The 230686-nt window shown below is 52.2% G+C and carries 165 protein-coding genes, 1 tRNA gene, 3 rRNA genes, 4 pseudogenes and 1 riboswitch (1 of these 174 running past the window's edge); of the genes and pseudogenes, 131 read left to right on the top strand and 42 right to left on the bottom strand.

Features of this window, described 5'->3' with window-relative positions; genetic code table 11:
• Nucleotides 1-182: 182 nt before the first annotated feature.
• The 4 genes from JRC49_08155 to JRC49_08140 all read right to left on the bottom strand — a co-directional run bounded on the left by JRC49_08155 (nt 183) and on the right by JRC49_08140 (nt 5342).
• Nucleotides 183-257, bottom strand: a tRNA-Asn gene (locus tag JRC49_08155).
• Nucleotides 258-264: 7 nt separating this feature from the next.
• Nucleotides 265-381 (bottom strand): 5S ribosomal RNA (gene rrf, locus JRC49_08150).
• A 230-nt stretch (nt 382-611) separates the two neighbouring features.
• A 23S ribosomal RNA gene (locus JRC49_08145) occupies nt 612-3503 on the bottom strand.
• Nucleotides 3504-3797: 294 nt separating this feature from the next.
• Nucleotides 3798-5342 (bottom strand): 16S ribosomal RNA (locus JRC49_08140).
• Together the 16S, 23S and 5S rRNA genes with 1 tRNA gene alongside form the textbook arrangement of a ribosomal RNA operon.
• 330 nt (nt 5343-5672) lie before the next feature.
• Here JRC49_08140 and rlmD point away from each other — a divergent pair.
• From rlmD to JRC49_08070, 14 genes are all read left to right on the top strand, one after another.
• A complete protein-coding gene (rlmD, locus tag JRC49_08135) occupies nt 5673-7013 on the top strand; it encodes a 23S rRNA (uracil(1939)-C(5))-methyltransferase RlmD (GenBank protein QTE72747.1) in 1341 nt (446 codons plus the stop codon).
• 135 nt (nt 7014-7148) lie between these two features.
• On the top strand, nt 7149-8813 hold the full coding sequence (locus JRC49_08130) for a diphosphate--fructose-6-phosphate 1-phosphotransferase (protein ID QTE72746.1): 1665 nt from the start codon (nt 7149-7151) through the stop codon (nt 8811-8813).
• 337 nt (nt 8814-9150) lie between these two features.
• The gene (locus tag JRC49_08125; protein ID QTE72745.1) at nt 9151-9555 is read left to right on the top strand and encodes a hypothetical protein; all 405 of its coding nucleotides are present in this window, start codon (nt 9151-9153) and stop codon (nt 9553-9555) included.
• Between the two features lie 12 nt (nt 9556-9567).
• Nucleotides 9568-10695 carry an alkaline phosphatase family protein gene (locus tag JRC49_08120; protein QTE72744.1) on the top strand — a complete coding sequence of 376 codons (1128 nt, stop codon included), beginning with the start codon at nt 9568-9570 and terminating at the stop codon, nt 10693-10695.
• A gap of 151 nt (nt 10696-10846) precedes the next feature.
• On the top strand, nt 10847-11749 hold the full coding sequence (locus JRC49_08115) for an alpha/beta hydrolase (GenBank protein ID QTE72743.1): 903 nt from the start codon (nt 10847-10849) through the stop codon (nt 11747-11749).
• Nucleotides 11750-11856: 107 nt separating this feature from the next.
• Nucleotides 11857-12648, top strand: a complete 792-nt coding sequence (locus JRC49_08110) for a phosphorylase (GenBank protein QTE72742.1) — start codon at nt 11857-11859, stop codon at nt 12646-12648.
• Between the two features lie 17 nt (nt 12649-12665).
• A complete protein-coding gene (locus JRC49_08105) occupies nt 12666-13547 on the top strand; it encodes a class I SAM-dependent methyltransferase (protein ID QTE72741.1) in 882 nt (293 codons plus the stop codon).
• 127 nt (nt 13548-13674) lie between these two features.
• A complete protein-coding gene (locus JRC49_08100) occupies nt 13675-14754 on the top strand; it encodes a PTS sugar transporter subunit IIC (GenBank protein ID QTE72740.1) in 1080 nt (359 codons plus the stop codon).
• Between the two features lie 28 nt (nt 14755-14782).
• Entirely contained in the window at nt 14783-15328 is a 546-nt protein-coding gene (locus JRC49_08095) for an NUDIX hydrolase (GenBank protein ID QTE72739.1), read from the top strand.
• A gap of 30 nt (nt 15329-15358) precedes the next feature.
• Nucleotides 15359-15898, top strand: coding sequence for a DUF3267 domain-containing protein (locus JRC49_08090; GenBank protein ID QTE72738.1), 540 nt, complete (start codon nt 15359-15361; stop codon nt 15896-15898).
• Nucleotides 15899-15906: 8 nt separating this feature from the next.
• Complete coding sequence (locus JRC49_08085; protein QTE72737.1) at nt 15907-16488, top strand: histidine phosphatase family protein; 582 nt, start codon at nt 15907-15909, stop codon at nt 16486-16488.
• A 29-nt stretch (nt 16489-16517) separates the two neighbouring features.
• A complete protein-coding gene (locus tag JRC49_08080) occupies nt 16518-16748 on the top strand; it encodes a tautomerase family protein (GenBank protein ID QTE72736.1) in 231 nt (76 codons plus the stop codon).
• A gap of 102 nt (nt 16749-16850) precedes the next feature.
• Nucleotides 16851-18731, top strand: coding sequence for a flavocytochrome c (locus JRC49_08075; protein ID QTE72735.1), 1881 nt, complete (start codon nt 16851-16853; stop codon nt 18729-18731).
• Between the two features lie 139 nt (nt 18732-18870).
• Nucleotides 18871-20127: a DUF1015 domain-containing protein gene (locus JRC49_08070; GenBank protein ID QTE72734.1), complete on the top strand. Its 1257-nt coding sequence runs from the start codon at nt 18871-18873 to the stop codon at nt 20125-20127.
• 216 nt (nt 20128-20343) lie between these two features.
• On the opposite strand, the gene JRC49_08065 is transcribed toward JRC49_08070, so the two are convergent.
• The 8 genes from JRC49_08065 to polA all read right to left on the bottom strand — a co-directional run bounded on the left by JRC49_08065 (nt 20344) and on the right by polA (nt 29032).
• Nucleotides 20344-21072 (bottom strand): helix-turn-helix domain-containing protein, encoded by a 729-nt coding sequence (locus JRC49_08065; GenBank protein QTE72733.1) that lies wholly within the window; start codon nt 21070-21072, stop codon nt 20344-20346.
• A gap of 93 nt (nt 21073-21165) precedes the next feature.
• Nucleotides 21166-21882 (bottom strand): ABC transporter ATP-binding protein, encoded by a 717-nt coding sequence (locus JRC49_08060; protein QTE72843.1) that lies wholly within the window; start codon nt 21880-21882, stop codon nt 21166-21168.
• Nucleotides 21883-21884: 2 nt separating this feature from the next.
• Nucleotides 21885-22745 (bottom strand): ABC transporter ATP-binding protein, encoded by an 861-nt coding sequence (locus JRC49_08055; protein QTE72732.1) that lies wholly within the window; start codon nt 22743-22745, stop codon nt 21885-21887.
• 2 nt (nt 22746-22747) lie between these two features.
• Nucleotides 22748-23824: a branched-chain amino acid ABC transporter permease gene (locus tag JRC49_08050; GenBank protein ID QTE72731.1), complete on the bottom strand. Its 1077-nt coding sequence runs from the start codon at nt 23822-23824 to the stop codon at nt 22748-22750.
• Nucleotides 23825-23828: 4 nt separating this feature from the next.
• The gene (locus tag JRC49_08045) at nt 23829-24707 is read right to left on the bottom strand and encodes a branched-chain amino acid ABC transporter permease (GenBank protein ID QTE72730.1); all 879 of its coding nucleotides are present in this window, start codon (nt 24705-24707) and stop codon (nt 23829-23831) included.
• Between the two features lie 79 nt (nt 24708-24786).
• A complete protein-coding gene (locus JRC49_08040; protein QTE72729.1) occupies nt 24787-25950 on the bottom strand; it encodes an ABC transporter substrate-binding protein in 1164 nt (387 codons plus the stop codon).
• A 167-nt stretch (nt 25951-26117) separates the two neighbouring features.
• Nucleotides 26118-26369, bottom strand: a complete 252-nt coding sequence (locus JRC49_08035) for a kinase to dihydroxyacetone kinase (GenBank protein ID QTE72728.1) — start codon at nt 26367-26369, stop codon at nt 26118-26120.
• Between the two features lie 98 nt (nt 26370-26467).
• Nucleotides 26468-29032 carry a DNA polymerase I gene (gene polA, locus JRC49_08030; protein QTE72727.1) on the bottom strand — a complete coding sequence of 855 codons (2565 nt, stop codon included), beginning with the start codon at nt 29030-29032 and terminating at the stop codon, nt 26468-26470.
• Between the two features lie 144 nt (nt 29033-29176).
• Here polA and rimO point away from each other — a divergent pair, with 144 nt between their 5' ends.
• The 5 genes from rimO to JRC49_08005 all read left to right on the top strand — a co-directional run bounded on the left by rimO (nt 29177) and on the right by JRC49_08005 (nt 37424).
• Nucleotides 29177-30493 (top strand): 30S ribosomal protein S12 methylthiotransferase RimO, encoded by a 1317-nt coding sequence (gene rimO, locus JRC49_08025; GenBank protein ID QTE72726.1) that lies wholly within the window; start codon nt 29177-29179, stop codon nt 30491-30493.
• Nucleotides 30490-31023, top strand: a complete 534-nt coding sequence (gene pgsA / locus JRC49_08020; GenBank protein QTE72725.1) for a CDP-diacylglycerol--glycerol-3-phosphate 3-phosphatidyltransferase — start codon at nt 30490-30492, stop codon at nt 31021-31023. The genes rimO and pgsA (JRC49_08020) overlap by 4 nt, the downstream gene beginning before the upstream one ends.
• Nucleotides 31024-31384: 361 nt before the next feature.
• On the top strand, nt 31385-32488 hold the full coding sequence (dnaN, locus tag JRC49_08015; protein ID QTE72724.1) for a DNA polymerase III subunit beta: 1104 nt from the start codon (nt 31385-31387) through the stop codon (nt 32486-32488).
• A gap of 67 nt (nt 32489-32555) precedes the next feature.
• Nucleotides 32556-33695, top strand: coding sequence for a DNA replication/repair protein RecF (gene recF, locus JRC49_08010; protein QTE72723.1), 1140 nt, complete (start codon nt 32556-32558; stop codon nt 33693-33695).
• Between the two features lie 303 nt (nt 33696-33998).
• On the top strand, nt 33999-37424 hold the full coding sequence (locus tag JRC49_08005; GenBank protein ID QTE72722.1) for a UvrD-helicase domain-containing protein: 3426 nt from the start codon (nt 33999-34001) through the stop codon (nt 37422-37424).
• 201 nt (nt 37425-37625) lie between these two features.
• Here the strand turns inward: JRC49_08005 and JRC49_08000 are convergent, their stop codons facing one another.
• The 3 genes from JRC49_08000 to JRC49_07990 all read right to left on the bottom strand — a co-directional run bounded on the left by JRC49_08000 (nt 37626) and on the right by JRC49_07990 (nt 40650).
• Nucleotides 37626-38621: an MBL fold metallo-hydrolase gene (locus JRC49_08000; GenBank protein ID QTE72721.1), complete on the bottom strand. Its 996-nt coding sequence runs from the start codon at nt 38619-38621 to the stop codon at nt 37626-37628.
• A gap of 253 nt (nt 38622-38874) precedes the next feature.
• The gene (locus JRC49_07995; protein QTE72842.1) at nt 38875-40359 is read right to left on the bottom strand and encodes a fucose isomerase; all 1485 of its coding nucleotides are present in this window, start codon (nt 40357-40359) and stop codon (nt 38875-38877) included.
• Between the two features lie 90 nt (nt 40360-40449).
• On the bottom strand, nt 40450-40650 hold the full coding sequence (locus JRC49_07990; GenBank protein QTE72720.1) for a hypothetical protein: 201 nt from the start codon (nt 40648-40650) through the stop codon (nt 40450-40452).
• On the opposite strand from JRC49_07990, the gene gap reads away from it, so the two are divergent.
• The 3 genes from gap to JRC49_07975 all read left to right on the top strand — a co-directional run bounded on the left by gap (nt 40649) and on the right by JRC49_07975 (nt 45562).
• Nucleotides 40649-41680, top strand: coding sequence for a type I glyceraldehyde-3-phosphate dehydrogenase (gene gap / locus JRC49_07985; GenBank protein QTE72719.1), 1032 nt, complete (start codon nt 40649-40651; stop codon nt 41678-41680). The two genes, JRC49_07990 and gap, sit on opposite strands and share 2 nt — an antisense overlap.
• 223 nt (nt 41681-41903) lie before the next feature.
• Nucleotides 41904-43742: an ABC transporter ATP-binding protein gene (locus tag JRC49_07980; GenBank protein QTE72841.1), complete on the top strand. Its 1839-nt coding sequence runs from the start codon at nt 41904-41906 to the stop codon at nt 43740-43742.
• Nucleotides 43739-45562: an ABC transporter ATP-binding protein gene (locus JRC49_07975; GenBank protein QTE72718.1), complete on the top strand. Its 1824-nt coding sequence runs from the start codon at nt 43739-43741 to the stop codon at nt 45560-45562. Before JRC49_07980 ends, JRC49_07975 begins: the two co-directional genes overlap by 4 nt.
• A 192-nt stretch (nt 45563-45754) precedes the next feature.
• Here JRC49_07975 and JRC49_07970 read toward each other — a convergent pair whose 3' ends face one another.
• From JRC49_07970 to JRC49_07950, 5 genes and pseudogenes are all read right to left on the bottom strand, one after another.
• Entirely contained in the window at nt 45755-46834 is a 1080-nt protein-coding gene (locus JRC49_07970; GenBank protein ID QTE72717.1) for a TRAM domain-containing protein, read from the bottom strand.
• A 143-nt stretch (nt 46835-46977) separates the two neighbouring features.
• Complete coding sequence (radA, locus tag JRC49_07965) at nt 46978-48348, bottom strand: DNA repair protein RadA (GenBank protein QTE72716.1); 1371 nt, start codon at nt 48346-48348, stop codon at nt 46978-46980.
• Nucleotides 48349-48468: 120 nt separating this feature from the next.
• The gene (locus JRC49_07960) at nt 48469-51426 is read right to left on the bottom strand and encodes an SH3 domain-containing protein (protein QTE72715.1); all 2958 of its coding nucleotides are present in this window, start codon (nt 51424-51426) and stop codon (nt 48469-48471) included.
• A gap of 337 nt (nt 51427-51763) precedes the next feature.
• Nucleotides 51764-54187, bottom strand: a complete 2424-nt coding sequence (locus JRC49_07955; GenBank protein ID QTE72714.1) for a leucine--tRNA ligase — start codon at nt 54185-54187, stop codon at nt 51764-51766.
• Nucleotides 54188-55111: 924 nt separating this feature from the next.
• A pseudogene (locus tag JRC49_07950) lies at nt 55112-55216 on the bottom strand (peptidase).
• 539 nt (nt 55217-55755) lie between these two features.
• On the opposite strand from JRC49_07950, the gene JRC49_07945 reads away from it, so the two are divergent.
• The 3 genes from JRC49_07945 to JRC49_07935 all read left to right on the top strand — a co-directional run bounded on the left by JRC49_07945 (nt 55756) and on the right by JRC49_07935 (nt 60326).
• Nucleotides 55756-56928, top strand: a complete 1173-nt coding sequence (locus tag JRC49_07945) for a hypothetical protein (GenBank protein QTE72713.1) — start codon at nt 55756-55758, stop codon at nt 56926-56928.
• Between the two features lie 180 nt (nt 56929-57108).
• Nucleotides 57109-59073, top strand: a complete 1965-nt coding sequence (locus tag JRC49_07940) for a hypothetical protein (GenBank protein ID QTE72712.1) — start codon at nt 57109-57111, stop codon at nt 59071-59073.
• Complete coding sequence (locus JRC49_07935; GenBank protein ID QTE72711.1) at nt 59070-60326, top strand: acyltransferase; 1257 nt, start codon at nt 59070-59072, stop codon at nt 60324-60326. The genes JRC49_07940 and JRC49_07935 overlap by 4 nt, the downstream gene beginning before the upstream one ends.
• Nucleotides 60327-60374: 48 nt before the next feature.
• Here JRC49_07935 and JRC49_07930 read toward each other — a convergent pair whose 3' ends face one another.
• Complete coding sequence (locus tag JRC49_07930; protein ID QTE72710.1) at nt 60375-61286, bottom strand: helix-turn-helix transcriptional regulator; 912 nt, start codon at nt 61284-61286, stop codon at nt 60375-60377.
• Between the two features lie 139 nt (nt 61287-61425).
• On the opposite strand from JRC49_07930, the gene JRC49_07925 reads away from it, so the two are divergent.
• Nucleotides 61426-63066 carry a glycosyltransferase gene (locus JRC49_07925; protein QTE72709.1) on the top strand — a complete coding sequence of 547 codons (1641 nt, stop codon included), beginning with the start codon at nt 61426-61428 and terminating at the stop codon, nt 63064-63066.
• Between the two features lie 259 nt (nt 63067-63325).
• Here JRC49_07925 and rny read toward each other — a convergent pair whose 3' ends face one another.
• On the bottom strand, nt 63326-64888 hold the full coding sequence (gene rny, locus JRC49_07920; protein QTE72708.1) for a ribonuclease Y: 1563 nt from the start codon (nt 64886-64888) through the stop codon (nt 63326-63328).
• 762 nt (nt 64889-65650) lie between these two features.
• Nucleotides 65651-67030 carry an asparagine--tRNA ligase gene (gene asnS / locus JRC49_07915; protein ID QTE72707.1) on the bottom strand — a complete coding sequence of 460 codons (1380 nt, stop codon included), beginning with the start codon at nt 67028-67030 and terminating at the stop codon, nt 65651-65653.
• A 187-nt stretch (nt 67031-67217) separates the two neighbouring features.
• Between asnS and JRC49_07910 the strand changes: the two genes are divergently transcribed.
• The 3 genes from JRC49_07910 (at nt 67218) to JRC49_07900 (ending at nt 74114) form a co-directional block, all read left to right on the top strand.
• The gene (locus JRC49_07910) at nt 67218-68033 is read left to right on the top strand and encodes a hypothetical protein (GenBank protein QTE72706.1); all 816 of its coding nucleotides are present in this window, start codon (nt 67218-67220) and stop codon (nt 68031-68033) included.
• Nucleotides 68034-68186: 153 nt separating this feature from the next.
• Entirely contained in the window at nt 68187-70193 is a 2007-nt protein-coding gene (gene aepX, locus JRC49_07905; GenBank protein ID QTE72705.1) for a phosphoenolpyruvate mutase, read from the top strand.
• Nucleotides 70194-70316: 123 nt separating this feature from the next.
• Nucleotides 70317-74114 carry a DUF4214 domain-containing protein gene (locus tag JRC49_07900; protein ID QTE72704.1) on the top strand — a complete coding sequence of 1266 codons (3798 nt, stop codon included), beginning with the start codon at nt 70317-70319 and terminating at the stop codon, nt 74112-74114.
• Nucleotides 74115-74533: 419 nt separating this feature from the next.
• Here the strand turns inward: JRC49_07900 and JRC49_07895 are convergent, their stop codons facing one another.
• On the bottom strand, nt 74534-75898 hold the full coding sequence (locus tag JRC49_07895; protein QTE72703.1) for a DUF4214 domain-containing protein: 1365 nt from the start codon (nt 75896-75898) through the stop codon (nt 74534-74536).
• A 434-nt stretch (nt 75899-76332) separates the two neighbouring features.
• Between JRC49_07895 and JRC49_07890 the strand changes: the two genes are divergently transcribed.
• The 34 genes and pseudogenes from JRC49_07890 to JRC49_07725 all read left to right on the top strand — a co-directional run bounded on the left by JRC49_07890 (nt 76333) and on the right by JRC49_07725 (nt 115477).
• Nucleotides 76333-77739: an O-antigen ligase family protein gene (locus JRC49_07890; protein ID QTE72702.1), complete on the top strand. Its 1407-nt coding sequence runs from the start codon at nt 76333-76335 to the stop codon at nt 77737-77739.
• A gap of 77 nt (nt 77740-77816) precedes the next feature.
• Complete coding sequence (locus tag JRC49_07885; GenBank protein QTE72701.1) at nt 77817-79598, top strand: polysaccharide biosynthesis protein; 1782 nt, start codon at nt 77817-77819, stop codon at nt 79596-79598.
• 15 nt (nt 79599-79613) lie between these two features.
• Nucleotides 79614-80342, top strand: a complete 729-nt coding sequence (locus tag JRC49_07880; GenBank protein QTE72700.1) for a hypothetical protein — start codon at nt 79614-79616, stop codon at nt 80340-80342.
• A 70-nt stretch (nt 80343-80412) separates the two neighbouring features.
• Nucleotides 80413-81852 (top strand): exopolysaccharide biosynthesis polyprenyl glycosylphosphotransferase, encoded by a 1440-nt coding sequence (locus JRC49_07875; GenBank protein ID QTE72699.1) that lies wholly within the window; start codon nt 80413-80415, stop codon nt 81850-81852.
• Between the two features lie 19 nt (nt 81853-81871).
• Nucleotides 81872-82627, top strand: a complete 756-nt coding sequence (locus JRC49_07870) for a DUF4422 domain-containing protein (GenBank protein ID QTE72698.1) — start codon at nt 81872-81874, stop codon at nt 82625-82627.
• A gap of 10 nt (nt 82628-82637) precedes the next feature.
• The gene (locus JRC49_07865) at nt 82638-83528 is read left to right on the top strand and encodes a glycosyltransferase family 2 protein (GenBank protein QTE72697.1); all 891 of its coding nucleotides are present in this window, start codon (nt 82638-82640) and stop codon (nt 83526-83528) included.
• A gap of 259 nt (nt 83529-83787) precedes the next feature.
• The gene (locus JRC49_07860) at nt 83788-84891 is read left to right on the top strand and encodes a glycosyltransferase (GenBank protein ID QTE72696.1); all 1104 of its coding nucleotides are present in this window, start codon (nt 83788-83790) and stop codon (nt 84889-84891) included.
• Nucleotides 84892-84899: 8 nt separating this feature from the next.
• Nucleotides 84900-85904 carry a glycosyltransferase family 2 protein gene (locus JRC49_07855; protein QTE72695.1) on the top strand — a complete coding sequence of 335 codons (1005 nt, stop codon included), beginning with the start codon at nt 84900-84902 and terminating at the stop codon, nt 85902-85904.
• Nucleotides 85905-86077: 173 nt separating this feature from the next.
• Nucleotides 86078-87202: an acyltransferase family protein gene (locus tag JRC49_07850; protein QTE72694.1), complete on the top strand. Its 1125-nt coding sequence runs from the start codon at nt 86078-86080 to the stop codon at nt 87200-87202.
• A gap of 41 nt (nt 87203-87243) precedes the next feature.
• Nucleotides 87244-88416 carry a hypothetical protein gene (locus tag JRC49_07845; protein QTE72693.1) on the top strand — a complete coding sequence of 391 codons (1173 nt, stop codon included), beginning with the start codon at nt 87244-87246 and terminating at the stop codon, nt 88414-88416.
• A 39-nt stretch (nt 88417-88455) separates the two neighbouring features.
• Complete coding sequence (locus JRC49_07840) at nt 88456-89955, top strand: oligosaccharide flippase family protein (GenBank protein ID QTE72692.1); 1500 nt, start codon at nt 88456-88458, stop codon at nt 89953-89955.
• Between the two features lie 57 nt (nt 89956-90012).
• Nucleotides 90013-90939, top strand: coding sequence for a LicD family protein (locus JRC49_07835; GenBank protein QTE72691.1), 927 nt, complete (start codon nt 90013-90015; stop codon nt 90937-90939).
• Between the two features lie 22 nt (nt 90940-90961).
• On the top strand, nt 90962-92254 hold the full coding sequence (gene aepX, locus JRC49_07830; protein QTE72690.1) for a phosphoenolpyruvate mutase: 1293 nt from the start codon (nt 90962-90964) through the stop codon (nt 92252-92254).
• 12 nt (nt 92255-92266) lie between these two features.
• Nucleotides 92267-93127 carry a LicD family protein gene (locus JRC49_07825; protein ID QTE72689.1) on the top strand — a complete coding sequence of 287 codons (861 nt, stop codon included), beginning with the start codon at nt 92267-92269 and terminating at the stop codon, nt 93125-93127.
• Nucleotides 93128-93859: a metallophosphoesterase family protein gene (locus tag JRC49_07820; protein QTE72688.1), complete on the top strand. Its 732-nt coding sequence runs from the start codon at nt 93128-93130 to the stop codon at nt 93857-93859. It abuts the gene before it with no gap.
• An 11-nt stretch (nt 93860-93870) separates the two neighbouring features.
• Nucleotides 93871-94743, top strand: coding sequence for a LicD family protein (locus JRC49_07815; GenBank protein ID QTE72840.1), 873 nt, complete (start codon nt 93871-93873; stop codon nt 94741-94743).
• A 50-nt stretch (nt 94744-94793) separates the two neighbouring features.
• Nucleotides 94794-95795 (top strand): NAD(P)-dependent oxidoreductase, encoded by a 1002-nt coding sequence (locus JRC49_07810; protein QTE72687.1) that lies wholly within the window; start codon nt 94794-94796, stop codon nt 95793-95795.
• Nucleotides 95796-95797: 2 nt separating this feature from the next.
• On the top strand, nt 95798-96559 hold the full coding sequence (locus JRC49_07805; protein ID QTE72686.1) for a hypothetical protein: 762 nt from the start codon (nt 95798-95800) through the stop codon (nt 96557-96559).
• Complete coding sequence (locus tag JRC49_07800) at nt 96559-97740, top strand: saccharopine dehydrogenase NADP-binding domain-containing protein (protein QTE72685.1); 1182 nt, start codon at nt 96559-96561, stop codon at nt 97738-97740. Before JRC49_07805 ends, JRC49_07800 begins: the two co-directional genes overlap by 1 nt.
• A 50-nt stretch (nt 97741-97790) precedes the next feature.
• Complete coding sequence (aepY, locus tag JRC49_07795) at nt 97791-98912, top strand: phosphonopyruvate decarboxylase (GenBank protein QTE72684.1); 1122 nt, start codon at nt 97791-97793, stop codon at nt 98910-98912.
• A gap of 44 nt (nt 98913-98956) precedes the next feature.
• Nucleotides 98957-100066 (top strand): annotated as a pseudogene (locus JRC49_07790) (adenylyltransferase/cytidyltransferase family protein).
• A 99-nt stretch (nt 100067-100165) separates the two neighbouring features.
• Nucleotides 100166-101197, top strand: coding sequence for a phosphonoacetaldehyde reductase (locus JRC49_07785; protein QTE72839.1), 1032 nt, complete (start codon nt 100166-100168; stop codon nt 101195-101197).
• Nucleotides 101198-101254: 57 nt separating this feature from the next.
• A complete protein-coding gene (locus tag JRC49_07780; protein QTE72683.1) occupies nt 101255-102148 on the top strand; it encodes a phosphocholine cytidylyltransferase family protein in 894 nt (297 codons plus the stop codon).
• A 90-nt stretch (nt 102149-102238) separates the two neighbouring features.
• Nucleotides 102239-103273 (top strand): extracellular solute-binding protein, encoded by a 1035-nt coding sequence (locus JRC49_07775; GenBank protein ID QTE72682.1) that lies wholly within the window; start codon nt 102239-102241, stop codon nt 103271-103273.
• An 86-nt stretch (nt 103274-103359) separates the two neighbouring features.
• On the top strand, nt 103360-104154 hold the full coding sequence (locus JRC49_07770) for an ABC transporter ATP-binding protein (protein QTE72681.1): 795 nt from the start codon (nt 103360-103362) through the stop codon (nt 104152-104154).
• Entirely contained in the window at nt 104147-105724 is a 1578-nt protein-coding gene (locus tag JRC49_07765; protein ID QTE72680.1) for an ABC transporter permease subunit, read from the top strand. Before JRC49_07770 ends, JRC49_07765 begins: the two co-directional genes overlap by 8 nt.
• Nucleotides 105725-105764: 40 nt before the next feature.
• Complete coding sequence (gene glf / locus JRC49_07760; protein ID QTE72679.1) at nt 105765-106874, top strand: UDP-galactopyranose mutase; 1110 nt, start codon at nt 105765-105767, stop codon at nt 106872-106874.
• A 32-nt stretch (nt 106875-106906) separates the two neighbouring features.
• Nucleotides 106907-107266 carry a desulfoferrodoxin gene (locus tag JRC49_07755; GenBank protein QTE72678.1) on the top strand — a complete coding sequence of 120 codons (360 nt, stop codon included), beginning with the start codon at nt 106907-106909 and terminating at the stop codon, nt 107264-107266.
• A 258-nt stretch (nt 107267-107524) separates the two neighbouring features.
• Entirely contained in the window at nt 107525-109213 is a 1689-nt protein-coding gene (locus JRC49_07750) for a hypothetical protein (protein ID QTE72677.1), read from the top strand.
• A gap of 17 nt (nt 109214-109230) precedes the next feature.
• Nucleotides 109231-109926, top strand: coding sequence for a glycosyltransferase family 2 protein (locus tag JRC49_07745; protein ID QTE72676.1), 696 nt, complete (start codon nt 109231-109233; stop codon nt 109924-109926).
• 37 nt (nt 109927-109963) lie between these two features.
• Nucleotides 109964-111904, top strand: a complete 1941-nt coding sequence (locus JRC49_07740) for a hypothetical protein (GenBank protein ID QTE72675.1) — start codon at nt 109964-109966, stop codon at nt 111902-111904.
• A 14-nt stretch (nt 111905-111918) separates the two neighbouring features.
• Nucleotides 111919-112347, top strand: coding sequence for a GtrA family protein (locus JRC49_07735; protein ID QTE72674.1), 429 nt, complete (start codon nt 111919-111921; stop codon nt 112345-112347).
• Between the two features lie 152 nt (nt 112348-112499).
• Nucleotides 112500-114071 (top strand): hypothetical protein, encoded by a 1572-nt coding sequence (locus JRC49_07730; GenBank protein ID QTE72673.1) that lies wholly within the window; start codon nt 112500-112502, stop codon nt 114069-114071.
• Nucleotides 114068-115477, top strand: coding sequence for a hypothetical protein (locus tag JRC49_07725; protein QTE72672.1), 1410 nt, complete (start codon nt 114068-114070; stop codon nt 115475-115477). Before JRC49_07730 ends, JRC49_07725 begins: the two co-directional genes overlap by 4 nt.
• A gap of 174 nt (nt 115478-115651) precedes the next feature.
• Here JRC49_07725 and JRC49_07720 read toward each other — a convergent pair whose 3' ends face one another.
• From JRC49_07720 to JRC49_07705, 4 genes are all read right to left on the bottom strand, one after another.
• Complete coding sequence (locus JRC49_07720) at nt 115652-117403, bottom strand: ABC transporter ATP-binding protein (GenBank protein QTE72671.1); 1752 nt, start codon at nt 117401-117403, stop codon at nt 115652-115654.
• A complete protein-coding gene (locus JRC49_07715; protein ID QTE72670.1) occupies nt 117388-119316 on the bottom strand; it encodes a DUF616 domain-containing protein in 1929 nt (642 codons plus the stop codon). The genes JRC49_07720 and JRC49_07715 overlap by 16 nt, the downstream gene beginning before the upstream one ends.
• Nucleotides 119309-120268 carry a glycosyltransferase family 92 protein gene (locus JRC49_07710; protein QTE72669.1) on the bottom strand — a complete coding sequence of 320 codons (960 nt, stop codon included), beginning with the start codon at nt 120266-120268 and terminating at the stop codon, nt 119309-119311. Before JRC49_07710 ends, JRC49_07715 begins: the two co-directional genes overlap by 8 nt.
• 194 nt (nt 120269-120462) lie before the next feature.
• On the bottom strand, nt 120463-122667 hold the full coding sequence (locus tag JRC49_07705; protein QTE72668.1) for a hypothetical protein: 2205 nt from the start codon (nt 122665-122667) through the stop codon (nt 120463-120465).
• A 275-nt stretch (nt 122668-122942) separates the two neighbouring features.
• Here JRC49_07705 and JRC49_07700 point away from each other — a divergent pair, with 275 nt between their 5' ends.
• The 31 genes and pseudogenes from JRC49_07700 (at nt 122943) to JRC49_07550 (ending at nt 157641) form a co-directional block, all read left to right on the top strand.
• Nucleotides 122943-123752, top strand: a complete 810-nt coding sequence (locus JRC49_07700; GenBank protein ID QTE72667.1) for an SGNH/GDSL hydrolase family protein — start codon at nt 122943-122945, stop codon at nt 123750-123752.
• 111 nt (nt 123753-123863) lie between these two features.
• Nucleotides 123864-124970: a mannose-1-phosphate guanylyltransferase gene (locus JRC49_07695; GenBank protein QTE72666.1), complete on the top strand. Its 1107-nt coding sequence runs from the start codon at nt 123864-123866 to the stop codon at nt 124968-124970.
• A gap of 97 nt (nt 124971-125067) precedes the next feature.
• The gene (gene gmd / locus JRC49_07690; GenBank protein QTE72665.1) at nt 125068-126102 is read left to right on the top strand and encodes a GDP-mannose 4,6-dehydratase; all 1035 of its coding nucleotides are present in this window, start codon (nt 125068-125070) and stop codon (nt 126100-126102) included.
• 197 nt (nt 126103-126299) lie between these two features.
• Nucleotides 126300-127217 carry a GDP-mannose 4,6-dehydratase gene (locus tag JRC49_07685; GenBank protein ID QTE72664.1) on the top strand — a complete coding sequence of 306 codons (918 nt, stop codon included), beginning with the start codon at nt 126300-126302 and terminating at the stop codon, nt 127215-127217.
• A gap of 70 nt (nt 127218-127287) precedes the next feature.
• Nucleotides 127288-128067 (top strand): ABC transporter permease, encoded by a 780-nt coding sequence (locus tag JRC49_07680; protein QTE72838.1) that lies wholly within the window; start codon nt 127288-127290, stop codon nt 128065-128067.
• A complete protein-coding gene (locus tag JRC49_07675) occupies nt 128067-129353 on the top strand; it encodes an ABC transporter ATP-binding protein (GenBank protein QTE72663.1) in 1287 nt (428 codons plus the stop codon). The genes JRC49_07680 and JRC49_07675 overlap by 1 nt, the downstream gene beginning before the upstream one ends.
• A gap of 462 nt (nt 129354-129815) precedes the next feature.
• Nucleotides 129816-130850 (top strand): acyltransferase, encoded by a 1035-nt coding sequence (locus JRC49_07670; GenBank protein QTE72837.1) that lies wholly within the window; start codon nt 129816-129818, stop codon nt 130848-130850.
• A complete protein-coding gene (locus JRC49_07665) occupies nt 130847-131929 on the top strand; it encodes a glycosyltransferase (GenBank protein QTE72662.1) in 1083 nt (360 codons plus the stop codon). The genes JRC49_07670 and JRC49_07665 overlap by 4 nt, the downstream gene beginning before the upstream one ends.
• Nucleotides 131926-133104: a glycosyltransferase family 4 protein gene (locus JRC49_07660; GenBank protein ID QTE72661.1), complete on the top strand. Its 1179-nt coding sequence runs from the start codon at nt 131926-131928 to the stop codon at nt 133102-133104. The genes JRC49_07665 and JRC49_07660 overlap by 4 nt, the downstream gene beginning before the upstream one ends.
• A gap of 5 nt (nt 133105-133109) precedes the next feature.
• On the top strand, nt 133110-134285 hold the full coding sequence (locus JRC49_07655) for a glycosyltransferase family 4 protein (GenBank protein ID QTE72660.1): 1176 nt from the start codon (nt 133110-133112) through the stop codon (nt 134283-134285).
• Between the two features lie 246 nt (nt 134286-134531).
• Nucleotides 134532-137294, top strand: coding sequence for a leucine-rich repeat protein (locus tag JRC49_07650; protein QTE72659.1), 2763 nt, complete (start codon nt 134532-134534; stop codon nt 137292-137294).
• 244 nt (nt 137295-137538) lie between these two features.
• Complete coding sequence (rfbA, locus tag JRC49_07645; protein QTE72658.1) at nt 137539-138423, top strand: glucose-1-phosphate thymidylyltransferase RfbA; 885 nt, start codon at nt 137539-137541, stop codon at nt 138421-138423.
• A 73-nt stretch (nt 138424-138496) separates the two neighbouring features.
• Nucleotides 138497-139060: a dTDP-4-dehydrorhamnose 3,5-epimerase gene (gene rfbC, locus JRC49_07640; GenBank protein ID QTE72657.1), complete on the top strand. Its 564-nt coding sequence runs from the start codon at nt 138497-138499 to the stop codon at nt 139058-139060.
• A 4-nt stretch (nt 139061-139064) separates the two neighbouring features.
• Nucleotides 139065-140084 carry a dTDP-glucose 4,6-dehydratase gene (rfbB, locus tag JRC49_07635; GenBank protein QTE72656.1) on the top strand — a complete coding sequence of 340 codons (1020 nt, stop codon included), beginning with the start codon at nt 139065-139067 and terminating at the stop codon, nt 140082-140084.
• A 46-nt stretch (nt 140085-140130) separates the two neighbouring features.
• On the top strand, nt 140131-141399 hold the full coding sequence (locus tag JRC49_07630; protein QTE72655.1) for a glycosyltransferase family 4 protein: 1269 nt from the start codon (nt 140131-140133) through the stop codon (nt 141397-141399).
• Between the two features lie 13 nt (nt 141400-141412).
• The gene (locus JRC49_07625) at nt 141413-141961 is read left to right on the top strand and encodes a hypothetical protein (protein ID QTE72654.1); all 549 of its coding nucleotides are present in this window, start codon (nt 141413-141415) and stop codon (nt 141959-141961) included.
• Nucleotides 141961-142689, top strand: a complete 729-nt coding sequence (locus JRC49_07620; protein ID QTE72653.1) for a TrmH family RNA methyltransferase — start codon at nt 141961-141963, stop codon at nt 142687-142689. The genes JRC49_07625 and JRC49_07620 overlap by 1 nt, the downstream gene beginning before the upstream one ends.
• A 260-nt stretch (nt 142690-142949) precedes the next feature.
• Nucleotides 142950-144044: a GntR family transcriptional regulator gene (locus JRC49_07615; protein QTE72652.1), complete on the top strand. Its 1095-nt coding sequence runs from the start codon at nt 142950-142952 to the stop codon at nt 144042-144044.
• On the top strand, nt 144041-144523 hold the full coding sequence (gene rlmH / locus JRC49_07610) for a 23S rRNA (pseudouridine(1915)-N(3))-methyltransferase RlmH (GenBank protein QTE72651.1): 483 nt from the start codon (nt 144041-144043) through the stop codon (nt 144521-144523). The genes JRC49_07615 and rlmH overlap by 4 nt, the downstream gene beginning before the upstream one ends.
• An 81-nt stretch (nt 144524-144604) precedes the next feature.
• Nucleotides 144605-145075: a ribonuclease gene (locus tag JRC49_07605; GenBank protein QTE72650.1), complete on the top strand. Its 471-nt coding sequence runs from the start codon at nt 144605-144607 to the stop codon at nt 145073-145075.
• 41 nt (nt 145076-145116) lie between these two features.
• Nucleotides 145117-147072, top strand: coding sequence for a peptidoglycan-binding protein (locus tag JRC49_07600; protein ID QTE72649.1), 1956 nt, complete (start codon nt 145117-145119; stop codon nt 147070-147072).
• Between the two features lie 110 nt (nt 147073-147182).
• A complete protein-coding gene (locus JRC49_07595; protein ID QTE72648.1) occupies nt 147183-148394 on the top strand; it encodes a caspase family protein in 1212 nt (403 codons plus the stop codon).
• Nucleotides 148395-148509: 115 nt separating this feature from the next.
• On the top strand, nt 148510-149352 hold the full coding sequence (locus JRC49_07590; protein QTE72647.1) for an Mrp/NBP35 family ATP-binding protein: 843 nt from the start codon (nt 148510-148512) through the stop codon (nt 149350-149352).
• Between the two features lie 148 nt (nt 149353-149500).
• Entirely contained in the window at nt 149501-150694 is a 1194-nt protein-coding gene (locus JRC49_07585) for a hypothetical protein (protein ID QTE72646.1), read from the top strand.
• Between the two features lie 57 nt (nt 150695-150751).
• Nucleotides 150752-151113: pseudogene (locus JRC49_07580) on the top strand (four helix bundle protein).
• A 102-nt stretch (nt 151114-151215) separates the two neighbouring features.
• Nucleotides 151216-152244 carry a phosphate acyltransferase PlsX gene (plsX, locus tag JRC49_07575; protein QTE72645.1) on the top strand — a complete coding sequence of 343 codons (1029 nt, stop codon included), beginning with the start codon at nt 151216-151218 and terminating at the stop codon, nt 152242-152244.
• A gap of 59 nt (nt 152245-152303) precedes the next feature.
• Nucleotides 152304-152534 carry an acyl carrier protein gene (locus JRC49_07570; GenBank protein QTE72644.1) on the top strand — a complete coding sequence of 77 codons (231 nt, stop codon included), beginning with the start codon at nt 152304-152306 and terminating at the stop codon, nt 152532-152534.
• A gap of 13 nt (nt 152535-152547) precedes the next feature.
• Nucleotides 152548-153204: a ribonuclease III gene (gene rnc, locus JRC49_07565; protein QTE72643.1), complete on the top strand. Its 657-nt coding sequence runs from the start codon at nt 152548-152550 to the stop codon at nt 153202-153204.
• Between the two features lie 186 nt (nt 153205-153390).
• Nucleotides 153391-154854, top strand: a complete 1464-nt coding sequence (locus JRC49_07560; protein QTE72642.1) for an alpha-N-arabinofuranosidase — start codon at nt 153391-153393, stop codon at nt 154852-154854.
• A pseudogene (locus JRC49_07555) lies at nt 154851-155060 on the top strand (hypothetical protein). Before JRC49_07560 ends, JRC49_07555 begins: the two are co-directional and overlap by 4 nt.
• A 349-nt stretch (nt 155061-155409) precedes the next feature.
• Entirely contained in the window at nt 155410-157641 is a 2232-nt protein-coding gene (locus JRC49_07550; GenBank protein QTE72641.1) for a peptidoglycan-binding protein, read from the top strand.
• A gap of 106 nt (nt 157642-157747) precedes the next feature.
• Here JRC49_07550 and JRC49_07545 read toward each other — a convergent pair whose 3' ends face one another.
• Together JRC49_07545 and JRC49_07540 are read right to left on the bottom strand one after the other, a co-directional pair.
• Entirely contained in the window at nt 157748-158929 is a 1182-nt protein-coding gene (locus JRC49_07545) for a L,D-transpeptidase (GenBank protein QTE72640.1), read from the bottom strand.
• Between the two features lie 59 nt (nt 158930-158988).
• Entirely contained in the window at nt 158989-159993 is a 1005-nt protein-coding gene (locus JRC49_07540; protein ID QTE72639.1) for an aspartate--ammonia ligase, read from the bottom strand.
• Between the two features lie 235 nt (nt 159994-160228).
• Here JRC49_07540 and JRC49_07535 point away from each other — a divergent pair, with 235 nt between their 5' ends.
• From JRC49_07535 to JRC49_07520, 4 genes are read left to right on the top strand one after another with little or no spacing between them, the layout of a single operon-like run.
• Entirely contained in the window at nt 160229-160804 is a 576-nt protein-coding gene (locus JRC49_07535; GenBank protein ID QTE72638.1) for an aminoacyl-tRNA hydrolase, read from the top strand.
• 56 nt (nt 160805-160860) lie between these two features.
• On the top strand, nt 160861-164514 hold the full coding sequence (gene mfd / locus JRC49_07530) for a transcription-repair coupling factor (GenBank protein QTE72637.1): 3654 nt from the start codon (nt 160861-160863) through the stop codon (nt 164512-164514).
• Nucleotides 164495-164968, top strand: coding sequence for a signal peptidase II (lspA, locus tag JRC49_07525; protein ID QTE72636.1), 474 nt, complete (start codon nt 164495-164497; stop codon nt 164966-164968). The genes mfd and lspA overlap by 20 nt, the downstream gene beginning before the upstream one ends.
• A gap of 21 nt (nt 164969-164989) precedes the next feature.
• The gene (locus JRC49_07520) at nt 164990-165907 is read left to right on the top strand and encodes an RluA family pseudouridine synthase (protein ID QTE72635.1); all 918 of its coding nucleotides are present in this window, start codon (nt 164990-164992) and stop codon (nt 165905-165907) included.
• Between the two features lie 119 nt (nt 165908-166026).
• On the opposite strand, the gene JRC49_07515 is transcribed toward JRC49_07520, so the two are convergent.
• Nucleotides 166027-167256, bottom strand: a complete 1230-nt coding sequence (locus JRC49_07515) for an ATP-binding protein (GenBank protein ID QTE72634.1) — start codon at nt 167254-167256, stop codon at nt 166027-166029.
• A gap of 401 nt (nt 167257-167657) precedes the next feature.
• Here JRC49_07515 and JRC49_07510 point away from each other — a divergent pair, with 401 nt between their 5' ends.
• The gene (locus tag JRC49_07510) at nt 167658-179927 is read left to right on the top strand and encodes an AHH domain-containing protein (GenBank protein QTE72633.1); all 12270 of its coding nucleotides are present in this window, start codon (nt 167658-167660) and stop codon (nt 179925-179927) included.
• Nucleotides 179928-179945: 18 nt separating this feature from the next.
• Nucleotides 179946-180872, top strand: a complete 927-nt coding sequence (locus JRC49_07505; protein ID QTE72632.1) for a hypothetical protein — start codon at nt 179946-179948, stop codon at nt 180870-180872.
• Nucleotides 180873-181000: 128 nt separating this feature from the next.
• Here JRC49_07505 and JRC49_07500 read toward each other — a convergent pair whose 3' ends face one another.
• The 5 genes from JRC49_07500 to JRC49_07480 form a co-directional block, all read right to left on the bottom strand.
• A complete protein-coding gene (locus JRC49_07500) occupies nt 181001-181732 on the bottom strand; it encodes a hypothetical protein (protein ID QTE72631.1) in 732 nt (243 codons plus the stop codon).
• A gap of 147 nt (nt 181733-181879) precedes the next feature.
• Nucleotides 181880-182734 carry a dTDP-4-dehydrorhamnose reductase gene (gene rfbD, locus JRC49_07495; GenBank protein QTE72630.1) on the bottom strand — a complete coding sequence of 285 codons (855 nt, stop codon included), beginning with the start codon at nt 182732-182734 and terminating at the stop codon, nt 181880-181882.
• Between the two features lie 225 nt (nt 182735-182959).
• Entirely contained in the window at nt 182960-184270 is a 1311-nt protein-coding gene (locus tag JRC49_07490; GenBank protein ID QTE72836.1) for an aspartate kinase, read from the bottom strand.
• A 286-nt stretch (nt 184271-184556) separates the two neighbouring features.
• Entirely contained in the window at nt 184557-185261 is a 705-nt protein-coding gene (locus JRC49_07485; protein ID QTE72629.1) for a ComF family protein, read from the bottom strand.
• Nucleotides 185258-187492, bottom strand: a complete 2235-nt coding sequence (locus JRC49_07480; protein QTE72628.1) for an ATP-dependent RecD-like DNA helicase — start codon at nt 187490-187492, stop codon at nt 185258-185260. Before JRC49_07480 ends, JRC49_07485 begins: the two co-directional genes overlap by 4 nt.
• 319 nt (nt 187493-187811) lie before the next feature.
• Here JRC49_07480 and JRC49_07475 point away from each other — a divergent pair, with 319 nt between their 5' ends.
• From JRC49_07475 to JRC49_07440, 8 genes are all read left to right on the top strand, one after another.
• Nucleotides 187812-189056 carry a peptidoglycan-binding protein gene (locus tag JRC49_07475; protein ID QTE72627.1) on the top strand — a complete coding sequence of 415 codons (1245 nt, stop codon included), beginning with the start codon at nt 187812-187814 and terminating at the stop codon, nt 189054-189056.
• A 114-nt stretch (nt 189057-189170) separates the two neighbouring features.
• Nucleotides 189171-189407: an HPr family phosphocarrier protein gene (locus JRC49_07470; GenBank protein ID QTE72626.1), complete on the top strand. Its 237-nt coding sequence runs from the start codon at nt 189171-189173 to the stop codon at nt 189405-189407.
• A gap of 159 nt (nt 189408-189566) precedes the next feature.
• Nucleotides 189567-190382, top strand: coding sequence for a pur operon repressor (purR, locus tag JRC49_07465; GenBank protein ID QTE72625.1), 816 nt, complete (start codon nt 189567-189569; stop codon nt 190380-190382).
• A 71-nt stretch (nt 190383-190453) separates the two neighbouring features.
• Nucleotides 190454-191692 (top strand): hypothetical protein, encoded by a 1239-nt coding sequence (locus JRC49_07460; protein ID QTE72624.1) that lies wholly within the window; start codon nt 190454-190456, stop codon nt 191690-191692.
• Nucleotides 191693-191712: 20 nt separating this feature from the next.
• Nucleotides 191713-192399 carry a YggS family pyridoxal phosphate-dependent enzyme gene (locus JRC49_07455; protein QTE72623.1) on the top strand — a complete coding sequence of 229 codons (687 nt, stop codon included), beginning with the start codon at nt 191713-191715 and terminating at the stop codon, nt 192397-192399.
• 25 nt (nt 192400-192424) lie between these two features.
• A complete protein-coding gene (locus tag JRC49_07450) occupies nt 192425-193408 on the top strand; it encodes a cell division protein SepF (GenBank protein ID QTE72622.1) in 984 nt (327 codons plus the stop codon).
• An 86-nt stretch (nt 193409-193494) separates the two neighbouring features.
• The gene (locus JRC49_07445) at nt 193495-193968 is read left to right on the top strand and encodes a DivIVA domain-containing protein (protein QTE72621.1); all 474 of its coding nucleotides are present in this window, start codon (nt 193495-193497) and stop codon (nt 193966-193968) included.
• 19 nt (nt 193969-193987) lie between these two features.
• Nucleotides 193988-194884: a 2-oxo acid dehydrogenase subunit E2 gene (locus JRC49_07440; GenBank protein QTE72620.1), complete on the top strand. Its 897-nt coding sequence runs from the start codon at nt 193988-193990 to the stop codon at nt 194882-194884.
• Nucleotides 194885-194991: 107 nt separating this feature from the next.
• Here JRC49_07440 and JRC49_07435 read toward each other — a convergent pair whose 3' ends face one another.
• On the bottom strand, nt 194992-195864 hold the full coding sequence (locus JRC49_07435; protein QTE72619.1) for a radical SAM protein: 873 nt from the start codon (nt 195862-195864) through the stop codon (nt 194992-194994).
• Nucleotides 195865-196044: 180 nt separating this feature from the next.
• Between JRC49_07435 and JRC49_07430 the strand changes: the two genes are divergently transcribed.
• The 23 genes from JRC49_07430 (at nt 196045) to hemZ (ending at nt 223581) form a co-directional block, all read left to right on the top strand.
• The gene (locus JRC49_07430; protein QTE72618.1) at nt 196045-199332 is read left to right on the top strand and encodes a PQQ-binding-like beta-propeller repeat protein; all 3288 of its coding nucleotides are present in this window, start codon (nt 196045-196047) and stop codon (nt 199330-199332) included.
• Nucleotides 199307-200797 (top strand): glycerol kinase GlpK, encoded by a 1491-nt coding sequence (gene glpK, locus JRC49_07425; GenBank protein QTE72617.1) that lies wholly within the window; start codon nt 199307-199309, stop codon nt 200795-200797. Before JRC49_07430 ends, glpK begins: the two co-directional genes overlap by 26 nt.
• A gap of 66 nt (nt 200798-200863) precedes the next feature.
• The gene (pgsA, locus tag JRC49_07420; GenBank protein ID QTE72616.1) at nt 200864-201457 is read left to right on the top strand and encodes a CDP-diacylglycerol--glycerol-3-phosphate 3-phosphatidyltransferase; all 594 of its coding nucleotides are present in this window, start codon (nt 200864-200866) and stop codon (nt 201455-201457) included.
• Between the two features lie 3 nt (nt 201458-201460).
• Nucleotides 201461-202783, top strand: coding sequence for a ribonuclease PH (gene rph, locus JRC49_07415; GenBank protein ID QTE72615.1), 1323 nt, complete (start codon nt 201461-201463; stop codon nt 202781-202783).
• Between the two features lie 1785 nt (nt 202784-204568).
• The gene (locus JRC49_07410; protein QTE72614.1) at nt 204569-205750 is read left to right on the top strand and encodes a DUF4214 domain-containing protein; all 1182 of its coding nucleotides are present in this window, start codon (nt 204569-204571) and stop codon (nt 205748-205750) included.
• Nucleotides 205751-207073: 1323 nt separating this feature from the next.
• A complete protein-coding gene (locus tag JRC49_07405) occupies nt 207074-208408 on the top strand; it encodes a DUF4214 domain-containing protein (GenBank protein QTE72613.1) in 1335 nt (444 codons plus the stop codon).
• Between the two features lie 132 nt (nt 208409-208540).
• On the top strand, nt 208541-209323 hold the full coding sequence (locus tag JRC49_07400) for a histidinol-phosphatase HisJ family protein (GenBank protein QTE72612.1): 783 nt from the start codon (nt 208541-208543) through the stop codon (nt 209321-209323).
• Nucleotides 209324-209460: 137 nt separating this feature from the next.
• Nucleotides 209461-210846 carry a DUF853 family protein gene (locus JRC49_07395; protein ID QTE72611.1) on the top strand — a complete coding sequence of 462 codons (1386 nt, stop codon included), beginning with the start codon at nt 209461-209463 and terminating at the stop codon, nt 210844-210846.
• Nucleotides 210847-210931: 85 nt separating this feature from the next.
• Nucleotides 210932-211693 carry a hypothetical protein gene (locus JRC49_07390; protein QTE72610.1) on the top strand — a complete coding sequence of 254 codons (762 nt, stop codon included), beginning with the start codon at nt 210932-210934 and terminating at the stop codon, nt 211691-211693.
• 58 nt (nt 211694-211751) lie between these two features.
• On the top strand, nt 211752-212147 hold the full coding sequence (gene mscL, locus JRC49_07385) for a large conductance mechanosensitive channel protein MscL (GenBank protein ID QTE72609.1): 396 nt from the start codon (nt 211752-211754) through the stop codon (nt 212145-212147).
• Nucleotides 212148-212315: 168 nt separating this feature from the next.
• Nucleotides 212316-212888: a phosphate propanoyltransferase gene (locus tag JRC49_07380; protein ID QTE72608.1), complete on the top strand. Its 573-nt coding sequence runs from the start codon at nt 212316-212318 to the stop codon at nt 212886-212888.
• A gap of 110 nt (nt 212889-212998) precedes the next feature.
• A riboswitch (SAM riboswitch) is annotated at nt 212999-213112 on the top strand.
• Nucleotides 213113-213285: 173 nt separating this feature from the next.
• On the top strand, nt 213286-214458 hold the full coding sequence (locus tag JRC49_07375; protein QTE72607.1) for a methionine adenosyltransferase: 1173 nt from the start codon (nt 213286-213288) through the stop codon (nt 214456-214458).
• A gap of 64 nt (nt 214459-214522) precedes the next feature.
• Complete coding sequence (locus tag JRC49_07370; GenBank protein ID QTE72606.1) at nt 214523-214708, top strand: hypothetical protein; 186 nt, start codon at nt 214523-214525, stop codon at nt 214706-214708.
• A 128-nt stretch (nt 214709-214836) separates the two neighbouring features.
• The gene (gene rpmH, locus JRC49_07365; GenBank protein ID QTE72605.1) at nt 214837-214971 is read left to right on the top strand and encodes a 50S ribosomal protein L34; all 135 of its coding nucleotides are present in this window, start codon (nt 214837-214839) and stop codon (nt 214969-214971) included.
• A 131-nt stretch (nt 214972-215102) separates the two neighbouring features.
• Entirely contained in the window at nt 215103-215465 is a 363-nt protein-coding gene (gene rnpA, locus JRC49_07360) for a ribonuclease P protein component (protein QTE72604.1), read from the top strand.
• The gene (gene yidD, locus JRC49_07355; protein ID QTE72603.1) at nt 215462-215704 is read left to right on the top strand and encodes a membrane protein insertion efficiency factor YidD; all 243 of its coding nucleotides are present in this window, start codon (nt 215462-215464) and stop codon (nt 215702-215704) included. Before rnpA ends, yidD begins: the two co-directional genes overlap by 4 nt.
• 6 nt (nt 215705-215710) lie before the next feature.
• Complete coding sequence (locus JRC49_07350) at nt 215711-216715, top strand: YidC/Oxa1 family membrane protein insertase (GenBank protein ID QTE72602.1); 1005 nt, start codon at nt 215711-215713, stop codon at nt 216713-216715.
• Nucleotides 216712-217620 (top strand): protein jag, encoded by a 909-nt coding sequence (locus JRC49_07345; protein QTE72601.1) that lies wholly within the window; start codon nt 216712-216714, stop codon nt 217618-217620. Before JRC49_07350 ends, JRC49_07345 begins: the two co-directional genes overlap by 4 nt.
• A 21-nt stretch (nt 217621-217641) precedes the next feature.
• Nucleotides 217642-218922, top strand: a complete 1281-nt coding sequence (gene serS, locus JRC49_07340) for a serine--tRNA ligase (GenBank protein ID QTE72600.1) — start codon at nt 217642-217644, stop codon at nt 218920-218922.
• Between the two features lie 80 nt (nt 218923-219002).
• Nucleotides 219003-219917, top strand: coding sequence for a signal recognition particle-docking protein FtsY (gene ftsY / locus JRC49_07335; GenBank protein QTE72599.1), 915 nt, complete (start codon nt 219003-219005; stop codon nt 219915-219917).
• Between the two features lie 88 nt (nt 219918-220005).
• Complete coding sequence (locus JRC49_07330; GenBank protein ID QTE72598.1) at nt 220006-221385, top strand: glycine--tRNA ligase; 1380 nt, start codon at nt 220006-220008, stop codon at nt 221383-221385.
• Nucleotides 221386-221477: 92 nt separating this feature from the next.
• Nucleotides 221478-222113 (top strand): MBL fold metallo-hydrolase, encoded by a 636-nt coding sequence (locus JRC49_07325; protein QTE72597.1) that lies wholly within the window; start codon nt 221478-221480, stop codon nt 222111-222113.
• 28 nt (nt 222114-222141) lie between these two features.
• A complete protein-coding gene (hemZ, locus tag JRC49_07320) occupies nt 222142-223581 on the top strand; it encodes a coproporphyrinogen dehydrogenase HemZ (protein ID QTE72596.1) in 1440 nt (479 codons plus the stop codon).
• 167 nt (nt 223582-223748) lie between these two features.
• Here the strand turns inward: hemZ and JRC49_07315 are convergent, their stop codons facing one another.
• The 5 genes from JRC49_07315 to secD form a co-directional block, all read right to left on the bottom strand.
• Nucleotides 223749-224198 carry a D-tyrosyl-tRNA(Tyr) deacylase gene (locus tag JRC49_07315; protein QTE72595.1) on the bottom strand — a complete coding sequence of 150 codons (450 nt, stop codon included), beginning with the start codon at nt 224196-224198 and terminating at the stop codon, nt 223749-223751.
• A gap of 102 nt (nt 224199-224300) precedes the next feature.
• Nucleotides 224301-226481: a bifunctional (p)ppGpp synthetase/guanosine-3',5'-bis(diphosphate) 3'-pyrophosphohydrolase gene (locus tag JRC49_07310; GenBank protein ID QTE72835.1), complete on the bottom strand. Its 2181-nt coding sequence runs from the start codon at nt 226479-226481 to the stop codon at nt 224301-224303.
• 187 nt (nt 226482-226668) lie between these two features.
• Nucleotides 226669-228324: a single-stranded-DNA-specific exonuclease RecJ gene (gene recJ / locus JRC49_07305; GenBank protein QTE72594.1), complete on the bottom strand. Its 1656-nt coding sequence runs from the start codon at nt 228322-228324 to the stop codon at nt 226669-226671.
• A 159-nt stretch (nt 228325-228483) separates the two neighbouring features.
• Entirely contained in the window at nt 228484-229377 is an 894-nt protein-coding gene (secF, locus tag JRC49_07300; GenBank protein ID QTE72593.1) for a protein translocase subunit SecF, read from the bottom strand.
• On the bottom strand, nt 229377-230686 hold the 3' portion of the coding sequence (secD, locus tag JRC49_07295; GenBank protein ID QTE72592.1) for a protein translocase subunit SecD. 16 nt of this gene lie beyond the right edge of the window; 1310 of the gene's 1326 nt are visible here — the last part of the coding sequence; its start codon lies beyond the right edge, outside the window; its stop codon occupies nt 229377-229379. Before secD ends, secF begins: the two co-directional genes overlap by 1 nt.

The following is a 230686-nucleotide window of genomic DNA, read 5'->3' as shown; positions in this document are numbered from 1 at the left end:
AAGCGCCCTGAGTGAGTCAATCGAAGCAAGCAGCAGGTTGAAGCGACAGCAATGCCTGCTGCGTCGACTGAGATTGCGGATAGGGCGAGAAAGAGCCCTGGCGGACGAAGTACGCCAAATCGTAACTTTTGTTACGATTTCCTGGGGATACAAAAAAACCTGATCAATCGATCAGGTTTCTTTGGCTCCCCAGGTAGGGCTCGAACCTACAACCCTTCGGTTAACAGCCGAATGCTCTGCCATTGAGCTACTGAGGAATATGGAATCCGGCGGCGACCTACTCTCCCGGACCGTTACCAGTCAAGTACCATCGGCACTGAAGAGCTTAACTTCTGTGTTCGGTATGGGAACAGGTGGAACCTCTTCGTCATTGCCACCGGAAATGGTGAGCTATTTAGGAAATCGCTTTTCATTCTGTCCCTTAGGTCTTCCTTACCAGCGATTTCATCGTCCCTTTATCGGAACGGTTTGGCCCCTTCCATCGTCCTTTTCTTCCTCTTCCGGGGCCCACGGACGCTTTACGCATCCTGACAACTGCACAGCTACAATATTCAGGAATTATCTGACCTGTTAGTTTTTCTGTTACCTTAATTGGTCTCTGGACCAATCATGAAATCAAGCCCTCGACCTATTAGTATCATCAAGCTCCATGCGTTACCGCACTTCCACCGATGACCTATCTACCTGGTAGTCCTCCAGGGGTCTTACTTGCTTGCGCAATGGGAGTCTTTATCTTGAGGTGGGCTTCACGCTTAGATGCCTTCAGCGTTTATCCCGTCCGCATTTCGCTTCCCTGCTATGCCGTTGGCACGACAACAGTTGCACCAGTGATGCGTCCATTCCGGTCCTCTCGTACTAGGAACAGCTCCTCTCATGACTCCTACGCCCACGATGGATAGGGACCGAACTGTCTCACGACGTTCTGAACCCAGCTCGCGTGCCGCTTTAATTGGCGAACAGCCAAACCCTTGGGACCTGCTTCAGCCCCAGGATGCGACGAGCCGACATCGAGGTGCCAAACCTCCCCGTCGATGTGGACTCTTGGGGGAGATCAGCCTGTTATCCCCGAGGTAGCTTTTATCCGTTAAGCGACGGCTTTTCCACTCAATACCGCCGGATCACTAAGCCCGACTTTCGTCTCTGCTCGAATTGTCACTCTCGCAGTCAGGCACCCTTCTGCCTTTGCACTCTTCGAATGATTTCCATCCATTCTGAGGGTACCTTTGGGCGCCTCCGTTACTCTTTCGGAGGCGACCGCCCCAGTCAAACTGTCCACCTGACACTGTCCATTACCCGGTTTACGGGTCCATGTTAGAATTCCAGTAACAGAAGAGTGGTATCCCAACAGCGACTCCGCTAAGACCGAAGTCCTAACATCCAAGTCTCCCACCTATCCTGTGCATCCGTTACCGAAATCCAATATCAGGCTACAGTAAAGCTCTACGGGGTCTTTCCGTCCAGTCGCGGGTAATGGGCATCTTCACCCATACTTCAATTTCACCGGGCCCCCTGTTGAGACAGCGCTCAAATCGTTACACCATTCGTGCGGGTCGGAACTTACCCGACAAGGAATTTCGCTACCTTAGGACCGTTATAGTTACGGCCGCCGTTTACTGGGGCTTCGGTTCGATGCTTCGATTGCTCTAACATGTTCCCTTAACCTTCCAGCACCGGGCAGGTGTCAGCACCTATACGTCAGCTCTCGCTTTCGCAGATACCTGTGTTTTTGCTAAACAGTCGCTTGAGCCTATTCTCTGCGGCCTCTCTCGAGGCACCCCTTATCCCGAAGTTACGGGGTCATTTTGCCGAGTTCCTTAACAAGGGTTCTCCCGTTCGTCTCAGGATTCTCTCCTCGCCCACCTGCGTCGGTTTCCGGTACGGGTACCTTCAGATATACTAGCAGCTTTTCTCGCCAGCGTGAACTCATCTGCTTCCCTACTTGATTTCGGTCCACATCACACCTCAGCTTAGAGGAACGCGTACTTCACTACGTTCCAACCTCAGTGCTTGTACGGAGTTGACCATCACCCCGCTCAGACTATCCTTCTGTGTCACTGCTTCATTCTTCGGTAGTGCAGGAATATACACCTGCTGTCCATCGCCTACGACTTCCGTCCTCGGCTTAGGCCCCGACTTACCCTGGGTGGATGAACCTTCCCCAGGAAACCTTGGGCTTTCGACGGCGAAGTTTCTCGCTTCGCTCTCGCTACTCATACCGGCATTCTCTCTTCTGTGCGGTCCACCGTGCCTCTCGATACGGCTTCAGCCCCCACAGAACGCTCCTCTACCACGCGCTTGCGCGCATCCATCGCTTCGGTGTCACGTTTTAGCCCCGGACATTTTCGGCGCACAACCACTCGACCAGTGAGCTATTACGCACTCTTTTTAAATGTGTGGCTGCTTCTGAGCCAACATCCTGGTTGTCTGTGCAATTCCACATCCTTCTCCACTTAACGTGTACTTTGGGACCTTAGCGGTTGATCTGGGGTGTTCCCCTTTGCCCGCGGAACTTATCTCTCGCGGACTGACTCCCATGGTTTGCATTGTATGGTATTCGCAGTTTGATAGAGTTTGGTAGGATTTGAGTCCCCGCGCCCATTCAGTGCTCTACCCCATCAATTATCCATGAGGCTAGCCCTAAAGCTATTTCGAGGAGAACCAGCTATCTCCGGGTTCGATTGGAATTTCTCCCCTATCCACAGCTCATCCCCGCCTTTTTCAACAGACGTCTGGTTCGGTCCTCCATGGGATTTTACTCCCACTTCAACCTGGCCATGGATAGGTCACCCGGTTTCGGGTCTACGTCATGCAACTATCGCCCTATTCAAACTCGCTTTCGCTTCGGCTCCGGACCTTCAGTCCTTAACCTCGCTGCATAACGTAACTCGCCGGTCCGTTCTACAAAAAGTACGAGATCGTACATAGCATGTACTTTCTCTGCTTGTAAACACAGGGTTTCAGGTTCTCTTTCACTCCCCTCCCGGGGTTCTTTTCACCTTTCCCTCACGGTACTATGCGCTATCGGTCACCATATCGTATTTAGGCTTGGATGGTGGTCCACCCTGCTTCCCGCCGGGTTTCACGTGCCCTGCGGTACTCTGGTATCAGTTAGCTGGTTGACTCTTTCGCTTACGGGGCTGTTACCCTCTTTGGCTGAGCTTTCCATCTCTCTTCGGCTAAAGTCTTCCATACACGTTACTGACCCACAACCCCGGGGAGCATGCCCCGGTTTGGCCTCTTTCCCGTTCGCTCGCCGCTACTTAGGAAATCTTTATTTAATTTCTCTTCCTGCGGGTACTTAGATGTTTCAGTTCCCCGCGTGCCCTCCTGTAAGACTATGGATTCATCTTACGGTGACAGGTTCTTCACCTGCCGGGTTTCCCCATTCGGATGTCTACGGATCGGTGCCTGCTTGCGGCTCCCCGTAGCTTATCGCAGCTTGCCACGTCCTTCGTCGGCGTATGGTGCCAGGGCATCCACCCTGTGCTCTTTGTAGCTTGATTTCTCGTCGTTCTTGATCCTGAGACCAATTTAGTAAAATTGTTTACCTTTAACTGGTCTTTCCTGAATCTTGTTTCTTTGCTGTGCAGTTGTCAAGGTGCGCGTGCTCAAGGCGAGCTCTGCGAGCCTTGAAGACGATACAGAGTTTTGCGCGCTGTAAGGAACAGCTCAATTCTTTTTCGAACGTTCGTTGACGTTCCGTTTTGCTTCTTTGAAGCTTTTTATGACGACCGGTTTTATCCGGTCGATCGACCTCGGTTTCGGCGTCCACCTTTCGGCTTCTGCTTTCTCCCTAGAAAGGAGGTGATCCAGCCGCACCTTCCGATACGGCTACCTTGTTACGACTTCACCCCAGTCATTGGTCTTGCCTTAGGCGGCTGGCTCCTTGCGGTTACCTCACCGACTTTGGGCACTCCCAACTCCCATGGTGTGACGGGCGGTGTGTACAAGGCCCGGGAACGTATTCACCGCGGCATGCTGATCCGCGATTACTAGCAACTCCGACTTCATGTGGGCGGGTTGCAGCCCACAATCCGAACTGGGACCACTTTTGTGAGATCCGCTCTCCCTTACGGGTTCGCCCTCTCTGTGGTGGCCATTGTAGCACGTGTGTAGCCCAGGTCATAAGGGGCATGATGATTTGACGTCGTCCCCACCTTCCTCCGAGTTGTCCCCGGCAGTCTCTTCAGAGTCCTCAGCTTTACCTGTTAGTAACTGAAAATAAGGGTTGCGCTCGTTGCGGGACTTAACCCAACATCTCACGACACGAGCTGACGACAACCATGCACCACCTGTCTCAGTATGAGCAAGCTCACGATGTATCTCTACAAGTTTTACTGGATGTCAAGACCTGGTAAGGTTCTTCGCGTTGCGTCGAATTAAACCACATGCTCCGCTGCTTGTGCGGGCCCCCGTCAATTCCTTTGAGTTTCAACCTTGCGGCCGTACTCCCCAGGCGGAATGCTTATTGTGTTAACTGCGGCACAGGAGGGGTCGATACCCCTACACCTAGCATTCATCGTTTACAGTGTGGACTACCAGGGTATCTAATCCTGTTTGCTCCCCACACTTTCGCGCCTCAGCGTCAGTTACAGTCCAGTAAGTCGCCTTCGCCACTGGTGTTCCTCCCAATCTCTACGCATTTCACCGCTACACTGGGAATTCCACTTACCTCTCCTGCACTCAAGCCCGACAGTATCCAAAGCAATTCCCACCTTAAAAGCAGGACTTTCACTCCAGACTTACCGGGCCGCCTACGCGCCCTTTACGCCCAATCATTCCGGACAACGCTCGCCCCCTACGTATTACCGCGGCTGCTGGCACGTAGTTAGCCGGGGCTTCCTCCTTGGCTACCGTCTCTTTCTCTTCACCAAGGACAGAGGTTTACGATCCGAAAACCTTCTTCCCTCACGCGGCGTTGCTGGGTCAGGGTTTCCCCCATTGCCCAATATTCCCCACTGCTGCCTCCCGTAGGAGTTTGGGCCGTGTCTCAGTCCCAATGTGGCCGATCACCCTCTCAGGTCGGCTACCGATCGTCGACTTGGTGGGCCGTTACCTCACCAACTATCTAATCGGACGCGAGCCCACCCCTTACCGGATTGCTCCTTTGACCCCTAAGTGATGTCACTCTGTGGTCTTATGCGGTATTAGTACAACTTTCGCTGTGTTATCCCCCTGTAAGGGACAGGTTGCTCACGCGTTACTCACCCGTCCGCCGCTAGAACATTACATCTTCAAATTCATCCGAAGACTTCATATCTGTCGCAATGTCCCCGCTCGACTTGCATGTGTTAGGCACGCCGCCAGCGTTCGTCCTGAGCCAGGATCAAACTCTTCCGTTTAATCCTTAAACATCTTTCGATGCTAAACTCTTTGGAATCTTCGCTGTCTTTTTCCTTATTGCGCGTTATTATCTCTGTATCGTTTTCAAGGTTCGCTTCGCTTCATTCCCTCGCTTTCGCTCGGGCGAGCTTGACTATCATACCAGAGGGTATACCCTTTGTCAAGCGATTTTCAAAAATTTTTTTAGGCCAAAAATCAAGATATTTCAAGGGGTTTCGGGCATTTCCATATCTTGTGGTGAACGTCCGGCAGCCCCTTCTATATTTGGTGGACAATTCAGGAGTGCCCTGTTAAAATAGGAAGAAACAGGATGAAAGGAACTGAACGGGATGAAAAAGAACGAGTGCTTCCCCATGACCGCAGACCGTCTCGGCGCGGATCTGGAGGGCATCTGTATTCATGAAGGCATGCCTGTATTCGTTCCCGGACTGCTGCCCGGCGAGAGCGCCGATATCAAAATCGTCAAGGCAGAAAAACGCTACGCCTTCGGCCGGATGGAATCCAGGCCGGATCCGGTCTCTCCCGACCGACGGGATCCGGGCTGTGCTTCCTATCCCCGGTGCGGCGGATGCACCGGCCGTCATATGAGTTATGAAGCCACCCTGGCCGCCAAGCGGCAGCAGGTGGAAGACTGTTTCCGGCGCATCGCCGGCATTGAAACAGAAGTCCTGCCGATCCTGGGAATGGATTCTCCCTGCGGCTACCGGAATAAAACCTCCCTGCCCGCCGGCGGAACGGCGGACAACCCTGTCCTCGGCTTTTACGCACCCCGGAGTCACGCAGTGATCCCTGCCGAAACCTGCCCCAACGCCATGCCGCCCGCCAACGAGCTGGCCGCCGCCTTCCTCAGCTGGATGAAAACCTTCCATGTGGAACCCTACCACGAGGAAACCCGGCGGGGACTGATCCGGCATCTGGTGATCCGGGTCAACCGGAAAGGGGAAAGCATGGTGACCGTCGTCGCCAACGGCGGAAGCCTGCCCCATCAGCAGGAACTGATCGACACGCTGGTACCGCTGGGAACCGTCAGCCTCTGGCTGAATGAGAACCGGACTGCCACCAACGTCATTCTGTCCGAGAAGTTTCATCATATATATGGAAGGGAAACCTTCACCGGCCGGCTCTTCGACCTGGAGTTCGAACTGTCCCCGGCTTCCTTCTTCCAGGTCAATCCGGTCCAGACGGAAAAACTGTACCAGACGGCGGTGGACTTTGCGGAACTGAAGCCCACCGACCTGCTTTGCGACGTCTACTGCGGAGCTGGCACCATCACCCTGACCATGGCCCGTCACTGCCGGGAAGCCGTCGGCATTGAAATCGTGGAACCCGCGGTGGAAAACGCGAAGCGGAATGCCGTGCTCAACGGTATCAGCAACGTCTCCTTCCGCGCCGGCAAGGCCGAGGAGCTGCTGCCCCGGATGGTGAACGACGGACTGCGCCCGGACGTCATCTGTGTGGATCCACCCCGCAAAGGCCTGGATCCCGCCGTGATCAGTGCCATGGCCCAGGCGGCACCGGAGCGGATTGTCTACGTATCCTGTAATCCGGCCACCCTCGCCCGTGACGCAGGCCTGCTGCGGGATGAAGGCTACCTGGTCCGCAAGGTCCAGCCTGTGGACATGTTCTGCTGGACTTCCGGCGTGGAGACGGTCTGCAGTTTCACAAAATAAAGCGCACAGAAACCATTCTTTCCACATATAATGAAAAAAAACAAACCCCTCTTGACGAAACGTGTTATAATCCTTTATTGGGAATGCGCCATAAGCATTTCATCCATTTAATATTATTGTTAAAGGAGAAGCAAAATGAATCTTTCACCCCTTCAGAAAGCAAGATATCAGTACAGCCCCAAGCTTCCCGGAATGCTTCGTGGCGGCATCTCTGAGATCAGCGTCAAGGTCGGCGCTCCTACCGAGAGCGTAGCGGACCAGGCCAAGATCAAGGCTCTTTTCCCCAACACCTACGGCAAGGAAGAGATCACCTTCATCAAGGGCAGCAACACCTCCGCGGCCAAGAAGCAGGTTGTGGGTGTGATCCTTTCCGGCGGCCAGGCCCCCGGCGGACACAACGTCATCTGCGGTCTGTATGACGCGATCAAAGCCACCGACAAGAACAACGTGCTCCTCGGCTTCAAGGGCGGTCCTTCCGGCCTGATCGATGACGATTACATCGAGTTCACCGACGAGTACATCAATGCCTACCGCAACACCGGCGGTTTCGACATCATCGGTTCCGGCCGTACCAAGCTGGAAACGGAAGAGCAGTTCAAGGTTGTGACCGAAGTGGCCAAAAAGCACGGCCTGACCGCTATCGTGATCATCGGCGGCGACGACTCCAACACCAACGCTGCTGTGCTGGCTGAGTACATGGCTGCCCACAACACCGGCGTCCAGGTCATCGGCTGCCCCAAGACCATCGACGGCGACCTGAAGAACGAAGATATCGAAGCTTCCTTCGGTTTCGACACCGCTACCAAGACCTATTCTGAGCTGATCGGCAACATCGAAAGAGACGCCAACTCCGCCAAGAAATACTGGCACTTCATCAAGGTCATGGGCCGCTCCGCTTCCCATGTTGCCCTGGAGTGCGCGCTGGAAACCCAGCCCAACATCTGCCTGATCGGTGAAGAAGTCGCCGCGAAGAAGATGTCCCTGGCCGCCATCGCCAACTACATCGCTGATTCCGTCGAAAAGCGCGGCAATAACGGTGAAAACTTCGGCGTGGCCATCATCCCCGAAGGTATCGTGGAATTCGTTCCCGAGTTCTCCAAGCTGATCGCTGAAATCAACGAACTGCTGGCCGGCAGCAAGACCGAAGAGTTCAACGCGCTTCCCGACTGGGACGCCAAGTACGCCTTCATCAAGAAGGGTCTGTCCGCTGAATCCTTCGCCGTGTTCAAAATCCTGCCCCAGTTCGTGCAGCAGCAGCTGTTCCTCGAAAGAGACCCCCACGGCAACGTGCAGGTTTCCCTGATCGAGTCCGAAAAGCTCTTCTCCGAAATGGTGAAGAACGAGCTGGCCAAGAGAAAGGCCGCCGGCACCTACAAGGGCAAGTTCGGCGCGCAGCATCACTTCTTCGGTTACGAAGGAAGATGCGCTTTCCCCTCCAACTTCGACGCAGACTACTGCTACTCCCTGGGCTACAACGCCTTCATGCTGATCCAGTACGGCTACACCGGATACCTGTCCAAGGTTTCCAACATCTCCAAGCCTGCTGAAGAGTGGGTGGCCGGCGGTATGCCCATCACCAAGATGATGAACATGGAGAGAAGAAACGGCGAGGACAAGCCCGTTATCCGCAAGGCCCTGGTTGAGCTGGACGGCGCTCCCTTCAAGTTCTTTGCCGCGCACAGGGATGAGTGGGCTGTGAAAACCTCCTTCACCTATCCCGGCGCGATCCAGTACTTCGGACCCACTGAAGTCTGCGACCTCACCACCAGAACCCTTGCCCTGGAAAAGGGTCAGGCCTGATTGATCTGACAGACACTGCCCGGCGGCTTTTACAGCCTGCCGGGCTTTTTGTATGCTTTTATCTTTAATAATTTAAAGCTTTAGTTGACAGACGTGCTGCGCCGTCATATAATCTCCACAATATCAACCGAAAGGAGCCTGCACATGAGCCGGAATACCGCCGGATATTCTTATACGCTGCATCATACTGATCATGCGGATTATCTGTATGATGATTTTTTCGTATATTCATATCCGGCAGGAAGAGCATAGCAGGCTTCAGGAACATTTCCGTATAAACTGACCGCTTATCTTTGCCGGATAAGCGGTTTTTTATATGATAAGGAGGATGACCGTCATGAGGTATTACCGGGTGCACACTGCGGATCAGGCCTGGCTGACAAAGCAGCCGAGGGGAATTTTCACCACTGTAGGCAAACTGGTGGATGCGGGTGTATTATCAGAAGCAGAAACGGAGGAATACTGGAATAACCGCCGGTATTTTGAGGACGTCCTGCCCGTTCCGCCCTTCTATGATCAGGGCAACCCGGACGGAGCCATCACCTGGTTTAAAGATACGCCGGATGGCAACCGGATCTGGGAAGAAATGACCTTCTACCGGAACATGGCTGTCAAATACGGGGTTCAGCTTTATCTTTCGGAATGCACCGATATTCCGGGAGAAATCATTTATGAGGATACTTTCCAGATCGCGGTCAAAAACCCGCGGAACGACATACCGATACAGACACGAAAGATATAAGGGGATAAAGTTATGAAAAAACTGATCTGGCCAGACTACAAGAACTGTACCGCCAACCTACCCAATTCCATCCTGAAGAAGTTCGGCGCCCCCACCGCGGGGGATACGCTTCCCCTGCTGGACAAATACCTGGACAGGGATTACCGGAACATCGTCGTCCTGCTGCTGGACGGCATGGGAAAACATATCCTGGAACATCACCTGAAAGCAGACGGCCCCTTCAGGTCCCACCTGGCGGGCATCTATCAGTCCGTCTTCCTGTCCACTACGGTTGCGGCCACCACCTCTGTCCAGTCCGGACTGCAGCCCTGTGAGCACTGCTGGCTCGGCTGGGACTGCTACTATCCCCAGATTGACCAGAACGTGACGGTCTTTTTCAGCCTGATTCAGGGAACAGACAAACCGGCGGCTGACTTCAATGTTCCCCTGACCTTCACACCCTATGAGAACGTCCTGGACAAGCTGAACAACGCCGGAACCAAAGCGTACCGGCTGACGCCCTATGACGATCCCGCGCCCGGAAACATTGAGGAGTTCTGCCGCCGGATTAAAGCCCTCTGCGATGAACCGGACCGGAAATACGTCTTTGCCTACTGGGACGAGCCGGACGGACTGCTGCATGACAACGGCTGCAAGTCTGCCCCGGTACATGAAGCCCTGGTCAGCATGGAGAATGCCGTGCAGGAGCTCGCCGGTGAACTGGAGGATACCCTGATCATCGTCACGGCGGATCACGGGCATATTGATACGGATCTGGCCGCCCTGCCGGACTATCCCGAACTGATGGACTGCCTGGTCCGCACCCCCTCCCTGGAGCCCCGGGTGATCAATTTCTTTGTCAAAGAAGAAAAGAAGGCCTTTTTTGAAAAGGAGTTCAACCGGCTGTTCGGGGAAAAGTTCCTGCTGCTGACAAAGGAGGAAGTGATTGAGCGGCAGCTGTTCGGCACCGCGGCACCCCGGGAACTGTTTAAAGACATGCTGGGCAATTATATAGCCATTGCCACGGATACCCTGTCCATCTGCATCAAGGATCAGACCCCGAGACCGAACTGGAAATCCATGCACGGCAGCGTCACGGAAGACGAGGTGCTTGTGCCGCTGATCCTCTTTGACTGTAATGGGAATAAAAGGAATTCTTAATGTGATTTTTCATTAGCCGCAGCTTCCTTTGGAATTGCGTTGGAATCTCATTAAATCCATTGACTCGGCCGGCCGCGGATCACTAGAATGGGGATCCCGGCCGGTCTTTCTGCTCTGTACCGAAACCGGAGAATAACAGGAGTTTCAGCAGATGAAAAGAAGAAAAAAATGGATTGTGATTCTCATCGCAGTGATCGGCCTGATTGATATCCTCGGGCTGAATTACCTGTCGGTGATCAATACAGCGAAAGCACGGTTTGCCGTCTATCAGGAAAAAGCAAAGACCTTTCAGTCCACCCAGGGAAAAATCAGCTATATCGATGAAGGCACCGGCGCGCCGGTCCTGGTCTGCCACGGCATCTGCGGCGGATATGACCAGGGTTTTGACGTGCTGAAGGACAAAACGGATTCCTGCAGGGTCATCGCGCCCTCCCGGTTCGGCTATCCGGGAAGCGATCTCCCGGAAAACGCCTCTGTCGACCTGCAGGTGGAAGCCTATGTGGAGCTGCTGGACGCGCTCGGGATCGAAAAAGCCTACATGCTCGGAACCAGCGCCGGCGGCACCGTCGCCATCCGGATGGCCCTTGCCCATCCTGAGCGGTGCAAAGGTCTGATCCTCTACTGTTCCGGTTATCCCAATGAAGAGGCTTCTGAAAAGAAGTCCGGCATCAGCGGCCCGCCGGCCATCGTATGCAACGATTTCTGCATGTGGCTGTTCAGTCCGCTGTTTGAGCCGCTGATGGGAATGGACGGGGATACCGTCCGGACGATCCTGCCCATCGCAGACCGGAAAGAGGGAATCCTGTTCGATTCCCGTGTTGTCAACGGCGCAAAAGCCGGGCACTTTGAGGATTATAACCTGGAAAAAGCCCGGGTTCCTGTGCTGATCATCCATGCAAAGGATGACAAACTGGCTTCCTTTGAGGCCGCGGAGCAGTGGAGCCGCCGCATTCCGGACTGCACCTTCCTCCCGATTCCTGACGGCGGGCATACCATGCGGGGATATGCCGCGGAAATCAGCAAGGCCCTGGATCAGTTCATCATGGCCGAGTAAACACCCGGCCTTTTGCATAAATCTTCTCCCCGTAATTGACATATCCATGAACAACTTTTATACTTTCTCTCAATATCCACACATCTGAAACAAAGGCGGACACAGTGATGAAAGAGAAAATGACCCGGATCCTGGACCATATGCACCGCTATAACTCCGATCAGATGGCAATGCTTGCCTTTGGCCTGGACAGCAGTGTCGAATATGACGCGCTGGTGGTCGCGCCCAGTTTCACGCCCTGGAAACTGAAGATGGACGAGTACTGCACCGTGACCACCCTGAAGGAAGGTTCCTATATTGCCGGATACCTGGTGGAAAAGGACGGCCTGAAAATCGCCTGGATCAAAATCGCCTCCTCCGATTCCAACCTGATTGACCACATTGCGGTCTGCGCGGAGCTGAAGTTCCGGAAGATGATCTTCATCGGCGCGGTGGGCGCGCTGAAGGCCCACATCGAGGTGGGAGATGTGTGCACGCCCTCCTTCTCGATTGCCGGAGGTAACGCGCACACCTACCTGAAGGAATCCCTCCGGGATTATGTGCCTTTTGAGCGGGTGGAACCGGATATGCAGTTTATTGACCGGGTGATCGAAGAAGGCCGGACGAAGGGATATGAAATCAAAAAGGCCTCCGTATTCTGCACCGCTTCCATCGCGCTGGAATACTATCACCTGGATGAGATCCGCGCCTTTGATACGGACCTGATTGAGATGGAAACCGCCTCCTTCTACCTGATGGCCGACCTGCTGGAGATTGACAGCGTGGCGCTGCTGGTTGTATCCGACAACTCCGCCACCGGCGCCGCCCTGGTAGGCCGCACGGAGGAAGAGCAGCGCAGATATGATATCGGCCGCCTGAAAATCCTGCCGGATATGATCCTGGCAGCAGCAAAAATGTAAGAAAGGAAAAAGTATCGATGTTCAAAGAAATCGTCCCGCTTCTGTCCTGCCCCTGCTGCAAAAAGAATTTCACCTGTTTCCCCTCGGAGATGGAAAATGAGGAGATCACCGAAGGCTGGATTGAATGTGAATCAGGCCACCGGTATCCCATCCACAAGGGCGTCCTCAACATGGGTTCCGCCGAGCAGGAGGACGGCAATACCTGGAGCGACTACTACCAGGAGATGAGCTATGAAGAACTGGACCGGGCGCTGGAGGAAAAGAAAACGGAAAACCAGCGGAACATCCTGCATAAATTCCTGAAAGACACCGCTGCGGAAACAGCAAAGCTGAAGCAGGGTTTCCTTCTGGATATCGCCTCCGGCCGGGGGATGCTGCTTTCAAGGATGATTGAAAACGCCGGCAGCGATGTGCATATCATTTCAGCGGACCTCAGCTTTACAGTACTGATGTATGACCGGCTGAAATTCGCGGAAAAAGCCCGGCACCTGAAGGTCAGCTATATCGCCTGCGACGCCACAAACCTTCCCTTCAAACCGGACAGCCTGGACATGGCATGCTCTTTCAGCGGTTTCCTGAACATGGGTTCCCTGTTTGAATCCGGGATCGCTGAAGCCGCCCGCATCCTGAAAAAAGGTGCGGCCCTGGTTCATGCCACCGCCTATATGAACCCGGAAACCCCTGGTTTCCGGGAAATTGAAAAAATACTGGAAACGATGAATCAAAAAGCCTTCGCCCGGAACCTGGTGCAGGAAGACGTCCTGGCGCTGCATCGCAAGTACTTCTCAACCGCTTCCGACACTTTCAGCTATGAAGGCATCGCGGAAGGCGAGGAAGCGGACCTGATCCCCTATCACGGGGACTGGTTTGCCAATGCCGTCATTACCGCGGTGAAATAAAACACGGCATTTCCTGTGTATTTATAGTAACAACCGGATAAATACTCTGGATATTATGAGGGAAGATCATTATAATCTTCCCTTGTAATATTGTTTACGGCACGCATCGTGCCACGGAGGAAGAAGAATGAAAGCCTTTCTGAAGAGGAAAAACATCGTCATCTCACTGAAGCGCTACGGCATTGACGCCCTGGGCGCCATGGCACAGGGTCTGTTCTGCTCCCTGCTGATCGGTACGATCATTAATACTTTTGCCCAGCAGCTGCATATTGATTTCCTGAATCAGCCTGTAGCGACGATCGGTATAAAAACCTACACGATTGCCAGCCTGCCCCAGGCCATGAGCGGAGCCGCTATGGCCATCGCCATCGGCTACGCGCTGCAGTGCCCTCCGCTGGTGCTTTTCTCCATGACAACCGTCGGTTTTGCAGCTGACACGCTTGGCGGCGCCGGCGGACCGCTGGCTGTCCTCTTTATCGCCATCATCGCCGCTGAATTCGGCAAGGCCGTCTCCAAGGAAACCAAAATCGATATCCTGGTGACTCCCCTTGTGACCATTGCTGTCGGCGTGCTCCTGTCCTGGCTGATTGCGCCTGCCCTCGGTCAAGCTGCCATGTCCATCGGCAACGTTATTAAGTGGGCGACCGAACTGCAGCCCTTCCTGATGGGTATCCTGGTTTCCGTAATCGTGGGCGTCGCCCTGACGCTTCCCATTTCTTCCGCGGCCATCTGCGCGGCGCTGCTGCTGACCGGTCTGGCCGGCGGCGCGGCGGTTGCCGGCTGCTGCGCGCAGATGATCGGCTTCGCGGTCATCTCCTTTAAAGAAAACAAAGTCGGCGGCCTGGTTTCCCAGGGTCTCGGCACCTCCATGCTCCAGATGGGCAACATCGTGAAGAATCCCCGGATCTGGATCGCGCCTACCCTGGCCTCCGCCATCACCGGTCCCATCGCCACCTGCGTCTTCCGGATGGAAATGAACGGCGCTCCCATCTCTTCCGGCATGGGCACCTGCGGCCTGGTGGGTCCCCTGGGCGTCTATACCGGCTGGCTCAATGATATTGCCGCCGGCACAAAGGAAGCCATCACCGGAATGGACTGGCTCGGCCTGGTCCTCATCTGCCTGGTGCTTCCCGCTGTACTCTCCCTGATCATTCACTTCTTTGTCCGGAAAGCCGGCTGGGTCAAGGACGGGGACCTGAAGATCTGATTATCCTGAAACTGAAACGGAGAAACCTATGGATCAGAATACACTCCCGGAACGGCTGGAACGGAATGTCATTTACGAAAGCGACTACGTCTGCCTTTATGCGGATAAGGTGAGGCTGCCCAGCGGGTATATTATCGAAAAATACCACCAGGTCCATTATCCCAAAGAGGCTGTCAGCATCGTGATCTTCAATGAGAAAGATGAGATCCTGATGATCCGGGAAAAAAGATATACTGTCGGCCGGCTGGAATGGGAAATCCCCGCCGGAAAGATCGAAGACGGTGAAAGCAAGGAAGACGCGGCCCGCCGGGAAGCCATGGAAGAAACCGGCTGTACCCTGAAGGACCTGACCTTCCTCTGCTCCCAGAATCCGGCCAACGGCATGTCAGACTGCCTCTGCCATGTGTTTGCCGCCCGGGTGGATACGGAAGGCAGCATCCGGGATACGGATGAGGTCGCCTCAAAGGTCTGGATGCCTGTGGAACAGGTACGGGAAATGCTGCGGAAAAACGAAACCCATTGCGGCGTTTCCATGCTGGCTATCCTGTTCGCTCTCGAGTTTTACCGGAGCTGACTGATTTTCCCTGAAAAGGAGGTTTGCCATATGATATACTGGGTTAAGACTCCGCCCCAGGCTGACATTGATTACAATGAGTACCGGCCTTTCATCCGGAACGACTGGTTCAGGAAACACTATATGTTTTTCGCCTACGGACTGATGGCCCTGCTGACTGTTCTGTTTTTCGTCACCGGCGGAATGAAAGGGGTTCCCTATTTGCTCCGGATTCCGGTTTTTGTGCTGGTTTTCCTGGTGCATGAACTGCTGCACATCCTGGTGATTTACCGGATCGGGGATATTTACCTGAGCCATTCCGGACTCTTCTTCTGGATGAATACCAATGCGAAAATGTCCAAAGGCCGGTTCTGGCTTTATATGACCCTGCCCCTCCTTATGCTGACCGTCGTTCCGGCAGCTCTCCTGCTGCTGAACACAGGAACCTGCCGGCCCTGGCTCCTGTATATTGCCTGGAGCAACGCGATTATCGCGTCCTCCGATATCATCAATTCTCCGCTGATCCTGCTCAAACCGAATGATTCCGTGTTTTGCAGGGGATACTACAAAACCGGTATGAAACGGAGCTGATCCGCATTATGAATTCCGAAACCCGCACCACCGTCATCTTCGTCCGCCATGCCCAATCCGTGTACGGCAGCGACGACCGGAACCGGCCCCTTTCAGACGCGGGTCTGGAAGACCGGAAGATCGTGGCAGAAACCCTCCGCGACCGGAAAATCGACGCCTTCCTGAGCAGTCCCTATAAGCGAAGCATGGATACCATCCGTCCCACGGCGGAACTGCGGCACATGGATATCCGGACGGACGAACGGTTCCGGGAACGGGAATGCGGAGACTTCAGCTCCGACTCCCTGGCCAGACGGTGGGCGGATTTCTCCTGGGCGGAAGCAAACGGCGAGTGTCTCGGTTCCGTACAGGAACGGAATATGGAAGCCCTGCGGGACGTGCTTCGGGAATATGCCGGACAAACTGTCGTCATCGGTACCCACGGAACAGCCCTCAGCACCATCCTGAATTACTATAACCGCAGCTTCGGCCTGCAGGATTTCCTCCGGATTGTCAGCTGGATGCCGTATATCACGGAACTGACTTTCGAAGGGGAAAAACTGCTCGGCATCAAAGAGCTGAACCATGTGGAAAAGACTATCCCGCAATAAAACCATCCATTCAAAGGAGGAAGCTGCCCATGCCCCATGTTGAAATCAACTGCTATCCCGGAAGAACAGAGGAAGTCAAGCAGAAGTGCGCGGAAAAGATCGCGGAAGACGTCGCGGCCGCCCTGGGATGTAACCTTTCCAGCGTTTCCGTAACCATCCGTGAAGTGCCCCAGGAAGACTGGAAAGCCCAGGTCTGGGACCAGAAAATCACGACCGCCGGCCAGGAACTGTATGTGAAGCCGGGCTATACCTGCGACTGACAAATCACCTGTAGTATTCTTGACCCTCAACAGTTAGAGTTGTATAATTCATTTATGGTAGCAACTATATGAGAATTGTCTGAGGACAAGGAGGAAAATTTCATGAAGAAAAGACTGCTGGCCCTGCTGACCGCGCTGGCCATGGTTTTGAGCTGCGCGTCTGTCATGGCTGAAACCACCACCGAAACCACCGGAACCGCTACGGTTCAGGGCTTCGGCGGAGACATCACCGTTACCGTTACCCTGGACGGTGCCGACATTAAGGATGTACAGATCACCGGCGCCGGTGAAACCGAAGGCATCGGTTCCAAAATCATCAACGAATGGCCCCTGGCTTTTGTGGAGTACAACGGCATCGTGGACACCTATACCGGCGCCACCTTCGCCGGAATCACCCGTGAAGCCGTCATTGCCGCCATGCGCGCAGCGCTGGAAAACGCGGGCGTAAACCCCGATGACTATATGCGTGAGATGGCCGGCGAGGAATCCGTTGACGCGACCATCGACACGGACGTCGTGATCATCGGTGCCGGCGGCGCCGGCATGACCGCCGCCCTGACGGTTTCTGACGCCGGAAAGAGCGTGCTCGTGCTGGAAAGCCAGCCCGCTGTGGGCGGCAACTCCGTCAAATCCACCGGCGGTATGAACGCTGCCAAGACCGCCTATCAGGATGTGAACACCTTTGACGAAGCTGCCGGTATCGAGAAGACCCTGAAGTCCGCGGAAGCCTATGCGGACAACGAGGCGATCACCGCCCTGGCCGCCACCGTCAAGGAACAGTGGGAAGCCTGGCAGGCCAATCCCGAAGGCTACTTCGACTCCACCGAGCTCTTTGCCCTCGATACCCTGATCGGCGGCAAGGGCCTGAACGATCCGGAGCTGGTGAACACGCTGGTCAATAACAGCGCTGCCGCCATTGATTATCTGGATTCCATCGGCATCCACCTGAACAACGTGGCTGCCTTCGGCGGCGCTTCCGTCAAGCGCATTCACCGCCCCGTCAATGACGAAGGCAAGGTTGTTTCCGTCGGCGCCTATACCGTGCCGCTGCTGGAGGCTGCCTGCCAGGGCCGCGACAACCTGGCGCTGCTGACTGACGTAACCGCCACCAAGCTGCTGACCAACGAAGCCGGCGCTGTTGTCGGCGTTGAAGCCCAGGGTAAATCCGGAAACAAGGTGACCGTGAACGCGAAGGCCGTTATCCTGGCCACCGGCGGTTTCGGCGCCAACCTGGACATGGTTGTGCAGTACAAGCCTGACCTGGCCGGCTTCATGACCACCAATGCCGCCGGTATTCAGGGCCAGGGCATCCTGATGGCCACTGAAATCGGCGCTGCCACCGTGGATATGGAGCAGATCCAGATTCACCCCACCGTGCAGGCCGATACCGCTTCCCTGATCACTGAAGGCCTGCGGGGCGACGGCGCGATCCTGGTCAATGCCAACGGTGAACGCTTCATCGATGAAGTCGGCACCCGTGACGTGGTGTCCGCCGCTGAAATCGCCCAGCCCGACTCCTTCAGCTGGCTGGTTGTGGACCAGAAGATGGTGGACGCTTCCTCCGTTATCCAGGGCTACATCAACCGCGGCCTGATGCTGCAGGGCGACACCTATGAAGCCCTGGCCGGAGAACTCGGCATTCCCGCCGACGCCTTCGCCGCAACCATGGAAAAGTGGAACGGCTATGTGGCTGAAAAGAACGATCCCGACTTTGGCCGGACCAGTTTCGCCCAGCCCCTGGACACCGCTCCCTTCTATGCGGTTAAGGTGACTGCCGGCATCCATCACACAATGGGCGGTCTGAAGATTGATTCCCAGACCCATGTACTGAACACCGAAGGACAGATCATCCCCGGCCTCTTTGCCGCGGGTGAAGTCACCGGCGGTGTCCACGGCGGAAACCGCCTGGGCGGCAACGCTGTGGCTGACTTCGTGGTCTTCGGCCGTATCGCCGGCCAGGAAGCCGCGGATTCCATCCAGTAATATTCAGAGAAAAAGCCTTGCGGCTGCCAACCGGCAGCCGCATTTTTAATTGAGAACAAAGTAAAAGCATCTGTGATATAATGCGTTACAGTATAATACGGACTGTCTGATAACATTCTGACCTGAAAGGAAGAAGACCATGTCTTTTGAACGAATCGGAATCCGTCCCGCGCAGATCCTTCTCCCGGCCGCCGGCGTAAAGCCGGAAACCTGGGCCTGCATAGCCTGCGACCAGTACACCTCCGAACCGGAATACTGGGAAAAGGCCTTTGCCGTTGCCGGTGACGCGCCTTCCGCCATCCGGCTGATCCTGCCGGAATACAACCTGAAAAACAGCGAGTCCCTGATCCCGCAGATCCACCGTACCATGGCGGACTACCTGGCCCAGGGTCTCCTGACCCCTGCTGTGAACCCCGGCTTTATCCTGTGCGAGCGGACCATTGCCTCCGGCACCCGGCTGGGCCTTGTCTGCGCCGTGGACCTGGAGCAGTATTCCTTTGAAAAGGGTTCCCTGCCGCTGATCCGCCCGACTGAGCAGACCATCACCGACCGTCTGCCTCCGCGGCTGAAGATCCGCCGGGGCGCGCCTGTGGAACTGACCCATATCATGATCCTGATCGACGATCCGGACCGCACGGTGCTGGAGCCCCTGCAGGCAGCCAAGGCCTCCCTGCGGAAAGTTTATGACTTCGACCTGATGATGAACGGCGGCCACCTGGCCGGCTGGGCCGTGGACAGCGCCGAAGCCCTGGCGCAGGTGGATCAGAGCCTGAACGCCCTGATGGACACCAAGGGAGAAAATCCCCTGCTGCTGGCCGTGGGCGACGGCAACCACAGCCTCGCCACCGCCAAGGCCTACTGGAACGAGATCCGGGAAGGCCTGAGCGAAGCGGAACGCGAAAACCATCCTGCCCGGTATGCCCTGTGCGAAATCGTCAACATCCATGATGAAGCGCTCCTCTTTGAGCCCATCTACCGGATCGTCACCGGCACCACCCGGGCCGCCGTCATGGCTGACTGGAAAGCCTATGCCGAAGCAAAGGGCATGAGCCTGGCCGCGGAAGGTTCCGACCACCGGTTCACCGTCGTCTCCGCGGACGGCGAGGAAACCGTCGCGGTGCTGAACCCTGAAGGCGCAATTCCCTGCGAAACCATCCAGAAGTTCCTGGACAGCTTCCTGTCCCGGCACCCGGAAGCGGGGATTGACTTCATCCACGGCGAAGGTTCCCTGCGCGCCCTGGCCGCAAAGCCGGAGACCGTCGGTTTCCTGCTGCCGGATATCGACAAGCACAGCTTCTTCAAAGATGTGGAAAAGCTGGGCGTCCTGCCCCGGAAGACCTTCTCCATGGGCGAAGCGGACGAAAAGCGGTTCTATATGGAAGCGAAGAAAATATAATCCTGAATAGGAATTATATTTTCAATTCATAATTCACAATTCACAATTCATAATTATTATAAAGTGTAAACTACAAAAGGATCTCCCGCTGCAGTGGTTTCTGCCGGGAGATCCTTCACTTCGTTAAGGATAATACAATCTGAACAATCCCTGATATCCGGGTATCATATGTGATCCAGTATATCGTAATTATGAATTATGAATTGTGAATTCATTTTACAACTCAAACGTCACTTTTACACAGCGCGCAATGAACCCAATCTCATTGATCGGCACAGTTTCCGCCTCATACTGCCGGTCATAGGACTGGAGAAGCACGTTCCGGTCGTCCAGGAGCTTGATCTTGCGCAGGTAGCGGTGCTCATTGTAGTTCATCAGCATGATTGCGCCGTCCACCGGACTGTTTGCCGGTACCGTCAGCACAATATCGCCCTTGTGGATCCGGAAGCCGCGCATGCTGTCGTCCGGAGCCAGGTAGAAGAACACCTTATCCGGATTCGCGCCCTCGATCCGGCCGTTTTCCACCGGAACCAGCTGATAGCTGACCGGCTTCATCACCGCGTTCATCACCGGCACCCGCTTGAGCACGCTCTGCAGCGCGTCCAGCCAGACGCTGCCGGCCACGCCTTCATCCTCTGTGGAAGCCGCCAGCTCCGCTTCTTTCTTCACAGGCTTTTTCGCCTGCACCGCCGCGGCCATCCGGGGCTGTACCTGGGCCAGGTCCACGGTGGCGGCAATATCATCCAGCGTAAATTCCGCTTCATTCTGCTGTTTCAGGCCGATGCTCTTCAGGATCCGCCGTGCCTGGTCATCCGCAATGATCCGCGTACCGGCTTCCACGGCCATGAGATAGCTCTCGCTGACACCACACTTTTTCGCCACCTGCTTCGGCGTCAGTTTCTGCCGGATCCGCTCGGTCCGGATCAGGTCTCCCAGTCTGCTCATACCCTCATCTCTCCCGTCAAAAGTCAGTGCTCACAGTATAGCCGCCGGGCAGGCAAAAAGCAAGGGCGGCTCCCATGGGAACCGCCCTGTTTGTCAGCTTTTGCTTGTTTTGCCCAGATAGGCTTCCTGGATCGCCTCGCTGGCCAGCAGCTCCTCGCCGGTGCCGCTGGTGGTGATCCGTCCCGTCTCCATGACGTAAGCATAATCGCAGGCATGGAGGGCGGCATTGGCGTTCTGCTCAATCAGCAGCACCGTCATGCCGGTACCCTTCAGGGTTTCGATAATCTTGAAGATATCCTTGACCACAAGGGGCGCCAGGCCCAGGCTGGGCTCATCCATCATGATCAGCTTCGGCCGGGTCATCACCGCGCGGCCCACAGCCAGCATCTGCTGCTCGCCGCCGGAGAGCGTGCCCGCCAGCTGCCAGGAGCGTTCCTTCAGCCGGGGGAAGAGGTCGTAAACGTAGTTGATGTCCTCTTCGATGGCTTCCTTGTCCTTCCGCAGGTAGGCGCCGATCCGGAGGTTCTCCAGCACCGTCAGGTTGGCGAATACCCGCCGGCCTTCCGGCACCATGGCAATACCGGTTTCCACGATCTTCTGGGTGTTCAGGTCCGTAATATCCCGGCCTTCAAAATAGATCCGGCCGTCCTTGGGCGGTACCAGGCCGGAAATGGTCCGGAGGGTTGTGCTCTTTCCGGCGCCGTTGGCACCGATCAGGGTCACAATCTGTCCCTGTTCCACCTCAAAGGAGATCCCCTTCAGCGCTTCAATACCGCCGTAGGAAACCACCAGGTCTGTCACTTTCAGCAGGCTCATTCTTCATCCACCCCCAGATAGGCCGCAATCACGACCGGGTTTTTCTGGATTTCCTCCGGGGTACCCTCAGCAATCTGCTTGCCGAAGTCCAGCACATAGATCCGGTCAGAAATATCCATGACCAGGTTCATGTGGTGCTCGATCATGAAGACCGTCAGGTTGAACTGGTTCTTGATGTCCACAATGAACTCGCCCAGCTCGTCCGTTTCCTGCGGGTTCATACCGGCCGCCGGTTCATCCAGCAGCAGCAGGGTCGGATCCGTGGCCAGGGCGCGGGCAATCTCCAGCCGGCGCTGCTTGCCGTAAGGCAGGGAGGTGGCCAGTTCGTTTGCCACGTCCGCCAGGCCCACAATCTCCAGCAGGTTCATGGCCTTTTCCCGCATGGCCTTTTCTTCCTTCATATTCAGGCGGAATGTAGCCGTCAGGAAGTTGCTGCTCCGCCGCAAGTGTGTGCCGATCAGCACGTTCTCAAAGGCTGTCTGGCTCTTGAACAGGCGGATATTCTGGAAGGTCCGGGCAATACCCATATGGGTGATCTTGTCCGGTGTATGGACAACGGGCTTCCGGTCCTTGTACAGGTCGCCGTTGATTCCGCCGTACTGCTTGACCATCTTGCCCTGGGGATGGTTCACCACAATGGGCTTCCCGTGGAAGTCCACAATGCCGTTTGTCGGTTCGTACACACCGGTGACACAGTTGAACGCGGTGGTTTTACCCGCGCCGTTCGGGCCGATCAGCGCGACGATTTCGCCCTGGTTGACCTCCAGCGACAGGTTGTTGATGGCAACCACGCCGCCGAACTGCATGGTAATGTTTTCCAGGCGGAGAACAGGCACATTCGTTTTCACTTCACTCATGATTACTTCCTGCCTCCTTTCGCGCCCCGGCGGGAGCCAAGCTCCCAGAGTTCCCGGTCGCCCATGATACCCTTACGGAAGAACAGCACCACAACCATGATGACCACGGAGAATACCACCATCCGGAAACCAGGCGCCAGCAGCGGAACCTTGAAGTTCCCCAGCACGGTCTCCGCGTCCAGGAAGCGGAGCCACCATTCACTGCAGGCAATGAACAGGAAGGAGGCCATAATGCTGCCGGAAACGGAACCCATGCCGCCGATGACAACGATCAGCAGGATTTCATAGGTCATGGAGCTCTTGAAGCTGTTCGCCTGCAGGGAGCCCTGGTACATGGCCAGCAGCGCGCCGCCGATGCCGGCGAAGAAGCTGCTGATGACAAAGGCCATCTGTTTATGGTGGAACAGGTTGATACCCATGGCTTCCGCCGCGACTTCATCATCCCGGATGGCCTTGAAAGCCCGGCCGTAGGTTGAATTGATCAGCAGCAGAATCAGCCCGATACAGACGCCCACCACAATAAAGGTGAACAATACGGTATTTCCCGGCATGATGTTCTTCAGCGTCGGGTAAGTCTTCAGCAGGTTGGAACCGTTGGTCAGCGGTCCGATGGTATCCCACTGGACAATGGCACGGATAATCTCCGCAAATCCCAGGGTTGCGATCGCCAGGTAGTCGCCCTTCAGCCGCAGCACGGGCATACCGATCAGCGCCGCGAACAGCGCGGCCACAATACCGGCTACCAGCAGGGCGGGAATCACACCGATGGTGAACTGCACCCAGCCGCCGTTATAGTACTGATAGACCGCGGCGCGCTTGGCCATGGGGATGGTCAGGATCGCGTAGGAATAAGCACCGACCAGCATGAAGCCGGCCTGGCCCAGGGAAAACAGTCCGGTAAAGCCGTTGAGCAGGTTCATGGAAACCGCGATCAGGGCGTAAACCGCGCCCTTCTGCAGTACTGTGACGACCATGGACTTGGTCCCCGCCGTGTGCTCAATCAGGCAGCCGGCCGCATACAGCAAAGCCACAAAGACCAGGGAAATGATGAGCCTTTTGTTTCCTTTTTTCATGTTCATCACCTCACACCTTGTCTGTGGTTTTTTCGCCAAACAGGCCGGTGGGCCGGAACAGCAGAACCACAATCAGCAGCGCGAACGTGAACGCATCCGAGAATGCCGTCCAGCCGGCTGCCTTGATCAGATTTTCACAGATACCGATAATCAACGCGCCGATCATCGCGCCGGGGATCGATCCGATGCCGCCGAACACCGCCGCCACAAAAGCCTTCAGGCCGGGCATAGCGCCGACCGTGGGCGTAACCGCCGTGTAGTTGGTGAAATACAGCAGGGAACCGATGGCCGCCATGGCGGAACCGATGATAAAGGTCACGGAAATGACGTTGTTGATTTTGATGCCCATCAGCTGGCTGGTTTCAAAGTCCACCGACACCGCCCGCATGGCCATACCGATCTTTGTATGATTGATCAGCATCACCAGCGCGACCACCAGCGCGATGGTCAGGATGGGAGTAACGATGGTCACCAGCTTTGTGGTGGCGGAACCGATCTGGATCGTCTGGGACAGACCCGGAAGCACCGGATACTGTTTTGCCAGGCCGCCTGTGACATACCACATCAGGTTCTGCAGCAGATAGCTGACGCCGATGGCGGAAATCATGATGGACATCCGAGGCGCGGAACGCAGCGGCTTATACGCCACGCGCTCCACCACAAAGCCCAGCACAACCGTCAGGATAATCACCAGCGGAATAGCCAGGGGAAGGGGCACGGAAGCAACCAGGTAAACCATAAAGAACCCGGCCGCTGTGAAAATATCGCCGTGCGCAAAGTTGATCAGGCGCAGGATACCGTAAACCAGCGTATAGCCTACGGCAATCAGCGCGTACTGTCCGCCGACGGACACACCCGCCAGCAGATAAGGAAGCAGCGTGTCAAACATAAGTTCAACCCTTTCGTGAGGGAATTAAACAGAAAGGGAGGCTGCCGCCCGTTGCGGCAGCCTCCTGGATTTCAGAACCTTATTCACCGACCTTCTGGGTCTTGACGAAATCGAAAGCACCGGTTTCGGGATTGGCGAACTTGATGTAAGCCATGTCCTTCTTCGCGTCGCCGACATCGTCGAACGCGATGGCGCCGGTCACGCCTTCATAGGTCACGCCGGGCAGCGCTTCAACGATCGCCGCGGCATCAGCGCTGTCAGCAGCCTTGATGGCGGCCAGCGCAACATTGTAAGCATCGAAGCCCAGGGCGGAAACCGCAGCAACGATATCATTGCCGCCGTTGTTGGTCATCTTGCCGCTGTCGGCATTCAGCCAGGCCTTGAAGCCGGTAACAAACTCAGCAGCCGCAGCCGCGTCGTCGTTCTCATCAAAGAAGGTGGAGCAGTAGACCTTGATGTCCTTGCCCTTGGCAGCGTTCAGGATGGCGCTGTTTTCCCAGGTATCGCCGGCCAGCAGCGGGAAGCTGATGCCCTGGGCCGCAGCCTGGTCGATGATCAGGGCCGCATAAGTGGTCGCGCAGGGAGCGAACACCACGTCGCAGCCGTTGGAAACAGCGTTGTTGATGTAAGCCGCAAAGTCGCTGGTGCCTTCGGTGAAGTTTTCTTCAACCACTTCACCGCCCAGGCCCTTGAAGGCTTCCACAAAGTACTTGCCCAGGCCCACGCCGTAGTCTTCACCCAGCATGGTCAGCACGTACGCCTTGGTGGCGCCCAGTTCCTTGGCGAAGTTCGCCATGACGGTGCCCTGGAAGGGATCCAGGAAGCAGATGCGCCAGTAGTAGTCGCACAGCAGGGTTACGTTGGGGTTGGTGCAGCTGACGCCGATGGCGGGAACGCCCGCTTCAGCGAACACGTCGCCGCCGGCCATGGAGACGCCGGAGCCGTAGGAACCCAGGACCACGGACACATCCTTGCTGACCAGGGACTGGGCAGCGGAGATGGCCTTGTCGGTCAGGGACTGGTTGTCTTCGATCACCAGTTCCACGGTGTACTCTTCACCGCCGATGGTCACAGTGGGCGCCAGGCTGTTGGCATATTCAATACCAAGAATCTCCTGCTTACCGCCGGCACCGTTGTCGCCGGTAGAGGGCTCAAAAACGCCGATGCGGATGACGTTGTCAGCCATCGCAAAAGCGGGAACCAGCAGCATAACTGCCAAAACCAAAGCAATAAGTTTCTTCATGATACTTCCTCCTTGTTATGTGGTTGACACCCTTGTCTTAAGTTATTTCAGTATAACCATCAAAGCGCCAAAAAACAATCAAAGTGCAGAAGAAAGACAATAACTGCATACAAAAACGGCGGAAAATGCTTTTTACATTCTCCGCCGTACTTTATCAATCAAAATGCTCAGCCCTTCAGGCCCTGCTCCTGCCGTTCCATGTTCTCCACAACGATGTCGTAGATTTCACCGAGGCTGGCACAGTATTCCAGCACCTGCCAGGGCTCATTGGTATGGTAGTGAATCTTGATCAGTTCATCATCGCCCACAGCCAGCAGGCAGTCACCCTTGAAATGGGTGGTGAAGTAATCGTTAATTGCGTCCTCATCCAGGTCTTTTCCCTCGATCAGAAGCTGGGTATCGAATTTAAACTCAAGCATTTTCCTGCGTCTCCTTCCTCACTCTCCGGTCTCTCACGGGAACGGAACACAATGTATCATCTTTATCCGAATATGTCAATTACTTCAACGGTTTCAGCTTATTTTGCGCAAGCCCAGTTCTCGCCTTCGTGCACCTCCGCCACCAGCGGAACCTGCAGTTCAATGGCGTCCTCCATGGCTTCCCGCAGCAGTGCCGCCGCCTGTTTCGCCTCCTCCGGCGGGCACTCCAGCAGCAGTTCGTCGTGTACCTGGAGGATCAGCCGGCTTTTCAGCCCCGCTTCCCGCAGCGCCCGGTCAATCCGGACCATGGCCAGCTTGATGATATCCGCAGCCGTTCCCTGGACCGGCGTATTCATGGCCGCCCGCTTTCCGAACTCCCGGATCGGCGCCTTGGGAGAACGCAGTTCCGGCAGATAACGGCGCCGGCCCATCAGCGTCTCCGCATAGCCCCGGTCGGCTCCTTCCGACGCCGTACGATCCATGAAGCGCTTCACACCCGGATAAGTCTGGAAGTATTTTTCAATAAATGCCGCGGCCTCTTTGCGGCTGACACCGGTATTCCGGCTCAGGCCGAAACCGCTGATGCCGTAGATCAGGCCGAAGTTCACCGCTTTTGCCCGGCTGCGCAGCTCCGGCGTCACCCATTCCGGCGGAACGTCAAAGATTTCGCTGGCTGTCCGCGCGTGAATATCCTCTCCCTTGCGGAAGGCGTCAATCAGCGCCGGATCCCCGGAGAAATGGGCCATCAGCCGCAGTTCGATCTGGCTGTAGTCCGCGTCCAGCAGCACCCAGCCTTCCCGGGGCAGGAACGCTTCCCGGATTTCCTTTCCTTCCTCCGTCCGGACGGGAATATTCTGGAGGTTCGGTTCCGAAGAGGAAATCCTTCCCGTGGCGGTGGCTGTCTGGTCAAAGGTGGAATGCACCCGGCCCTTTCCGTCCACCAGCCGCAGGAGTCCTTCCACATAGGTACTGTTCAGCTTGGTCAGCTGGCGGTAGCGCAGCAGCGGCTCAATAATCTCCGGCGCGTCAAAGCGCAGGCCTTCCAGCACCTCCACCGAGGTGGAATATCCCTTGGAAGTTTTCTTTCCATGGGGGAGATTCATCTCCTCAAACAGCACCTCGCCAAGCTGCTGGGTGCTGTTCAGGTTAAAGGGATGACCCGCGGCCGCGATCACCTGCTCCCGCTTTTCGTCAATCTCCGCCGTATACTTGTTTCCCAGATCCCGCAGGAATTCCGTGTTGACGGTAAATCCTGCCTGTTCCATCCGGAACAGCACGAAGCTCAGCGGCTGCTCGATTTCCTTCATCAGCCGTGTCATGCCGTCTTCTTCCACCCGGTTTTTCTGCCATACCGCCAGGGAACAAAGCGTACCCGCGTCCTCCGGCAGATCGGGACACAGGGCGCCCAGCCGGTAGCTTTTTTCCTGCGGATTCAGCAGGTAAGCCGCCAGCATCGTATCCCAACCGAAGCTTTCCGGCCCTTCCAGGCCGCAGCGGTCCAGCAGGTGCAGCAGCGTCTTGCCGTCATGAACGATTGCTTCTCCCTTTTTCAGCTCCCCTGCCAGCACGCCCAGCACTTCCGCCGGATCCATCCCGGGATTCAGCAGGTCGCCGCCGAGGCTGATTTCCGCGCGTTTACCGCCCTCCCGGGCCAGAGAAACCGCCATTTCCGATACATATACGCACAGCGGTCCCGCTGCCTTTGTCTCATCCAGCCAGGCGGCAATACCGGATACGGACTCAAGGGAGACCGCCGGTTCAAAAGCCAATGCTTCCGGACCTTTCTTCTCTTCGGTTTCCCCGCCTTTTCCCTCACTGTCCAGCCGTTTGATGATGCTGTTCAGCTTCAGCTTCGCCAATGCCGGAATGCCTTTTCTCAGATCCGGCAGGACACAGGAGCTGAGGGTGAATTCCACCGGCGCGTCCCGGCGGATTGTTGCCAGCTCCTTGCTGAAGCGGGCCTGGTCCGCATAAGCCGCCAGCTTTTCACCCAGCTTGCCCTTCACCTTATCCGCGTTTTCCAGCACCTTTTCCAGGGTGCCGTATTCCTGCAGCAGTTTTACCGCGGTCTTGTCGCCGACGCCCGGCACACCGGGAATATTGTCGCTGGAGTCCCCCGCCAGGCCTTTCCAGTCCGTCACCTGTTCCGGGGTAAAACCGTATTCTTCATATACTTTTGAGGGAGTAAAACGGATGGTTTCTGAAATGCCCTTGCGGGTGAACATCAGCTCCGTTCCGCCGCCCACCAGCTGCAGGGCGTCCCGGTCACCGGTCAGCAGCAGGGGCGTCGCGCCGGCCGCAGCACCTTTCAGGCTCAGCGTTCCCAGCAAGTCATCCGCCTCCCAGCCCTGCAGGGAGAAACGGCGGATTCCCATATCATCCAGCAGGGACAGGATGGTGCCGAACTGCTGCCGCAGTTCCGGAGGCGTCTCCTTCCGTCCGGCTTTGTAATCCGCATACACTGTATGACGGAAGGTCGGGCCGTGTTCATCAAAGCAAACCGCCAGGTACTGCACGTTTTCCTCTTTGATCACCTTGAGCAGCATGCTTAAAAAGCCGTACACCGCATTGGTATAAATCCCGTCCGCGTCCATGACCGGAAGAGCATGGAAAGCACGGTGCATCAGGCTGTTTCCGTCCACCAGCAGAAAGATATCCTTCAAGAAGGTTCCTCCCTTCATATCCTCATTCAGTTTCTTCATTATAGTTGATCCCGCGCTTTCCTGTCCATTCCTTTTCAAACCGCCTGAAACATGGTATACTTTCATCTGTATACATCCATGTTTATGAGAGAGGAAGGGCGTTTCATGGCCTATTCTGTCGGAGCGATTTCCCTCGGCTGCAACAAGAACCGGGTTGACACGGAAACAGCGCTCGGTTTGCTGAAGGATAAGGGCTTTGTGATCACAAGTGATCCGGCGGAAGCGGATATCCTGCTGGTGAACACCTGCGGGTTCATTGACCCTGCCAAGGAAGAATCCGTCAATACCATCCTGGATATGGCGGAATATAAAACAACCGGCCGCTGCAAGGTCCTGGTTGTAACCGGCTGTCTCAGCCAGCGTTATTCCGGGGACCTGCTGAAGGACATTCCGGAAATTGACGTACTGCTGGGTGTCAATCAGTACGCGGAGCTTCCGGCTGCCATTGAAAAGGCGCTTGGTGCTGAACGTCCCTGCCTTTGCAATGACGACTTCAGTTATTATGAGCATGACCGGGTCCTGACCACACCGGGATATTCCGCTTACATCCGGATCGGTGAAGGCTGCTCCAACCGCTGCACCTTCTGCGCCATTCCGATGATCCGCGGACCTTACCGCAGCCGGGATGAAAAGGCGATTCTCCGGGAAATCACCTCCCTGGCAGATTCCGGCGTCCGGGAGCACATCCTGGTGGCCCAGGATACCACCCGTTACGGAACGGAAAACCATCCCCATACCACTCTTCCCGACCTGATGCGAAAAGCTGCCGCCATTGACGGGGTGGACTGGCTCCGGGTGCTTTACTGCTATCCGGATGAAACAAACGACGCCCTGCTGGACGTTCTGGCGGAAACAGACAACGTCTGTCCCTACCTGGATATTCCGGTGCAGCATATCAATGCTGACCTGCTTCACCGCATGCACCGCCGGGGAACACGGGAGGATATCCTCCGCTGCGTCCGCGGCGCCCGGGAAAGAAACCTGACGCTGAGAACTTCCCTGATTGTCGGATTCCCCGGTGAAACGGAAGACCAGTTCCGTGAACTGCTGGACTTTGTGGAAGAAACTGAATTTGACCGGCTGGGCGCTTTCGCTTATTCACCGGAAGAAGGAACCCCCGCCGCGAAAATGCCTGACCAGATTCCTGAAGAAATCAAGCAGGAGCGGCTGGACCGCCTGATGACCCTGCAACAGAAGATATCCCTGAAGCGCAACCTGGCCAGGGTCGGTTCTGTGGAACAGGTGCTGGTGACCGATACGGACGGCCGGGGCAATGTCCTGGGCCGCAGCTGCCGTGAAGCTCCCGAAACAGACGGAGAAATTTATGTTTCCTGCGGAGAAGCCCGTCCCCAGCCCGGACAGTTCATTCCCGTCAGGATCCTCTCCGCTGAAGAATATGACTTGAGAGGTAAAATGCTTTGAACCTTCCGAATAAACTGAGCGTTGCCCGGGTACTCTGTATTCCCGCCATTGTAACGCTGCTTCATTTTCCGTCTGATACCTGCCGGATCATTGCAGCGGTGCTGTTCATTATCGGCTGCCTGACAGATTTCCTGGATGGAAAAATTGCCCGGAAACGGAACCTTGTGACGGATTTCGGTAAATTCATTGATCCCGTGGCAGATAAACTTCTTGTCCTGACCACCCTGATTATGCTGGTTTACCTGAAGATGATGCCTGCCTGGATCGTGATCATCATTCTCTGCCGGGAACTGGCAGTGGACGGACTGCGGATGGTTGCCGTCACCAAAGGAAACGTGATCGCCGCCGGACCGCTTGGCAAGTGGAAAACCGCCTGCCAGATGATCCTGATCAGCGCCATGCTGATCCTGAATCTTTCCGTTTATGAATGCTGGCCGCTGGCGGTTTTAGCCGGCATTGTCGTGCTGCTTACCCTGGGTTCCGCTGTGGATTATTTTGTGAGGAACGCCTCTGTTTTGTCTGAAAAATAAAGGCTTCCCGGTTTCCACATCCGCTTTTCCCCAACCCGGTGAATTCACTGAAAACTGTGGATTACTGAACCGGTTTCCACTCCGTTTTCATTCACCGGATCCGGTTATCCCTTTCCGCTCTTTCCTGATCCTTCCCAAAAAGAAGGATTTGCATGAGCTGATATGGAAATATAACAGGAATCCTGTTGATAACCGGTATGCATATTCACATTTTTTCCACCGCAGCAAATGAATTATTTCATTCTTTTGCCGTGTTCTCCACAGTTTTCACATGTTCTATTACTACAACGACTTGTTCTTATATAATTAAGAGCATTCCGCGTTTTCAGACGAAAGAGGTTGAACCGAAATGATCCTATCCATGAACTCTCAGGACCTGCTTGAAGGACTCAACATTGTCACCAGAGCACTGTCCCCCCGTCCGGCAAAACAAATCCTGGAAGGTGTGCTGATCTCAGCTGAAGAGAACCGTGTTATGATGACCTGTTCCGACGGGTCGCTGACCATTGAATACACCAATGCCGCTTCCGTGCAGGAAGAAGGCCAGACGGTGCTGCCCGGCAGGATTTTTACGGAAATGATCCGTAAGATGCCTTCCGGTACCGTGACAATCACGGAGCAGGATCATCGTTCAGCTACCATTCGCTGCATGAAGAACCGCAGCTCCCTGGCTGTGATGAATCCGGCTGAATATCCGGAAATTAATCCGATGAAAACCGGTTCTGCCGTAAAAATCCAGCAGAACAAGTTTAAGGATATGATTTCCCATGTGGTTTTCGCTATTGCCACAGATGAAAGCCGACAGATCCTGACCGGCAGCCTGCTGGAAGTGAACCGCAGTGAAGCCCGGCTGGTTGCGCTGGATGGATTCCGGCTGGCAATGTATAAGCTGTTCCAGCCCTTTGAACTGCCGGCAGGCGTTGACGTGGTCAGCGCCGTCATTCCCGGTAAGGTACTGAATGAACTGACCAAGATTCTTCCGGATGATGATGCGTTCTGCACGCTGCTGGTGGATAAGGGAAGAATGCAGTGCACCTTTGGCAATATCCGCCTGTCCAGTGTTCTGCTGGCCGGTGAATATATTGATTACCGCCGCATTCTGCCTTCTGATTTCAAGACGGAAGCGCTGGCAAACAAGAGCAACGTCCAGGACGCTATTGAACGCGCAAGCCTGATGGCCCGTGAAGGAAAAAATAACCTGATCAAGATGAGCTTCCGTGATGACGTCCTGAAAATTTCTTCCAATGCTGAACTGGGTGATGTGGAAGAAGAAATGGAAGCTTCCCTGAACGGTGAACCCATTGATATTGCTTTCAATGCAAGATACATTACGGATGTGATCAGGAATGTTCCGGATGAGGAGCTGTGCATGAAATTCAATTCCAGCGTCAGCCCCTGTGTGGTTGTTCCTCAGAAGGGCAATGACTATCTCTACCTGATTCTGCCGGTACGTGTTTTCCAGTAAGATAAAGGATATCATCTGAAAACGGCTGTCCGGATTCCGGATCATGCCGTTTTCTGTTTTAAAAAAGATGCTGATAGAAGAACTGAAACTGAAAAACTTCAGAAATTACAGCGAGCTGACACTTCACCCCCATCCCGGCGTCAATCTGTATTTCGGAAGGAACGGATCCGGCAAGACGAATCTGCTGGAAGCGATTCACTATTGCTCACTGGGCCGTTCTCACCGGATTTCAAATGATGCCAACGCGGTCAAAAACGGTGAAGCGTTTGCTCTTTCTTCTGTCTCCATCCGCAATTCATTAGGCCAGCGTGAAATCGCCGTACGCTTTCATCCTGATGAAACACAGAAAAAGTCCATCCTGCTGGACGGAAAAAAGATTGCGAAGTTTTCCGATATGATGGGCTGCCTGCGCTGCGTCATCTTTTCACCTGAAGATCTCGGATTGATCAAGGAAGGACCGTCCCTGCGGAGACGGTACCTGGATATGATGATCAGCCAGATCAACAGGGGATATTTCATTGCCCTCCAGCAATACCGGACCTGCATGGATCAGCGGAATGCCCTGATCCGGAACCTGCGGGCAAACTCCTATGCTGATACTTCCATGCTTTCAGCTTTTGAGGAAACAATGGCTGCTCCTGCAGCGGTGATTATCCGTGAAAGGAGGAGAATCGTTTCGCTCTTATCTGAATGCGCACGGGAAACATATCAGCGGGTTTCGGATACAGATGAGATTTTCCGTCTGGCATATCATTCCTCTGTAAAGGAAGAAACAGAAATAGAGGAAGTCCTCTGCCGCCTCTTCAGGGAAAACAGGGAGGACGATATCCGGATGGGATTTACTTCTGTCGGTCCACACAGGGATGACCTGATCCTGACGCTGAATAAGAACCAGATGAAACAGTTTGCCAGCCAGGGACAGATCCGGACAGCCGCTCTAAGCATGAAATTATCCCAGATGCAGATCCTGAGGGATCAGAGCGGCGAAGAGCCGGTACTCCTCCTGGATGACGTGATGAGCGAACTGGACCGGAAACGCCGGGCCTGCCTGATCGGTGAAATCAGCTCCTTCCAGACTTTTATCACCTGTGCTGACCGGGATGACGTGGACTGTGAAAAAGTGGATAAGATGTGGATGGTTTCAGCTGACGCAGGCGAGGCAAAGGTAGAAGAAATTCAGAATTCAGAATTCAGAATTCAGAATTAAATGTTTACGATACTTATATATTATGGTTTGTATATATACAGCTGAATGTTTCACGTGAAACATTCAGCATGAATCATTGATCTATAAGGATATAACCAGGATGTTATAAAACTCGACAATTGGCTACACAACAGATTTAGGTAAAAGTAGGTTATAGATGATATTGTTTCACGTGAAACAATAAGGTAAACTGGTTTAATAATAAAGGTTGCAGGGAACAGATGAAACCAATGTCATGAGGACACAGTATATATAATTCTGAATTCTTAATTCTGAATTCTGAATTATAAAATCGGAGATTTTATGATGTGGACAGAAGACCAGCAAAGGGTGATCAGTTCCTCTTCGCAGAAGCTGATCTGTTCCGCTGCGGCCGGCAGCGGTAAAACTGCTGTCATGATTGAAAGAATTGTGAGGCTGATCCGGGAAGGAGCAGACCCTTTTTCTTTTCTGGTGATTACCTTTACCAACGCTGCTGCCGCGGAAATGAAGGAAAAGATCCGGAAACGGCTGCTGGCGGAAAGAAAGGATCCGATCATAGCTTCAGCTGCGGAAAAAGCGTCTGCCATGGAAATCTGCACGATCCATGCCTTCTGCCAGCATCTGATCCGGCAGGAGTTCCAGATTGTCGGAGTGGATCCTTTCTTCCAGATCAGTACCGGCGCCCAGCGGGAACAGTTGTTCGCGGATGCTTTCCGCCAGGCATGCAACAAACTGAGGGATGAAGAAGATGCAGATTACCTGTCCTTCATCCGGCAGTATGAACCGGGAGAAGCCAGGACAATTGTCACAACGGTCTGGGGCTTTATTATGAGTCTTCCTGATCCCTTCGGCTGGCTGAAAACGAAGGCTGAGGACGTTCCGCTGTATGTGGACCGGGATCATCCCTGGTTCCGGACGGTATCCCGGATGGTCAATGAAAAAATCCTGCGGCTTCAGATTATCCTGAGGCAGCAGGCGGATATGTTTGATGAATATGAAAAACAGGAAGCTTACCGTCCTGTCTTTATTGAGGATCAGAAACGGGTGGAGACGCTTTGCCGCTGGAGAGACGGAGAAGATATCAGCCGTGACGAACTGGAAAAAGGTTTCTGCAAAGCTCCGGTTCTGAGAAACCTGAATGACCGGGAGATTGACTGGAAAGAACGGTACCAGAATTACCGGAAACAGCTGAAGGATATCTGCAGCGAACTGCAAACCTGGATTCTGCCGGATCATGAGAAAATCACAAGGGAGTTTACGGAAATCCGAAATTCCCTGCGAGGCCTTGCGAGAATTACGGAAGAAACCCATCTGGCCTATGAAAAGAATAAAGCCCGAGCCTGTGTGCTGGATTTTACCGATCTGGAACATAAAGCCCTGGCAATTCTTCAGGACGAAACAGTCAGGGAATCGGTCCGGAGCCGTTATCAGCGGATATTTGTGGATGAATGCCAGGACGTTTCCTCTGTCCAGGATGCTTTGATCCAGGCGCTGGCCGGAGAAAAAAATACCCTGTTTATGGTCGGGGATGTAAAGCAGAGCATCTATCGATTCCGCCAGGCCAATCCGAAGCTGTTTCTTTCCCGGATTACGGATCAGGGACCGGACGCGGGAGAGTGTATTTTCCTGCAGGAAAACTTCCGTTCCCGTCCGGAAGTCCTGGAAACAGCCAATATCATTTTCCGGGACGTCATGCGGAAAGAGGCTGCGGACCTTGAATATGCGCCGTCGGATGAGCTGCGGGCCGGCCGCACTGACTGTGAAGGTCATGTACCCGTGATGGTGGATCTGCTGAATGTGGGCGAGGAGCAGACACGACTGGAAGCTGTCGCGAATCATACGGCGGAACAGATCCGGCAAATGACTGAGGAAAAGAAGTACAGATATAAGGATATGATGATCCTGATGCCGGAGGTCAGCACCGACGGACCGAAACTGACGGATCTGCTGAAGGAACGGGGCATTCCTGTCTTCTTTGATGGAAAAGGCGGCTTCTTTGAACAGCAGGAAGTAATCGTTTTCCGCAACCTGCTGATGTTGGTGGATAATCCCCATCTGGATCTTCCCCTGCTGACCGCTCTGGTGAATCCGCCCTTTGACTTTACGGAAGAAGAACTGAGTCATATCCGCCTGAAGTATACCGGCAAAAAGAAGCCGTTCTGGCAGGCCTTTGAGATGATGTCGGAAGAAAAGAGCCCGCTGGGAATGAAATGCCGGGAGGTAAAGGAAAAGCTGGAGGGCTGGCGTTTCCTGGCACCGCGGACACAGCTTTCAGATTTTCTCTGGTATCTGCTGGAGGATACGCTCCTGTGCGCAATTTACGGAGCGTCGGATCACGGAAATGCTGCCAAAAAGAACCTCAGAAGCCTCTGTCTTCAGGCGGAGCAGGCAGCGGATCATGGCATATACAGCTTGAGGGATTTCCTGAACTTCCTGTCTGAGCAGGCGTCCGGCGGTGAAATGCAGGCCGCTTCGGCTTTGGGGAATGACGATGACCTGGTCCGGATTATGACTATGCATAAATCAAAAGGCCTGCAGTTTCCGGTTGTGTTCTGCCTGGGGCTGGATAAGGGCCTGAAGGGCAGAGCCGGAGAACGCGTCCAGCTGGACGAGGAGCTGGGCCTGTGCCTGCGCTACAAGGTTCCGGAGTGGCGCCTGTGCCGGAAAACGGCTGCCGATGAAATCTTCACATGGAAAAAAGACCATGACGTGAAAGCGGAAAAAATTTGTCTTCTCTATGTGGCAATCACCCGGGCACAGGAAAAATTGTTCCTGGTCGGAACGGATACTGACCGGCCGATCTGGTACATGCTTCCCGGGGACCACAGAACGCTGGCTGCCTCAGATTACCTGGATCTGATTATGCCTGCACTGATGGATGACGACAAGAAATCCACAAGCTTTGCACAGGCTTCAAAGCCTTATAAAATAAGGATTTTTGATAGTATTCAACAGAAAACTGTGGAAAGACCTGAAGTTATCCACAACCTGAAATCATGGGTTGAAACCTTACTTTCTGCACCGCCTGTGGATGAACTGTGGAAGAATGATTCTGATCAAAATTTGCTTCCGGAAGACGAAAACCGGTTGAAAAAATACTCCGTCACAGCATTGCTCCGGAATGCACGTAACCGTATCTTCCTGGAGGATGAGGAACAGACGCCGGAAGAGAAGCGGACGCCGGATTATGTGGAGCGGATGCTCCGGAAGTATGAGACGGGCAGCAGGCCATCGTTTATGGATCCTGTAAAGGAAGCGGGAGGCGCGGCCAGGGGTACGGTAATCCACCGTTTCCTGTCCCTTGTGAACCTGGATGCCATGAGGCAGGAGGGCGGAACGGATGCTGAACAGCTGATCGCTGTAAGGGACAGGCTGGTCAGTGAACAGGTATTTACACCGGAAGAAGCGGCGTGGATCCGTCCGGAAATTATCAGCAGGTTTTTTGCTTCCGAAATCGGGAAACGGATGCTGGCCAGTCCGGAAGTCCACAGGGAATGGGATTTCAACCTGTATGTGCAGGAACGAGGTATGATTGTGCAGGGAATGATCGACTGTGCCTTCCGGGAAGGCGACGGATGGATCCTGCTGGACTACAAAACGGACCATATCGAAAATGAAGAAGAGTTTATGGAGGAGTATCGTCCCCAGCTTGAGTGGTATGCTGTCGCACTGCGGGAACTGACCGGTAAACCGGTCCGGGAGAGCTGGCTTTATGCCCTGTCTGTGGATAAAGCTTACAGGCTGTAAAGATCTGGAAACGACTCCCGGATCCTTATACACAATTTACACAGGTTATCCACAACCTGCAAAGCCTTATATCATTGGACATCAAAAAACACCGATCCGGAAAAGTGAGGAAAATCAACACTTTCATGGATCGGTGTTATTAATGAACAGGCTTGGGAAAACTGTGGATAACTTGTGGAAAACAAGCTCAAAGCTGTAAAATCATTCGGCTTCAGGGTCCTGATCATCCTCTTCCGCAAGGGATGCAAGGGGAAGATCGCTCTCCAGGAAAGGATCGTCTTCCGACAGCATGGTATCTCCTTCATCAAGGGGCAGTTCCGAGCCGTCTGCCGGGGCGTTCTCATCCGTTTCTCCGGCGTTTTCATCCGAGGGGAAGGAGACGTTCAGGTAATGATCTTCATCCGCCTGGATCCGGAGCCTGTCTCCGTATCCGGGAAGGGCGATGACTTCTGTTGTCCTGCAGCTGGCTGTACGGGCATAATCCAGGGCGGTGTCCGCGCGACGGAAATAATGCATCGGGATCAGGATCCGGGGCTTGGCGCTGAGGATGAAATAGTTTGCACCGGCCTCAAACATGGCACCCTGCCGGGGATCAACCGGGAAGAAGGCCACGTCGATCTTCTGCTGTTCAAGCGGTTTGACGGCCTTGCGGAACTCAGCGTCCGCTTCTTCGATCTCCTGCATGGTGGATTCTTCCCGCCAGTGCCAGAAATTCAGGTCCCCCGCGTGGAAGATCCGGATACCGCAGAACTCCGTCAGAAAACTGACGCCAAGGTCTGTGGAATCAAAAGCGGTTACAGTAAGCTCCTCAGACAGCTTCAGGGTGTCCCCCGGTGCCATCCGCTTGCCGCGGGTGCCCACGGGCATATCTGAGGAGACAATATAGGTCACGTTTCCGGCTTCACTCCAGGTGAAAACGATCGGATCCAGGTGATCAACATGCTCATGGCTGATGAATACAAATACGTTCTCATACTGCCTGAGCTGTTCGGTGGTGATCTGCCTGTCTGGCTTCAGTTCACCGTTCTCTCCGCGCCAATAGTCAAAGACCACAAGCGTCCGTTCACTCGCGACGGAAAAACCGCTGTGGTAATAATGGGTAATTAACAGATTGTGCTCCACGCAGACGCGCACCTCCACGGCATTGCAAATAGCATCCTTCGTCTTTCCGGCTAAAGGGTGTGTAAGACAAATCATCTATCTAAAAGCCGCCTGAGGACAATAGGCAGCGAACCTAGCTGAGCATGAGTTTAACACCGTTTCCCACTATTGTCAAATTCTGCCCCTGTTATCTCCACGAAGAGACATAATTTTGTCTCCAAATTAGCTAAAATTGATACTCAATCCCCACTGGAATGGAAAATCCGGGAAGATCTGATACAGAAATAGGGATCATATGCAAAAAAGAAGAGGACCGCCTGACGGCGGCCCTCAGAAAGGCTTTTGAGAATTATGCCCAGGGATTCTCGGTGGGATAGGGCAGATTCTTGGGCTGGTTCCAGGCGATGTCCTTCACGCCCAGGTACTTGAACACTTCGAACAGGAGCTTTCCGCAGTGAGCGAACGCAACAGCGCCGTGATGCGGATAGCGCTTCTGCACCAGCACGTGGCGGTAGAAGCGGCCCATTTCCTTGATGGCAAAGATACCGATGCCGCCGAAGGACTGGGTAGCTACGGGCAGCACTTCGCCTTCAGCTAGGTAGGCACGAACTTCGCCTTCGCTGTCGCACTGCAGGCGATAGAAGGTGATGGGGCCGGCGGCGATGTCGCCTTCCAGCGTGCCGCGGGTGAAGTCCGGTTCGCTTCCTTCGGGCTCCAGCAGACGATGCTGGATCAGCTGATACTTGATAGCGCGGCTGTCGCACATCTTGCAGCTGGGGGTGTTGCCGCAGTGGAAGCCCATGAAGGTGTCATGCAGTTCGTAGTCGAACTTGCCCTTGATGTCTTTGTCGTAGATGTATTCCGGAACGCTGTTGTTGATGTCCAGCAGGGTCACGGCGTCGCCGGTCAGGCAGGCACCGATGTACTCGCTCAGGCAGCCGTAGATGTCCACTTCGCAGGAGACCGGGATGCCGCGGGAAGCCAGACGGCTGTTGACGTAGCAGGGCTCGAAGCCGAACTGGGACGGGAAGGCGGGCCAGCACTTGTCAGCAAAGGCCACATACTTCCGGGCGCCCTTGTGGGCTTCCGCCCAGTCGAGCAGGGTCAGTTCAAACTGAGCCATGCGCTCGAGCATATCGCTATAGTATTTGCCTTCGCCCATTTCCTTGGCCATGTCTTCGCAGACGGCGGGAATGCGCTTGTCACCGGCGTGCTCTTTGTAGCTGACCAGCAGGTCCAGTTCGCTGTTCTCTTCGATTTCGATGCCCAGCTCATACAGTCCCTTGATGGGAGCGTTGCAGGCGAAGAAGTCCTGGGGACGGGGTCCGAAGGTGATGATCTTCAGATTCTTCAGTCCGACGATCACGCGGGCGATCGGGATGAACTCGGCGATCTTGTCGGCCAGTTCTCCGGCGGTGCCCACGGGGTATTCCGGGATATAGCCCTTCAGGTGGCGCATACCCAGGTTGTAGGAGCAGTTCAGCATACCGCAGTATGCGTCGCCGCGGCCATTGATCATGTCTCCGTCGCCTTCAGCAGCAGCCACGAACATCACGGGACCGTCGAAGTAACGGGCGATCAGGGTTTCAGGGGTTTCAGGGCCGAAGTTGCCCAGGAACACGCAGGCAGCGTTGCAGCCGGCGGCGTTGAGTTCTTCCACAGCCTTGAGCATGTCTTTTTCATTCTCAACGGTGGTTTTGATTTCAACGAAATCCAGTTTCTTCTGGCCGCACTTTTCAGCGATGGCGGCACGGCGCTTTTCGCTCAGCGCGATGGGGAAACAGTCGCGGCTGACGGCGACGAGTCCCAGCTTGATGACGGGGATGTTTTCCATCATGGGTACAGACCTCCTCCATAAACTATCCATAAATAAATATGTACGGACTTACCGTAGCTTAAAGGATATCATTCCAGGGGCTGTAAGTCAAGAAATTTGAGGTTTTTTCAACGTTTCCCGCCCATTTTTCACAAATGCCCGAAACGATTGTAAAATCTGTGCTGAAAGCGCTGCCAAAACAAACAGAAAACGAAAAAACATGTTGCAAAACAAGGGAAAAACAGGTACAATACCATGCGGACCTAATATATTGCATAAAGCGACTAACTTAGAGGAGGGTTTTTCCATGGCAGTTAAAGTTGCGATTAATGGCTTCGGTCGTATCGGCCGTCTTGCGTTCCGTCAGATGTTCGGCGCTCCTGGTTATGATGTCGTTGCGATCAACGACCTGACCAGCCCCGCAATGCTGGCTCACCTGCTGAAGTACGATACCGCTCAGGGCAGCTACTGCGGCCGCATCGGTGAGAACAAGCACACCGTCGAAGCGACTGAAAATTCTATCATCGTTGATGGCAAAGAGATCATCATCTACGCTATCAAGGATGCCAAAGAGTGCCCCTGGGGCGAGCTGGGCGTAGACGTCGTGCTGGAGTGCACCGGCTTCTACACCTCCAAGGAAAAGGCTTCCGCTCATATCGAAGCCGGCGCCAAGAAGGTTGTTATCTCCGCTCCCGCTGGTAACGACCTGCCCACCATCGTTTACAACGTTAACCACAAGACCCTGAAGCCCGAAGACACGGTCATCTCCGCTGCCAGCTGCACCACCAACTGCCTGGCTCCCATGACCAAGGCTCTGAATGATGCTTTCCCGATCCAGGCTGGTATCATGACCACCGTTCACGCCTACACCGGCGACCAGATGATCCTGGACGGTCCGCAGCGCAAGGGTGACGTGCAGCGTGCCCGTGCCGGCGCCGCCAACATCGTTCCCAACAGCACCGGTGCTGCCAAGGCCATCGGCCTGGTTATCCCCGAGCTGAACGGCAAGCTGATCGGCTCTGCCCAGCGCGTGCCCGTCCCCACCGGCTCCACCACGATCCTCGTGGCCGTCGTGAAGGGCAAGGACGTGACCAAGGAAGCTATCAACGCAGCCATGAAGGCTCAGAGCTCCGAATCCTTCGGCTACACCACCGAGAAACTCGTTTCCTCCGATATCATCGGCATGACCTATGGCTCCCTGTTCGATGCCAACCAGACCATGGTTAACCAGATCGACGAAGACACCTATCAGGTGCAGGTCGTTTCCTGGTACGACAATGAGAACAGCTACACCAGCCAGATGGTCCGCACCATCAAGTACTTCGCTGAACTGAAATAATTCATTCAGTTCAAGGATCCTGCCTATCATTCAGGATGACATCAGGTTATCCGGTATGAATGAAGGGATCTGCGAGATACAGTAGTTGCGAAAATCATGCCCGCTGTCGGAGAACCGACAGCGGGCAGTTTTTTTGCCTTCTTCGGGTCAGAGAAACGGATACCACGATTACTGACTGTAAGGAGACATTTTTTATATGGATAAGATACAGACGCAGGATCATATTCAGCCCCGGAAGGGCCGGGGTAAACTGATCTGGCGGTTTTTAAAGGGAAGCAAGGCATTATTCATCCTGTGTATGATCTGTGCGGCGGTTTCCGCGTTTACGGAAATGATCATCCCGCAGATCATCAAGATTACCATTGATAACGTCATCGGCGGCAAAGGGACGGAAGACCTGGCGCAGCCGGTGCAGAGCCTGCTGGCATCCCTGGGCGGTACGGAAGCGCTCCGCCAGCGGATGTGGATCATGGCGATGGCGGTGCTGGCCGTGGCCGCGGTCTGCGCGGCGGCACGGTATGAATTCCGTGTATCCAACGCCAAGGCCAGCGAGCGGCTGGTCAAAACCATGCGGGATACGCTTTTCAGCCATATTGAGCGGCTCCCCTTCCAGTGGCATATGAGCAATCACACCGGGGATGTGATCCAGCGGTGTACCAGCGACATTGAAACCACCCGGAACTTTATCTCGGAGCAGATGACGAACCTGATCCGGATCGGCATCCTGCTGGTGCTGAGTCTGAGCTTCATGTTCTCCATGAACGGAAAGATGGCGCTCATCGCCATGATTCCCCTGCCGGTGGTAATCGGATATTCCCTCTTTTTCCACAGGAAGTTCCGTAAGGGATTTGAAGACTGTGACGAGAATGAGGGCAAGCTTTCCGCCATGGCGCAGGAAAATCTGACCGGCGTCCGGGTGGTTCGTGCCTTCGGCCGGGAACGGTATGAACGGGACCGGTTTGAAAAGCATAATGAATACTACACCTCCCTGTGGGTGCACCTGGGCCGGCTGATGAGCTTCTTCTGGTCCTCATCGGACGTCCTCTCCGGCCTCCAGATTATGCTGGTGGTTGTCTTCGGTGTGCTCTTCTGCCTGAAGGGAAATATCACCAGCGGCGAATATATTGCCTTTATCAGCTACAACGGAATGCTGGTCTGGCCTGTGCGCCAGCTGGGCCGGATGATCAGCGAAATGTCCAAGGCCGGCGTGGGGATCGACCGTATCGGCTATATCATGGATGCGGAAGAAGAGAAGGATCCGGAAGGCGCGCTGAAGCCGCCCATGGACGGAGACATCTGCTTCGATCATGTGACCTTCGCCTATGAGGGAAGCAAGGAAATGCTCCATGACGTGAGCCTGACCATTCCCTCCGGTACCACGCTGGGTATTCTCGGCGGCACCGGTTCAGGCAAGAGCACCCTGATGTACCTGCTGGACCGGCTGTATCCCCTGCCCGGGGACTGCGGCAGAATCACCATCGGCGGCACGGATATCTCGAAGATCGCGCTGGAACACCTGCGCGGCAACATCGGCATCGTGCTGCAGGAGCCCTATCTGTTTTCCCGTACCCTGCGGGATAACCTGGGTATTGCCGTCCGGGATCTCGGGGACGAGGAGCTGGCCGCCGCGGTGCGGGCAGCCTGCCTGGAGGAAACGGTCCAGGCCTTTACCAAGGGCTATGACACCTTTGTGGGTGAGCGGGGCGTGACCCTGTCCGGCGGTCAGAAGCAGCGGGCGGCGATTGCCCGGATGCTGACCCGGCCTACCCCTATCATGATTTTTGACGACTCCCTGTCCGCGGTGGACACGGAAACCGACGCGAAGATCCGCAGCGCGCTGGAGAAGCGCTTCGGCTCGGCGACCATTATCCTGATCTCCCACCGGATCACAACCCTTTCCAAGGCGGATCAGGTGCTGGTGCTGGATCACGGCAGGGTCAGCCAGCTGGGAACGCCTGCGGAGCTGAGCAAACAGGACGGCCTGTACCGCCGGATCATGGAGATTCAGGGACTGTCGTCCGATACGGAAACAACTGAAAAGAAGGAGGTGAATGCGGTATGACGCAAGCCACCGAAAGCATCAGGAAGGATGCGGTGTCCCTGCCCTTTTTCGGCGTTCCGCGGATCCTTCCCTATGTGAAAAAGTATAAGAAAACGCTGCTGGCAATGCTGATCTGCGGCCTGATCGGAACCGGTATGGATATTGCCGTGCCCCTGTTCCAGCGTTACGCCCTGGACCATTTCATTGCCAAGGGGACGCTGGATACCCTTCCACTGTTCATTGCGATCTACATATTCTGCATTGTTTTTGCATCCAGCGCGACCTTTATTGCCTGTAAGGGCGCCATGACGACTGAGGTTTCCGTCAACCGGGACCTGCGGGCAGCCGCGTTCAACCATCTTCAGACGCTGTCCTTCTCCTATTTCAACCAGAACAGCGTCGGCTGGATCCATTCCCGCGTGATGTCGGATACTTCCCGCATCGGCGGCCTGGTCTCCTGGACCTTTATGGATTGTGTCTGGCATACGAGCTACCTGATCGGCGCGGTGGCGGTCATGCTTGCGGTGAATACCCGGCTGGCCCTGATGGTCATTACCATCCTGCCCCTGATCGTGATTCTCTACTCCCTGTTCCAGAAGAAGCTGATCCATGCCAACCGGCATATCCGGGAACTGAACTCCCGGATCACCGGAGACTTCAACGAGGCAATCACCGGCGCGAAGACCATCAAAACCCTGACGATTGAGGAACGGATGGAGAAGGATTTCGTGGCTGACACGGAGGAATACCGCAGCACCTCGGTCCGGGCGGCCCGCCTGCGCGGCGCCTTTGCCGTGACCATGCACCTCGCCTCCTCGATGGCGCTGTCCATCGTGCTGTGGCAGGGCGGCTTCATTGCTGCTTCCGAGGTCGGTACCTTCTCCATGTTCATGACCTATGCCCAGGGCATGATGGAACCTGTCCGCTGGATCGTGGACGCGATCTCGGACGTGATCACCACCCAGGTGAACATTGAGCGGCTGACAAGGCTGCTGGGTACGAAGTCCGACGTGACTGATACACCGGAAGTCATTGAAAAGTATGGCGATTCCTTCAATCCGAAGAAGGAAAACTGGGAACCCATCCGCGGGGATATCGAGTTTGAAGACGTGACCTTCCGTTATCCGGACGGAGACGAGAATGTCCTGGAACACTTCAGCCTGAAGATCCCCTTCGGCAGCAATATCGCCATTGTGGGCGAAACCGGCGCGGGCAAGAGCACCCTGGTGAACCTGGTCTGCCGCTTCTTTGAGCCCACAGAGGGCCGGGTGCTGATTGACGGAAAGGACGCCCGGGACCGGAGCCAGCTCTGGCTTCACAGCGCCATCGGCTATGTGCTGCAGACGCCGCACCTGTTCTCCGGAACAATCCGGGAAAACCTGCTGTATGGCAATCCCAATGCCACAGAGGAAGAGATTGACCGGGCCCTGAAGCTGGTCTCCGCCGATCAGGTGGTTGCCAAGATGGACAAGGGCATCGATACAGACGTGGGTGAGGGCGGCGATCTGCTCTCCACCGGTGAGAAACAGCTGATCTCCTTTGCCCGTGCGATCCTGGCCGATCCCCGGATCCTGGTGCTGGATGAAGCCACGGCTTCCGTGGATACCCTGACCGAGCAGAAGATCCAGTCCGCAATCGACGAAGTGATCAAGGGCCGGACCTCCCTGGTAATTGCCCACCGGCTGTCCACTGTCAAGAACGCCGATCTGATCCTGGTGGTGAAGGACGGCAAGATTGTGGAGCAGGGAAACCATAAGGAACTGATGGCGGCAAAGGGACCGTACTACCGGCTGTATACAAGACAGTACGAAGACGAAGTGACCAGCGACATCCTGAAGTAAAAGGCAGGCTGATTGCGGTTAGCAGGTAAATGAAATGTTTGCCTTCGGCAAACATGAAATAAATCAGCTTCGCTGATTTGTGAAGTATTGAGCCGCCAGCGGCTCAATGTGAAATATCCGCCTTACGGCGAATATGAAAAGTACTATAAAAGGGAGTGTGCTGATGCACACTCCCTGAGTTTTTACAGAAGATTATTTCAGACGGGCGAAGATCATACGGCCGGCGGAGGTCTGGAGGACGCTGGTAACGACGATGTCTGCGTCTTCCCCGATGAGGGCTTTGCCGTTTTCAATGACAATCATGGTGCCGTCTTCCAGATAGGCAACGCCCTGGCCGGCTTCCTTGCCTTCCCGGGAAATGTGAACCCGGAGCTCCATTCCCTGGACAACCGCGGGACGAAGGGCATCCGCCAGCTCATTCACGTTCAGGCTCTTTACGCCGCTGACTGCGGCGGCCTTCTGCAGGTTATAGTCTACGGTGATGACCGTTCCGCCGCAGTCCCGGGCCTGCCGGAGCAGCTTCACGTCCACATCCTGCAGTTCCTCAATATCCGCCGGATCGATCACAAGCTGTTTCAGGCTGTCCCGCATCTCCCGCAGGATTTCCAGTCCCCGCTTGCCCCGTTCCCGACGGGTATCATCCGAGGAATCGGCTACGTGCTGAATCTCATCCACCACAAACTGGGGAATGATAAACTCCCCTTCTATAAAACCGGTTTTTGCAATTTCCAGGATCCGGCCGTCAATGATTGCGCTGGTATCCACGTACTTCCGGGAAGCATAGCCGTGCTTCCGGATTTTGCTCTTTTCCCGGGCGCCGGACAGGCGGGTGATCATGGTGATGAATTCCCGGCTGCGCCGTTTCCCCATGTTGTAGCCCAGGGCGCCGAGGGTCAGGTACAGGATGGCGGTCAGGGCCGCGCCGGCCACGCCGTTTCCGAAGAAGGACAGCATCTGCCGCAGGAGCGCTGCCACAATCAGGCCGAGGATCAGGCCGATAATGGCGCTCAGCAGCTGGTTGGCGGGCATCTTGTCAAATTCCTTCTGCATCTCCATGGAAAGGGTGCTCACCCGGCGGATAATCCGGGGACACAGCAGCAGGAGAATCAGGCCGCCCAGCACGCCCATGCCCGTATAGGAGGCCACGGGAACCCAGGCGGGGATATCCGCATTCTGATGGCTCAGCCGGAAGAGGGCCAGGCCGAGCTGTGCCGCGGCAAGTCCCACGCCGATGCCCAGCAGCACCAGCAGTACCCGCAGTAGTTTTTCCATACCTTTAGATCGCATAGATTACCTCACAGTGTATGTATTAATTCATAATTCAGAATGATATATACGATAGCGGAAGATCGGGTGAATAATACCTCCTACTTCCTACCTCCTACCTCATACTTCCTTCTGATGTCTTTCAGACATCAGAAGATTACGCTCATCGCCTGGGCGACGGTATCCACTCCCACGACCTTGACGTTTTCAGGAAGATTGATCCGGCGGGCGTTGGACCGCGGAACAACGATGGTGGTGAAGCCCAGGCGGGCACACTCGGCAATCCGGCGGTCACACTGGGGAATGGTGCGAACCTCCCCGGCCAGGCCAACCTCGCCCATCACGGCGATTTCAGGGCCGACCGGCTTATCCTTCAGGCTGGAGGCAACGGCCACGCACAGGGCCAGGTCTGCTGCCGGTTCGCTCAGTTCCAGGCCGCCGGCCACATTGATATATACATCCTGATTATAGGTCCGCTGGTTGGCGCGCTTTTCCAGCACAGCCAGGAGCATCGCGACACGGCCGCTGTCCGCGCCGTTTACCGCGCGGCGGGGCGTACCGTAGAAGGTGGGACTGGTCAGGGCCTGGACGTCGCACAGCAGCGGACGGCTGCCTTCCATGCCACAGAAGACGGTGCTTCCGCTGGCGCCCTTGGCCCGAAGGCTCAGCAGCTCCTCGCTGGGGTTTTCCACAACCTGCATTCCCTGGCCGGTCATCCGGAACACGCCCAGCTCATTCACGGAGCCGAAGCGGTTCTTGACCGCCCGGAGCAGCCGGTAATCCTGCTGCCGGTCGCCTTCAAAGTATAATACCACATCCACCATGTGTTCCAGCATCCGGGGTCCGGCGATGGCGCCGTCCTTGGTCACGTGGCCGACCAGGAACACGCTGGTTCCGGTTTCCTTGCACAGGCGCATGATCAGGCTGGTGCATTCCCGGATCTGGCTGACGCTGCCGGGGGCACTGGCCATTTCCGGCCGGTACATGGTCTGGATACTGTCGATGACCGCCGTGTCAGGCTGCAGCTCCCGGATCTTTTCCTCGATGGCGTCCAGGGCGTTTTCTGCCAGCACATACAGATCGCTTTCGATCCCCAGCCGGGCAGCGCGCAGTTTGATCTGCCGGGCGGATTCCTCGCCGCTGACATACAGCGTACGCTTCCCGCTTTTTGCCAGATGGTCGCAAACCTGCAGGAGCAGGGTGCTTTTGCCGATGCCGGGATCACCGCCGATGAGGATCAGGCCGCCCTCAACGATTCCGCCGCCCAGAACCCTGTCCAGCTCACTGATGCCGGTTCCCGTCCGGACGGAAGTATCCTCCGGAATGTCCTTCAGAGACATGGGCTTTGCGCCGGTGCCGGGCCGCTGGTTTGCGGCGATTTTTCCGGCAGCCTTTTCCGGAACGGCCTGAAGGCTTTCCTCCAGGGTGTTCCAGGCGCCGCAGCCGGGGCAGCGTCCGACCCAGCGGGGGCTTTCATAGCCGCACGCGGTACACGCATATGTGCTCTTGACCTTAGCCACGATCTCACCTCACTTAACAATACCAGCATTATATCACAAAAGGACAGGCCATATAAGGCCTGTCCTTTTGTATAAAGCTAACCATTAATTCTGAATTCTGAATTCATAATTCTGAATTAATTACTTGTGTCCGTTCGGAGCATGCTCCCAGGCATACTGGATGGCCTGCTCGTGACCGCTGTCCACCTTTTTACTGCTGTGGGTCTTACTGTTGGTAAAGTGGATACACAGCTGGCCCTTGAAGTCGTTGTCGCTGATGGTGTCGCCTTCCGGATAGTTATGCGGTACGCCATACAGCGAGCAGGCGAAGGTTCTGGAGCCGATGGTGACCAGCAGCGGGCGGCGCTGATACAGGTTCTTGTCCGCGATCTGCTGGCTGTTGGATACGCCGTAGCACCTGCACAGCCGTGCGGTATCGGCGGCGGTCAGCGGTTCCGCGTCAACGTGGGATCCGCCGGACCAGCGGTGCGCCCACCAGACGATACCGGTCTTCACGTCATAAACCTTGTAGTTGCTGCCTGTGGCCCACAGCTCATTGATGCCGCCGGTGTACCAGTCGATCTTTTCAGCCGGGTACAGGGTCATGGTCAGGTTTTCGAGGTTTGCGTAGCCTACCGGCACGGTGTTGAAGAGCTTGTGCTGGGTGGCAGCGCCGGCAATACCGTCCACGGTCAGGCCCTTGGCCTTCTGGAAGGCCTTGACGGCGTCTGCAACCGCGGTGGTGTACTTGCTGGTGACAGAGCCGGTGTAATATCCCTGGTTCTTCAGTTCGGTTACCAGGTTCTTCACGGCGTCGCCGGTGGAACCGGTCTTCAGGGTGTTATAGCTGGCTTCGGTCTGGTTGTTATTGGCGGGCGCGGCGGTTGTGCCGGGCGCCGGGGTGTTGGTGGGGGCGGGAGTCGGCGTCGCGAGAGCGGAACCGTCCGCATTGCACAGGTTGATATAGGTTCCGTGCAGGTATCCGTAGCCCAGGGTCGGGTGCTTGACATAGTACCAGTTGACGCCCTTCACCTTGGTCGGTTCTCCGTAGTAAGGCAGGACAACGTTCTTGTCCACCCGGCCGATGGTGTCGGTATAACCGGCCTTCTTCCGCAGGTTCACGCCGCCGGAATTGGTCTTCAGGTAGCCGGTAGCAGGCGTTTCAGTCGGCGTCACGGCTGTGGGACCGGGAGTTGAACCGTCCGCGGCGGGAGTCGGCGTAGGCGTGGTTGCAGGGGCATTGACAACGGTGACAACGTCGCTGCGGAGATAGCCCCGGTTATTGCCGTCCTGGACGAAGTACCAGGTGTAGCCGTTTTTCTGGACCGGCTCCAGCAGGTAAGGCAGGGTAACGCCTTTCTTCAGCTGCTTGATGGTGGTGCCGCCGATGGTGGCCCGGAGGTTTACGCCGCCCTTTGTGGTTTTCACCCAGCCGATCCCGTTGGGATTAATGGTGGCGGTGGGTTCCGGAACCGCGGTGGGGGTGCTGGCATTGCCGTCAACATAAGGCTGTACGCAGTCCTCACGGACGTAGTACTTCTTTCCGCCCTTGGTGACCGGGTACCAGTTATAGCCGCCCTGTTTTACGGCGCTTCCGGCCAGGGGCAGGGTGCTGCCCAGACCGACCCAGTCGTTATCTGAATCATAGGATCCGTCCGGGGCGCTCCGCAGGTGGGCGCTGGTCAGGATCAGACGGACGTGGGTATAGGTCACATTGGCGGGCACCGGTGTGGCGGTCGCGGCGTTGGGTGCCGGCGTGGCCGTTACGGCATCCGGTGCGGGGGTGGCAGTCACAGCCGCGGGCGTCGCGGTGATGCTGGCAAGGGGCTGGACGCAGTCACTCCGTACGTAATAGGTTTTGCCATCCTTGCGGACGGGATACCAGCTGTATTTTCCCTTGGTTACGGGATCGCCGGTCAGCATCAGTACGCTGCCACGGCCTTCCCAGTCGTTTGCCGCGTCATAGGAGCCGTCGGGGCTGGTGCGCAGGTGGCAGCTGGTCAGAATCAGCTGCACCATACCGTACTGGGTGTCATTGGGGATGGGAGTCGCGGTCACGGTGGCAGGAACCGGCGTGGCGGTGGCAGGCGCGGGAGTGGGCGTCACCGCGGTGCCGTCCTTGTCGGTATAAGGCTGCACACAGTCATTCCGGACGTAGTAGGTTTTGCCGTCCTTGGAGACCGGATACCAGGTGTAGCTTCCCTTCTTAACGGGATTGCCGGCCAGCAGCAGGACGGTTCCCTTTCCCGTCCAGTCATTATTCGGATCATAGTCGCCGTCCGGGCTGACGCGCAGGTGGCAGCTGGACAGGGTGAGTTTCACATGGGTATAGGCGGTGGTGTTGGGAGCCGGGGTCGCGGCGGAAACGGCGGAAGCCGGAACCGGGGTGACCACAACAGAAGTCCCGTTCTGTGGGCCGCCGCTGAGAATGGAAATGAAGTCGCTCATGATATAGCCGACATCATTGCCGTATTTGACTTTATAGAACGTATTGGCGCCGCCTCCGCGGATGGAGGGGATGGTCAGCAGTTCCACCTGGGTGTTGCGGTCCAGGCGGGTGATGCTGTGATAGCCGGTGCCGGGGCCTTCACGCAGGTTGGTGCCGCCTGCGGTAACGGAACCGATGGATCCGGCAATGGCAGGCAGGTCAACGTTTCCGGCGGCGGGAACGGGCGTCGGCGTAGGGGTAGGAGTATCTCCGTTGGCAACGGGGACAGGCGTGGGGGTGGCGGAATTGCCGGTGGTGTTGTATTGTGCAACCTCTTCGGCAGTCAGCTCACGGAAAAAGTCCCCGTGGATATAGCCCGTGTATTTATTGCTGTTCTTCCGGGCAGGATCGATGGTTTCCACCTTGTACCAAAGTACATTCTGGACCGTTTTGGTATCCAGAATGGTACAGACATGGTTGGCCGGCAGAGTAAAGGCAATCTTCTGGTCGGAACCTGCGCCATAGCGCATGTTGACCTTATCCAGCGTGATTCCCTTGCGATCCGCTTCCGCATAGGCAGAGTTCCGGCTTCCTGTTGCGGCAGGGATCAGCGTGAGCAGCATACTCAGCACCAGCGCAAGGCACAGGAGACGGCGGCGATACACGGTCATGAATGGTTCACCTCAACGTTCTTCTTCATTGGTCTTAAACAGACACAGAGGTATCTAATGATACAGAATCATTCTATTACGAATATGTTACGATGTCAATTGAAAAATTCATAATTCATAATTCATAATTCACAATTTTTTGTGATAGCTCAAAAGCAATCCGTAAGGCATACACAGGGCAGTCTTCAAATACTTTCGGATCAGGCGGCAGAAAAACAATGATATTCAAGGCTTCTGATGATAACCGGCATATCTGCCAATGTAAATATAATTATGAATTATGAATTGTGAATTATGAATTACAAAAAAATGGCGGAAGCATCGCTTCCGCACATTTTTATTTCACTACGATGTTGACAATTCTGCCCTTCACGTAGATTTCCTTGACGATGGTCTTGCCTTCGATGAAGGACTGAACGTTCTTCATGGCATGTGCCTTCTCCAGCACGCTGTCCTGTCCCTCATCCACGCCGATTTCCACGGTGGCCCGGACCTTGCCGTTAACCTGGACAGGGATCTGGATCGTGTCTTCCTTGATCTTCTCCTCGTCCCAGACGGGCCAGGGTTCATAGGCGATGGTATTTTCGTGGCCCAGCAGGTTCCACATTTCCTCGCCGATGTGGGGGCAGATGCAGCTGAGCATCTTCACAAAGGCTTCGGCATAGGCTTTCGGGCAGGTGCCGTTCTTGTAGCAGGCATTCACGAAGATCATCATCTGGCTGATGGCGGTGTTGAAGCCCAGGGATTCAAAGTCTCCGCTGACCTTCTTCACGGTCTGGTGGAAGACCCGGTCCAGGGCGCCGTCGTTTTCCACGGTGATGTTCTCTTCATTCATGAAGAAGGTCCAGACCCGGTTCAGGAACTTCCGGGCGCCTTCCACACCCTGGGGACTCCAGGGCTTGGAAACTTCCAGCGGTCCCATGAACATCTCGTACAGCCTCAGGGTGTCCGCGCCGTACTTATCCACGATGTCGCTGGGGTTGACCACGTACTTGGGGAAGCGCTTGCCCATCTTGATGCCGTTCTCACCGAGGATCATGCCCTGGTGAACCAGCTTTTTGAAGGGCTCTTTCACGGGGCTCAGGCCCTTGTCGTACAGGTAGCGGTTCCAGATCCGGCTGTACATCAGGTGGCCGACCGCGTGTTCCGGTCCGCCGATGTACAGGTCAACCGGCAGCCAGTGCTCCAGCAGTTTGTAATCCGCGAACTCCTTGTCGTTGTGCGGATCGATATAGCGCATATAGTACCAGCTGCTGCCGGCGGAACCCGGCATGGTGCTGGTTTCCCGGAGACCCTTTACGCCGTTTTTGTCATAGTGTTTCCACTCTTCGGCGTTTTCAAGCGGGGCCTTGCCGTTCTTGCCCTTATAGTCTTCCAGCTCCGGCAGGATGAGCGGCAGCTCATCATCCGGCAGGGGGTAAATCTTTCCGTCTTCGGTATGCACCACCGGCACGGGTTCGCCCCAGTAACGCTGGCGGGCAAAGATCCACTCCCGGAAGTGATAGTTGACCGTGCGCTTGGCCACGCCCATCTTCTCCAGCTTGGCGGTGATGGCTTCCTTGGCTTCCTCCACGGTCAGGCCGGTGAACTCCTCACTGTTGATCAGCTTGCAGCCCTTGCCGAGGTAATCCTGCTTTTCAAAGGCATGCTCGCTGACGTCCGCACCGTCGATGACCTGGATCATCGGGATGTTGTGGGCCACGGCGTACTCAAAGTCACGCTGGTCGTGGCTGGGAACGGCCATAACCGCGCCGGTGCCGTAGCTGGCCAGCACAAAGTCGCCGATGAACAGCTCTGCTTCCTTGCCGTTGGCGGGGTTGATGCACTTGACGCCTTCGAGGCGGCAGCCGGTCTTGCCCTTGTTGAGCTCGGTCCGGTCCATGTCGTTCTTCTTGCGGGTTTCTTCAATATAGGCTTTGACTTCTTCCTGGTTCTTGATCCGGGGCATCAGATCCTGTACCAGCTGGCCGTCGGGTGCAAGCACCATGAAGGTGATGCCGTAAATGGTCTCGATACAGGTGGTGAAGATGCTGAATTCGCCGCCGCCGACGATCTGGAATTTCACCTCAACGCCGGTGCTCTTTCCGATCCAGTGGCGCTGCATATCCTTGGTGCTTTCCGGCCAGTCGATCTCTTCCAGGCCCTCCAGCAGCTTTTCAGCGAAGGCGGGCTGGTCGATGACCCACTGCTTCATGTTCTTGCGGACCACGGGATAACCGCCGCGTTCGCTCTTGCCGTCGATGACTTCGTCATTGGACAGCACGGTGCCCAGCTCTTCGCACCAGTTCACAGGCATATCGATGTACTGGGCGTAGCCGTCCAGATACAGCTGTTTGAAGATCCACTGGGTCCACTTATAGAAATCCGGATCGCTGGTGGCGATCATCTTGTCCCAGTCATAGTCAAAACCAAGCTCCTTCAGCTGATGGCTGAAGGTCTTGATGTTTTCCTTTGTAAAGCCTTCCGGATGATGTCCGGTGGTAACGGCATACTGTTCCGCCGGCAGTCCGAAGCTGTCGTATCCCATGGGATGGAGGACGTTATAGCCCTGCATCCGCTTCATGCGGCTGACGATATCCGTGGCGGTATAGCCTTCCGGATGACCGGCATGCAGGCCGACGCCGCTGGGATAAGGGAACATATCCAGCGCGTAGAACTTGGGCTTGGAAAAGTCCCACACGTCCGTACGGAAGGTCTGGTGATCCTCCCAGAACTTCTGCCATTTGGGTTCGATGACTTTCGGGTCATAAATGCGGTCCATGATCTTTCACCTGATCCTGTAAAATAATGAAAGAAGTATAGCACAAACCATGCTCCGGGGCAAGTAAAACAAAGGATTCAGCAGGATAAACACAACAATCATGAATTATAGGACTAAATCGGGATTAAGAAATAATTCTGAATTCTGAATTCATAATTCTGAATTAAACACAAAGCGCAGCGCATGAAGCGCGGCGCTTTGTGTAAATCATTGAAGCATCTGCTGAAACGGCGTCTGTACGGTGGGCCAGATGAGGATTCCGGCGGCCTTGGCCCGGATGTTCTTCTGCGGCGTCATTTTGACCTTCCGGTAAGGATACTGTGTGGAGAAAGGCTCATCTGTCTTTTTGCCGCGGCTGCGCCTGGACTGCTGTCCGCCGGGAACAGCGGTGACGGAGGGTTCCGCAGCGTCGTTCTCACCCGGCACAGGCGGCGGGGTAACGACGGCTTCCGCCGGGGTTTCCGGATCCGCGGGAGTATCCTGCTGCGGCGGGATGACAGGCTGCTCCGGTATGACAGGCTTGGCGGGCTCATCCTGACGGCTGGAATCCGCTGGCTGGACAGGAGTTTCGGGCTGGGCCGGTTCGTTTTCCGGCTCCTGCTGCGCCGGCTGGGCGGGAGTGGAAGGCTGCACCGGTTCTTCCGGTACGGTCTGCTGCTCTTTCGTATCCTGCTGCGCGGGAATGACCGGCTGCTCCGGAGTTTCCGGTTTGGATTCCTGCTTCTCCGGATTGGTCTGCTCCGGCGTGACCGGCTGCTCCGGGGTCTCCGGGTTGTCCTGCTGGGCCGGCGGATCTGTCTGCGCAGGGGTTTCCGGATCAGCCGGATTATCGGGATTTTCCGGATTGCCTGGATTCTCCGGATTGGCGGGTGTGTCCGCGTTTGCCGGCGGATCCTGCGGGTTGTTCTGCCCGGGGGTTACAGGGTTGTCGGGATTTTCCGGAGTGCCTGGATTTTCCGGATTGGCGGGGTTGTCCGGATTGTCCGGGTTATCGGGATTTGCCGGGTTATCCGGATCATCGGGATTGTTATCAGGATCGGTATCAGGCGGATTGTTATCCCCGTATTGAGCCGGCGGGTTATTGATCCGTGGGTCCGGCTTATCTGTGGGCGGATCCATGCAGTCATAAAATTCCTCGACATAGATGACCCCGCCCGGTTGAATGATGGCATGGCAGTGGGAGCAGCGGATATCGCCGGAGTATCCGGGAACTCCGGGCTGCGGCGCCACATAACCGTCCTGGTACTCCGGATAAGGATCGCCGGTGTCGGGATCATAATGATCACAGGCGGAAGAAGGAGAAGCGACGGATGGCAGCAACAGCAAAAGGGCTGCCAGGAGACAGAAAATACGCCTATTCATTTTGATACTCTCCAAAGGAAGGTCGGTCGGGTTTACAGAGTTGTATATGCATATTTTACTATTGAAAACGGTTTTCTGACAAGGCCCCAACATCTTGTGGCAAAGGGGACTGAGTTGTCATGATGATGGGGCTGTGCTATAATCTTCAGTGTATACGCATTTTTGAGCGGAAAGAAAAAGACCCTTCAGGGAGGAGTGAACCCGTCATGATGAAAAGGATCCTGTGTCTTCTTACTGCGGTGATGCTGTGCTTAATCCTGCCGGCCGCGGCGGAGGAGAACGCGAAGGTGGTCACAGCCGCGGAACTGGATGAGCTGCTTGAACGTGTCAGGGCGCAGGCGCTTACCGAGGAGCTGCTGAATGATCCGGCCGGAGAGGATGCCGAAAGCGAGGATGGAACCTTCTTCCTGTATGAAGCTGCCGGGTTCTATGCGGAAGGCACGGAAATGACAGCGGATACGCCGGTCAACACGCTGGTTTTTGACTGCGATGAGGAAAATGTGCTCCGTGGTACCGGCATGAACAGCAGGGTGGAAGATGTTCTGGCCGCGTTTCCCCAGGATAACGCGGACCTGGCCGGTACCCGGGAGGAAGCGATTCTCTATCTCAGGGAGACAGAGGCCGGCTTTGCCTACGGCCGGATCCTGCGGGACGGACAGTGGATCAATACGGTGGAATACGGTGAGGTAGTAACGGACGGGGAAATGTCCTGCCGGACGGCCGTCACCTATTCCCTTGAAAACGGTATGGTTACCGCGATCCGGGTCAGCGGACTGAATCCAGCAGGCGGGGAGCTGATGGACGCCTCCCAGGCGGAGGAGTTTTATAATGAACTGATTCAGCTGGCGGGCTGCGAGGATTACCGGGCGGTAAAAACCAGCCGGAACGGACTGGAGCTGACAGCCCTGGACGCGGAAGAGCTGGTCGTGGGCGGCGTGCCCTATGTGACCATGAAGCCGGGAGACCTGCCCGGCACACCGGAAACAGAAATTATTGACAATGAGGACGGCACCTGGCTGCTGCGCTGCGACGGAGACGGATATGAGGCGGTTTTCCGCTGTGGTGAGCATGGGGAAAACGCTGAAATCCTGAGCTTCACGATCCTGGATGACGGCATCGAAGGACCGCGGAGCGTTCGGATCGGAGACATCTTCAGTGATGACTTCAACCGTTTCCGCAACGGCGAAAATGATATGGGCGAAGATATGACGGAGCTGCTGTACGGCACGGAAGGAACCGCCCCCTATGGCGTTGCCTTCTATGATTTCTCCGCCATGACCCTGCGTTATGTGACGGATACTCCCGAAGGCCCGCAGGTTGAACTGCTGCTGAAGTATGATAATTATTTCCTGACGGAAATCATACTTCATACCAATTAAGAATTAAGAATTCAGAATTCAGAATTTATGGTTAACCGAACTGCAACAATATGATGGAAAACCCGTATCGAAGCTTAAATGATGATCATAAAGGAATTGGCGGAAAAGTAATAATTCTGAATTCTTAATTCTGAATTCTGAATTAAACGAATACCAACGCGAAAGACATTTAAGAGAATTATGAATTACATCGATTTAAGTTGTCCTGCTGAGCTTTTCCGGACGGCGATGCCGACGGAAGAGATCCCCGCGGCCACCCTGACCCTGTTCAACCTCAGCGACCGGGTAATTGTCTCGGTCGAGGTTTTGCTGCGCCTGCTGGATGAGGACGGCGGTGAAACGGAACGCCTTGCCTACCGCGGGCGGGCGCTGAACGGGCGGCCCCATTCCACCTTCCTGCTGACAGCCCCGTGTGCGCCGTCGGAGGAACTGCACTCCATCGATGTGGTCATCGAAAAAGTCTGGTTTGCGGATAACGAGGTGTGGCGGCGGGAACCCGGAAAGTCGATTGCGTACATATCGAATGCCCTGCCGGTCAGCCCGGCGCTGACGAAGCTGAAGTATGCCGCGGGGGAAACCGCCGTCGGCTATCCGGTGGAACAGGAAGGGCTGTGGCTCTGCGTATGCGGCCGGCCGAATCCGGAAGACGCGGAATTCTGTGCCCGCTGCAGCCGCCAGAAGGAAATGATCTTCTCCCGCTTCAGCCCGGAGGCGGTGGAAGCGCAGGTCAATATGAGGGAACGGCAGCTGGACCTGAACAGCCGGAGCATGCGGGAGGATACAATCCGCCTGCAGCGGATCCGTGAAGAGGAATACCAGCAGAAGAAATCCCGCCGGGGAACCCGGATCCGGATCCTGATCGCGATGGCCGCTTCGGTGGCGTTGTGCGCTGGCGCGTTCTTCGGTCTCTCCCCGTGGCTGCGGCTGCTGTCCGGACGGGAAGCGCTGGCGACGGGCAACCCGGCAAGCGCGAAGGAAACATTCCTGCTGCTGGGTGATTACGGAAACGCGAAGGAAATGATCACCGAGTGCGACTGGCAGATTGCCCTGGAGACCGCGGACAGCGGCAATGACGCGGAAACGCTGGCGAAGGCGTCCGCGCTCCTGCGGGCGATTCCGGGAAAGCCGGAAGCCATCGATAAAGCAAACGAAACCGATCTGCTCCGGGCGAGGATGCTGCTGGAGCAGGGGGACTGGCAGGGAGCGCAGGAAGCGCTGCTGCTGCTCCCGGAGGACTACGAAGGCAAGAGCGAACTGGAGCAGAAGGCCGGCATGGCCCAGGCTACCGCGCTGAAGGCTGAGGAAAAGTATGAGGAAGCCCGGACGATCTTTCTGTCCCTGGGTGATTATCCCGGAGCCCGGGAGCAGGCTTCCGACTGCCTGTACGAACCTGCGCAGAAAAAGATGGAACAGGCTGACTGGGACGGTGCGATTGATATGCTCAGCGGCATCCCGGACTATCTCAACAGCCGGGAGATGACCCTCGAATGCCATTATCACAAGGCGGAGGATCTGCTGGCAGCCGGGGACAGGGACGGCGCAAGCCGGGAGTTCCTGCTGGCGGGAGACTGGTCTGACGCCAAGGAACGGTGCAAAGCCCTGACCTATGAGCAGGCGGATGAATACTATGCCGCCGGGGATATCAAGACAGCCCAGAGCCTGTTTGCTTCCATTCCCGATTATATGGACAGCAACGACAGGGACCGGGACTGCCGGTATACCCTGGCCTCTGCTGCGGCGGAGAGCCGGGAGTTCACCCTGGCACTGGAACTGCTTCAGAATATTCCGGATGATTACAAAAAGACCGGATCCATCCGGGCACAGGCGACCTATGAAAAGGCCAAGGCCGCCACGCGCCGGGAGGAATGGACGGAAGCTGCTGAACTGCTGGCCAGCCTTGACCGGCAGGCCTTGAGAAGGCAGTACCGGGATATTGAAAACCTGTATCTGCAGGCCTGTGAAAAAGCCGGGATCAATCCCTATCCCGAGACGCCGGCCCCGCCGGAGACGGACGGCGCGGCAGAGACTCCTGAAGCCGCTCCCGAAACCACTCCCGCTCCTGCTGAACCTGAGCAGCCGGCGGCAGAACCGACGGATACCCCTGCTCCTGACCCCTTCCTTGTGACTGAGGATGAGCAGCAATGAGTGAAAGAAGACAGCGGATTCCTGAACTGGACGGACTGCGGGTGCTGATGATTTTCATTGTCAGCTGGTACCACATCTGGCAGCAGAGTTGGCTTTCCCCGGCCATCGGCTCCTGGAGCCTGGATTACCTGGTGCGTTCCGGTTATATCTGGGTGGACGGCACAGTCCTGCTCAGTTCTTTCCTGCTGTTTCTGCCCTACGCGAAGGCAATGCGCGAAAAGGGCCCCGCTCCGGATACCCGGGACTTTTATTACCGCCGGGCAAGACGGATCCTGCCGGGATATTATTTCATCATTCTCGCGGTGCTGTTCGGCATCGCGATTCCCTGGAAGCTGTATACCACTCCCCAGTTTATGGTGAAGGACGTGGCGACCCACCTGACGTTCACGTTCACCTTCTTCTGGGACACCTACATTGCGACGCCCCTCGGCGCGGCCAGCTGGACGCTGGCCATTGAAACGCAGGCTTACCTCCTGTTCCCGCTGATTGCCCGCGGGGTGATGAAAAAACCGGTGGCAACCCTTTGTATCCTGTGCGCGGTATGCTTCGGTTTCCGGGCCTGGTGCCTGTGGGCGCTGGTGGATTACAGCATGGTGGTCAACCAGCTGATCAATTTCCTGGACGTGTACGTGATCGGGATCCTGGCAGCCATGGCGTATGTGCGGCTGGAGGCGAAACGGACTTTGCCGGCTGTGGCAGCGAAACCAGATGAATCCGTGACGGAAGAGGCCAAACAGCCGGTGGCTGCAGCCGGAAAAACGCCGATTGCCTGGCAGATTCCGGCGACCCTCATTTTTGCCGCGGCATTTTTCGGCCTGCTGCAGATGCTGCGTTTCCAGGCCCGTTCCGGAAATACTCCGACGATTCAGATGAATCAGATGATCTACCGGCCGGTCTATGCGATCCTCTTTACCTTACTGATCCTTTCCGCCCCGTTCGCCCTCTTCCCCCTGCGGAAGCTCCTGGGCAACCGGGTGACCTGGTTCCTGGGCGGGATCAGCATGAACTATTACCTGATCCACCAGACCGTGATTGTCCACCTGAAACGGCTTCGCTTCCCGCCCTCGGTCAGCGATACGCCGAACATGGCCGCGGAACAGCCCTGGCAGAACCAGTATACGCTGGTCTCCTTCCTGCTTTCGCTGCTGCTGGCGATCCTGGTCACCTATGCCATAGAAAAACCCGCAGGGCGTTTACTGGACGCACTGCGGGCTAAACGAAAGGCACGGGTTGAACAGGGAAGTGTGGGATAAAACTCCTATCTCCTACCTCCTACCTCATCCCTCCTACCTCGAAGAAGGTTACTTCTTTTTGACCTTCGGGGTGACGCCGCGGATGGTGGCGCTGGGCACAGAGGCCTGCTTCATGAAAGCGCTGGGGCTGATGCCCACAATGTGCTTGAACTGCTTGGAAAAGTGGTAAGGATCCTGCATGCCGACTTCCACACCGGCCTGGCGGACGGAGCAGTTCTGGTCCCGCAGGAGTTCCTTGGCGCGCTCCATCTTGCAGTGGAGCACATAGCTGAGCGGAGGCATACCGACTTCTGCCACGAAGCGTTTGCGGAAGGTCTCCATAGGCATACGGGAGATGGCAGCCATATCAGCCAGGGAGAAGTTATCCTTGTACTGGTTGGCGCGGAGCATGTCCACCACCTTGGCGATTTCGTGTGAGAGCATGGCGTCCATGGCCACGGGCTGTCCCCAGTGGGACGCGATCATGCCGTAGAGCAGGTGCTGCAGCTGGTAGGTCGCATCGGCTGTACCGCTGTGGCGGACAATCACCTGTACGATCTGCTCCGCCAGGTAAATCTGGCTGGGCAGGGCACCCTGACGAAGCGGCATGTGGAGCAGAGCTCCCATCTTGCGGACGACCATGGGACTCAGCGGCCCCTCCAGTGCAATCCACAGGCAGCGGGTATCTTCCTCCGTGGTGATTTCACAGCGCTTGTCGCCGCCGGGCAGGAAACAGGTGGAACCGGCGGACAGAGCCAGCTCATGGTTATCCCAGAAGAGGACGATATTTCCTTTTTCAACTGCCAGCCAGACCCACTGGTCATGGGCATTGAGCGGCCAGGTCCCCTTTTCCAGTACGAAAGATCCGGCAGAGTGGATCCACGCACCGCTGGCCTGGGTCAGGCTTCCGGGCTTGTGATAGCCTTCCACCGCAAGGGCGGCAAGGTGATCCGGGATCTCCTTCAGTAAATAGGAACGCATGGCATTTCCTCCTGAGAACTTTACCAAATATGACAAATTACGGAACAAGTATACAGCCGGCCGGGGGGTTTGTCAATGCGCAGGAGTTTGAATTTCAAGACAATTTTGGCATATACTGCAGAAAAACTGAGGAATGAGCATGAGCATGATTGACAGGATCCGGGAATATCAGCAGAGCCACGGGACCACATATACCCTGAAACGGCTGGGCCAGAAAGCGGCCCAGCAGCTGCTGGGAACCTATGACCGGCGGTGGCTGCGGGAACGGGCTTCAGAGGAGGAACTGAAGGCGCAGCGGGAGAACCAGCCCGCGGCCGGACTTATCAGCGTGGTGATCCCGGTTTATAACACGGATCCGAAAATGCTGGGCGACCTGCTGGACAGCCTGGAAAGCCAGAGCTACCTGAACTTTGAAGCTGTGCTGTATGACGGAGCGAGCACCCGGGCGGAAACCGCCGCGGTACTGAAGACAAGGGGTGAAAAGGAACCCCGTTTCCGGATTGTCCACGGAGAAGAGAACCGGGGCATCAGCGGCAACACCAATGAGGCACTGAAACTGGCCCGGGGAGAATATATTGTCCTGTGCGACCATGACGATCTGCTGGCGCCGGACGCCCTGTGGCGGACGGCGGAATGCATTGTGGAAAAGCATCCGGATATGATCTATTCCGATGAGGACCGGATTACGCAGAACGGCAAACGGCACATGGATCCGCACTATAAGCCGGATTACTGCCCGGACAACCTGGTGAGCGACAATTATATCTGCCATATGACCGTGATCCGCAAAGCGGTGCTGGAGGATATCGGAGGCCTGCGGAGCGGTTTTGACGGCAGCCAGGATCATGACCTGTTCCTGCGGGTGGCGGAAAAAACAGATAAGATTGAGCACCTTCCCTATGTTCTGTACAGCTGGCGGGAGGTTTTCAGCAGCGCGAGCCACCGGAACCTGCAAATCTGCCTGGAAAACGGATGCCGTGCGGCTGTGGAGCATGAGGCGGCCCTCGGCCGGAAGGTGGACGCCGTCCCGGTAAACAAGGAAATCCGCCTGTGGTATCAGATTCCGGAAGATGTTTCCGTGGAAGCAATCGTGCACGGGGACAGCGAGGAAGAATGCCAGGAATGCCTCGGGGAGCTTCAGTTCCGGACCGACTGGCCGAAGCTGACCGGCAGCATCATTGTCGCGGGAGAAACGGAGCGGATTGCACTCATCAATGAGGCTGCGCGAACCAGTACTGCCGATTACCTGCTGATCCTGGACGCGGGCGTCACAGAAATGAACCGGTATTTTATCCGGGAAATGTTGATGTATGCCCAGCGGGAGGACGTGGCCGGCGTGACAGGCGTGCTGACGGACCGGAAAAAGCATATTACCCACGGCGGCTTCGCCCTGGGCATGGAGCATACGGTCCAGTGCGTCAACGAAGACCTGTTTGTGACAGCCGGCGGCTGGCACGACATGATGAACAAGGTGCACAACATCAGCGCGGTGAGTCTCTGCTGCCTGATGGTGAAGCGGGAGAACTGGCTGGACCTGGATGAAGGATACCGGGGCGGCCTGGCCGCGGCGGATCTGGGCTTGCGGCAGAAACAGGGCGGAAAATGGTTTGTCTTTACGCCCCACGCGCAGGCGGTGAAGGAACCCTGCTCCCTCCTTTTGTCCGGTGAGGAAAGGGATCCGGAAGACATTGCCCGGTATGAGGAGCGCTGGGGAAAAGACGTGTATGATCCCTGCTACAGCCAGCGGTTCGGAAAGAAAAAAGCGAACTACCTATTTTAATTCATAATTCACAATTCATAATTCATAATTATCTTTTCTGCTGCAGAATGACGGGTGTTCCAAATCACTTGAAGGTTCAGGTCTCCGGAGGAGATTTCTCCACTTCCTTCGGTCGGTCGAAATGACACATTAAGCGATTGGGTCTACTCGATAAGCCTGGGATAAGTGAAAAGTATAATCATTATGAATTATGAATTGTGAATTATGAATTGAAAAAGCCCGTAAGAGCGTTGCTCTTACGGGCTTTTGTTCTTGTTTCTTACTTCGCGAACTCTGTGCTTCTGGTTTCGCGGATGACGTTGACCCGGATCTGACCCGGATATTCCATCTGCTCTTCAATGCGCTTGGCGATTTCCTTGGCCAGCACCTTGATGCCGTCGTCATTCACATCTTCCGGCTTCACCATGATACGGACTTCACGGCCGCTCTGGATGGCGTAGCACTTATCCACACCGCTGAAGCTGTTGGCGATTTCCTCCAGCTTCTCCAGACGCTTGATATAGTTCTCCAGGCTCTCGCGGCGGGCACCGGGACGGGCGGCGGAAATCGCGTCCGCAGCCTGTACCAGCACGGCTTCCACGGTCTGGGGTTCCACGTCGTTGTGGTGGGCCATGATGCAGTGCACCACGTCCGCGTTTTCGTGATACTTCCGGGCGAGTTCAGCGCCCAGGGTCACGTGGGTGCCTTCGCTCTCGTGGTCGACAGCCTTACCGATGTCATGCAGCAGGCCTGCACGCTTGGCAAGCTGGACGTCCGCGCCGAGCTCGGCGGCCATCAGGCCGGCCAGATGGCTGACCTCGATGGAGTGCTTCAGGACGTTCTGGCCATAGCTGGTGCGGTACCGCAGACGGCCCAGCAGCTTGACCAGTTCGTGATGGATACCATGCTGGTTGGTCTCGAACACGGCGTTCTCGCCGGCTTCCCGGATCTGGTTGTCCACTTCCTTCCGGGCTTTCTCGACCATTTCCTCGATACGCGCCGGATGAATCCGGCCGTCCATGATCAGTTTTTCCACCGCGATGCGGGCCACTTCCCGGCGTACCGGATCGAAAGCGGAAACAATCACGGCTTCGGGGGTATCGTCAATGATCAGATCCACACCCGTCGCGGTTTCCAGCGCGCGGATGTTGCGGCCTTCACGGCCGATGATCCGGCCCTTCATATCATCATTGGGCAGGTTGATGACGCTGACTGTGGTTTCAGCCACGTGGTCGGCGGCACACTTCTGGATAGCCATGGCGATAATGTTGCGGGCTTTCTTTTCGCCCTCTTCCTTCGCCTGGGTTTCAATTTCACGCACCTGGGCGGCGGCATCATGGAAGGCTTCCTTCTGGACCCGGTCGATCACCAGCTGCTTGGCCGCTTCACGGTCCAAGCCGGCAATGCGCTCCAGCTCGGTCAGCTGCTTGGCTTTCAGCTCTTCCAGTTCGGTCTCTTTCTTCGTCAGGTCAGCCAGTTTGTTGTTCAGGGTTTCTTCACGGGTTTCCAGGTTGCTGGCCTTCTTGTCCAGGGTTTCCTCACGCTGGATCAGGCGGCGTTCATTCTTCTGGATTTCGTTGCGGCGTTCCCGGATTTCCCGTTCATTTTCCGCACGTTCCCGGTCGTTTTCTGCCTTTGCCTTCAGGATTTCTTCCTTGGCTTCCAGCACTTTTTCCTTCTTGTAGTCTTCTGCCTTGCGGACGGCGTCATCATACAGACGCTTCGCGTAGTCTTCCGTCCGTTCGATTTTCTTTTCGGTGAAGTTCTTCCGGTAGGTATATCCCAGCAGACCGCAGATCACGCCCACAACCACGGCTATGACCGCGGCAATTACAGGACTCATAAATTCCCTCCCCTTCTTTCAGAATCTTATTATCATATTCAGATGCGCCGGAAAGCCCTTTCCATGCGCGTTTCGGCAAACAAAAAACCGTACGAAAACAAACGCTTCGCACGGCTGTATACTGCCTCGACCGAGGGATTTCCCGGTTCGTAACATATCTGTTCCGTAAATAGCGGCACGGGCTGTAAAGCCTGCCGCGGTACGGAAGACTATGGGCGGATGCAACCGTAAAGGTCATGGCAATCCTGGGGAAGGCCCAAACCTTTCCGATTGGCATGGCCTCTGACAGACACCGTCACTGACGGAATGAAGGCCCGCCCGAAAGAAAACAGATCGTGAGGGGTACTCACGGTGATACATTTGGGGGATGCTCTATCGATAACAGCAGCGGATCAAAAATCCGCACAGCCGAACATAATAATATTACAGGCTGTTCTGACAATTGTCAAGATTTTGAAAAATATGTGAAGGATGAGTGAAACGGGAGCTCTTCACCAATTCATAATTCACAATTCATAGTTATTCCTGCTGCAACGGGATGACACCACGTTGTTGAAGTTGTGGAAAGCAGGAATGTGACAGAAGGGACAGGCCCAATGTCACACTTCGCGTTACATTTGGTGCTGTCCCGCAGTCACATTCTCGCTGTGCAGGTCGGATGCTTTTGCTTTTATCATTTAGCAGATCAATCAGAAAAACGGAGTGTGCGGCAATCGCACACTCCGTTAAGTAACAATTCTGAATTCTGAATTTGAACTGCGATTAGAAATCGCAGTTCATGGGCGTCCGGAAGTAGGGGATCACGTCGCGGATGTTATCCACGCCGGTGAGGTAGATCAGCAGGCGCTCGAAGCCCATGCCGAAACCGGAGTGGGTGCAGCCGCCGTACCGGCGCAGGTTGACGTACCAGTACATCTCTTCCTTGCTGATGCCCAGCTCATCCATGCGCCTGGTCAGCAGGTCGTACCGGGTTTCTCTCTGGCTGCCGCCCATGAGCTCGCCTGCGCCGGGGACCAGCAGGTCCACGGCCGCGACGGTCTTCTGGTCGTCGTTCTGGTACATATAGAAGGCTTTGATGTCCTTCGGCCAGTCATAGACGAAGACCGGGCTGTGGAAATACTCTTCGGTCAGGTACTTCTCATGTTCTTTGGCGGTATCTTCGCCGTACTTCGGCTCGAACTTGAACTCGGTGCCGTTTTCCATGGCCTTGCGCAGGATGGTGATGGCCTCCTCGTGGGTGACCCGGGCGCAGGTGCTGGTCAGCAGGGCGTTCAGCTTGTCCAGCAGTCCGCCGCCGGTGAACTGGTCCAGGAATTTCAGTTCGTCCGGGCACTTCTCCAGCACGGTCTTGACGATGGCCTTCAGGAAGTCTTCTTCCAGGTCCATCAGCTGGCCGAGATCGCAGAAGGCGATTTCCGGCTCGATCATCCAGAATTCCGCGGCGTGGGTCTTGGTGTTGCTGTTCTCGGCGCGGAAGGTGGGTCCGAAGGTGTAGATCTTGGAGAATGCCATGGCGAAGGTCTCGCCTTCCAGCTGGCCGGTAACGGCCAGGCTGGTGGGCTTACCGAAGAAGTCTTCGGAAGCGTCCGCCGTGGAACCCTTGGGCAGGGTGGTCACGGTAAAGGTGTTGCCGGCGCCTTCGGCGTCATTGCCGGTGATCAGGGGTGTATGGACGTAAACGTAGCCTCTGTCCTGGAAGTAACTGTGGATGGCCATGGAGGCAACGCTCCGCACACGGAACACGGCCTGGAACAGGCGGGTCCGCGGACGCAGGTAAGCAATCTCCCGCAGGTATTCCACGGTGTGGCGCTTGGGCTGCAGCGGATAGTCCTCCGGGCAGTCGCCCTCAAGCGTGATGGCGCTGGCCTGGATTTCCGGGGTTTCCGGATCCTTGTAGCTGGGGACGACTTTGCCGGTCACCTTCACAGCGCTGCCGACCCGCAGGGCCTGCACCGCTTCGAAGTCCGGCAGGGTATTATCGTACACCACCTGAGGATTCTTAAAGCAGGTTCCGTCAAAGAAGTCCACGAAGCCCATGTTCTTCTGCTTGCGATGGTTGCGGATCCAGCCCAGCAGGGTCACTTCCTGACCCTGCAGCTCCTGAAGGCGTTCCTTCAGCTCCCGGGTGGTGATGGTAGTCATGTTGAGTCCCTCCAATTTAGTTTATTATTCCGGCAGTTCGGAACGTCCGGAATAATGCCGCAATTCTATCACAAAACCCGTTGAAATACAACAATACTTGACGATAAGATATCATCAGAAGTAAAATATACAGACCATGGAGGTTTATACCCTTCATGAGAAACAGGAGGATTCCGGAATCAGAAGGATGAAGAAAACACTCGCTTTTGCGTTACTTATGCTGATGCTTTCCGCGTTCTGTTATGCCGCGGAAGCTGAAACGATGTCTATAGCGACGCCGACGGATCTGGCATGCACTCATGAGAATACCAAAGAAGTTGTCTTCTTCTTTGACAGCCCTGCCTACACCTCGGTAAGCTCTACCACGCACAAAGTATATGGACCGGCTACTGTCCAGGTGGTCTGCCTGGACTGTGGGGAAGTGCTTTCCACTGAAACCGTGGATTATAAGGAAGAACTCCGTCCCCACAGCATGAAGCGGGGTCAGTGTGCCCTGTGCGGATACAGTGACAAGACCTGGACCAAGCAGGATAAGCCGAAGGATGCGGCCGGTGAGCGCACCCTCTATGCACAGGAAGATAAAAACACCAAAGGCCTGATGTCCCTGACGCTGTCCAGGGAGGATCTTATTGCGCTGAATAATTCCAATGTTTCTATTGCCCTGGTCCGGGGCAACAGCGGCAGTGTTGCCATCGCGCTGGATGTGAAAAATGTGCTTACCCAGAGCCGGGAAGCAGAAGCGGATCTGTACCTGGAGTTGGCGGAACGGGATGACGGCAGCTTCTTTGCCGGGGTGATCCTGGTTTCCGGATCCGGGGAGGAAATCGATCCCAACAATGAGGGGATCAATCTGCGCTTCTACCGGGAGGCATACTCAGACCTTCAGGTTTCCCTGGCACCTGTTTCGAACGGATCAATTGTGGAAACAAAAGGCGTTTGGGACGAGCACGGCTACTGGACCGTGCAGTATCAGGAAGAAGGAACATACTTTATCCTGCAGTGAGCAGGATAGAGTTCAATGCATAATGCACTTTATAAATTCAGAATTCAGAATTCAGAATTCAGAATTGTTTGTTCAGACAAAAGCTGTTTCTATACAGACCGGGAAATTGCATTAAGGCATTTTCTCGGGAAGGAAGAAACAAGGGGTGACAGAATGAAAGCATTAATCCTGAATTCCGGGCTCGGAAGCCGTATGGGTGCCCTGACTTCCGAGCATCCGAAGTGTATGACGGAGATTTCCTCCCGGGAAACCATTCTTTCCCGCCAGCTGACGCAGATTGCGGACGCCGGGATTGCGGAAGTTGTCATCACCACCGGGTATTATGACGGGGTGCTGGTGGATTACTGTAAATCCCTGGATCTCCCGCTGGACTTCACGTTTGTAAAGAACCCGATTTACGACAAAACCAATTATATCTATTCGATTTACTGTGCAAGAGAGTATCTGCAGGATGACATTATTCTCATGCACGGTGATCTTGTTTTTGAGAACGAAGTTTTTGATAAAGTGCTGGCTTCAGGGCCTTCCTGCATGACCGTTTCCTCTACCCTGCCCCTGCCGGAAAAGGACTTCAAGGCCCAGATCCGGGACGGTAAGGTGATGAAGGTGGGCGTGGATCTCTTTGAAAACGCCATGGAGGCCCAGGCCTTGTATAAACTGAACCGGGAAGACTGGAAGGTCTGGCTGGATGAGATCGTCGCGTTCTGCGAGACGGGCAATACCAAAGTCTATGCCGAAAACGCCCTGAACGCCCTGAACGGCGCCGCGAACATTACGGCCCTGGACGTCGGGGATCTGCTGTGCGCCGAGATTGACAATCCGGAGGATCTGGCTGTCGTCTCCGCGAAGCTGAAGGAAATTGAAAACCGCACGGTTTATATGTGTTTTGCTACGGATATTATCCACGGCGGGCATATCGCGATTATCCGGAAGGCCCGCAGGCTGGGCAAGCTGATCATTGGCGTGCTGTCAGATGAGGCTGTGGCTTCCTACAAGCGGTTCCCGCTGCTGCCCGCGGTGGAACGGATGCGCCTGTTTGAGAACATCGCTGGGGTATCCCGGGTCGTGGAGCAGCGGACGCTCAGCTATAAGGAAAACCTGGAGAAATACCGCCCTGACATCGTGGTGCACGGGGATGACTGGTGCACGGGATTCCAGAAACCCATCCGGGACGAGGTGGTTTCCATCCTGGAAACCTACGGCGGAAAGCTGGCGGAGTTCCCTTACAGCCGGGACGAGAAGTATAAAGAGCTTCAGCGCCGGGAGCGGGCGGAGCTGGCCATGCCGGATATCCGCCGGGGCAGGCTGAGGAAGGTGCTGGACGCCAAGGGCCTGGTGACGGTCATGGAAGCCCATGACGGCCTGACCGGCCTGATTGTGGAGAATACCGTGGTGTATGAAAACGGCGGTGCCCGCCAGTTTGACGCCATGTGGCTGTCCTCCCTGTGCGATTCCACTGCCAAGGGCAAGCCGGATATTGAGCTGGTGGATATGACCAGCCGCTTCCGGACCATAGACGATATCATGGAAGTGACCACCAAACCCATCATCTTCGACGGGGATACCGGCGGATTGACGGAGCACTTTGTCTATACCGTCCGTTCCCTGGAACGCATGGGTGTTTCCATGGTGATTATTGAGGACAAGACCGGCCTGAAGAAGAATTCCCTCTTCGGTACGGAGGTTGTCCAGACCCAGGACAGCATTGAAAACTTCTGCGAGAAGATCCGCGCCGGCAAGAAAGCCCAGCGGACAAAGGAATTCATGATCTGTGCCCGGATTGAGAGCCTGATCCTGGAACAGGGCATGGAAGACGCCCTGACCCGGGCCTTTGCTTTCGCGGAGGCGGGCGCGGACGCCATCATGATCCACAGCCGGAAGAAGGATCCCTCTGAAATCCAGGAATTCATTGAAAAGTTCCGGGCCAAGGACAGCACGACGCCCATCGTGCTGGTTCCCACTTCCTTCAACTCCGTGACGGAGGAAGAATGGAAGGAAAGAGGCGCCAATATCGTTATTTACGCGAACCAGCTGATGCGGGCGGAGGTTCCCGCGATGCAGAAAGCTGCGGAGATCATCCTGAAAAACCACAGGGCGGAGGAATGCGATGCCATGCTGATGCCCTTCAAGGACATTATCCGGCTGATTCCCGAAGAATAACGGAAGACCGCCGGAGCAGCAATTCTGCATGAGCTGGTGGGAAATGTCCCCCGCCGCTGTACAAGCCGGGGATTTCCCCGGCCTGATCCTTTTATTAATGAAGACCCCGAAGGAGGAAACCCTATGAACAAACACACCGACATTCGTCAGAAGGCTTTGGCCTTGCTGCTGGCGCTGTGTTTGCTGATGCCCGGCCTTGCCGCGGCGGCTCAGCCCTGGCAGGAACAGGAATTACCCTACGGTGCGAAGCTGCGGGCCGGTACGATTTTTTATACAGATGCTGAACTGACGGAGGAACAGGGTACCCTGCTGATGGACGCCCCGGTGCTGGTGAATGAAGTCCGCGGAAAAGCGGCTGCCATCAGCTATACCGCCAAAAAAGAAACGAAAACCGCATGGGTTGAGGGCAAAAGCCTGATCCTGCTGAATATCGCGACTCCCACGGATCTGCCCGGCCTGATCGAAAATGAGGACGTTGTCCTCATGCCGCCGGCTGCGCTGGAATTCCCGGAGGAGCCGGAAGAGCAGCCCACGGAAGAACCGACGGAAGAGCTTGTCGAACCCACGGAAGAACCCAATGATGAACCTGTAGAAGAGCCCGCGAAGGAACCCGCAGAAGAGCTTGCGGACAATCCCGGGGAAGAACCGGCTGAAAATCCGGATAAGGAACCGACAGAGGAACCTTCAGAAGAAAAGCCTTCAGAAGAACTTGCCAAGGAACCTTCAGAAGAACCTGCTGAGGGTCTTGCTGAAGAGCCTTCCGAAGAGTCTGACGAAGAGGAAACGGAAGAACTGACGGAAGAGACGGCGGAGGAACCCGCTGAGGAGTCTTCTGAAGAAGAAACAGAAGAAGTTGCTGAAGAACCGGTTCCTGAAGAAACAGAGGAACCGGAAGAATATGCTTTCGGCAGCCTGGAAGATGTAGAACAGGAAGAAGAGTTCATTACTGAAGAAGAACTGCACGAACTGTCTGTGGAAGGTGTAAATCCGGAGACTTCGTCCATATACGTTATGGAAGAAGACCAGCTGGTTGCCGCGGTTTATCAGCCTGAATCGGGGATTACTCTGCCGGAAGTGCGGAATCAGAATCCTTTCGGAACCTGCTGGGCTTTTGCCGCGGTCGGCGCCATGGAAATCGACCTGATCAAAGCTAATCAGACGGAGAACTCTTCCATAGACCTTTCCGAGTTTTTCCTGGCGTATTTTGCCGCTCATAACTATCCTTATCCCAAGGAAGGTGGGGAAGGTGACAGCGTATCTGTGACGATTAATGATAATGACAAGGGTTACAACTATCTGGATTTGGGCGGCCTGAGCGCAATGGCTTATCATATCCTGGCCAGCCTGATCGGTACCACCACCGAGGAGGCCAACCCCTATCCTGTGGGCAGGAGTGAGGCGGAGAAGCTGCCGTCGGACTATACGAATATTGCTGCCCAGATTGTGGGAGCTTACAACTTGAAGGCGTCTGATACTGATGCGCTGAAGAAGCAGATCCAGGAGCATGGATCGGTCAAGGTCAGCATTTGCATGCCAAACAATTCTAAAGATATGCCATACAATACGGCAATTTCTCTGAATGGTGGCAAGGTGGCTTATAATGAATCAACAGCATCTCTTTACGGGACATATAAGACTACCAATCATGATGTGCTCCTGGTCGGCTGGAATGACAATTATTCAAGGAACAACTTCCTGTCTGAACTGCGGCCTGAGAGCAATGGCGCCTGGAAAGCCCGCAATAGCTGGGGAACAGGTTTCGGCCAGAACGGTTATTTCTGGATTTCCTATGAAGATGCATCGTTGCTCTCCAGCAGGGCAACTTCCTATGATGCGGAAAACAAAGACGTTGCGGATTATTGTTACAGCTATGACAAAACGTACAGTACGATAACAGGTAAAAAGACTGTGAGCGATCAAGCTGTGATTAAACAATCATTCATGGTAGCCGCAAAAGAAAAGCTTCAGTCTGTTGGTATTGAAGTCAGCGATGATAACATAACTATGGAACTGAACGCAATTGTTCGGGTGAATGGCAAGGAGGTTTCCAGAAGCGATACCCGGAAAGCGGATTACAGCGGCTTCTATAACCTGAAACTGAAAACGCCTTATGTGACGCAGCAGGAAACGGTCGTAGAGGTGGAAGTGATATGTACTTCTTCCGGTAACGATATCCAAGTTCCTTACCAGGCTAATGGTGAACGAACACTAGGCAATGCGATAGGACAATATAAATATAAATATGACTATGGCACCAGCGGTGGTTTTACAGTCAACGGTGACTATGTAAAAGGTGATTCCACCATCAAGCTGTATACAAAAAAGAATTATTCCAACAGCTCTAATAACTTGGTAAGCAAGATTATCCTGGATAAAACGGAAATAGTCTATATCAATTCGGGAGACTCTTTTGACCTGAAGGTTGATAAGATTGAGCCGGCAAATGCGACCAACAAGACGCTCCAGTGGTACACTTCAGATGAATATGTGGCCCGTCTGGTGGAGGATAAGGACGGGATCAAGGTGGTCGGCGCCGGAAAGGGCGGTACCGCTGTGATCACGGCTATGAGCACCAACGGCGTTTACGCCAGCTGTACCGTGGAGGTTACTCCTAAAAGTGTTCCTGTGACCGCTATCAGGATTAAGAACTATAACAATGACGCGCATACCTTCACCATCAATGAATCCACCGGCGGCGGGTTCAAAATCGGAGACAGGCTGATTCTGGAGGCGGAACTGACGCCCTGGAATACGACCCAGACGGACGTGACGTGGACAACGACCAACTCTTCCGTGATGTCCATTACCCGTGTGACAGGCAATACCTGTGAGGTGCTTGTAAGGAAGAATGGTGAAGCTCAGATTAAGGTCGTCAGTGATGATAATGATACGGTTTCAGACTATATCGCGTTCACAGTCAATCTTCCGGTACATGTCAGCAGCGTCTATCTGAATTATGTCAGCTACGGCCTCTGGGAAGGCGAAAGCGTTCAGCTGAAAGCAACGGTCCTTCCCACGGACGCAGATGACCAGCACCTGACCTGGACTTCCAGTAATCCGGAGGTGGCTACGGTTACCGGAACAGGTTTGGTGACTGCCAAAAAGGACGGCAAGACCGTGATCACGGTAACCACCCGCGACGGCGGATTGACCTTCTCCTGTGACGTAACGGTGGCGACCAGGGATCCTGTTGCGGCCTTCGTATACCGGATGTACAGGGTCTGCCTGCTTCGTGAACCGGACGCGGGCGGCCTGCAGACCTGGGTGAACGAGCTGAAGAGAGGCGCCCGGACAGGAGCCGAGGTGGCATACGGGTTCTTTGACAGCGCCGAAATGCGGAACCGCAACCTTTCCAACGCGGACTTTGTGGAACGCTGCTATGAAGGCATCATGGGCCGTGCTTCCGACGCGGCTGGCAAGAGCACCTGGGTGCAGAAGCTTGAGGGCGGCATGTCCAGGAAGGCTGTAATCAGCGGCTTCACCGGATCCCAGGAATTCGCCCAGCTTTGCGCATATTACGGCATTTACCGGGGCAGCTATCAGTCGGATGAACCCCGGGACAAAAACGACGGTGTCACCGCTTTTGTCTGCCGCCTGTATACGAAGATGCTCGGCAGAACCTACGACCCGGACGGCCTGAATACCTGGTGCGGCAAGATCTTGTCCAATCCGACCAAAGCAAACGTGCTGACCGTGGCGCTGGACGGATTTATGCACTCTCAGGAATTCCTGAACAAGAACCTGAACGACATGGAATTTGTCAAGGTGCTTTACCGGACCTTCCTGGGCCGTGAGTATGACGCACCCGGTCTGGCGGACTGGGTTAGCAGGCTGAATTCGGGAATGACACGCGACCAGGTTGCCAGCGGATTTGCTTATTCCCAGGAATTTGCTCAGATCATGGCCTCTTACGGTCTGTAAGCCTAAACCCATAACTGATATGAAACCAGGGGTGCCGGATAATCAGCTTATCCGGCGCCCCTTTTACAATGGAACGGAAATACTGGTAATGCCCTGGATAGCAATTGAAGCAAATTTACGGGTAGATGCTATTGTGTATCTGATTATCAAAGATGTCCCCGGGAATTCGCAGTGCCCAGGCTGATGGGGGTTCGTGGGGTGCACAATTCTGGAGGACGTTCAGTATCATGTCCTCGGGGTGGATTACCGGACGAGGGAAAGGAAAACAAAGAAGCAAGGCAAAACAAGATATAAAACAAAACCCCTGTACGGATGTGTACAGGAAGCTGCTAGTCCGGAATAAACGAAGGGGCTGTCTGTGAAGACAGCCCCCGTTTTTTGAGGATTTGATCCTGTTGCGATTGTCTGTTGAGTCCTGATTATTCAGCGTAGAAGCTCTGGCACCAGTTGGTCTTCTTGTAAAGACCGGTGGCCAGGGTGGTCAGCTGGGTGTTCAGGATGTTGGCCTTATGGCCGGCGGAATTCATCCAGGCTTTCATAACTTCCTTTTCGGACTTGAAGCCGAAGGCGATGTTTTCCGCTTCGCGGGAATCCGCAAAACCGGCGTCGGTATAAGCAGACCAGCAATCTTTGCCGTTGGGACGGGTATGGCTGAAGGACTTGGTGATTTCTTCCGCACGTACTTCAGCAACGCGTTCCCACAGGTCTTCACGGGTGGTCAGGGCAGCGGCGCCGACCTTGGCGCGCTCCGCATTCACCAGAGACAGGACCAGGATGTTGGCTTTCCACTCACGGGTGGAGTCGGGCTCTTTGATCTTGTTGCCGACCTTGATACCAGCGGTGGCGCACTTTTCAGAGAATTCCTTACTGAGCATGAAGCCGTTCAGCGCCTTCTCACGGGTGATGGTGTAGTTCAGCTGCTTAATCCAGTCGGCCTTGCCGGCGGCATCAGCTTCACGGCCCATGATGGTGCGATACAGCATATCGACATACTCTTCGTTGCTGGGCAGCGTGTTCTTGTACTCGGGGCTGAACACGAATCCGCTGGCAACAGCGGTTCCGGCATAACCCTGGGTAAGCTGCTTGCACCAGTTCTCCAGGCCGGCGATGTCAGGCTGCCGCTTCAGGCAGTCCTGATAGAGGCGGTACACGAAGGCGGTGCGCTCAGCATTCAGGTCGCGGGCATTCTTCAGGGTGATGGTGCCGGGCTGGATGCCGTAGCTCTTGGCCAGGTCAGTGAATTCCTGACTGCCCAGGAAGCCGGAGCAGACTCTGTCGGAAGACATACCGATGTCCAGGATCGCCTTCCAGTAGGTAGCGCCGCCCTGATCGGGATCACGGCCCAGCATGGCATTGTAGCAGTCCTTAACGACTTCTTCACTCTTCTTGTTCTTTCCCGTATATTCGGGAGAGTTGAAGAATCCGGTTACGATATCCGCAGCCTTCATTTTGCCGCTGTCCAGTTCATTGACCCAGGTAGCCAGACCGTTTGCGTCGGGTTCACGGCCCAGAACAACCTGATACATCCGGGTCACAAAACCCTTAGTACCGGATTCGGTAGTGACCGTAGGGGTCGTACCGGTGTTTGCCGCCACGTCAACGGTGGTGGCGGGAGTGGGATCGATGCTTTTGCTGGCGGGCAGCACAGCGGATTCCTGGCTGAGGACCGGTGCTTCATGAACCGCAGCTTCACCAATACCAAAAGTTTCTTCTGCCAGGGCAATGCCCCCCAGCATCAGACAAAACGCAACTAAACAGGCAATCGTACGAGTGATTTTACTCATACATCTATCATCTCCTTCCGGAAAACTAAACGGAGCATCCTGCCCGTTTCTTCCCGCTATTTTAACAAACATATAAAAAAGCGTCAAACTAACCGCTGAAAATGTTGATAAATAAGGCTTTCCGGTAATTTACCCCGGAACCCGTATTTCCGCCCCTTTCGTTGACACATAATAGGAAGAAATGTATAATTTATTCTGTATAACCATGTTGATTTTGCTTGATTTTGTGGTTATATTTCCCCCCAAAATAATTCGGGGGAACACAGGCAGGCGTGGAAGTACTCGCAGTGGCTTGCTGGAGCATGGAAACGCCGAAAAAACGGATCTCTTCAGCGATGCGCGTCAGCGGACCGTATGGCGGAGCTATCTGTTTTTGCCTATGATATAAAACACAGCAGAATGCTACCAGCCCATTAAACAAAAGGAGAATTGGTTTGGACAGACAGCAGTCATGGACCATCGGACGGATTATTTATACGTTTTTGATGGCTCTTCTACTTCTTGGTTATCTGGCGGTGATTGCCACATATTGCGACCAGACAGCAACCGGAAAAGCATTCAACTTTCCGGGTTTTGTATGGGTGCTTCGGGTAATCACGGGCATTATGGCTATCTACCTTGGAAAACTGTGGAAGGATAAAGGGTTCCTGCTGCTGGCGGTTTATTTACTGATGAAACTGGTCCGGGTTGTTGCTGAAGGTCCTGACAATGTTTTTCAGGATTCGGTCAGCGACGCGCTTCTGACTGGCTTCTGGGCCTTTTCTGCCTGCTATGGAATGGCCCGGATCCTCAGCAAAAAGCAGCTGAAAAGTTTTCTGAACATCTGCATAACCATCTGGACAATTGGAATGGTAGTATCCAGCTGCCTGGGAATACATGCGGCATGGACAGGGAACAACATCTACACAATCGGTGAAGGTGCTATATGGGGAATAACACAGGACAACAGATTATTTCTGGTTTTCTTCCCTACTGTATCCGGATCTGTTGTGAGTTTATCCATTATATTGGCTCTGTGTGGCGCAGTTGTTGGAAATAGCAGAAAGACCAAAGTGTTTTTCCTGCTTTCCATCATTCCGATGTATATTGCGCTTTGCCTGACGGATTCCCGCTGCGCCCAGGTAACGGTTTCGGCTGGAATTGCGTCAATGCTTGGCATCTTCATTATTCGCAAACTGCGGGATCAGGCTCAGCAAAAGAAGAAGCATAGCTGGTATGCCTGGGTAGCAGGGCTAGCGATAGCCGGCATGATCTTTGTTGCTTCTGTAGTGTTGTGTATGAAGACCATTTCCGTGTTTAATCAGGTACGGGCCAACGGCTTGTTGATTCCACGTGCATTGGCGGAAGAAGTGCAGACAAAGGCCTTCGTGTCAAATCGTGGTTATGGCGGAAATAATCTCCTGACCGATCGTCCCATGATTTGGAACGCTGCGATAGATACTCTTAAAAACAATCCTTTGTATCTGATATGGGGAGCTTCAATTTATAACCCCATGACGCTCGTGAACGCATCTCCAAATATGACATTTTACGCTAACCATTGTCATTGTATGCCACTGATGATTCTGCTGGAAAACGGCATTCCGGGACTTCTGCTGATGGGCGCATTTCTGGGCAAGATTGTCAGCTCTTCTTTCCGGCTTGTTTTGACTTCAAAGGAAAAACGGGAAGTGGTTGTTGTTCCGTTCATTCTTTCGATTTTACTTGGTGAAATCATAGAATGCTTCCTCTGGCTAAGAACCGGAACGTGTCCGACTATGCCGTTTTTCTTTGTGGCCGTGGGCATCCTTCTGACCACCGGACAGAAGCAGAAATCAGTAAGTGAAATAACAACAGACTGATTTCAGGAATCCGTTTTCCAGAAATCGTAAAGAGGTGACCATTTATCAGACGACTGAAGAAATACCTGTGGCCGGTGATGGACGCGCTGTTCGTGTTCATCGGCTTGCTGATATCGGTAGAGTTCTATTTTTCCCTCAGCGTTCCTGAAAACCATGTGGTTCATCTCTGGAGGACCCTCCCGATCCTGCTTGTCACTACGCTGCTTGCCTTATGGCTCAGTGGTGTCTACCGCCAGATCCTGGCCTATGCCGGACAGGACGTCCTGATTCAGTGCGGCATCAGTACCCTGGCGGGAACCGGCATCACATACCTGGTTTCCCTGATCTTCTATCTCTTCCGGGACAGGATCGGCGTGAACATCTTCCTGATGCCCCGGCCGGTTTATTTCATCCAGTGGGTTATTACCCTCTTCCTGGTTGCGGCCTCCCGTTACCTGATCCGGTACAAAACCGCGGGCAGCCGCAGGAAGGAAGATAAGGAAACCAAACGGATTCTGATCATCGGTGCCGGCTATGCCGGGGCCACCGTGATCCGGGATATCCAAAACGGACGTTACGGAAACGCGACAGCCGTGGCAATCCTGGATGACGATCCGTCCAGGCAGCATTCCTCCATTTCAAGGGTTCCGGTTGTCGGCGGCACGGATGCCGTGGCGGAGACGGCTGATCAATACAACATCAACGAAATTATCATTGCCATTGCAACACCCAAGGGAGAGATTACCGCTCTCCTGAACAACTGCATTGAAACCGGTGCTCATGTGATGATCTACTCCGGCGTGCGGGAAGGCGCGGAGGCCCGGGAAGTCAATATTGCGGACTTGCTGGGACGGGCGGAACAGCATCTGGACATGACAGAAGTGCACGCCTTCCTGACCGGAAAGACAGTTCTGATTACCGGCGGCGGCGGAAGCATCGGCTCTGAGCTGTGCCGCCAGATCATGGCTTTCACTCCGAAAAAACTGGTTCTTTACGATATTTCCGAAAACTATATGTATGACCTCTTCTTCGAACTGAAGGAAAAATATGGAGAACTGGTGGCCAACACCCTTGTGCTGGAAGTTGGCAGTGTCCGGGATGAAGAATCCCTCTGGCGGGTGATGGGCAAGTATAAGCCGGATATTGTGATTCATGCGGCAGCGCACAAGCATGTTCCGCTGATGGAAACCAGCAGCGAGCAGGCAATTCTCAACAACGTTTTTGGCACCTATAAAACAGCAAAGGTTGCTGTGGAATGCAATGTGCAGCGTTTCGTTCTGATTTCCACAGACAAGGCGGTGAACCCCACCAATGTGATGGGCGCCTCCAAGCGGCTGGCGGAGATTGTGATCTCTTCCATTCCGAGGAAGAACACCGAGTTTATGGCTGTGCGCTTCGGCAACGTCCTGGGCTCCCACGGTTCCGTTGTCCCGATCTTTGAGCGCCAGATCCGGGCTGGCGGCCCTGTGACGCTGACAGATCCGAACATCATCCGCTATTTCATGACGATTCCCGAGGCAGCCTCCCTGGTGCTTCAGGCTGTCGGTATGGCCAAGGGCGGAGAACTCTTCATCCTGGATATGGGCGAACCGGTCCGGATCCGGGATCTGGCTGAGAAGATGATCCATCTTTACGGCACCGGCCGGGAACAGATTGTCTGCACCGGCCTGCGGCCAGGCGAGAAGCTCTATGAGGAGCTCCTGCTGGACAAAGAAAACGATCAGGCAACAGAACGCGACCGGATCTATGTGGCCAGGCAGGATCACTATGAATGGGAAACTGTCTTGGGCTGGCTTGAAGAACTTGAGAAGTGCATTGAAGGACATCAGGATGTGAAAAAAGCATTGCATGAAATCCTGCCTGCCTACCACATTTCCTGAGGAAGGGGGAATTCAATGAAAAGGCTTATTGCCCTGATCCTGGCTCTGATATTGTATATATCCTTGATTCCTGCCGGAGTGGCGGAACAGACGGAGGCGGATGAAACCATGTCCGGAAAACCTGATTTCTCCTGCTTTACGGATCATCCGGAATACTTCCGGAAGGATGTTTCTGAGGATGGGGACACCGCCTTTATCCAGACACAGGTTCCGGCGGAATACCGGTCATTTTCCACGCCATATGAAAACGACCTTTACTACAGCACCATTTTCCCGGAAATAATGATCCGGGGCTGGTCAGACGAAAAGACGCAGATTCCCTTCTTCCGGATCTGGATCCGCTACCGCGGCACAAAGCACCTGAACATCAGCACGGTTTCCGTAATCATTGAGGGAACAGATTACCGCTTTGAGAATGTATCCTCCCCCGACTGGATTGCTACAAAAGAGGATGGTACCGCTGCCCAGGACGTGATGCTGGTGCTCGGTTCCAACCAGGTCAATGCCACCTGTTTTGCTTCCCTTTTTTCCAAGGCTATTGAGTATACGCAGGAACGGCTGAAAAAACAGGAGATATCCCAGCCGGATGTGTCCATCATCCTTCACGGTGACGAAGACATCGATATTACTCTCCCCGCAGACTTATGGGCTGAACTGGCGATGTTCGCCTATAACCTGGATGCCATTAATGGATTCTCCAGCTTGACATCAACAGCCGGAACACTCTGTATGATTCAAAAGTAAGGAATCGTTTTCTCTGTTTTGTAAATGCTTGGGAACTGATCGAATGAATATTATTATGAGGTGACCGCAAATGCAGATTAAAAGCAAGTACTCCTGGGCCAAGCATATGGACTTTATGATTGTAGACCTGGTTGCCTTGTTTATTTCATTCCTGATTTCCTATTTCCTGAAATTCCATGAGTGGGATTTCTATACAAATGATGAATGGACCCGGTATCTGTTCATTGTCCTGATCCTCAGCATTGTGATCAACTTCTTTGTGAATCCGTACAGCGGCATCATGCGCCGCTCGTACTACATGGAGCTGATCCGGGCATTTCAGCTGACGATCTATAACCTCCTGATTGCCAGCCTGATCTTCTATGCCTTTAAGATCGGTGCATCCTATTCCCGCGAGATGTCCTTTGTGATGTATGGCATCTATTTTGTTTCATCTGTACTTCTGAAATTCCTGTGGAAGAAACTGCTTTTGTCCGGCAAAGTTGTTGTGAAAACAACAAAGCAAATTCCTCTGTTTGTAATCTGTAAAACAGAGAATATCGAAAAGACGATCCGCAATGTTACAGCTGGGGATTTTAAACTCTACGATATTATTGGCATTCATCTGATTGACAGTGAACAGGACAGCGTGGAAGTAGAAGAAATCGGAAGTATTCCGGTATACGGCCGGGATGTATATGAGAAACATATCTTGGATCAGAACATTGATGAGGTGTTGATTGCGGTACGACCGGGAGAAGTGGAACCGGGAGTCATGGAACGGCTGAATGCCAACGCTGTCGGGCTCAATATGGTCGTGGAATCCGCAATCGGCTTCCAACCGGAAGACCAGTACATTCAGAATTTTGGCGTATACAAAGCCTTGAGTATCGGTGCATTCTCCTTCCGGCCGGGGCAGCTGCTGTATCTGGGAATCAAACGGTTTATCGATTTTCTGTGTGGTCTGGTCGGAACGATTCTGCTGATCCCGATTACGATCATTGTGAAACTGGTATATTTGCTGACCGGAGATAAGGCGAAAATCTTTTACCGTCAGAAGCGCATCGGCCAAAACGGTAAAGAAATAAAAATCTGGAAGTTCAGATCCATGGTTCCCAACGCGGATGATATCCTCCAGGAAATGCTTAAGGAAGAAAAATGGCGGAAGCAGTGGGAAGAAAACCAAAAGTTTGAAAACGACCCGAGAATAACCAAAGCCGGAAAGATTCTGCGGAAAACCAGTATCGACGAACTGCCACAGCTGTTGAATGTTCTCAAAGGCGATATGAGCCTGGTTGGACCGCGGCCTCTGGTTGAGGGAGAACTGGAAGAGCATGGCGGACTGAAGCTTTACCAGAAGGTGAAGCCCGGTATTACTGGCTGGTGGGGATGCAATGGCAGAAGCAACATTGATTACAGGGAGCGCCTGGAACTGGAATACTACTATGTGAAGAACTGCAGCCTGTATCTGGATGCTTTGTGCATTCTCAGGACAGCCATGGCGGTCATAAAGAAAGATGGCGCACAGTAAAGGGGAGAAGGACGAAGCAATGAGTATCAGGATTATTATTGCCACACATAAGCAGTATTGGATGCCGGATGATCCCATGTATCTTCCCGTTCATGTGGGTGCCGCCGGAAAAGAGAGCATAGGTTACCAGCGGGATGATGAGGGAGAGAATATCAGCGCAAAGAATCCTAATTACTGTGAGTTGACAGGCTTGTACTGGGCATGGAAAAACCTAAATGCGGATTATGTCGGACTTGCCCATTACCGCAGGCATTTTTCAAACGGGAAATGGTTCGGGGACAAGAAAGACAAAGTCATCAATGGTGCGGAAATGGAAAAGAAACTGCAGGAAACGGATATTCTGCTGCCTACTCCCCGCAACTACTGGATTGAGACAAACTACAGCCAGTATGCTCACGCACATCATGCCATCGACCTTGACATAACCCGGGAGATTCTGCAGGAGAAATATCCGCAGCATATCGCGGCTTGGGATTCCAGCATGAAAAAAACTACCGGACACCGCTTTAACATGTTCGTGATGAAGAAAGAGCTCTTTGATCAATATTGCAAATGGCTCTTTGATGTGCTCTTTGAACTGGAAAACAGGCTGGACATCAGCTCCTACAACAAGAATGACAGCCGTGTATTCGGATTTGTCAGCGAACGGCTTCTGGATGTATGGCTTGAAACAAACCACCTCCCATACAAAGACACAGGATATGTATTCATGGAAAACCAGAACTGGCTTGTTAAAGGCGGAAACTTTATCAAGAGAAAACTTGGAAGGAAATGAGGTGTTTTCTATGGAAAAATCATATGCTGTAATTGTGGTAACCTATAATAGAAAAGAGCTTCTTAAAGAAAACATTGAGTGTTTGTTGTCTCAGAGACCAGTGATACCACATATTATTATCATTGATAATCACAGCACTGACGGTACAAAAGAGTATATAGCTGATTATATTTCCGAGGAGAAAATAGAATATTGTGATACCGGCTCAAATCTTGGGGGAGCTGGAGGCTTTTCTTTCGGCATAAAGTATGCTGCTGAAAAGGACTATGATTATATATGGGTGATGGATGATGATTGCATGCCCACAGAAAACGCTCTGGAAGAATTTATAAAAGCAGATAAAGAATTGAATGGCCAATATGGTTTTTTGTCAAGCAAAGTTCTATGGAAAGATGGAAGCATCTGCACTATGAATTTGCAAAGAAAAACACTAACTAAAACTCTTGAATGCTTTGATAATAATATAAATCAAGTTGTAATGGCTTCATTTGTTTCCCTGTTTCTTAAACGTGAAATAGTAGTGGAAATGGGACTTCCGATAAAAGAGTTTTTCATTTGGACGGATGACTGGGAATATACCAGAAGAATATCATTAAAGTATCCCTGTTATGCAGTCAGAGACAGTGTTGTTATTCACAAATCAAAAAGCAATATAGGTGCAAACATAGCTTCTGAGAGCGCGGACCGTTTGGACCGTTTTAATTATCTCTACAGGAATGATGTATATCTTTATAGGCGTGAGGGAATAAAGGGATTCTGTTATGAAGCGGCTCGCCTGACAGGCCATTGCATAAGAGTGCTGACAAAGAGTAAGGATAACAAGGGGAAACGTTTAGCGAAGATATACAAGGGAACAATCTCTGGGCTTAAGTTTAAACCTGAGATTGAATACATAACGTGACCTAATTAATTATGTAGTTTAATAAAATGATAAACTAGCAAGCTGATATGTACAAGGCTAGCAGATATATCTTGTATAGTATGTTGCCGAATCAATATTCTTTTATTATTCGGTCTACATTTATAAATGCTAAGAGATTGTTGCCTTAAGAGGTATAAGTTTGCGTAAAGCAGATGATTTTAAGAGCATTTAGAAAATGTAAAATAATAGAGGTGCAAGTTATACTAAGTGATATTATTATACAGAAAAGGGTATGCGAATGAATGTAATAGAAATCACAGGAGAGCCTATTTTACATGGAGGCCAGGAAAAATTTATATTGAATGTAATTGAAAACATAGATTACTCTGGTTTATCAATAGATGTATTAACTCCCTATATTTGTGATAATGAAGGCTTTCGAAAACTGCTCATATCCAAGGGAGGAAATGTATACGAGTTAGGCTTGGAGTTTAAACCTGGAGAGAGTAGAAAGCTACTCTTAAATCCAATTACGCAGTTTCTTAAGGAACACCATTATGATGTTGTTCATATACATTCAGGATCAATATCTGTTCTTGCATATACAGCTCTTGCAGCTAAGCATGCGAGTGCCAGGAAAATAATAGTTCATTCACATAGTACAGGGATTTCATCAATAAAGCATAAAGTGATCCGTTTTATCTTTGGCTTTTTACTGAAGAAGTGTGCCACAGACTTCCTTGCTTGCTCAAAGCAGGCGGGGGAAATGAAGTATCCAAAATCGATAGTTAAGAACGATTTGAAAATTATCGAAAATGGTATTTCCATTGATGAATATAAAAGGAATGATGAAATACGCAAAAGCAAAAGAAATGAGTTAAATATAGCGGATGACAGCTTTGTAATAGGTCATGTTGGAAGATTTTCACAAGAAAAAAACCATTCATTTATAGTAAGTCTATTTGGTGAGATTCATGAAAGAATTCCCATAAGCAAATTATTGTTAGTGGGAGATGGAGAACTGCTTACTGATGTAAAAGAAGAAGTTAAAAGAAAACATTTAGAGGATTCTGTGATATTCACTGGGAATGTTGATAATGTACCGGATTATTATCAAGTAATGGACATATTTGTTCTTCCTTCTCTTTATGAAGGGTTTTCTTTTGTAACACTAGAGGCACAGGCTGCAGGACTGCCTTGTATAATATCTACAGGTGTTCCCCAAACTGTAGTACTCGGGCAGAATGTTGATCAAATAAGTCTGGAAGACATAAATGGATGGATTGAAAGAGCTATATATTACAAAGATATCGAACCTGTAGATAATTCCACAGTCATCAGAGAAAAAGGCTATGACATTAAACAAACAGCAGCAAAAATCAAAAATCTATATGAAGGGTAAATTCAGATATGAATAATAAACTATTAACAATTTCAATAGCTTCTTACAATATTGAGAGATTTATACGCGATACTGTAGGGTCACTTATTGTAAACAATGATGATTTAAAAAAAATGGAAATCATCATTGTGGATGATGGTTCGAAAGACAATACGAATAAAATAGCGCATGAACTGAGCAGTCGGTTTCCAGAATCCATCATTGTTATTGATAAAGAGAACGGTGGTTATGGATCTACTATCAACGCGTCTCTTTCCATAGCAAAAGGGAAGTATTATAAACTGCTGGACGGAGATGATTGGTTCAAAACAGACGAATTACCGTCTTTTCTTAAGTTTTTAGACAAGACAGAGGCCGATTTAGTTGTTACGCCATATATAGAAATAAGAGATAAGGAAGAGAAGCTAATTGATAATCATCCTGAAATATCGTCGGATGATAACGCTATAATTGACCTTCATATAGATAAAAAGCCTTTTTTGATGCATGAGATAGCAATCAAAACAGAAACACTCAGAAATTTGAATAAGCCAATAGCTGAACATTGTTTTTATACTGATTCTGAATATGTGTTTTATTGTATAATTGCAGCAAAGAGCATATCGCGTTATGAAAGCCCCATATATCGTTACAGGTTAGGAGTTGAAGGTCAAAGCGTTAGTCTTGAAGGAATACGTAAGCATCAAAAAGATTTGCCGATTGTAGCCAGAAGAATTATGTCAGCATATGTGGGAGCAGATCCGGAAAATTCTGGAGCGAAAAAAGACATTCTTAATTTGTGCATAACCAATATAACATATCATACATATCGATCTTTTCTTCTGATACAAGATCCTGAGGATTACCGAAACGATCTTATAAAGCTCGATAAAGACATATATGAAAAATATCCTATAGTTTATCAAATTGGAAGTAAGAGCAAACTTGTTAGATTGGTAAGAAAACTTCATTTCAGACCGTATAGAATATTATGCAGTATAGCATTAAACATGTTTAAAAAAGAAAACTTATAAACGCAAAGGGCATAACACTTAAGTAAAAGGATATATTTACTATTACAGGGACTATATACAGAAATAATGTAGTATATAAGCTATGTGTAAAAAGACATTTGGGTATATATTATTTTTGTATTATTGTAAAGCAGATATATAAATTCAATGAATAATAAAAGGATGGCATAATAATGCATTTGGCGAGTAAAAATACAGGTCGACTTGATTATATTGATATGGCTCGTGGATTAGGTATGCTTTCTATTATTATTGGTCATATGGGAAGTTCAGTAGTTTCTGATATTGTATTTACCTATCATGTGCCATTGTTCTTTTTGATAAGTGGTTTTTTCTATAAAGATAAAATAGAAACAGTAAAAAAATATGCCTGTAGACTTTTGAAACCTTATTTTATTACCTGGATTTTACTTATTGTATTATGCACAATAAAAGCTGGAGTAAAAGCCATAGCGAACTCGGAAGAAGTAGGGGGTGTAATTACCTATAGCATAAAGTATTGGCTAGTCGCAGGACTTTATGGCGGAGGAAGTACATACGCTAACAGTTTTTGGGGATATAACGATATTCCTATTATAGGTGCAACTTGGTTTTTTATCGCATTATTATGGGCGATAATCCTACTGTTTTTAATAGAGAAACTAGATATAAAAACATGGAGTAAAACGCTGTTAAGAGTAATTAAAACATGTATAGTTGGTATTATTTTTTTTGTTGGCTGGTTTTCTGCAAAGTACTCGTGGTGGCCGTTATCAATTCAAGCAGGTTGTACAGGACTTGGCTTTCTTTACATTGGATACATGTATCGTTTGTGGAAATTAGATCATAAGAGAGAAGAGGAATATAATAAGTCCAAGTGGTCACAATGGACAATTGCTATAATAGCTATATTATTGTGGTTGCAATCTATTGTTAGAGCAGTAAATGTTGAAGATGACACTTCAATGTCACTTGTGCGGAACTGGTTTTCGAATCCTATATTGGACATTGTCGGTGCAGTTTCTGTATCATGGCTAATTATGCAGGGAATGACAACAATAGACGAAAATTGCAAAAAAAGCGCCGCGCTACGTTTGATAAAGCGCACGCTGGTGTTTTTTGGTGTTTATAGTGATATTATTCTTTGCATACATCTAATTGATATGAATATTTTGCCTTGGGATAAGATTTATAGTTATGTTCCATATTATACTATTGCATTTATATTGATATTCATTTTCAAACTAAGTCTCTATTATGGAGTAACAAAAATCATAAAAAGAAGGAAATGTATTTTTCATAAATTCTATTTAGGGTAAAAGGATGTAATTGCATAATCGTATATATTCATATATAGCTTATGGAGAAACTAGCAATGAGGATAAAGATGCGAACAAGTGAAACAATATATATAGGTTGCTATATATTATTTATAGCGACTTGTTATATTTTTCAGGAGATTTTCTACAAACCCCGTGCTATATGGCTGTTTTGTCCGATTATAGCAATTGGTGTGATTTTATCCATAGTTTTAAACAACCAATGTACAAAAAAAGAAATGATATTGCGTATTTCAATTATTTTGATATTCGGAATAGCTGCAATAGTAGATTCAAATGCAAAGATGTTAGTATATGCAGCGCTTTTGTGCGGAGCAGATATGACTTCATTTCGCAGAATTATTAAATGCAGTTATTGGACTAGTTTAATAATTGTTGTGTGTACGATGTTGCTAAGTTTTGTCGGTGTACTTCCTAATATCGGCGGGAGGGAGCGAAATGGTGTAGTCATTTGGACCTTTGGATTTGGTTACTATTCGGGTTTGCCGTATGCCTTTTTTTATCTGGTACTGGAGCATCTTTATCTTAAGAAAAAGAAAGCGGTATGGCCTGAGTTGATTGTAATATTGGGCTTAAATTATATAATCTATAAATTAAGCACATTGAGACTTACATATTATCTAATATATCTTGTAATTGCTTTGTATATTGTATTAATAAAATTCAATTGGTTCAATTTAAAGAAAAAGTTTTTGCATTATTTGACCATCCTTGTGTACCCTATCACATTTATAGTATCAATATGGGTTAATCATGCATTTACTTTCGATAATCCCAAATTGGCGGCGATCAATAAGATGCTTTCGGATCGCTTGAATTTAGGCCATCAAGCGATGACGTTGTACAAAATAAAACTATTTGGTAATAAAATCGAAACGTACAATAATGGTCCATCAGAATATTTTTACGTTGATTGTGGATTCTTGTATTCTCTTTTGGGGTATGGCCTTATTTTTACAGGATTGGTATTGGTCTTTTATGTTTTCCTGCATAATTATTCTGCCCGTACCAATAATAAAATACTATTTATTTGGCTGACGGCAGTAGCAGCGTTCAGCTTTAGTAATAACACATGGATCAGCATACAATACAATCCGATTCTTCTTTTATTCCCAATTGTGTTGAAAGAATACAGAAGGAAAAAAGCATTATTCGGAAATGCAAAAAGCGAATTTGACATCGCTTTATGTTAGGCTATAGATAGAACAGAATAATATAACGGTTAAATAATTGTGAATAAAACGAACAGAATGTACTATGAAAAAACGGAAAGAAGAACAGAAATGCCACAGAAATCTGGACTAAAGAAAAATTTGTTTTTAAGCACATTTTATCAAGTGCTAAAGATGGTTCTGCCATTGATAACAGCTCCTTATGCGGCTCGTGTTCTTGGAGTGGATGGAACCGGAATATATAGTTATACACACGCTTATGTAACGTACTTTATGCTGTTTGGAGCATTGGGCATGGTGTCATATGGCGGAAGAGAAATTGCCAGGCATCGAAATAATAAAGATGAGCGGAGTCAGATATTCTGGGAAATTGCCATATTGACATTTATCACAACGACAATTTCTCTTTTGGCGTGGGGAATATGGATTCTGTTTAACAGAGAATACAGGATATACTACATTATTCTTACATTTTATCTTGTGGGGACCATGTTTGATATTTCATGGCTCTATGGTGGAATGGAAGAGTTTAAGTATACGGTCACGCAGAATAGTCTTTTCAAAATTCTCGGTACAATATCAATCTTTGTTTTTGTTAAAAAAGCGGAAGATCTCTGGATCTATATACTGATCATGTCTTTAACCGCATGTCTGGCAAATATATCAATGTGGATATATTTGCCAAAGTTTGTGAATAAGGTGCCTCTAAAGGGAATACGGCTGAAAAAGCATCTAAAGGAAACTTTTATATATTTCATACCTACAATTGCCATATCGGTTTACACCATTCTCGATAAAACACTCATAGGATTGATTACACAAGACACAAGCGAAAACGGAAACTATGAGCAAGCGACAAAGATTGTTAATATGGCTAAATCGGTATGCTTTGCAGGTGTAAACGCAGTATTGCATTCCAGAATCTCTTATCTTTTTACAGAGAAAAAATATGAAGAGATTAAACAAAGAATAGCTGCGTCCATGGATTATATTCTTTTTATTGGAATAGGCATTTGTTTTGGAATTATCGGTGTAGCTCAGAGATTTGTACCGCTCTACTTTGGTCCTGGCTATGAAGCAACCATACTATTGCTCCAATTAATGTCCCCATTAATCATAATCGTTGGGATTAGCAATTGCTTGGGAGATCAATACTATAATCCGGCGGGATTAAGGGCGCAAAGTGCAAAATATATTATTACCGGGTCTGTTATAAACTTAATACTAAATCTTATTTTTATACCAAGATTAAAAAGTACAGGAGCCGTAATAGCAACACTTATAGCTGAAACGGTTATCTCTGTTTTATATTTTAGCAATTGCAGTGGATATTATCGTCTAAATGTATTTATAAGACAGATATCACGAAAACTGTTTGCTGGTATAGTAATGATGATTGTAGTATTATTATTGGGAAGTGCGATTGATAATGCTTTTGTATCTGTAATAGTTCAAATACTTACAGGAGGTATTGTTTACTGCGTAAGTCTTCTTTTAATGAAAGATTCGTTCATGACTGATGTAGTTATATTGAATCTGAAAAAACTGATCAAAAAGTAACAGTGTTATTCGCACTTGAATTATAGATGCTAAAGGCAGGAGGAACAGGAGTAGAATATGAGCCAATTACCAATAAAAATACACCTTCCGGACGGTTTCCTTGACGAAGAAATAAGAAATGGATACACAATCAGTCATGAAATGAAAGAAATATGGGCTGTTGAATTGGATTTGCTGGTGGAATTTGATAGAGTCTGTAAAGAAAACGGATTAAAATACTTTGCCAGTTGCGGAACAAAACTGGGAGCGGTAAGACATCATGGCTTTATACCGTGGGATGATGATGTCGACGTAATGATGCTGCGTGATGAATACGATAAACTATGTAAGATTGCGCCACAGTTATTTGCCTATCCTTATTTTTTCCAGACGGAAGAGACGGACAAAGGCAGTGCGCGGGGACACGCACAGCTTCGCAACAGTAAAACTACAGCCATATTAAAAAGTGAAGCCAGCATGGGCTTTAAATATAATCAAGGAATATTCCTGGATATTTTCCCGCTGGACAATATTCCTGACGACAAAAAACTGTTCGAGGAACAAAGAGAAAAAGGCAATAAAATACATCGAAAACTACTCATGCATTTAAATAAATATCATCCGGAAAATCCTACGTTACGGGACAGGCTGATAGTTTTACGGAATCAAGCTCTGTATTATATTAATAGAAATGGATACCAGAAATACTATTATGAGTTTGAAAACATATGTAAGCAATATAATGACTCAGAAACAGAATATGTAGCGATGTTAACTTTGGGTTTTAATGACCGCGCATACAGGTTAAGAAAGGATTTTGAGGAATCCATTGATATGGATTTTGAGTTCATAAAAATACCGGTACCTAAAAACTATGAAGATGCTTTAACCAGGGTTTATGGTGATTGGAGAAAGATTGTTGTTGGTGAAAATGACCACGGTGAAGTTATTTTTTCTGCAACTGAACCATATACAGAGTATTTTAAGGGAAAGCATTCCCGATAAAGATAATCAGGAGGTATAAGAAATGGTTTACACATGTTTCTGCACAGACATTATTCACGAAGGACACCTGAACATCATAAACGAATGCAAAAAACTTGGGGGAAAGCTTGTAGTCGGAGTCTTATGCGATTCAGAAATGGTGCGATACAACAGATTTCCAACAATATCTCAGCAAGAGAGAGTTGAACTTGTAAAATCGATTGCCGGTGTTGACGAAGTTGTTGTGCAAAACCATATTTTTTACGATGAAATCTTCGAAAACTTACATCCTGATTATATTGTTCATGGCAATAACTGGTCATCTGATTCTATGCAGACAATCAAAAAGAATATAGAAAGTCTCATAGAGAAGCACGGTGGTAAACTTGTTGAGGTTCCTTATACAAGAAATCCTGACATCCAGAAGATTGACAGACAAATGCATGAGAAACTCTCTATGCCTGAATTCCGGAGGGGAAGGCTCAAGAAGCTTATTAATATAGTCCCTATTGTGAAAACTTGTGAGGTTCATAGCGGGCTGACTGGTCTGCTGGTTGAGAAAACAGTGGTCAGTAATGGGGAAGCAATAGATCAGTTTGATGCTATGTGGGTCAGCTCTCTTTGTGACAGCACAGAAAAAGGAAAGCCCGACATAGAACTCGTTGATATGACCAGCCGTTTTCGTACAATTGAAGATGTAATGGAAGTAACAACAAAGCCGATCATTTTCGATGGTGATACTGGGGGCCTGACGGAGCATTTTGTTTATACTGTTCGCAGTCTGGAGCGGATGGGCGTCAGCGCTGTAATTATCGAAGATAAAACAGGATTGAAAAAGAACAGCCTGTTTGGAACAGAGGTTGAACAAACTCAAGCCAGTATTGAAGAATTCAGTGCTAAAATTGCGGCCGGGAAAAATGCACAGTTATCTGATGACTTTATGATTATTGCGAGGATCGAGAGCCTGATTCTCGAAAAGGGTATGGAAGATGCATTGGCGAGAGCCAGGGCATTTGTTAAAGCCGGAGCAGATGGTATTATGATTCACAGCCGCCGTAAAGAACCCGATGAGATTCTGGAATTCTGCGACAGGTTCCGCGCAGAAAATAAGAAAACACCCATTGTAGTAGTTCCAAGTTCATTTAATGTAATTACAGAAGAAGAATTGGCAAAGCATGGAGTGAATATTTGTATTTATGCCAATCAACTTCTCAGGGCTGCCTTCCCGGCTATGGAGAATGCGGCCAGAAGTATCCTTACTCATCATAGGGCTAAAGAAATCGACAGTGAATTAATGCCGATCAAGCAGATTATTACATTAATCGATGAACTGTAATGAGGAATTGCTATGAAAAAAGGCACAGGGGTTATAACCGGTGAAGATTTCCGCAGAATGCAGCTGCTGGAATTGGATATGTTGGTTGAGATGGACAGAATCTGTCGGAAACATAATATCCGATATACTATAACAAGCGGAACACTTCTGGGTGCTGTCAGACATAAGGGATATATACCCTGGGATGACGATGCAGATGTAGCAATGCTACGAGAAGAGTATGAAAAGTTCAGGAGAGTATCCCATGAATTGAACCCTGAAATATGTTTTTTTCAGGATCATGATACTGAAAAAGAATACATATGGGGATACGGAAAACTTCGAAGGACAGGAACGACATATATCCGGCCCGGCCAGGAAAAACAGAAGTTCAGAACTGGGGTTTATGTGGATATTATGCCCTGTGATGATATCCCCAAGTCGGTTCCCGGTCAGATGATTATGGATTTTTATTGCTTTTGTCTCAGAAAGATTCTCTGGTCCAACATCGGGAAAGATGATACGAAAAATCCAATCCTTGAGAGGATAATGTATAAAATGCTGTCAAGGATTAATCCGGAATTCGTGTTTAAACGTATTGGTAAAATGGCTGCGAGAAGTTCAAATAAAAGTCCAAATCTTGTTCGGGTACTGATGTTGCCATCAGGTGGAAAAGAACGGAAGTTATATTCCGGGAAAAATAGTGTGTCTACCCGATATGGCAGTCCCAAAGAATGGTACCTGGATGTGATAGAAATGGACTTTGAAGGGCATAAACTGTATGGAACGAAAGACTATGATCAATACCTGATATCACGTTATGGAGATTACATGGCTCTTCCTCCGGAGGAGAAACGGATTGGAAAAGCCCCTGCATCAATCTGGGAGTTTTAAATGAGCAGAATAGCAATCCTGTCAGATATACACGGCAATCTTTTCGCACTGGAGAGGGTCGTACAAGATATGGACTCACGCTGTGTTGATCAGGTGATTCTTTTGGGGGATCTGATTGACTATGGCATGCAGTCAAATGAAGTGGTTGCCTATATTTTGAACCATTTTCACTATCCTCTTATATGCAACATCTGGGGAAATCATGAAAAAGCCATTTTGACTTCAGATTTCAATGGTTTTTCCAGCCAACGCGGGGTGGACTGTGCTAAACATACTGCCTCTTTGCTTACCCCGGAAACGACTGATTATTTGAACCGGGAACTGATTCATGATGGTTTCTGTGAATTCATTCTGGACAATAAAAAAGCTCTGGCGATTCATGGATCGCTTGATAATCCCTACTGGAAAGCGATTATGCCCGGTAATCTGCGCGGGGATTACAGGGCATATGACATTGTGCTGTCCGGCCATTCTCATTATCCCCATGTATTAACAGAGTTCTATGACAACGAGGACCCGGTACACAGGAACAAGCATGCGGTTATATTTATCAATCCGGGGTCGGTAGGACAGCCGAGAAATCACAATCCCGCTGCACAATATGCCATTCTGGATACCGATACTTTTTCTGTCAGTCTTATAGCAGTAAAATATGATGTTGTATCAGCAATGGCACTGTATGATGATAGTGTTGATTCGTTTTACAGGACAAGACTTGAAACTGGAGTATAAGTATGGAAGGCATGTTGACTGATTTTAGCAGAATCTATGTGGATAAGGAAAATGATGCGCCTTTATCCCAGGAGGAATTTAGAAGGCTGCAGCTGGTTGAATTATGTATCCTGAAAGAATTTGATCGGGTATGCCGGGAAAACAAAATAAATTATACCATCAGTTGCGGCACACTTCTGGGAGCTGTCAGACATAAGGGTTTCATTCCGTGGGATGATGATGCAGATATTTCAATGCTGCGGGAAGACTATGAGAAGTTCCGTAAAGTAGCGAATCAAATGGATCCGGATATTTGTTTTTTTCAGGATCATGATACGGATCCGGGATATCTTTGGGGTTATGGGAAAATCCGTAAAACAGGGACATGTCATATCCGTTCAGGGCAGGAACATATTAATTGCAAAAACGGAGTATATATTGATATATTTCCGCTGGATGGAATTCCGCGAAGCACGGTTGGACAGATTATGCAGGATATCCATTGTTTTTTTGTTCGTAAAATGCTGTGGGCCCGGGTCGGCAGGGAAACTGCTAAAGGATTGCTGAAAATATGGTATAAATGTGTTTCTCATATTCCCGTAGAAAAAATCTATCAGCATTTAAACAAAATGATCAAAAAGTATAACGAGAAAAACCCGGAAAGGGTAAGACTGCTTATGTATCCGTCATTTGGAAAGCTTTATGTAAAAAACACACTGAAAACCCGTTTTGGAATGCCAAGAAAATGGTATACAGATCTCATTGATTATCCTTTTGAAGATACTGTGCTTCGAGGAATGAGAGATTATGATGCTGCCATGAAATACATGTATGATGACTATATGACACCACCGCCGGAGGAAAAACGTATTCCCAAAGTATCATTTTCAAAAATCCGTTTTTAATATGTTAAATAAATAAGCGCCTGAAAGGGCATCGGAAGGAGAACAGAAAAATGAAACTGTATGTAATTAGTGGTGTAACAGGGATGACAGGTAATGAACTTGTGCGTCAGATTCTGGTGGATGGATCCAAGGATAAGGTGATCGGTTTTGATAATTTCTATGCATCCTCAATTGAGACGGTCAGTGACCATATTGATGACGAGCGGTTTATATTTTTTGAATATGATCTGAACAATAAACAGCAGATGGCGGAGATTGAAAAGATTGTAAAAGCACAGAAGAGCCAATATGATGAAGTAATTTATATCAATTGTGCTGCTGTTGTTCATACTGAACATTTCTATCATGTTTATGAAACCTTTGAGACCAACGTTGAAGGAATGAACGCATTTCTTCAGCAGGCCATCCGAGTCGGAGCACATAAATTTATCAACTGTTCGACTTCGGAGGTTTATTCCATGAATTCCTGGAATGAAGACGGCGGTGTGAAAGAAAACGATTATCTTACCATGGCAGTTGCAGAACATAGCCAGAGGACCAGTTATGCTACAGGTAAACTGTTGACAGAGTTTTTCATCAAAGATGCGGTGGATACCGGAAAGATTCTGGGCTGCTCTATCCGCTTTGCAAATGTTTATAGCCGGAATGAAAGATTTCCCAAACATATTATTCCTTTCATTATTAACAGCTTTAAAAATGAAGGGAAAGTAGTTCTGCTTGAAAACAGCAGAAAGAACCGCAGGACTTTTCTAAATAATTATGATAGCTGTAGTGCCGTCCTTGCTCTGGCAGGAACGAACAGTGCATTGGACGGGACAGTTTATAATGTGGCTACGGATGAGGAGATTTCCATTATTGATCTGGCACGGCTGTGTGCAAAGAAGATGGGAATAGAAAATCCGAAGATTGAATTCAGCGGTTATCGGGAATCTGATCCGGAAAGAAGGTTGCTGTCTACCAGGAAGATTCGTGAGAGAACGGGCTGGAAACCTCAGGTTGATCTGGAGAAGGGTCTGAATGAATGCATTGAAAACTATCTGGCGGAGAACTGATTATGAGAGCAGCAATTATTACTGTGGCCGGAATATCCAGCAGATTCAATGAAGGAATTCCCGAAGAGCAGAAAATACTTAAGGCAATCTATAATGAACATAATCCACAAGACACACTTCTGGTTCACTTGATTGAAAAATGTGCTTTTGCTGATCGGATCATTATTGTTGGAGGATACATGTTTGATCAGCTGCAAAGCTTTGTATCTGTGAATCTGCAGAAAAGCTTTCCGCAGCTTGTTCTCGTCCGGAATGATCACTATGCGGATCTTGCTTCCGGTTATAGCCTTTATCTTGGAATTAACAAAGCGTTGGATCTTGGTGCAGATGAGCTGCTTTTTGTAGAAGGTGATCTGGATATCGATGACGAGTCCTTTAAAAAGATTGTGGATGCAGAACATACAGTATTAACGTACACAACTGAACCGATTTATGCTAACAAGGCAGTTGTTTTGTATAAAAATGAGGAGGATCGTTTTCAGTATGCATTCAACAGTGTCCATGGGTTGCTGCGTATTGATAATGCCTTTTCCTGTATTTTAAACTCTGGCCAAGCCTGGAAATTTGATAATATGGAAGCGCTTAAAAAAGCCAATGAATTGTTTTTCCATTTAAAAAAAGATGGCACCAATCTATGGATTATTCAGCAATACATAGACAGCGTGCCTTCGGATACTATCAGCTTGGTTAAGCTGGAAAGATGGACTAACTGTAATACCAGAGAAGATTACAATAAAATCTTGGAAGGCTGGAGGGTAAAATAATGAAGGCATTGCAGACAAGACTGGCAATGGTTGAGAGAAACATCAAAAACCAGGCTATAACCGTGATGATTATTGGACTGGGAAGCGTTGGTACATATTTGCTGGATTATCTTGTGGGAAGCAATGATGAAGCTATCAGAGTAGTTGTTGTTGGACGGAACCGTGACAAAATGGAGCAGAACGTGAATATAGTTCGGGTTGCTGCTCTGATTCGTGGTCGGAACAAAACAAGAGTTGATATTCAGGATGGTGTGGATCTTGAGGATATTGCTTCTATTCAGGCAGCCATAGAAAAGCAAAAGCCGGATTTTATTGTGAATTCAAGCCGAGCTTATCCGGGATTGAAATACGGAAGTATCAGCTGGACCAATGTACGTGCTTACGGAATCTGGACGCCTCTTTCTATCCGCTTTACGAAAAATGTTATGGAAGCCTGCAATAAAGCAGACTCTGATGCTGTTGTAATCAATACATCATATTCTGATGCTGTTATTCCATGGTTGAAAAGCGCGGGTAAAGCATATCCGGACTTTGGTTCCGGGAATCTGAATCATCTGATCCCTCGTATTAAATTTGCCGCAGCCCAAATGCTTGATGTGAAGGACTTCTGGAATATAGATGTTGCTTTTGCTGCAGGTCATTTCCATGATGTATGTATCAGCAAAGAAGGACAGACGGAGGGAGTGGAGCTGCCGCTGAAGATTTATTATCACGGAGAAGAAAAGACATTGGATCAGCAGCAGATCTACAGCCGCTGTAAAATTCCGATGCCTGTAGATGCACAGCGGAACATGATGAACGCCTCGAGTAATTACCGGATTATTGATGCAATCATATCAGCCATCCGTACCGGAAAAGAAGAGAGAATTTTTTCTCCTGGTGTCTTTGGTGAAATCGGTGGTTATCCTGTATTGATTGGTTGCCGGGATGGAAAGACAGATGCCTGGATAGATGAATCTGTCTTCACATTTGAGGAAATGAACAGAGCAAACAGAGCATCCATGTTTTTGGATGGCGTGGAAGATGTCAGGGATGGAACACTTTTTTACACAGACCAATTGATTGCTAAAGCCAACAAGGCTTTCGGAGTGGAACTTCCCAAAAAAGTTGCGTTTGAGGAAATTGAGGATGTTGCCAGCTTTATTATTGATAGGATTATAAAACCACAGCTGGGGAAATAATATCTGAATGAATTCAAAACAATAGAAAGTCTGGGAGTTGGAAGAATAATATGAACGTTGAGAAATTGGTAAAAATTATTGGCTCTGATTTCTATACCGGTGTTCCGGACAGTCAGCTCAAAGCACTGTGCAATTATCTGATGGCAGCCTATGGTATAGATCCGAAGCATCATATCATTGCCGCAAATGAGGGCAACTGTACTGCTCTGGCGGCCGGATATCATCTGGCGACCGGAAAAGTTCCGGTTGTCTATATGCAGAATTCCGGTGAGGGTAATATCATCAATCCGGTGGCTAGTTTGCTGAATGACAAGGTATACGCCATTCCGGTGGTTTTCATTGTGGGATGGCGCGGCGAACCGGGAATTCATGATGAACCGCAGCATATTTATCAGGGCGAAGTAACGATCAAGCTCCTGGAGGATATGGATATTGCTACCTTCATCATTGGGAAGGATACCACGGATGAAGAAGTGGAGGAGGCAATGGAAAGCTTCAGGGCCGTTCTGGCAACCGGCAAGGATGTTGCTTTTGTAATTCGGAAGGGTGCTCTGACGAATGCACCTAAAGTGGAATACAAAAACAACAATACCATGGTGCGAGAGAAGATTATCCAGCATATTGTTAAGGCGAGCGGAGAAGATCCGATTGTCAGCACTACGGGCAAAGCCAGCCGGGAATTGTTTGAAACGAGAGTAGCGAACGGACAGAGCCATAAATATGATTTCCTGACGGTTGGTTCCATGGGCCATAGTTCCTCTATTGCATTGGGAGTAGCTATCAACAAGCCGGAACAAAAGATCTGGTGTGTGGACGGTGACGGCGCTGTACTGATGCATATGGGTGCTATGGCAGTCATGGGGGTAAACAAACCGAAGAATCTTGTGCATGTGGTCATCAATAATGGTGCCCATGAAACTGTCGGAGGAATGCCCACAGTGGCAGGCAGTGTTGACCTGGTGGGTATTGCGAAGGCTTGCGGTTATCCGTATGCTGTAAGGGTGGATAGTTTTGAAAAGCTTGATAAAGAACTGCAAGCAGCAAAAGAACGCAATGAACTAAGCATGATTGAAGTAGCCTGCTCTATCGGGGCAAGAGAGGATCTGGGAAGGCCGACAACAACAGCACGGGAAAATAAGCAGAACTTTATGACTTATTTATCCACTTTGTAAATCATAATAAGTAGAGTAAAAGAAAATATAAGCGAGGTTTGGCAATGAAAGCGTTGATTCTGAATTCAGGCATGGGAACACGAATGGGTGTTCTTGCTTCAGAACATCCGAAATGTATGACCGAAATCTCTCCTCAGGAAACTTTACTCAGCAGACAGCTCAATCAATTATATGAGGCGGGAATACGTGAAGTAGTTATGACAACCGGCCGGTTTGAGCAGGTTCTGGTAAACTATTGTGAGTCTTTGGATTTGCCGATTAATATTATCTATTGCAATAATCCCCGTTTCGCAGATACCAATTATATCTATTCGATCTATCTGGCAAGGGAATATCTGGATGATGATATTCTGCTTATGCATGGAGATCTGGTAGTTGACAGCGAGATTCTGGAAAATATTCTGGCCAATAAAGGAAGCTGTATGGCCGTTAGTTCAACAGTTGCGCTTCCGGAAAAGGATTTCAAGGCTGTTATAAAAAACGGTAAAATAACGAAAGTTGGTATTGAGTTTTATAATGACGCTGAGGCTGCTCAGCCTTTATACAAACTGGACAGAAAGGATTGGCAGATTTGGCTGGATAAGATAATTGAATACTGTGAATCAGGAAATACATCCTGTTATGCTGAAAATGCCTTCAATGAGGTGTCTGAGAACTGCTGCATTTATCCTTATGATTGCAAGGACATGCTCTGCGGTGAGGTGGATACAGCGGAAGATCTGGCAGTGATGAAAAATCGTCTGCAGGAAATTAAAAACCGCAGCGTATATATGTGTTTCGCCACCGATATTATTCATGCGGGTCATATGCGCCTGATCAAAAAGGCTCGTAAATTGGGAAAGCTAACGGTAGGTATTCTTTCAGATGAGGCTATATCCCAATACAGGCGGGCTTCTGTTCTTTCAGCAGAGGATCGTAAAGAAATGATGAGCAATATTGTCGGTGTCAGTCGGGTTGTGGATCAGGACACACTTTCATATAAGAAGAATCTTCTTAAGCTAAAACCAGACATTGTTGTGCACGGGGACGACTGGAAAACGGGATATCAGAAAGAAATCCGTGAGGAAGTAATTGCCATTCTGTCTACCTATGGCGGAAAACTTGTTGAGTATCCTTATACACATGATGAAAAATATGAGTTCATCGATCGTAAAATTGAAAATAGTCTTTATGCAAACCATCGTGTTTTGGAAGCATCGCCGAATTATGCAGAACTGGACGGATATATCCGCGGTAAAGAATTACATAAAATTATGCTGGTTCATGGTGCTTCTCTGAATCGTTTTCCTCTGAAAGAATACTTTTATCAACTACCTCACAGGCTTAACACACAAATCGTCTACTTCAGCGATTTCAAACCCAATCCCGCTTACGAATCTGTGGTTAACGGTGTTCGGCTTTTTAAGGAATCCGGCTGTGACGGCATTATTGCTATTGGCGGCGGAAGCGCAATGGATGTTGCCAAATGCATTAAACTGTTTGCTAACATGAAGGATGACGAGGATTTTCTGGACCAGAAAATTGTGCCCAATGAGATTCCGCTGATTGCCATTCCTACAACAGCTGGAACGGGTTCAGAGGCGACGAGATTTGCGGTTGTTTACCGGAAAGGAGAAAAGCTTTCCATTACGGATTCAAGTTGTATTCCTGCTTTGACTTTATTTGATGTATCTTTGCTTGATTCCCTGCCATTGTATCAGAGAAAGGCTACCATGATGGATGCTCTCTGTCATGCGATTGAAAGCAGCTGGTCTATAAACAGTACAGAAGAAAGCAGTAAATATGCTCACTCCGCGATTGAACTTGTGATTAAGTATAAAGATGCTTATCTAAACAATGAAAAGCAAGGCAATCGCGGGATGATGGAGGCAGCTTATCTGGCGGGTAAAGCCATCAATATTTCCCAAACTACCAGTGCTCATGCCATGAGTTATAAACTTACCAGTCTTTTCGGATTAGCGCACGGACATGCTGTGGCTATTTGCCTTAGGAAGATTTTCCCTTATATGCTGAAGCATCTGGATAAAACAGTTGATCCACGAGGAAAAGGTTATCTCAGGGATGTTTTTCAGCAGATATCGGAATGCCTTGGATGTCGGAATCCCGAAGAAGGCGCTTTGTATTTGGAAAACATGATAAACGCGTTGGAGTTTGATATTCCAGAGCCTACTGAGGAACAGTACCGGATTCTGGCACATTCGGTAAATGTAATCAGACTGAAAAACAATCCTGTGGAGTTGTCTGTTGAAGATATTGATGAACTATATCATCAGATTCTTCGTTGACATAGCAAGTATAAACCAGAAAAAAAGAAGATAGATTAATGGGAAGCAGGAGATAAGATGGCTTTATCCAGAATACAGTTTGATATATTAGAAACCATGGCGAGAGAACGTAAACCATTCTCGTCTGCAGAGATGATAAGCACATCACATTCAGAAAAAGAGATTGCAGACGCTTTACGGGAATTAGATGAAAAAGGTTACGTGAGCAATGGCGCTATCACAAACAGTGGTATTTCAGCTTTGGAACCGTACAAGGTAAAGCGGGCAATTTTTCTGGCAGCTGGCTTTGGCACCAGAATGATTCCCATAACTTTTAATACACCGAAACCGTTGGTCAGAGTTCACGGAATTCGTATCATAGATCGTCTGATTGATGCTTGTCTTGCTGCGGATATTCAGGATATATATATTGTCAGAGGTTATCTTGGAGAGACTTTTGATCAGCTGCTTTATAAGTATCCTATGATTAAGTTTATTGAGAATCCTATGTATAATGAGGCAAACAACATCAGTTCCGCTCTTGTAGCCAGATATCTCATTCCCAATGCTTATGTGTTGGAGGCGGATATGTTACTTTCGAATCCGGCGGTCATTAAAAAGTATCATTACACCTCTAATTATCTTGGGATCAAAAAGCCTTTTTCAGACGATTGGGTTGTTCGTGCAAAGAATGGTATTATTTACGAAGAAACTGTAAGCGCTGAAGGCGATGATGTTTATCAGATGGTGGGTTTTTCTTATTGGGATGAGAAAGACGGATACAGGCTGATACAGGATATTCAGGATGTTTTTCAATCTCCCGGAGGCAAGGATCGATATTGGGAACAGGTGCCATTAGTATTCAGAAAGGATCATTATCAGGTCGAAGTTCGAGAATGTAAAGAGGAAGATATTGTTGAGATTGATACCTTTAATGAACTGAAAACAATCGACAAGACATATGATGTATGATTTCCGGTATTGTCAGAAAGAATTGAATATGTTTTCTGTGCGGTAAGGATGGAAAGCATATGCAATATAAAACATTCGGAGGGAAAAACTATGAAAAAAGTTGTCACTATCTTGCTTGCACTTCTGACAGCACTCCTATTGATGTCCTGTTCTATGGCTGAAACAGCGGTTTCCGGTATAAAGTTTGAGCCCCCTGTCCAAGCAGACAATCTGGACACAAGCAGCAACAAAGTCGTCATTTATTCCGGCGCGGAGGAATACCGGAATGAATATTTCATGAAACGACTTACTGAAACATTTCCTGATTATGAAATCGTAATTGAGTATATGCCCACCGGCAACCTGGCAGCAAAGTTGGCTGCGGAAGGCACCGATACGGATATGGATATTTTCTACGATCTGGATTTCAGCTATGCCGGATTGGTTAAACAGTATCTTGCAGATGTTTCTGCCTATGATCAGTCCGTCTATGTGGACGATTGTAAAGTTGAGGATGCTCACTATCTGGCAGCAACCCGCAACGGAGGTGCTGTAATTGTCAATCCGAATGTGTTGGCAGAAAAGGGAATTGAAGAACCGACTTCATATGAGGATCTTCTGAAACCGGAGTTTAAAGGTCTTATTTCCATGCCTAGTCCCAAATCTTCCGGAACCGGATACATGTTTGTTAAAAACCTTGTCAATGCCTGGGGTGAAGAAAAAGCCTTTGAATATTTCGACAATCTCAATGAGAATATTCTTCAGTATACCTCTTCTGGTTCCGGCCCGGTGAATGCCCTTGTCCAGGGAGAAGCAGCCGTAGGACTCGGAATGACAGCTCAGGCTGTAACCGCCATTAATGACGGGGCTAATTTGAAGATACTGTTCTTCGAAGAAGGTTCACCTTATTCCTTATATGGATATGCCATTCCTGAAGGAAAACAGAACCGGAAAGCAGTTGTGGATGTGTTTGATTTCTTCTATTCCACGTTGGTGCTTGAAGATAAGGAGCTGTATTATCCTGAACAAGTCTTTGTAAATCAAGTGAATAATATAGCGAATTATCCGAAAAATATACCTTATGGTGATATGAATAACAATACCACGGAAGAAAAGAGCCGCTTGCTGGACAATTGGGAATACTAATCAGAAAATCAATAGACTAACAGGGAGGAAGGAGTATTCCTTCCTCCCTGAAAGCTTTAGAAAATCAAACAGATGGGAGCAGGAATATGGATAAACTTGAAATCAGGAATCTGTCAAAGACTTTTGATGGAACTGGTGTCCTGCATAATGTCAGCTTTACTGTGAAAGATGGAGAGTTTTTGTCTATTCTTGGTCCATCTGGCTGTGGCAAGACCACAATTCTGAGAATACTTATTGGATTGGAATCAGCAGATCAGGGCATTATCCTGAAAGATGGTATCGATATAACCAATACTCCCTCAGCTTACCGAAAAATGGGCATCGTGTTTCAGAATTATGCATTATTCGAAAACATGACTGTGCTGGGAAATGTAGAATATGCCCTCCGAAAAAGTCCGTCAACAAAAGCTGAATATAACAATAAAGAGAAAGCAACTGCAAAAGCAAAAGAAATGCTTGAACTTGTAGGTTTAGCAGAACATCTTGAAAAGAAACCAAGACAGCTTTCGGGCGGGCAACAGCAAAGAGTGGCTATTGCACGGACACTCGCTTTAAACCCGGATGTAATTCTTTTTGATGAACCGATGTCTGCACTGGATGTAGATACCAGATTAGCCCTTCGCGGAGAGCTGAAAGATCTGCAGAAGAAATTTGGCAACACAATGATTTATATTACCCATGACCAGGAAGAGGCGTTTGCAATGTCTGACCGCATTATGGTCATGGATGCCGGTTATATTCATCAATTGGATACACCTCATAACATTATTGATTATCCGGCAGATGAATATGTCAAAAAGTTTGTAATTAAGAATATAAATACCAAGATTGATTCTTTGATTCAGTTTGCACGGAAAGATGGAGGAGGACAAAATGCATAAAAAATGGACTCCTTCTACAGCTTTAAAAATACTTCTTTGTATTTTTTGGCTTTTTGCTATTATATTGCCATTGATCAGGATGCTTTCCAATATGGTATCTGTTGATGTATGGGCTGTAATGACAACACGCAAGTTCGCTAAAGCATTGCGACAGTCTTTGATCGCATCCTCAATATCAACACTGATTTCTATTACACTTGCCGGACTGCTGGCATTCTGTGTTGCAAGGACTAATGTTCGACATAAAACATTTCTTAATACATTAATAACTGTACCAATGCTTATCCCATCTATTTCTCATGGTATGGGATTAATTATCATTCTGGGGGCAAATGGGTGGCTTTCCAGATTATTAGGGATACAGGGCGGTATTTACGGATTTTGGGGTATAGTATTAGGATCGGTGATGTATTCATTTCCTGTTGCATACCTTATGCTGTATGATATTTTGCGATATGAAGATGGTACACCATATGAGGCGGCAATTGTTATGGGCCTTTCTCAGGTTGATAAATTCAAGGCCATCACATGGCCTTATTTAAGGAAACCGCTCATTTCTGTTGTTTTTGCAACATTTACGATGATCATAACCGACTATGGCGTACCGCTGATGGTTGGTGGTAAATATATGACACTTCCTGTAATGATGTATCAGGATGTAATTGGCATGCTGGATTTCGGCAAGGGAAGTGTGATTGGCATGATCCTCCTCATACCGGCTTTGATTGCTTGCATCCTTGATATGATGAACAGAGATAAAGGAAACAGCTCATATGTCGGGAAACCGTATGGAATCAAATTAAGTCAGATCAGGGATAATATTGCACGGGCAATTTGTTCTGTGGTTATTGTTCTTATGTTCCTTCCGATTGGTTCTTTTATTGTGTTGAGTTTTGTTGAAAAGTATCCTATCAGTATGGTTTTTTCGATGGACAATGTGTGCCAGGCCATTCATATGGGCGCTTTGAGTTACCTGAGAAATTCATTGATCATTGCTTTGGTTGTTTCTGTTCTGGGAACAGTGCTGGCTGTTTTCAATGCATATATGACAGCAAGAAAGAAGACACGCCTTTCCTATATCTTACATCTGATATCTATAACATCTCTTGCCATTCCAGGTATCGTTCTTGGCCTTTCCTATGTAATGTTTTTTAAAGGAAGCTTTATATATGGTACTATGGCTATGCTTTTCCTTGTTAATTCCATGCACTTTTTTTCATCCCCTTATCTGATGGCTTATAATACTTTTGGAAAGATTAATGAGAATCTAGAGGATATTGGTTCTACTTTAGGAATCAGCACATGGAGTATTATAAAGGATGTATTATTACCGCAGGCGCGAGGTACCATTCTGGAAATGATGAGTTATTTCTTTGTAAACTGTATGATGACCATATCGGCGGTTTCTTTTCTGTCTACTGTTGCCAATAAACCGCTTGCGTTGATGATTACACAGTTTGAGGGCCAAATGCAGCTGGAATGTGCGGCATTTGTCTCATTGGTTATTCTTGCAGTAAATGTGATCATGAAATATGTTGTGTACAGAGTGAAAAAGGTTGTTGTGGATTAAACAATACGTGATATTTCAGGCTTATGAATGGAGGCTTTTTATGTTCGATTTTCTGATTGTCGGTGCTGGCCTTTATGGAGCTACAGTTGCCCGTGAATTAACTGATGCGGGGAATTCCGTCCTGGTGATTGATAAACGCCCGCAGATTGCCGGGAATGTTTATACCGAGAAAATCGAAGGGATCAACGTGCATGTTTACGGTGCACATATCTTCCATACAAATAATAAAACTGTATGGGATTATGTGAACCGGTTTGCTGTGTTCAACCGCTTTACCAACAGCCCGGTGGCCAACTATAAAGGAGAACTGTTTTCCCTGCCCTTTAACATGTACACCTTCAATAAAATGTGGGGTGTGGTGACACCGGAAGAAGCAGAGGCCAAGATCGCGGAACAGCGGAAAGAAATTACTGGTGAACCGAAGAATCTGGAGGAGCAGGCAATCTCTCTGGTAGGCAGGGATATTTATGAGAAGTTGATCAAGGGATATACTGAAAAGCAGTGGGGTCGTGACTGCAAGGATCTTCCCGCTTTTATCATTAAGCGGCTGCCGGTCCGGCTGACCTTCGACAACAATTACTTCAATGCGCTTTATCAGGGTATTCCAGTCGGCGGATATACGAAGATGGTTGAACATATGCTGGAGGGTATTGAAGTCCGGCTGGGTGTGGACTATCTGGAACAGAAGGAAGAACTGGACAAACTGGCAGAGAAGGTAATCTATACCGGCCCGATTGATGCGTATTTTGACTATAAACTCGGGCCGCTGGAGTACCGTTCTGTCCGCTTCGAGACTGAAGTTCTGGACAAACCGAATTTCCAGGGTAATGTGGCAATAAACTATACAGACCGGGAGACACCCTGGACGCGGATTATTGAGCATAAGTGGTTTGAGTTTGGAAAAGACGAGAATGGAAACGATCTGCCGAAGACGGTTATCAGCAGAGAATACAGTTCCGAGTGGAAGCTGGGAGATGAACCCTACTATCCGGTAAATGACGAGAAGAACGGCAATCTGTACCAGGAATACAAGAAGCTGGCAGGACAGGAAAAGAACGTAGTTTTCGGCGGACGTCTCGGTGAATACAAGTATTATGATATGGATCAGGTGATTGCGGCTGCGCTGGAAAAAGTTAAGGCGCTGCTGTGAAAACAGAACCATAAGCAACCTATAAGACATAAATGAATCGAAGGAGGCGGGAAACCATGAAGTTTTACAAACTTGACGATCAGATCGTGATCAGTGACAAAGCGTTGTCTGTCGGAACAGAATTGACAGCCAATACAACCGACGGAGCGCATGAGAAACATGTTCCGGTGATTGAGCAGGACGGAGATACTGTGACGGTTAAGGTTGGGTCTGTGGAGCATCCGTCCCTGCCTGCTCATTATATTGAATGGATCCTTCTGGAAACGGAGCAGGGATTCCAGATCCATTACCTGAAACCGGGGATGAAACCGGAAGCGGTGTTCAAAGTTAATGAAGCGGTTGTGGCAGCCTATGAATACTGCAATCTGCATGGACTGTGGATGGCAAAGTAATCAGCATTTTACGGCGGATTATTCATGATTCAGAATTGGCTTGCACGATGATGGACAGGTTTACATTGTTTACTTGCATGCCTGCATTTCATGTGAGATAATCAAATAATGGAAGAATAGAACGGGGTTTCCCGTTCTTTTTACGGAGCAGCCCGAACTGCAGTGAAACAGCATGGGCGCGGGATGAAGTCTGAGGCGGATAAGGATAATCCCGGTCGGAATGACGAAGGGATCCCGGCCTGGCGAGAGAGGAACGGTATGAAGAAGAAAAACGGCGTTTTATACGCGGTGTCAGCGATTGTTTTGCTGTGCGTATGCGAGTGGTTCTTTTTCCGGAAGATGTACGGCAGCGTCCTGCTCTTCGGGGATACAGGCGACGGCCGGCTGACGATGCTGATCACGGAGCACTGGTATCATGTTTTCCAGGGACGGGCTTCCGTGACGGATCTGGGGATTTTTTATCCTGCGCCCAATACGCTGGGATATTCTGACCTCCTGCTTGGCTTTGGACTGATTCATTCTGTTTTCCGGCTGTTCGGCCTGGACATGTATCTGGCATATAAGTACACAATCCTGTTTGTCCATGCGGTGGGAACCTTCAGCTGCTGGTACCTGCTGAAGCGCGTCCTGGGTGTGAAACCCGTATGGGCTTTCTTTGGGACGCTGGCATTCTCTTTTTCAGACAGCTATATTACGAGCCTTAACCATGCACAGCTGGCGGCCATCAGCCTGATACCGCTTTTTGCGATATTTGTGATTCGGTTCTTCCAGTTCCTGCCGGAGAGGAAAAAGCGGAATCTGTACGCCATAGCGGCAATCGTTGTGATTGAACTGGTGCTGTACACGGCCTGGTATATTGCGTTCTTCTCCGCACTGTTTGCGGGAATCTGCCTGGTGGTCTGGCTGCTGCTGGGGATGGGCAGGAAAGGATACCTGAAACAGCAGCTTGCGCTTTTCTTCCGGACGGTACGGTATGATCTGCTGATCTATGCCGCGATCGGGATTGCGCTGGTCATTCCTTTTATTCTGCTGGAACTGCCGATCAGCAGGATGTCGGGCGGACGGGATTACTATGAATTCGCCAATGATATGATCGCCACCCTGCCGGGGATTATCCATGTGTCTGCGGATAACTGGCTGCTGGGGCAGTGGCTTCAGTCCTTTGACAGCCTGAAGGGTGCCAATCACGAGATTATCCGGGGATTCTCCGTTGTGCTGCTGGGACTGTTTGCGGCCGGACTTGTCCGGACCGTGATCCGGATGCGCAGGAAAGAGGAACTGGAATCCGATGGCGGCCGGAAGAACAAGACTGTATGGTTTTTATACGGCGTGGTTGCCGTGTCAGTGCTGATCAATGTGCTGCTCTCCATCCGGTGGAACGACCAGGGACTGTCCGGATGGTACCTGGTTTACAAACTGATACCCGGCGGAAAGTCAATCCGGGCGGTCGGACGGATTTTCCTGTTCCTGAATCTGCCGATGGCGGTGATCACGGCCTGCATCTGGAGCAGGGAAACGGGGAAAGAGACAAAGAACCTGTGGCTGAGGAACGGATGTGCGGTCCTGGCGGTTGTGCTGCTGTTTGTGACCAACCTGAATACGACGGGCGTTTATGCCTGGTGGGACAGAGATAGTGCTATGGAACGGGTGGCGAAAATCTCCCCTCCGCCGAAGGACTGTGAAACATTCTATCTCATCAATACCAATACGGAGCCGGCGTTTTTGCCCTTTGCGCATACGGACGCCTACGAGCTTGCGGATGCGTATCAGATTAATACCATCAACGGATACTCAGGGCTTACGCCTCCGGGCTGGGACGAAATCTGGCCGATTGACTGGGAAGGCTATTTCTTCGCGGTGGACGGCTGGATTATTGGGAACGGTCTTGAGCATGTATATGCTTATGATGTGGGAGAAGACACGTGGATTCAGCACGTGACAGAATAAATGGAAGAGGTGGAACCATGGATAAGGAAAACTTTGTGCTTTCGGTTGTGATTCCCTGTTACAATGAAAAAAACAGTATACATACGATTGTGGAGAAAGTGCTGGCTGCGCCGATCAAAAACAAGGAAATCATCGTTGTGGATGACAAGAGCACGGACGGAACCAGCGCGATCCTGGACAGCGAGATTGCTCCGCTCGTCAGCAAGGTGATTCATCATGAAGTGAACCAGGGCAAAGGCGGCGCGCTTCGGACCGGTTTTAAACATGCTACCGGTGATGTGGTCATCATCCAGGATGCTGACCTGGAATATGATCCCAATGAATACCCGCTGACCGTGATGCCGATCGTGAATGATGAATGCGACGTATGCTACGGCTCCCGTTTCCTGCGCCAGGCGGCCAAGGGATACAAGGCAAATCAGATTGCCAACAAATTCCTGACCGGCCTGTCCAACATCTTCACGCATCTTCATCTGACGGACATGGAAACCTGCTACAAAACGTTCCGGCGGGAGATTATCCAGGCTGTGGATATCAAGGAAAACCGGTTTGGTTTTGAACCGGAGATTACGGCCAAAGTGGCCAAAATGAAGGTACGGGTTAAGGAAGTACCCATTTCCTATTATCCCAGGACCAATGAGGAAGGCAAAAAGATCGGTTTCAAGGACGGCCTTCGCGCGATTTACTGTATCTGGAAATACCGGAAAGGGTAATGCCGTCGTTAGTATATAAATCTGGAGGAAGCACACAATGGCCGAAGAAAAACGGATAATCCATCTTTTTGTTCCCGGACGCCTGTGCCTTTTCGGTGAACATTCGGACTGGGCCGGTATGTACCGTACGGTGAATGCGGATATCGAAAAAGGTGCGGCAATTGTTTCCGGTACGGAACAGGGGATTTACGCTACGGCTGAAAAAGCGGATAAATTTATTATGTGCGCCTCTTCGGATCTGCCGGGAGAAGAACACTGGGAATGTGAAATGGACACCGAGAAACTGCTTGCGGTGGCGCAGCAGGGCGGCTTTTTCTCCTATGTGGCAGGTGTGGCTTCCTTTATCAACGACAACTATACTGTGAGCGGCGTAAAGATCACCATCCTGAAGCGGGATCTGCTGATCAAGAGCGGCTTATCCTCATCTGCGGCGATTTGTGTGCTGGTTGCCCGGGCGTTTAACCAGCTGTATCGGTTGAAGATGAATATCAAAGGTGAGATGCAGGCGGCCTTCCGGGGCGAACAGCGGACGCCTTCCCGCTGCGGCCGCCTGGACCAGGCGTGTGCCTACGGCGTCAAACCTGTACTGATGAGCTTTGACGGCTTTGAGGCGGATTCCCGGGAGCTTCGGGTGGGTACCACTTTTTATTGGGTAATTGCTAACCTTATGGCTTCAAAAGATACAATCCGTATTCTGGCGGATCTGAATAAAGCGTATCCTTTCGCCGGAAATGAAGCGGACAGGCGTGTCCAGGAAGCCTTGGGTGAGGATAACCGGAAGATTGTTTCCAAAGCGGTTAAACTTCTGGAAGCGGGATTGCCGGTTGAGCTGGGGCAGTTAATGAATAAATCCCAGGAAGTATTTGACGAAAAAGTGGCACCTGCCAGCGCGGAACTTACGGCGCCGGTACTGCATTCTGTGCTGAATGATCCGGAGATCCAGCCGTTTATTTACGGGGGAAAGGGCGTCGGATCACAGGGCGACGGTACGGTCCAGTTCCTTGCAAAGGGCGAGGCAGAAGCGAAAGCGCTGCAGCAATACCTGCTTGAAAAGCGCGGAATGCCGTCCTTTACCCTGACGCTGAAACCGGGCCAGACGATCCGCAAGGCAGTGATCCCGCTGGCGGGATTCGGCACACGGGTATTCCCCGCAACCAAAGCTGTCCGCAAGTGTTTTATGCCGCTGCTGGATACGGACGGAATCCTGAAGCCCGCGCTGATGATTATGATCGACCGGCTGCTGGAAGCAGGCATTGAGGATATCTGCCTGATCATTGGCGAGGATGAGCAGGAAGAGTTTGACCGTTTCTTTGCCCCGCTGCCGGAGGAATACCGGGAGAAACTGCCGAAGGACAAGGCGAAGTGTGAAGAGCGGATCAGCCTGATGCGGCAGCATATCACCTATATCCATCAGAAGGAGAGACTGGGCTTCGGCCATGCGGTATGGCTGACCAGGCAGTTTACGGAGAATGAACCGGTGCTGCTTCTGCTCGGGGATTTTGTGTACCGTTCCAATACGGAAGTAAATTGCAGCAAACAGATTATGGACGCATATAAAGAATGCGGACGGACGCTGGTGGCTGTAACGGAAGTTCCCCTGAACCGGGTGGTTCATTACGGAATCATCCATGGCCTTTGGGATGATGATACGGAGACCATGATGAAAGTGGACAGCATGGTTGAAAAGCCGACGGACGATTATGCCAGGGAATATCTTGGTGTCCGCGGAAAACAGGGGAAGGATAAGTATTACGCCACATTCGGGCAGTATGTCCTGACTCCTGAGGTTTATGCCGAGCTGGACAGGCAGATCCGCCAGGAAGGGAAACCTTCGGAAGGAAAAGAATTCGGCCTGACCGCGGCACTGGACGCTGTTCGTGAGAAATACGGGATGTATGCTTTCCGGCCGGATGGGAAGTCATATGATATCGGACTTCCAGACGCCTACCGGGAAACCATGTGGGCATATTGTCAGTAAGCGGAGGAGAAAAGATGGACAAAATGCTTACATCCAGGGGAATCAAACAGTTCCTTTCCTACTTTGGCGTGGGCGGTGTTTCCGCCCTGGTGGAATGGGCGGTTTTCTCACTGTTGGAATACCTGCTGAACATGCCCTACTTGCTGGCAACGATTCTGGCATTCGTTTTTTCCACCACGACGAACTGGTTTCTGGGCAGGACGTTTACGTTCAAGGAGTCTGCTTATAAGGAGCAGAAAGGGAAAGAGATTTTTCTGGTGTTCCTGGTCAGCGCGATCGGCCTGGGGTTCAACCTGCTGCTGATGTATCTGTTTGTGGATGTCTTTGGAATGAATACGAACCTGCTGAAGACGATCGCAAAGATCCTCTCCACAGGGATTGTCTTCATCTGGAATTTCCTGTCCAGAAAGCTGTGGATTTACAGGGAAAACGGCACACACTAAAACACTGCACACTCAAACAATCGACGTAGAAAATTCGGGAACTCGGGAACTCGAAGGAATTCGGCAACTCGATTGGAAAGATAAAATGATTGAAGATTCCGGGGAAATAGTTTACAGTTTATAGTTGATCACAGATCGGGAGGGAATGAAGGTTGGAAAACAATGAGAACATGCTGCCGGTGGAAAAGGAGCGACAGATTCAGCTGGTGGTGAACAGTAACCAGGAAGATGGAACCATTGACCTGGGGAATGTTTTCCGCAACATGAAACTGAAGAAGCGTATCTTTGCCTGGGTGCTGGTACTGTGCCTGGTGGTTGGCGTATGTGCGCCGCTGCTTCTGTATCAGTTCACGAAGGCGCCTCTGACGGTTTCTTCCGTGGTAACGCTGCGGTATGAGGCGCCGGTTGCAAAGGACGCCAGGGCGATCCGGGAAGGAAAGAAAACGCTGAAGGAAGCGGAGTTTGAACCGGTCACAGACCTGACGGCGCCGGATGGGACGGAATTGAACCTGAATCAGATTACCTCCTCCTATGTGCTGCAGACGGCCCTGGACAGCATGACGCTGTCCAGACCGATCACGGCGGATGTATTGCGGAACAATATTGGAATCCGGACAGTGCTGACAGAGGAAAGCCAGCGGGTCAGGGAAGCTCTGGCGGGCCTGGCGGACGCGAAAAACGCGGATGCATACAGGCAGCTGCAGACAGCCGAGATGAAATATGAAAACCGGTTTATTGTCACGCTGACCAACGGATTCGGGGATGAAGACAGCCGGGCAAAGATTGAGCTGAAAGACGGAGAGCTCAAACTGCTGCTGGATCGCATCCTGACAGTTTACAATGAATACCTGGTGCGAACCTATGCGGATGTGAAGCTGCCAGATGATGCGTTCTCCGTGATTGATACCCTGGATCTGGACGTGCTGGACAGTCTGGACCAGCTGCGGGCAGGCCTGGACGACCTATACGATTACTGCAATGCGAAGACAGACACAGTAAAGAATTACCGGAGCTGGAAGACCGGGCGCAGCCTGAATGACTGGATGGAAACGCTGCAAACCTTCAAGAGCATCAATGTGGACTATCTGTACGCCATGGTGAGCGAGAACGCGATCACCAGGGACAAGACAGCGCTGCTGACCGGCTGGAAATACATGATGCGGATGGCGCAGAATGACCTGGACCGGACGAATGATAATATCGCGGAGACAGAGAAGCTGCTGAAGAACTATAAAAACGATGAAGTGTTCATCTCCATGCAGGAAAGCGATGCTGCCAAGTCCACCAAGACAGCGACGGAATACTACAATAACCTGATCCTGCAGCAGACAGAATACTATGATAAGGCGGCGGAGCTGAAGGCTTCCATTGCCGATTATGAAGACCGGATCAAGCGGCTGGACGCGAAAACGCGGACGGATGTGACCGCGTCCGTGGAGGAAGAACTGGCCCGGTCCATGGCTTCCGCGCAGAGCATGTATGCCAATATTCGTGCACATATGGAAGAACTGATCGAAAGTCAGATGTACACGACGTTTGAGGATCACAGCGCGCCGCAGGGAAAGGAACAGAGCTTCATTACGGCTAACCTCAAAAAGATTATTATCTTCGTGGTGCTATTTGCGGCACTGGGATGCGGACTGTGGTTCCTGGCGGCGCTTGCGCCTGAGTTTTCCAAAGACAGAAATGTGACGGAAAGCGGAAAGGAGGCGGCTGCGAAATGACTACTGTAAAGAAAACCCATTGGTTCCGGAACACCCTGATTGTGCTGATTATCTGCGGCTTGATTGGAACCGTTCTGGCAGCTGTGCAGTTTTTCGGTGAAAGCAACCAGACTTATGCGACAGCAGCCATCCAGTTTTCCTTTGACGGAGCGGCGGAGGGAAAAGCCCCGAACGGATATCCCTTTGACGTGAGCGGGATTACTTCGGATGAGGTATTGGAGATCGCGCTGAAGGCAACCGGGCTGGATGAATCCTACACGGCGGAACAGCTGCGTACGAGCATGAATGTGACGGGTGTCTACCCGGAAAAAATCGCGGAGCAGATGACGAAGTATGTATCCCTGCTGGATACAAACGCGGATATGCAGGCTGCCCTTTCGGACTATCACGCGACCAGGTATTCTGTAACGCTGTATAACAATTTTGATCCTGATATCGGATCCGGAAAGCTGACAGAACTGCTGCAGAATATCCTGACGGTATACCGGAGCTATTTTACGAAAACCTACTCCGCCAGCCTTGACAAAACAGATCCGATCACCGACCTGAAGGAATATGATTTTGCCCAGCAGCTGGAAGCGATCCGGACCGGCGTTGACCAGGATAACCGTTATGCGCTGGAAATACAGGAACTCGCCCCGGATTTCCTGCTGAACGGAAAAAGTTTCGGCGATATTGCGGTACGGTATCAGAATCTGGGGAAGGATATTGACCGGCTGGAAGCGACCATTACGCTGAATGCGGTTTCCAAGGATCGGACCCGGCTGCAGAAGCGGTATGAAATGGAGATCCGTACACAGGGATTCCGGCTGGAAAGCCTGACGGAAGAACTGAAGCGGATTGAAGAACAGGTAAACGCTTTTGAGAAAGACGGTATCATTTACGTCAGTGCCAATGGAGCGCTGAGCCGGGTGGGCAGTACTTCCTCGGATACCTATGATACGCTGGTGGAAAAGCGTAAGAGCGTTTCAGACCAGATTGCGGAGATCAACGCAACAATTGCCCTGTATCAGGCACGGCTGGACGATATGACGGGCGTGGCTGCGAAGGCTGCAGAAGCTGCGGGAGAAACGGAAGACGTGACAGCCGTGGAGGAACTGACTGCTGCTGAAAAGGCAGCCCTGCGGGCGGATGTTGAGAAGAAGATTGAAACCCTGCGAGTGAAGCGGGATGTTGTCAGGGCGGACTTCGCCACGATGCTGGACGCTTACGCGGCACAGGAAATCAACGAAAAGACGGTTTCTGTGAGCGGGCTGAAGTATAAGATGCCGAGTCTCCTTTCCGGTGCGTTTATCGTCAGAGTGATTAAAACAGCCGGACCGTTCTGTGCGGTGGGATTCATGGTATGTATGGTGCTGCTGATCATCAGCAGGAGAAAAGAAGAAAAAGCCCGGAAAGCAGCATAAGGCTTCCGGGATCAGAATGAAGAAGGGCTTTGCCGTACATTGCGGCAAAGCCCTTCTTTTTTACTTTCCGCTCGGCAGGTGATTTTGACTGAAATAACAGAAGAACTCAGGGCTTGGCTGTATTGCCGGACGGGAGCCGTTTCAAACAAATGCAAACACGCATATTAACCTTTGTTATTCCTGCCGGGCAGTATGCAGTACAAGCTTTCCGTCTTCCATGTGGTATATTTCATCACACTGGCTGACGGTGTTCAGCCGGTGAGTAATCATGATCAGTGTTTTCTTCTTTTTCAGCTGATGGATAGCAGCCATCAGTTCTGCTTCTGTTTCCTGATCAAGGGATGAGGTGGCTTCATCCAGGATCAGGATCTGGGGATCACGGTACAGTGCCCGGGCGATTCCGAGACGCTGGCGTTGACCGCCGGAAAAACGGACGCCGGCTTCCCCGATATTTGTATTCAGGCCATCCGGAAGGCTGTGTACATGATCAGCCAGTTGTGCGTCTTCCAGTGCTTCCCAGATTTTCTTTTCATCCTGCTGATCAGGATCCTGGCCTAGGGCAACATTATCACGGATGGTTCCGTTCAGGATAAAGACTTCCTGAGGGATATAAGCGATGAGAGAAAGCCATGCTTTCGGGTTTTCTGATATATCCCAATCGTCAATCAGGACACGGCCGCTGAGGGGCTTCAGGAGCCCCAGAAGAATATCCACGGAGGTTGTTTTTCCGGCACCGGAGGTGCCGATGATTCCGACAGACTGGCCTTTGCAAACGCGGAAATCAGCATGATCCAGTATTGGCTTTTTCCCATCCTCATAGGCAAAGCAGATATCCTCCATCCGGATTTCCCGCTGAAAACCGGGGTAGCTGGCTTGCAACGATGGGTCTGTTTCGGAAAGCATTTCCGCCGGGAGTTTTCCGGTTTTCTCACAGATTTCCGATACGGTTTTCAGGGCGCTTTTTCTGTAAGCGGCAGAGGTCGCGGCAGAGGAAAACCTGTTTACGGAAGGCAGCAGCCGGACCGTTGCCAGGGCCATGGCGGAAAGCAGGGGAACCAGTTCGGCTAGATCATTTCCGCCCAGGTAATAAATGAGCAGGTAGATCAGCATGGCCGAAACGGTGGTGGATTCTATCAGGGCACGGGGAACATCCCTTAATGAATGCTCCTTTCTTTCCACCTGCAGCATCCGGTCAACATGTTCGGCGTTTTTCTTTTCGAAAAACGGTTCTGTATCCATGACCCGAATGCTCTTGATTCCGCGGATCATCTGGAGGATCCAATGGTTGGCCATCGCGCTTTCTTTTCGATAGGATTCACCCATCCGCCGCAGATAAGGGCGGAGCAGTTTCATGATTACCGCGTACTCCAGCAGAAGAACTGCGCCGACAAACAGGGTCATTCCAGGGCTGATGATGAGCATGAAGAGGGTCATGATGACAAAAACAACCCCTTCTGTACAGAAGGTCAGCACATCATTCATTAGGTTATAGGCCTGATTGGTATCATTGTTGATTGTCCGGATAATTTTACCGCTGTCAGACTGAAGGAAAAAGGAATAGGGACGAGTCATATAATAGTGGACGACATCCTTATGTATACGGCGGTAAACACGGGTTGTGAAATAAAACTGCCGGCACTTTTCCCAGACCATGAAAAGGTTCTTTCCGATAAACAGGAGAATCAACCCGATAAGGAGCATCGGCACAAGGTTGGCAGATCCGTCCAGGCCGATTCCCTTCAGGATGATGCCGATGATGCCGCCCTTTTCCTTGGTGCTGACAATGGACATAGCCAGAGGGATAATCAGGGAAACGCTCAGGCTTTCCAGCAAGGCGCTGATGATCATCAGGATAATAATGCGGATTACTCCGTGTTTCTCCTCTTTACGCAGGAGCTTCAGGAGGATTTTTATGATTTCTGGCATTGAAGGGCCATCTCCATTTCTTTCAGAAAAACTGAAGGTGAAAGCGCCTGCTGCTGTTCTTCCGTGTAAGGAAGCGCAGCGCTGAACAGAAATTCGTCGCTGATATCCTCCGGCTTTTCAAATACCATCATATTCCGGCTGTCATACGCCGGATTGGAGAGCAGAGCGGGGTTGTCAGACAGCAGCTTCCGCCCCATCATGATTGCTTCATTGACGCGCAGGGTGTTTCCGGAACTTCTATCCTGAACGATTTCCAGAATGATTCTGGAAGAAGCTTCTTTCTTGAGATAATCCTCATAGGACATCCAGCCACAATAATGGATTGACGGATCCTTTACCTGCTCCTCTTCAGGCACATCGGTCAGCCAGACTGCGCATTTAAGGCCTCTTGCAGTGAGATAGTGGCAAAGCTCAAGCATCTTTTGCTGACGGTTTTTTCCTTTCCCGACAAAGCAGATATCTACTGTCGGGGTGATATCTTCTGACAGAACTGTCAGATTCGACATAGGAACATTATGGAAAAAAAGGTTATAACGGGAAGCATCATTCTGATCAAAAGAACAGATCAGATCGGCAAACTTTCCCGAATGGGGGATTTCTTCTCGGTCATCTTCAAGGCACAACAGATCAGTAAGGTAAAGAATCACAGAAGAGTCTGGGAAACACCGCCTGATTTTCTGATACAGATTGTACCGTAGGGGTGCTATATACCGCCGTGACAACATGAAACATAACGGAAGCTCCGGATGGTCCATTTTCCGAACCTCATTTTCCAGCTTCTTCATTGTTATACAGGAGAAAGCAGACAGGAAAAGTTTTCTGATGATGGGTGGCAGCTTTTGATGTGTACCGATACGCAGAAGCAGCATGATAAAGCTTCTGCGCTGAAGAGGCATATATTGGATACTTCCGTCCCTCAGGCAATCTGAAAACATAGTATGATAATACGGTTCCCGGAAGGAAATAACCCAGTTGACAGGCCCCCGATTGACATGCTCAATCTTTCTGATACCTGATGCATCCCATACATTGTTTCCCAGCAATCCAAGTTCTTCTGTACGGATCCCGTTTTTATAAAGCACATAGGGAAGCAGAACCTGATCACGATAGGGAAAACGCCGGAACAGTTCCCACCATTCCGCCATCAGTTTTTTGCACTCGGGCTGGTGGTGCCGCCTGGCGATCACAGGGCATTCAAGCAGGCCGTATTTTGCCGGCATGCCGACATCCAGCAGAAAACGTTTTACTTCCTGTACCTGCTTCTCCGTCATTCTGTGCTTGGCGGACACAGCCCGGAATTCTTCGTAAACGCAGCACCTCCTGTAATGTGTATAAAAGGAAATGCCATATTTTGACAGCCGGTTGATATATTCCGTCGGATCCGTATAGAGCATTAGGTTTCCGTCCACATAAACGGAGTAATCGTATTCGGGAAAGAGCAAATCCGGATGCATTTTCAGATAACGGTTTTTTTCCACTGGGGAGAAAAAACGCATTTCATTCTGAACTGAATCGGGAAGTTCTTTTGTTTTCCAGGCACTGCTTTCCGGGATGGTTACGCTGTCGCTGAAGACATAAAAATCGCAGTTGTCCGGCAGGAATTTCGGCTCCTGTAATTCATCATAGGAGCTGAAGACAGCAGTATATACGGCGATCCGTTCAGGGAAAAAGTAATTACAAGTATCGGTTTCAAGGTTTTTCTCACTCTGGAACGAATCGACTGCGGAAAAAATCTTCCTGAATTTCCATTTCAGATATCCCAGACTGTGATTAGCAGCACGGATGAATTCTCCGTGAAGAAGCAGCTTCCCCAGTTTTTTCAGACCGGACTGTTTTTCCCGGGTGCTGATGTTTTCCTTTTTCAGGTTTTCGATCTGCTTTATGATTTCATCCGGTTGGGTCGTGCTATACATCGCCGTCTATCCTTTTCTTCAGCAAGGTAAGGTATTTATATACCCGGTAATCCGCTACGGAGCATCTTTGATCCCGCATGTAAAAGACATCGTCTCCGTGGGTTGGTTTTTCATAGAAGATATCGCCCTTTTTATTCTTTTCCAGATGCTCTGTGTAAGACTTGATCGCATAATGATTCAACTGCAATGGAATTTCCTTATGAAAAGGGGGAAACCAGCTGCCGACCGTAAAGCGGTCAAACATGTCAACGGCAGGAATCAGGCAGTGACCGACCCGGCACCATAGCATATGGAACATGGTTTTGTTTTTTTCGTAGTTCCACGCGTATTCGTAATTGGAATTATAGAAGCACTTTCCTTTGTTATACAGTTTTTCCGAAGCGACGGTGAAATCCTCGCAGACCAGCCTGGACGTATCCCTCCGGAGCATTCCCATGGAACCGAAAAACCGCCAATAGATTAAAACAGCAGGACGGTGAGAAAACCGATCCAAAAAAGCTGGGAAGGAATCCTCTGCCACAGGGACGATAAATTCATCCACATCGATAAAGCCGATCCAGTCCGATTCTTCACGAAAACGGCGTATACAGTCTTCGTAAGCGGCGGTCTGGGCATGGTCAGGCGTCCAGAGCAGGAGGGTGACAGTTCCGGCAGCGATATATGGTTCAAGAATATCCCTGTAATTGTCCGAAGAATTGTTATCATACAGATAAAAATGGTCTACGCCGATCAACAGATGATACTCTAGCCATTCCTTCAGGTAGGGAGCTTCATCCTTGAACATCTGGCAGACAGAAATATGATATTTTCTCTTTGCATTATATTCCGGCGGAACGAGACGTACATAAAGCTTCAGAAAACCGTTATACAGGATGCGCGCCGCTTTTTGGAAAGCATTCAGACGCTGCTGGGGACGCAGATAGGCAAACGATGAATTTCCCTTTTCTTCCATGGCTTAAACTTTCCTTCCGGACATACTGATCTATACCTGACAAATCCTCATAAGCATACACTATAAAAGGTTTGGAAGCCATAGCTTTAGCAAAAGAAATGACATAAAATCAATGAAAAAGATAAAGAGAAAGGAGTCGAGAAGTCGGCCCCTTTCTCTTTATGAAGATATTGATATGACAGGGTTCTTTTCTATTATTCTTCCGCTTCCAGGGTCAGGGTTTCGAAGGCGAAAGCCATTTGCCGGGAATCGGTTTCTGTACTGCTGGCGGTCGGGAAAAGGAAACGAAGATTCAGGATTCCGGTGTCCTCGTAAGCATAGTCAGGGATATAAAAGTACAATTCGGTTTCACCCTCATAAATTTCAACATCGCCCAAAAGGACATCATTGGCAAAAAGCTGGCAGATCTGTGGCCCCATGGACCAGCGCCACGTCCAGCGAGCGGAGAGATTGCAGGGCTTTTCGGTATTGGGTACAAGGGTCAGGGAAGCTTCTGTTCCGTCTGTCCATGTATAATCGTCTTCTGTTACGGAGAAACCGGTTGGCTGGTACTTCCTGAAAGAAGGTTTGGTGCCGTAGAACAGGATGGGATCACCCAGCGTGTAGGTAATGGGACCGAACAAGGCGAGTCGGGAGGGATCCTGTGCCCGGTAAACATGGAAGGCGGTTAGACCGTCCGGAGTGATTTCCTCATTCCGGGAAGGATCCAGGACATCCTGATCCCCCAGGCTCACAATCCAGCTTACATTGGAAAGGCTGTCATAGGTCGGGCCGGGCGCATACTCAACGTAAGGATGGGGAAGCGGATCGGCTGACAGATCCGCCTGGACCAGGGCGGCATTTTCTGCTTTCGCGGCAAGGTCCTTTACAGAGGAAATGGTGGCGAAGGAATAATCATCATCCGAGATGGTGTTTGTGAGCTTCAGCTGCGGATCACCGGCGGAATCCGCCAGCATGAGGATGGGGCCTTCCGCGGAATCAAGGAAGGTATCCAGCTGCTTGACTTCTGCCAGGAAATCCGTATCCTGAATGGCTTCTTCCCGGGTCAGCGTCTGGGTAAAAAGGATACCGGAGAAAAGTTCAAGAGCCAGCGTCACAGGCAGCAGCAGACAGACAAAAGCCAGTTTTCTTTTTTTGCTCCAAAGGATCAGCGAAACGAGGACCAGCAAAACAAGAATTCCCTTGGAAAGCCAGGCCCAAAGGACGGAGTTCTGAATCAACCGGGTAAAGAAGAGAACAGGATGGTCCACAACGCTGCCCGACTTTGGCGGGAAGGCGAGCGTCAGCAAAAAGATGATGGCAAATCCTGCAACTGCCTTAACCAGCGGACCTTTCCAGGAAAAGCTTTCTTCCTTGTCCACAAGGGAGAGGGAAAGCAGCAGGAAAGGAAACGCGGCGCCGATAAAATAGCGAAGGTGAACATTCGGATCGGCAAGCGGATAATCATTGGAAAGGGAAACGCCAAAGGCGATGCCGACTGAAATAACGACTGCATAAACGGCTGAAATCGTCAGAAGAAAACGCTCCGCCGGAGAAAGCTGTTTGCGGTATATGACCGGCGCTGCTGCGGGGATGAAGAGAAGGGAAACGACAAAATACAAAAGCATAAGCAGCGTGGCATAAAGGAAGTAAAGAATCTGCGAGGGAGAGGAAAGATTGGCGAAGGAAGCCTGATTGGCATAGGAATAACTTAAGTCACGCAGGATGACAAAGCGCAGGAACAGGAAGGGAACCAGCAGGCCCAGCAGAAAGCAGCCAAAGGCGCGCAGGGCGTTTTTACGGGAAGCTTTTTCCGCGCAGTCCAGCAGCAGGGCAATCCCGGCGGCAATGATCCAGGCGCCGCCGACCTCCTTGGTGAAATAGAGCAGGAAAGCCAGGATACCGAGAACAAGCGCCCCCAATGGCTTCCGTTCGCCGGAGGCAAAGTACCGGTATGCGGCATAAAAAGCCCAGAACAGCAGGGGGTAATACAGGTTTTCCGACATGAAGGTGATGGAGAAAAGCAGATTGGGCGAAAGCGCAAGGAAGAGCATCGCCAGGATAATCTGCCAGTTTTTCTTCAAAATACGGCGGGCCAGCAGAAAGCCGGGGATCAAAGCGGAAGAGATCAGGAGCGCGTTGAAACCGGAGATCAGCTGGGTCCGGAGAACTCCGTCAGAAACGGCGTAAAAAGGCGCCAGGATAACGGAATAAAGAAGCTTGGTAAAGTGAATGGGGGAACCGTAAACGGTTAAGGAACCGCGAAGGAAGAGATTCTGTGAAAGCTCCAGGTAGAACAGTTCATCGTTATAGGTGTATGCGGATTTGGGAAAGATGGAAAGAACAATGCGGATAACAGCAGAAGAAATCAGGATAAGCAGGAAAGCCAGGGTAAGCGTCCTGTTTTCTTTCTTGAGCATGAAAATATCTCCCTCCGTCAGCGGATGATCAAAGCGGTCATTACTCATATTTTAAACCATGGAATAATATATCATGAAAGCCTGTAAAAGTACACTTTCCTTGTCGGGCGGACAGGCTCAGGGGGATAATGAAAGGCACAGACAACAGCCGGGATGGTCTCTGTTTTTGACCGGAGAGGCGGTTCAGGAGCGTAAATCTTGTATCAGAACGGTTTTTTATGGTAAACTTACTCTGTATGCGAATGCACCTATGACGACGGAAGGAAGGATACCGGTTGAACCATAAACAGAGAAGGCTCCTGAAAGCGGTCGCTGCATGGGCAGTGCTGCTGGGGCTGATGGTTTGTTGTGCTTTTCCCGGTGTGGCGGAAACGGCTTCTTCCCTGAACGGAAAACGGATTTTCCTGGCGGGGGACAGCCGGAGTTCCACCGATTATACATTCTATAAAGAGATCCTGGAGCAGAAAACCGGAAGCGTCGTCCTGGTGGAAGGCGCCAGCGGCTGTACGGTGTCTTATAATGCTTCAGACGCATATTTTGCCCGCGTTGCGGAACAGGAACATGACTTTTCCATCTGGCTGGTAGGCGGAAATGATCCCGGGGAAGCCGGGACAATCGGAACCTTTGACGCGGTGTCTACCCTGGCGGCTCAGGGGGAACCGGTGGTGCCCGAAACGGATCTGTCGCAGGATTACAGTGGGACAATGTTCATCCAGGCCGTGGATCATATGATGAGGAAATACCGGAGCCTGTTTGCCGGGGAAGAAACGGCGCCGGTGATGATCTTCTGCACGGACCTGCCGCAGCAGCGGGATGATGAAAACAGCCCCTGGAGCCAGCAGGCCAACTGGGAGCGGAAACGTCTGGCCATCCTGGAATGCTGCGCAAAGAACGGGGTGGAATGCCTGGACCTGTATACCCTGTGCGGTTTTGATATGAGCCGGGAACCGATGTTCCATGCGCCGACGGATACAATCCATGACAACGGCGTTTATTATATGGACGGACTTCATCCGAACCCGAAGGGGATCGACAGGATCACTGATTTTGAGATTGAAATGATGGAAAACCTGATAACTAATTAAGAATTCATAATTCAGAATTCAGAATTAATGGCCTATACGGAAACTGACAGGTTGAGGCAGGGATGTTCCGTATATCTAAGGGATAAAAGAGCAGAAAGAGGAGTAAACGGGATGAGTGATGAGTTGAGAGTTGATCAAAACCGTAAGACTACGGCTTTGATCATGGCGGGAGGCCGCGGGGAGCGGTTCTGGCCCATGAGCCGGAAAAGCATGCCCAAGCAGTTCCTGCCGCTGACAGGAACGGAAAAGACCATGATCCAGAGCACAGTGGAGCGTATCCTGCCGCTGGTGAATATGGAAGATATCTATATCGCCACGAACCGGGAATATCTTCCGCTGGTGCGGGAGCAGCTGCCGGAGCTGCCGGAGGAAAACATCCTGTGTGAGCCGGCGGCGAAGAACACCGCCCCGTGTATCGGCTGGGGTGCGGTAACAATGCGGAAAAAGTACGGGGACGCGATGATGATCGTGCTGCCGTCGGACCATGTGGTTCGCCAGCCCGCGTTGTTCCGGGGCGTGCTGAAAAGCGCCATGCGGACGGCAGAAGAGACGGGCGGCCTGGTGACGCTGGGCATTTCCCCCAAGACGCCGGATACCGGATATGGCTATATCCAGTACGACACGGAAGAGGGAACCGGTTTTGAGAGCGCCTTCAAAGTAAAGCGCTTTGTGGAGAAGCCGAACCTGGAAACCGCGAAGCAGTACCTGGCCAGCGGCGAATATCTCTGGAACAGCGGCATGTTTGTGTGGAAGGCTTCCACGATCCTGGAAGAGATGAAAGAGAAGCTGCCGGGGAACTACGAGCTGCTGGAGAAGATTGAGCAATCCATCGGGACAGAGAATGAAGAAGAAACGGTGGAAGGATGCTTCGCCCTGATGCAGTCCATTTCCATTGACTACGGCATCATGGAGAAGGCGGAAAACGTATATGTGCTGCCGTCCAGCTTTGGCTGGGATGACGTGGGAAGCTGGCTGGCGGTGGAACGCCTGAACCCCGGAAACGATATGGGGAACGTGATTAAGGGCGACATCGTCTCGGTAGGCACTTCCAGGTGCATTGTGCAGGGCGGAAAGAAAATGATCGCGATGGTCGGTATGGAAGACACGATTGTCGTGGATACGAATGACGCACTGCTCATCTGCGCGAAGGACAGCGCCGGGGAGATCAAGAAGGTGCTGGAAGTGCTCAGGGCAGTGAACAGGACAGAATTGCTTTGATAATTCAGAATTCAGAATTAAGAATTAAGAATTATTGGTTTTTCACTACTTGACAAAGAAAACATTAACAAAACTGAAGCAAAGGAGCATATGAATAATGAAAAAGGCATTGATTACTGGTATCACGGGACAGGACGGAAGCTATCTGGCGGAGCTGCTGCTGGAAAAAGGATATGAAGTGCACGGCATTATCCGGAGAAGTTCCGTGCCGACGACTTCCCGGATTGATCATATCCTGGACAAGCTGGTGATCCATGAGGGCGACCTGTCCGACTCTTCCAGCATCAGCCGGATCGTCGGAAGCGTGAAGCCGGACGAAATCTACAACCTGGCGGCACAGAGCCATGTACAGGTTTCCTTTGAGGCAGCTGAATACACCGGAGACGTGGACGCTCTGGGTGTGCTGCGGATCCTGGAAGCGGTGCACAACTCCGGACTGGACAAAACCTGCCGGGTGTACCAGGCCTCCACTTCCGAACTGTACGGCAAGGTGGAAGAGGTGCCCCAGAACGAGAATACGCCCTTCCATCCTTATTCTCCCTACGCTGTGGCAAAGCAGTACGGTTTCTGGATGATCCGGCAGTACCGGGACGCTTACGGCATCTTCGCCTGCAACGGTATCCTGTTCAACCATGAGAGTGAGCGCCGCGGCGAGACTTTCGTGACCCGGAAGATTACCCGGGCGGCCGGCCGGATTGCCTGCGGCCTGCAGGACCATCTGGAACTGGGCAACCTGGACAGCCTGCGTGACTGGGGTTATGCGAAGGACTATGTGGAGTGCATGTGGCTGATCCTGCAGCAGGACGAGCCGGATGACTACGTCATCGCGACCGGCGTACAGCACACTGTGCGTGAGTTTACTACCCTGGCTTTTGCCCACGACGGTATTGAAATTGAGTGGAAGGGCGAAGGCATCAACGAAAAGGGCTATGACAAGAAGACCGGCAAGATGGTCGTGTGCGTGAATGAAAAGTGGTACCGGCCGACGGACGTGGTCAACCTGTGGGGCGATCCCACCAAGGCCCGGACGAAGCTGGGCTGGAATCCGCAGAAGACGAGCTATGAAGAGCTGTGCGCGATTATGGCGGAACATGATCTCAAGCTGGCCAAACAGGAAGCAGGGATAAATTAAATTCAGAATTCAGAATTAAGAATTCAGAATTATCATGTCTCTGAACGACAGGGGCATAATAATTATTTATGGTAAATGATTCCGAAGGAGATTTCTCTGCTCCCTGCGGTCGGTCGAAATGACAAGGGGAGCGTGCGGGACTGCTCCTTACTGTGCGGATAAGAACGGTGAAGAATGAAAAATCGAGTGGTTCGCGTATGATGAAGAAAGCGTTGATTACCGGCAGTGAAGGGTTTGTCGGGAAATACCTGCGGGCGGAACTGACTGCCAACGGGTATGACGTGACAGGTCTGGACCTGGTACCCGGGGAAAAGACTGTGGCAGTGAACCTGCTGGAGCCGGAAGCGGTGGAGACGCTGCTGAAGGAACAGCAGCCGGAAGTGATTTTCCATCTGGCTGGCCAGGCCAACGTGGGCCTGAGCTGGAAGATTCCGGCGAAGACCATGGAGATCAACATCATTGCGGCAGTAAACCTGATGGAAGCAGCGCGGAAGTACTGCCCGGACTGCGCCATGGTGCTGGTGGGTTCCAGTGATGAATACGGGAACCTGCGGGAGAAGGGAAGCTCTGTGTCCGAGGATACAGAGATGCAGCCCGGAACGCCGTATGCAATCTCCAAAATCGCCCAGGAACAGATGGGTAAGGCCTACGCAAAGGCTTACGGTATGCGGATCTGCATGACGCGGAGCTTCAACCACGGCGGTGCCGGCCAGAAGCCCGGATTTATGATCCCGGATTTTGCTTCCGGAATTGTGAAGGTGGAACGCGGGGAAGCGGACGCGGTCAGCGTCGGTAACCTGACTTCCAAACGGGATTTCACCCATGTGATGGATGTGGTGCGGGCTTACCGGCTGATTGCTGAAAAAGGAAAACCCGGCGAGATTTATAACGTGGGTTCCGGGAAAACCTACAGCGCGCAGGAAGTGCTGGATATGCTGATCGGTATGGCGAAATGCCCGGTGCCGGTAAAACAGGATCCGGCGAGGATGCGGCCCAGCGATACGCCGGTGATCTGCTGTGATCATTCCAGGCTGACGCGGGACACCGGGTGGGAGCCGGAACACACGATAGAAGAGATCGTGAAAGAGACAATTGAGTATTATCGGACGTTGTGACATCCGATAATACTCGAAATGCATAATGAAACGGTGGAAGGTACCGGAAGCTGAAAGGACCATACGAATGATAGAAACACTGAAGGAGATCTGGGCTTACCGGAGCATGATCCAGTCGCTGGTGCACAAGGACCTGCGGGGACGGTATCAGGCAAGCGTGCTGGGATTTCTGTGGACGTTTATTGTGCCGCTGTGCCAGCTGGCAGTCTATTCGCTGATGTTCAAAATCATTATGCGAGGAGACATGGATAAATTCTATCTGTATGTGTTTGTGGCCCTGATTCCGTGGAACTTCTTTTCCGCCTGCCTGACAGGAGGCGCCAGCAGCGTGGTGGCGCAGCAGAGCCTGGTAAACAAGATCTATTTCCCACGGGAAGTGGTGCCGGTTGCTTATGTGACCAGCTCCTTTGTGAATATGCTTTTGTGCGAGATCATCGTTATTGCAGTGAGCATTATTTCCGGCGTGCCGTTCAATATTCTGGCATGGTTGTGCCTGCCGCTGGTTATGCTGGTGGAATATATCTTTGCGCTGGGGGTTACGATGATCATCAGCGCGGTTGACGTATACTTCCGGGACATGGAGCATATCCTGGGGGTTGTGGCGATGGCGTGGATGTTCATGACGCCGATTATGTATGACGCAAGCATCGTTGCAAAAAGCAGGTGGTATTCGCTTTATCAGCTGAATCCGATGAATATCATTGTGACGGCATACAGGGATATCCTTTATGCCGGGAAAGTGCCTGAATTGACAAAGCTTGCGATTATGCTGGGGATCAGCATTGTGCTGCTCTGGATCGGTTTCCTGGTATTCGGCAGACTGAAGCGGCGGTTCTCGGAGGTGATGTGATGAGTAATTCAGCATTAAAAGCCACCGGAGCAGAGACTGCTTTGCAGGAAAATACCGATGAGGTTGTCATCAGCGTCAGAAACGTGAAAAAGATGTTCCGGGTGTACCGGGACCGGGGAAACACGCTGAAGGACCGGATCCTGTTTGCCGGACGGCGGAAGTACGAAGAGCACTGGGTGCTGAACGGGGTTTCGTTTGAAGTGAAGCGCGGCGAAGCCATCGGCCTGATCGGCCAGAACGGCTGCGGCAAGAGCACCACGCTGAAGATGCTGACGAAGATCCTGTATCCGGATGAAGGAACCATTGAAATGAAGGGCCGGGTTTCCAGCCTGATTGAGCTGGGTGCCGGTTTTCACCCGGACCTGAGCGGACGGGAAAATATCTATACCAACGCGTCGATTTTCGGCCTGAGCCGGAAGGAAATTGACGAGCGGCTGGAGGACATCATCGCCTTCAGCGAACTGGAAGCGTTTATCGACGATCCGGTGAGGACCTATTCCAGCGGTATGTATATGCGGCTGGCTTTTGCCGTGGCTATCAACGTGGACGCGGATATCCTGCTGATTGACGAAATCCTGGCGGTGGGCGACGCGGCCTTCCAGGCCAAGTGCTTCCGGAAGCTGCAGGAGATCAAGGGCCGGGGAACCACCATCGTGATCGTGAGCCACGCCATGTCCCAGCTGGAGCTGATCTGTGACCGGAGCATCTGGGTTGCGGACGGGCTGGTGAAAATGGAAGGGAAACCCCGGGACGTCCATCCCCGCTACATGGAGTGGATGAGCCGGAAGACCCAGCAGGAAGAGAAAAAGGAAGACGAACGGGAAAACAAGGAAGACACGGAAACGGACAACGAAGGCAACCTGAAACGCTGGGGCAGCGGGGAAGCCCGGATGACCGGCGTGAAGGTACTTGGTGCGGACGGAACGGAGAAGACGGACTTCTCTCCCTGGGATCCCTTTACCATTCATATTGACTATACGGCGAAAAAGCCGCTGGGGGACGCGGTCATCGGCCTGGCTGTCTACCGGAGCGATGGAATGCTGGTTTACGGCACCAACACGCTGATTGATACCTCTTCGCCCGTGACGCTGAAGACATCGGGAACGATCGACCTGCGGATTGACGGGCTGCCGGCCTCAAACGGAAGCTATTCCATCGACCTGGCCATCCATCGGCCGGATGGATTCAACTATGACTTCTGGCGGGACATCTGCACAATCCGGATTGCGGACAAAGTGCAGACGCCGGGAGAGATCGCCCTTTCTCACCAGTGGGACATTCATTAACGACAGGGAGAGATGACAATGGGAAAGATCAAAAAAATCATCGGGGCTTTTGTTCACGCGCCGGATCGCTTTGACGCACTGGCGGAGCGGATTGCGGAAGTGTCACAGCTTGCGGATGAGCGTTTCGATCACGCGGATGAACGGCTGGACAGCCTCCAGGATCAGACGGATGATATCAGGCTGCGTGTGGATGACGCGGAAAAACGGATCAATGAATCCGAACCGCATTTTTTTGACCGGCTGTGCGAGGACCGGGAGCTGCTTTCCCGGCTGAACCGGGGACTGAGCATTTCTCCTACAGTATGGGGTGATCCGGAGCGGTTGGAAATCGACGAGACTGCGGCGGTTTTCACCTGCTTTTTTAATACCAACTCCGGACGGATCAAAATCGGCGAATCCACTTTTGCCGGATCCGGCGTGAGCCTGCTGGCGGGAAGCCATGACCCGCAGCTGACAGGGTTTATGCGGCGGGATACCGAGACAACCGAGGGCTGCGATATCGTGATCGGCAAAGGCGTGTGGCTGGCCAGCGGATGTACCGTGCTGGGCCCATGCACCATCGGCGATAACGCGGTGATTGCGGCAGGCGCTGTGGTGACGCCGGGAACCAGTGTGCCGGCAAACACGATCTGGGGTGGAGTGCCCGCCCGGCAGATCAGCCAGCTGGAAGACAAACCGATGTCGGCTGATAATCCGGCGGTGCAGCGCGCTTATGAGCACAGCGGCGGAATGCTGTTCGCAGACGGATGGGGAGAGAGGATTCCCGGGATCTGTGAAAAACCCGGACACTGGATGCACAAGGATTCAGCCTGCCTGATAACCGATCAGGCGGAATGGAATCTGGAGTACCGGAAAGAAAAATACGGAGAGAATAAGATCCGCGTGACCGGCCCTGCAGGGGAAACAGAGATTGTTTTCACCGCTTCGGAAGGAAAAATGAAGATTCTTTTGCCCGTGCGGGAAGGCGAGCTGGGTGAGGTTCGTTTGATGAACGGAACAGGCGAAAAAGTGTTTATGGCCTGGTCCCGGCCCGGGGAGGCTGAGGAAACCGCGGAGCAGGCGGAGGAAGAGGGAAACGTCATGACGGATACCGTGGCAAAGGAAGAAGCGGCGGTAAGGACAGAGGGCAAACTGGATATTGAAAAGATCATGGAAGAAATCCGGGCGGAGGCGCTGAAACGGGCGCCTGCGGCGGATCTGCCGGAGTTTGCGAAGATTTCCAAGGAAAACGGCCGGGCCGGCGATCAGCTGAAGGAGCAGGTCAAGCTCCTGACGGATGACTATGTGATCCCGGTAAGCTATCAGGATCCGAGCCGGAATCCCCTGAAGCGTCTGTATAAAAAGATTATGGTAAAAGCTGTGAACTGTGCCACCGCACCCATGTCTGTGCGAATGACAGAAACGAACCTCGCGATGAAGACCGCCCTGGAAAAAGCGGTTGAAGTGATTGAGGCGCAGGAAAAACGGATTGCGGAACTGGAGAAGAAAGCGGAATGAAGATCGTTCAGCTGCTCCCGACGATGGCGTTCGGGGACGCGGTAAGCAATGACGCCGCGGCGATCGACCGGATGCTTTCGGGTATGGGATACAAGACAGCACTATATGCCTCCAACGTGGATCCGCGCCTGCCGGAAGGCGTCGCGGCCCACTGGAAGAAAATGAAGGATCTTCACGATGATGATCTGCTGATTTTTCATGCCTCCACGGGGGATCCGCTGAACCGGATGGTTCCCACCTTCGGCGGCAGGAAGATGATGATTTACCACAATATCACGCCATCCACCTTTTTCCGGGGATACTCCCGGGCGGCGGAGGAACTGACGGAAACGGGCCGCCGGCAGATCCGGCGTCTGGCGGATCAGTTCAGCTACTGTGTGGCGGATTCGGATTATAACCGGTTTGAACTGCGGCAGATGGGCTATCAATGCCCGATCGACGTATGCCCGATCATGATCCCGTTTGAGGATTATGATAAGGAACCGGACGGAAAAGTGCTGAGTAAATACCGGGGAGACGGATGGACGAACCTGCTGTTTGTGGGGCGGATTGCGCCGAACAAGAAGCAGGAGGACGTAATCCGCGCTTTCTATTATTATCACAGGGACTATAACCCGAAAAGCCGTCTGTTCCTGGTCGGAAATGACACGGGAATGGAAAACTACCGGTACCAGCTGGAGAACTATATCCGGGCGCTGGGCCTGGCAGGCCGGGTGATTTTTCCCGGACACATCAGCTTTGCAGCGATCCTGGCCTATTATCACCTGGCGGACGCGTTTGTGTGCATGAGCGAGCACGAAGGTTTCTGTGTGCCGCTGGTGGAAGCCATGTATTTTGACCTGCCGATCGTAGCCTACTCCTCATCCGCCATCCCGGAAACCCTGGGGAAGGGCGGGCTGCTGCTGGACAGCAAGGACCCGCAGGTGGCTGCCGCGGCGATTGACCGGATGATCCGGGACAAGGATCTGCGGGGGACCATCGCGGCGGAACGGAAGGCCCGGCTGGCACAATTCCGCTATGAGCAGGTCAGCGCGAAAATGAAGGAATGCATCCTGAAACTGGCCGGAGGGGAACAATGAAGAAGATCGGATTTGTGATACCCTGGTACGGTGAAACCATTGGCGGAGGTGCCGAAGCGGAGCTGCGGGGGGTGGTCCACCACCTGCAGGACGCGGGTGTGGAACTGGAAGTGCTGACCACCTGCGTGGAAAAGTTCGCCAGCGACTGGAGCGTCAATTTTCATAAACCCGGCCTGACGGAAGAGGCCGGCATTCCGGTGCGGCGCTTCCCGGTACGCAGGCGGGATGAAGCAGCCTTCGGCTTTATCAACAATAAACTGATGACAGGACAGGCTGTGACCCCGGGAGAAGAGGAAATTTTCTGCCGGGAGATGATCAACAGCCCGGAACTGTACGATTATATGCTGGAGCATGAGGCGGAATACGGCCTGTATGTGTTTATCCCCTACATGTTCGGCACCACATTCTACGGATGCCAGGTCCGGCCCGGAAAGAGCGTACTGATCCCCTGCCTTCATGATGAGAGCTACGCGAAGATGCGCATTTTCCAGGATCCGTTTTCCCAGGTGGCGGGCATGGTTTTCAACGCGGAACCGGAGCGCCTGCTGGCGGAGAAACTGTTCGGGGTCAGGGGAGAAACCTTTACGACCTTCGGAATCGGAATGAATACCGACCAGACGGGCGACGGGGAGCGCTTCCGGCAGAAATTCGGCATCGCGGATCCTTTTATCCTGTATGCCGGGCGGAAGGAAGCCGGAAAGCGGGTGGATATGCTGGTCCGGTACTTCGCGGAGTATAAAAGAAGAAACCAGGACAAGCTGAAGCTGGTACTGATCGGCGGGGGACAGATTGATATCCCCGATAAAAAGAACATCATTGACCTGGGCTTTGTGGATATTCAGGACAAGTATGACGCGTACAGCGCGGCGGAACTGTTCTGCAACCCGAGCGAGATGGAGAGCTTTTCCCTGGTGCTGATGGAAAGCTGGCTGGCGGAGAAACCGGCGCTGGTGAACGGCAGGTGCGCGGTGACAAAGGACTTTGTACAGCGCGCCGGAGCGGGACTGTACTTTGACAACTACGCAGAGTTTGAAGGAACGATACTGTATCTGACGCAGCATCCTGAAACGGCTGCGGAAATGGGCCGGAACGGACGGCAGTTTGTGCTGGAGAATTTCCGGTGGGACGTGATTGTGAAAAAGTACCTGGAACTGTTTGAAAGATTGGGAGCGTAATGGATATGGTAAAAGTCGCATTCGTCTGTCAGCGGTACGGGCTTGAGGTGAATGGCGGATCGGAGCTGTACTGTATGCAGACAGCGGAACTGCTGGCAAAGTACTATGACGTGACGGTATACACCACGTGCGCGCTGGATTACACCACCTGGAAGAACCATTATCCGGCCGGTGAAGAAATGATCCACGGCGTACGGGTGAAGCGCTACCCGGTTGACCGGGAACGGTCCCAGGCCAGCTTTGACAGGATCTGCGCGAAGGTTCTGTCCGGTCCGAACCATACGGACCGGGAGGAGATCCAGTGGATTGAGGAGCAGGGGCCTGTGAGCACGGAAGTGCTGCGGGCACTGAAGGAAGAGCATAAGCAATACCGCGTCGTGTTCTTTATGACCTACCTGTACTACCTCAGCGCGACAGGACTTCCCCTGGGCTTTGATAACGCCGTGCTGATCCCCACCCTGCATGATGAACCGCCGGTTTATCTGCGGGCGTATGACAAGGTGTTTGAAGCGGCAAAGGCATTGCTTTGGCTGACGCCGGAAGAGCAGGCTTTCGCCTTCAAAAGATTCCCCTTTGTAAAGGACAAACCGCAGGTGCTGATCGGCGCCGGAATTGACAAGCCGGCGGAGGCCCTTCCGGAAATTCCGGAGGAAATCCGCGGAAAACGGTATCTGGTCTATGCCGGACGGATTGACGAGAGCAAGGGCTGCGGTGAAATGTTTGACTATTTCCTGCGACTGAAAAAGGAGCAGGGAAGCGACCTGAAGCTTGTGCTGATGGGCAAGCCGGTGATGAAGATTCCCGAGGATCCGGACATCATTCCCCTGGGCTTTGTGAGCGAGGAAATGAAGTTCGCGGTGATGAAGGAAGCATTCGCGCTGCTGCTGTTCAGTCACTTTGAGAGCCTGAGCATGGTGGTGCTGGAAAGCATGCTGATGGGCAGGCCGGTGCTGGTGTCCGGAAAGTGCGAGGTTCTGAAGGGTCATTGTATCCGGAGCGGCGCGGGACTGTATTTTGACTTCTACCAGGAGTTCGCCGGGTGCGTCCGCTGGATGGAAGAGCATCCGGAGGCATACCGGACCATGCGGGAAAGCGGAATACGGTATGTGAAGGAAAACTACAGCTGGGACGTCATTACGGAGAAGTATCACGCGCTGATCGGCGGTTTCGGGAAGGAGTGACGGTTGTAAACATTTTTTTACATCACTAGATGTAGTATGGAATACATCAAATGACGGAAATCAGACACAATTAGTCGAAAATGCGTCAAACCTATGAAGAAACAATGAAAAATCACTCTTGAAAACGTAATTTTTTAAAGGTATAATAACTATAATTCCGACCCGATGGGCTTTTGTGAGAGAAACACAATGGCAATCCGGAGTCCATCCGAGAATTAACATGGATTAGGGAAAGGAAAGAATGACATGAAGAAACTGGCTTTGTTCCTGGCGCTGTGCCTGCTGGTGAGCAGCATCGTGCCTGCCGTTGCCGAGGAAGCCGAAGTGGTTCCCGCGGCTGAAGAAGTCGTTACAGAAGCCGCTCCTGTGGAAGAAGCTGCTCCTGCTGAGGAAGCTGCCCCTGCCGAGGAAGCTGCCCCTGCTGAAGAGGCCGCTCCCGCTGAGGAAGCCGCTCCTGCCGAAGAGGCCGCTCCCGCTGAAGAAGCTGCCCCTGCCGAAGAAGCTGCTCCCGCTGAGGAAGCCGCTCCTGCTGAAGAAGCCGCTCCCGCTGAGGAAGCTGCTCCTGTTGAAGAAGCCAAGAAAGAGTCCATGACGAGGAAGCTCGCCAATGGTACCGTGCTGTATGCGGACAAGGAACTGACCAACGAGATCGGCGTCCTGGACGGCGATGCGCTGGTAATCCTGACCGCTGTGGAAGAAAAGGCCGCCAGCATCCGTTATGCCGTGAAGGAAAACGGAGCCAAGACGGTTAAGACTGCCTGGGTGAAGGCTGAAGCCCTGAAGGACGCCGGCGACGCCGATCTGCAGGAAACCGAGCTGAAGGCCGTTGCCTTTGTGGAAACCGCTCCCGCTGAGGAAGCCGCTCCGGCTGAAGAAGCTGCTCCCGCTGAGGAAGAAGCTGCTCCTGCTGAAGAAGAAGCTGCTCCCGCTGAGGAAGAAGCTGCTCCCGCTGAGGAAGAAGCCGCTCCTGCTGAAGAAGAAGCCGCTCCCGCTGAGGAAGAAGCCGCTCCCGCTGAAGAAGAAGCCGCTCCTGCCGAGGAAGAAGCTGCTCCCGCTGAGGAAGCCGCTCCTGCTGAAGAAGAAGCTGCTCCCGCTGAAGAAGAAGCTGCTCCTGCTGAGAAAGAGGCCGCTCCCGCTGAAGAAGAAGCCGCTCCCGCCGAAGAAGTAGCTGCTCCCGCTGAGGAAGCCGCTCCTGTTGAGGAAGCTGCTCCTGCCGCTGAGGAAGCTGCCCCTGCCGAGGAGGCTGCTCCCGCTGAGGAAGCCGCTCCTGCTGAAGAAGCCGCTCCCGTTGAAGAAGTTCCCGCTGAAGAAGAACTGAGCACCGCTGCTGTGTCTGACTACGTGATCCGTGCCGATGGTACGATCATCCAGTACAACGGCACCTCCACCGCTATCACCCTGCCGCTGCAGGACAAGGACGGCAATCCCGTGAAGCGGCTGAGCGAAGCTGTGTTCGCCAACAATACAACCATCCTGAGCGTTACCCTGCCGAACAACATCGCGCTGGATGACGGTGCATTCCGTAACTGCACCAGCCTGCTGAGCGTCAGTATGCACAACAGCATTACTGAGATTTCCGCCGAGTGCTTCGAAGGCTGCACCAGCCTGCAGAGCGTTTCCTGGCCGGAAAACCTGGAGACCATCGGTCATGACGCTTTCAGCGGCTGTACCGCTCTGACCGGTGTACCTACCGGTACCAAACTGAAGACCCTGGGCGACAACGCCTTCAAGGGCTGCACCAAGCTGACCTATGCTGACCTGCCCACCACGCTGGAGACCATCGGCCAGGGCGCCTTTGCCGGCTGCACCGCGCTGAAGGAGATCATCATCCCCAGCTCCGTGAAGACCATGGGCAACCGGGCGTTTGAAGGCTGCTCCGGCGCCACCAAGCTGGAACTGCCCACCACCCTGACTGAAATCAACAACTACTGCTTCAGCGGCTGCAGCGGCCTGACGGAGATCAAGATCCCCGAAGGTGTTGTGGAAATCGGCCGTGAGGCTTTCAATGGCTGCGCTTCCGCCAAGATGATCCGTCTGCCCCAGAGCCTGGTCCAGATTGGTAACAACGCATTCTCCGGACGTCCCGCTTCCGGCTGGATCCTCTGGGAGAAATGCCAGGGCAAGGATAAGGTGTATCTCGGAACGGATGCGCTGGGCACCTCCGGTTACCTGATGGCGCCGATTGGTTCCGCGGCTGAAGAATACGCCAAGACCCACAAGAACATTGTTTTCTGCAATACCAAGATCAAGGATTTCGTGACCCGCTGCTATGACAAGATCCTGGGCCGTGCTCCCGATGAAGCCGGTATGCTCGACTGGTGCAGCCAGATTGCTTCCGGCAAGAAGGGCGGCAGCGCAATCGTTCAGGCCTTCATCGGCAGTCAGGAATTCATCAATAAGAAGTATAGTGATGAACAGGTTGTTAAGATCCTGTACCAGGCTATGCTGGGCCGCGAAGCGGATACCAACGGCTTCAATGACTGGATGAAGATGCTGAAGACCGGCGTGACATATGATTCTATTATCTATGGTTTCACTGGTTCTCAGGAATTCATCAAGCTGTGCAGCGACTACAGCATGACTCCCGGAACCATCACCCTGAGCAAGGCTCGGGATAAGAACTGGGGCCTGACTGCTTATGTAAGCCGTATGTACACCGAATGCCTCGGCCGTGCATATGACGTGAACGGCCTGGAGAACTGGTGCCAGCAGGTGCTGACCAACCGGATCAACGTTGTGGATGTTGCGAGAGGCTTCTTCTTCTCCAAGGAATTTGTGGACAAGAAGCTGAGCGATACCGAATATGTGCATCGCCTGTATCGGACCATGTTCGGCCGTGACGAGGATGCCGCCGGTATGCTGAACTGGATGAGCGCTCTGAACCAGAAGAAGACCCGTGAATTTGTCTTCGAAGGCTTCACCGGTTCCGCTGAGTTCAAGGCCCTGGTTGAATCCTATGGCCTGAAGCTTCCGGATCCCAAGGCTACTACCAAGAAAAAGAAAAAGTAATTGATTCCTGAAACGGAATACGAGGCCGGCAGCCAACAGGCTGTCGGCCTTTTATCGTTGAAAAAGAAGGCGGAAAGCGGTAAAATTATATATAATTCAGAATTCATAATTCAGAATTCAGAATTTAGGTAGATATCAATACGGCTGGAATAAAGATATGATTATAGGTATCTATAGCAGAAAGATACCTATGGGCAAAATTGCCTACAGCCTATAATACCGAAAGCAAAAGGAGGGAAAAGGCATGAAGGGAATTATCCTGGCGGGCGGAGCGGGAACAAGACTGTATCCGCTGACGATGGTCACATCCAAACAGCTGCTTCCGGTGTATGACAAGCCGATGATCTATTATCCGTTGAGCACGCTGATGCTGGCGGGGATCCGGGATATCCTGATCATCTCCACCCCGGAGGATACGCCGCGCTTTGAACACCTGCTGGGAGACGGCAATCCTTTCGGTATCCGGCTGCAGTATACGGTGCAGCCCTCTCCGGACGGCCTGGCCCAGGCGTTCCTGCTGGGTGAGGAATTTATTGGCGACGATGCCTGCGCGATGGTGTTGGGAGACAACATTTTCTACGGCAACGGATTCAGGAAGGTACTGAAGGCAGCCGTTGAGGATGCGGAGGCCGGACGGGCGACTATTTTCGGTTATTATGTTCACGATCCGGAACGGTTCGGCATTGTGGAGTTTGATGAAAACGGCAAGGTGCTTTCTGTGGAGGAAAAGCCGAAGAATCCGAAGAGCAACTACAGCATCACAGGCTTGTATTTCTATCCCAAGGGAGTCTCCGCCAAGGCGCATGAGGTGAAACCCAGCGCCCGGGGCGAGCTGGAAATCACCACGCTGAATGATATGTACCTGCAGGAAGGCAGGCTGGATGCCCAGCGGCTGGGCCGGGGCTTCGCCTGGCTGGATACCGGAACCATGGACAGCCTGCTGGAAGCGGCGGACTTTGTGCAGATGATCCAGAAGCGGCAGAGCATTGTGATTTCCGCACCGGAAGAGATTGCGTATATCAACGGATGGATTGATAAGGCAAAGATGCTGGAGAGTGCGGAAAAGTACGGAAAGAGTCCTTACGGCGCACACCTGCGGGCGGTGGCTGAAGGGAAAGTTATGTACTGACGTACAATGAAGAATGAAAATGAAGAATTAAGAATTATATATTCTGAAATCTGACAGTAATTGGAGCTTATTGATGAAAAAGATTGAAACAGAACTGCCGGGAGTATACATCATTGAGCCGGAGGTGCGTGGAGACGCACGGGGATACTTTATGGAGGTGTGGAGCACCCGGAACTTTGAGGAGCTGGGACTGCACTACGACTTTGTGCAGGACAACCAGAGCTTTTCCTCCCAGAAAGGAATCCTGCGGGGCCTTCACTTCCAGAACGCCCCGATGGCACAGGCCAAGCTGGTACGGGTGAACCGTGGCGCGGTGATGGATGTGGCGGTGGATCTCCGGAAAGGAAGCCCGACCTACAAGCAGTGGATCGCGGTGGAGCTGAGTGAGGAAAACCGCCGGATGCTGATGATTCCCCGGGGCTTTGGCCACGGCTTCAAGGCGCTGACGGACAATGTGGAGTTCTGCTACAAGGTAGACAATCTGTACAGTGCGGAATGCGACCGGGGCATCCGGTATAATGACCCGACTATCGGGGTGGACTGGGGCAAAGTGAGAACAGACCTGCTGAGCCGGAAGGACACGACATCTCCGCTGCTGGATGACAGTGACTGCAATTTTGTGTACGGGGAGGTTTGAACCCATGACGATTATCGTAACCGGCGGCGCCGGATTCATCGGAAGCAATTTCGTTTTTCACATGCTGAACAAGTATCCGGATTACCGGATTATCTGCCTGGACAAGCTGACCTACGCGGGCAACCTGTCCACGCTGAAAGGCGTGATGGACAATCCGCAGTTCCGGTTTGTGAAGGCGGACATCTGTGACCGGGAAGCAGTGCAGCAGCTGTTTGAGGAAGAACATCCGGACATCGTGGTGAACTTCGCGGCGGAAAGCCATGTGGACCGCAGCATTGAAGATCCGGACGTCTTCCTGCGGACGAATATCATGGGTACGGCAACGCTGATGAATGCCTGCCGGAAATACGGCATTACCCGGTACCATCAGGTGAGCACGGACGAAGTCTACGGCGACCTGCCGCTGGACCGGCCGGACCTGCTGTTCACAGAAGAGACGCCGATCCATACCAGCAGCCCCTATTCCAGCTCCAAGGCCGGTGCTGACCTGCTGGTGATGGCCTACTACCGGACATACGGGCTGCCCTGCACGATCAGCCGGTGCAGCAATAACTACGGTCCCTATCACTTCCCGGAGAAACTGATTCCCCTGATGATCGCTAACGCGCTGAATGATAAGTCCCTGCCGGTATACGGCGAGGGAAAGAATGTACGCGACTGGCTGTATGTGGAGGATCACTGCAAGGCCATCGACCTGATTATCCATAAAGGCCGGGTGGGCGAAGTGTACAACATCGGCGGACACAACGAGATGGCGAACATCGATATTGTGAAGCTGATCTGCAAGGAACTGGGCAAGCCGGAAAGCCTGATCACCTACGTGAAGGACCGGAAGGGCCACGATATGCGCTATGCCATCGATCCCACGAAGATCCATAACGAGCTGGGCTGGCTGCCGGAGACGAAGTTTGCCGACGGTATCAAGAAGACAATCAAGTGGTATCTGGACAACCGTGAATGGTGGGAAGAGATCGTGAACGGGGAATACCAGAACTACTATGAGAAAATGTACGGCAACCGGTAAGAGCCAATGAACAATTAATCATTCATTGTGAATTGAGGACTGTTGAATGGATATTAAGACGCTGATGAACCGGGCGAAAACACGGATCCGGTACTGGCTGATTTCGGATCTGTGGATCAAGAAGCTGGTTCCGGCCAGGATCCGTCATCTGTTTTCCAATAAAGTGATTGACGCGCTGGAGACGCATACGGACGTTCCGATGCCGTATATTGCAGGAAAGTATCCGAAGGGAATCAACCTGTATGGATTCTTCAAAGCGGAAAACGGACTGGCGCAGGGTGTGAAGATGTATGCCCGGGCGCTGGAGGAAAGCAATGTTCCGCATACCTTGCTGAACACTGATTTCCTGGACTGGCTGCCGCAGAACGATACGACGTTTGATGACAGGCTGACAACAGAAAACAAATACGCGGTGAACGTGATCCATATCAATCCGGATCAGTGGCAGGAAGCCTGCGGCATGTTCCCGCGGGATCATTTCAACGGACACTATAATATTGGCGTATGGCTGTGGGAACTGGAGCAGATTCCGGACCGGTGGATTCCGATGATTGACTATGTGGATGAAGTCTGGACTCCGTCGGAATTCATTGCGGGAGCGATGCGGAAAGCAACGGATAAGCCGGTAACCGTCATTCCCTACGGCATGGAAACGCCCTATGACGAAACATTGACGAGGGCGGATTTCGGCCTGAGTGAAGAGGATTTCCTGGTGCTGACGATGTATGACAGTAACAGCTATGCCAGCCGGAAGAATCCGGGAGCTGCGATCGATGCCTTCCGGGAAGCTTACGGAGACAATCCGGGGAACGTGAAGCTGGTGATCAAGATCAGCAATCCGAAACCGGAAGATATTGATTTTGTTGAGAAGAAGCTGGTGCCGGGAAGCTACATCCTGATGACGGAACGGCTGGAAAGAAAACAGCTGAACAGCCTGATCCGCCTGTGTGACGTGTTCCTCAGCCTGCATCGGAGTGAGGGCTTCGGGCTGGTAATGGCGGAAGCCATGAACCTGGGTACAGCTGCGGTGGCGACGGGTTGGTCCGCAAACGCGGAGTTTATGCCGGACGGCGCAGCCTGTAACGTCAGCTGCCGACAGATTCCCGTGGGAGATGCTTACCAGGATGCGCCGGAAGGATTGACCTGGGCGGACGCGGATGTGCACGAAGCGGCAGATTACCTGCGGCGATTGAAGGATGAACCGGCATACCGGGAGGAGATCACCCGGGTCGGACAGGCCTACATCCGGGAAGCGCTGAGCACGAAGAAGTGCGCGGAGAGAATCGAAAAGCGGCTGGATGAAATCATAAACTAATACATCATTCTGAATGAATACGACGAGGGGAGCGGGTCTGTTGTTTGCGTACTGTCTGTTCTGCGTGACGCAGCGATGCAAGGTGATTGCGCAGCTGATGGAAGTACAGGGAGCAAGCCGGGCATTCTCTCCCCAGATTATCCGGAAACAGCGGAAGCAGGGTGAAAACATTGAACGCTGTTTTGACCTGCTGCCGGGATATGTGTTTATCTACAGCGAGGAGCGTCTGACAGACTATAAGAAATTTTCCGGGATCAACGGTATCGTGCGCCGGGTCGGCAAACAGGATGACGGATACGAGCTGCAAGGCCCGGACCTTGACTTTGCGATGCGGCTGCTGGAAAAAGACGGGGTGGTCAGCTCGATGAAAATTTGCCGCCTCGGGGATGAGGTGACCCTGGAAGACCCGCTGTTCAGCGGCTGCCAGGGTCAGGTGACCGAGATTGATTACCGGAAAGAGCGGGCAAAGGTGGAGTTTATGTTTGATCAGAACAGCTGCAGCACCTGGATCTCGGTGGAAGACGTAAAACATCTGCATAAGACCGGAGAGGAGCAGACATAATGCCATCATTATCTGCGTATAAGAGCGCACTGGATTACAGCTACGCACCGGGAATCTTTCCCAGCATGGAATGCCTGATGCACCGGCCGGAGAAAACACGGCGGGTACTGATCCATTCTTCCGCCGCGGGACGGGAAGGAACGGACAGGCTGCGTGCACTGGCGGATAAAGCCGGAGTACGGGTGGAGGAAGCCGACCGCGTACTGGCCCGGATCAGCGGGAAGGAAAACTGCTACGCGGCAGCCGTGTTTGAAAAGTTTGAGGACGCACCGGATCCGGAAAAGCCCCATGTGGTGCTGCATAACCCGGGAGACAGCGGAAACGTGGGGACGATCCTGCGGACGGCACTGGGACTTGGGATTGAAGACGTGGCGCTGATCCGCCCCTGTGTGGATCTGTTTGATCCGAAAACAGTCCGGGCGAGCATGGGCAGTCTGTTCCAGCTCCGGGTGAAGGTGTACGACCGGTTTGAGGAGTACCGGGAAGCATTCCCGGACAGGGCACTGTTCCCATTTATGCTGGACGCGTCTGTGCCGCTGCAGGAAGCGGTGAAAACCCGGCCGGAGAAATGGACCCTGATCTTCGGAAACGAAGGAAAAGGCCTGCCGAAAGAATTTGCGGCGTATGGCCAGGCGGTACGGATTGAAAGCAACGAGAAAGTGGACTCGCTGAACCTGGGAATTGCGGCGGGGATTGGGATTTATGAATTCATTATGCATGATGCATAATGAATTCATAAATTAGTGAATACTTAAAACTTAAAACTTAAGACTTAAAACTTAAGACTTAAAAATGTCACCCGCAAGCGGGTGAAAGGACCCGTTCCGGAGTGATCCGGAACGGGTTTTTTGTGTTTGTGTGGGAGATAGTTACATGCTTTCAGGGGATGAGTCCAAAAATGTCCGTACCTTTTTACGAAGATGTATTGAATTTTACAGATTTGTCTGGTATTATAGGAACAACATAATGGGGAAAGGATGTGTTCATAGTGGCGGATCAGCCCAAATATCTGCAGGTTGCGGACGTTCTGCGCAGAGAGATCGCGGAAGGCGTTTTTCGTGACGGACAGACTCTGATGACAGAGGAGGAGCTGCGTTTCCGTTTTAATGTGTCTCGCCAGACCATTCGTCAGGCAATTGCACTGCTGGAGGAGGACGGTCTGGTGGACCGGCGCCGTGGCAGCGGTACTTACGTGCGCCACGGACCCCGCAGGAGGATGCAGGGTACTGTTCATGTAGGCGTAATCACGTCCTATATTACTGACTATATTTTCCCGTCCATCGTGTCGGGTATTGAATCCGTGCTGAGCGAGAACGGCGTGGTGATGAACCTGAGCGCCACCTACAACGACAGCAAGACGGAACGGAGCATCCTGGAGCGCATGCTGGACGGCCAGGTGGACGGCCTGATCGTGGAAGGCGTGCAGACTGCCCGGGAGACGGAGAACGAGGATCTGTACCGCCGCCTGGCGGAACGGAACATCCCGGTTCTGTTCATGAACGCTTATTATCCCGGCATGACGAATGTGCCCCACGTGGTGATGGACGACTACGGCGGAGGACGTACCGCGGCGCGTGAAGTGCTGAGCCGCGGATACCGGAAGCCGGGCGGAATGTTCAAGGTGGACGATATCCAGGGCAAGGAACGGCTGAGAGGCTTCCTGGATGAAATGCAGAGCGAAGGCGTCATCATTCCCGATGAGCACCTGCTGCTGTTCGGCACCAACGAACGCATGTCCTGGCAGATCAATCCGGAAGGCACCAGGTTCATTGAGCGGCTGAAGAACCACGAAATGGACTGCATGACCTGCTACAACGACGTGTTTGCCGTCAGCCTGATGAACCGCCTGACCCAGGAAGGCATGAAGCTGCCGGATGAGATGGGCTTCATCGGATTTGACAACACGGCCTATGCTGAAATGGCCACACCGAAGCTGACCACGCTCGGCCATCCGAAGGAAGCCTTCGGTTCCCTGGCGGCGGAAAAGCTGCTGCGGATGATCGACGGTGAGCGGGAACGCAGTGTGAACATGGCCTGGACCCTGGTTGAACGAGACAGCCTGCCCCGGGTGGAGCGGCTGTGAGCACGCAGATTCTCTGCGTCGGGAAGATGAAGGACAAGCCGTACCGGCTGATGGCGGATGAATACCTGAAGCGTCTGAGCCGGTACGGGAAGTACGAGGAATGCGAGGTTCCGGATCTGCCGGAACCCGCCTCCGGTTCTTCCGCGGCGCTGGAGGAGCAGCTGAAGACAAAGGAAGGGGAAGCCCTTCTGGCAAAAATCCGGCCGGGAGACCGGGTGATTGCGCTGACAATCGGGGGAAAACTGCGTTCATCTGAGGAACTGGCGAAACACCTGGCGGAACTGAAAACCGGCGGTGTGAGCAGCCTGGTGTTTGTGATCGGCGGCAGCCTGGGACTGGGCAAAAATGTGCTGGCCCGGGCAGACGAGGAAATGTCCATGAGTCCGATGACTTTTCCGCACCGGCTCGCCAGAGTCATGCTTCTGGAGCAACTCTATCGTGCGGAGAAGATCAACGCAAACGAACGCTATCATAAATAAATTTATGAAGCGGATCGGAGAGGTTCAGTTATGAGCAGACGAAACAGAATTGTCCGGCTATTCGTTCTGTTATTAACAGCAATGCTGCTGCTGAGCAGCTGCACGGCGAATGCGCTGGAAACGGCGAAGAAGAAAAAGAATACTGCGGCGCCGCAGGTGACGGCTGCCGTGGAAACACCCACGGCCGTGCCGGAACCCACCGCGACTCCCGGCCCGATGGATGAGGCACAACGGATTGCGGACTACATCTTTGAGCACGGAGAGCTGCCGGACAACTTTATCACGAAAAAACAGGCCCAGGCTCTCGGCTGGGACAGCATGTATAACTATGTAAGCGACATAGCGCCGGGTAAGAGCATCGGCGGAGACTATTTCGGAAACTATGAACAGAAACTGCCGGTTGTGAAAGGCCGGAAGTATTATGAAGCGGACTGCTTTTACAAGGGCGGAAAGCGAAACGCGTACCGGATCATCTATTCGACAGACGGACACGTATGGTACACGGAAGACCACTATAACACTTTTATTGAATTATTTCCCACAAAGGAATGATATACCGAATCCCTATCAGCTATAAGGAGGCGAGAGGGAAGATGAAAAGAAATCTGAAGATTATCGGACTGGCGGCTGTGCTGGCGCTATGCCTGCTGCTGACGGGCTGCTATCAGCCGCCGGACGAAGTAAATAACGGCGGACAGTCGGGGACGACTTCCACACCTTTTTTCAAGACAATCGAACCGTCGCCGACGATCCAGGTGACGCCGGATACGATCCCCGTGGACGTGCAGAATACCATTGGAATCAATAACGGGCAGGGAACTGCCCAGCCGACGCAGACACCTGGTACTGATAACGGATGGGGCAACTGGGGAGTGGAACCGACAGCAAGCGTAACGCCGATTCCTGACGTGGTTGTGCTGAATCCTTCCACAACGCAGGGAAGCATCCTCACGACGGACGGAACATTCACCGCTATCCCGGTTACGCCGACACCCACGCCGGCGCCGGTGACCCCTACGCCTACACCGAAGAGCCTGCAGCGCGGCTTTACCGGCAGCGACGCGGTGCGCGCGGTGCAGAAACGGCTGAAGGAACTGGGCTATTATAAGGGATCTGCAGACGGCGATTTCGGTCCGGCAACAGAAGAGGCCGTGAAGGCGTTCCAGAAGGCAAACGGCCTGACCGCGGACGGCAAGGTCGGCGAGAAGACCCTGGCCAAGATGAACGGAACAAGCGCGGTAAGCGCGAAGGAAGCCAGTTCCGGCACCGGTACCGGGAAGACAACGGCCAAGCCCACAACCAAAGTGACCAATACGCCCAAACCTACGGCAACCCCGGATCTGACGAAGGATATCTACCTGGAGCGGGGATCCAAGGGCAAAAAGGTGGAGACGATGCAGCGCCGGCTGATCGAGCTGGGCTGGCTGAGCGGCTCCGTGACGGGTAATTATGACGAAACGACAGAAGCAGCAGTAAGTGCCTTCCAGAAGAAGGCCAAGCTGTGGGTGGACGGCAAAGCTGGTCCGGATACGCTGAAAAAACTGTATTCTTCCGACGCTCCGCGAACTTCAACGCCGATTTCCAGCAAACGGGAAACGCTGGAGATGGGTAGTGAGGGCAGCGAAGTGAAACAGCTGCAGCAGAAGCTGAAAGATCTGAATTATCTCAGCGGCAGCGCGGACGGTAAATTTGGCGTGGCGACAGAAGCTGCCGTAAAGGCATTCCAGAAAAACAACAACCTGACCGCGGACGGTAAGGCCGGTACCGCAACGCTGAACAAACTGTACAGTGGTACGGCAAAAGCCTCTTCCGGAACCCAGATCAACCTGGACAGCGTGGGCAGCAATACTTCCGGACGGGACACTTCCGGTATTTCTTCCACGGGCTATATCACGCTGGAGGACGGCAGCTCCGGAGATCAGGTTAAAACGCTCCAGAAGCGACTGAAGGACCTGGGATATTATGATGGCAGTGTGGACGGCAATTACGGCGACGGTACCAAGTCGGCTGTGATCGCCTTCCAGCAGCGGAACAACCTGAAAGCGGACGGCAAGGCCGGTCCCGCCACGCAGCGAGTGCTGTACGGGAGCAAGTCCAATATTACCTACGGCTCCATGCGGCAGGGTGAAGAAAGTTCCGCGGTGAAGAACCTGCAGTATACGCTGTATGAGCTGGACTATTATGACGGAGCGATCGACGGCAAATACGGCCAGACGACCGCGGACGCGGTGCGGGCGTTCCAGATCCAGAACAATATCACGCCGGTGGACGGCGTGGCAGGCAGCAAGACCCTGAGCGTGCTGTATTCTTCTGACGCACTCCCCGCGACGGCTGCAAATCCGAATTACGGAACAGTGCAGTACGGAGACACGGGACTGCTGGTGCAGGAAGTGCAGGGCTGCCTGATTGATCTTGGCTACCTGAACGAAATGACAGGCGTGTATGATGACGCGACGGTTGCCGCAGTGAAGGCGTTCCAGGGCGCGAACGGGCTGACACAGGACGGCAAGTGCGGGAAAAACACGCTGCAGGTTCTGTTCGGATACTGAGAAGCTGAACAGGGATCTGAACCAATCATTAATCATGAATGATTTAATCTCAGAATACTGTTGACGTACCGGATTGTCCAGGCGGGCAATCCGGTACATGAGTGGAAGGAATGAAGAAGAAATTACTCTGCTTTTTCCTCTGCGTGCTTCTGCTTCCGCTGGGAGTGATGAAGAGCGCGGGAGGAGACGGCGTGACCAGATGCCTGCTGATCGGGTGCGACCGGTTTGTATCAATGCCGGATACGGAGCCTGCCAGTGCCAACAACGTGGAAACGATGGGGGCGCTGCTGAAGGATTTCCTTCCGGGAGAAGTCAGGATACAACGGTATGTAAACGGACCGGGGACTGTCGAGGGTTTTGAACGGCTGGTGGCGGACACCTTTCGGGACGCGAACGACGCGGACACGGCTCTGGTTTACCTGAGCACCCACGGTTTGCTGAAGGAGGAGTCGGGCGAGGAACGGGTGGAATTCCTGCTTTCGGACGGTGAGAGCGAGGAATTCCTTGAACCGGAAAAGCTGAAGCAGGTTCTGGATAAGATACCTGGAGATAAGACGCTGATCCTGGACACCTGCCATTCCGGCGCGGTGATCGGCTGCGGCGGAAACAGCGTGAATTGGTTTGATGACGGATCATGCCGGGTGCTGACTTCCAGCGGCGCACTGGAGGACAGCTGGTTCTGGAGTACAACAGAGGATATATACAGGGGAACGGGATACTTTACTTCAGCCATGGACTGTGCACTGCGGTCCAGTGATTTTGATCAGATTGACCCGGATGGCGACGGAAAGGTCAGCCTCGGGGAACTGACTTTGCGGCTGCGGGCGATTCACGGAGCCAGTACGGTTTACTGCTGGCCGGAGAACAGCGATGCCCCCCTGTTCCGTATGATAGATGACCGGAAACCGACAAACCGCTTCAGGGCCGTTTGTTTTGATCCGCTTGAACCGCAGGATCAAAAAGTTGTGCAAACAATGCATTTCCGGATAGAGGAAAATATGCGGCTGGAGTACCATGCAATCCCCAGCTATAACGGGGCATGGGATTTTGAACATACTGTGAGCAGAAAAGATACTGAAAAAGACGGATTGATCCGTATGATGAAGGTGGGCGAAAAACAGAAAACGATCCGTAATCCCCGAACGCACTTTGGTAAGGACGGCCGGATCCTGCTGCAGTTGATTTCCACGAAAGTGGACGGATCGGCTCCCATCGTGGAAGCAGGGAAAGTGATGAGCCTGGAAGAACTGGACAGCCTCTATCAGGACGGCGAACTGATCCAGGAAGAAACAGGCGGACAGACGGAAGAGGAAGAATCATAAGCCGGATGGTTCTGATCTGTTTTTTACCGGATGGGTCATGGACAATTGATGGTTTATCATGCATAATATATCGGTTGAATCCCTTTATGAAGAACGAAGACTGAGGTGAAATGTCATGTCTGAATGCACGCACGACTGTTCCAGCTGCGGGGCGGATTGCGCATCCCGCAATAAGCCGGAAAGCCTGCTGGAAGCACAGAACGCGTTCAGCAATGTAAAAAAGGTGATTGCCGTGGTAAGCGGCAAGGGCGGCGTGGGCAAGAGCCTGGTTACCAGCCTGCTGGCTGTGCTGACAAAGCGCAACGGCCACAGCACCGCGGTGCTGGATGCTGATATCACGGGCCCGTCCATCCCGAAGATTTTCGGTATCCGCGAAAAGGCGATGGGTACGGAAGACGGGATCCTGCCGGTGGAAAGCCGCACGGGCGTAAAGCTGATGAGCGTGAACCTGCTGCTGGAAAACGATACGGATCCGGTGATCTGGCGCGGCGCGCTGATCGCGGGAACGGTAAAACAGTTCTGGACCGACGTCCTCTGGGGCGATGTGGACTACATGTTTGTGGATATGCCTCCGGGAACCGGTGACGTGCCGCTGACCGTGTTCCAGAGCCTGCCGGTGGACGGTATCATTATCGTGACCAGCCCCCAGGAACTGGTTGGCATGATCGTGGAAAAGGCCGCCAAGATGGCGAAGATGATGAACATTCCGGTGTTGGGCCTGGTGGAAAACATGAGCTGGATCGGCTGCCCGGACTGCGGAAAGAAGATCTTCCCCTTCGGCGAAAGCCAGACCGCGAAGGTGGCGCTGGAAGAAGGTATCCCGCTGCTGGCTCAGCTGCCCATTGATCCGGCGGTGGCCAAGGAATGCGATACCGGCGTGATCGAGCTGTTCAATGAAGACTGGATGGATCCGGTCATCAGCGCAGTTGAGAACTGCCCAAAACGAATTCAGAATTAAGAATTCAGAATTCAGAATTATTTCCGGTGATTATAAAGCCTGATTAATGTCAGGTTGACGGTGTTCTGACAGATTTGCAGAGCGGAGTCAGTATCCGGAATTATGAATTATGAATTGTGAATTATGAATTTAACGAGGAACGAGGATAATGGCAAGAGGGAACCAGAACATTAACGACCAGCTGTTCCGGACACGCGGCAGAAACGCCGCGGAAAGCCGGGAAAGCCAGGAAGAGATCCGGCGGCGGCAGATTCGCAGCTGGATTATCCTGGTGAGCGTTGCGCTGGCTGTGGTGCTGGGAATTCATTTTCTGGGCCGGTACGGTAAGGGCAAAGAGATCAGTATGGCCAAACTGCCCTGCTATGCAAACCAGAACGTGACGCCCTTCCGGGACGGACTCGTCTACTATGACGGCGTGTCCATCCATCACCTGTCTTCCTCCGGAACGATCCGCTGGAGTTTTCCGGCGGGAAGCGACGTGAAGTTTACCGTCGGACCGACGCATATGGCGATCTGGTCCGGTACGCAGCTGTTCCTGGTGGATAAAAACGGAAACGCGACCTATAACGAGAGCATGGAAGCCAAGGTTCAGCTCGCCCGTGTGGGCGAACGGTTTGCCGCGGTGGTTATAGGCGAGGAAGATACAGAACCGAAACTGATCGTGAAGGATCTGAAGGGCGCCCAGGTGGACCAGGAACAGGAAGCCTACAGCGGCCTGATGATCCTGGATGCCGGATTCTACGGAGAACAGGGTGAATACCTGTGGACGCTGGCGCTGGACGTTTTCGGTACCGCACCGAATACGGTGATGAACACCTTCCAGGTCGGTAAGATGAATTACCGGGAGGTTTCCCTGGGTGAATCCCTGACCTATAAGGTGATTTATGAGAATGCCCGGCTGCGGGTGTTTACCACCCAGCAGGTGTACACTTACGACTACAAGGGCACGCAGGACACAAACAGCACGATGCTGGTATACGGATGGAAGCTGATTGACGCGGACATTCCGGATCGCGGACGTGCCAAGCTGCTGCTGGCCCCGACCAGCCAGACCTCCAGCGCACAGCTGATTTCTGAACTGCGGGTACTGGAAGGCATGAACGACAAGCGGTACACGCTGCCGACCACCTGCGTGGGCGCAAGCATCCACAAGGGCAACATCTACGCGATCTCCGAAGATTATATCTACCGGGCGGACATGTCCAGCCAGCGGTTCTTCGGATATCAGATTCCCGCGCCGGAAGGGGTTAAAATCACCGCTTTCTACGGAATCACGGATGACGGCCGGATGCTGCTTGCTTCGGGTGAAACCATGTACTCACTGACCTTACCTGAAAGGTAAAAAGCAAATTCAGAATTCAGAATTAAGAATTCAGAATTAAAGGTTATGGAGGCGACGATGAAAGATAGCAATCCGGTTGTTCAGAAGAGCAAGGCTTTTGCTATCAGAATTATTCGTCTCTACCAGCACCTGACAGTAGAAAGAAAGAGTTTATCCTTTCAAAGCAGGTGATCAGAAGTGGTACAAGCATTGGCGCTAACAACAGAGAAAGTGTAAGAGCCCAGAGTACAGCTGACTTCCTGGCCAAGATGCAGATTTCACTTAAGGAAGCGGATGAAACACAGTATTGGTTGGAGTTGCTGAAGGAAACGGATTATATTTCCGGTAAGGCAGCAGATAGTCTGATTGCTGATTGTGAAGAGATCATTCGATTGGTTGCAGCGATCGTAAAAACCTCGAAGGAGAATCAGCAGCAGTAATAATTCTGAATTCTGAATTCTTAATTCTGAATTATTACGAATACCGGGTTAGGAATAGCAGTATAATACAGTTGGAAATTCAACATTCGGAGGCGTTCAATCATGACGATCTATGTTGACGCGATGGGCGGAGACCTGGCACCGGAAGCACCGGTAAAAGGCGCACTGAGAGCACTGCGGCAGTATCCACATCTGACCATCATCCTGGCAGGCAAGCTGGATGAAGTCAAGCCTTTCCTGGGCGACTATGAAGACGTGAAGGACCGGCTGATCCTGGAGGAAGAGCCGGAAGTGATTACGAACCACGAGAGCCCGGTGATGGGTGTGCGCAAGAAGGTCAACAGCGCCACCGTGCAGGGGATGCTGAAGGTGCGCAGCGGCGAAGCGGACGGCTTTGTATCCGCCGGCTCCACCGGAGCGACGCTGGCCGGCGGTATGTTCCGCCTGGGCCGGATTCCCGGCATTGAACGGCCTGCCCTGGCACCGCTGATGCCCAACGGACGGGGTCATTTCCTGCTGATTGACTGCGGCGCCAATGTGGACTGCAAACCGGAGTACCTGGTGCAGTTCGGTATCATGGGCGACGCCTATATGCGGGGCGTGATGGGAATGAAGAATCCCCGGATCGGCCTGGTGAATATCGGCGCGGAAGCTGAAAAAGGCAACAAGCTGGTGAAGGAAACCTATCCGCTGATGGAGAAGGCTCCCTACAACTTCATCGGCAACGTGGAAGCCCGGGACGTTCCGCTGGATCAGGCGGACGTGTGCGTAACGGACGGCTTCGGCGGCAACCTGATCCTGAAGTATACCGAAGGCCTGGCCAGCGCGCTGCTGGGTACGATCAAACATGAACTGATGGCGGATACCCGCGGCAAGATTGCCGGACTGATCGCAAAGCCTGCCTTTAAGCGGGTGAAGAAAACCATGAGCTCTGACGAAATCGGCGGCGCACCGCTGCTGGGCGTACAGGGCGCGGTGATCAAGGCGCACGGATCCAGCAATGACTACGCGTTCTGCAGTGCAATCAGCCAGTGCGTGAAGATGATTGACGGCAACGTTGTGAAGATCATCGAAGAGGGCGTTAAGAAGATGCTCGCTGAAAACAGCGAGGTATCTTCCAATGAAGAATGAGTATGTTCATCCGGGAAAACCGGTGTACATAAGGAGAAGAATTGAAGGAGGATCTGACAATGGATTTTGAAACCGTAAGAGACATGATCGCTGAACAGCTGAAGGTGGATGCCGCGGAGATCAAGCCCGAAAGCCGGCTGATGGAAGATCTGAAGGCCGACAGCGCAAACATCATGGTTATGATCATGGACATGGAAGACCGGTTTGGCATCACGGTGGAAGACGATCAGATCATGAAGCTGAAGACCGTCGGTGACGTGGCCGAATATATCGCCAAGGTGAAGGGCTGAGAACAGCAAGATCATGCTTGATCAGGTAATGAAAGCCCTGGGGTACACATTCCGCGACGAAGCATTGCTTCGCCGCGCTTTGACGCACCCGTCCATGGGGAAAAATGACAACCAGCGGCTTGAATTTCTGGGAGACGCGGTGCTCCAGTACCTGATGAGCGACGCGCTGTATCAGGCTCATCCGGATGAGCGGGAAGGCGCGCTGACCCACCGGCGGGCGCTGCTGGTCTGTGAAGCCGCATTGAGCCCCATTGCGAAAAAACTGGGGCTGGGTGAGGCACTGATCATGGATCGGGGCGAAGAACTGACCGGCGGCAGGGAAAAACCGAGCGTACTGTGCGACACCATGGAGGCGGTACTGGCCGCAGTCTATCTGGACGGCGGCATGGAAGCTGCCCGCGGTGTTGTGGAACGCTGCTGGCCGGAAGAGGGCGAGGTTTCCCGTCCGCTGCAGGATGCCAAGGGCGCCCTGCAGGAAGTGCTTCAGAAAGACGGGGGAGACGCTCCCACCTACGAGATTACCGGACAGAGCGGCCCGCCCCATGCACCGGTGTTCCGTGCTACGGTATACCGGTATGGGAAAGCCCTGGCTGAAGGTGAGGGTAAAACCAAAAAGCAGGCGGAACAGGCCGCGGCGCTTGCAGCGCTACAACAAATTCAGAATTCATAATTCAGAATTCAGAATTAACGGTTTCACGGTGTAAAGGATAAACCACTTCGCGATGAGTGTCATCCTGACCAAGGCCGGAGGCCGCGTGGAAGGATCTCCTCCGGGGGCCTAAACCTTCACCTGATTGGAACACCCTCAGCAAGGAAATCAAACCAATTTATATTTCTGAATTAATATGGAGGGACCATGGCTAAGATCAGTCTGGACCGGAACCGGTCCAAGGGAACCATATCCAGGTATATCTACGGTTCTTTTGCCGAGCATCTGGGCCGCTGTATTTACGGCGGCATTTATGTGGGCAAAGACAGCCCTATCCCGAATGTGAACGGCATGCGTAAAGATGTGGTCGAGGCCATGAAGAACCTGAGAATGCCGGTACTGCGCTGGCCGGGCGGCTGCTTTGCCGATGAATATCACTGGCGCGACGGTATCGGTGAACAGCAGGACCGGAAACGCATGGTGAATACTCACTGGGGCGGCGTGGTGGAAGATAACAGCTTCGGCACGCACGAGTTCATGGAGCTTTGCCGTCAGGTTGGCTGCGAACCGTATATCACGGGAAATGTGGGCAGCGGCACGGTGAAGGAAATGAGCGAGTGGGTGGAATACCTGAACTCCGACGGTGACAGCACCGTGGTGCAGGAACGGTGGAAGAACGGACAGAAGGAAGCCTGGGGTGTGCGCTACTGGGGCGTCGGCAATGAAAGCTGGGGCTGCGGCGGCAACATGCGGGCGGAATACTACACCGATGAATACCGCCGATTCCAGACCTACTGCAGGCAGTACGGCGACAACAAGCTGTATAAAATCGCCTGTGGTCCTTCAGACGCGGACGTGAGTTGGACCGAAGTGCTGATGAAGAACGCGGCCAATATGATGGACGGTCTGAGCATGCACAGCTACACGATCCCCGGCGGATGGAACACCAAGAACCGGGCGACCGTGTTTTCCCAGGACGATTACTGGGAAACCCTGTTCTGCGCGGCGGATATTGACCGGAAGATTGGCCTGCACGCGGCAATCATGGATCGGTATGATCCGGAGAAACGGGTCGGCCTGATCGTTGACGAGTGGGGAACCTGGTTCCAGGTGGAACCGGATACGAACCCGGGCTTCCTGTATCAGCAGAATACGATGCGGGATGCGATGGTGGCGGCGGTGTCGCTGGACATCTTCAACAAGCGCTGTGACCGGGTACATATGGCCAATATCGCCCAGACGGTAAACGTGCTGCAGGCGATCATCCTGACCGAAGGCGACCAGATGGTGCTGACGCCCACGTATCATGTGTTTGACCTGTACAAAGAGCACATGGACGCCAAGGAACTGGACTGCTATGTGGAAGCGGAGCAGACCGGTACTGAGAAGTATCCGATGCCTTCTGTGACGGCTTCCGCCTCCGAAAAGGATGGCCGGATTACGCTGACCGTGTCCAACCTGGAGCCGGAAAAGGCACAGGAGATTATTGTGAGCCTGAATGGGGAAGCCATCCGCGGCGCGGAGGGACGGATCCTGACCGGCAAGATGGACGAATATAACGACTTCGGCAAAAATACGCTGGCGGTGAAAGCGTTCTCCGACTTCGAAGTGAAGGACGGAGCACTGGTGATCCGGATGCCGGCGTGCGCCGTGGCAGAGATCAGACTGTGATAAGACCCTGCAGATGCCTGATCGGTGAAATGCCCGATGAGGCCGAACTGGCTGAGATTATCCGGGAGCGGATTGAGACGATCCCGGAGGAAGAGCGTACCCCTGAAAAGGAGTACGCTTTTCGTCTTTCCCGGTGCAGGGAGTGTGAGAGCCTGCAGCGGGGCACCTGCGGAAAGTGCGGCTGTTATGTGGAGATCCGGGCAGCGAGGAAATGGCAGGGGTGTCCTGATGTGCCTGCACAGTGGCAGGAATATCAGGACATAATGAATAATTAAAACTTAAAACTGAAAACTTAAAAATGAGGCGGCAGGAGTGTGACTGCGGGGACTGACAGTCTGTCACTGTTCTTGAAAAGAATGTGACTGAGTGTCTGTCCCCCTGTAATGCTCTTGCCGCTTCTAACGAGAAACATTTTTTTACCGCTTCAATTGTGAAGAAATATTACAGAAAAATGAATAACTCGTTGACATTATGTAACGTGTGAGATAGAATTATGATGTATACGAATGTGGGCGGGAGGATTATGCCCTTTTCCCGCCTGTGGGAGGTTATCGTATGTCTCAGCTGAGGATCCGCCTTCGTACGCTGATGGCGATTGTTGCTGCGCTGACGCTGCTTGTCTGCGCTGTTCCCGTGAGCGGTTTTACCGCGTCCGGATCAGAACAGACAACGGAAGAAGCACTGGAAACCGTCAGCAGCTATCCTTATACCACGAAGACGAAGGTGAAGGTGAATCTGCGGGCCAGCCGCTCTACCCGGAGCACGCTGCTGAAGAAGATTCCCGCGGACGCGGAGATCACGGTAAACGCTGTGAAAGGCTCCTGGGCCCAGGTGGAGTACAAGAAGTATTCCGGCTATGTGAAGACGGATTACATTGTGCTGAAGGAAGTCAAAAAGGTTAAGCCTACACCTACCCCCACACCGGTTGTGACACTGAGCCCGGCAGAAGACGCCGGCGGATATACCATCCTGCAGAAGGGTGCGGAAGGTGCGGAAGTAAGATCCCTGCAGGAAGCACTGATTGAGCTGGGCTTCCTGACCGGCAGCGCGGACGGAAAATTCGGAGCGAGCACGGAAAAAGCCGTTATTGCTTTCCAACAAAAGAATGACTATCCTGCCACAGGCATTATGGACGCGAATATCCAGGCCTTCCTGTATTCCGGCCAGCCGAAGAATGCATCCGGCACAAAGACCAGCATCAGAACCCTGAGCCCCGTGAAGGAAGTATCCATGAAGAAGGGCAACAAGGGCGCTGCTGTTACCGAACTGCAGCAGAAGCTGATTGAACTGGGCTACCTGAAGGGGACTCCTTCCGGAACCTATGATACTGATACCATCGGAGCAGTACGCTCCTTCCAGAAAAAGAACGGCCTGACCTCCAACGGAACAGCCGATGCCACTACCCGGGAACTGATCATGTCCGGTACCGCCTTGGGCGCGAAGGACACCGCGACCCCGACCGTGGCAATTACCCCCAGCCCTACGCCTACCATGGCGGTTCCCTCTGTATCCCTGAAGAACGGAGACAAGGGTGACGACGTGAAGCTGCTGCAGACGCGGCTGAAGGATCTGGGCTATTACAAGAGCAAAGTAGACGGCAAGATGGGCAAGGGAACCGTGAATGCCCTGAAGGAATTCCAGAAGGCCCACGGCCTGAAGGATGACGGCGTGGCCGGCCAGGCAACCTATGCGGTCCTGTTCACCGACAACGCGCTGAAGAAGGGCACAACACCGACTCCGATGCCTACTACCATTCCGACGCCCGCGCCGGAAGTGACCGCGACAGCCGATACTTCCGCCAGCTGGCCGACTCTGCGCAAGAATGATTCCGGAACCAACGTGGCTCAGCTTCAGGAAGCCCTGATCCAGCTGGGATACCTGTCCGGAAAAGCGGACGGCAACTACGGCGACAAGACTGTGAGCGCCGTGAAAGCCTTCCAGAAGGCAAATGGCCTGACCGCTGACGGTACTGCCGGCGAACAGACGCAGCGTGCCCTGTACGGCGGCAACGCGAAGGCGGCCAATGTGAGGACCACCGCTACCCCGAAGCCGGGAACCACAGCGGCGCCTGCAACAGACACCAGCGGAACGCTGAAGATCGGTTCCACCGGATCGGACGTTAAGACCCTGCAGCAGAAGCTGATTGAACTGGGCTACCTGAAGGGAACCGCGGACGGCGTGTTCGGAAAGCAGACTGCCTCCGCAGTCAAGGCTTACCAGAAGGCCAGCAACCTGACCGCGGACGGCGTCGCGGGCTCCCAGACCCTGAGCAGCCTGAGCAGCGTAGCCGCTGCCAACAACGCAGCCGCAAGCAACAAGACGACAACAACTACGAACCAGAAGACCACCGTAACGCCCAGCGCGGCCAAGGTGCAGTACGCAAACTGGTACGACAAGGTGAAGTCTGTGGCGCGGAATTATCCGTACGCGACGGTGTATGATTTTGCCACGGGCATCAGCTGGCAGGTTCATATCTTCTCCCTGGGCGCGCACGCGGACTATGAGCCCGTAACGGCGAACGACACCGCACGCATGGAAAAGGTATTCGGCGGAAACACCTGGAATCCGCGGGCTGTATGGGTAATCTTCTCCGACGGCAGCATCTACATCGGATCCACCCATTCCATGCCGCATGAAGTGCAGCACGTAAGGGACAACAACTTCGCCGGTCATTCCTGCCTGCACTTCCCGAGAACGCAGGAGCAGGTGAACTCCATCGGACCGTATGCCACAAAGCATCAGGAAACCATCGATGCAGGATGGGCAGCGACACAAAAGATGAAGTAATTCATCTTTTGTAATGAATAATGAAAACTTAAAACTTAAGAATACTATATAGTTAAGAGCCGCAAGCTTATGCTTGCGGCTCTGCTCTATCTTATGTTTTTTGAGATTATTGGCTCTTGCGGCTCTTGGAATTGAGCTCGTCGATCTTTTCCTTCCGGGGCATGGGAGCACAGGCGGGACAGGCGGTCAGTTTGTTATACGGTTTCTTGTCCAGTTCACCGTAGGTAAAGGCGGTCATGGGTTCGTATTTATCCTTGACCATCGTGCAGGTGGCCTGGGAATGATAGTTTGTTCCGCCGTTGGGATTATAGTACAGGATCAGGTCATCAGACGGATAACAGAGCTCCCGGTCCAGGTCATCCCAGATAATCACCTTGGTATAGGGCTTGCGGGAAAGATGATCCCAAAGCCATTTGGCGTTGACGCCTTCGGGCGTCAGCTGGCGCTGGACCCGGATGCAGCCGTGGCTGGCCTTCTCCCCGAGATAGCGTTCACACCGGGCATAGGACGTATAGGTTTCACCGGCTTTGTTGGTTTCCTGCCGGCTGGGCACTTCGTGGATCAGGATACCGCTGTTGATGCGTATGCCATAGGCACACCAGAGGGTTTCCGCCTGGAAACCGCCGACCCAGCTGACCATGAGGAATTCCCCGGCGGGAGTCTCGTGGAAGAGGTTGGCTTTGTTCTTCGCGAAACCGGTGGAGCACAGCAGGGTGCTGAAGAGCTTTCCTTCTTTAAAGACATAGAGCCGCTGCTGAAGCTTATCAACGACCAGGCCGTAGGTCTGGTCCACTTCTTCTGTTTTGAGACGGCTGGTTTTGACCCAGCCCTGGAAGTGCTCAGCAAAGACCTTGACGGCGGAGCCTTCCTCGGAAGAGGAATAGGCTTCAATCAGGGACCAGTCTCCTTCCTGTTGCAGGACGTGAACACCCTGGCTGGTGCAGGTGACCACACCCACATAGTCAGTGCATTTCTCATCCGGCTCGGCGAGGATACGTACCTGTTCCCGCTGCTTGCCGGTAAGCACTGTCACCGGCTGGGTGAGTACCTTCCAGATGGCTTCCTCATTCATACGGCCCATTTCCAGATTCCAGAAACACAGTTCATGGTCACATTTGACAGCACTGAGCTCATTGGGCGTATGGTAGAAGACATCCGTGGCGAGAAGGGTATCCTTCACGTCTGCGAGCTCTTCCCATTCCTCTTCCACATCTTCTGTCTCTTCGGCGAAGGACAGGCAGGGAAGAAGGAACAGGAAAACCAGGAGCAGGGACAGGAGTTTTTTCAATTTATCATTCATAATTCACCAGGGATTCCAGTCTAGGGCTGCCATAATACCTTTCAGCATTAAAGCAGCGGAATATTACCGTTGCGGCAGGCCTTGACGACTTCTTCCGGCCACATGCTGGCCTGAACCTCGCCGACGTGGGCCTTCCGGAGGAAGTAGACGCACATGCGGCTCTGTCCGATACCGCCGCCGATGGTCTGGGGCAGTTCACCAGCCAGCAGGGCCTTCTGGAAGGGCAGTTCCGCCCGTTCTTCACAGCCGCGGATCTTCAGCTGCTTGCGCAGGGTGTCCGGATCCACGCGGATACCCATGGAGGAAACCTCCAGGGAGATGTCCAGCAGGGGATCATAGAGCAGGATGTCGCCGTTCAGGTTCCAGTCGTCATAGTCCGGGGCACGGCCGTCATGGGGCTGGCCGCTGCGCAGGGCGCCGCCGACCTGCATAAGGAACACCGCACCGTATTTCTTTGCCGCGATATACTCGCGTTCCTTGGGCGTCTTGTCCGGATATTCATCTTCCAGCTGCTGGGTGGTGACGAAGGTGATGGCGTCCGGCAGTTCCGGCTTGATGTGGGGATAGTGGGCGCAGACAAAGCCCTCGGTCTTGCGGAGGGTCAGGTAGATGCGGTTGACAATGTCCCGCAGGAACTGCTCGTTCCGCTCGGAAGGGGCCATGATGCGCTCCCAGTCCCACTGGTCTACAAATATAGAATGAATATTATCGGTAATTTCATCCCGGCGGATAGCATTCATATCCGTATAAAGGCCTTCACCCACGGAAAAACCGTAGGTTTTAAGGGCCTGGCGCTTCCATTTGGCCAGGGAGTGAACAATTTCCACGGTGGCGCCGGTTTCCAGCACGTCGAAGGAAACGGGGCGTTCCACACCGTTCAGGTTATCATTCAGACCGCTTTCCGGCGTGACCATGATGGGCGCGGAAACGCGGGTGAGGTTCAGGGCTTTGGCCAGTTCCTGCTCGAAGAAGTCCTTAACGAGCTTGATGGCAATCTCTGTGTCGCGCAGATCCAGGACAGGGTTATAGTCCTTGGGGATAATGAGGTTCATGGAGAACCCCTCCTTCCGAAACATCTGTAAGATAATACAAAAGGATAACACCAAAAGCGTTAAAAAGAAAGTTTTCGGTATGTACTAATGGCTGGAAGCCCTATGCTGTTCTTGACATAAGCCCCTAAAAATGCAATGATATGAAACAGCGAAGGGGAGGGAATCTCTCACTTCGCCAATACCTTTTGCAGAAAACGCGATTCAGTATGAATGAAACAGTTTGGAGAAGACCAATATGGTAAAGACGTTACTCATTGTCGGCCTGGGAAATCCGGGGGAGAAGTATGCCCACACCCGCCATAACGCGGGCTATGAGGTGATGAGCCGGCTGGAAGAATATTACGGCGTGAAACTGCGCAAAAAGCTGTTTGTGCAGGACATGATCGCGGAAGTGACAGACGGGGAAACCAAGATTGTGCTGTGCGAGCCGTTGACCTTCATGAACCGGAGCGGCGAGTGCGTGAAACGCTTGCTGAACCGTTTCAAGGTGCCGCAGGAGAATTTGCTGGTGATCTATGACGATATCGACCTGCCTCCGGGAAAGGTACGGGTACGCAAGAACGGCGGCCCCGGAACGCATAACGGAATGCGGAGTATCGCATCCTGCCTTGGAAAGACGGATTTCCCGCGGATCCGGGTAGGAACGGGTGACCGGCCGGCGGGTCAGGATCTGGCAGCCTGGGTGCTTGGACACTGGAGCGCAGAAGACAAAGAAAAGATGGAAGCGGCCTTTGATAAGGCGGCGGAATGCGCGCGCCTATGGGTAAAGGAAGGCATTGATAAAGCGATGCAAAAAGGCAACAGTAATTAATTCAGAATTCAGAATTCAGAATTATTGGATGGACGTAAAACGTTAAGGGAAAGTATATGGCATCGAGTTTTGTTTCTTCGATTGCGATACCTGGTTTAGAGGCATTGCTGGAGACGGCGCAGGGAAAGACAACGGCGGTTGCCGGCGTTAACCAGACGCTGGCAGCGGTGATCGCTTGTATCGCGGCAGAAAAAGGGAAAAAGACGCTGCTGGTGGCGGACAACGACCTGAAGGCAGCCCGGGCAGCGGATGACGTGCGTCAGCTGACGGGCGAAGGCTGCTGCCTGCCCGGCGGTGAGATTGACCTGACCCGGGCAGCCGGAAGCCTGGAGAGCAACTGGCGGAGGCTGGAAGCACTGGCAGCTGTGACGGAGGGCAAAGTACGGATCCTGTGCGCCGGAGCGGAAGCGATGGCGCAGCGGATGGGCCGGCCGGAACCTTTCCGGGCACTGAGCCTGACCCTGAAGCCGGGAGACGTGTTTCCACCGGCAGATCTTGCCCGTCGGCTGAGCCGGATGGGCTATGACCGCGTGGGCATGGTGGAAGGCAAAGGACAGTTTGCACAGCGCGGATCCATCCTGGACGTGTATCCTCCGGCGCTGGCCCAGGGACTTCGGATTGAATTCTTTGATGATGAGATTGACGGGATCCGGGAGTTTGACTGTATCAGCCAGCGGAGCCTGGGAGACGTTCCGGAAGCCGTACTGACGCCCGCGTGCGAAGTGCTGCTTGAGGAAGACGAATATCCGGAAGCTGCCCGCCGGATGCGGGAAGCTATTGATGATCAGCCGGATACGGACATCGGGAAAGACCTGCTGTTTGATGACCTGCCGCCCCTGCCGGACGATGAGGATGACGCGGAGCTCTTTGACAAGAAGATTGCTCCGAAGATCCGGGAAAAACAGTATCAGGATCAGAAGGAGCTGGAAGCTGACCGGCGGATGGAACGGCTTCGCCAGGACGCGGAAACGCTGGAGCAGGGACTGCCCTTCCGGCGGATGCGTGCCTGGCTGCCGGTGCTGACGGACAAGACAGCGTCGGTATGCGACTGGTTTGAGCCGGACCTGGTATTGCTGTGTGAACCAGACCGCCTGCGGAACAGGATTGAGGAGCGGCTGCAGGGTTTCGCGGAAGACCTGCAGAGCGCCATTACCCGCCGGGAAGCAGTGACTGATCAGGAAAGTCTGCTGAAGGACTGGGATACGGTGCTGAAAGAACTGAAACCGTATCCTAAGGGACTGCTGACAGAGATCCTGCTCGGACTGGGTGGCATCAAGCCGGACAATACGGTGACGGTGGAAGCAACCGGCATCCAGGGCTATGGCGGGCAGATGCGCGCACTGAAGAACGATATTGCCCTGTGGCGGGAGCACGGATACAGGATTTATCTGCTCTCAGGCGGAAGCAGCCGCGGAAAGCGGCTGGAGGAAAGCCTGAAAGAGCTGGATGAAAAAACAGAATTCCGGGAGGAACTCAGCGCGGCAAAGCCTGCGGAAGCTGTGATCCTGCCGATCACGCTCAGCGGCGGCTTCATTATCCGCGGCGGGGAAGGCTGCCCCGGAACGGCGGTGGTTTCCGACGCTGACATCTGGGGCGAGGGATATCGGCGGAGCAAGAGCCGGAAACGCTCCGGGGAACGGATTTCCACCTTCACGGACCTGAAGGTGGGCGACTATGTGGTGCATGAAGACCACGGCGTTGGTATCTACCAGGGCATCACCCGGATTCAGAGCGAGGGAAGCTGGCACGACTACCTGCTGATCCACTACGGCGGAAACGACAAGCTGTATGTGCCGGTGGAGCAGCTGGAGCGGGTACAGCGCTATATCGGCAATCCGAACCAGGCACCGAAGCTGAACCGCCTGGGCGGCGGAGAATGGGCCCGGCAGAAGGGCAAGGTCAAGGAAGGACTGAAAGCGCTGGCCTTTGACCTGAAGGCGCTGTATGCGGAACGTTCCCAGAACACAGGCCATGCCTTCGGACCGGATACGGCCTGGCAGAGGGAGTTTGAAGATGAATTCCCGTGGGAGCTGACGCCGGACCAGGCACAGAGCGTGCAGGAAATCCGGGAAGACATGGAGAGCGACCGGAACATGGACCGGCTGCTGTGCGGCGACGTGGGCTACGGAAAAACAGAGGTGAGCCTGCGGGCCGCTTTCAAGGCGATCGCGGATAACAAACAGGTGGCCCTGCTGGCACCCACCACGATTCTGGTGCAGCAGCACTACAACACCATCGTGAAGCGATTCCGGCATACCGGTGCCCGGGTGGACTTCCTGAGCCGGTTCCGGACTCCGGCAGAGCAGAAGGACGTGCTGGCCAAGCTGGCCGCGGGCGACATTGACCTGATCGTCGGTACCCACAAGCTGCTGGGCAAGGATGTGAAGTTCAAGGACCTGGGCCTGCTCATCGTGGACGAGGAGCAGCGCTTCGGCGTGGCCCATAAGGAAGTTATCAAGAATATGAAGCGGCAGGTGGACGTGCTCACCCTGAGTGCGACACCGATTCCGCGAACCCTGCATATGTCCATGACGGGCATCCGGGACATGAGCGTGCTGGAAACCCCGCCGGAAGAGCGGATCCCGGTACAGACCGTGGTCACGGAGTATTCTGACGCCCTGATCCGTGACGCCATCCTGCGCGAACTTGGCCGGGGCGGACAAGTGTACTTCCTGTACAACCGGGTGCGGAGCATCGGCAGCTTCTATGAGCGGCTGCGGGCACTGGTACCGGAAGCCCGGGTGGGCGTGGCCCATGGGCAGATGAAGGAGCACCAGCTGGAAGACGTGATGCTGGACTTCTACAACGGCAATTATGACGTGCTGCTGTGTACCACCATTATTGAAAACGGCCTGGACGTGCCGAACGCGAATACCCTGATTGTGTATGACGCGGAACGGTTTGGCCTCAGCCAGCTCTATCAGCTGCGGGGCCGGGTGGGCCGGAGCAACCGGCAGGCCTATGCCTACTTCACCGTGCGGGCGGATCATATGCTGACGGAAACAGCCCAGCAGCGGCTGACAGCTATCCGGGAGTTTACGGAGTTTGGCGCCGGTTTCCGTATCGCGATGCGGGACCTGGAAATCCGCGGCGCGGGCAATATCCTGGGACCGGAACAGCACGGCCATCTGGCTACGGTCGGTTACGACATGTACTGCAAGCTGATGGAAGAAACCCTGAACGAGGTACAGGGCCGGCAGACCGCACGGGAACTGGAAACCAGGGTGGATCTGCGGGTGGACGCTTTCCTGCCTTCCGACTATGTGGCGGAAGAAAAGCAGCGGATGGAAATGTACAAGCGGATTGCTTCCGTGGTAACGGACGAAGACCGGGCGGACGTAACGGACGAGTTGATCGACCGCTATGGCGACCTGCCGCCGGCTGCCGAGACGCTGCTTGACGTGAGCCAGCTGCGGGCATTGTGCAACCGGCTGGGCGTCAGCCAGGTGACCCGCGGCAAGGAAGGCCTGATCATGAAGGTGGACGAGCGGTATGTGCCGGATCCGGCCTGTCTGCTGCAGGCTATCTCTGAGACGGATGGGCGGCTGATCCTGTCCGCCAGGGCACCGGCCAGGATGATCCTGAAGGTGCAGAACCTGCAGGAGCAGGAGATGCTGCAGGAAGCGTTGAAGGTGACGAGGAAACTGGTGGCGCGGATCAAAGAACTGGAAGAAGAAAAGAGCGAAAAAAGTGAAGAAAGCGGTAATTAAGAAAAGCCTGGGATTCTGGCTGATTGCGGCTGCGGTACTGATCCTGGACCGGATCACGAAGGAACTGGCACCCGGCCTTCCGGCGGATGGGTTTACCCTGATTCCCGGAGTGATCGGTCTGCGGTACGCGGAAAATACCGGCATCGCGTTCTCGCTGCTGAGCGGGCTGCCGAGGCTGACAGGCATCCTTGGACTGGCAATTGTTATCGGTGGCTATGTGTGGCTGCGGAACAAGGAATTCGCGGTGCTTCCGCTGACGGGCCTTGCCCTGATGGCCGGCGGCGCAACAGGCAATATGCTGGACCGGCTGATCCGGGGTTTTGTGCCGGATATGATTGAGACGCTGTTTGTGAATTTTCCTGTGTTCAATGTTGCGGACAGCTGCCTGACAGTGGGCTGTGTGTTGGTGATGATCAGCCTGCTGTGCAGGCCGCAGGACTGGGCGAAACTCTGACAACTGCCAGGGGGAAGAAATATGACTGAAGGAATGGAGTACCGGGTTGCATCCGATGGACGCCGGCTGGACGTATTGCTGAGTGAAGCAACAGGACTCAGCAGGAGCCGGGTGGCTTCGCTGATGGAAGACGGCCTGTGCGTTTCCGGCGGAAAGGCCTGCACAAAGGCCGGCACTAAGCTGCCTGCGGGCCAGGAGATTGTCCTGACAGTACCCGCACCGAAGGAAGCTGTTCCGAAGGCGGAGGATATTCCGCTGGAAATCCTGTATGAGGATGAGGACCTGGCCGTGGTGATCAAGCCGCGGGGCATGGTAGTGCATCCGGCGGCAGGACATCCGGACGGAACGCTGGTGAACGCATTGCTGGCCCGTCTGGATTCACTGGGCGGTATCGGCGGGGAGCTGCGTCCCGGGATTGTTCATCGGCTGGATAAGGAAACCAGCGGCCTGATGCTGGTGGCGAAGAATGATGAAACCCAGGAAGAACTGAGCCGGATGCTGAAAGACCGGGAGATTGAGAAACATTACCGGGCACTGGTAGAGGGCCGGTTCAAGGAACCGGAAGGCGAAATAAACGCGGCTATCGACCGGAGCAAGAAAGACCGGAAGAAGATGGCCATTGATCCGGAAGGCCGCCCGGCACTGACCCGCTGGAAAGTACTGGCGGAAGGCCAGGCCTGCACTTTGCTGGACGTTCATATCCTGACCGGACGGACCCATCAGATCCGCGTCCACATGCGGAGTATCCAGCACCCGGTCTGCGGGGACGAGCTGTATGGTTTTGAAAAGGGCGTGAAGGTACCTTGCCTCATGCTCCATGCCTACAGCCTGAGGTTTAAACATCCCCGGACAAAAGAAGAAATGGCCTTCCAGGCTCCTCTGCCGGAGGACTTCCTGAAAGGCCTCAAGAGCAACGGAATTGATAAAACAAATTCCTGATGACACAAAAAGTACGATGAAAACGGGAGTTGATTCCCTTTTTCATCGCACTTTTTGCTTACTTTGATTTTTGGAGGGAACTTATTGGGTCAAAACATGTCACATATTCCCCTATAGCCTTACATTCCGAGAATGCTGACAGGGTAATACCAAGCATTTTCGTTGATGGGGCGTATTTTATCACATGTATCGATTACGAGACCAGCTCCAGTCTCCATGTTATATTTCGTCAATGCAATGAAATTCCGGGTAGGATTTCTGGGAGAAATACTTTTTTTGATCTCAATGGGATACAATTTGTTTTCTTTGACATAGAGCAAGTCTATTTCTTTTTGATCAATATCCCGGTAATAGAATAAAAACTCTTTCGGATCTTGATTATGAACATAGGCGTTTTTGACTATCTCACTGACAACATAATTCTCAAAGAAAGCGCCGCTCATTGCGCATGACTCCAACATTTCTGCAGTTGGCCATTTACACAGATAAGCACAAAGGCCTGTATCCATAAAATAGAGCTTTGGAGCTTTGATGATTCGATTGGAAATATTGGCCATATAGGGTTGAAGGAGATAAACAAGCCCGGAGGTTTCCAGAATAGAAATCCATCTGCGACATGTTTTTACATCAATACCAACATTGGAAGCAATTTGATCATAATGAAGTTCCTGCGATGTCCTGAGTGCAAGGATAGATAGAAAATTCCTGAATTGCAGTTCACTGGAGGCAGCAATTAATTTTCGGACATCTTTCTCCATATAGGTGTTGATATAGGATTTGAAATATGCTTCACGTGCAGAAACACCTGTGACGATATCCGGCATGCCGCCCTGAAAAATATCCTCAAACACCTGACTTCTGCTCCTGTAGGTATCCGGCAGTTCTTTTTCACGGGCACGCAATGTATTAATATTCGGATCAAAGAGACGACCCTCTTTACTATATTTTTCGGATTGTGATAGAGAAGCCATCTCAATGATTCCACATCTTCCGGCAAGAGATTCGGAAATGCCTTCCTGAAGTTCAAAACGGTTGGAACCCGTCAGAATATACATCAGGGTACGAGGTTTATTTTTCTTTAACCAGATTAGGCGCTGCTCATCAATAATTTTTTTGATTTCATCCAGCAATAATGGGGCCTTCTGAATCTCATCGATAATAACAGGCCACCCGTATGTTTCCAGAAACAGTTTTGGGTTTTGAAGAGCCAGGTTTCGGTCATCCAGATCATCCAGAGTAACTTTTCGATATTGATCTCCAAAGAGATGATCAATAGTTGTGGATTTTCCTACTTGTCTTGGACCGTATATGACTATACAAGGGAATGAGTTTGATACTTCTCTGATCATGTTTTCTGAGTTACGGTTGATATACATTCAAACTCCTCCTTTTCAGAATCACGATGAAAACGGGAGTCGACTCCCTTTTTCATCGTGATTTTACAATGAGAAAGACGATACGTCAAGTGTTTAAAAAAGATGCAGAATGTGTATTAGGCAGGTTGAATATAGAAAGGATTATATATGTGGCAAATTATCTGTACTTCTCTAAATACGAAATATAAAAGAAAAAAAACAAATGTATGGAATAAAAAGACTTGCAATTCGTTATAATGAGTAGGTACAATTTTACATATTGAGAATGACGATTGTACACGCAAGAAATGCAAATCGTTTCTCGAGAAAAACGTGAAATCCCGGCTTTCAAATTTATGCCGGCGAATAAGCTGGTAAATCAAGGAGTGTACTGTATGCGTCTTAAGCGGATCGTTGCGTTGGTTCTTTCTTTTCTGATTGTCTTCAATGTGCAGGCACCGATGTTTGCAGAGACAGAGGTAAACGAAGACGGTCCGCAGCTTCACACAGTTTCCTGGACAATGGATCCTGAATATAGTCTTGAGGAGCTGACCCCGGAAAAAACCACGATGACGGATGAGGGGCAGATCTTTACCAATACCGAAGGTCCAGCACGCACGGAGATACAAGCTGTGTATCATGTGGATCAGACGTTGGTTTCTGTTAGTTTGGCAGGGACTTCTTTCTCGTTTGCACCGATAATGAATGATAACTACTTCCTTGAATCCGGGATAGGAGATGCTGATTCAAGTGGAGTCAAGGATCCGGAGAAGGAGAAGGAACCGGAAGCAGAAGAAGAAAAAGAACCGGAAGAAACAGTCAATCCCGATCAACCTGAGACCACAAAGCCTACCGAGACAACTGTTCCGCAGATAACACCCGATCCGGATGAGAGACCTGAAGAAAAATCCACAGAAGTACCGGCTGAGGATCCAACAGAAGAGCCGGCGGAGGAACAAACAATTCCTCAGGATAAAGATGATCCTGACAATACACCTATACCGGCCGAAGAACCGGATGAGGAGAAAACGCTATATACAGGCTATGGAAAAACAATCACGCATACAAATCTGTATGATCGTGTGAATGGTGTGGAAGCAACCGGAAAGCTCCCGATTAATGTGATTGTTTATATATCCTCTTTGCCGTCACAACAGTGGGCACAGATTGTCTTTGATACTCCGGATGGAATCGTGGAGGGTTACGTCCGGACGAAAAACATAGTTAATTTGGAATTTGAAGAAGAGCAACGTGTGGTTTCTGAAGTGAAGACCACAACAGATTACAGGGAATGGAAGGAGCATCCTCTTCCGAGAACAAATAACTATATTCTGAATGTCTGGGAAACAGAACAACCCAAGGAAACAGAAGCACTGGAAACGAATGAAGCTGAAAAACCGGAAACAACTATCACCCCCGAAGAGGAAGAGAAAGCAGATCCGACAGATACCCCTGTCCCGGAACCGACAGATACACCCGTTCCAGAACCAACCGATACGCCAATTCCAGACCTAACAGATTCTCCTGTGCCTGATTCGACGGATACTCCGGTTCCGGAAACGACGGATACCCCAGTCCCGGATCCAACAGACACGCCTGTTCCTGAAACAACAGATACCTCCGTTCAGGATTCAACAGATACACCTATTCAGGATCCGACGGACACCCCTGTTTCGGATCTGGTAGACGTTTCTGCCCAGGATTTGATGGATACGCCCAATCCAGATCCGGTAGAAACGCCACAAGATCAGGGCGAGTCTGCAGAAACAAATGAAGAAACGAGCAATTCTATTGGAAACAGTTTGTTAAGATGGCTTTTCTCTTCGGCTTTGGCAGAGGATGAATTGCCTGAAGAGAACAGAACCCGTCCGTCTGTCATAACCGGACAGAAGGTCGGAGGTACCGGAGGGTCCAGCAACAGAGCATCCAAAATGAGGATGCTTCGGAGTGCGGCACCGGTTTCGACTGGTTTCGATGCGGTTGTTTATTCTGGCTTATTTGATATAGCTACAGATGTCCGTCTGTCTGTGTCAACCACCGGTGTGAAAGAGGATATTCTTGTATCCCAGTATACCGGAAATCATATCTATTCTTACAAACTGAACACAGAAGGATTAACCGTAACATTAGCCGGAAAAGAAGTCAATTTATGTGATGAAGACGGAAACTGTCTTGCCCGTATTGAAGCACCGAACATGACGGACGCATCGGGAAACTACAGTACAGATATTGAAGTTGCGCTTGAAGTAAATGGTGACAGCTATATCCTGACATATGAACCCAACGATGAATGGATGCAGTCCGCGGTGTATCCGGTAAAAATTGATCCGACGGGTCAATACTTTAATTATGTAAAAAAAGGTATTGCGGATGCATATGTAAGTAAAAAATATCCTGACACCCATTATTCAGCGGGATCGAGTGATGAAAATAATCTTGATGAAGAAGGAAACAATATATATGCGGGTACAAGAGGAGATGAGGAATTTATAGCCTATATCCGTCCTTCAATGAGAGGGTTTACGGATCCTGATGAACCGAGGACAGCAGGCTTTCCGGATAATTTTATACTCGATAAAGTCTACTGGCACTTTGGTGTCTATGATATGGGCGGGGATGGAAAATTCAGGATTCATTTGATTACAAGCGATTGGAATCAAAATAATCTTACTTATAACAATCGCCCCTCTCTTTCAACTGAAATCTATAAGGATGTTATCTTAACCAGAGAAGCCAATCATATTGACATAACGGAGATTTTTGCTCAATGGCTCACTTCATATGGTGAGAAAAAGAACTATGGCTTTGCCATTACATCATCCTCTTCCTGGGTACGCATTTTCTCATCCAATATTATGTTCAAACATCGCCTGGGTTTTACCGCAACATATTACACTAATGTCACGCCTAACCTGACTGTTAACAAAATAGGCGGGGAGGCTAATAGCGGAAAAGGATGGGTGGAACTCAAATGGAATGCAGTCGAAGGAGCGAACAACTATTTATTAGGGATTTGGACTGGGGAAGGCAAACCAGAGGACAAGGAGAATTATTCATATCACTTTATTGGCAACACAACCAGCTATTCGACTCAAGGGAAAAAACTCTGGATAACAGAATCAGAAAACAACAATAATCAATATGCTATTCACTGGGACGGAAGTGGACAGGAACTGACTACATACCCCAGAAAAAATAATACAAATGCGAATTATTACTTTAATTTGCGGCCTGTAAGTAAATGCGGGCAGGTATCTTCAGCCTCCAAAACGGTGGCGGTTGTGCTTGATAAATTGCCTCCGAAGAAACCTTCCGAAGTAAAAGTTGTTCCGAACAAATATACAAATGCTGCCAAAGTGACAGTAAGTTGGAAGGATATAAAAGATAAACCAATAGAATCGGATTCCATTAGTGGTGGGAAGATTCAATATGCGCTGGATCCGGATACCAATAAGGCAGTTACTTCCTGGGCCTGGAAAGATACCGGTTCAAATAAAGCAGATGGATCATTCAGCCTTGATGTCAGCGGATTGAAGGATGGGACGCATACTGTATATATACGAGGCGTAGACAAAGAAGGAAACTATGGAGCGGCAAACTCTGCCCCCATATATATCGACAGAAGCGGACCATCCGCACCGACGAAAGTCTCGGTTGTTCCCGATAATTGGACTGACCAGAGATCAGGGACGGTTTCCTGGGAGGGAATAACGGATAAGGTTGGCTTTAAAGTACAGTATTGTATTGATGAAGGTAGTTATATATATGCTAAATCCGCTGATGGAGATTATATTAGAAGCGGAAATGCAACAGGTGTAAACATACCGGAATTTAAAAACCTTTCAGATAAAATACATACTATCAGTATTCGAGGCGTGGACGATCTGGGGAATATAGGTAAGGAAACAGCAACAGAAATCAAAATTGACAGGTTGGCGCCTACATTATCCTCTTTTTCAGTAGTTCCCGAAAACTGGACGAACAAAAATATAGTGACGCTTGCATGGGGAGGCGCAAAAGCTGGAAAAAGTGGTATAAGTAACATTGCATGGTCAGTAGATAATAAAAATAATAATTATCAGAATCTCCCTGTTAAAGAGACTGGAACAAAAGAGATAACTATTACCTCATTGACTGAAGGGATACATGATGCATATCTGAAAGTGACAAATGGGGCAGGAACAGCAATAATACGGTCCGCTGAAATCAAAATTGACCGTTCGGCTCCAAATATCGGTATAGTAAGCGCTTTTCCGGATTCATGGACGGCACAGAATGAATTGCTGCTTAAATGGGGCGAGGTTATCGATGCATATAGTGGGTTGCAAGAAATACTGTACGCACTGGATGATAATGACCCCATATCAGCTTTTAAGCCGGCACCTGTAGAAGGTGGAAAATATGTGGATGTTTCTGCATTGGGAGATGGGGAGCATTCTTTGACATTGTTTGCGTTAGATGAATTGGGGTATCAGTCACAGAAATCAATCAAAATCCGTATTGACCGAACACCGCCTGAAATCAATGAATGGCAAGTTACCCCGAGCAACTGGAGCAACGAAAAAGAAGGCATGCTGACGTGGTCAGGGGTGTCAGATGAAACCAGTGGCTTGGCTACCATGTCTTATCAAATAGATAATATGGACTTGGTTCCTCTTGACTTTGAGAAGGATGAAACGAAACTGGATTTGTCTACACTGTCGGATGGAACACACACCATTACGTTCTGTGTGGCAGATCAAGCTGGTGTAAAGGCGAAAGATACGGAAACACTGTATATTGACCGTACACCTCCTGTCGTTGAAGAAGTGAAAATTGCCCCAGATTCCTGGGCAGACACAGATATATTGAATATTTCGTGGACAGGCGCGATGGATGCCTGCAGTAATCTGGTGTCCATAGGGTATAGTCTGGATGAAGGCCTTTCTTATACAGATCTTGAAACAAAAGAAATTGGTGAAGGTGAAATTTCCGTATCCGAAATACCGGACGGAGAGCATGAATTACTTCTGCGGTTAACAGATGAAGCACAGAATGAGACAATCATTCCGTTGACTTATCAGATTGACCGGACACTACCTGAAGTGGAGATTCTGTCTCCCGCAGAGGATGATATTGTTTCTGGCGTTCTGGATATTCTGGGCAGTGTGTCAGATATTTCACTGACAGATTGGGTATTCAAAGCCTGGGATGATGCGGGAGAAATGGTTGAACTGCAGGGTGATGAGGAAAAACAAGCTGAGCAATTAGGCTTGCTGGATACAAGTGTTTTCCCTGACGGCGATGAGATCTTCATGACGTTGACAGCTCATGATGCTGCCGGTCACGAAACGGTTTCACAGGGTATTTGTGTTAAAGCAAACCATCAGGCACAAACAGTTTCTGCAGATGTTGGAATCATTGCGCCGGAAAACAATGAAATACTGTCAGCTATACAAACTTCCGGACAGTATGAACTGAAGTATACCGAAGAAGAAGCTGAGGGCATTGTTATTCTGGACAGGAATATGATCCGGAATACGGAAGAACTGCGTTTCCCGTTGTATCCTATTATCTATCCGGAGAACACCTTGCATACGCTGTCTGTTATTTCAACAGATAAAGACGGACAGGTGCATTATTCCCAGGGCTATCAGAGTACTCTGGCTTTCAGTGATCTGCTTCAAAACGATGAAAATATAGTTGATGGAAATGATATCCAGTTTGATGAAACCGGTGCCGTGGCTCTTTCAGATGATGCTTTTTTCACTTTGAAGACAATCTCTTTCCAGCGCGATGCAATGGCTGTGAAGATTCATTGCTTGTCGAATAATGCTTCTGCTGTCACCTGCGAGTATAGTATTGATCAGGGAGAGAACTGGCTGCCGTTGGCTCAGAACAGGGACACTGTGTTTCCTGTGCCGCAGAAAGCAATAGATATTCGCTGCTCTATTTGCAGTACGGGTACTGTTCTGCAGGGGCTGGATCTGACAGAGATCCATGAGAGCAATCCGGTACGATTCAAGAGCACTCTGTTGCGAGCTGTTTCACAGCTTTCCCTTATTATTCCGGCAACCTATAATAAAGCCTTACTATCATTGAGACAGGAAACCAACGAAACTCCAGCCATTTCGGCTGTGTATACAGATGGTATCCTGCAGAAAGACGGCCATACAGTCAGTTTGCTCCCTTATGAAGACAATACAAAACACACGATTGCTCAGGTCGGAATCAATGGAAACGGCGTTCTGTATGGCAGCGGTGCCCATGCAGCCATCATTTTACGGAGCAGACCTGACGCGACCCATGAATTCGAATCAGGACAAATCGATTTGTCGGAGGATACCTATATCCTGCGGGCAGAAGCGTTGTTCATGGACGGGGATGGAAATCCGACTCAGTACGAGGATGATTTTACCTATTCTGTGAACGGAACAGACTGGATTGCTATGCCTCTTTCAGAATACTGTTTCCTGCCGAGCATGACGCGGACGCTCTGGCTGCGGGCAACACTTCCGGAAGGCATTGTCCTGAAGGGACTGCATGTGGAAGGGGTCAGCCTGAGGAATACGTCTGTGATACCGACACTGGTGAAACCGGTCAATAATGTGGTGGCCAAAGATTACGGCCAATTCTCCGGAGATCAGAAACGATATGTTCTGACCTGGACAGATCCAAATGAACAGGACGAGACTCTGAAAAACTCAATCTTCTATGATATTTACCGGAACGGTGAGCAGATTGCTTCTGTTCTTCGCACTACTTTTACAGATACAGAATATATTAAAAATGCCGCATACGAGGTTATAGCGCGGAGAGTCTATGAGGATCCCCAGGACGGAAACAAGAATATTCTGACTCGATATGCCAAAGCAGTACGGGCCACTGTTAAAACTATGCAGGCACCGGTTGTTGTCACACCGACTCCGATGCCGCTTTTGCCTGATTCGACTACACCACCAGCTACGCCCAGACCGACACCCCGGCCGACATCTGCGCCTGTAATAGTAACTGCAGCCCCGGTGGCATTACCGACATATTATGCTGAAAAAACAACACCAATACCACCTGAAAAGATCCGGGTAATCGATTTCGAAGATCCAACCAGCATATATGCGAATATGACATATGTATCTCCATCTGAGATACCGGAGTTGGATTTCTCTTTGGATCAGGACTTGCTTGGTCCTTGCAGCTTCTGTGCTCGTGGCTTTGAACCAATAAATTTTAATACCGGCAATTTCTACGTAGAAGCACGAGATTTTGCAGTTCCGGATATTGGTGGAAATGGGATTGACTTGATCCGTACCTATAACAACCAATCCCAGACCAAGGGTATGCTTTTCGGTGACAAGTGGTCCTGCGAGGCAGAACAGACTTTGACAATGAATGATAACGGGGTTCTCTGCTGGAAACGCAGTGACGGCAGTGTTGTTCGCTTCATGAAGAAGGAAGACGGCCATTTTATTACAGATACAACAGAATTCGAAGCGATTGCTGAAACAGAAGACGGATACCTGATTTTGTTAACAGACGGAACAGGATATGGTTTCGATAAAAAAGGCAATCTGAACCAGATTCACAAGAACAATGGCCAGCAGAAAATCCTGCTTGTCAGAAATGTGGAAGGATACCTGGAGAAAATCATTCTGCCTTCCGGCAAAGAACTGCGTGTTGAAACGAACAAACAGAAACAAATCACGAAAATCTGGTTGACAGATACCTCATGTGTTCGCTATGCCTACAGCGGTAATATGCTGACAGAAGTAACGGACGCAGAAGGAAATAGAACCCGCTATGAATATGATCCGGAAGGACAAATGACAGCCTGGTACGACGGAAATGGAATATGTCAGGCCAGAAACACGTATGATAATCAGAACAGAGTTGTTGCCCAGATAGATGCGAATGGCGGAGAATACCGGCTGGAATACGGTGAGAACTATACAATTGCCACAGATGCAGAAGGGAACTCTGTAACCTACATCTATGATGAACAGAAACGCACAAGCAAGATAATAGATGCTCAAGGCGGAGAAACGCTATACATTTATGGCGCACAGAGTGAGATCATATCCGAGATTGATCCTCTGGGTAATGTGACCACGTACAACTACAACAATCTGGGAGATAAGATTAGCTCGACAGATGCCCGGGGGAATTCTGTGTTCTTTGACTGGGACGGCGCACATCACCTGCTCAGCAGAACGGACCAGAACGGAAATACAACGAGATACACATATGACAAAAAGGGCAATCTGAGCATTGAGACAGCTCCGGATGGAGGCGTTACCAGTTATACATATGACAGTAATGGTAATATTTTGTCCATTACAGATGCGCTTGGGAATATAACAAGCTATACATATAACAACAGAGGCTTGCTCGAAACCGCAACTGATCCCCTTGGATATAAAACTACTTATACTTATGACAAAAACGGTTATCCTGCATCAGAGACGAATGCTTTGGGCGAAACAACTCTGACGCGGTATGATACCAAAGGAAATCTTTTGAAGGTTACCTATGCTGATCATACCTCTGTTTCGTATACCTATGATGCACTGGGCCGTAAGACTGCTATGACGGACCCGAAGGGTAATACCACAAGATATGAGTATGATGGCTTGGGTCATATCATCCGGACAATACTTCCGGATGGAAGTCAACAGCAGGCAACCTATACAAAGAACGGTCAAGTTGCGTCTGTCAGTGATGCACTAGGTAATACTATACTCTATACCTATGATGCCAATGGGGACCGTCTGGAAACAACGGATGCGGATGGCTATACAGCTACAAATACCTATGATGAAGCAGGACATTTGCTGACTGAAACGAATGCGCTCGGTGGAAAGACTGTTTATACGTTCGATGCGATTGGCTTGCCGCTGACAGTAACAGATCCTGTAGGTGGTGTAAAAACCTTCGAATACGATGGTTGCGGGAATATCCTTACCAGTACATTTGCTGATGGCTCAATAACCAAAGCAGAATATGACAATATGAATCGTATAATCCGCCAGGTAAACGCGATGGGCGGTGAAACTCGGATCTCTTATGATTTGCTGGGAAGGATTACAGAAGTAGCCGATCCGATGGGTGCAAGGACAACGTATACCTATGATGCTAACGGCAATCTACTGACAGCTACAGATGCGCTGGGTAATACCATAACGTATACTTATGACGCGCTGAACCGTTTCACAGAAGAAAAAGCTCCTAATGGTGCTGTTACGCGGTATGAATATGATGTGACAGGGAATCTGATTGCAACGATAGATGCCATGGGCAATAAGACCACCTATGAATACGATGGCAACAGTAACCTGACAGCTGTTATAGACGCAATGGGACAAAAGGCAACGATACAGTATGATAAGAATGGACAGGCAGTGTCCGCAAAGCAGAAAAACGGTGGCAAACTGTCCACACTGTACGATAAAGCGGGTCGTATCGTGGAGGAAACAGACGCAAATGGAAACAAAACCCGGTATGCGTATAACGGACGCGGACTGACAACCGAAATCACAGATGCGATTAATCAGAAAGCTGAATGTGAGTATGACGCGCTGGGAAATCTTGTCCGCATTAGCGCACCAGGTGGACAGGTAACCCTATATGAGTATGATACGGCTGGTCGGCTTACGAAGACGACAGATGCGCTCGGCTGTGAAACTGAATACCAGTATGATGCCGCGGGACAAATCACCCAGACGATTATAAACGGTAATGCCAGCACCTATGAGTATGATACAGCCGGTAATATATCTGCTGTTTCGGATGCAGAAGGCAGAAGCGTACAGTTTGAATATGACGTGGCGGGAAACAACACAGCGGTTATTTATCCGGATGGCAGCAAGGACACTATAGAATATGACCTGCTGGGAAGGGTAATCCGCCAGATCCCCCGTACAGGTTTTGCAACAGAATATGCCTATGATGAACTTGGAAATGTCACGTCTGTTAAACAGGGGAACCAGGTTACGAAATATGAATATGACCTGCTTGGCAGATTAACCAAAACAATAGCTGCAGATGGCTCTGAAAGTATCTGTGAATATGATACTCTGGGCAATCTGATTACAACGACAGATGCGTTAGGAAACAGTACGCGCTTTGAATACACGCCAGAATCATTGCTGGCTAAGGTGACTTATGCCAATGGGGCGAAACAGTCACTGACATATGACCTGGCAGGGAATGTGCTGACCGAGACAGACGCTGAAGGATATTCAAAGAAATACGGATACGATAAGGTAAACCGTTTGATCAGTGTGACAGACGAACTGGGCCATAAGACAGCTTATACCTATGACGCAAATGATCAGATTGCACAGGTAAAGGATGCATTGGGACATATTACCGGATATACTTATGATGCCCTTGGCAACCTGACGGTTGAAACGGATGCATTGGGTAATACCGTGAATTATCAGTACTCGCCTGAAGGCTGGCTGGAAAAAGCCATCAAGGCGGATGGAACAGAAATCAGCTTTGAATATGACAAGACAGGGAATCTGTTGAAGCAGCAGATTGGGGAAGCCTATACCATCACAACCGGGTATAATGAACTGGGCCAGGTGACAACCCTCAGCAGTGAAGCAGGAGATATTCTGTATCAGTATAATGACAATGGATATCTGATTGCGGTAACGAATGTAAATAGCGAAAGCATTACCTATGACTATGATGAGTATGGCAACAAAACAAAGATGATCTATCCCGATGGACGGGAAGTAGATTATACTTATGATGCACTGAATCGTCTGACAAGCGTAAAGGATACGGACGGTGAAGAAACCTGCTACGAATATGACGCGGCGGGAAGAAGAATCCGGACGACTACGGGTACCTTGACAACGGCATATGACTATGATGAGGTTGGCAACCTTATCAGACAGAGCACAGAAGGTGACAGTTCTCTTTCATTCAGCTACAGTCATAACAAGAACGGCTACATCACTGGGGAAAGTCGGACAGAGAATGGAGAAACAACCGAAAATACCTATCAGTATGATGCTGCCGGACAGCTGACATCTTTCCGGAAGAGTACTGGCTATGCAGAGCAATATGTATATGATGCCGCAGGCAATATGACAAAGAAGGTTATCTCTCCTGAAAAGATTATTGCCGGAAAAAAACAGCCGGTAACAATCGGCATGAAGTATAACAAGGGCAATCAGCTGACAGAGATGACTGTGGGAAAGGATAAACTTACCTACAGCTATGATCCGAACGGCAGCATGATTCAAAAGGTTCTGAATAGCCAGAAGTATGGTACCTTGACAGATATCTATACATATAATGCTTTGGATCAGTTGACAGGCTATACGGGTTACGATGGATATGAGCAGGTCTTTACCTATGACGCGGCAGGCATGCGGTTGAGCAAGAAGGAAAAAGGTAACACAAACAGATCCATGCTGGAGGAGTTACTACGTGGAAGTATTGCCGGACTGCCGGAAGTTTATGAACCGTCAGAAATCCAGGAAGGTTATGAGTGGGCAACTACGGAATACTTGTATGATATTACACAGGACTATTATCAGGTAATCCAGGAGAAGAAGACTAAACAGAACAGTACTGATGTGACGGAATACGTTTACGGACTGGAACGTATAGCAGGTTATTCTAACAATAGCAAAACGAACTATGTCTATGATGGCAGAGGATCTGTTGCACAGACGATTAATGCGCCTGTTTTGGGTGAGAATGCCATAGGTACATTGCAGGAAGTACAGTCTACAGTAACTATACAATCATATGTTTACACCCCCTTTGGTGAACAGTTGAAGACGAAGACGAGCGGGTTCACATATAATGCGGAAACATATGATGCAGTCACAGGAATGATTAACCTGCGTGCAAGGCAGTATGAGCCAGCAATGAACCGGTTTAATCAGAAGGATATTCTGAAAGGACAGGTAACAACTCCGCTGTCTTTGAATAGATATGGGTATTGTTGGAATAGTCCGATGATGTTTGTAGATCCTAGTGGAGAAGTATTAGATGATGCAATTCGTACTGGTATCGAATGGTCGATGGCGGATGGCCCCTTGCCATTTGGAGAGGTAGCAGCAATTGTACTTATAGGTGGAGCGGCAATCTATGAGGTGGGAAAAGCTATCTTTGGAGGTTCACCAAAGCCGGAATCTGTTACACGAGAGCAGGCCCCCACAATAACGACAACGATTGTTGTTGAAAAGCCTGTTGTTCAAGATCATGTTGTAACAGATATTGCTAAGCCAGTTGCTCAGAGTACAACAATAACAGATACTGCTAAACCAGCTGTACAGGATGCTAGTATTGCACAAGTGCAGGTAAGGGAAGCGGAATTTGTTAGCGCATGTGAAGAAGCTTTGGCTAAAGCTCAAAATCCAGCGAATAAGTATACGCCCGGAAACCATGTCCATCATATAGTTCCAAAAACAGATAAAAGGGCGGAAAAAGCTAGAGAAATATTGAAGAATAATGATATTAATCCGGTGCACGATCCCAGAAATCTAGTGCAGGTTAAGGCACAATTACACAAATACTTAAACACAAAGGCATATAATTATGCAGTAAGCAGTTGGATTGAGGCAGTAGATAATCTGCCAAAGCCGTTAGTGAAACCAACATTAAACCTTACACTTGCTACTGCAAAAACAATAATAAAAGCAATGAATCATCTGATACCATAAAAGAAAGGATGACGATAAGTGGATAAAATAAAAAATGCATATCATATGGCGTTGTCTAATAATGATACGCTTTTGTGCTACAGTAAAAGCAATAAGTTTTTTCTGTGGGATGTTGAAAGCAAATCTATACTATCAAGTGCTAATAAATCGGTAGTGGATTTGCATTTTTCAGAAGATTCTTCGGAAATAACCGCAGTAATTGAATATCCCAGTTCAGTGCTTGTCTATAAAACTGATCAACTGAATAAGCCTTTTTTTCGATACAAGTTTTCGAGTTGGTTTACTCCTAAAGCGGTATATATATCAAATACAAACACTTTGTTAGTTGGATGTCATGATACAATATATTACATTGATCCTGATAGAAACATAGTAAAAAGTATATATAAGACAAGTGATGGAAACTGTTCGTACATTACATATTTCAATTCAAAGCTATTTGTTGTATTTAGTCGTATTACATCTAATAAATATAAAACGACGTGTGTAGAATTACAATTGTTGTTTAATACAGAAAACAAAGGAAACGTTGATAAGACAGGCTTGGATTTTCCTAATGCTATTGAAATAGAAGCATATGATTTCACAGAAAAAGCAGAATGGTTTGTAGAAACTCCAAAGGGAGATAAATTTGTAGCGTTATCTGGATGGAAAAGCTATAAAATCTATTATGTGAACGACTTTAATACAATGAAAAAAGTATATGAAAATGAATCAATGATTGAAAGGACGTTTGTATCAGGTGACAATAGTATTGCAGGAATAATGTTGCGTACAGGTGAAGAGACAAAAATAGAGTTGTTATCTTTATACCAAGATATCAAGCAGATATATGAGTATAAAGAATCAAATTATATCTACTATGTAAAAATAAGTGGTTCGGGGAACTATTTATTAGTACCACACTCAAAAGAATCAAAGATGATACCCATCAAGGACTTATAGTAGGAGACTGAGGAACTCAACTAGGAATTGTCCAGGTAGAGAAACCTATTCTTTGCCCACTTTTTCCATATATACAGATAGATGTAACAGATACGAAAAGTGTTCCCAGAGCCTGTCCTCTATTATTCTTACCATTCAGTATGAAGGACCCTATATTCAGTGCTATTAATTGTGATTGTCTCCATTTGATCCTTTGGTATGAGTTGATCATAAATACTTGCTAAATTAACCATCATTTCACTTATGGGCGGATCGCTTTCGGGAAAGGAGTTTTCTACAGGACAGATATTATATTCATCGCTTGAAAGGACGGTATTGTCAGCACCAATATGATCTGCATGCAGTTCATATTGATCATTGAGCTGATCGTATATTAATGACAGTGTGGGGATGTCATTAATATAATGAGAATATGCATATATATAGTCTGGATTTCGTTTGGTATCATCAGAAGAACTATAGTAACAATAAAAGTCTGTTGATGCTATTCTGCCATAATAGTATACCTCGTAATAGTATAGCCCCCCATTAGGTATATGTTCATCCTGGTTATGTAATAGTGCCGCTATACATTTTCCATCTGCATTAAGATGATACTCATATACAGTTTTTGTCTGTTTCGGGAGGGACATACAGATTTTTGCACGACGATAGTTTGATACTAATGAATCAGAATAGCGAGCAGGCTCATAGCTTCCCAGGGGCGTCATGTTTAATCCGCCACTCGACCACTTAACTGTTGTTGTATTGTTATCTGTTGGTTGTTTGATGTGATTATATGAAAGATTTGTCGATCTGATAAAACTGAAAACTTCGACAATAAATTGCTGATACAGGTTTATGCTTCCTGCTTCTTTCATCGTTGCATGCCTCCGTCAGTGATTTGATAAGTGGATATTCTCTTTATATGCGATTGAAATGATCATACTAAGGTGGATGCTTCCTGTCAAACCAAAGCAGCACTTTGGAACTGCCCAAAGTGCTGTATATATTTCATTGCCTGTTTTTTACCAGTTCTCGTCTTTGATCTCATCCAGGTAACGATCCAGGGCGTTTTCAACGGAGGGCATGGGCGCGAAGCCTGCCTCGGTGAGTTTGGAACCGTCCAGACGGGAGTTGAGGGGCCGCTTCGCGGGAGTGGGATACTCGGAAGAAGGAACCGGGATCACCTTGCAGGGGAGACCGGCCTTTTCCATAATCATCTTCGCGAAATCGTACCAGGAGAGGAAACCCTCGTTGCGGACGTGGTAGATGCCGTACTTTTCTGTCGACAGCACGTCGCAGATGACGCGGGCCAGATCCCGGGAATAGGTGGGAGAACCGATCTGGTCATTGACCACGCGGATCTCTTTCTTTTCCTTGCCCAGGTGCAGCATGGTGCGGACAAAGTTGCGGCCGTTCTTGCCGTAAACCCAGCTGGTACGAAGAATGAAGTAGCGGGTCATCAGGGAACGGACGGCATCCTCTCCCTGAACCTTGCTCATGCCGTAGACGTTCAGGGGTCCATAGGGATCGTCAATTTTGAAGGGCTGATCCCCGGTGCCGGGGAAGACATAGTCCGTAGAGATGAAGACCAGCTTTGCGCCGACACTCAGCGCGGCACGGACGATGTTGACGGTGCCCATGCCGTTGACAGCAGCACAGATTTCCGGCTGTGATTCCGCTTTGTCCACACCGGTATAGGCGGCGCAGTGGACAATGGCGGTGGGACGGTAGCTTTGGACATAGTCTTTGACGGCCTGACCATCTGTCAGGTCAAAATCCTGCATGTCGACACCGCGGCATTCAATGCCCCGGGCTTCCAGCTGGCGTACGGTATCCCAGCCCAGCTGACCAGCGTATCCGGTTACAAGAACCTTCATTCCAGGCACCCCCATATTCAATTCAGAATTCATAATTCAGAATTCAGAATTAAAGGATTGATTTACTTTATTGTATTGAGTTTACCACATAGTCACTCAGGATGACAAATCAGCGGTAACGGGATGTTGTAATTATATAACATTACAGGTTTTTTCGGCAAGAAGTCATGAAAAAGAAAAAGCCTGCGGGAAGCAGAATGCTTCCGCAGGCTTGCTGTAACATCGTTATCCCACGAACTCGTGGTAGATGGCGTGGATGGTGGCTTCAAAGTCGTTGTCGTTGACGCCGACGATGATGCTCAGCTCGCTGGAGCCCTGGTCGATCATCCGCACGTTGATGCGGGCACGGCTCATGGCGGAGAAGAGACGGGCGGCGGTACCGCAGTTATGCACCATGCCGCGGCCGACGGTGGCGATGATGGACATGTTGTCGCTGACAGAGACGCTGCCGCTGCCGTCCACCAGGTTCTCGATCTCCTTAAGGATATCGGCCCGATGAGGCTCCAGGGTGGCGCTGTTCACCACAACGCACATGCTGTCGATACCGGTGGGCATATGTTCAAAGGACACGCCGTAGTTTTCAAGCACCTGCAGCACCTTGCGGCCGAAACCGACTTCGCTGTTCATCATGCTCTTTTCAATGGAGATAACGCTGTATCCCTTGTGACCGGCGATACCGGTGATGGTGGGAACGGAAATCTCATTGGGAGCGTTCTTGCTGATCATGGTGCCGGGATGATACGGCTTGTTGGTGTTACGGATATTGGTGGGGATGCCGGCCTTGTGTACCGGGAACATCGCGTCCTCATGAAGGACGGAAGCACCCATGTGGCTCAGCTCCCGCAGCTCCTTGTAGGTGATGGAGGAAATTTCCGCCGGGTTTTCGATGATCCGGGGATCCGCCATCAGGAAACCGGAAACGTCGGTCCAGTTTTCATACACATCGGCATTCACCGCACGGGCCACCAGAGCACCGGTGATATCGCTGCCGCTGCGGGAGAAGGTGCAGACTTCACCGTTTGCCTTGGAACCGTAGAAACCGGGCACAACAGCAGGCTCGCCGTCCGCAAGGAGGGCAGAGAGCTTTTCCTGGGTCTTCTCATCATCCAGGGTGCCGTTATCGTTGAAGAAAATCCCGTCAATGGGATCCACGAAACGCCATCCCAGGTAGTCAGCCATCAGGATACCGCAGAGGTATTCACCGCGGCTGGCGCACCAGTCCTTGCCCTTGCCGGAGGAGATACCCTGCTCCACTTCGTCCAGTTTGGAGTTGATATCCACTTTCAGGTGCAGAGCGCGGGCGATGGACAGATAGCGATCCCGGATACGGGAAAAAGGCTCCGCGATGGATTTGCCTTCGCAGGCAAGGTCATAGCACTGATACAGCAGGTCAGTGACTTTATCGTCTTCCTTGAAGCGTTTGCCGGGAGCGCTGGGGACCAGGTAGCGACGGGTGGGTTCCAGCTCCAGAATGCTGCGAACCTTACGGAACTGTTCATCATTGGCCAGCGAGCTGCCGCCGAATTTTGTCACGATACATTCAAGCACAGGGCAAACCTCCAAATACTAATTCAGAATTCAGAATTCAGAATTCAGAATGATCCGCTGCGGCGGAAAGTTTCCTGACACATACGCTCAGGATGACGAATACTTCCCAGGGATCATAGTGAATACCGACACGGATTTAAACAAAATCCTTTTAAACGTGGAATTCGGAATTCAATACTATTGGCTGTTATGAAGAGAGCTGAACGTCAAAAAACGTTCGCCTGATCGCAACAGACCAACGTATATAATACTGCCGAAAGGGCTTATATGTCAATTATTTTCGGGCGGTGACGGTCAGACCGAAAATCTTTTCCGCGCCGCCGGATCGCAGGGCTTCCGCACAGCGGCAGAGAGTGGTGCCTGTGGTGCGCACATCGTCCACGATGAGTACCGGAAAAGTGATCTTTTCTTTGGGTGTGAAAGCGCCTGCCAGATTGGCGGCGCGCTCTTTTTCATTCAGTCCTACCTGGCGCTTTTCCCGGCGGTCACGCCGAAGCAGCAGCTGCCTGCAGGGCAGGGACAGCTTTTCCGCGAAGGCTTCCGCCAGCAGGCGGCCGTGATCGACGGCTCGCTCCCGGCGGCGGGATTCCGGCATGGTGACCCAGGTGACAACCGTGTCCGGCGGGAAAACCACGTCATCCGGCAGGGGAAGGAGCAGGCTTGCAAGGATGCGGGCGGCACGTGCTTCCGCACCGTATTTGAGTCGGATCACCAGTTCCCGGGGAATGCCTTCATGCGGACGGAGGGACCAGACAGGTAGATCAGGATCCGGATCGGAACGTTCCCAGGCGAAAAAGAAGCCGTCATGCTCCAGGGATTCCCGGCAGTAGGCACAGAGACCGTCCTTATCTGTTACCCTGCCGCAGACACAGCAGAGGGCATCCTCGGGCCAGATGACGTCTTTTCCCCAGCGGGCAAGGGCTTTTTCAAGCGGCCCCCACTTGCCGAACAGCCAGGTTTCGAAAGGGCGGGGGCTCATTGTACAAGCTCCCGGGTTTCGATCAGCCGGCGGGCCAGGGTGGTGTAGCGGCAGATCACATGATCGTTTTCCACCATGCGGCGGATCACGGCCTCGGTGCCGACCAGCACCACGAGGCTGCGGGCCCTGGTCAGGGCAGTATAAAGCAGGTTGCGGGTGAGCAGCATAGGCGGTCCGGGGGTCACGGGCATGACGACCACCGGGAACTCACTGCCCTGGGATTTATGCACGCTGAGGCAGTAGGCGGGCTCCAGGTCTTCCAGGTCTCCGGATTCATAGGTGGCTTCCCGCTCCTCATCAAAGCGGACGGTAAGCATATGGTTTTCCGGATCCACGTCGATGATGAAGCCGATATCGCCGTTGAACACACCGGCACCGTCCTCAATGCCGGCGGAGGTTTCCCGGCGCCAGGGAAGACGGTAATCATTCCGGGTCTGGATGACCTTGTCTCCCAGACGGAATATGGTTTCTCCCCATTGCAGCTGCGGCTTGTCCGAGGCGGGCGGGTTGAGCATTTCCTGCAGGCGGAGGTTGAGGCTGTTGACGCCGCATTCTCCTTTGCGGGAGGGAGCAAGAACCTGGATGTTCCGGACGGAAAGGGAGAGACGCTCCTCTTCCGGATAATGCAGATAACCGGGCAGCCGGGAAGTGACCAGGGCCGTGATGCTCTGGGCTGCGTCGGCCAGGGCGGTTTTACGCTCAAAGAAGAAATCCGTGCCTTTGCCGTTAAGTACCGGCATTTGTCCGTTATTGATCAGGTGGGCGTTCACGACGATCTGGCTTTCCCCGCTCTGGCGGTAGATTTCCGTAAGGCGGACACAAGGCACTTCACCGCTGTCGAGAATATCGCCGAGCACGTTGCCCGCGCCGACGCTGGGCAGCTGATCCGCGTCGCCGACGAGGATCAGGCGGGTGCCGGGGCGGATGGCCTTCAGCAGGGCGCGCATCAGGACCAGGTCGATCATGGAGGTTTCATCCGCGATGACGCAGTCCGCTTCCAGCGGGTTGTCATCCGTGCGGGTGAAGGCGCCCTGCTCACCGCTGTATTCCAGCAGGCGGTGAATGGTTCGCGCTTCTGCGCCGGTGGCCTCGCTCATCCGTTTGGCGGCGCGGCCGGTAGGGGCGCAAAGAACCGTCTCGTTATCCTTCGAGAGCAGCTCCAGAATGCAGTTGATGATCGTGGTTTTGCCTGTGCCGGGGCCGCCGGTAATTACAAAGACACCGTTTTCCAGCGCACCGGCAATGGCCTGGCGCTGGGTGGGGGAGAAGGTGATGTTCCGGCGTTTTTCAAAGGACGAAATCGCCCGGGAAACACCGGCGTATTTGTCGGGTGTAATGGCAACCATCAGGCGGCGGATCATGAGGGCGACCTCCTGCTCCGCGTAACGGTAATAAGGCAGGTAAACCCGGCGGTTTTCTGCCGCTTCATCCGTTTCGGAATGAAGCGCGCCGGAAACAAGCATGCTGCGCAGTGCCTGCTGACAAAGGGTGAGCGGCACGTTGAGCAGCGAGGCGGAGGCGGAACAGAGCTCCGTTTCCGGCAGGTAAACATGACCTGAAGCAGCGGCAGCATCCCGCAGGATATAGGTCATGGCGGATTTGACGCGGTTTTCACTGTCGGGCGGAATGCCCAGGGACAGACCGATGCGGTCCGCGGTTTTGAACCCCACGCCTTCCAGGTCATCGCACAGGCGGTAAGGATTCTCCCGGACGATTTCCGGGGTGCGGTCGCCGTAATGCCGGCTGATCCGGATGGCCAGGGCAGGGGAAATACCGTAGGACTGAAGGAAGACCATGGCGCGCCGGGTGCTCTGCTGCTCCCGGAAGCTTTCGGCAATCATGATGGCTCGCTTTTTGCCGATGCCGCGAACCTCGCTCAGGCGCTCCGGATGCTCGGAGAGAACCACAAGGGTTTCTTCCCCGAAGGCTTCAACAATCAGCTGGGCAGTGGACGGACCCACACCGTGGATCAGGCCGCTGCCGAGGAATCGCTCAATCCCCAGGAGGGTTGTGGGCGTTTTCAGTTCGCAGGAGACACAGTGAAACTGGCGGCCGTAGGTACGATGTTCTATCCAGTCGCCTGAAAAAACAGCCTGTTCACCGGGACTCAGCTCCGGCAGGGAGCCGACCACGGTAATCTCTGACCGGCCGGAACGGACGGTCAGGACGGACCAGCCGTTTTCCTCATTCCGGAAAACGGTACCCTGGATGGTCGCCTCAAGCTGTTCCATAAATACGCTCCATTACCAATGCAAAATGCATGATGCATAATGCATAATTATATGTCCGGCTCAAATGATTTCGGGATATTCGGGAATATAAAACGGGTATGTGCCGTTGTTTCAAGGAGGGCTGTTTTTCGAAACATCCGGCCTCTGTTCAGGGAGTCCCTGAAGGATATGAAACAGATAATTCTGAATTCTGATTTCTGAATCCTGAATTGTCGTATCGCCTGATTCTACCATACAAAACTTCTATTGTCATCAGAGTCGGGGTTTGATATAATGATTCGAAAGATGGTTCAATTCTAAGGAACGAGGAGTGGCGTATATGGATCTGATGAAAACCCTGCTGATCTACATGTCGGCGACAATGGCGCTGGCTGTGAATAGTACGGCTGCTCCGAAGGAAACGCCCGTTCCCACTCCTGCTGCAACCGCAATTGTGGAAACCGTGGACAACACGCAGGTCCAGAATCCTGAAAAGATTCCCGCAGCGGCAGTGACGAACGCTGCAAAACCTACGGCGCAGATTACTCCGGCACCGGTCCCCACCATCACGCCGAACGTGAAGGCTTATCATAACCTGACAATGGGAACCAAGGGCAAGGAAGTAAAGAAACTGCAGGAAAAGCTGATTGAAAAAGGATATCTGCCGGAGGGAAGCGCTGACGGCGCCTACGGACGGCAAACCTATAACGCAGTCAAGAAATTCCAGTACTACAACGGCCTGAAGGCGGACGGTATCGCCGGCAGAGCCACGCAGACCAACCTGTATGAAAACTCGGAAATGATTGACAACCCGGAAAAGGCGGAAGCAAGTGAAACACCGGCTCCGGAGGCAAACTCTGTAGTCGTGCTTGCGACCCCGGCGCCGGAAGAAACCGCAGCACCGGAAGCAACAGACGCTCCGGAACCGGAAGCCACAGCTGACGAAACGCCTGCCACAGACGTGCCTGCTACGGACGCACCCGCGACTGACGCGCCTGTAACAGAAACCCCTGCGGCGGAAGCAGAGGCCACGGCGGAACCGGAACCGACTACCGCACCGGAGAAAACGGAAGAACCGAAAGAAGAAACAAAGCAGACCGCGGAAGATGTTCCGGAAGACGTTGAGGACATCGACCTGGACGCGGAAGATTATGAAATCATCAACGCACTGGTTGCGCTGAACGAGGCGGACGGCCCGCTGGAATTCATCGCGACGGAAGACGGCGTGCCGGTAACGGCGAAGCCGAGGGTGAGCCAGTGCAAGGATAAGATCCGGATCAGCCTGGATGACCTGTGCAAGTGCGTGGAAGGCTGGAAGCTGACGGACGACGGTGTGGGTACCGTTGTATTGGAGGCGGCCGGATACACCCTGGCCCTGTATGATGAAAACCAGGGTTGCACCGCGACCGTGAACGGAACGCAGATCAGCATCGCAGAAGATGATTATGACTTCATTTCTGAAGGTCATTTCATCAATGCCCAGTTCCTGGCCACAGCCCTGAAGGGCGAGGCGGCCTGGGACCAGGAAGAAAACACCCTGATGCTGCGGATTCGGGACAAGGACGCGGTTCAGTACGCGGATTGATGGATAATCCGGTTCGGAAACAGCCGGACAGGAAATTGAAACCGGTACCGAAATGCTGTATGATAGGAACCCGCGCCGGAACCCCGGCGACGAATATGAAGGAGGTGCTTTGCCGTGAAGTCCGCTATGATCAGACTGAGCCTGGTTGAGAATGTAAACAATTTCGTCAACATCGTTGCGCGCTACCCCTATGAGATGGATCTGCGTGCAGGGCGCCATGTGGTGGACGCCAAGTCAATCCTGGGCATTTTCTCCCTGGATCTGTCAAAGCCGATCACCCTGGAGATCTACAGTGATGACTGCAGCGACCTGCTGGAAGAGATCAGCCCTTTCCTGATGAAGGAAGAGTAAAACAGGCAAAGAATAGAGACCGGTCAAATGACCGGTCTTTTCTTTTTTTTCCGAACAATACGGATAAAAATCTTTGAATCATTCGGATATTGTGCTATAATTACCTGTTGTGAAATGATTTACCAGAGGATGCTTCGGAAGCAGAATTGGAGAAGAAAGATGGACAGAATCCGCCGTAATGAGCGCATGACCGCAATGATCAAACTGCTGTCAGGAACCCCCAACAGGATCTTTACGCTGAACAGCTTCTGCGAACTGTTCGGATCCGCGAAATCCACGATGAGCGAGGATGTTGACCTGCTGCAGCAGGTGACGAAGGCCTTTGACCTGGGAGAAATCGATACGGTGACCGGCGCTGCCGGCGGCGTAAGGTACCGCCCGAAGGTCAGCCGGGAAAAGGCGCGGGCCACCATTGAAAAGCTGTGCGCGGATCTCAGCGGCACGGAACGGGTGCTTCCCGGCGGATTCCTGTATTACAGCGATATCCTTTCCATGCCGGAAATTGTGAACCGGATGGGCGAGATTATCGCGACTGAGTACTATGACACAGAGCCGGATTTTGTGCTGACGATGGAAACAAAGGGGATTCCGGTGGCTTTTGCGACGGCCAACGCGCTGGGCGTGCCGCTGGTGATTGCCCGGCACTCCTCCCGGGTGTATGAGGGCTCCGCGGTGAACATCAACTACGTTTCCGGCAGCGGAAGCATTGAGACGATGAGCCTGAGCCGCCGGGCGGTGAAGGAAAACCAGCAGGCGCTGATTGTGGACGACTTCCTCAAGGGAGGCGGCACAGCCGGCGGTATGGTGGAACTGATGCGGGAATTCAATGTAAAAGTGGTCGGCATGGCGTTCGTCATGGCAACCGCTTCCCCGGAAAAGAAGCGGATTACCGGCGAAAAGTCCCTGATGACGCTGGAAGTCACAGACGGGGATCCGGCGGTTGCCGTTGTCAGGCCGGCGGAGTGGCTGAAATAAGCCGCAGATTTGCCAAAGAATAAAAACGCATGATATAATAACAGAATGTCAGAAAGGGGGGTGAACCGCAGGTGTACGATATGCAGCCTCCGCAGCCGGTACAGATGCCGACACTGCAGGAGAAAAAACGCATGAGCGTGCCGCAGATCATGCTGATCGTGCTGGCGCTTGCTTTTGCTGCCTGGTATCTGATCACCTCGCTGGCTCCCGAAGCCGCCCCCTATGCCCAGATTACCGCAGGTGTAATCGGTACCCGTTATACCGGAGACTGTCTGATCGTGCGGGATGAGACGCCCTTTGACCAGGAAGCCGTATCCAGTGTTGAGTACCTGGCGGAAGAGGGAAGCTATGTTTCCCCGGGCACAGATATCTGCAACGTCTATTCCTCCGGCTTCAGCACCCGGGAACTGGAAACCCTGCAGGATTACCGGAACCAGATCAAGGAATACCAGGTCAAGCTGCTGAACCAGGAAATCAATACGGATCCGCAGATGGAAAAGCTGGAAGCGGAAGTGCTGACGCGGGCTCGCGAAGTCCGGGAGCTGATTGGCGGCGCCCGGGGCAACATGAACAACCAGGAAGCGCTGCTTGCGGCTGCAATCCGTGCGCGCCAGAGCCGGCTGAAGGAAAAGTACAGCGGAGACCAGCGGATGACCCGCCTGTATGATGACGAGCAGAGCCAGCTGCAGCGAATCGCCAGCTGGACCAAGAAGTCTGTTGCGCTGAAAGAGGGCCTGGTCAGCTTCTATTCCGACGGATACGAGTATGACCTGACGATTACCAACTATGACAAGTTCAGCCCGGCCCAGGTCCGTGCGATGATCAACGGACAGAAGCCGGCTTCCTCCAATGATATCAGTTCAAAGGGAAAAACCACGATCTACCGTGTGGTGCGCGACGGGCACTGGGTTGTGCTGATGCTGATCAAGGACAGCAACTGGAACCCGGTGGAAGGCGCGGTATACGAACTGAAGCTGGAAAACTTCAAGGATACCATGGTTCAGGCGCAGGTGCTGAGTTTCACCCGGACCGGCGGTGAACTGGAGGTCCGGCTGGACGTACAGTCCAAGGTGCAGCCGGTACTGTATATCCGGACATGTTCCGGCGTGCTGGGCGATAACGTGACCAGCCTGACGGTGCCGACAAGGGCCATTTACACGCAGGACAACATGCCTGGCGTTGTGGTCGTGGATGGAGAATATCCCTTCTTCATTCCCGTCAATGTGATGGACGAAAAGGACGGGATGGTTTACATCTCTCCGATACAGCAGGGTACGCTCTATGAAGGGCAGACTGTAAAGCTGTTCTGATCAGGGAGGAGACAGACGCCATGACCCGGGAGGAACTGGAAAGCAGAGTGGAACGAGTCCGGCGGGAGCTGGAAGAAGCTTCGGCAGGACGTTATCCCATACCGAAACTGATTGCCGTGACGAAAACCCACAGCGCGGAGGAAATCCTGCCGCTGGCTGAAATGGGGATTACGGACATCGGCGAGAACAGGGTGCAGGAGCTCCTGACCAAGCTGCCGGAGCTTCGGGACCGGTTTCAGATTCACCTGATCGGCCGCCTGCAGCGGAACAAGGTGAAGCAGATTGTCGGGGACGTGTGCATGATTCAATCCGTGGACAGCGAACCGCTGGCCAGGGAGATTCATAACCGGGCACTGGCTGCCGGAAGGCGGATGCCGGTGCTGGTGGAAATCAGCCCCGCGGGAGAAGAACAGAAGGGCGGCGTACTGTTTGAGGAGACGGAAGCGTTTCTGAAACAGATTGCGCCCCTGGAAGGGATTGAGATCCGGGGACTGATGGCGGTAATGCCGCTGACAGAGGACCAGGATTATCTGGACGGATTATTTGCACGGACGCGCGGACTGTTTGACCGGATCAGGGATAAAAACCTGAGCGGGATCGCGATGGAAGAGCTAAGCATGGGCATGTCCGGTGATTACCGGCTGGCCGCGGCTCACGGAGCGACGATGGTCCGGGTGGGAAGCGCAATTTTCGGACCCCGCGGATGACGGGAAAGAGGAGAGGAAAACACGTATGGCATTTAAGGATCTGATGAAGAGCATTGAAGGGGTTTTTTCCCGCGTGTCGGCGGATATCACGCGCCGGCCGGACGGAGGCACCAGCCATTACCGTCCGCTGCGGAAGAAGACCGCGGAAGCCCAGCCCGGTGATATGACACAGATGCAGGGACAGGATCCCCGTTTTGTGCATACCGGTTTCACAGGCATGAATCCGCCGGTGAATTTCGGAGGATATGAGCAGGGCACCTTCGGCCAGACTGCGTATGGCCAGACTGCTTTTGATCAGACCGCATACGGCCAGACCGCGTACAACCAGACGGCCTATAACCAGACGGCCTTCGGCCAGACGGCTTATGGCCAGCCGCAGGGCACCAGCTATTTTCCGCAGCAGGACCAGAGCGCCCAGCAGGATTATGTGGGCAAGGGAAGCTTCAGCGGACAGACCGGTTTTACCCAGGCCCAGAGGAACAATATTTCCTATATGCCGGGTGTTGAGCCGCGGATGGAACGCGGACAGGTGCACGTGGAGCACATCATCACACTGACCGGCCTGAAGAGCTGCTACGAAGCGATTGAGTGCATGAAGGACGGGGAAACCCTGATCGTGATGCTGGACGCGATTGCCAACGACAGCGAAAGCATGCGGTGCCAGGATATGCTGGCCGGTGCTGCCTTTACCCTGGGATGCTCAGTCCGGCTGCTGCAGGGCGCACAGATTGTCATCATTGCGCCGGAAGGCGTCAAGATCCTGCCCGAGCAGAACAATGCCCGTGTGATGATGCCCGGCGGAATGATGCAGCCGCCGGAAATGGCGGCACCCCCAATGACCGAGCCTGCGGAAGTTCCCTTCCAGGGCCGGCGGGAACACAGAACCAGCGCGAACGCGGCCGACTGGAACGCGGCGCGGAACGGCGAACTGCAGGGTTATAATCCTTACACCGGAACTATGCCGGTGGCAGCCGGAGCCTATGGCAGCTTCGGAGGATATGGCTATTGATCTGGCGGAACCAAATCAATAGCAATGAACAATGAACAATTAACAATTAACAATTCAGATTGACAGTACCGGAAGGAGGGACGGACATGGAAAGAATCACTTCAGAAGTTATTGCGGAGAAAGAGTTTACTATCGCGTCAAGAGGGTATAATCAGGAAGAGGTGGATACCTTCCTGGACCTGATCTGTGAGGAAATGGACCGGCTGAACAACGAAATCCAGGATCTGCGCCAGAAGACAACAATGGTGCGTCCGTCCGCACCGGCGGCTGAATCCTCCAGCGTGAGCAAAGAGGATGAGAACAAGTTCCGGGAGATCCTGGAGATGGCTGCAACCGTGAAGGAAGAAACCATCCGCAAGGCCCGGGAAGATGCTGAGGCGATCCGCCTGAAGGCAGAGACAGAGGCGAATGAGCGCCTGAACGGGCTGGCCGAAGAACGGGAAGGCCTGGAAAAAGAGGTTACCGCGCTGAAGGAAACTGCTGTGGAATACCGGCGCCAGTTTGAAGAGCTCCTGCATGCACAGCAGGAAGCCCTGGAAAAGGCTACGGGTCTGTTTTAACTGAAAGGGAGGCCTGAACATGTTTGGACGCAGACCGGATGGCAGACGACTCAATGACGTGGACCCGATCGTGCAGATTACCCCTTACCTGATGCCCATGCGCTGTGACGCGCAGGTTTTCCTGGAACACAAGATGGACTATGAGAAAGCTGCGCGCTATATCGCGGAAAAGAATCGGCAGGGGGAAAGAATTACCTTCATGCAGATCATTGCCGCGGCGTATGTGCGGTCTGTCAGCCAGCTGCCTGAACTGAACAGGTTCATTTTCAACAAGCAGTATTATGCCCGGAACAACTGCTCCCTTTCCTACGTGGTCCTCAAGGATCCGCAGAACAATGAGAGCAACGAAGTCACAGCCAGGATCGAGTTCGACCTGACAGATACGATCTTCGACGTCCGGGACCGGATGGTTGCCGCACAGGAAAAAATCCGGGATGAAGAGGAGGACGCGTTCCTGACCAAGCTGGCAGGAGCATTGCTGAAGATTCCGGGACTGGCCACCGGCATTGTGGGCCTGTACCGGCTGCTGGACCGCTACGGCCTTGCACCCGGATTCCTGATCCGGGAGTTGCCTTTCTACAGCGGCCTGTTTATCACCAACAACGCGTCCATCGGCCTGAACCATGTATGGCATCACATCTATAACTTCGGCAATGTGAGCATGTTCATCGGCATGGGCACAATCATGAAGGAAGCCACTGTGGACAGTGAAGGCAAGAGCCGCATGAAGCGGTGGCTGCCGCTGGGCATGACCGCGGATGAGCGGATGTGCTCCGGCGCCCATTACTCCGCCTTCTTTGCTTCCATGGTCAAGTATATGGATAATCCGTCCCTGCTGGAAGTTCCGCCGGAATCTGTCCGGTTTGACATGGGCGGGAAGTATGAATACCACGTACCCAAAGTTAAAAAATCCTGACAATAAAAAGCCTGACAATGTCAGGCTTTTTTACTTTGGTAATGAAAAATGAAGAATTGTAAAATAACGGAGTGTGCGTTCGCACACTCCGTTATTTTCATATGGGTTTAAACAAAGCTCTCATCCTGATTGAATAACGGTATAAAGTCCCGGTCGGCGGAATCCGGTTCCTGCAGGAAGCCGGGAAGATCCAGGGCGATCATATGATCGCGGACACGGCTGTACTCCTTTTCCGTGATGCGCCGGTCCAGCCCGGGAACGGATACGCCGTTGCAGGGGATATACTGGCGCATGAGACTGACAGGAATGCCGGCAGGAAGTTCATCCCGAACCCAGGTGAGCAGGCGCAGGCTTTCCGAAGTGAAACCCGGCAGGATCAGATGACGGATCAGGGTACCCTTGAGCATGATGCCGTTTTCATTGTAAACGGGAGTACCGGTCTGACGGCACATCTCCTTAATCGCGGCGGAGGTGACGGTAAAATAGTCCGGTGCCGCGGCGCACAACTGTCCGGCACGGGTGGAGAAATGCTTCAGGTCCGGAAGGTATACGTCAATGACGCCTTCGAGACGGCGGAGGGTATCCACGGTTTCATAGCCGGAGGTATTCCATACCAGGGGCAGGGGCGGGCGCCAGAGTTCCAGCGCCTCCAGGATCCGGGGAACAAAAGGGGTGCCTGTGATAAAAGACAGGGTGTGGACACCTAGGTCTGTCAGGCGCTTGAGCGCGTCTGACAACTCCCGCGGGGTGAAAGGGCGGCCCTCATTCCGGTGGGAGATATCTCCGTTCTGGCAGTAGACGCAGCGGAGCGTACAGCCGGAAAAGAAGACGGCTCCGGTTCCGCGGCTGCCGGATATGGGCGGCTCTTCCCACAGATGCGGGGCAATACGGGCAATGAGCATCTCCTCGCCGAGGCCGCAGAAGCCCGGCTGAACAGAACGGTCAGCACCGCATTGACGAGGACAAAGTGTACATTTCATAATATAAAACAATAACCATCTTTCAGAATAAAACAGGACGAACTGCAATGGAAAAACGTCCGCATCCGTATTATATAAGGGCGCAGGGGAAAAGGCAACGGCCGCGGGACTTGTGAACAAAAACGCTTTCAGATATAATATACACTGTCGGAAACTTTGCAGAAAAGGAGAAGACGAAGATTGGACAGATGGAATCGGAAAGATCAGAATACATATACCGGGATGAATGCCCAGCGCAGAAACCGGCGGAAACCGGAAACGGGCATTCCCGTCAGAGCGGAAGAATCGTCTGAATCCTCCGAAGTGCTGGCCAGCCTTGAACGCTGGCTTATTGATGATGAGCCCGAAAAGGAAACACAGGAGAAAGCGCCTGTAACAGAAGCGACGGAGCAGACCGAAGAAGCGGATTTCCCTGAAGTGCCCGATATGCCGGCGGAGGAAGAACCGGCCGAGGTACAGGAAACAGCAATCCCGGAGCCTGAAAAGAAAGAAGAAAATGATGCTCCCGCGGCACCTGAGCTGCCGGAAGAATCTGAACCTGTCGAAAAAACAGAAGCATCTGAAGAAACACCTGCCGCGGTGCAGGGCGCGGACAGCCGGGTGCCCGCGGAAGCGCGGCGCATGAGCGCAGCTCCTTACGGCACCGTCAAGCCGGAAGCCAGACGTCCGGGTACCCGTCCGCAGAACGCGTACCGCAGGCCGCCTATGCCTGAACAGAAGCAGGCGCCGGTCCGTCCCAGACGGGACGTGCGGGAGGAGCCGCTCCGGTCCGGCAGCAACAGAACCCAGGATAAAACATCCAGGGTACGGGTTGGCTATGCCCCTGGGCGCATGAGCGACGGTATGACGCAGCAGGTTCCGATCCGGGAAACTGCCCGGGACGCTGCCTGGGAACGGGAACAGTCGATGTATTCCCGTGACGCGAAAGCATATCTTGAAAAACGGAGTCAGCCTTTCCGGACGGAGAACGCCAAGGAAAAGGTGCAGGATCGTCCGGAGCATAAACTGCTGAGGATCATTGTGGCGCTGCTGGTGGTGATCGGCATCATCATTACAGGTGTGCTGATCTTCAGGGACAGGGCGAATCAGAAGAATAACGCTGTGCGGGAAGCTCCGCGTGTTATCAACTTTATCCCGGTGGATGAAACGGTAGGACGTACCGCACCGGTGGACATGGCTTTCACCGTGCTTACGGAGCGGGACGTATCCGGAATCCGCCTGCGGGGAGAAAACGACGAGGATCTGGATACCGAGGCCGCGTCGACAGACAACACGGATGGTTCCAAATTATGGACCATGAAGATGCACGTGGAAACCGGACGGAAAGGTACCGCGATTCTCCAGGTGCGCCGGGCTGATGAAGACAAGTGGTATGATACGAATTCCACGGTGGAAATAGAGATCCAAGGGCCGCTGGATATGCTGACCCCGAAGCCGGAGGAAATCACGGAACCGGATCCGGCCGAATATGACGACGACGATTATTACGACGTGGACGCGGAAAAAGCGAAGGAAGAAGGCGCTGAAGGGGAACCGGATCCTGAAGCAGAATCGGATGAGAATCCGAATATAGAAGCAGAAGGCGTTACCGGGGATCTCTGGGGAGAAAACGGAGAGGAAGATCCGGATAACGAAGCAGAGGGCGAGGGAGCCTTCGAGGGAGATCGATATGACGATCTGCCGACCGGGGAACTGCGTACGCCCGAACCGACTCCTACCGTTGCACCGCCAACCCCTGCACCGACTGAAACCCCGCCGCTGACGGCGCTGGCAGCGCCGGAAGCTGATCCGTCACTGATTTCCAGTACGACGGTTTATACCAGCGTTACCAAGAAGGTGAAAAACTACAGCCGGCCGGCGAAGGAACTGATCCATATGCCGGCGGCGGATGAATATACCACAAAGCAGCTGGGTGTGATGACTTTCCGCGGCGACAACTTCCGCCGGAACGCAGCCGTAGGTACGCTGAGCGCGGCACCGACAGGCCTGAAGGAAAAGTGGCATGCGGACAGCGGAAGCGCACGGGGAACAAACCAGACCTATTACGGCTACGGATGGACCGGCCAGCCGGTGATTGCCCGCTGGAGCACGCAGGTGCGCGAGGGAAGCAACCTGTTTGAAAAGAAAATCAATACAAAGGCCCTGAAGGAAGTCATCATTGCGGGCATGGACGGCAATATCCGCTTCCTGGATCTGGCTGACGGAGAATTAACCCGCAACAGTATCAAGCTGGGCTATCCCATGCGCGGTACGCCGACGCTGCATACCGGCGGTTATCCCTTCATGAGCGTGGGTCAGTTTGCCCGGAAGATGAAGGTGAAGACCGGCAAGATCGGCCTGAGGCAGTACAACCTGTATTCCCAGAAGGAGCAGAAACTGCTGGACGGCCTGGACGGAAAATACCATCGGCCGCTGAATGATGTCGGCAGCTTTGAAACCTCAGCGCTGATCGACAGAACCAGCGATACGCTGATTGCTGCCGGATCGAACGGCATGCTGTATCTGGAATCGCTGAACTCAAGCTTCGACTACAACGCGAAGGTGCTGACCATTGATCCTTCCATCACCGTTATGAACTATAAGGTGAAGGGACAGAAGAGCACAGCCCTGCTGGCAATCGAATCCTCTCCCGCCGCGTATGACAAGTACGTCTACATGGCAAACATGGGAGGCGTTCTCATGTGCATTGATACGGATACCCTGAAGCCCGTGTGGGCAGTGAATACCGGGGACTCCGTCATGGCGGCGGTTGCCATGGATATGCAGATCAGGGAGAATGTCCAGGAAACGCCGGTGCCTGCAGAAACAGGAGACGAAGACGATCCCAAGGACAAGGCTCCGGCGGATAACCGGGAGCTGAGTCTGTACACGGCGAATATGCTGAACAACCGGAAAAAGGGCGACAGCGATATCCAGATCCGCCGGTATGACGCACTGAGCGGAAAGGAAATCTGGAAGACTTCCGTCGGCGTAACCAAGGGTAAGAAGGATAAGGATGACGTCGGTGCCAAGGCTTCTCCGGTGATCGGACAACATGGGCTGAATGACCTGGTCTACTTCACGGTGACCGGTCTTTCAGACGAAGGCAGGCAGCAGCTTGGCCTTTCCGGTGAGACGCCTGCTGTCCTGATTGCGCTGGAAAAAGCAAGCGGAAAGATTGTCTGGTCCTACGGCCTTTCCAGCCGCAGCGAATCTTCACCCATTGCGGTGTATAACGAAGCAGGAAACGGCTGGATCATCCAGTGTGAACAGAACGGCACCATCCACCTGCTGGAGGGACTCACAGGAAGCGTTGTGGATACAATGCAGCTGAATGCTGAGATTGAAGCTTCCCCCGCCGCCTATGGCAGCACGGTGGTTATCGGTACTACAGGTAAAAACACGTCCTTTGTTTACGGCATTGAACTCGAGCTTGCGCAGGTGCATGATGAGGAGGGCGGCTATGAAGAAGATTCTGGCGGCGCTTGATCAGGGAACTACCAGCTCCCGGGCAGTGATCTTTACCGAAGACGGAGAGATTATTGCGGCCTTTAACAAGGAATTCCCCCAGCATTACCCGAAACCCGGCTGGGTGGAACATGACCCCAAAGATATCCTGAACAGTCAGATCACGGCCCTGAGGGAAGCTGTACGCCTGAGCGGTGTGAACGCGGCGGATATCGCCGCGATCGGCATCACCAACCAGCGGGAAACCACTTTCCTCTGGGACCGGAACACAGGCGAATGCGTTGGCAACGCCATTGTGTGGCAGTGCCGGCGGACCAGCCAGATTGTGGATCGGCTTGTGGCGGACGGCTGCGGCGACATGATCCGCGAAAAGACGGGCCTGGTGCCGGATGCCTATTTCTCCGGCACAAAGCTGAAGTGGCTGCTGGATTATTACAACCTGCGGGATCGGGCGGAAAAAGGAGAGCTGTGCTTCGGCACGGTGGACAGTTTCCTGTGCTGGAACCTGCTGGAGGGCAGGCCGCATGTGACGGACGCGACCAACGCCGGCCGCACAATGCTGTTTAACCTGCATACCCAGGACTGGGACGACGATCTCCTGAAGCTGCTGGATATTCCCAAAGCGTGCCTGCCCCGGGTGGTGGACACGGCGGGAATGATCGGCATGCTGGATCCGGCGATCCTGGGCCGGGCTATTCCGGTGACCGCCATGGCGGGTGACCAGCACGCGAGCCTGTTCGGCCAGGCATGCCTGAAGACCGGAGATATCAAGAACACCTACGGCACGGGCTGCTTCATGCTGATGAACACCGGGGACAAACCGGTGATGAGCGAGCACGGACTGCTGACCACGATGGCCTGGCGTATTGGCGGGAAACCGACATATGCGCTGGAAGGCAGCGTGTTTATGGGCGGAGCCACCGTCCAGTGGCTGCGGGATGAACTGAAGATTATTGAAAACGCCGCAGAAACAGAAGGGATTGCACAGTCAATCCAGAGTACCGGCGGCGTATACCTGGTGCCGGCATTTACCGGACTGGGCGCACCCTGGTGGGATATGTACAGCCGGGGAACGCTGATCGGCATGACCCGGGGAACCGGCCGGGCACATATTGTCCGGGCGGCGCTGGAGGCAATCGCCTACCAGAGCGCGGATCTGATGGATGCGATGATCGCGGACTGCGGCAGCCGGCCGGAAAGCCTGCAGGTAGACGGCGGCGCCAGCGCGAACAGCTTCCTGATGCAGTTCCAGGCGGATATTACAGGCATTCCGGTCATCCGGCCGAGAGTGCTGGAAACCACCGCCCTGGGCGCGGCCCTGCTGGCCGGACTCGGCGCGGGGATCTACAGCAGTCTGGAGGAAACCACAAAGGTCTGGCAGAAGGATCTGGAGTTTACGCCCCGGATGGATGACGCTACAAGGCTGCTGAACCTCAAGGGTTGGCACGAGGCCGTAAAGAGGTCATTACTTTGGGCGAAGGACTGACGACCAAATAATGACAATGAAAAATGAATAATGAATCATAAAGTGATTTGAAGGAAGGTCCTCTTTTTGAAAGAGAAGATTCGTAAGCTGTTTTCCAACGTCTGGACGATTCCGAACGTCCTGACCATCATCCGGATGCTGCTGATTCCGGTATTTGTGGTGCTGTTTTTCCACGAGGAAGAGATTAAGGTCGCCTCACTGTGCGTGTTCTGCGCGGCAAGCCTGACGGATATGCTGGACGGATATCTGGCGCGGAAACTGAACCAGATTACCGACTTCGGCAAGCTGTTTGATCCGCTGGCTGATAAGCTGATGGTGCTGACGGCGATGGTATGCCAGACGTTCTGGGGCCCGCTGCCGCTGATCGCGGTGATCATTGTGGCGGCCAAGGAGCTGCTGATGGTCCTGGGCGGCGTGTTCATGCTGAGCAAGGACGTGGTGGTATACAGCAATTACTTCGGCAAGTCAGCGCAGGTGGGTTTTATCGCCTCCCTGGTGCTGTCGTTCTTCCATAAGGCGTTTGTGGAAGGAAATATCATGCTGTGGGGCATGACGCCGGACATCCTCCTGCTGTGGATTACGGTGGCGCTGGCGATTGTCGCCATGGTGGTTTACGCAGCAGAGGCAATGAAAACAATCAGGAATAACGGGAAGGAATAAACAATGAGAGCAGACGGAAGAAAACCGGACGAGAAGCGCCCGATCAGCATTGAAACAGACTTTGTACGCACGGCCTACGGCAGCTGCCTGATTGCCACGGGGAACACCCGGGTGATTTGTACTGCCAGCGTGGAAGAAGCGGTTCCGCCCTTCCTGAAGGGTAAGGGCCAGGGCTGGGTGACAGCGGAATACGCGATGCTGCCGGCATCCACCACTGAACGGAAAAAGCGGGATGGCATCAAAAAGGATGGCCGGAGCGTGGAAATCCAGCGGCTGATCGGCCGGGCACTGCGCCAGGCAGTGGACCTGAAGGCGCTGGGCGAGCGGACGATTACGCTGGACTGCGACGTGCTGGAAGCGGACGGCGGTACCCGTACAGCTTCCATTACCGGCGCTATGATGGCGCTGACCTGTGCGGCGGAGCGTCTGGTGCGGGAAAAGAAGCTGCCTATCAGCCCCATCATCCATCAGGTGGCCGCTATCAGCGCAGGTGTGATTGACGACGAACCGTGCCTGGATCTGTGCTATCAGGAAGACAGCCATGCCCAGGTGGATATGAACTTTGTCATGAACGAAAAGGGCGAGTTCATTGAACTGCAGGGAACCGGAGAAGGCCGCGCTTTCACCAAGAAAGAACTGGATACCATCATGGAATACGGCGAAAAGGGAATCCGTGAACTGATGGACGCCCAGCGGGAAGCGCTCGGAGACCGGGCCCGATACATTGCGCCTAAGCCGCTGCTGCTGGTGGCCACGGGCAACGAACATAAGCTGCGTGAACTGCAGGAGATGTTCAAGGATTTCTATACGCTGGCTCCGATGACATCTGTCGGGTTCTTCGGCCCGATCGATGAGAACGCCAATACCTTCGCCGGCAACGCCGCCATCAAAGCGGAAGCTGTGTGCGAGGCAACCGGCCTGCCCGCCATCGGTGATGACAGCGGCCTGGAAGTGGATGCGCTGGATGGCGAACCGGGTGTCTATTCGGCACGTTATGCCGGAGAACATGGAGACGATGAGGCGAACAACGACCTGCTCCTGAGCCGGATGGAAGGGAAAGAAGACCGTTCCGCAGCCTTCAAGTGCGCGCTGGCACTGAAGATTCCCGGCAAGGAAACCATCATTGCCGAGGGCAGCTGTCCCGGAACCATCCTGACAGAGCGCAGGGGCACCGGCGGCTTCGGTTATGATCCGCTGTTCCTCTACGAGCCCATGAACAAGACCTATGCGGAAATGAACGCGGAGGAAAAGAACCAGATCAGCCACCGCTCCCGTGCTGCAGAGATGATGCGCAGCATCATGTCCCAGCTGCTGACCAAAGAATAACAACAAATACAACCGATAAAGGGATGGCTTCCGGAAACGGAAAGTCATCCTTTTTTACTTTTTGGAAACAACTGGAAGAAAAATGAAAAAAGTGAGCAGAAAATGTGCAAAACGGATTGAAATGTACGATCAAAAATGAGATAATAAATCCACATTTGCAGCCATGGGTACAGAATAAGATATTATGCAATTGTGAATCCAGATCCATTCTGAGTCAAAATAATATCTTGCACATTTCTACGTTGGAGGAACAAGTTCATGAAAAAGTACTGTTTGTTTATCGCTGTGATTATTGCGACGCTATGCTTTGCATTTGCCACGCATGCGGAAAGTGAGGAACTGGATGTTACAACAGTATTTGACAAAGAAGGATATGATATAGGGACAGAAGTGACAGCGACCTATAAAATAAGTGGCGGTAGCGGGATATATACGAGAGGGGAATATATTTGCTATATCATAGATAATGCTAAACGTAAGAATGTGTTGGTTGGTGAACTTAATACTGAAACGAAAACCGGGACAATAAAATTTACACCTGAATCCGGAGATTACATATACATTCTTTATACAGTGTTTGACAGTAATGGTAGTTCTACAACAATTGGGAGCAAGTCAATCAAGCTGAATGGGACACCATCTTTTGATCCAATATGGGTAGATTCAGACTTCAGCAATAATCGATATCTGGACGATGAGTTGACTGTGACTTATCAGATCAAAGGAGGCAGTGGAACATATACAAAAGGAACATATATTTGTTACAGCCTGGATCGGAATGAGGTTCGTAAGAAAGTTGCATCCGGCAATCTGGATATAATCAATAAAAACGGCAAAATTTATTTTACAGTTCCTTCAGGGAATGATGTAAATGGAGCATATCTTGAGTTCTTTATTACAGATTCAGAAGGACGTTCTGAATCCATTGACAGCTATAGAGTTGCTCTGGAAAATGTACCTGTTATAATCCATACAACATTTGATAAATACACCTATGCTGTGGGTAATGAAATAACAGCGACTTGGAATATTACCAAAACAAGTGCAACATGCACAAGAATAGATTACATCTGTTATACAAACGATGATGAAACATATTCCAGTAATTTAGTACAGTGCGGGAAGCTGGATTTAACAAAGACAAAAGGAACTATCAAATTTACGCCTGAAACAGGAAGCCAGGCTTATGTTTTATATATGATTTATGATACAAGCCATACTACGGATTATCAAAACAGCGATATGGTAGAACTGACCGGGGGAATACAAGCAGGTGAGGGACCTTTTTCGGTCGGTATAACATTTAACTGTGATGAATACAATCTGGGTTCAGAAATGTCAATTTTTTATGAAATATACGGGACGGAAGGATTGTACACAAGTTGTGAATATGAATGGTATGTCATTGACCAGAATTATTCATATATAAAAGCATCTTCCGGCACTCTGGATTTTTCACAAAAGAAAGGGTATCTGAAGTTTACACCAAGGACAGGAATCAAAGCGTTTGTTCGATGCGTTTTGCATGGGCGTGATGGTCGAACGACGATAAAAGACAGTGCCGTAATCGATTTAATTGGAACTCCTGAACCGACTGAATCTGTCAATCCGACCAGTTCAGTTCATCCGACTATCTCGCCTACTCCTGCACCTATCAATGATCCTACCCCAACACCCAAACCCAATATCAAACCAACACCAGAACCTGAACCGGCAGACAAGGTTGAGGCTTTTGTGGCGCGCTGCTACAGCATTATCTTGGGCCGGCATCCTGACGCAGGCGGAATGAAAACCTGGTACAACGAACTGGTATCCGGCCGGAGGGCGGCATCTGAAATCATCGATTGTTTTGTCAGGAGCCAGGAATTCCTGGGCAAGAACTACAGTAATGCTGACGCGGTAGAGATCCTGTATAAGGCTATGCTGGGCCGTGGCTCTGATCCGGCAGGTAAGGCTGACTGGGTTGGTAAGCTGGAAGCAGGCCATCCTTTTGCGGTGGTTATCAATGGTTTCTGCGGGTCAAAGGAATTCAAGGAAATCTGTGATGCCTACGGGATTACGCCAGGCTCAGTGAGCACGGAGCAGGGCAGCGAATCAGATCAGCAGATCCGTGCATTTGTGACCCGGTGCTATAAGATCATCCTGGGTCGTGACGCGGACGAAGGTGGTATGAACACCTGGTTCAATGAACTGAAGTCCCACCGCAAGACGGCTGCGGAGATCATTGAGCAGTTTGTGTACAGTCAGGAGTTCCAGAACAAGAAATACAGCAATGCTGACGCGGTAGAGATTCTGTACAAGGCGATGCTGGGCCGCGGTTCTGATCCGGCAGGTAAGGCTGACTGGGTCGCCAAGCTGAATAACGGCCAGCCGCTGACAGCAATCATTAACGGCTTCTGCGGATCCATGGAATTTGGTGCGATTTGCGATGCTTATGGTATAACGCCCGGATCCGTACAGGTACAGCAGCTGAGCAGCCAGCCTGTCATTGAAGTAGAGCCGGTGGCAAAGCAGACTGTGACGAAGACGGAAAACAACGTCACCAAGGTGGAAATCGTCAATCCTTCCGATACGGAAAACGCACAGCTGGGAACGGCTGTACAGGCGATCTACATCAACGAAGAGAAAGCCAAGGAATTCATTGGCCGGTGCTACCGGTGCATCCTGGGCAGGGAAGCCAGCCAGTCCGAACTGGACAGTTGGATCGGCCAGATGCTGAACGGCACAAAGACGGCAGACCAGATTGCCCGCGGGTTCCTGTTCTCCGGTGAATTCAAGGGTAAGAATGTCAGCAATGATGAACTGGTGAAGATCCTGTACAGGGTATATATGAACCGGGAAGCTGACGTGGAAGGGCTTGCAACCTGGACGCAGAAGCTGGATGAGGGAACATCGCTGCAGGCAGTGTTGGATACATTCGCAAAGACGAATGAGTTCAGAAGCGTTGTGGCAGAGATGAGCAAGTAAGAGAATCAAAACCGGACAAAGTAAGAGATTATGCAATTGTGAATCAGATTTATTCTGAGTCAAAATATACCTTTCACATTTCTAAATGGGAGGAACAAGTTCATGAAAAAGTGCTGTTTGTTTATCGTTGTGGTTATTGCAATGCTATGCTTTGCTTTTTCCGCTTGCGCGAAGACTGAGATAGATATCAATGAAGAATTTCCGGATTCTGCTTTTCGAACATATGTCAAAAAATTCGATACGGATGGAAATGAAAAGTTTAGTGTAGATGAGCTTGCTGAAATTATAGAAATCTATGCAAGTAATCTTGGAATCAAAACGCTGAAAGGTGTTGAACATTTTTCTAAGCTGAAAAAGCTAGTTTGTGATTACAATGAGCTGACATCACTGGACGTAAGTCATAATACCGCTTTAGCAATACTTTGCTGTGACTGGAATAATATTGCCGAACTGAAAGTGAATGATAATCCTGAACTGGAAAGCATAAGCTGTGATAACAACCAGATAACATCATTGGATTTAAGGGAAAACGCAAAATTGGAATCCATAACTTGTAGAAATAACAAATTGAAAGCGCTTAATGTCGATAACAATAGCCTAATGCGTTGGATTGTGTGTAGTGGAAATGAAATCTCCTCACTGAATGTGAGCAATAATCCTGAATTATATGTGTTTTTGTGCAATGACAACCAGCTTACATCGTTGGATGTTAGCAACAATCCAAAGTTATATGAATTAACATGTTCAGGTAATAAATTGAACATTCTGAAACTATGCGATAATGGTGTGCTGGAGTCGCTTGTGTGCTCTTCGAATCAGTTGACAACACTAGATGTTAGTAGACAAGCATTATTGAGGCACTTTGAATGTAGTGATAACAAATTAACAAGGCTTGACGTAACCCAAATTACGAAATTAGAAAATTTTGATTGCACCCACAACAAAATCAAAACGATCAATCTCGGCAAAAATGGTAATTTATTTAGCCTGAAATGTTCCTTCAATGAAATAGCTACACTTGATGTAAGTTATACTCTCAAGTTGGGAGAACTTATGTGTACAAATAATCAGCTAAGTTCTCTTGATGTAAGTAATAATATTGAACTATTTGATCTCAGATGCGAAAAGAATCAACTTACTTCGCTGGATGTCAGTAAGAATACAGAACTAAAAATTTTATGTTGCGAAGATAATAAGCTGAAGACTTTGGATATTTCAAAATGCCCATATTTGGTAAAGCTTGTCACAGAAAACAAAACGACTGGTAGTTCGCCATCCTGGGTTCTAATGAATGAGAATGGTCTCCAGACATTGATGGCAGATATGTCTGTAAGAATTGTTCCGGGATGGGAGCCGGTTCTGGAACCCGGATCTGACCCCGAACCAGAACCCAAGCCTGAACCGGCAGACAAGGTAGAGGCCTATGTTTCCAGATGCTACCAGATCATCCTGGGCCGTGAGCCTGACGCAGGCGGAATGAAGACCTGGTATAATGAAATGGTTTCCGGCAGGAAGGCGGCTTCAGAAATCATCGATAATTTTGTCAGGAGCCAGGAATTCATAGGTAAGAACTACAGCAATGCAGATGCGGTTGAGATCCTGTACAAGGCAATGCTTGGCCGCGGATCTGATCCGGCAGGCAAGGCTGACTGGGTCGGAAAACTGGATGCAGGCCATCCTTTTGCGGTGGTGATCAATGGTTTCTGCGGATCAAAGGAATTCAAGGAAATCTGCGACAGCTACGGGATTACACCGGGATCTGTGAGTATGGAGCAGGGCAGTGCGTCAGATCAGCAAATTCGTGCGTTTGTAACCCGGTGCTACAATATCATCCTGGGCCGTGGCGCGGACGAAGTCGGTATGAACACCTGGTTCAATGAATTGAAGTCCCGCCGGAGGACAGCTGCGGAAATCATTGAGCAGTTTGTGTACAGCCAGGAGTTCCAGAACAAGAAATACAGCAATCCGGATGCAGTCGAGATCCTGTATAAGGCAATGCTTGGCCGCGGATCTGATCCGGCAGGCAAGGCTGACTGGGTCGGAAGGCTGGCGGGCGGCCAGCCGCTGACAGCGATCATCAACGGCTTCTGCGGATCCAAGGAGTTTACCGCGATTTGTGATGCCTACGGTATAACGCCTGGTTCTGTACAGGTGCAAAGCCTGAGCCACCAGACGGAAATCCAGGAAGAGCCTGTTGTGAAACAGACTGTGACAAAGACTGAAAACAACGTTACCAAGGTGGAAATCGTCAATCCCTCCGATACAGTGAATGAGCAGCTGGGTACCGCTGTGCAGGCCATTTATGTAAACGAGGAGAAAGCGAAAGAGTTCATCGGCCGGTGCTATCGGTGCATCCTGGGCAGGGAAGCAAGCCAGACAGAACTGGACGGCTGGATCGGCCAGATGCTGAACGGGACGAAGACGGCAGACCAGATTGCCAGAGGTTTCCTGTTCTCCGGTGAGTTTAAGGACAAGAACGTCAGCAATGAGGAACTGGTGAAGATCCTGTACAGGGTGTATCTGAACCGGGAAGCTGATGCGGAAGGGCTGACGACCTGGACGGAGAAGCTGGATGAAGGGACATCGCTGCAGGCACTACTGGACGCGTTTGCAAAGACGAATGAGTTCAGAAGTGTTGTGGCGGAAATGAGCAAATAAAAGAATCAAACTGAACATAGACAAAGCAAAAGATCCGGCAGGCAGACCTGATAGGCTGCCTGCCGGATTTATGTTATTATGTGACAGTAATTCAAAAAAGGAGTATTAGCCAACTTGGCTTGAACAGAACATATGATTGACGGTCATATTCATATTGAACGGGGACCCTATACGCTGGAATGGATCAGGAAGTTTGTGGACCGGGCGGTGGAAACGGGGCTGGATGAGATCCGGCTGCTGGAACACAATTTCCGGTTTGAAGAGTATGTACCCATGTATGATTCCGTATGCGCGCACAGCGATTTTGTGAATGAGTGGTTTCACCGGGTTGGCGGTGTGAAGAAGCTGGATGAATACCTGGAATTAATTGAGAAAGTCAGGAAGGAGCAGTTCCCGGTAAAGATCAAGTTCGGACTGGAAGTATGCTACTTCCCGGAATTTGAAGAACTGACCGCGAAACTGACAAAGGATAAGGGCTTTGATTTCCTGCTGGGCAGCATGCACTTTGTGGACGATTTTGCTTTTGACCACAAGCCGGAACACTGGGCGGGCGTGGATGTAGACAGGGTCTACAAGAGATACTTTGAAGATTCCATCCGCCTGGCAAAGAGCAGGATCTTTGACGGAATAGGGCATCCGGACACCATTAAGCTGTTTGGTTATAAGCCGTCCTATTCACTGACAGAATACTATGAAAACCTGGCATCGGCGCTGGCGGAAAGCGGAATGTACGCGGACCAGAACAGCGGCGCGGCCAGAAGATGCCCGGATACGGCGCCCCTGGGAATGGACGGGGAGCTGATCAGGATCCTGAAGAAGCATCACGTGGAGATTATCACTTCCTCGGACGCACATTGTCCGGAAGATGTGGGGGATAAAATCCGGGAATTGAACGATTGTATACAGAACTGCTGAAGGCCTTGAGAGAAAGGGGAAAAAAGGACTGAAGAACCGCGTAAAACCATGCATGAAATACAATCGAAAACCCTTGAAAACCTTGACGGTACAAGGGAAACTGTGTAAAATATAGCAAAAGAAATCAATAACAGGATATGGGAGGGATACAGGTGCTTTACGATGGCAAGATCTGGATCGGGTCCTGTGATAAAGGCCCTGTGTTTCTGTTGCCTTCCATGGCCAACCGCCACGGCCTGATCGCCGGCGCAACCGGTACCGGTAAAACCGTATCCCTGAAGGTGCTGGCAGAAGGCTTTTCCGACATGGGTGTTCCGGTGTTCCTGAGTGATATCAAGAGCGACCTGAGCGGCATGGTGATGGACGGCGCTGAGTCAGAAGCGATTGATAAGCGGCTGGCAAAATGCGGCGTACCGAGGGAAGTGTTCAAATATACCTCCTATCCGACAGAATACTGGGACGTATACGGGGAACAGGGCATTCCGATCCGGGCAACAGTGCAGGACATGGGTCCGCTGCTGATGAGCCGGATGCTGAACCTGAATGAGACCCAGAGCGGCGTAATGAATATCGCCTTCCGGGTGGCCGGGCGGGAAAACATCCCGCTGGAGCACCTGCAGGATCTGAAAAACCTGCTGATCCATGTGGGCGAGAACGCGAAGGAATATACCCTGGAGTACGGCAATGTTTCCGCGGCCAGTGTGGGTGCCATCCAGCGGGCCGTGGGTGTGCTGGAAGACCAGGGCGGCAACGTATTCTTCCGGGAGCCGGCCATTGACATCAACGACTGGATCCAGGTTGATCCGGCCAGCGGCAGGGGTAAGATCAACATCCTGTGTGCGGACCGGCTGTTTAATAATCCCACGATGTATTCCACCTTCCTGCTGTGGATGCTGACGAAGCTGTATGATTTGCTTCCGGAGCGGGGAGACGCCGATAAGCCGATTGTGGTGTTCTTCTTTGATGAAGCACACCTGCTGTTCAACAACTGCAGCCGGTCCCTGATGGAAAAGATTGAACAGGTGGTCCGGCTGGTCCGCTCCAAGGGCGTGGGCGTGTACTTTATCACCCAGAGCCCGGCGGACATTCCCATGACGATCCTCGGCCAGCTGGGCAACCGGATCCAGCACGCGCTGAGGGCTTACACACCGCTTGACCAGAAGGCGGTCAAGGTGGCTGCACAGACGTTCCGGACGAATCCGTCCTTTGATACAGAAGAAGCCATTACCACCCTGAAGACAGGCGAGGCACTGGTTTCCTTCCTGGATGAGCACGGAGCTCCGAGCGTGGTGGAGCGGGCCACCATACTTCCCCCGCAAAGCTATATGGGTGCGATCAGCCAGGAAATCCGCAGGATGGTCATCGACGCCAGCCCCATGAAGGGCAAATATGCCGATGAAACGCCTGCTGATGATCCCGGAACTCAGGAACAGCCGACACCGCCTGCACCGCCGGTACCACAGGTACAGGAAATGGATCCACAGCGGTTTAAGCTGATAAACGGCCAGTGGTACTATTTCTGAGGTGCGGCAGGAAGCTGATCTACAATGTCACTGTTTACTCAACGACCCCGGAACGGCGCAGGGAGGAGAGCGCCGCAGAGAGAAGATGGCAACATTCAAAGTATTCGATCCTACCACCGGTCAGTATGTTGAAAAAGAAGTCGAAGGCATGGCTCCTGTGGCTGAAGCTGTGAAGGAAGCTGCCGCTCCCGTAGTGGAAGCTGTTCAGGAAGCAGCTGCTCCCGTGGTTGAGGCGGTTCAGCAGGCTGCGGCTCCCGTTGTGGAAGCCGTGCAGCAGGCCGCTGCCCCTGTGGTTGAAGCTGTTCAGCAGGGCAATGTGGCTGAAGCAGTCCAGCAGGCTGCCGCTCCCGTTGTGAACGCCGTTCAGCAGGCCGCGGCTCCCGTGGTTCAGGCTGTCCAGCAGGCGGCCCAGCCCGTGGTGCAGGCCGTGCAGCAGGCTGTTCCCACCATCCAGGTGCAGCCCCAGGCCCAGAAGATGCCCGTGATGGTGCTCGACCAGACGACCGGTCAGTATGTGCAGCAGATGGTGGACATGGTGCTGGATCCCGCGACTGGGAACTATGTGCCCGCTCCCGTTGCTGTGGACCCCAAAGCTCTGGAAGCCCAGCAGAAGGCTGCCGCCGCTGCCGCGAAGGAAGCGGAGCGCAAGGCCCGTGAGCAGGAAGCGGCCGAACGCCGTGCCCGCAACGACCAGCTGCGTGAAGAAGCGGCCGAGCGTGCCCGCCGGAATGACTCTGTTGCCGGCCGTGTGAAGAACACCGCGATCAGCTCCGCGACCCGTACGATCGTGAACGGCCTGATCAAGAACCTGGGCAAGGCCATCGGCGGCATTTTCGGCAAGAAATAATGCCGGCGTGTCCAAGCCAACAAATAACGGAATAAAATAATTTGGGAGGTTTGTATATATGAAAAAGCTTCTGAAAGAGTTCAAAGACTTCGCAATGAAGGGTAATGTCCTGGATCTGGCGGTTGCCGTCGTTCTGGGCGCTGCATTCAACAAGGTTGTTACCGCTGTTGTTGAAATTTTCCTGAACCCCATTATCGAGAGCCTGCCCAAGATTGAAGACGGCGGATCTGCCTGGACAGCTCCCCTGATTTCCTTTGCGGCCGTGGTTGTTGAATTCCTTCTGACCGCGCTGGTGCTCTTCATCATCGTGAAGGCTGCCAACAAGGCCAAGAACCTGAAGAAGAAGGAAGAAGCTCCCGCCGAGCCCACCACCAAGGTTTGCCCCTTCTGCCAGAGCGAGATCAGCATCAAGGCTACCCGCTGCCCGCACTGCACCAGCGAACTGAAAGACTAATCAAACACTTTATAATTCATAATGCATGATGCATAATGAATGAATACGGAGGCACATATGCACTGGCGCATATCGTGCCTCCGTGCTATACTTTGTGTTCGGATGATCTGCCTGAAGCAGAAGCAAAGGCCGGTATCCATGACAACTACAGAAAGAGGGACATATTCCATGAAACAGATTCTGGTTGAAACTTCTGCCCGTCACGTGCATGTTACCAAGGAAGATCTCGAGACCCTGTTCGGTGCAGGCCATGAGCTGACCGTCAAGAGCTGGCTGAGCCAGCCCGGACAGTTCGCCAGCGAAGAGCAGGTGGATATTGTCGGACCCAAGAACACCCTGAAGCGCGTTCGTATCCTTGGGCCCGTCCGCCCCGCCACCCAGGTGGAGCTTTCCCTGACCGACGCCCGTTCCATCGGCGTGACCGCTCCCGTGCGTGAGTCCGGTGACATTGCCGGTTCCGGCGCCTGCAAGCTGGTTGGCCCCGCGGGTGAAGTGGAAGTGACCGAAGGCGTTATCGCCGCCAAGCGTCATATCCATATGACTCCTGCCGACGCTGAAGAGTTCGGCGTGAAGGACAAGGACGTTGTTTCCGTGAAGGTTGACACCAACGGCCGCGCCCTGGTCTTCGGTGACGTTGTGGTCCGCGTGAGCGAGAAGTTCTCCCTGGCGATGCATATCGACACGGACGAGAGCAACGCTGCCTGCGCTGTGAACGGCACCATGGGAGACATGATCAAATAATTAACAATTAACAATTAATAATTCACAATTAATTGGTTGTTATTCATCAATATACGATAAGCTGTTGACAGGAGACGCTAAATCGTATATGATACGTTCCGCAACTGAATACCTTATCACGAGTGACTGAAGGACGGGCCTGATGATGTCACGGCAACCGGCGAAAGCAAGGTGCCAAATCCCGCAGCGTGCACACCCCACAGGGAGGCGCTGACAGATAAGGACGGTCAACAAGATCGAATCCCGCCTGGTTTGTGTGCAAGCCAGGCGGTTTTTTTCCGGCTGGACCGTCGCAAGAACAGAAGAAGCTCTGATGACTGCTGTCAGGGCAAGGTTGCGGAATACGGCCATAATGAAAGCCCCCGCACCGGACGACAAAAAGAAAAGGAGAAGAAAGATGCGCAGACTGTTTACTTCTGAATCTGTTACTGAGGGACATCCCGACAAACTGTGCGACCAGGTTTCCGACGCGGTGCTGGACGCCATCCTGGAAAACGACCCCAAAGCCCGCGTGGCCTGCGAAACCTTCGCGACTACGGGCATCATCACCGTGATGGGTGAGATAACCACCACTTCCTATGTGGATATCAACGCCATTGTCCGGAAGGTTGTGACCGAGATCGGTTATGATTCTCCCGAAAAATCCTTTAACGGCAATACTTGCGCCGTGATGACCGCCATTCATGAGCAGAGCCCGGATATCGCCATGGGCGTGAACGACGCCCTGGAAACCCGGGACAGCAGCAAGGAAGCGGATATCGGCGCCGGCGACCAGGGTATGATGTTCGGTTATGCCTGCACCGAGACACCCGAAAGGATGCCCCTGGCTATTGCCCTGAGCCACCGGATGGCGCTCCGCCTGACGCAGGTGCGTAAGGACGGCACGCTGCCTTTCCTCTATCCGGACGGAAAGACCCAGGTGACTGTGGAATACGAAAACGACAAGCCCGTCGCGGTGGACACCGTGGTGGTTTCCGCCCAGCATTCCGCTGACGTGGATATGGATGAGCTGAGAAAGGGTATCAAGGAGCAGGTGATTCTGCCCATTATTCCCAAGGAGCTGCTGACGGACAAGACCCGGATCCTGATCAATCCCACCGGCCGTTTCGTGATCGGCGGACCGACCGGAGATACCGGCCTGACCGGACGGAAAATCATCGTGGATACCTACGGCGGATCCGCACCCCACGGCGGCGGATGCTTCTCCGGTAAGGACCCGACCAAGGTGGACCGGAGCGCTGCCTATGCTGCCCGTCATGCCGCGAAGAACGTGGTGGCTGCCGGCTTGGCTGAGCGCTGCCAGATCCAGCTGGCCTATGCTATCGGCGTGGCGGAACCCGTCAGCGTGCTGGTGGATACTTTCGGCACCGGTGTGCTGCCGGATGACAAGCTGGCGGAGATCGTGACCAAGGTGTTCGACTTCCGGCCTTCCGCCATCATTGAGCGACTGAACCTGCGCCGGCCCATCTATCGTCAGACCGCGGCCTACGGCCACTTCGGACGGACAGACGTGGACCTGCCCTGGGAGAAGGAAGACTATGTCGAAAAGCTGAAGGCTTTTCTGAAATGAAGAATGAAGAATTGTTGTGTCTGCAAGCAGACACTAATGAAAACTGAAAACTTAAGACTTAAAAATGAATAATGGTGGAGAAGAAAGCTTCCGGAAGGAAGCTTTCTTTTTGATTAAAAAGAGGGACAGGAGACTGGTTGAATTTATCCGTAGTATGCAGGTTTTTGCTGAGCTACAGGATATTGTGTGCGGGGTGCAGACGGTGAAAAATAAAGGCTGGATGCCTGTCGGTATTCCAAAAAAGTCTTGACAAGCCTTTGCACATTCTGATATATTTATTAGGCTGTCCGCACTGTGGACATGCATTGTAAGATGTTCTCGGACCGGGTCATCTCCCGGGATCCGCAAACGAGTTTGAATCTGTGAGGAGTGTTGACCATGTTCCGTACTTATCAGCCCAAGAAGCGCCAGCGCAGCAAGGTGCATGGCTTCCGTGCCCGGATGGCGACCAAGAACGGCCGTCGTGTTCTGGCTGCCCGCCGTCGCCGCGGCCGCAAGGAGCTGACGGTGTAATTACCGTCGTAAAGCCTGCTTCAGTATGACTGTGGATGAGGCCCGCCCGTTAAAGATGGGCGGGCTTTTCCTCATAAAAGACGCTGTTTAACAGCGCAATGGGATTTTCCGCGCAGAGCGGAAGGAAGAGAATGGAAAGACGTTATCGGCTGAAGAAAAATAAGGCGTTCCAGTATGTCTATCACAGGGGACATTCTGTAGGATGCCGCAATCTGGTCATGCTTCTTGCCCCGGGCAGGGAGCTGAAGATCGGTTTTTCCGTCAGCAAGAAAACAGGCAATGCCGTGACCCGTAACAAGATCAAACGGCGCCTGCGGGAATGCTTCCGGCCCTATTTGGGGGACGTAAAAACCGGTCTGTACGTTGTTGTCGCCAGACCTTCAGCTGCAGAGGCCGCCTTCGGGGATCTGAAGAAGGATGTACACTATCTGCTGAAAAAGCAGAATGCGCTGATCAAGCGCTCTTCAGAAGATGAAGGGAACCGCGCCGAATGAAACGCTTTCTACTGTTCCTGATTCGTTTCTATAGACGGGAACTGAGCCATCGCAAGCGGAAACCAAGCTGCCGCTATATTCCCACCTGCTCCGAATATGCCGTGACAGCCATTGAACGTTACGGCGCCTGGAAGGGCGGACGAATGGCGGTGTGGCGTTTGCTGCGATGCAACCCCTTCAGCAAGGGTGGTTATGATCCCGTACCGGAGGATCCCTGCATAACATTAAGGAGGGAATAACCCGGAATGAATGATTTTGTTTACAGTATTCTGGCCTGGATCCAAAGCTGGGTCGGAAGCTGGGGTTGGTCGATCGTGGTATTCGCGGTCCTGATCCGGCTGGTTCTGACCCCACTTGATTTCAAGAGCCGCGTCAGCATGCGCAAGACCCAGAAGCTGCAGCCCCAGCTGCAGGCGCTGCAGAAAAAGTACGCCAATGACAAGGAAAAGCTGAACGCCAAGACGGCTGAACTCTACAAAAAAGAGCATATCAATCCCCTGTCCAGCTGCCTGCCGCTGCTGCTGTCCTGGCCTGTCCTCATTGCTGTGTGGGGCGCCATGCGTATGGTGGCCAACAAGGAGCTGCTGATTCAGCTGACCCAGATTCTGAACAACGAAATGCCCGCGCTGGAACCCTGGCTGTGGGTTAAGAACCTGTGGATGCCCGATAACCTGTTTTCCGCCTGCCTGCCGGACCTGAACACACTGCGCGTGATTCCTGCCGACCAGTGGCAGGCCTGGTTCAGCAGCCTGGACCAGAGCAACCTGCCTATCCTGATCAAAGACCTGGGCCTGACTGCCGCAAGCTTTGACGGGAACGCCCTGCAGGGAACCCTGCAGCAGATCCTGGAAGCTGTGCAGCAGAATGCGGCTTATGTGGAAGCGGTTGCGGTCAGACCCGGCTGGACCTTTAACCTGCTGATTACCCAGGTTTCACTGATTAACCAGTACAACGGCTGGCTGCTTCTGCCGATCCTGTCTGCAGTGAGCCAGTTTGCAATGTCCAAGGCGATGGGCACTGCCCAGCAGCAGCCTGCAGCCCAGGGATCCGCTGCGGGAAGCGGAAAGTTTATGCAGTATTTCTTCCCGCTTTTCTCCCTGGTGATCTGTCTTGGTTATTCCGCCGCATTCTCCCTGTACTGGGTGTTCAGCGGTGTGGCCAGCATGGCGCAGACCATTATCATCAACAAGTGGCTTGACAATAAGGAACAAGCGGCCAAAGCAGTGGCCGGGGAAGGATCTGTGAAATGAAGCAGTATGAATTTTCCGCCAGAACCCAGGATGAAGCCGTAGAAATGGGCCTTCAGGAACTGGGTGTTTCCATTGCAGACGTAGATATCCAGGTTGTTGAAGAAGGCAGCAAGGGCCTGTTCGGCCTGTTCGGTTCCCGTCCGGTGAAGGTTCGCCTGACGCTGAAGGACGCTGAAGAAGATCCGCTGGCTGACCTGCTGGAAGACAAGAAGCCGGCCAAGCCGCAGATCGAGCCCGAAAAGAAACAGGAAAAGAAGCCTGAGAAGAAAGCCGAAAAGAAGCCTGTTGAGAAGAAGGCTGAAGAGAAGAAGCTCGCTCCCGAAAAGAAGAAGGCTGAGAAAAAGGCTGAACCCGCTGAGAAGAAGGAACAGGAAAAGCCTGCTGTGAAGGCTGAAATCCGTCCGATGGAAAAGCCCGAAGTGACGATGATCGCCGCTGAAGAGCTGACTGATGATTCTCCTGCCGGTACCGCCCATGCTTTCCTGGCTGAGCTGACCAAGCTGATGGGCGTGGACGTGACCATCGATATGGGCACGGACGCCGAGGGCAATGTTTACGGCTATATCAACGGTGATACGCTGGGCATCCTGATCGGCCGCCGGGGCGAAACCCTGGATGCCGTGCAGTACCTGACCAGCCTGAAGGTGAACCGGGGCCGTGAAGGCTATACCCGTGTGACCCTGGACACCGAAAACTACCGCGCGAAGCGGGAAGATACCCTGATCCGCCTGGCCAACCGGATGGCGAACCGTGCGCTGCGCACGGGCCGGAAGGTGAGCCTGGAGCCCATGAATCCCTATGAGCGCCGGATCATCCACTATGCGCTGCAGCAGACTGAAGGCGTTACCACCCACTCAGAGGGTGAAGAACCGAATCGTCACGTGGTCATTACCAACAAGAAGTAATAAGCTGCGGAGGAGACAGATATGTTAGACATTAATCTGCTCAGAAATGATCCCGAGAAGGTACGGGAGAACATCCGGAAAAAGTTCCAGGATGAAAAGCTGCCCATGGTGGACGAAGTGATCAGCATGGACAAGGAATACCGCGAAGCGATCCAGCAGGGCGACAACCTGCGCAACAAGCGCAAGGTGCTGTCCAAGGAGATCGGCGGACTGCTGGGCAAAGGCCAGAAGGAAGAAGCCGAGAAGGTCAAGGCCCAGGTGGCCGAGATGGCCGAAGAGCTGGCTGCGCTGGAAGTGAAGGAAGAAGAGCTGAAGGCGGAGATCCGCAAGCGCATGCTGGTGATCCCCAACATCATCGATGACAGCGTGCCGATCGGCAAGGACGACAGTGAAAACGTGGAAATCCAGCGCTACGGCGAGCCCGTTGTGCCGGAATGGGAGGTTCCTTACCACGTGGATATCATGGAACGGCTGTCCGGTATCGATCTGGATGCCGCACGCAAGACCAGCGGCAACGGATTCTATTACCTGATGGGCGACATCGCCCGCCTGCACAGCGCGATCCTGAGCTACGCCCGTGACTTCATGATTGACCGGGGCTTCACCTATGTTGTGCCGCCCTTCATGATCCATGGCAACGTGGTGACCGGCGTGATGAGCTTCGCCGAAATGGAAAACATGATGTACAAGATCGAAGGCGAGGACCTGTACCTGATCGGTACTTCCGAGCATTCGATGATCGGTAAGTTCATTGATACCATCCTGGATGAAAGCCAGCTGCCCCAGACCCTGACCAGCTACAGCCCCTGCTTCCGTAAGGAAGTGGGTGCCCACGGCATCGAGGAGCGGGGGGTGTACCGCATTCACCAGTTCGAGAAGCAGGAAATGATCGTTATCTGCAAGCCCGAAGAAAGCCCTATGTGGTTTGACCGGCTGTGGCAGAACACGGTGGACTTCTTCCGCACGCTGGATATTCCGGTGCGTACACTGGAATGCTGCAGCGGCGACCTGGCTGACCTGAAGGTGAAGAGCCTCGACGTGGAAGCCTGGTCTCCCCGCCAGAAGAAGTACTTTGAAGTGGGTTCCTGCTCCAACCTGGGCGACGCCCAGGCCCGCCGCCTGCAGATCCGCGTGAAGGGCGCTGACGGCAGCAAGTACCTGGCCCATACCCTGAACAACACCTGCGTGGCTCCGCCCCGTATGCTGATTGCCTTCCTGGAAAACAACCTGCGGGCAGACGGCACCGTAGCGATTCCGGAAGCCCTGCGGATGTACATGGGCGGTAAAGATCATATCGGATAAAAAGGTAGGAAGTAGGAGGTAGGAAGTAGGAGGTTTATATTCTCCACTTCCTGCTCTCCGTTCCTCTGAGGAGATAAAAAATGTCCGAAGAGAAGAAAAAGGGCCTTTTCGCGAGACTGCGGGAAGGACTGAGCAAAACCCGGGGAAACATGACCGAAAAAGTCGACGACATGGTCAGGGAGAACCGGAAGATCGACGATGACTTCTATGAAGAGCTGGAAGATATCCTGCTCATGGCCGACTGCGGCCTGAAAGCCACCGAGACGATCGTGGATGAGCTGAAGGACCGGGTGAAGGCAGGCAAGGTCAAGGACGCCGCTGAAGCCCGTGAGATGCTCAAGCAGATCATGGTGGAGCAGATGGATATCCCGCGGCCTCCGCTGAAGTGGCCCATGGTGATGCTGCTGGTGGGTGTGAACGGCGTGGGTAAGACCACGACGATCGGCAAGCTGGCACTGCGTTTCCAGGCCATCGGCCGGAAGGTCATGCTGTGCGCCGGAGATACTTTCCGCGCCGCGGCAGCGGAGCAGCTGAGCGTATGGGCGGAACGGGCAAGAGTTCCGATCGTCAAGCATGCGGAAGGCGCGGATCCGGCTGCTGTGGTGTTTGACGCCATCCAGTCGGCCAAGGCCCAGGGTGTGGATTTGCTGATTGTGGATACCGCCGGACGGCTGCATAACAAGAAGAACCTGATGGATGAGCTGAACAAGATGCGCCGGGTTATTGACCGGGAGTATCCGGAAGCGGATACCCGCTGCATCCTGGTTCTGGACGCCACCACGGGTCAGAACGGCCTGATGCAGGCACGTGCCTTCAAGGAAGTCGCTGAGATCGGCGGCATTATCCTGTCGAAGCTGGACGGTACCGCCAAGGGCGGCATCGCGCTGGCGATCCGGCAGGAACTGGAAGTGCCGGTATGGTACATTGGCGTGGGCGAGGGGATTGACGACCTGCAGCCCTTCAACGCCAAGGAATTTGTGGAAGCTTTATTCTAAGGTATGAAGTAGGAGGTAGGAGGTAGGAGGTAAATAAACCTTCACCTTTTACCTGTTTTCAAAATGACAATTACCGGAGGGAAAGACAATGGCTGAACTGACAATGGACAAGCTGGTAGCACTGTGTAAGAACCGCGGATTTATCTTCGCCGGTTCCGAAATCTACGGCGGTCTCGCAAACACCTGGGACTACGGCCCTCTGGGTGTGGAATTCAAGAATAATGTGAAAAAGGCCTGGTGGCAGAAGTTCGTGCAGGAAAGCAAGTACAACACCGGCCTGGACTGCGCGATCCTGATGAACCGTGAAGTCTGGGTGGCCAGCGGCCATGTGGGCGGATTCAACGATCCCCTGATGGACTGCAAAGCCTGTAAGGCCCGCTTCCGTGCCGACAAGCTGATCGAGGACTTCACCAAGGGTGAAGAAACCGGCGACGGCTGGACCAACGCTGAATTGGAGCAGTTCATCGCTGATCACGATATCGTGTGCCCGGTGTGCGGCAAAAAGGACTTCACCGGCATCCGTCAGTTCAACCTGATGTTCAAGACCTTCGCGGGCGTGAACGAAGACAGCGCGAACGAAATCTACCTGCGTCCGGAAACGGCCCAGGGTATTTTCGTCAACTTCCAGAACGCCATGCGTACCACCCGGAAAAAGCTGCCGGCCGGTATCGCCCAGATCGGTAAATCTTTCCGGAATGAAATTACCCCCGGTAACTTCATCTTCCGCGTACGTGAATTTGAGCAGATGGAACTGGAGTTCTTCTGCAAGCCCGGTGAGGACCTGGAGTGGTTCAACTACTGGCGCGGTTTCTGCCGTGACTGGCTGCTGAGCCTGGGGATCAAGGAAGAAAGCCTGCGGCTGCGAGATCATGAGCCCGAGAAGCTGGCCTTCTACTCCAAGGCTACCACGGACTTTGAGTTCCTGTTCCCCTTCGGCTGGGGCGAACTGTGGGGCGTAGCGGACCGTACTGACTACGACCTGACCCGGCATCAGGAACACTCCGGCAAGAGCATGGAGTACCTGGATCCGGTAACCAATGAAAAGTACGTTCCGTACTGCATCGAGCCCTCCCTGGGTGTGGATCGTATGGTTCTGGCCTTCCTGTGCAATGCTTATGAAGAGCAGGAACTGGAGGGCGGAGACGTACGTACAGTGCTGCATCTGCATCCGGCGCTGGCACCTTACAAGGCTGCCGTGCTGCCCCTGCAGAAGAACAAGCTGGGCGGACTGGCCAGCGAGATTCATGCTGAACTGTGCAAGTACTTCCCGGTGGAATACGATGAAACCGGCTCCATCGGCAAGCGCTATCGCCGTCAGGATGAAATCGGCACGCCCTTCAGCATCTGCGTGGACTTCGAGACGGAAGAGACCCAGACGGTCACCATCCGCGATCGTGACACCATGCAGCAGGAGCGCGTTCCGATCAGCGAGATCCGCAAGTACATCGAAGACAGAATGAGATTCTGAGTTAAAAGGCGTTCCTTGGGAACGCCTTTTTTCAATGAATCATGTATAATGAATTGTGCAGAGAATCACATGCTGTAAATGGAGGGATATGTATGCGGATTGATGAGCTTACCGTGGGACCGGTGCAGACCCGCTGTTATGTCCTGAGCAAAGAGGATGGACAGGAATGCATCGTGATTGATCCCGGAGACGAAGCAAAACGGATCCGGAAGGCTGCAGGAGACCGGAAAATCGCGGCGATTCTGCTGACACACGGGCATTTTGACCACATAGGAGCAGTTCGGGAACTGCTCAATTCAGAATTCAGAATTCAGAATTCAGAATTATCCGCTGAGGCGGGAAAAGATGACCTGTCAACAACAGGTTTTTCCCAAAGTACTAGAATTGTTATACACGAATTAGATGCACCGATGCTGGGAAATCCGGAGTTGAATGCCAGTATTGGGCTCATGGGACAACAGATTACAGCGCCTGAAGCGACAGATCTGGTGAGGGAAGGCGATGAGCTGGATCTGGCCGGACTGAAGGTAAAGGTGCTGCATACGCCGGGCCATACGCCGGGCAGTGTCTGCTATGAAATTGAAGGAGAGCTCTTTACCGGCGATACCATCTTTGAATACGGTTGGGGCAGGACAGATCTGCCGGGCGGGAACGAGAGTGACATGGTAGCGTCGCTGCGCCGCCTGTCATCTTTAGTGCGGACGATGCCAATGCATGCAGGACATTAATCAATTAACAATTAATGGTTGGTAGGATATGACGGAAATAGAGAGCTATCTGGAGACGATTGAACCGGAGCTGAGGGTGTTAACCCGGATCTTCGGGTTTCCGGAAAGTGTATGGGATGAACCCCGGAAGTTTGTACCCCTTTCTGAAGAAAAGGAAGGGCGGTTTTATATTGCCTTCGCGGCAGACGGACATCGCGTGGAACGGAGTACTCCGGCGCCGGAGGATGCGGATGAGCGGATCCGTACCCTGCATCGCAGACGCGCGGCCAGGCGTCTTTGCAAGCAGACCTTGTATGATCTGCTGAAGGAAATAACCGGTATTCAGCCGCCCTGGGGCAGCCTGACCGGCGTACGGCCGACGCATCTGATGCTGGAAGCCCTTGAGGAAGGCCTGACGCCGGAAGCGGCGATTGAACGGCTGGCTGCGGATTTTGACGTGGCGCCTGACCGGGCTGCACTGCTGGCGGAGATTGCGGCGGAACAGCGGAAGCTTCCGAAACCCGGGGACGAATGGATGGACGTCTATATCGGTATTCCCTTCTGTACGACCCGTTGTGCCTACTGTTCCTTCTCCTCCGGAGAAATAGGCGACGGAAGCCTGATCGAGCCTTATATGGCCTCCCTGACGCGGGAAATGAGAGCCTGTGCGGAGATCCTGAAGAACAGCGGACGGAAGCTGCGTGCTTTGTATGTGGGCGGAGGTACTCCCACAGCGCTGCCGCAGGGAGCCTTTGAGCAGCTGATGGAAGAAACCGTGCGCTGCTTTCCGGGTGCAATGGAGTATACCGTGGAAGCGGGACGGCCGGATACCCTGACCCGGGAAAAGCTCCGGGCAATCCGGAACGCCGGTATCGGCCGGATTTCCATCAATCCCCAGACTATGAATGACCGGACGCTGGAGATTATCGGCCGGGCCCATACGGCGCAGCAGGTACGGGAAGCCTATGCCCTGGCCCGGGAAGAAGCAATTCCCCATATCAATATGGACGTGATTGCCGGACTGCCGGGGGAAAATGAAGCGGATTTCGCCCACACCATGGAAGAAGCCCGGAAACTGCGGCCGGAAAGCCTGACTGTGCATACCCTGGCAATCAAGCGCTCCTCACGGATGAGCCTGGAAAACCATCCGCTTCCGGATGGAAATATGACAGCCCGCATGGTGGAAGCCGGACGGGAAACAGCAAGGGCCATGGGCATGGCGCCGTATTACCTGTATAAGCAGAAATATATGGCAGGGAACCTGGAGAATACCGGATATGCCCTGCCGGGCCATGCGTGCCTCTATAATGTGGACATCATGGAAGAAACGAGTCATATTCTGGCCATGGGTGCCGGCGGAATCTCAAAGCGGATTTTCCCTGAAGAAGGACACATTGAGCGGGCTCCGAATGTGAGCAATATACTGGAATACCTGAAGAGAACGGAAGAGATGATAAAGAGAAAAAGCGAGCTTTTTCTCAATGAATAATGAATACTGAACAATTAAGTATTGGCGGCGGAAGCGTGACAGAAGGGACAGGCCCTCGGTCACATTTTCTTCGAAAACAGTGACAGATGGCCAGTCCCGCAGTCCCGCTTTCACCGCTTGTTCCATTGATTGCAGCCAATGGAACGAAAAAAGCGTTCTGATTGATATCAGAACGCTTTTTCACTGTCCAGCAGGATGGTTACCGGGCCGTCATTGACGAGGGAAACTTTCATCTCTGTACGGAAGCGGCCGGTTTCCACGTGGATTCCCTGAGCCCGCCAGGCAGCTACCGCCTGTTCATAAAACTCATTGGCCATTTCCGGACCGGCAGCCTGGAAATAGGAAGGCCTGCGGCCGCCCCGGGCGTCACCGTAAAGGGTGAACTGGGAAACGGCCAGGATGCTGCCGCCCACATCCAGGATGGAGCGGTTCATGACGCCGTTCTCATCGTCATAAATGCGGAGGTTCTGGACTTTCTCCACGATGTATTTCAGGTCCTTATCGGTGTCTTCCTTGGATACGCCGATCAGGACCATCATGCCTGCGTCGATGGCGCCGACGGTTTCGTTTTCGACGGTCACGGAAGCGCTGGTAACGCGCTGGACAACTGCTCGCATAGTAGAATCCTTTCGGGAAAGGTAGGAGTTAGGAGGTAAAAGTGATGAGTGATCAGTGAAGAGTGAAGAGTGTAGAGTGTAGAGTTGTTTACAGAGCAACGATTATTTCGTTGCTCTGTAAACATCAAGAATATCAGACTTGTTGCGGAGGGCCTGGATGACCTTGTTCATTTCTTCACGGGAATGAACATCCAGGGTCAGATGAAGTGTGGAAATCTTGGTCTTTTCATCGCTCTGGATAGAGGCCGCGCGGATGGAAACGCCGTTCTCACCGATGATGGTGGCGATTTCACTGAGCATGTTCAGCCGGTCATAGGCAATGATGGTAATGGTGGCGTAGAAGGTATTCTGGCCGTCGCTGGCCCATTCCACGGGAATGCGGCGCTCTTCTTCACCGGTGGCGACGTTGACGCATTCCGCTTTATGGATGGTCACGCCGCGGCCGCGGGTGATATAGCCCACAATCTCGTCTCCGGGAACAGGGCTGCAGCACTTGGCAAAGCGGACGGGGATATCCAGGTCCTCACTGCCGGTGAGCACGATGCCGTGATGGGCGCGGTGCTGGCTGAGGCGCTTTTCCTCAGAAACCATGTCGTCCACGGTCTGGACGGTCTGAACCGGCTGTTCCTTCGCCTTCTGCTCTTCGATCAGGCGGGTGACAACATAGACGACAGCCATGCCGCCGTAGCCGACAGCACTGCAGATGTCATCGAAGTCCGTGAAACCGGTGCGCTTTAGGATGGGCTCATAATACTCAGGCTTGACGATATCGGACATGCGGACGCCGCGGCGGACGCATTCCTTTTCAATCATGGCACGGCCGATTTCAACGTTTTCTTCCTTCAGGGATTTCTTCAGGAACTGGCGGATCTTGGCTTTGGCCTGGGGCGTTTTGCAGATCCGGAGCCAGTCGGTTCCCGGTCCCTTGGAGGAAGCGGAGGTCAGGATTTCCACTCGATCGCCGGTACCCAGGGGCGTGTCCAGCGGAACGATTTTACCGTTGATTTTCGCACCGACGCACTGGTTGCCGATGGCGGAGTGAATCCGGTAGGCAAAGTCCAGGGGCGTGGCACCCTTGGGCATGGAAATAACGTCACCCTTGGGCGTAAAGAGGAATACTTCCTCAGAGAAAAGGTCTGTTTTCAGCGTGTCCAGGAATTCGCGGGAATCCCGGGTTTCCGTCTGCCAGTCCAGCATCTGGCGGACCCAGAACAGCTTGTGGTCCAGGTTGTCTTCCCGGTTGGCGCCTTCCTTGTACCGCCAGTGGGCAGCAATGCCGAATTCCGCCACGCGGTGCATGTCCCAGGTACGGATCTGCACCTCGAAGGGGAAGGGAATCTTCCGGCCACCCACAACGGTGGTGTGAAGGGACTGGTACATGTTGGCCTTGGGAACAGAGATATAATCCTTGAACCGGCCGGGGACCTGATTCCACAGGGTATGGACAATACCCAGGACTGTATAGCAGTCCGGAATGGTATCCACGATGACGCGGATGGCGATCAGGTCATAGATCTGGTCAAAGGCCTTCTGCTGAAGCACCATCTTGCGATAGATGGAATAGAAGTGCTTGCTGCGGCCGTCGATGTTGTAGCGGATATGCTGCTGGTCCAGCCGCTCTGAAAGCTCATTGATGACCAGCTTGATGCTCTCCTCCCGCTCCTGGCGCTTCATGCCGACGAGATGGACAATGCGGTTGTAGCCTTCCGGATCAATGTACTTAAGGGACAGGTCTTCCAGCTCCTGCTTGATGGCATAAACACCGAGGCGGTGCGCCAGGGGCGCATAGATATCCAGCGTTTCCCGGGCAATGGCCTGACGGCGTGCTTCCGGCTGGAAACGCAGGGTGCGCATGTTATGCAGACGGTCCGCCAGCTTGATCAGAACGACACGGATATCCCGGGACATCGCCAGGATCATCTTACGGAGGGATTCAGCCTGGGCTTCCTCACGATCCGCAAAATCCAGCTTGTTCAATTTGGTGACGCCGTCTACAAGATCCGCCACTTCATTGCCGAACTCCTCGCGGATGGTATCAAGGGTGATACCTTCGCAGTCCTCGACAGTATCATGCAGGAGACCCGCGGCGATGGTGGGGGGATCAATCATCAGATCCGTAAGGATCGAAGCGACAAGGGAAGGATGGGTGAAATAAGGCTCACCGGATTTGCGGAACTGGCCTTCATGGGCCTTTTCGGCAAACTTCCAGGCTTTTTCCACCAGCTTGTAGCCGTCACCGGGATGGTATTTCTGTATCCGGTTAAGCATCTGATCCAGAGGCATTGCTTCATAAGATGTGAAAGCCATGGGTGATCCTCCTTTCAGTCGGATTTAATTCACAATTCATAATTCATAATTCATAATGCTTTTCTGTTGCTCCCGATGAAAATACGGCTTCGGGAACAATATATTATTATACCATGTTTTTGGAATTATGTTTACTCCGGGGTTTCCGGGGGTGTAAGGGCGGTCATTCTGCATTAATACATGCCACCTGGGCTTCAATGCTGACGCGGCCGCGGAAGTCGTTCCGGATGGGACGATAGAGCAGGTCCAGGACGGCAGGGCTTTCGTCAGCGACGTCGCCCTTTGAGAAGGCAATGCCGTCCACAACGGACAGGTCCTCATCCAGGACAGTCAGCTTCAGATGGGAGTCGTCTTTGCCTACCCGGCGGAGGGACTGAACTTCAGCACCCTGCAGCAGGAAGAGCGGTGCGGGGTTGCCGCAGCCGAAAGGCTCCATGCGATCCAGCATTGCAAGGGTTTCGGGAGTCCAGGTACGGAATGGGACAATCATGTCATATTCCATGGCGGGCAGGAAGCATTCCTCCGGTGCGGCGGAAGAGATTTCTTCTTCCAGCCGTTTCTGAAGCAGGGGAATATTCTCTGTCTTTACGGTCAGGCCGGCCGCCTGTTCATGTCCGCCGAAGCGCTCCAGCAGGTCGGCGCAGGCGGAGAGCATACGATAAATATTGACACCGGGAATGGAACGACAGGAACCGACGGCAGTGCCCTCATGAATGCTGAGAGCGATGGCAGGCAGGTGAAAGCGTTCACACAGCCGCCCGGCGGTGAGGCCGATCAGGCCGGGATTCCAGTCCTCTCCGGAAACAATGACCACATGGGATTTTGCCAGCTCAGCCGCATCCAGCTGGGTCAGGGCGGAGGCTGTCATCTCCCGCTCCAGGTTCTGCCGGGTGCGGTTGGCTTCCTCCAGCAGACCTGCGATATGGGAGGCTTTAGCGGGATCCGGGGTCAGGAGCAGATGGACGCCGAGTTTTGCGTCTCCCAGGCGGCCGGCAGCGTTAAGCCGGGGACCGAGGCGGAACGCAAGATCATCGGCGGTAACCGCAGCCTGTAGTCCGGCTTTTTCCAGCAGCGCTTTCAGGCCGGGCCGGGAGGTATTCATGATACGATGAAGTCCTTCCCGGACGATGACCCGGTTTTCTTCCTGCAGGGGGACGATATCCGCAACGGTGGCGAGGGCAGCAAGATCCAGCCGCTTTTCCACACCCGGCATCCCCTGAAGGGCCTGGCAGATTTTGAGCGCCACGCCCGCACCGCACAGATAGGGGCAGGGGTATTCTCCCAGAAGCGGATCCATCACCACGTCAGCCTGGGGGAGAATTTCCGGAGGCTGGTGATGGTCTGTCACGATGACGGTCAGACCAAGGGACTTCGCCAGGGCAACTTCTTCCACATTGGAGACACCGCAGTCCACTGTAATCAGAACCTGAGCTTTTTCCGCTATTTCACGGACAGCATCGGCATTCAAGCCGTAGCCTTCGGTGTGACGGGAAGGAATGCGGTATGCCAGGGACGCGCCTTCCTCGTGCAGGGTTTCCATCAGGATGGAGGCAGCGCAGACGCCGTCTGCGTCATAGTCGCCGTAAACGAGGATGGTTTTTCCTTCATCAATGGCCTTCCTGAGCAGGGCAACGGTTTCCGTCATGCCAGGGAGCAGGAAAGGGTCATGGAGATCATCCAATGAGGGATTCAGGTAACGGCGGGATTCTTCTTCTGTATGGATGCCGCGGGCAAAGAGAAGCCTGGACATCCAGTCCGGAAGACCATTGAAAGGAGGGCAATCCGAAACACATCGCTGAATGAAACGTGTATGGGTCATGGGATCGCCTCCTTTCTGCTAATTCAGAATTATGAATTCAGAATTCTGAATTAACGGTATGATGAGAATTCGGGACTAGTCAATACAGATGCGGTATACAGATCCATAAAAAGAAGAAGAAAGGACTGCGTCCCCGCAGTCCTTTCCGTTTGTTTTTAATCAGGCTTTGGCCTTGCGGCTGCGGCGTTTTTCTTCCAGGAAAGCCCAGACATAACCGTTGATCATGTTGGCGCTGTAGACACCGGAGAGGATACCGACGATGATCGGCAGAGCGAACTCACGGATGGAAGCAACACCCAGGATGCACAGAGCCACGATGGTGATCAGGGTGGTTACTGTGGTGCAGATGGTGCGGCCCAGGCTCTCACGAATGGAGATGTTGGTAACTTCTTCACGGGGAGCGGTGGGCATCTTCTTGGCATTCTCACGAATACGGTCGAAGATAACAATGGTGTTGTTGATGGAGTAACCAACAATGGTCAGCGCCGCGGCGATGAACGAAGAGTTCATCTGGATCACGGAGCGGAAGATCACCATGAAGGAGAGCATGATCAGCACGTCATGCAGCAGACCGAACACAGCAGCGAGGCCGGAGTTCAGGTCGAACCGGATGGCGATGTAGACCAGCATCAGGCCGGCGGCGAGAAGCACGGAGATGATCGCGTTCCGGACCAGGGTGTCACCGGCTACGGGACCAACGTAGTTCACATCACCGATGGAAACGGCTTCCGGATAGGTTTCCTTGATGCCGGCTTCGAAATCAGCCTGGACCTTCTGGATGTCGTCCTTGGTAATGTCCTTGATGCGGATGTTCACTTCATTGTTGTCGCGGCCCTGAACGGTGACGGTGCTGTTTGTAACACCCATGTTTTCCAGGACGTTGGTCACGTCAGCGGAAGTGACGGCGGTCTTCATATCATACTGCATGGAGAGGCCGCCTGCGAAATCGATACCCAGGTTAATTCCATTACCGGAGAGGTGCAGGCCCAGGGCGACGAGGATGATCACGGCGGAGATGATAAGGCAGATCTTGGAACGATTCTTGATAGTCATTACGCCTCAACCTCCTTTTCATCAACAACGTTTACTTTGGTATAGAGGGAGGTGTTGGTAGCACCAGCGTTCACGAAGCGGTTCATGAGGAAGCGGGTAACAATGATCGCAGTGAACATGGAAACAACCACGCCCAGCAGCAGGGTCTTGGCGAAGCCCTGGATGGAACCGGTGCCGTAGAACAGCAGCACGATGGCGGCGATCAGGGTGGTGACGTTGGCGTCCAGGATAGCGGACATAGCGTTTTTGAAACCGGCGCGGACGGCAGCCTTCACGCTGCGGCCCTTGCGGACTTCTTCGTTGAAGCGTTCGAAGATGATGACGTTCGCGTCAACTGCCATACCGATGCCCAGAACCACACCGGCCAGACCGGGCAGGGTCAGCTGGATATGGAAGAGAGCGATGAGCAGGAACAGCAGGATCGTGTAAATGGTCAGGGCCCAGGAGGCGATGAGACCATTCAGACGATAACGGAGGATCATCAGGAGCATGATCAGCAGGATGCCGATCAGAGCGGCACGCACGGAGGAAGACACAGCGTCCTGACCGAGGGTGGCGGACACTTTATCAACCTTCTGCTGGGTCAGTTCCAGCGGCAGAGCACCGGACTGGATCTTGGCGGCAACGCTGGTCGCCTGTTCCTGGGTGTAGTTGCCGGAGATGACGCCGTGGCCGTCCAGGATTGCGGTCTGGACAGTGGCGTTAACCAGCTGTTCACCGTCCAGCTCAATGATCAGGTTCTTACCGACATTGGCGGCGGTGACTTCACCGAAGATCTTGGCGCCTTCTTCATTCAGTTCAAAGGCGATCTCATGACCTTTTTCGCCGTAGCTGTAAACGGCCTTCTTGACCATGTCGCCGGTCATGAAGACTTCGCCGTCGGGAGTTTTGAACTCCATCTTAGCGGCAGCGCCGATCAGGTCCAGTACGGTATCGTCCTGAACATCCGGGATTTCAACACGGATGCCGTCAGCGCCCAGCTGCTGGACATTGGCTTCATTGTAGCCCTTGTCAGACAGACGGGAGCGGATAATGGACATGGTACCTTCGCGCAGGCTGTCGAAGTCCGCGGTGGAACCTTCCGGAGCTTTGCCGGAATATTCAACATACATACCGCCCCGCAGATCAAGACCCAGAGGCAGGGATTCAGGCCAGTTCTCGGAATTGGTGGTGGGCAGCCAGGACAGAACCTTGTACAGTCCACGGGGAGGCAGGCTTACTCCGGTGACACCGATCACGCCAAGTGCGATGGTGACGACGAGCAGCACGCACAGCGCGATGATGGCTCCGGTTTTGCCGCCAACGCGCT

This window comes from Clostridiales bacterium FE2011 (genome assembly GCA_017569305.1).
Classification (GTDB): domain Bacteria; phylum Bacillota; class Clostridia; order Christensenellales; family Aristaeellaceae; genus Aristaeella.
The sequence above is the reverse complement of the archived record's forward strand: the minus strand, read 5'-3'. Positions and strand labels throughout refer to the sequence as shown.

What these genes read in the sequence shown, in the direction of transcription:
- JRC49_07990 (QTE72720.1), bottom strand. Translation starts at nt 40,650, where the DNA reads ATGGAAAAACCCTCCTCTAAGTTAGTCGCTTTATGCAATATATTAGGT.
- JRC49_07605 (QTE72650.1), top strand. Translation starts at nt 144,605, where the DNA reads ATGCTGCTGCTGAGCAGCTGCACGGCGAATGCGCTGGAAACGGCGAAG.
- JRC49_07475 (QTE72627.1), top strand. Translation starts at nt 187,812, where the DNA reads ATGGATCTGATGAAAACCCTGCTGATCTACATGTCGGCGACAATGGCG.
- JRC49_07735 (QTE72674.1), top strand. Translation starts at nt 111,919, where the DNA reads ATGGACAAAATGCTTACATCCAGGGGAATCAAACAGTTCCTTTCCTAC.
- JRC49_08110 (QTE72742.1), top strand. Translation starts at nt 11,857, where the DNA reads ATGAAAGAGAAAATGACCCGGATCCTGGACCATATGCACCGCTATAAC.
- JRC49_07400 (QTE72612.1), top strand. Translation starts at nt 208,541, where the DNA reads ATGATTGACGGTCATATTCATATTGAACGGGGACCCTATACGCTGGAA.
- JRC49_08075 (QTE72735.1), top strand. Translation starts at nt 16,851, where the DNA reads ATGAAGAAAAGACTGCTGGCCCTGCTGACCGCGCTGGCCATGGTTTTG.
- JRC49_07805 (QTE72686.1), top strand. Translation starts at nt 95,798, where the DNA reads ATGAGAGCAGCAATTATTACTGTGGCCGGAATATCCAGCAGATTCAAT.
- JRC49_07350 (QTE72602.1), top strand. Translation starts at nt 215,711, where the DNA reads ATGAATGATTTTGTTTACAGTATTCTGGCCTGGATCCAAAGCTGGGTC.
- JRC49_08040 (QTE72729.1), bottom strand. Translation starts at nt 25,950, where the DNA reads ATGAAGAAACTTATTGCTTTGGTTTTGGCAGTTATGCTGCTGGTTCCC.
- JRC49_07910 (QTE72706.1), top strand. Translation starts at nt 67,218, where the DNA reads ATGAAGAAAACACTCGCTTTTGCGTTACTTATGCTGATGCTTTCCGCG.
- JRC49_08085 (QTE72737.1), top strand. Translation starts at nt 15,907, where the DNA reads ATGAATTCCGAAACCCGCACCACCGTCATCTTCGTCCGCCATGCCCAA.
- JRC49_08100 (QTE72740.1), top strand. Translation starts at nt 13,675, where the DNA reads ATGAAAGCCTTTCTGAAGAGGAAAAACATCGTCATCTCACTGAAGCGC.
- JRC49_07375 (QTE72607.1), top strand. Translation starts at nt 213,286, where the DNA reads ATGCGCAGACTGTTTACTTCTGAATCTGTTACTGAGGGACATCCCGAC.
- JRC49_07515 (QTE72634.1), bottom strand. Translation starts at nt 167,256, where the DNA reads ATGATCAGAGAAGTATCAAACTCATTCCCTTGTATAGTCATATACGGT.
- JRC49_07450 (QTE72622.1), top strand. Translation starts at nt 192,425, where the DNA reads ATGGCATTTAAGGATCTGATGAAGAGCATTGAAGGGGTTTTTTCCCGC.
- JRC49_07955 (QTE72714.1), bottom strand. Translation starts at nt 54,187, where the DNA reads ATGGACCGCATTTATGACCCGAAAGTCATCGAACCCAAATGGCAGAAG.
- serS (QTE72600.1), top strand. Translation starts at nt 217,642, where the DNA reads ATGTTAGACATTAATCTGCTCAGAAATGATCCCGAGAAGGTACGGGAG.
- JRC49_07775 (QTE72682.1), top strand. Translation starts at nt 102,239, where the DNA reads ATGAAAAAAGTTGTCACTATCTTGCTTGCACTTCTGACAGCACTCCTA.
- JRC49_07860 (QTE72696.1), top strand. Translation starts at nt 83,788, where the DNA reads ATGAATGTAATAGAAATCACAGGAGAGCCTATTTTACATGGAGGCCAG.
- aepX (QTE72705.1), top strand. Translation starts at nt 68,187, where the DNA reads ATGAAAGCATTAATCCTGAATTCCGGGCTCGGAAGCCGTATGGGTGCC.
- asnS (QTE72707.1), bottom strand. Translation starts at nt 67,030, where the DNA reads ATGACTACCATCACCACCCGGGAGCTGAAGGAACGCCTTCAGGAGCTG.
- JRC49_07540 (QTE72639.1), bottom strand. Translation starts at nt 159,993, where the DNA reads ATGAACCTCATTATCCCCAAGGACTATAACCCTGTCCTGGATCTGCGC.
- JRC49_07395 (QTE72611.1), top strand. Translation starts at nt 209,461, where the DNA reads ATGGGAGGGATACAGGTGCTTTACGATGGCAAGATCTGGATCGGGTCC.
- JRC49_07710 (QTE72669.1), bottom strand. Translation starts at nt 120,268, where the DNA reads ATGGAAGAAAAGGGAAATTCATCGTTTGCCTATCTGCGTCCCCAGCAG.
- gap (QTE72719.1), top strand. Translation starts at nt 40,649, where the DNA reads ATGGCAGTTAAAGTTGCGATTAATGGCTTCGGTCGTATCGGCCGTCTT.
- JRC49_07725 (QTE72672.1), top strand. Translation starts at nt 114,068, where the DNA reads ATGACTACTGTAAAGAAAACCCATTGGTTCCGGAACACCCTGATTGTG.
- JRC49_07800 (QTE72685.1), top strand. Translation starts at nt 96,559, where the DNA reads ATGAAGGCATTGCAGACAAGACTGGCAATGGTTGAGAGAAACATCAAA.
- rfbD (QTE72630.1), bottom strand. Translation starts at nt 182,734, where the DNA reads ATGAAGGTTCTTGTAACCGGATACGCTGGTCAGCTGGGCTGGGATACC.
- JRC49_07785 (QTE72839.1), top strand. Translation starts at nt 100,166, where the DNA reads ATGCTGGTTCATGGTGCTTCTCTGAATCGTTTTCCTCTGAAAGAATAC.
- JRC49_08105 (QTE72741.1), top strand. Translation starts at nt 12,666, where the DNA reads ATGTTCAAAGAAATCGTCCCGCTTCTGTCCTGCCCCTGCTGCAAAAAG.
- JRC49_07315 (QTE72595.1), bottom strand. Translation starts at nt 224,198, where the DNA reads ATGCGAGCAGTTGTCCAGCGCGTTACCAGCGCTTCCGTGACCGTCGAA.
- JRC49_07455 (QTE72623.1), top strand. Translation starts at nt 191,713, where the DNA reads ATGACCCGGGAGGAACTGGAAAGCAGAGTGGAACGAGTCCGGCGGGAG.
- rfbB (QTE72656.1), top strand. Translation starts at nt 139,065, where the DNA reads ATGACGATTATCGTAACCGGCGGCGCCGGATTCATCGGAAGCAATTTC.
- recJ (QTE72594.1), bottom strand. Translation starts at nt 228,324, where the DNA reads ATGACCCATACACGTTTCATTCAGCGATGTGTTTCGGATTGCCCTCCT.
- JRC49_07880 (QTE72700.1), top strand. Translation starts at nt 79,614, where the DNA reads ATGAAAAGGCTTATTGCCCTGATCCTGGCTCTGATATTGTATATATCC.
- JRC49_07440 (QTE72620.1), top strand. Translation starts at nt 193,988, where the DNA reads ATGTTTGGACGCAGACCGGATGGCAGACGACTCAATGACGTGGACCCG.
- mscL (QTE72609.1), top strand. Translation starts at nt 211,752, where the DNA reads ATGAAAAAGCTTCTGAAAGAGTTCAAAGACTTCGCAATGAAGGGTAAT.
- JRC49_07550 (QTE72641.1), top strand. Translation starts at nt 155,410, where the DNA reads ATGTCTCAGCTGAGGATCCGCCTTCGTACGCTGATGGCGATTGTTGCT.
- JRC49_07815 (QTE72840.1), top strand. Translation starts at nt 93,871, where the DNA reads ATGTTGACTGATTTTAGCAGAATCTATGTGGATAAGGAAAATGATGCG.
- JRC49_07325 (QTE72597.1), top strand. Translation starts at nt 221,478, where the DNA reads ATGCGGATTGATGAGCTTACCGTGGGACCGGTGCAGACCCGCTGTTAT.
- JRC49_07345 (QTE72601.1), top strand. Translation starts at nt 216,712, where the DNA reads ATGAAGCAGTATGAATTTTCCGCCAGAACCCAGGATGAAGCCGTAGAA.
- JRC49_07770 (QTE72681.1), top strand. Translation starts at nt 103,360, where the DNA reads ATGGATAAACTTGAAATCAGGAATCTGTCAAAGACTTTTGATGGAACT.
- JRC49_07630 (QTE72655.1), top strand. Translation starts at nt 140,131, where the DNA reads ATGGATATTAAGACGCTGATGAACCGGGCGAAAACACGGATCCGGTAC.
- JRC49_07845 (QTE72693.1), top strand. Translation starts at nt 87,244, where the DNA reads ATGGAGAAACTAGCAATGAGGATAAAGATGCGAACAAGTGAAACAATA.
- JRC49_08120 (QTE72744.1), top strand. Translation starts at nt 9,568, where the DNA reads ATGAAAAAACTGATCTGGCCAGACTACAAGAACTGTACCGCCAACCTA.
- JRC49_07940 (QTE72712.1), top strand. Translation starts at nt 57,109, where the DNA reads ATGAATTACATCGATTTAAGTTGTCCTGCTGAGCTTTTCCGGACGGCG.
- JRC49_07310 (QTE72835.1), bottom strand. Translation starts at nt 226,481, where the DNA reads ATGCCTCTGGATCAGATGCTTAACCGGATACAGAAATACCATCCCGGT.
- JRC49_07600 (QTE72649.1), top strand. Translation starts at nt 145,117, where the DNA reads ATGAAAAGAAATCTGAAGATTATCGGACTGGCGGCTGTGCTGGCGCTA.
- JRC49_07720 (QTE72671.1), bottom strand. Translation starts at nt 117,403, where the DNA reads ATGCCAGAAATCATAAAAATCCTCCTGAAGCTCCTGCGTAAAGAGGAG.
- JRC49_07975 (QTE72718.1), top strand. Translation starts at nt 43,739, where the DNA reads ATGACGCAAGCCACCGAAAGCATCAGGAAGGATGCGGTGTCCCTGCCC.
- JRC49_07765 (QTE72680.1), top strand. Translation starts at nt 104,147, where the DNA reads ATGCATAAAAAATGGACTCCTTCTACAGCTTTAAAAATACTTCTTTGT.
- JRC49_07660 (QTE72661.1), top strand. Translation starts at nt 131,926, where the DNA reads ATGAAGAAGATCGGATTTGTGATACCCTGGTACGGTGAAACCATTGGC.
- JRC49_08130 (QTE72746.1), top strand. Translation starts at nt 7,149, where the DNA reads ATGAATCTTTCACCCCTTCAGAAAGCAAGATATCAGTACAGCCCCAAG.
- JRC49_07500 (QTE72631.1), bottom strand. Translation starts at nt 181,732, where the DNA reads ATGAAAGAAGCAGGAAGCATAAACCTGTATCAGCAATTTATTGTCGAA.
- JRC49_07435 (QTE72619.1), bottom strand. Translation starts at nt 195,864, where the DNA reads ATGAAATGTACACTTTGTCCTCGTCAATGCGGTGCTGACCGTTCTGTT.
- JRC49_07650 (QTE72659.1), top strand. Translation starts at nt 134,532, where the DNA reads ATGAAGAAACTGGCTTTGTTCCTGGCGCTGTGCCTGCTGGTGAGCAGC.
- JRC49_07685 (QTE72664.1), top strand. Translation starts at nt 126,300, where the DNA reads ATGATGAAGAAAGCGTTGATTACCGGCAGTGAAGGGTTTGTCGGGAAA.
- JRC49_07695 (QTE72666.1), top strand. Translation starts at nt 123,864, where the DNA reads ATGAGTGATGAGTTGAGAGTTGATCAAAACCGTAAGACTACGGCTTTG.
- aepX (QTE72690.1), top strand. Translation starts at nt 90,962, where the DNA reads ATGGTTTACACATGTTTCTGCACAGACATTATTCACGAAGGACACCTG.
- rimO (QTE72726.1), top strand. Translation starts at nt 29,177, where the DNA reads ATGGCCTATTCTGTCGGAGCGATTTCCCTCGGCTGCAACAAGAACCGG.
- JRC49_07405 (QTE72613.1), top strand. Translation starts at nt 207,074, where the DNA reads ATGTCTGTAAGAATTGTTCCGGGATGGGAGCCGGTTCTGGAACCCGGA.
- JRC49_07380 (QTE72608.1), top strand. Translation starts at nt 212,316, where the DNA reads ATGAAACAGATTCTGGTTGAAACTTCTGCCCGTCACGTGCATGTTACC.
- JRC49_07825 (QTE72689.1), top strand. Translation starts at nt 92,267, where the DNA reads ATGAAAAAAGGCACAGGGGTTATAACCGGTGAAGATTTCCGCAGAATG.
- JRC49_08050 (QTE72731.1), bottom strand. Translation starts at nt 23,824, where the DNA reads ATGAACATGAAAAAAGGAAACAAAAGGCTCATCATTTCCCTGGTCTTT.
- rph (QTE72615.1), top strand. Translation starts at nt 201,461, where the DNA reads ATGAGAGCAGACGGAAGAAAACCGGACGAGAAGCGCCCGATCAGCATT.
- JRC49_07875 (QTE72699.1), top strand. Translation starts at nt 80,413, where the DNA reads ATGCAGATTAAAAGCAAGTACTCCTGGGCCAAGCATATGGACTTTATG.
- JRC49_07560 (QTE72642.1), top strand. Translation starts at nt 153,391, where the DNA reads ATGGCTAAGATCAGTCTGGACCGGAACCGGTCCAAGGGAACCATATCC.
- JRC49_07595 (QTE72648.1), top strand. Translation starts at nt 147,183, where the DNA reads ATGAAGAAGAAATTACTCTGCTTTTTCCTCTGCGTGCTTCTGCTTCCG.
- JRC49_07895 (QTE72703.1), bottom strand. Translation starts at nt 75,898, where the DNA reads ATGAGTAAAATCACTCGTACGATTGCCTGTTTAGTTGCGTTTTGTCTG.
- JRC49_07620 (QTE72653.1), top strand. Translation starts at nt 141,961, where the DNA reads ATGCCATCATTATCTGCGTATAAGAGCGCACTGGATTACAGCTACGCA.
- rfbA (QTE72658.1), top strand. Translation starts at nt 137,539, where the DNA reads ATGAAGGGAATTATCCTGGCGGGCGGAGCGGGAACAAGACTGTATCCG.
- JRC49_08000 (QTE72721.1), bottom strand. Translation starts at nt 38,621, where the DNA reads ATGATTTGTCTTACACACCCTTTAGCCGGAAAGACGAAGGATGCTATT.
- yidD (QTE72603.1), top strand. Translation starts at nt 215,462, where the DNA reads ATGAAACGCTTTCTACTGTTCCTGATTCGTTTCTATAGACGGGAACTG.
- JRC49_07330 (QTE72598.1), top strand. Translation starts at nt 220,006, where the DNA reads ATGGCTGAACTGACAATGGACAAGCTGGTAGCACTGTGTAAGAACCGC.
- JRC49_07870 (QTE72698.1), top strand. Translation starts at nt 81,872, where the DNA reads ATGAGTATCAGGATTATTATTGCCACACATAAGCAGTATTGGATGCCG.
- rny (QTE72708.1), bottom strand. Translation starts at nt 64,888, where the DNA reads ATGAGTCCTGTAATTGCCGCGGTCATAGCCGTGGTTGTGGGCGTGATC.
- JRC49_07885 (QTE72701.1), top strand. Translation starts at nt 77,817, where the DNA reads ATGGACGCGCTGTTCGTGTTCATCGGCTTGCTGATATCGGTAGAGTTC.
- JRC49_07705 (QTE72668.1), bottom strand. Translation starts at nt 122,667, where the DNA reads ATGCTCAAGAAAGAAAACAGGACGCTTACCCTGGCTTTCCTGCTTATC.
- glpK (QTE72617.1), top strand. Translation starts at nt 199,307, where the DNA reads ATGAAGAAGATTCTGGCGGCGCTTGATCAGGGAACTACCAGCTCCCGG.
- JRC49_08070 (QTE72734.1), top strand. Translation starts at nt 18,871, where the DNA reads ATGTCTTTTGAACGAATCGGAATCCGTCCCGCGCAGATCCTTCTCCCG.
- JRC49_07780 (QTE72683.1), top strand. Translation starts at nt 101,255, where the DNA reads ATGGCTTTATCCAGAATACAGTTTGATATATTAGAAACCATGGCGAGA.
- JRC49_07485 (QTE72629.1), bottom strand. Translation starts at nt 185,261, where the DNA reads ATGAGCCCCCGCCCTTTCGAAACCTGGCTGTTCGGCAAGTGGGGGCCG.
- hemZ (QTE72596.1), top strand. Translation starts at nt 222,142, where the DNA reads ATGACGGAAATAGAGAGCTATCTGGAGACGATTGAACCGGAGCTGAGG.
- rlmD (QTE72747.1), top strand. Translation starts at nt 5,673, where the DNA reads ATGAAAAAGAACGAGTGCTTCCCCATGACCGCAGACCGTCTCGGCGCG.
- JRC49_08080 (QTE72736.1), top strand. Translation starts at nt 16,518, where the DNA reads ATGCCCCATGTTGAAATCAACTGCTATCCCGGAAGAACAGAGGAAGTC.
- JRC49_07480 (QTE72628.1), bottom strand. Translation starts at nt 187,492, where the DNA reads ATGGAACAGCTTGAGGCGACCATCCAGGGTACCGTTTTCCGGAATGAG.
- JRC49_07995 (QTE72842.1), bottom strand. Translation starts at nt 40,359, where the DNA reads ATGGAAAACATCCCCGTCATCAAGCTGGGACTCGTCGCCGTCAGCCGC.
- JRC49_07570 (QTE72644.1), top strand. Translation starts at nt 152,304, where the DNA reads ATGGATTTTGAAACCGTAAGAGACATGATCGCTGAACAGCTGAAGGTG.
- JRC49_07370 (QTE72606.1), top strand. Translation starts at nt 214,523, where the DNA reads ATGAATAATGGTGGAGAAGAAAGCTTCCGGAAGGAAGCTTTCTTTTTG.
- secF (QTE72593.1), bottom strand. Translation starts at nt 229,377, where the DNA reads ATGACTATCAAGAATCGTTCCAAGATCTGCCTTATCATCTCCGCCGTG.
- mfd (QTE72637.1), top strand. Translation starts at nt 160,861, where the DNA reads ATGGCATCGAGTTTTGTTTCTTCGATTGCGATACCTGGTTTAGAGGCA.
- JRC49_07855 (QTE72695.1), top strand. Translation starts at nt 84,900, where the DNA reads ATGAATAATAAACTATTAACAATTTCAATAGCTTCTTACAATATTGAG.
- JRC49_08005 (QTE72722.1), top strand. Translation starts at nt 33,999, where the DNA reads ATGATGTGGACAGAAGACCAGCAAAGGGTGATCAGTTCCTCTTCGCAG.
- aepY (QTE72684.1), top strand. Translation starts at nt 97,791, where the DNA reads ATGAACGTTGAGAAATTGGTAAAAATTATTGGCTCTGATTTCTATACC.
- JRC49_07390 (QTE72610.1), top strand. Translation starts at nt 210,932, where the DNA reads ATGGCAACATTCAAAGTATTCGATCCTACCACCGGTCAGTATGTTGAA.
- JRC49_07585 (QTE72646.1), top strand. Translation starts at nt 149,501, where the DNA reads ATGGCAAGAGGGAACCAGAACATTAACGACCAGCTGTTCCGGACACGC.
- JRC49_07850 (QTE72694.1), top strand. Translation starts at nt 86,078, where the DNA reads ATGCATTTGGCGAGTAAAAATACAGGTCGACTTGATTATATTGATATG.
- JRC49_08065 (QTE72733.1), bottom strand. Translation starts at nt 21,072, where the DNA reads ATGAGCAGACTGGGAGACCTGATCCGGACCGAGCGGATCCGGCAGAAA.
- JRC49_07835 (QTE72691.1), top strand. Translation starts at nt 90,013, where the DNA reads ATGAGCCAATTACCAATAAAAATACACCTTCCGGACGGTTTCCTTGAC.
- JRC49_08090 (QTE72738.1), top strand. Translation starts at nt 15,359, where the DNA reads ATGATATACTGGGTTAAGACTCCGCCCCAGGCTGACATTGATTACAAT.
- dnaN (QTE72724.1), top strand. Translation starts at nt 31,385, where the DNA reads ATGAACTCTCAGGACCTGCTTGAAGGACTCAACATTGTCACCAGAGCA.
- JRC49_07675 (QTE72663.1), top strand. Translation starts at nt 128,067, where the DNA reads ATGAGTAATTCAGCATTAAAAGCCACCGGAGCAGAGACTGCTTTGCAG.
- JRC49_07930 (QTE72710.1), bottom strand. Translation starts at nt 61,286, where the DNA reads ATGCGTTCCTATTTACTGAAGGAGATCCCGGATCACCTTGCCGCCCTT.
- JRC49_07865 (QTE72697.1), top strand. Translation starts at nt 82,638, where the DNA reads ATGGAAAAATCATATGCTGTAATTGTGGTAACCTATAATAGAAAAGAG.
- JRC49_07510 (QTE72633.1), top strand. Translation starts at nt 167,658, where the DNA reads ATGCGTCTTAAGCGGATCGTTGCGTTGGTTCTTTCTTTTCTGATTGTC.
- glf (QTE72679.1), top strand. Translation starts at nt 105,765, where the DNA reads ATGTTCGATTTTCTGATTGTCGGTGCTGGCCTTTATGGAGCTACAGTT.
- JRC49_07665 (QTE72662.1), top strand. Translation starts at nt 130,847, where the DNA reads ATGAAGATCGTTCAGCTGCTCCCGACGATGGCGTTCGGGGACGCGGTA.
- JRC49_08035 (QTE72728.1), bottom strand. Translation starts at nt 26,369, where the DNA reads ATGCTTGAGTTTAAATTCGATACCCAGCTTCTGATCGAGGGAAAAGAC.
- JRC49_07810 (QTE72687.1), top strand. Translation starts at nt 94,794, where the DNA reads ATGAAACTGTATGTAATTAGTGGTGTAACAGGGATGACAGGTAATGAA.
- JRC49_08055 (QTE72732.1), bottom strand. Translation starts at nt 22,745, where the DNA reads ATGAGTGAAGTGAAAACGAATGTGCCTGTTCTCCGCCTGGAAAACATT.
- JRC49_07590 (QTE72647.1), top strand. Translation starts at nt 148,510, where the DNA reads ATGTCTGAATGCACGCACGACTGTTCCAGCTGCGGGGCGGATTGCGCA.
- rfbC (QTE72657.1), top strand. Translation starts at nt 138,497, where the DNA reads ATGAAAAAGATTGAAACAGAACTGCCGGGAGTATACATCATTGAGCCG.
- JRC49_07900 (QTE72704.1), top strand. Translation starts at nt 70,317, where the DNA reads ATGAACAAACACACCGACATTCGTCAGAAGGCTTTGGCCTTGCTGCTG.
- JRC49_07655 (QTE72660.1), top strand. Translation starts at nt 133,110, where the DNA reads ATGGTAAAAGTCGCATTCGTCTGTCAGCGGTACGGGCTTGAGGTGAAT.
- purR (QTE72625.1), top strand. Translation starts at nt 189,567, where the DNA reads ATGGACAGAATCCGCCGTAATGAGCGCATGACCGCAATGATCAAACTG.
- JRC49_07445 (QTE72621.1), top strand. Translation starts at nt 193,495, where the DNA reads ATGGAAAGAATCACTTCAGAAGTTATTGCGGAGAAAGAGTTTACTATC.
- JRC49_08125 (QTE72745.1), top strand. Translation starts at nt 9,151, where the DNA reads ATGAGGTATTACCGGGTGCACACTGCGGATCAGGCCTGGCTGACAAAG.
- JRC49_07410 (QTE72614.1), top strand. Translation starts at nt 204,569, where the DNA reads ATGAAAACCTGGTACAACGAACTGGTATCCGGCCGGAGGGCGGCATCT.
- JRC49_07935 (QTE72711.1), top strand. Translation starts at nt 59,070, where the DNA reads ATGAGTGAAAGAAGACAGCGGATTCCTGAACTGGACGGACTGCGGGTG.
- rnpA (QTE72604.1), top strand. Translation starts at nt 215,103, where the DNA reads ATGGAAAGACGTTATCGGCTGAAGAAAAATAAGGCGTTCCAGTATGTC.
- plsX (QTE72645.1), top strand. Translation starts at nt 151,216, where the DNA reads ATGACGATCTATGTTGACGCGATGGGCGGAGACCTGGCACCGGAAGCA.
- JRC49_07960 (QTE72715.1), bottom strand. Translation starts at nt 51,426, where the DNA reads ATGACCGTGTATCGCCGCCGTCTCCTGTGCCTTGCGCTGGTGCTGAGT.
- JRC49_07670 (QTE72837.1), top strand. Translation starts at nt 129,816, where the DNA reads ATGCGGCGGGATACCGAGACAACCGAGGGCTGCGATATCGTGATCGGC.
- JRC49_07520 (QTE72635.1), top strand. Translation starts at nt 164,990, where the DNA reads ATGACTGAAGGAATGGAGTACCGGGTTGCATCCGATGGACGCCGGCTG.
- JRC49_08095 (QTE72739.1), top strand. Translation starts at nt 14,783, where the DNA reads ATGGATCAGAATACACTCCCGGAACGGCTGGAACGGAATGTCATTTAC.
- JRC49_07945 (QTE72713.1), top strand. Translation starts at nt 55,756, where the DNA reads ATGATGAAAAGGATCCTGTGTCTTCTTACTGCGGTGATGCTGTGCTTA.
- gmd (QTE72665.1), top strand. Translation starts at nt 125,068, where the DNA reads ATGAAAAAGGCATTGATTACTGGTATCACGGGACAGGACGGAAGCTAT.
- recF (QTE72723.1), top strand. Translation starts at nt 32,556, where the DNA reads ATGCTGATAGAAGAACTGAAACTGAAAAACTTCAGAAATTACAGCGAG.
- JRC49_08045 (QTE72730.1), bottom strand. Translation starts at nt 24,707, where the DNA reads ATGTTTGACACGCTGCTTCCTTATCTGCTGGCGGGTGTGTCCGTCGGC.
- JRC49_07715 (QTE72670.1), bottom strand. Translation starts at nt 119,316, where the DNA reads ATGTATAGCACGACCCAACCGGATGAAATCATAAAGCAGATCGAAAAC.
- rnc (QTE72643.1), top strand. Translation starts at nt 152,548, where the DNA reads ATGCTTGATCAGGTAATGAAAGCCCTGGGGTACACATTCCGCGACGAA.
- JRC49_07535 (QTE72638.1), top strand. Translation starts at nt 160,229, where the DNA reads ATGGTAAAGACGTTACTCATTGTCGGCCTGGGAAATCCGGGGGAGAAG.
- ftsY (QTE72599.1), top strand. Translation starts at nt 219,003, where the DNA reads ATGTCCGAAGAGAAGAAAAAGGGCCTTTTCGCGAGACTGCGGGAAGGA.
- JRC49_07745 (QTE72676.1), top strand. Translation starts at nt 109,231, where the DNA reads ATGGATAAGGAAAACTTTGTGCTTTCGGTTGTGATTCCCTGTTACAAT.
- JRC49_07750 (QTE72677.1), top strand. Translation starts at nt 107,525, where the DNA reads ATGAAGAAGAAAAACGGCGTTTTATACGCGGTGTCAGCGATTGTTTTG.
- JRC49_07970 (QTE72717.1), bottom strand. Translation starts at nt 46,834, where the DNA reads ATGGAAAAACTACTGCGGGTACTGCTGGTGCTGCTGGGCATCGGCGTG.
- JRC49_07925 (QTE72709.1), top strand. Translation starts at nt 61,426, where the DNA reads ATGAGCATGATTGACAGGATCCGGGAATATCAGCAGAGCCACGGGACC.
- rpmH (QTE72605.1), top strand. Translation starts at nt 214,837, where the DNA reads ATGTTCCGTACTTATCAGCCCAAGAAGCGCCAGCGCAGCAAGGTGCAT.
- JRC49_07820 (QTE72688.1), top strand. Translation starts at nt 93,128, where the DNA reads ATGAGCAGAATAGCAATCCTGTCAGATATACACGGCAATCTTTTCGCA.
- JRC49_08115 (QTE72743.1), top strand. Translation starts at nt 10,847, where the DNA reads ATGAAAAGAAGAAAAAAATGGATTGTGATTCTCATCGCAGTGATCGGC.
- JRC49_07740 (QTE72675.1), top strand. Translation starts at nt 109,964, where the DNA reads ATGGCCGAAGAAAAACGGATAATCCATCTTTTTGTTCCCGGACGCCTG.
- JRC49_07625 (QTE72654.1), top strand. Translation starts at nt 141,413, where the DNA reads ATGAATACGACGAGGGGAGCGGGTCTGTTGTTTGCGTACTGTCTGTTC.
- JRC49_07755 (QTE72678.1), top strand. Translation starts at nt 106,907, where the DNA reads ATGAATCGAAGGAGGCGGGAAACCATGAAGTTTTACAAACTTGACGAT.